Raw genomic sequence first — 222,130 nt, forward strand, 5'->3', positions numbered from 1 at the left:
CATGTCGTGCTGCCGGGGCTGATCAACACCCATCATCACTTCTACCAGACCCTGACCCGGGCGCTGCCGGCGGCGCTCGATCGCGAGCTGTTTCCGTGGTTGCAGGCCCTCTATCCGGTCTGGGCGCGGCTGACGCCGGAATCGCTGCATCTCGGCGTCACCGTGGCGATGTCGGAACTGCTGCTGTCGGGCTGCACCACCACCACCGATCATCATTACGTGTTTCCGGCAGGCCTCGAGGATGCCATCGATATCGAGGTCGCCGCCGCGCAGCGCCTTGGCATTCGCGTGCTGCTGACGCGCGGCTCAATGGACCGCTCGCAAAAGGATGGCGGCCTGCCACCCGACAGCGTGGTGCAGGACGAGGACACGATCTTGGCCGACAGCGCGCGCGTGGTGGCAAAACACCACCAGCGCGGCGAGGATGCGATGGTGCAGATCGCGCTGGCGCCTTGCTCGCCGTTTTCGGTGACGAGCTCGCTGATGCGGGCGACCGCCACGCTAGCGGATAAACTCGACGTTCGCCTGCACACCCATCTGGCCGAGACCGAGGACGAGAACAAGTTCTGCGAGCAGATGCATGGCTGCCGGCCGCTCGATTATCTCGAACAATGCGGCTGGCTCAATGCGCGGACCTGGCTGGCGCACGGCATCCACTTCAACGCCTCGGAAATGAAGCGGCTGGGCAAGGCCAACACCGCGATTACGCATTGCGCCTGCAGTAACCAGACTCTTGCCTCCGGCTGCTGCCCGGTCTGCGAGATGGAAGAGGCGGGGGTTTCGATCGGCCTCGGCGTCGACGGCTCGGCCTCGAACGACGAGTCCAACCTGATGCAGGAAGTACGCGCCGCGTTTCTCTTGCAACGGGCCCGCTACGGCGTCGGCCGCGTCAGCCACAGGGACGCGCTGCGCTGGGCCACCAGGGGCTCGGCGGCCTGCGTCGGCCGTCCCGAGCTCGGCGAGATCGCAGTCGGAAAGGCGGCCGATCTCGCACTGTTCAAGCTCGACGAACTGCGTTTCTCCGGCCACGGCGATCCCCTGGCCGCGCTGGTGCTATGCGGCGCGCACCGCGCCGATCGCGTGATGGTCGCGAGCAAGTGGGTAGTGACTGACGGTGCGATCCCCGGCCTCGACGTGCCGGACCTGATCCGCCGCCACAGCGCCGCCGCCCGCGCGATGCATGCGGGGTGAGGCGGTGCGCTCCCTCGCCCCGCGCTTGCGGGGTCGAGACGAGCGAAGCTCGCTCTTAGAGGGTTGGGGTGAGGGGCTCTCTCCCCAAGTCGGATGCGAATTGTCTTGCGAGCGCAGTCTTCCGAAAGCGTCAACGTGGAGACAATGTGCCTCGCCCCTCACCCGGATCGCAAGGGCGATCCGACCTCTCCCCGCGAAGAGCGGGGAGAGGTGAAAGGCCACCCCTCACTTCCCCGGAATCTTCTCGTCGATGCCCTTCACGTAAAAGTTCATGCCGAGCACCTGACCGTCGTCGAGATGCGTCCCGCCCTTGCATTCGACTTCCTTGCCGTCCTGGCCGACGATCGGGCACTTGAACGGCTGCAGTCTGCCTTCGATGATGGCGGCTTCGGTGTCCATTGCCAGTTTCTTCACGTCGTCGGGCATGTTGGTGTAGGGCGCCATCACGACGAGCTTGCTCTTCAGGCCGCCCCAGAAATCTTCCGACTTCCAGGTGCCGTCGAGCTCGGCCTTGACGCGCTGGATATAGTAGGGCCCCAATTGTTCATGGTCGAGGTGAGCTGCGCCTTCGGGCCGAACTTGATCATTTCGGAATCCTGGCCGAACGCCAGCTTGCCGCGCTCGGCGGCGACCTGCATCGCGGCGGGGCTATCCGTGTGCTGCATGATGATGTCGGCGCCCTGGTCGATCAACGCCTTGGCGGCGTCGGCTTCCTTGCCGGGATCGAACCAGGTGTTGGCCCAGATGATCTTGACCTTGATGTTGGGATTGATGGTCTGCGCGCCGAGCATGGTGGCGTTGATGCCGGAGATCACTTCGGGAATCGGGAACGAGGCGATATAGCCGAGCACGCCCGATTTCGACATCTTGGCGGCGATGATGCCCTGGATGTAGCGGCCCTCGTAGAACCGTCCTGAATAGGTCGCCAGGTTCTTGTCGCGCTTGTAGCCGGTGGCGTGCTCGAAATGCACGTTCGGATACTTTTTTGCGACCTTCAGCGTCGGCTCCATGTAGCCGAACGAGGTGGTGAAGATCAGCTTGTTGCCGGCGCGCGCCAGCTGCTCGATCGAGCGTTCGGAGTCCGGGCCTTCGCTGACGTTCTCCAGGAACGTGGTTTCGACCTTGTCGCCGAATTCCTTGACCATCTCGAGGCGGCCGAGGTCATGCTGATAGGTCCAACCGAGATCGCCGACCGGGCCGAGATAGATGAATCCGATCTTGAGTTTGTCGGCGGCGGAAGCACTGAGGAGGCCAGCGCCGGTGGCGAGCACCGCTGCGGTTGCTGCGATCAGAATCTTTTTCATGGATCTCTCCGTTTCACTGACGGGTGGACGCACTCTTCCCGATGCGCAGCGCCCCGTCGCGCGCGCTTCGGGCATGTTACCGGTCGGGCACGAACACGGTCCCGAGCGCCGCAGGCGCGGTCGAGCCCCCGGTTCGTGCACGCGAAATCAGGACAAGGACGATGATGGTCGCAAGATACGGCAATGCCGACATCAATTGCGACGGCACGCCGACGCCCCAGCCCTGCGCATGAAGCTGCAGGATCGTCACCGCGCCGAACAGATAGGCGCCGATTACGAGGCGCCCCGGCAGCCATGAGGCGAACACGACCAGCGCCAGCGCGATCCATCCGCGCCCGGCAGTCATGCCCGGAATGAAGAACGGTGTGTAGGCGAGCGGCAGATAGGCGCCGGCCAAACCAGCACAGGCGCCGCCGAACATCACCGCGAACATCCGGATCCTGAGCACGGGATAGCCGAGCGCATGCGCTGACGTGTGGTTGTCGCCGGCGGCGCGCAGGATCAGCCCGGTCCGCGTCTTGTACAGGAAGAACCAGACGCCAATCACGAGCGCGAGCGAGAGGTACACGAAGGCGTCCTCGCCGAACAGGATGCGCCCGACCAGCGGGATGTCGGTGAGGCCGGGAATATACAGATGCGGCGCCAGCGAAATCTTTTCGCCGACGAAGCGGGAGCCGATCAGGCCGGAAAGGCCGACGCCGAGGATGGTCAGCGCGAGGCCGGTTGCGACCTGGTTGACCGCAAGGCCCAGCGTCATCAGCGCGAAGATCAGCGACATCAGCACGCCGGCGCCGATGCCGCACAGCGCGCCGATGATGACCGAACCGGACAGCCAGGCGCCGCCGAAGCCGCAGGCCGCGCCCACGATCATCATGCCTTCGACGCCGAGGTTGAGTACGCCGGCGCGTTCGGTCACGAGTTCGCCGGTCGCAGCCAGCAGCAGCGGCGTGGAGGCCGCCAGCACCGCAAGGATGATGGCCTCAATGAGCCCCACGGGACACCTTTGGTGACGCGAAGACGAGTTTGAACCGGTAGAGAATGAGGGAGTCGCAGGCGAGCACGAAGAACAGCAGAATGCCCTGGAACACCTTGGTGACGTCCAACGGGATTTTCATTGCGATCTGCGCCTGCTCGCCGCCGATGAAGGTGAGTGCGAGGAAAAGTCCTGCAATTGATATTCCAATCGGGTTCAGCCGTCCCAGGAACGCGACGATGATCGCGGTGAAACCGTAGCCGGGCGAGATGCCGGGTTGCAGATGTCCGACGGGCCCTGCGACCTCGATGATCCCGGCCATGCCCGCCAGCGCGCCTGAAATCGCGAAGGCCAGCAGGATCAGCTGGTTGGAATTGAAGCCGCCGAAACGTGCGGCGCGGGGCGCGGCGCCGACAACGCGGATCTCAAAACCCTTGATGGTCTTGGCGAGCAGCACCGCACCCGCCGCGACCACGACAAGCGCAATGACGCCGCCAAGGTGCAGCCGTCCGCCCTCGATCAGGACAGGCACGGTCGCGACCGGATCGAACTCGGCGGTGGTCGGGAAGTTGAAGCCCTTGGGATCGCGCCACGGACCGCGCACCAGGTAATCGAGCAGCAGGTCGGCGACATAGACCAGCATCAGGCTGGTGAGGATTTCACTGGCGCCGAACCGGACCTTGCAGATCGCCGGGATCAGGCCATAGAGCGCGCCGCCGACAGCCCCGAGCAGCAGCATCGCCGGCAATACCCAGGGGCCGGCGTCGGTGCCCTGGGTCTTGACGGCGAGCCAGCTGCCGGCGACGGCGCCGATCAGGAATTGCCCTTCGGCGCCGATGTTCCAGGCATTGGCGAGATAGCACAGCGACAGGCCGATCGCGATCATCACCAGGGGAGTCGCCTTCACCGCGATCTCCTGCAGCGAATAGCCGTCGACGAGGGGAGCGATGAAGTAGACGCCGAGCGCAGATATCGGGTTCTTGCCGAGCATCGCAAACAGGATGCTCATGGTCACCAGCGTCAGGCCGATCGCGATCAGCGGCGAGATCAGCGCGATCGCGCTCGACCGCTCGGCGCGCTTTTCAAGCACCAGCTGCATGCGCCGCTTCCTTTTGCTCCAATGTGCTTCCACCCATCAACAGGCCGAGCTTCTCGCGGCTCGCATCCGCCGTCGCCATCGGCTCCGACAGATGGCCGTGGAACATCACGGCGATGCGGTCGGTGATCTCGGTGAGCTCGTCGAGATCCTGGCTCGTGACCAGCACCGCCGCGCCGGAGGCAGCGAGATCGAGCAGGGCCTGGCGGATCACGGCGGCAGCGCCGGCGTCGACGCCCCAGGTGGGCTGGCTCACAACCAGCACGGCAGGACTACGCAGGATTTCGCGGCCGACGATGAATTTCTGCAGATTGCCGCCGGAGAGGCTGGCGGCTTCCGGATCGCGCCTGGCCTTGCGCACGTCGAACGCCTCGGTGGCGCGGTCGACGGTTTTCAGCATTGCTGCGGTGTTGACGAAGCCGTGCTGGACCATGCCGGAGGCCGCATGGCCGGTCAGCAGCGCATTCTCTGACAACTTCATGCGCGGCGCGGCGGCGTGTCCGAGCCTTTCCTCGGGAACGAAGGCCGCGCCGAGCTTGCGGCGTTGCGTGATCGACAGGTGCCCGGCGGCACGCCCGTCAATCACCACCGTGCCGGGGTCCTGCGCCAGACGTTCCCCCGACAGCGCGGCAAAAAGCTCGTCCTGGCCGTTACCGGCCACGCCGGCGATGCCGAGGATTTCACCACCCCTGAGTTCGAACGAGATGTGCTGCAGCCGTACGCCGTGGAGATCGTCCGGCGCGAGGGTGAGGTCGTTGACGACCAGCCTCGGCACGTTCGTTTGCCGGTTGGCGGCAGCCTTCACTCGCCCGATCTCGCCGCCGACCATCATGCGCGCGAGCGAAGCCGCGGTCTCCGCTTTGGGATTGCAGGTCGATACCTTCTTGCCGTCGCGCAGGATGGTAGCGGTGTCGCAGAGCCGTTTCACCTCTGCGAGCTTGTGGCTGATATAGAGGATCGCGCACCCCTCCGCCTTGAGACGGTCGAGCACGATGAAGAGCTGATCGGCCTCCTGCGGCGTCAGCACCGCGGTCGGCTCGTCGAGGATCAGGAATTTCGGGTTCTGCATCAGCGCGCGCACGATCTCGATGCGCTGGCGTTCGCCGACCGACAATTGCCAGACCTCGCGTTTGGGATTGAGCGGAAGCCCGTAGACACGGGATACTTCCTCAAGGCGCGCCGACATGTCCTTGAAGGATTCCTTGCCGTCGAGCCCGAGGGCGACGTTTTCCGCAACGGTGAGATTGTCGAACAGCGAGAAATGCTGGAACACCATGCCGATGCCGCGCGCGCGGGCGTCCGATGGTCCGGACAGAACCATCTGCTCGCCTTGCCAGCGCATTTCGCCTTCGCTCGGCTGGATCAATCCATAGACGGTTTTGACCAGCGTCGATTTGCCCGCGCCGTTTTCGCCGAGCAGCGCGTGGATTTGCTGCGGCCAGATATCGATGTCGACAGCCTCGTTGGCGAGGAGCGTGCCATAGCGCTTGGTCAGGCCCACCGTCTGGAGCAGCGGTGTGGCGCCCGTGTGCTGCACGGCAGGCGTCGTATCCGGCATTCGTACTCACGCGTCCCCGGGGAATGGATGCCTCAATACTGGGCTAGTTTAAACCCGCGCGTAAGTAGCAGGCGCGATTTTCTTTGAGCAACCTTGAATGGCTACTTTTTCCACACCCCGGCATGAACCACCGCGGCCTCGTCCTCGAGCAGCGGGCCGACCACTTCGGTCGATCGCTGGCCGCTGCCGAACACTTCCCGGCACGGCAGGTCGAGGGTCGGATTTTCCGGATGGTTGCCGGTCAATTCCCGCAAGCGATGTTCGCTGAGGCCGTAAACCAGTCGGCCGATGCCGGCCCAGTAGATCGCACCAGCGCACATCGCGCAGGGCTCGGCCGATGAATAGAGCGTGGCGCCGCGCAGGATGTTGGCATCAATCGTGGTACAGGCCTGGGTCGCCAGCAAACGTTCCGCATGCGCCGTGCCGTCATGGGAGGGCATGTAGCCGTTCTCGGCCTCGAGCAGCACTTTTCGGTTCGCATCGACGAGCAGGGCACCGAAGGGATGATTGCCGTGGGTCATGGCGCGGCGGGCCACGTCGAACGACAGGCGCAGGAAATGCGCGTCGAGCTCTGGTTGGGTTAGCGCAGCGATATCCGCCATCAATGCCTGTCAGTGCCCGGCCATATGCCGCCCGATCTCGGTGAGATCGGCCTCGCTGGCGCGGGCTTCATGGACGAACTGTCCGTGGAACATCACCACCAGACGATCCGACAATTCGAGGAGTTCGTCGAGGTCCTCGCTGACCAAAAGCACCGCGGCGCCGCGGTTGCGCGCCGCCATGATCTCGGCATGGATCTGGGCGACCGCGGCGAAATCGAGCCCGAAGCAGGGATTGGCGGCGATCAGCACCTCGACCTCGCCGCCGAGTTCGCGCGCCAGCACCGCGCGCTGCACATTGCCGCCCGACAGCGCCGAGATCGGCGTGTCCGGCGAGCGGGTCTTGATCTTGTACAGCCCGATCTTGCGCTCGGCATCTTTTCGGAACGCGGAGCGATTGAGCCACCAGCCGCGCGTGGCGAACGGTGCGCGGTCGAACTCGCGGAACGCGATGTTGTCGGCGACGCTCATGCCGCCGACGCAGGCATTCTTCAGCGGCTCCTCCGGCAGCAGCGACATCCTGTGCCGGCGCATTTCCTCGCGGCTCGCTGAATAGAGATCGCCGCGAACACGAACCTCGCCGCTCTCGGCCTCGCGCTGTCCGGCCAGTACCTCGACCAGTTGCCGCTGGCCGTTGCCGGAGACGCCGGCGATGCCGACGATCTCGCCGCCGCGAACGGTGAGCGAGACGTCGTGGACCGCGACCGCGCCGGCATCGTCGATCGCACAAAGTTTGCTCAGTTCCAGCCGCGCCTCGCCCAATTGTCCGACGCGCGGCGGCTGAACCGTCAGTTCCTCGGCGCCGATCATCATCCGCGCCATGCTGTCGGGCGTGAGATCGGCGACCTTGCCGTTGCCGGCGAGCTTGCCGCGGCGCAGGATCGTCACCTCGTCGGCGAACGCCATCACCTCGCGGAATTTATGCGTGATCATCAGGATGGTCAGGCCGCCGTTCACGACCATGTCGCGCAGCATGCCGAGCACCTCGTCGGCCTCGCCCGGCGTCAGTACCGAAGTCGGCTCGTCGAGGATGAGAAAGCGCCGCTTCAGATAGAGCTGTTTTAAAATCTCGCACTTTTGGCGTTCGCCGGCGGAAATGTCGGAGACCCTGGCGTTGAGCGGCACCTTGAACGGCATCCGCGCCAGAAACGCTTCCAGCTCCTGCTTTTCCTTGGCCCAGTTGACGACAGCAGGAACGTCATCGCGCGCCAGCACGAGATTCTCGGCGACCGTCATCGCCGGCACGAGTGTAAAGTGCTGGTAGACCATGCCGAGCCCGAGCGCGTGCGCATCCTTGGGGTTGGCGATCGCCTGCTCGCGCCCGCCGACCAGAATGTCGCCCTCGGTCGCGTGATAGTAACCCATGATGCATTTGACGAGCGTGCTTTTTCCTGCGCCGTTCTCGCCGAGCAGCGCGTGGAACGAACCCGGCTGCACCTTCAGTGCGACATTGTCGAGCGCAAGGAAGTCGCCAAACTTCATGGTCACCGCGACCGCGTCGACGCCGAGCGGGCCTTCGGGAAGCGGTGTCTCGCCGATGATCATGACACGGCCTTGATGAACGCGCCCGAGGTTGCGACCGCGCCGAACACGCCGCCCTGCATCTTGATCATCTTCAGCGCGTGGTCGTGGTTGCTCTTGTCGGTGGCGGCGCAGCAATCCTCAATCAACACGCATTCGAAGCCGCGGTCGTTGGCTTCGCGCATCGTGGTGTGGACGCAGACGTCGGTGGTGATGCCGGTCAGCACGAGGTTCTCGATGCCGCGCAGCCGCAGCATCAGCTCGAGATCAGTGGCGCAGAACGATCCCTTGCCGGGCTTGTCGATGATGGGCTCGCCAGGCAGCGGCGCCAGGTCGGGAATGATCTCCCAGCCGGCCTCGCCGCGCACCAGCACGCGGCCGCACGGGCCGGGGTCGCCGATCCCGGCGCCGATCTGCCGCGAGCGCCACTGCTTGTTGGCGGGCAGGTCGGTGAGGTCAGGACGATGGCCTTCGCGGGTGTGGATGATGTGAAAGCCCTGCGCGCGCATCACCGAAAGAAGTTTCTTGATCGGCTCGATCGGCGCGCGGGTCAGCGACAAATCATAGCCCATCTTGTCGACATAGCCGCCGACGCCGCAGAAATCGGTCTGCATGTCGATGATGACGAGCGCGGTGTTTTGCGGGCGCAGATCGCCGTTGTAGGGCCAGGCATAGGGTTCGGATGTGATATAGCGCTCGGGCATGGCACGTTCTCGCTTATCGGGTGATGGACAATTCGGCCGGCGCGCCGGTCAGCGTGCGCTTCGGTGAACAGGTGATGATCATGATCGCCAGCGTCAGAATGTAGGGCGCGGCGTTGAACAGATGATAGCCCGAGGTGACGCCGACCGATTGCAGCGCCGGTCCCAGCGCCGCGGCGCCGCCGAACGCCAGCGACGCCCACAGGCACAGCATCGGGTCCCAGCGCGCGAAGATCACCAGCGCCACGGCCGTGATGCCCTGGCCGGAGGACAGGCCCTCGTTCCAGCTGCCGGGATAGAACAACGACAGGAACGAGCCGCCGATCCCGGACAGAAAGCCGCCGACCATCGTCGCGCGCAGCCGGATCGCCAGCACCGAATAGCCCATGGCGCGGGCGGCATCCGAACTTTCGCCGGCGGTGCGGATCAGCAGGCCCCAGCGCGTGGTCTTGAACGCCCAGTACAATATCGGCGCCAACGCGATGCCGATCAGGAACAGCACGTTGATCCGCAAGGCGGCGCGGACCTGCGGCACATCGCTCCACCAGCCGAAATCGATCGCCGGCAATCGTGCCGCGGTCGGTTCGATCAGCGGCTTGCCGAGATAGAAGGCGAGGCCCGTTCCGAACAGCATCAGCGCGATGCCGACCGCGATGTCATTGACGCGCGGCAGCGAGCAGATGCCGGCATGCAGCGCGCCCAGCATCGCACCGGTGATCCCGGCGGCGAGCACGCCGAGCCATGGCGAGCCACTGAGATAGGAGATGCCATAGGCACTCATCGCGCCCATCACCAGCGTGCCTTCGAGGCCGAGGTTGATGCGGCCGGAACGTTCGGTGATGCATTCGCCAAGACTCACGAACAGAAACGGCGTCGAGACGCGGATGGCGCCGCCGAATACGGCGAGGGGGACGGTCCAGAGTCCGAGCGATCCATCCGCCATCAGGATTTTCCTTTCAGGAAGCCGATCCGGCCGTACAGCGCGTCGCTCGCCAGCACGAACACGAAGATGATGCCTTGCAGCACCAATACGGATGCATCAGGCAATCCGAGCCGGCGCTGCAAGAGCCCGCCGCTGGCGCTGATGCCGCCAAGCAGGATCGCCACGGGAATGATCGCCAGTGGATTATGCCGCGCCAGGAAGGCGACGAGGATGCCGGTAAAACCATAGCCGGCCGCGAGATTGGCGTTGGTGCGGCCCTGCACGGCGGCGACTTCGACCATGCCGGCAATGCCGGCAGCGCCGCCGGCGAGAAAGCAGATGGTCAGGATCAGCTTGTTGACGCCGAGGCCTACGATTTTCGCCGCGCGGATGTTGCCGCCGGCAACGCGCGCCGAGAAGCCGAACACGGTGTGATAGATCAGGATATAGGACGCGAACGCCGCGACCAGGCCGAACGCCAGCCCCCAATGGACGTCGGTGCCGGGAATGCTGCCGATCATGTTGGCCGCGCCGATTTCGCGGGTCGAGGGCTTGTTAAGACTGGCAGGGTCGCGCATCGCGCCCTCGACCAGATGGTTGAGCACCGCAAGCCCGATATAGACCAGCAGCAGGCTCGAGATCGTCTCGTTGACGCCGCGATATTGCCGGAGCGCGCCCGCGAGCGTGATCCAGAGACCGCCGCCGATCACGCCGGCGCACACCATCGCGGTTTGCACCACGAACGGCGAGGCCCACGGCATCGCCAATGCGACTGAGGTCGCCGACAGCGCGCCAATGAGCAGCGCGCCTTCGCCGCCGATGATCACCATGCCGAGTTGCGCCGGCAGCGCCGTGCACAACGCGGTCAGGATCAGGGGCGCGGCGCGCGTCAGCGTGTTCTGCCAGGAGAACCAGGTGCCGAATGCGCCCTGGTACATGTAGAAATAGAGATCGAGCGGGTTCTTGCCGAACAGCGCCACGAATAGCCCGAAGGTCGCGAGCGCGCCGACCAGCGCCGCGCCCGGGATCAGGATATATTCGATGGTCGCGCCGTAGCGTTGGAGGAAGCCGGAATCGGCGGCCGGCGCAACGCCGACCGCCTCCGCCGGATCCGCCGAACCTGTTGTCACGAAGTGGCTCCGAGCACGCCTTCCACCAGATAGTTCATCTTCTCGAGTTCAGGATCCGTCTGGCCGCGATCGGTGCCTGATGTAATGACCGCGTTGCCCTTGTTGTCCATGATCGGGCCCTTGAAGATGGTGTAGTTGCCGGCGACGAGCTTGGCCTTGATGTCGTCGGCATGCTTGCGCGCCTCGGCCGAGACCGCCTCGCCATAGGGTGAGCACTTGACGATCTCTTCCTTGAGGCCGCCGCGATAGAAGTTCGGAATGGTCTCTCCGGCCGCGATCATCTTGACGAATTTCGGATACAGCGCTTCCCAGTTCCACTCCGCGCCGGTGAGATAGGCCTTCGGCGCCAGCGGCGACTGGTTGACGTGATAGCCGCACACCATCGCGCCGCGGCGCGCGGCGTTCTCGACCATGGTCTTGGGGCCGTCGACGTGACAGGTGAGAACGTCGACGCCCTGGTCGATCAGGCTGTTGGTGGCTTCGGCTTCCTTGACCGGCATCGACCAGTCGCCGGTGAAGATCACCTGCGTGGTCGCCTTCGGGTTGGCTAGTCTTGCGCCGAGTGTGAAGGCGTTGATGTTGCGCAGCACCTGCGGGATCGGTTTCGCCGCGACGAAGCCGAGCTTGCCGCTCTTGGTGGAGTAGCCGGCAACGATGCCGGAAATATACTGGGCCTCGTCGATATAGCCGAAATAGCTGCCGGCATTGGTCGGGTCTTTCTCGCTCCACAGGCCGCCGCAATGCTCGAAGCGCAGCTTCGGAAACTTCTTCGCCATCTTGATGACGTGCGGGTTGTAGTAGCCGAACGAGGTCGGGAACAGCAGCGACGCGCCGTCGAGGTTGATCATGGACTCGATGGTCTTCTCGACCGCGTCGGTTTCGGGGACCTTTTCTTCCTCGATCACCTTGAGGCCGGGCATCTTCTTCAGCGCCGCGGCGCCCTGCGCGTGGGCCTGGTTGTAACCGTAGTCGTCGCGCGACCCGACATAGACGAACCCGATGGTGGTGCCGGCTGCGCGCGCGGCGCCCGCGCCGAAAGCGGTGCCGAGTGTCAGCGCCGCACCGCCCTGCAACAGATGCCGTCGTGAAATCCTGCCAAATTCCATGTGCTGCTCCCTCTGGCGGTTGGACCGCCCCCTATTTCGTGGGCCGCGCCGATGCGGCGGGCCCGGGGAGGGATGTCGCAATCTTCATGCCAGAGCGTGCGCCGCGGGCATTCCTGCATAAGCTAATGAGTAGATTGAATTATCCGGGGACGTTGCCCGTCAGGTAAAATTTGTGCAGGGCCGAAATGTCTATTTTTTAGGCGGCATTTCATCATTGTATGCAAGGTCGTTAAGCAATTGTTAGATCCAGCAGAGCCGTCAGCCGGCCGAATTGGCGGCGGATTTCTTGCCTTGCCGGCTGGTCAGGCGAATTGAGGCTGCTACCAGTCAGGGGCCCGCGGCTTGCGTCGATACCGCCGGCATTGAATGTGTATCGATCGGCCGGCGCTGGAAACGACGCGGCGCTGTACAGGAAAAGCATGAGCAAGACAGAAGTGGTCAGCAGCGGACCTAAGCCGGCAGCGCTTGGCGATGAAATCGTCGGCCGGATCAACCAACTCGCGGCGATCTCCGAGACGCCGGAGCATCTGGCGCGGATATTCCTTTCGCCCGAGCACCGCGCCGCCGCCGATCTCATTCTGTCATGGATGCGCGAGGCCGGCATGGCCGCGCATCTCGACGCCATCGGCAATGTCTGCGGCCGCTACGAAGGCGACCGGCCGGGCCTGCCGTGCCTCATGCTGGGCTCGCATTACGACACCGTGCGCGATGCCGGCAAATGGGACGGCCCGCTCGGCCTGATCACGGCGATCTCCTGCGTCGCGGATCTGAACAAACGCGGGCGGCGGCTGCCGTTCGCGGTCGAAGTCGTCGGCTTTGCGGATGAGGAGGGCGTGCGCTTCGCCTCGACCCTGCTCGGCAGCCGGGCGCTCGCAGGCACCTTTGTGGAGAGCGCGCTCAATTCACGCGACCATGCCGGCATCTCGATGCGCGATGCGATGGTCACATTCGGCCTCGATCCCGAGCACATCGGCGCGGCCGCGCGGACCCGCCGCGAACTCCATGCCTATGTCGAACTGCACATCGAGCAGGGGCCGGTACTGGAAGAGAACAATCTGCCGGTCGGCGTCGTCACCGCGATCGCGGGTGCCACGCGGCTGGCAGCAAAACTGACCGGCATGGCCGGTCATGCCGGCACCGTGCCGATGGCGTTCCGGCGCGATGCGCTGGCGGGCGCCGCCGAATGCATCTGCATGGTGGAGGAGTTCTGCAAGACCGATGCGGCCGGCCTCGTCGGTACCGTCGGCTATATCGACGCGATGCCCGGCGCCACCAACGTGATCCCCGGCCTCGTTTCCTTCACGCTCGACATCCGCGCGCCATCAGATCCGCACCGCAAGATGGCCCTCGCCGACATCGTGCGCCGCATCGAAGCGACAGCCAAACGCCGCAATCTCGCGCTGCAGCTCGACGTCACCCACGAAAACCGCACCGTGCCCTGCGCGCCCTGGCTCAAAGCGCAGGTCGCAGACGCCGTCGCCGCCGAAGGTTTTGGCGTGTTCGAACTGCCGAGCGGCGCCGGGCATGACGGCATGGCAATGATCGATATATCAGACGTCGCCATGCTGTTCGTTCGCTGCCGCGGCGGCATCAGCCACAACCCGGCGGAGCATGTCGAACTCGCTGATGCCGATGCAGGGGCGAGGGTGCTGCTAAGGTTGGTGGAGAATTTCAGGCCGAGGGAAGCATAATTGACGTCGTCGTCCCGGCCTTGAGCCGGGACCATACGCCGCGGCCCTTGTTGCTGTAAAAGGAAGATAACGTCCTGCGTGCAAAAACAATTGTTGCCGGTGGTTATGGGTCCCGGCCTTCGCCGGGACGACGTGGGGCTACATGACAGTTAGATGACATTTCGCCCCCGCGCTGTTGCGGAGAGACGAATCGTGATGTTCGGAGTACCAACGCGTGATATCAGACACGCCGGACAGCTCCTCTCCCGCCCATGAACAGCCAGATCACATTTTCATCGCATCGCGGATACCGATTTCATCAAGGCATGTTGGCGAGCCTTGTCGCCAACAGCATTCAGGCCGTCAATTTTCTCGGTGATCGCTTCCTCCGAAAATATCATTTGTCGGCAGGCATCGAAGAGCTGTACCGGCATTCGATGAATGCGGCGTTTGCGGAAGAGGAAGCCTTTCTGGTTACCGGGGCGCCGCACGCCTCTGCGTATTATCCGCGCGACTTTGCCTGGTTCTATCCTGATGTCCTCGATCCCGAGACCATCATGGATTCCCAGGATGCCGTGCGCAGGGTTCGCCTGCTCGAGAAAAGCGTCCGGCTGATGCTGGAAGCCGTTCGCGCCGGCGTCGTCACCACGACGATCGTGCCTGCGGGGCGCAACCGCTACATCGGCATCAACTATTTCTCGAGGCCGTCGGATACGCTGCTCGGCATCCTTGCAGGGCTGGAGCAACTGCTCTCCGCCGAGCAACGACCGGCTTCGTATCTGGCGATGTCGCAAGGCGCGCATGCCGGCCGCCTGTTGCTCGCGGAGTATCGCGCCGACTTGAAGCGGGAGATATTCATGCTCGCCGGAGCGCTGGAACGCTTCGATGACAAGGGTCTGACAGCGCTGCTGTGCGACGTCAGCGGGCCCCGTTCTGCGGCGACCGATACCCGTGCCGAACGCCGGCGGTTCGTCACCAATGCCTGCGTCTATGCGACGTTCCTGCGCGGTATCAAGCTTGGGATCATCGAGCAAACTGAGCTGGAGCAGCTGCTTGGACGCGCGCTGTCACAGTACAAGAAGGAGCTCCTGCTGCTGTTCGGCAGGCACGGCTATATCAGTCATTCCCTCGACTCCCGGCAGCAGGCGCCGGTTTATTCCATCGCGCTCGATTTCGTGAATGTGCATCAGGGGTTTTGGGATTTGAACGACGCGGAAGAACGCGCGCTGTTCGCGGCCACTACCGACTTCATCCTTGCCGAGCCGCGATTTCGAGTCCCGAATACATCGCACTTTCTGGTGTCCGCCGATAATCCGCTGAACAAGCTCATTCACAAGATTGCGGCGCCGGCCTATCAGGGCCGTTCGTCCTGGCCGACCTTCAACGTCGAATTCGCCGATCGCATGCTGGATCACGACGAATGCTCCGGCACCGAGACCTATCGGGCCTATGCGCGCGATATCCTGCGTGACATTCGCACCGTGACCGAAACCCACGGTGGATATCAGGAACTGATTTCCGAAAAAGGCCTCAAATATCGCACCTGGGCCTATCAGAGCGCCGTCGCGCACTCCTGGTTTCCACGCTTCCTGACGGTCTGGCAGCGCGCGTTCGGGACGTCGCTGCTGGGGAGCTAACTCGTAGGATGGGTGGAGCGTAGCGATACCCATCGCCTTGCGGGTGGTGGATTTGGTGGGTTTCGCTGCGCTCTACCCACCCTACGGACCTCTTCCGTCATTGCGAGGAGCGAAGCGACGAAGCAATTCATCTTTCGTTTGCCGCTCTATGGATTGCTTCGCTCCGCTCGCAATGACGGCCGAGTGCGACAAAACAGCCCGACGGGCAAATCACTTACGATTTACGGAAATCGTGTCAAGCCCCAAAATAAAAAATATTTCTGTTTACCAGAAGTAAAATCAGGGATATGTGTTTGGCCATCCCGTCCTACTCAGAAGGGCGTCGGCCGTCGTCACGGACGTTGGGCGGGTTGCGGTGGACGCTGGTTTACGCCTCGACGACGGCGTGGATGAGCGTACGGCAAAACCGTGTGGTCCTGGCGCCCGTTGCTGGCGTCAAGCCGTCGGCTAAGCGTGAGCTGAACCGGCGGTGACGGAGTCAACCAAGAACTCGTCTCCGGGGAGATCACGGCATAAGCCGTAAAGCCATTGCGCAGGGAAGGCCGGGTGTTCTCCGCTGCCCTGTATGCTCGTGTGCACTTTGTTTTGTGCAAACCGCACGCGAGACCGCGGGTGCAGCGCGCACCCGGTCTTCCCTGCGCCCTCTCAATGAGAGGGCGGGAAGTTTCCGGCAAAGCTCGGGCGCATCGCGCCGCGAGAACGCGAATGCATGTTTTGCGATGCTTATCCACGTCGTCCCGGCCTTGAGCCGGGACCCATACGCCGCGGCCCATCGGTGAGAGCGCTGACGTTAGATACCTTTTGCAAAATAACCGCCGCGGCGTATGGGTCCCGGCGTTCGCCGGGACGACATTTAGCAGAATGCGCGCTTCACCAGAATGTAACCGCCGGATGGCGCAAGCCTCCCCCCGCACTCACCTTTTCGCCATTGCGGCATTTCACAAGGAGCGAAAACGCTTTAAGGTGCCGCGCGCTTTGTCGTTGGCGAAGGGTAATAATTCACAGATATCAAAGGGTTAGCGGAAGCTGACGCCTTTGGAGGGCGGTTTGACGCGGTATATTTCGACGCGGGGGGAAGCTCCCACCCTGGGTTTTTGCGATGTGATGCTGACCGGGCTTGCCCGCGACGGCGGTCTCTATGTGCCTGAAACCTGGCCGCAGCTTTCGCCCGAGACCATCGCCGGATTTTTCGGACGGCCCTATTGGGAAGTCGCGGTCGAGGTGATCCGGCCGTTCGCCGGCGGCGAGATCTCCGACGCCGATCTCGGCCGCATGGCCAATGAAGCCTACGCCACGTTCCGCCATCCCGCGGTGGTGCCGTTGCGGCAGACCGGCTCCAGCCAGTTCGTGCTCGAACTTTTCCATGGCCCGACGCTCGCGTTCAAGGACGTCGCGATGCAGTTGATCTCGCGGCTGATGGATCACGTGCTGGCCAAGCGCGCGCAGCGCACCACCATCGTCGTGGCGACCTCGGGCGATACCGGCGGCGCCGCGGTCGACGCCTTTGCCGGTCTCGACAATGTCGATCTGATCGTGCTGTTTCCGCATGGCCGGATTTCCGACGTGCAGCGGCGGATGATGACGACGACGGGCGCGGCCAACGTGCACGCGCTGGCGATCGAAGGCAATTTCGACGACTGCCAGGCGATCGTGAAGGAGATGTTCAATCATCACGGCTTTCGCGATGCGGTCTCGCTGTCGGGTGTCAATTCGATCAACTGGGCGCGGGTGGTTGCGCAGGTGGTTTATTATTTCACCTCGGCGGTGGCGCTCGGCGCGCCGGCGCGCACGGTCGATTTCACGGTGCCGACCGGGAATTTCGGCGATATCTTTGCCGGCTACGCCGCCAAGAAAATGGGCCTGCCGATCCGCTGGTTGCGCATCGCGTCGAACATCAACGACATCCTGCCGCGCACGCTGAAGACCGGCATCTACGAGGTGCGCGAGGTCCATGCGTCCGCGTCGCCCTCGATGGATATCCAGGTGTCCTCGAATTTCGAGCGGCTGCTGTTCGAGGCTGGTCAACGCGATGCCGCCAGCGTGCGGCGGCTTATGGGTTCGCTGAAACAGTCCGGGCGCTTCGTGCTGCCGGATGCGACGCTGGCCGCGATCCGCGAGGAGTTCGACGCCGGCCGCGCCGATGAGACCGAAACCGCGGCCACGATCCGCGCCGCCTGGCGCGAGGCCGGCGACCTCGTCGATCCCCATACCGCGGTGGCGCTGGCGGTGGCCGACCGCGACACCTCGGATTCGAAGATCCCCAATATCGTGCTGTCGACCGCGCATCCGGCCAAATTCCCCGATGCGGTCGAGGCGGCCTGCGGCGTGCGACCGCAATTGCCGGCCTGGCTCGACGGCCTGATGACCAAATCTGAACACATCACGGTGATGAAAAACGATTCAGCCGAAGTGGAGCGATTCGTGCGCTCGGTGAGCCGTGCCGCGAAGCAGGGAGTTGCCGGATGAGTGTTGACGTCACCAAGCTAGCATCCGGCCTTACCGTCATTACCGATAGCATGCCCCATCTGGAGACCGCCGCACTTGGCGTGTGGGCCGGCGTCGGCGGTCGCGACGAAAAGCCCGACGAGCACGGCATCTCGCATCTGCTCGAACACATGGCATTCAAAGGCACCACGCGGCGCTCCTCGCGCGAGATCGTGGAAGAGATCGAAGCGGTTGGCGGCGACCTCAATGCGGGGACCTCGACCGAGACCACCGCCTATTATGCACGGGTGCTGAAGGCCGACGTGCCGCTGGCGCTCGACGTGCTCTCCGACATCCTCGCCAATCCGTCCTTCGTGCCAGATGAACTCGAGCGCGAGAAGGGCGTCATCGCCCAGGAAATCGGCGCGGCGCAGGATACGCCCGATGACGTCGTGTTCGAGCATCTCAACGAGCTCTGCTATCCGGACCAGCCGATGGGGCGGTCGCTGCTCGGCACCACCAAGACGCTGAAGAAATTCGATCGCGACATGCTGCGCGGCTATCTGACCAGGCATTATCGCGGGCCCGACATGGTGGTGGCGGCGGCGGGCGCCGTCGATCACAAGCGCGTCGTCGAGGAAGTGACGCAGCGCTTTGCGAGTTTTGAAGCAACGCCGGCGCCGAAACCGCAAGCAGCGATGTTCGGCAAGGGCGGCTCGCGCGTGGTGCATCGCGACCTCGAACAGGCGCATATGACGCTGGCGCTCGAGGGCGTGCCGCAGACCGACCTGTCGCTGTTCTCGCTGCAGGTGTTCACCAACACGCTCGGCGGCGGGATGTCGTCGCGGCTGTTCCAGGAAGTGCGCGAGAAGCGCGGGCTGTGCTACTCGATCTACACCTTCCATGCGCCCTATAGCGACACCGGGTTTTTCGGCCTCTATACCGGCACCGATCCGAACGATGCGCCGGAAATGATGGAAGTGATCGTCGACGTCATCAACGACGCGGTGGAAACCCTGACCGAGGCCGAGATCGCCCGCGCCAAGGCGCAGATGAAGGCGGGGCTCTTGATGGCGCTGGAAAGCTGTTCCTCCCGTGCCGAGCAGCTGGCCCGCCATATGCTCGCTTACGGCCGGCCGCTGACGGCGGAGGAGCTGGTCGCCCGGATCGACGCGGTCAGCGTGGAATCGACCCGCAATGCCGCACGGGGCCTGCTTTCGCGCAGCCGGCCGGCGGTCGTGGCGCTCGGCAGCGGCAGGGGTCTGGACACGGCGGTGACTTTTGCGGAAGGATTGACCAAGGTGAAGGCAAAGACGCTGCTCCACTGAAGGAGAGCGTTCTGGGAGTTAGGGCATGGCCCTGTTTCGGTTGCCATCCAGCGGACCGGCCGCACTCATGCCGCGCGGCCACGGCCTGTTGCTGCGCGCCCCGCAGATGGCGGATTTCCTGCAATGGGCGCAATTGCGCGAATCGAGCCGGGCCTATCTGACGCCGTGGGAGCCGATCTGGCCGTCGGATGACCTCACCCGGGCCGGCTTCCGGCGGCGGCTGCGGCGCTATGCCGAGGATATCGCGGCCGACCGGTCCTATCCGTTCATCATTTTCCGCGAATCTGATGGCACCATGATCGGCGGCATCACGCTGGCCAATGTCCGCCGCGGCATCGTGCAGGCCGGCACCATCGGCTATTGGGTCGGCCAGCCCCATGCCCATCGCGGTTACATGACGACGGCGCTGCGGGTGCTGCTGCCGTCGCTGTTCGGCGAGCTCAATTTGCACCGTATCGAGGCCGCCTGCATTCCCACCAATACGCCCTCGATCCGGGTGCTCGAGAAATGCGGCTTTACCCGCGAGGGGCTGGCGCGGCGCTATCTGTGCATCAACGGCGTCTGGCAGGACCATCTGCTGTTCGGCATGCTGCATGAGGATTTCCGCGGTTAACCCATGATTTCAGGCCTTGCCGGGTGCTTCACGCGCCTTCAGGTGGCCTTGGGTTCGCCGCCATTGGCCTGCTATAAGGCCCGCCGGGGGAAGATAACTTCGAGATGACGTGGATACCGGGGACGTCGCATGGGTAATGATCGGTTGTTCAGGGTAGCGCTCGCGGCCACGGTCGTGGCCGGGCTCGGCTGCGGCCTCGCGCAGCCTGCGTCGGCGCAGTCGCTGACCGACCGCTTCAAGGGCCTGTTCGGCGGCAAGTCGGACGAGCCGGCCCCGGCCCCGGGCGCAGCGCCGAAAGCTGAACAGGATATCGGCGACCTCACCTGTCCGGAGGTGAGGGTCAGGGCCGGCGCGTCGACCTATGCCGTGGCCGCGCCCGGCAAGCAGCCGGTCGGCAATGATTTGCGCTTCCAGGCGACCATCGGCAAGACGGCGCGGGAATGCAGCCTCAATGGCGGCGTCATCACCGCGCGGATCGGGATTCAGGGGCGCGTCATTGCAGGTCCTGCCGGCGCGCCGCCGTCGGTGCAGGTTCCGCTTCGCGTCGCGGTGGTGCAGGGCGGGATCAGCGAAAAGACCATCGCCACCAAGGCCTATCAGACCACGGTCACCATGACCGAGACCGGGAGCGAGCCCTTTACGCTGGTGGCCGAAGATCTGGTCTATCCGGTGCCTGCGCCCGGGACCAGCGACAACTACATCTTCTACATCGGCTTCGACCCGCAGGCCCTGAAGCCGGAGCGGCCGGCGCCGCGCAAGAAGGCGGCGCCCACGCAATAAAAAACCGGCGCGAAATGATCGCGCCGGCTTCCGTCTCTTGATTTGAAACCGCTCAGTTCAGCTTGGCGCGAACCTCGGCGATACCCTTGGCCATCAGGTCATCGGCCACCGAGCCCTTCACCGACTGCGACAGGATGGTCGACGCTGCGGCGACTGCGGCATTGGCCGCGGCGGAACGGACGTCGGCGAGCGCCTGTGCTTCGGCGAGGGCGATCTTGCTCTCGGCGGTCTTGGTGCGGCGGGCGACGAAGTCTTCCATCTTGGCCTTGGCTTCGACCGCGATCCGCTCGGCTTCGGCCTTGGCGTTGGAGATGATTTCCTCGGCCTCACGCTCGGCGCTGCTGCGCTTGGTCTTGTATTCCGCGAGCAATGCGGCGGCCTCGTCCTTCAGGCGGCGGGCGTCGTCGAGTTCGGCCTTGATGCGTTCGGCGCGATGGTCGAGCGCCTTGAACACCGTGCGATGGATGCCGAGATAGGCAAACAGCGCCATCAGGATGACGAACGCAATGGCAACCCAGGTTTCTGGCAGGGCGAACATCATCTATCCCTTCAACGAAGCATCGACGGCGCTGTTCAACGCGCCGCCGTCGGGCAGCACGCCGGTCAGCCGCTGCACGATCGCGCCGGCCGCATCCGCGGCAATGCCACGGACGTTGCTCATGGCGGTCTCGCGCGTTGCCGCGATGGTTTTCTCGGCCTGGGCGAGCTTGGCGGAGAGCTGGTCTTCCAGCGTCTTGCGCTCGGCTTCCGAGGCCGCGTTCAGTTTCTCGCGGGTCTCGGCGCCGATGGCCTGGGCGCGGGAACGCGCCGAAGCCAGGTCGGCTTCATACGCCTTCAGCGCCGCGGCCGACTCGTCCTTCAGCTTCTGCGCTGCGGCCAGATCGCCTTCGATCGCGTTCTGACGTGCATCGATCACGCCGCCGACGCGCGGCAGCGCAATGCGCGACACGATCAGATAAAGCGCGACGAACGCGATGACCAGCGACACCAGCTGCGAAGCGAAGGTGCTCGACTCGAACGGAGGAAATCCTCCGCCGTGATGGCCACCATCGGCTTCGGTGTGGGCGCCGGTCTTCTGGCCCTTGGCGGGGGCGCCCTGACTTTTTTCAGCCACGGGGTACTCCTGTTGCTGTCATGCGCGCCGCCGGAGGGCGGCGCGGGAAGGTGCAGCTCAGAGCGGAACGAACAGCAGCAGCAGCGCGATCAGCAGCGAGAAAATGCCGAGCGCTTCGGTCACGGCGAAGCCGAAGATCAGGTTGCCGAACTGGCCCTGGGCTGCGGAAGGATTGCGCACCGCTGCGGCGAGGTAGTTGCCGAAGATGATGCCCACGCCGACGCCCGCGCCGCCCATGCCGATGCATGCGATGCCCGCGCCGATGAGTTTTGCTGCTGATGCTTCCATTTTCTTGAGCTCCTTAGAGGGATAGACGAAGTTGTGGGTGGGAATTCTCCGGACCGCTTAGTGTCCCGGATGAATGGCGTCGTTGAGGTAGATGCAGGTGAGGATCGCGAACACGTAGGCCTGCAGGAACGCGACCAGCAGTTCCAGCGCGGTCAATGCGACGGTGAGCGCCAGCGGCAGGATGCCGCCGATCCAGCCGACCGCGCCCAGCGAGACGCCGAGCATCGCGACGAAGCCCGCGAACACCTTCAGCGCGATGTGCCCGGCCAGCATGTTGGCGAACAGACGCACGCTGTGCGAAACAGGCCGCAGGAAGAACGACAGGATTTCGATGAACATGACCAGCGGCAGGATGTAGATCGGAACGCCGGAGGGTACGAAAATCTTGAAGAACTTGAGGCCGTTCTTGTAGATGCCGTAGAACAGCACGGTGAAGAACACCAGGAACGCCAGCGCGGCGGTCACGATGATGTGGCTCGAAATCGTGAACGTGTAGGGAATGATGCCGACGAGGTTCGAGACGCAGATGAACATGAACAGCGTGAAGATCAGCGGGAAGAACTTCATGCCTTCCGAGCCGGCAGTGCTGCGAATGGTGCTGGCGACGAACTCGTAGGAGATTTCGGCGACCGACTGGAAACGGCCGGGAACCAGCTGCCGCCCGCCACCCAGCATCAGCACCGCCGTCAGCGCCACCGCGATGAACATGTAGAGCGACGAGTTGGTGAAGGCGATCGTCTGATTGCCGATATGGCCGATCGTGAAGAGGGGCTCGATGTTGAACTGATGAATCGGGTCGATTTTCATCCGCGCGGGCCTTGGTCCGCCGGCCTAGCTTGCCGGCAATCGAATTTCAAATGTCGTGACTTCCCGTCGGCGCTCAGCGTTTGCCCGAGGCTACGCCCGCGTATCTCACCACGTTGACCACGCCGGCGACGAAGCCGAGCAGCAAAAACACGATGAAACCGAACGGCGATGTCGACAACAACCAGTCGAAACCCCAGCCAATCCCTGCCCCGACGGCAACGCCCGCAACCAACTCCGAGGAAAGACGGAAACCAAGCGCCATCGCCGAAGCTCTGGCCGCCCTGTCGCCGCTTTCAGTACCGGGTTGATCAGTCCTGATTTTTCGGCTGTCACGAATTTCGGACAACCGGTGATCGAGACTTCCGAGCCTTGCGGAAAGCGCAGCTTCATCGGACGACGATTGATCGCGATTTCCACCTGCGTTGTCGCTTTTGTCTTCGGCCATGCCCAAGACATTAAACGATGCTGCGGTTGATGGAAATTACGCCCGTCACCCTTAAAAGCCGCGCGGACCATACTTACCGCGTCTAATCAAGTCAAGATTGCGCCGTAACCAGTTAGTGCATTGATTTCACTGAATTTATTTAGAGATATTCCACGACCCTGTGGACCCGTCATCGCAGTGCAGCAGCAAAAGCGTTTTGAAGTGGAGCAGAGGCTGGTTCGCGCCCGGAAAACCGCTCGAACAAAAGGCCATGGCGCGGCAAGGGGCGATCTTGCGCCGATTCGGCTGACCTGTTGGGATGCCGCTAGCGCCTATCATCAGCCGTTCCCGGAGCCCGCATGCCGCGCCAGGTCGATTACTATTTCTCGTTTCAATCGCCGTGGGCCTATATCGGCCATGGGCCGTTTAGCGATCTCGTAAGTACCTACGATCTCAAGGTAAATCACAAGCCCGTGGTGCTGGTCGATCTGTTCTCGGAAACCGGCGGGTTGCCACTGATGAAACGCCATCCGGTACGGCAGCGCTACCGGATGGTCGAGCTGCAGCGCTGGCGCGACAAGCGCGGCCTGAAATTCCATCTTCAACCCGCGAATTGGCCGTTCAACGCACGGCTCGCCGACGGCGTCGTGATCGCGGCGATCGAGGCGGGGCTCGATCCCGAACGGTTTCTGCGGCGGGGCTTTGCCGGCGTGTGGGAGGATCAGCTCAATCTGGCCGATCCCGCGACGATTGCGCAACTGGCCGACGAATCCGGGCTGCCCGGCAAGCAATTGGTGGAGCGATCCGCCGCCGAGGCGATCAGCACAGCCTATGAGCAGAATCGCCAGGATGCGCTGGCGGCCGACGTGTTCGGCTCGCCGGTCTATGTGCTGGATGGCGAAGTGTTCTGGGGACAGGACCGGATAGAATTGCTGGGAGACGCGTTGAAGTCCGGCCGCGCGGCCTATAGCTCAAAGGTCCAGGGTGTTGCGTGAAGAGGCGTTGCGTGATGCGCCTCTGTGTGTGTCCTGGCGGTTGAGGAAACCGGTACTGTCCTTAAGGCGGAGCAAGCCCATGAGCACAGCGTCGTCCTCCAGAACGTTTCTCTGCAGGTTGTTTCTCTCCGCTACCGCCATGCTGGTGCTGGGTGTTGCCGGCGCCAACGCCGCGCCTCCGAAGGCAATGCCGGATACCGAGAATGGCCGTTATGCGCTGTCCTCGACGGCGGATGGCGTGCTGCGGCTCGATACCCGAACCGGCGCGATTTCGACCTGCAGCAATTCGGGCGCGGGCTGGGCCTGTTACGCGGTGCCCGACGAGCGTGCGGCGCTGGATACGGAGATCGGCCGGCTGCAGGCCGACAACGAAAAACTCAGGAAGGACCTTGCTTCGCGCGAACCAACCGTTGCCGGCAAGATCGAAGAGCCGATGCCGAAATCCGACTCGCTGAAGAAGAACGAGCCCAAGAACGACCCCAAGAACGACCCAAAGATCGCCGAGGGCGAACGCAAGATCGAAATTCCACTGCCGAGCGATCGCGACATGGATCGCATGATGTCGTTCCTGGAGCGGGCCTGGCGGCGGTTGATCGAGATGGCCAACCGCGTGCAGAAGGACGTCAACGGCAGGATTTGAGCCGTGCTCTTTCCATATGTCGTCCCGGCGTAGGCCGGGACCCATAACCACAGGGCGTTGTTGTTCGAGGAAGTCGTCGACCACTGCCTTTCATCAGCACGGCCGCGGCGTATGGGTCCCCCGATGCGCAATTGCGCATCTGAGCTCAAGGCCGGGACGACGGAGAGATTGGTTCTCATGACATCATCCAAATCGCTGTCCCGCACGCCATCCTCCAGCGTCACCGCGACGAGCGTCACCTCCTCGCTGCTGACTGTACAAACCCCGGGACCGGGCTTTACCGACCTCACGGCCGAGATCGCAAAATTCGTGCGCGAGGCCAGCGCGCGCGAAGGGGCGGTGACGCTGTTCATCCGTCACACCTCGGCGTCGCTCACGATCCAGGAAAATGCCGACCCGACGGTGCTGGGCGATCTCTTGACGGCGCTGAACCGGGCCGCGCCCGAAAATGCCGGATGGCGCCATGAGACCGAAGGCCCCGATGACATGCCCGCGCACATCAAGACCATGCTGACCGCGACCTCGCTGCAGGTCCCGGTGCTGCGCGGGGCGCTGGCGCTGGGAACATGGCAGGGGATCTATCTGATCGAGCATCGGGCGCGGCCGCATCGGCGCGAGATCGTGCTGCAGTTTATCGGCAGCAGCGCCTGATGCGCGCCGGGAGCTTCGGTTCTGATTGCATCAGAACCGAAGCTCTAGACTCTTGCTTTGACGCGTTTTCTACCGCAGATAAGTCTACGCAATCTGCGTAAACTTGATTGCTGTGCGAACCGGTATCCACTTCGCTCGAAAACGCTTTAAAAACAAAACCGGCCGCGGATCGCTCCGCGGCCGGTTCGTGTTGTGATCGTCCGCCGGCTTCCCGCCGGACGAAATCCGGTTACTTCGTGATGTCGACGTCCTTGGTTTCCGGCAGGAAGAAGAAGCCGACGACCGCGGTGATCGATGCGAAGATGATCGGGTACCAGAGACCTGCGTAGATATCGCCGGTCGAAGCCACGATCGCGAACGAGGTCGCGGGCAAGAGACCGCCGAACCAGCCGTTGCCGATGTGGTAGGGCAGCGACATCGAGGTGTAGCGGATCTTGGTCGGGAACAGTTCGACCAGCATCGCCGCGATCGGCCCGTACACCATGGTGACGAAGATCACCAGGATGAACAACAGCCCAATCACCGCCGCGACCCGCGGTTTGAAGATGTCGAACGGGTGCGCCATCTTCACGATCTGGGCGTCGCCGGCCTTCGGATAGCCTGCGCCCTGCACCGCCGCCAGCACCGCCGGGTTCGATGTCTTGGCATCCGTGTAAGCCACGTCCTTGCCGTTGACGACGACCTTCACGCCGGTGCCTTCATAGCGGGTCGTATACTTGACCGACTGCTGGGCGAGATAGGCGCGAGCGGTGTCGCAAGGCGCGGTGAAGACGCGGGTGCCGACCGGGTTGAACAGATCGCCGCAGGCCTTGGCATCGGCGACCACCTCGACCTTGACCGTCTCGATGGCCTTTTCCAGCGCCGGGTTGGCGTTGGTGGTGATCATCTTGAAGATCGGGAAGAAGGTCAGCGCCGCGATCAGGCAGCCTGCCAGAATGATCGGCTTGCGGCCGATCTTGTCGGACAGCGCGCCGAACACGATGAAGAAGCCGGTGCCGAACAGCAACGACCAGGCGATCAGCAGGTTGGCGGTGTAACCGTCGACCTTGAGGATCGATTGCATGAAGAACAGCGCGTAGAACTGGCCCGTGTACCAGACCACTCCCTGGCCCATCACGCCGCCGATCAGCGCGATAATGACGATCTTGGCGTTGCTCCAGTTGGCGAAGGCTTCGGTCAACGGCGCCTTTGAGCTCTTGCCCTCGTCCTTCATCTTCTGGAACACCGGCGATTCGTTCAGGCGAAGCCGGATCCAGACCGAGATGCCGAGCAGCAAGACCGACACCAGGAACGGAATACGCCAACCCCATGCGGCGAAATCAGGCTCGCCTAGCGCGGTACGGGTGAACAGGATCACCAGCAGCGAAAGGAACAGGCCGAGCGTTGCCGTGGTCTGGATGAACGAGGTGTAATAGCCGCGTTTGCCCATCGGGGCATGTTCGGCCACGTAGGTCGCCGCACCTCCGTATTCGCCGCCGAGTGCGAGGCCCTGCAACAGTCGCAAGCCGATCAGGATGATCGGCGCCGCGATGCCGATGGTCGCCGCATTGGGCAGGATGCCGACGATGAAGGTCGACAGGCCCATGATCAGGATGGTGACGAGGAAGGTGTATTTGCGGCCGACGATGTCGCCGACCCGGCCGAACACGATGGCGCCGAACGGGCGGACGATGAAGCCCGCGGCGAACGCCAGCAGCGCGAAGATGTCGCGGGTGGCCTGGTTGAACATCGGCTGATTGGTTGCGGGATCAATGACGCCGAAGAATTGCGCGCCGATCACGCTGGCAAGCGAACCGAACAGGTAGAAATCATACCATTCGAAAACCGTGCCGAGTGACGAAGCCAGAATGACGAAACGTTCGTCCTTCGTCATTCCCCCCGTTCGCGTGGATGTTGCAGCCATTGTGGACATCTCGATCGCTCCCCTGAATATCTATTGATGCAAAGTCCGCCCGTCGCCGAACTTGGCCGGATTGAGCTGTGGGCTTCGTCTTACGGTAACATCCCCGTGAAACCTGCCCCAATACGACTTTTGGCCCTTTGCACGGCTGCAACAGTGGCGTCGGGCATCCCGGCACCGTCGATCCTGACCCGGATCGGGTCGGTCAGCCCGCACTATTGCGGCGCACAAGCGGTCGGATTAACTGCTTTCAGACGTGATAGGATTGCGCTCTTGCACGTGGCCGCCTGCCGGGAGACAAAGCGATTACGGGCTTACCGCAAGCCGATTGCGAGACATCATGACGACCGTTGCCAGCACCCATCTCGTCATCGCCGATGACCACCCGCTGTTCCGCGACGCCCTGCGGCAAGCGGTCGCGAGTGTCGTCAGCTCGGCCGTGATCAGCGAGGCGGGCTCGTTCGACGACCTCACGGCGCTGCTGGAACGGGACTCCGACGTCGATCTGATCCTGCTCGATCTGACCATGCCGGGGATCTCGGGCTTCTCCGGCCTGATTTACCTGCGCGCGCAATATCCGGCGATTCCGGTCGTGATCGTCTCCGCCAGCGACGACGCCGGAACCATTCGAAGGTCGCTCGATTTCGGCGCCTCCGGTTTCATTCCCAAGCGCTTCGGGGTCGAGACGCTGCGCGACGCCATCATGAAGGTGATGGAAGGCGACGTCTGGGTTCCGCAGGACACCGACCTGTCTTCCGCCGCCGACCCGGACATGACGCGGCTGCGCGACCGGCTGGTGACGCTGACCCCGCAGCAGGTGAGGGTGCTGATGATGCTGTCGGAGGGGCTGCTCAACAAGCAGATCGCCTATGAACTCGGCGTCTCGGAAGCGACCATCAAGGCGCATGTCTCGGCGATCCTGCAGAAGCTCGGCGTCGAAAGCCGTACCCAGGCCGTGATCGCAGCCGCGAAAATCTCCGGCGGCCAGTGGCGCCAGGGTACGCCGACGGCGTAACGGCAAAGCAATCCGAATGCCGCCAGTATCAGGGAAAGCGCTGCTGTTCGACATCGACGGCACGCTGGCCGACACCGATGCGCTTCATCTGGAAGCGTTCAATCAGGTCCTGGGTCCCCGCGGTCACACCTTTGATCACGTGCGCTTCACCAAAGAGCTTCAGGGCTTCTCCAATGCCTCGATCAGCGCGCGGTTTCTGGCCGAGGAACCACCGACGCGCCAGACGGCGATCATCGGCGAGAAGGAGGCAACCTTCCGCAAGCTCGTTGCCGGGAAAGTCCAGCCATTGCCCGGCCTGCTGGCGCTGCTTGCGCGCGCGGATCGCGCTGGCATCCCCATGGTCGCGGTTACCAACGCGCCGCGGCTGAATGCCGAGATGTTGCTCTCCGGACTTGGGATCACGGATCGGTTCAAGGCGCTCGTCATCGGCGATGAACTTGCCCACGGCAAGCCGCATCCAATGCCGTATCTGGAAGGCCTGCGCGCGGTGGGTGCCGCAGCCGCTCTGTCCGTTGCGTTCGAGGATTCTCGTTCCGGCATCCAGTCGGCGTCGGCGGCAGGTATCGCGACGATTGGGATTCGAACGAGCCTTGCTCATGCTGACTTGGTCGCGGCAGGCGCCGTCACGACGGCCGCGAACTTCGACGATCCGGAATTGGCTCGGATGGTCGGGGCGACGATGGATTGGTAATGGTTGCTACGATCTCGCGCTACGGCTCGCGCCTACTCCGCCGCGACCAGCTGCTGGGCGCGCCACTGGCCGAGTAGCGCCCGCAGCGATGCCGGTTTGACCGGCTTGTTCAGCACCGCGATATTTTCCTCGCGCGCGGCCGCCCGCACGTTCGGACTGCGGTCCGCCGTGATCAGGATGGCCGGAATATTCTCGCCGAAACGGCGGCGGATCTCGCGGATCGCGGCGACGCCGTTGCCGCGGTCGAGGTGATAGTCGACCAGAAGGCCGGTGACGCTTCCGCCTGACGTCTCGATCGCGGCGATCGCGGCCTCGGGGTCGGCCACCGCGATCACCTCGGCGTCCCACGCCGTGAGCAGCGTCTTCATGCCATCGAGGATCGCCGGATCGTTTTCGATGCAGACGATCAATGCGCCGCTCATCGGCGTTTTCGAGAGCGGCGTCGCGCTGGTGACCGCGGCGGTGTAGTTGACCGCCTTGGCGACGGGCACCGTCACCGAGAAGACCGAGCCGCCGCCGGCATTGGCGCCCAGCGCGATGCCGTGGTTGAGCACCCGCGCCAGCCGCTCGACGATCGAGAGCCCGAGGCCGAGCCCGCGCGCGATCCGCGCGCCCTGTTCGAGACGGTGGAATTCCTTGAAGATCTCGCCGCGCTTCTGCACGGGAATTCCGACGCCGGTATCATAGATGCCGATCTGCAGGGTTTGCCCGCGGCGGCGACAGCCGACCAGCACCCGTCCGCGCGGGGTGTATTTGATGGCGTTGGATATGAAGTTCTGCAGCAGCCGGCGCAGCAGCGCGCGGTCGGATTCGACCGGCAGCGAGCACGGCACGAAGGTCAGCTTCAGCCCCTTGGCGCGGGCGATCGGGGCGAATTCGATTTCCAGCGACCGCATCAAATCGGCCATCTTGAAGCGGGTGATCGAGGTGGTCATCGCGCCGGCGTCGAGCCGCGAGATGTCCAGCAGTGCGCCGAGGATTTCCTCGATCGCCTCCAGCGAGTCGTCGATGTTCTCGACCAGGCGCGAATCCTCGCCGCCGCTCTGGCGCTCGACCAGGCTCGTGACATAAAGCCGCGCCGCGTTCAGCGGCTGCAGGATGTCGTGGCTGGCGGCCGCGAGAAACCGGGTCTTCGAGATGTTGGCGTCCTCGGCGGTGCTCTTGGCCAGCGCCAGTTCGGAATTCAGCCGGGTGAGTTCCTCGGTGCGGTCCCGCACCCGCTTTTCCAGCGTCGCATTGGCGCGCTCCAGCGCTTCCGCCGCCTCGAAACTCGGCGTGACGTCGGAGAAGGTGATCACGAGCCCGCCGCCCGGCATCCGGTTGGAGCGGACCTCGATCACCATGTGGCGGTCGGGCAGGCGTTCCAGATAGGGCTCGCCCTCGGTGGTGTAGGCTTTCAGCCGCAGCGCCAGCAGGGCGTCGCTGTTGCCGGAGCCGGGCGGGCTGACGGCGTCCATGAATTCGAGGATTTCCTGCAAGGGAATCCCGAGCTGGACCAGATGCGGCGGCAGCGCGAGGATTTCGCCGAACTGCGCGTTCGAGCAGATCAGCTGCAGATCGGCGTCGAATACCGCAATGCCCTGGCGCACATGGTTCAGCGCGGTTTGCAGGATCTCGCGGTTGAAATGCAGCGCGGCATGGGAATCGTCGAGCAGCTTCAGCGCCGCCTTGGCGGAGACGGTGCGCTTGCGCAGCAACAGCGACATCACGAGGCGCGAGGAGGCCGCCCCGATCGAGGACGCGATCAGGCGTTCGGCGTGCTGCAGCAACTCGAAATCGGCGGGTGCGGCCGGATCGAGATGACCGGGATGGTCGGCGGTAAACGTCTCGAACGCCTGGCGGGCGCGGTCGGGGCCGAGATATTGCGCCACCGTGCTCTGGATATCCTGCACCGTGACCGTGGTGCGCCAGCGCCGGAAGGTCGGCGTGATCGGCGTCAGTGTGCTCGGCACGAACAGGTCGGCCTGCAACCGTTCGATCGACGACGGCTGGCGCGCCATCGACATCGCGACGTAGGTCAGGATGTTGAGCCCGAGCGACCACAGCACGCCATGCATCAGCGGCGGCAGATCGGCGCCGAACAGCGCCCGTGGGCGCAGCGCCTCGATGCCGAACGGTCCGTGCTGCAGGAACTGCAAACCCGCCGTGGTGGTTTCGAGGAAGCTCGGCAGGAACAGCGTATAGGTCCACACGGCGACGCCGACCAGCATGCCGCCCATGGCGCCGTGCGCGGTGGCCCGCCGCCAGAACAGGCCGCCGAAGAAGGCCGGTGCGAGCTGGGCGAGCGCCGCGAACGACAACAGCCCGATCGCCGCCAGTTGGGTGCTGCCGAGCGCGCGATAGTAGAAATAGGCCATCACCATGATGGCGAAGATCGCAAAGCGCCGCACCTTGAGCAGGAAGTCGCCGAAATCCTGCTGGCCCACGCGCGTTCGCGGGCTCCGCTGCAGCACCAGCGGCAAGACGATGTCGTTCGAAACCATGATGGAAAGCGCCACGCATTCCACGATCACCATCGCGGTCGCGGCCGACAGGCCGCCGACAAAGACGGCGATGCTGAGCAAGGGAGCGTTTCCCTCAATCGGCAACGCCAGCACGAACATGTCGCTGTCGACGGCGCCGAACGGGAAGGTGACGAGGCCGGCGATCGCGATCGGGATCACGAAGAGATTGATGGCTACAAGGTAAAGCGGAAACAGCCAGCGTGCGCGATTGACCTCGTCGATGCTGGAATTCTCGACCACGCTGACGTGAAATTGCCGCGGCAGCAGCATGATCGCGCAGAACGACAGCAGCGTCATGGTCAGGAAATTGCCGATTGAAGGCGAGTAGTTGATCGCGCGCATCGCTTCCGGTGTCTTCATCGCGCGTTCGATCAGTTCGACCGGCGAGAACATCCAGAAGGTGACGAAGAGGCCGACGGCGAGAAACGCCACCAGCTTGACGAGGGATTCGGTGGCGATCGCCAGCATCAACCCGTGCTGGTGTTCGGTGGCGTCGGTCTGGCGGGTTCCGAACAGCACGGCGAACACGGCCATCGCCAGCGTCACCACCAGTGCGATGTCGCCTATCAGCGGGATCGAGGAGAACAGCTTGTCTTCGCTCAGGATTGTCTCCAGCGAGGAAGACATCGCCTTGAGCTGGAGCGCGATGTAGGGCACCGATCCGATAATCGCGATGACGGCCACGGTCGCGGCCACCGCCTGGCTCTTGCCGTAGCGGGCGGCGATGAAGTCGGCGATCGAGGTGATGTTCTGCGATTTGGCCAGCTGGATCACGCGGCGGAGCAGCGGCGTGCACAATCCGATCATCAGGATCGGGCCGACATAGATCGCGAGGAACTCGACGCTGGTGCGGCTGGCGAAGCCGACCGAGCCGAAGAAGGTCCAGGAGGTGCAGTAGATCGCCAGCGACAGCGGATAGATCATCATGCTGGCGCGGCCGCGTTGGCTCGGCGACAGGCGGTCGCCATAGCTGGCGACGAAGAACAGCAGTCCGATATAGGCGAATGCGGCGGCGATCACGCCCCAGTCGTGCAGCATTGCTGCCTGTCTCCCTTCCCGGCCTCTGTTCGGGCGCCTCTTGTTCCGCCGCGCCGGACCGGAAGCACCAGTATAAACGCATTGAGCCGGCAGCGCACCGCGCTACCGGCTCAATTTCCCGGAGTTCGGATTGGTAGGGTTACTCGGCCGCCAGCGATTTCTGCTTCAGCGGCAGGCCAAGGCGCTCCCAGACCTGCAGCAACGCGTCGGCCAGGTGATCGATCAGGCCGTCATCATGGTAGGGCGAGGGCGTGATCCTCAAGCGCTCGGTTCCCTTGGCGACGGTCGGATAGTTGATCGGCTGGATGTAGATGCCGTGCTCTTCGAGCAGGATGTCGGACGCCTTCTTGCAGTTCTCGGGGTCGCCGACGAACAGCGGCACGATGTGGGTCTCGCTCGACATCACGGGCAGGCCCGCGGCGTTGAGGATCGCCTTGACGCGGGCGGCGCGGTCCTGGTGGCGCTCGCGCTCCCAGGTCGAGGTTTTCAGGTGGCGGATTGCCGCTGTCGCGGCCGAGCAGATCGCCGGCGGCAGCGCTGTGGTGAAGATGAAGCCCGGCGCGTAGGAACGGACGGCATCGATGATGTCGGCCTTCCCTGCGATATAGCCGCCGAGGCAGCCGAACGCTTTGGCGAGCGTGCCTTCGAGCACGTCGATGCGGTGCATGACGCCGTCACGCTCGGCGATGCCGCCGCCGCGCGGGCCGTACATGCCGACGGCGTGCACTTCGTCCACATAGGTCATCGCGCCGTATTTTTCGGCGAGATCGCAGATTTTGGCGAGCGGCGCGATGTCGCCGTCCATCGAATAAAGGCTCTCGCAGGCGATCAGCTTGGGCCGGTCGGGGCCTGCGGCAATCAACAGCTCTTCCAGATGCGCCATGTCGCTGTGGCGGAATATCTGGCGATCGCAGCCGGCCTGGCGCACGCCTTCGATCATCGAATTGTGGTTGAGCGCGTCGGACAGAATGAGGCAGTTCGGAATCAGCTTGGCGATGGTCGCGATGCCGGTCTGGTTGGAGACATAGCCCGAGGTGAACAGCAGCGAGGCTTCCTTGCCGTGCAGATCGGCCAGTTCGGCCTCCAGCTGCACCAGCGGGTGATGGGTTCCGGCGATGTTGCGGGTGCCGCCGGCGCCGGTGCCGACACGGGTCGCGGTCTCGACCATGGCGCCGACCACTTTCGGGTGCTGGCCCATGCCGAGATAGTCGTTGGAGCACCAGATCACGACGTTGCGCTGGCCCTTCGGCGAGTGCCAGACCGCATGCGGGAAGCGGCCTGCGATCCGCTCGAGGTCGGCGAAAACCCGGTAGCGCCGCTCGTCATGCAGGCGGTTGAGGGCGGCGGAGAAGAATTTGCTGTAATCCATCACAAGACCTGAAACGGAACCGGCCGGAGCGGCGTGGGCTCTTTTTAGAGCTTTTCCAGGTTTGGTGTCTATGTGAAATCCCACATTTCAGCGGGCCTCCGGGATGCACCCGAGGCAGGGCAAATATTGATATCGATCAACGCGCTAGGCGCGATTTGCGGTCCTGGTATTTTGGCGGTGCGGCTGAAACCACGAGTAATCCAAGGGGCGGCCGAGCCGGTTCAGGAATCGAGTTCCCTGATGGCGCGATTGGCCGCGATCAAGGCGTCGTCTTCGGACTTGCTGTCTTCGGCCGTCACAAAGCCCCGGATCGCCGCGCCCCGCGTGATCGTCGGGGGCTGGACGATAGGCGTCATATTGGCCCGCCAAAGTCCGGGCTGCCGCTGAAAGGTAATGATTCGATAGTTCGACACTTTGGCCATTGTCGTCCTTCTTCGTCGGCCGTGGCTCAGCAGCCGCGACAGATATTGTTCAGTTTGGACGTGGTGCGGGCGTTCTCGGCGAGGAAGGGATCCTTGTATTCGGGTCGTGAGGCGTCGCTCTCGATCGCCCTGGGTTTTTCCTTGGATTTTTCGCTGGATATTTCCTTGGATATTTCCTTGGGCGTTGCGATTTTCGGAGGCTGCGCTGCGTCGTAGCAGGCGAGCCGTGCGCTGTTGCCTTCGACCGCGCGGCATTCCGGGCTTGCAGCGAACGCGTTCTGTGCGAAGGCGCACAGCGCCAGGACGGCGACAATTATTTTCATCTATTTTCCTTTGCGGGCGTAATCACCCGGGACAAAAAGTTACATTTCGGAAGGTCACATTAGAAAAGTCACATCGACGAATAGCGAACCGCGCTCTTCAGCGCGCCGTCGATCTCGTCAGCCAATTCGGCCTCTCCGATCTCCTGAAGCGCCGCTGCCATATTCGATGCCTGCACCGCGCTCATCGAAAGCGGCTCGCTCGCCTCATAGCTGAATTTGATGCGCCAAATTCCGCCGGGATTGCGATGCGGCTCGATCAGCAGCGCCGGAAGATCAGGCAGTCCGTTCTCAAAAAGCAGCGCCGCGCGCGTCAGCATGACGGCGTCAAATCAATGCCGCCGCTGGGAAAGGCTTCAATGTGGAAGTTCGTCTGGCACGACAGCCGGGATAGCATGGCGCGACCGTGCGCCCTTTTAGGCCCAATAGCTATGGATTAGTTGGGCGCGTCAGGTGGTCCGGAAATACAGCACGCCGTCGGTCACCTCTGAGGTCAGACGTCCCTCGACCAGCATGTAGTTGACGTGGGCGATCAGTTCGCCGGCGGCAAAGCCCATCTGGTGAGCGTCCAGCACGTGCTTGTGGAACACGACCGGCACCAGTTCCTTCGAGGTCTGCGGCACGGTCCGGCAGGCTTCGGCGATCAGGCGGCAGCGGTCCTCGTGATGATCGGCCAGCTGCTTGATCCGGGTCTTGAGGCCGTAGAATGGCACGCCATGGCCGGGCAGCACCATGACGTCATAGGGCAGCGTGGTGGTGAGGCTCGCCAGCGAGGCCAGATATTCCCCGAGCGAGTTCTGGTTGGGCTCGACCGCCCAGACGCTGACATTGGGCGAGATCTTGCTCAGCACCTGGTCGGCAGAAAGGAACAATTTGTCGGCGGCGCAATACAGCATCACCTGGTCGAGCGCGTGTCCGCCGCCGGTGATGACCTTGAAGCGCCGCGTGCCGATGGAAATCTCGTCGCCATGCGCGATGCGGCGATAGGACGGCGGCAGGATCGACACCTGCTTCAGATAGTCCTGGCCGCGGCTCAGCAGCGTGTCGGTCAGGCTCTCGTCCATGCCGTGACGGCGGAAAAACAGCCGCTGCGCGTTGCGGCGCTCCTCGGTGCCGCGGTTCTGGTGATAGACCGACTGCAGGTATTCGACCTGCGACATCTGCAAGGGACAGTCGAAGCGCTCGGTGACCCAGCCTGCCAGACCGACGTGATCGGGATGCGAATGGGTCACGATCAGGCGGGAGATTTTCACGTGCCGGAGCGGGCCCTCGAACAGCGTGGTCCAGGCTTCGATGGTTTCCTCATTGCCGAACCCGGAATCGATCATCGCCCAGCCGTCGCCGTCGGCGAGCAGGTAGATGTTCACATGATTGAGCCGGAACGGCAGCTTGAGCCGGACCCACAACACGCCCGGCAGCACCTCGACGACCTGATCCTGGCCGGGGTGATGTTCCCAGGGGTATCGCAGGGCCTCGGCGGAGGACTGAACGGGGTCGGTTTTCGAGTGCATCCCACCGACTTACCCGCACAATTGGTGCGGCGCTAGCCGAAAAAGCAGGTGCCCGGTGGGATAAAAGGCATGGGTATTATTTGCACCGTCATTCCGGGGCGATGCGTAGCATCGAACCTCAGGTGCGCAATTGCGCACCGGGGAATCTCGAGATTCCGGGTCTGGTGCTAACGCACCATCCCGGAATGACGACAGCCATCTAAGCCGCCCGGATATTCCCCAAAAACGCGTCGATTTCCGCGCGCAGCACGTCGGCTTCGCGGCGGAGCGCGCCGGAGGCGGTCAAGACCTCGCTGGCGGCGGAGCCGGCTTCGGTCGAGGCGCTGGAGACGCCGACGATGTTGCTGGAAACCTCGCTGGTGCCGCCGGCGGCATGCGAAATGTTGCGCGCGATCTCGCGCGTCGCCGCGCCCTGCTCCTCTACCGCCGCCGCGATCGCTGTCGTGACGTCGTTGATCTCGCCGATCGTGGTAGAGATGCTGCGGATCGCTGACACCGCCGATGTCGTCACCGTCTGCATGCTGACGATCTGCTGGCGGATCTCGTCGGTGGCCTTCGCGGTCTGGGTGGCGAGGCTCTTGACCTCGGAGGCGACCACGGCGAATCCGCGGCCCGCTTCACCGGCGCGCGCGGCTTCGATGGTGGCGTTCAGCGCCAGCAAATTGGTCTGCGAGGCGATGGTCTGGATCAAATCGACCACCACGCTGATGCGGGCGGCGTTGTCGGCCAGGCCCTGCATGGTGGCATCGGTGGCGCCGGCTTCCTCGACCGCCTTGCGGGCAATCTCCGCCGAGGTGACGACCTGGCGGCCGATTTCCTCGATCGACGACGACAGTTCCTCGGTGCCCGACGACACGGTCTGCACGTTGACCGAGGTTTCCTCGGCGGCGGAGGCCACCGCGCTCACCAGCGCGCTGGACTGATCGGCGGTCGCCGACATGCTCTGCGCGGTGGTCTGCATCGAGCCGGCCGCTTCCTGCAAACTGTCCAGCGCCGTGCGCACCGTGGTTTCGAACTCGACGATGCGGGCTTCCATGCGGGAGGCGCGCTCGGCCTTGGCGATGCGATCCTGGTCCTGGTCGGCGGTGAGCGCCCGGCTCTGGATCATGCTCTCGCGGAACACGTGCAGCGAATTGGCCATCGCCGCGATCTCGTCCTTCTGGCTGGACTGATAGATTTCCGATTCGAGGTCGCCGCTGGAGAGCAGCTGCATCGAACGCTGCAGATTGCCGATGCGCCGCAGAATGTTGCGGCCGACATAGAGCCAGACGAACAGCACCGATCCGATCAGGGTGGCCGCACCGAGCGCGAGCATGACCGTGGTCGCCAGTGAAATCTCCTTGCCCGCCTGCTGGGTCGAGGCGTCGGTCTCGCCGCGCACCCCGTCCACCAGTTGCTGCACGCTGATGCCGAGGCCGACATTGAGCTTGCGGGTTTCTTCCAGGATGGTCTGGCCGTAATCCGTGGCGTCCAGTTCCTTCTGGCGAACCTTGAAGACGCCGGTCTTGCCTTCGCCGAGCGCCAGCAGGGCTTTCGAGGCGTTGCTCAGCGCCGTCGTAAGAGAACCCTTGGGAAGCTGGTCGAGGTTCGATTTCACGCGCTGCTGCGCAATGCGGGTTTGCTTCTCGATGTTCTCGAGCGTGTCGCTGCTCTCGGATGAAAGCGCGGCCATCATGTTGAATGCGGTCAGATTGCCGGCGGCGATGATGTCGCTGATCTGCTCGACCGTTATCTCCGCCTTGGTGGCTTCGTCCTGATTGAAGCTGGCGGCGCCGAAGATGCTGCTGAGCTGGGTCTGGGCGTCGACCATCGCGGGCGCGGCGGCCTTGACGAACGCGGCCTGGGCCGTGCGCAGCGCTTCATACAGTTTTTCGTGCTGGGCGCCGGTTTCCAGCCGTTCGCGTGCCGCGCCGCCGAGACTCTTGATCATGTCCTCGATGTTCTTCACCGTCTCGGTGAGGGCTGCGACGGTATCCTTGTTGGCGCCGAGCTTGGTGATCTCGGCAAGCCTTTGCAGGGTGATGCGCTGGGTCTCCTGCATTTTTTTGGAGCGTTCGTTCAGCATCTCCTCGCTGCGGGAGGCGAGCAGCCCCGGGCCCTGGCTGGCAAGACTGGCGCTTTCCGCCGACAATTGCAGGCTGGCCGCGAGGCGGGGGATGTCCCGTCCGCTCAGGTCGACCATGGCGCCGCCGAGATGTCCGAGCACCAGGCCGGCGCCGGCGCTGATCACGATCGCCATGCCGGCGATGACAGCGAAGGCGGCAAACAGGCTGCCTCTGACGCCGAATTTCGGAAAGCTGAAACCCTTGAGCCTGATCTTGCCGATGCTGAATCGTAACGCCATTTGCCGCCGCCCCGTCCCGCTATCCCTGGATGATTCCCCGCGCGGCAGTATCGTGGTACCCGGTTAACAAGTCGGGAAAATGCGGACGCTTTTCGCGATTTGAGCGCTGGCCCGCCATCGAACAATGTTTGAAAATCGGCAGCCGCTTCGCTGGAAAACGCCATGGCGCAAACAACATGCCGCAAACAAAAAGGCCGGCGTTCAAGCCGGCCTTTTCGCGCCTCCCTGTAGAAGCGATCAGTAGCGCGCGCCTGCGAAGTTGAAGCGATAATTGACGCCAACCTTCAACGTATGCTCGTCGTTATGGAAGGTGCCAAAGGGGACCAGCGCGACCGGGGTCACGAAGCGGGTAGTGCCGAAATCGTAGTACATGTATTCGGCCTTGGCCGACCAGCTCGGGGCAAACATGTATTCGACGCCGGCGCCGACGGTGTAGCCATTGCTGTGATTCTTATCGAGCGTGAACGCTACCGGCACGCCGGCAAAGGTCAGGGTGTCGCGATTGTTCGAATAGGCGTAGCCGCCTTTGACGTAGAGCATGCCCGGACCCCAGGTGTAGCCGACCCGGCCGGTGATCGACGCGATCGCGCGCCGATCGTGGTTATAGACCAAGCCGTTGGGGAAAATCGCATTGAGGTTGTTGTCGCCGAGCCAGCTGTACTGCCCCTCGGCGCCGACGACCCAGTTCGGCGCGAACTGATAATCGGCGCCGGCCTGCACGCCGCCGAGCAGGCGGGCGCTGTGGTCGCTGAGCACGAGACCGTTGAAAGTGTTGCTACTCGCGAACGCGCCGCCGATATGGGCGCCGAGATAGAACCCGGTCCAGTTGTAGAGCGGCGCGGCATAGGCCGGCGCCTTGTTGTAGTAGGGCCGTGCGCCCATGTCGGCGCCGAGCGCCGGGGACGCCGCGCCGAGGGCTGCAAGAGCGACGATAGCGAGCAGGAACTTCTTCATGGTCGTGGGTCTCCGGAAAATCGTTGGGAGGCGCCACATGCCGGGCGCCGTCCATGGCGTGCAGTTAGACAGCTTTTGAATAAAATGCTGTCACTTGCCGGGCACACCGATCGATTACCCAACCCATTGGAGAACAAACGTTTTTTGTGCTTAATGAAGCCCTATTTTCTGTGCTTAACGGCGTCCTAAGGCCAGCTTAATGAAGCCTTAAAATCGGGTCTCTCGGGCGCGGCGCGGAAGCTTGCCTTAGGCAATGCGCCGCCGCACGTCGCCGCGCATCTGCTCGCGGAACGCCTGCCGCCGCGCCGGCCGGTCCTTTTCGGCGACGTCATGGCGGTCAAACACGTTGAACATGTCGAGGATGGGATAGCGGTCGCTGGCCATCGCCAGGATGCGCAGCAGTTCGGCGACCGGGCCGGTCGGGCCGGTGACTTCCCATTTCCGAATCGTGTTCGCGCCGTCTTCAGGCGGCAACCCGCAGAGCTTGGCCATGTTGGCTACGCCAAGGGGTTGGCCGATCGCCTCACCGAGGTCTTCGCGCAGTTTCTTCAGTTCCGGACCGGTCACGGGTTCTCCATTTTAAAGCGGCTTCTGTGAAGTACGTCACACACCGGGGCCGGAGTGCAAGCTATACGCAGCGCCATCAGTTCCTCGAGGAGGAGGCAGTCATGCGCAGCTTGATCGAAAGCCTTACCCCCGACAGCCGCCGGATCTACTGGCGCTGGGTCGGTGGCATCTTCGGCCTTTATGTCGTCTTGATGGTCGGCGCCGCCAGCATGTTTATCAGCCACGAATCATCGCGGACCGTGCGGCATGAACGCGCCGTGACTGTGGCAGTCAAAGGTGATCGCGCGCCATCACACGAGACTTCGATGCCCCAGCCGCAGCTGGTGCGCTATCACTAGAGCGTTTTCCAGCGAAGTGGACACCGGTTCGCGTCAAGAAAACGCGTCAAGACAGGAATCTAGAGCCCCGTTCCGATTCCATCGGAACGGAAAAGGCTCTAGGCGGCCTCAGGCGCCGATCGCGTTGCGCGTCACCACGTCGCGATAAAACGACGCACTGAGCTTCGGCGTCCGGCGCTGGGTTTCAAAATCGACGTGGATGAGCCCGAAGCGCTTTTCGTAGCCGTAGATCCATTCGAAATTGTCCATCAGCGTCCACAGGAAATAGCCGCGGACCGGCACGCCCTCGGCCACGGCGCGCTGCAACTGCCGCAAATAATTGCGCAGGTACATGATGCGGTCGAGATCGTAGATCTTGCCGTCGGCATGCACCTTGTCCTCCGACGAGGTGCCGTTCTCGGTGATGTAGATCGTCTTGAGGTTCCAGACCTTGGCCGCGAGCCGCGGCGCCCAATAGATCGTTTCGGGACCGATACGCAGCCAGTCGGCACTCATGTGCGGAAACGAGGCGGGGAAGGGCAGCACCGACCAGCCCGGCTTCTTGTCTGACGCTGCGATGTAGAATTGCGGCGCGTAGATGTTGAGGCCGACGAAATCGTTGGGCGAGCCGATGATCTTCAATTCGTCGGCGGTGAATTTCGGCGCGTCCTTGCCGGCATATTCGAGGAAGCCGTCGGTGTATTTGCCTTCCAGCATCACGCCGAGCAGGCCCGAGTTCAGTTCGCGGGTCGCGATCTCGGCGGCGCGGACGTTTTCGGGCGTGTCGAAGGCCGGCACGCAGGTCGCGATGTTCTCGGCCGGGCCGACCTTGGTGCCGGCGCGCCCGCGGGCGCGGATCGCCTGCACCGCAAGGCCGTGGCCGAGGACGACGTTATGCCGTGCCTGGTTCAATTCCGCCGCCGGCAGTTTGAGGCCGGGCGCGTCGATACCCCATTCGTAGCCGAAATTCAGGAAACGCCCGGCTTCGTTCAGCGTGAAGATGTTTTTGACGCGGTCGGTCAAACGCTCCGCGATATAGCCGGCGTAATCCGCGAACGCCTTTGAGGTGTCAGTGGACTGCCAGCCGCCGACGCGGTCCTGCAACGCCTGCGGCAAGTCCCAATGATACAGCGTGGCGTAGGGTTCGATGCCCTTGGCCAGGAGTTCGTCGAGCAGGCGGTTATAGAAATCGAGGCCCTTGGGATTGGGCTTGCCGGTGCCTTCCGGAAACACCCGCGGCCACGCGATCGAGAAGCGGTAGTGCTTGACGCCGAGATCGCGCATCAGGCCGACGTCTTCCTTGTAGCGATGATAGTGTTCGTTGGCGCGGTCCCCGGTGGTCTTGTCCTCGATCTTGCCCGGGGTGTGGGCGAAGGTGTCCCAGATCGAACGGCCGCGGCCGTCCTCGTTGACCGCGCCCTCGATCTGATAGGCCGATGTCGCGGTGCCCCAGCGAAAGTCCTTCGGGAAACGGGCAGGGGCGTGCGGGTCGGCGGCCGGCTTTTGTTTGGGCGCCGCGTCAGCCGATGTCGCCGCCAGACCAAGCGCGGAGAAGCCCGCCAGCTTGGCAAATTGCCGGCGCGAGAATTTCCCGGACATTACGTTCTCCGTCAGCTTCGGTGCTGCCGGCTTGCGCGTCCCGGCCGGTTGCAATGATCAGTATGCATCAATTTGATAAGCCGAAATCCGGTCGATTTCGAATTCCACGACATTGGGAGACAGGCCGTCGACGAATCCGACGCCCTCCATCGTTTTCGAGCCCATCGCAAGGTTGACGATCATGTACATGGGAGCGTCGAAGCCGACCGGGACCTTGATCTCCGACACCGGCTGGCGGTCGATGAAATAAATGATGCGGTCGCGCTGCCACAGCACACCATAATTGTGGAATTCGCTCCGCGTGTCGGCGACCATGAAGTCGAACCCGCAGCGCTCGACCCGTCCGGTGGCCGGAATCCGCCAATGCGTGGTCATGACGATGTTGTCGTGCTGCTGTCCGCGGCCCTCCATGATGTCGATTTCCGGCGGCCAGCCGCCGTCATCGGCGAGCATCCAGAACGCCGGCCACACGCCGACGCCGGCCGGTATCTTGGAGCGCATTTCGAAATAGCCGTACTTCTGCGTGAACTTGCTCTGCGTCGTCAGGATGCCCGAGATATATTCATTGTTGAACAGCAGGGACCGCAAGTCGGGCGGAGTCCTGCTGGCGATGATCGAGAGTATGCCGCCCCGGACGCGGAACGGATCGAGCCCGAGCGGCACCGTGCCCCGGCCGCCATACACCGAATCCACGTAGATCTGCTGTTCGCCATTATAGCTGGTCTTGCGCTTGAAATCGGAGCCTTCGCCGCCCCAGTAGCGCGACTGCGGCCAGGCGGCGCCACCGGCGTAGTGCGGTACCCACCGTGCCTCGACCAGCGGATGCACGTCGAAATCATCGTGGAAGGTCCGATGCAGCGACACCGGCACCAGCGGATCATCAGCTTCGATCTTGCGGCACTGATCGCCGAGCGCGCGGGCCGGCACCTGCAAGGTGAGCGCGGCTAGCGCCAGCGTGGGATCGCTTTGCGGAAAAGCCGGCATGGCCGTGAAAAGACAGCCGATCAATGCGAGAGCGTGCGGCCTCAACCTCTTGATCCCCAGGGTTCGCGCATACGAATCCCGGGGTTCGCGCATGCGCTGAAGTCGACGGGCGAAACACATAGCAGATCGCGGAAGCGAAAGGATGCGGCTATTTGATCGTCGCGTTCACCGTAATGACCGACGTGCCGGAGGCCGTCGGCCCCTTGCCCGTTGCCTTGATCACAAAAGTGTCGCTCCCCTTGTATTTCGCCTTCGCCCTGTATTCGTAAGTGGATGCGTCGAGCTTCTTCAACTTGCCGCGTGCCGGCTTTTGCGAAATTTCAGAGCTGGTCACCGTGCCGCGTATCTTGATCGGAAACACGCAGCTTTCCCCGGCCGCGATGTCAATGTCGCCGGTCGAGTTCTCGCCCCAATTCGCCAGTGTCGTTGATGCCGAACAGTCAGAAGCGGCCGGCGCCGAAGATGCCGGCGCCACGCTCGTGGCTGCAACGATCAGCGCCAGGGCCGCGACTTTGGAAAAGCGCATAGTCAACTTCCTCATTTTCATGCAAACCCGATCAAGGTCTCCCCAAATGAGGGCTATCATAATCCGGAATTGGACGCGCGCGTGGCGTGTGGAGCAACGATGCCGAATTGATGGGCATCGCGACGGGCGGTCAAGCAAACCGCGCAACAATCACCGAGCCTGATCCCCGGGCGTCGCTAGCCGATCGCAACTCAAAACCGTTTTCGGCCACACGCTGGTCGATCTTATCAAGGCATCGGACAAGATCGCTCGAAGCTGATCGAGATGGCATTCGGGACAGAATAGAGGGTGAGTGCGCGCAGATCTTTGAGCGCGGCGATGTCTCGAGTGAGACAGTGCCAGGAATGGTGCTGCCAGACAGGATTGAACTGACGGTGTCTTTGGCTAATCCTTGCGGAACAAAGGTGGAACGTCTGTGGTTCCTCAAGGTTCGCCTCAGCTTTACTGGCATGGCGCGTTAAGGTACTCAGCAAATGTCGTATCCATGACGGCCGTTCGAAGCCGGCGCGATGAAAGTGGAGTTAGTGTCGGCGCAGCGCAGAAGACATTCCTGCCAAAGACATTCCAGGAGAGCTGCGTGTTCTTCTGAGGGAGGAAGTCTCTCGTGATGGGCCGTTCGGCGAGCGCCGGTAATCGTCTTCTCGCCGCGTTGCCGTTGGCAGACCTCGCGTTGCTCGCCCCCCATCTCCAGAAGGTGTCGCTTGAACAGGACGCCGTGGTGATACGGGCGGGAGATCGACGCGACCATGTTTACTTTCCCCATAGCGGTGCCATCTCCTTCATGCTCGGCCTTCCGCGCGGAGAAACGATCGCAACTGCGGTAATCGGGCGCGAGGGAGCGATCGGCGCATTATCGGTGCTGGGACCCTCTTTCATGTCGTCCGTGACGGCGGTCGTGCGGGTGGGCGGCACCGCATCGCAAATCTCCGTGTCGCGGTTTCATGGAGCCTACATGAAGAGCGGCGCCATCAGACATGTGGTCGAGGCGCATACGAGGTCGATACTCATGCAGTTCCAGCACGTCTCAGCGTGCAACGGACTGCACTCGGTCGAGGCCCGCATGGCCCGGTGGCTGCTTCACCTGCACGATCGAACCGAGGACAACAACATCCTGCCATTAACGCAGGAGACGCTTTCGCAATTGCTCGGGGTGCGACGAACGACCGTGACGCAGGTGATTGCCAAACTCCGCGCCTTGGGTGCCATCAGATCCGTTCGGCGAGGCTTGGTCGAAATCGACAGGGCGCGGCTCGACGAAGCAACCTGTGAATGCTACGACATCATACGCGGTGCAACCGATCGGATCGTCCCGCATGAAGTCGTGGGGTCGCACCCGCATTTTGCGTCGGCCGACAAACTCCACGGTGTATGATCGTTTTCAACCTCACATGACGTGGTCTTTGTACCAGTGTGGTGGCCGCTGATCCCTTGGCAGCTTGGCCAAGATCGCTTTAACATCGGACAGGATAGGCTTTCGGAAGTACCAGTTGTTGGAGCCGAGACGCTTGGTAGGACAGGCCATTCGTAGAACCGGTCGTGCGACACCTGTGTGTATCAGGGCGCGGCGAGCCATCTGTCCTTGAAGGCCAATGATGGAAGCGAGCAGCTTGCCACGCTGTTCCCGAAATCCCGCACATCCTCCTGAGACGCTCCCTTGACGCGCTTCTTCGGTTCGACCGAACATCGGCACGTAAGTATACATCCTTCGATAGATATGGTTAGCCGCCGCGACATTTTATGGTGAGCGGCCGAACTGCCTTACCCAAAATTTGAAGCATGGAGACGTGCGATGCCGCGTCCCTCCAGCCCAAATCCGACCTTTGCCGTTGCATCTGTGGACGCCGTCAAGCCCGAGGGTAACACCGGCACGACCGCGTTCACGTTTACAGTCACCCGCGCGGGGCCGTCGGGAGGCACTGCTTCAGTAAACTATACCGTCACGGGCGCTCAGCCCGATGATTTCACCGGCGGCGTAAGGCCGAGCGGCACGATTACGTTTGCGCGGAACGAGACCTCGAAGACGATCACCATCCTGGTCGCGGGCGATAGCCAGATCGAGACGGACGAAGCCTTTACCGTCACGCTCTCCCGTCCCACCGGGGCCCGGATCGGCACCGCCAGCGCGACCGGCACGATCCAGAACGATGACTCGTCCGCAGTCGAGCGCATCTCGGTCGCAAGCGACGGCACGCAGGGCAACGGCTCCAGCCTCGACTCCTCAATCTCAGCCGACGGGCGGTACGTGACGTATCACAGCGATGCCCCGGACCTGGTCGATGGCGACACCAACGGGATAAATGACGTCTTCGTCTTCGATCGTGAGACAGGCACCACCGAGCGGGTCTCCGTCAGTTCCACCGGCGAGCAGGGTAACAACGCCAGCTTCAGCCCCAATATCTCGGCCGACGGGCGCTACGTGACCTATTTCAGCCTCGCCTCGAACCTGGTCGATGGCGACACCAACGGGAATTATGACGTCTTCGTCTTCGATCGTGAGACAGGCACCAACGAGCGGATCTCCGTCAGCTCCACCGGCGAGCAGGGCAACGGCACCAGCTTCAGCCCCGATATCTCGGCCGACGGGCGCTACGTGACCTATTACAGCGATGCCTCCAACCTGGTCGATGGCGACACCAACGGGACGAATGACATTTTCGTCTTCGAGCGTGAGACCGCGACCACCGAGCGGGTCTCCGTCAGCTCCACCGGCGAGCAGGGTGACGGCGGTAGCTTCAGCTCCGATATCTCGGCCGACGGGCGCTACGTGACGTATTCCAGCACTGCTGCCAACCTCGTTGATGGCGACACCAACGGGCAGGCTGACGTCTTTATTTTCGACCGTCAGACGGGCACCACCGAGTGGGTCTCCGTCAGCTCCACCGGCGAGCAGGGTAACAGCGCCAGCTTCGAACCGTCGATCTCGGCCGACGGGGGCTACGTGACCTATCAAAGCCTTGCCTCCAACCTGGTCGATGGCGACACCAATGAGACGTTTGACGTCTTCGTCTTCGACGGTCAGACGGAGACCACCGAGCGCGTCTCCGTCAGCTCCGCCGGCGAGCAGGGAAACGACGCTAGTATCGCTCCCTCGATTTCGGCCGACGGGCGCTACGTGCCCTATTTCAGCCCTGCCTCCAACCTGGTCGATGGCGACACCAATGAGACGTATGACGACTTCGTCTTCGACCGTCAGACGGACACGACCGAGCGGGTCTCCGTCAGCGCCGCCGGCGAGCAGGGAAACAGCGATAGCTCCAATGCCTCGATCTCGGCTGACGGCACGTTTGTGACCTATTCCAGCTCTGCCTCCAACCTGGTCGATGGGGATACCAACGGGACATATGACGTATTCGTGGTGCAGCTGCAGGAACTCTTGCTCGCATGAACGAGTGTCAGCTGTTCGGTGCGAGGCGAGGCGTGAAAGCTGGAGCGGGATCAAGCCGTCGCTTGCGAAGAACGGGTAGCGTGCTAAGCCTCTTGAGGCGTCTCGAACATGTCGCCCTGTGATTTGGCGGGGGAAGCGGCAGTGAGGTGATGCCCAGCACCTGCATTCTGGGACTTGCCAACTTCGCGATGTCTCCAGGAAAAGATGGTGCTGCCAGACAGGATTGAACTGTCGACCTCTCCATTACCAAGGGCATAGCCCTGCACCGTATTAAGCCTTTTTTCCATGCGTTTTGGCCTTTCTCTTGTTGTAGTCCCCTAGGTTTCCCCCAGGCAAGTTATCGATCGAAGCTTGGTGTTGACTGACGTTTGCGTGCGCGTACCGAAAAACCATGCTGTCGGTTTTCCAGCCGCCCAGCACCTTTAGCTTCGTGAAGTCGTGGTTGTTGGCGTAATGCCACGTCGCCCAGGTGTGGCGGCAATCGTGCGGGTGGAAGTCGGTTATACCGGCCCGCCTGCACGCCGCTTTGAAGGCCGTCTTGATCCGCGTCCCGGCCGATGTATCGCCGGGTTTCTTCGGACGGCTATATGGCTTGCCGTCAGGCCGCCGGAATACTTCTGCGGAACGCCCATCTAAGTTAGCCAAGGCCGCTACCGCGCGGGGGTGAAGCGGCACGCCGCGCGGCTCTCCGTTCTTTGTTTTCGGAAATTGGACGTGCGCCCTTCTCAGGTCGACGTCGCGCCAATCCAACCACAACGCCTCGCCTACGCGAGCACCGGTGTAGAGCAGGAATATCAAAAGCGGTCGCAGATGGTTGCTGCATGCGGTTATCAGCGCATCCGCCTCATCGATGGTGAGCCAGCGGATTCTTCCGTCCGGCAATTTTGGCCGTTCGATTATCGGGGCAGGGCACCACTTGCGCCCTGCAGCATGATGCAGGATGGCGGAAGCGATGGCGTAAAATTGTCGGTTGCGTGTTGACGGCGACGCATTCGGATAAAGCTTTCTGGCTCCCTGGTCGAGTGCGTCCTGATCGATCCGCGCTAATGGCAACGTGCCAAAGTGTTTGATCACTGGCGCAGTAAATCGTTTCGAGCCGCCATTTTCGAGGTAGCTCAACGCGGCAGCCGCGAATGTTTTCGTAGCTCGACTACCGTGGATTGACTCTTCGAGGATTTTTGCTTCGCGGATGGCTCGGATTTCTTCGGCGGCCGATCTGTCGCTAGTGCGAGTGCTTTCTTCAATGCGGATTCCGCGGAGGGTGCCGCGCAGGATCCAGTAGGGCGACTTTGGCCGCTTAACGAGACGGATGGGCACGGCAGAACCTCATAAAGCTGGTTGCAGTCGTCTGGGCTGAATACGATGGCACGGCCCATCTTGCGGCCAATCCCGTTCTTTCGCGCGATCTGTAGAATGACCGCCTCCGACACTGGGAAAACGGTGCCGGCTAGGTCGCGCGCCATGGCATAGCTGGGCCATGACACGTCGGGTCGCAGCGGCATCACGCGGCCTTTTCAGGCAGGGCCTGGGGACGCGGCGTCGTATGAACCTTGATCGTGCCGTCCGGCTGGATTTCGATCAGTTCGATTTCTTCACCGGCTTTGCGGATGCCGGCGACCGCGCGGACAAGATCGGGCTTGTGGAATGATGGCGGCTTTCGCGTCATGGTTCGCTCCTCACGAAAAAGCCCGCCGGGACCGGGAAGGTCCATGCGGGCTAAACAGTTCGATGCCTTGCGGCGGTTGATCTCTTGCGGGAATTCGGCAATAAAAAACGCCCGGCGGAGTTACCCCCTCGGACGTGATTATCGCTTATATGCCCAAAAAGCGCTTGACCGTTGCGGTTGTCAAGGCGCGTCCGCCCCGCCTGCGCATTTATCCACATTTCGTAGGCTTTCTTTGATCGAAAGAGCCCGCCGGGCGTGCACCGGGGCGGGCTTTGTCGCTATTCGGCCTTGGCTTCGATCTCGCGCAGCACGAGGGCTCGGTCTCTGATGATCTGCGCGACGCGGTGCATTCCGTCTATCGCTGTCTCCGCGTCAGGTTGGGCAAGCAGGACGCCGAGCAAGCTCGCAAGGTCGAAGATTTCATGGGCAATGTCGGCCGGGGAATCGTGGATGGTCATGCCGAAACATCCTTCCGTTGCTCAATGTCGGCGTAAAAGTGGTCCTTTAACACCTGAGCCATCACGCAAAGATGGTGGACCGCGAAGAGGAACGGCCGTCCCTCTCGTTCGAGATGCTCCACCAACCTTTTGCGAGCCATCCCTTCGAATATGGGGTTGTTCAGATGACCGATCTCCTCCTGAAATTCCTCAAGCAGGGTGTCGACGACCCGCGCCATGTCGCAAACATCGCAAACGTCGCTTTCGAAGTGGATTGGTTCGGTCATACGATCACCCCTTCGTCGTCGCACTGCTCTTCGACGTCCAGGTGCCCATGAGCGTAGGACTGCAGATAGCTCACGGCTCCCGACGGCAATTCATGCGAGCCCAGCGAAGGCTCGTCGTCGGCTCCGTCCTCTAGGTGTTCGGGTTCGGCTTCTAGATCATCGGCTCCCTGATCGTTGCCATAGGATCGGGCCCCGGCCTCCGTCCAGCCCAGGGACGGTTCAAGGTCCGGATCTAGGTCGCTGGCATCGAGGAACGCCAGTAGCCGGTCGATCTCGTCCGCGGCCTTCGTGCGGAGCTTGCGGAGGCGCTGGAGTGCCTTTTCCCGCTCCCGCTGCTGTCGGGCTAGGCCGGGATTAACGATCGCGCCAGCGGACCGCGCTGGCATAGCTATGCTATTCTCAGAATCAACCTGAGCCATTGAATCATCCTCAATCGTTTGGGCCAGGCCTGTCGCGGTGTGTCGAGCACCACGGCGGGCCGCTTGCTTTGCAAGCTTGGAAACGGTATTACAGGTTCATGAAAGAGGCAACACCTAAAAAGCACGGTGGCGCGCGACCTGGGTCTGGCCGCCCCGCAACCGGCAAGGATCCTGTCCTGACCGCCCGGGTACCCCAGGTGCTAATCGACGATTTGGAAAAATGGGCCCAGGCTAGCGGCGTAACCCGATCCCAGGCCCTCCGGCTCTTTATTGAGAACGGTTTGATGAGGAGGCCCCTGCGAGACATGGGGCTGAAGGCGAAGGGGAAATGACTGATGGCGCTCATTGCATGTAGCGAGTGCAAAAAATTAATCAGCGATCAGGCATCCACATGCCCCAGTTGCGGCATGCCGCAATCTATCAAATCCAAAGTAACAGCCCCTTCGGCCAAAAAACCTAAAACTATTCTCCCCGAAAGATCTCACAAGTTTTTTGGAATATTAGCTTTAGTCCTGATTGCCACAGTAGTGCTGTTTTCTGCCAAGAAAGATGAAAAGAAGGACGAGGCGTCGTTGGGCCTGCCAGCCGCCGCTGCTGCTAACAACGCCCTGTCATGCGGCGAAGAATTGGATTGCTTGGCCAAAGTCTCCAAACGGGATGCCGAAAAGTCATGCCGCGATAATGTCGAAGGGCAAGCAAAGCACAGTTTCGAATGGACCAATTGGGCAATCGACGGGATATTCACTCAGTACAGTTGGCGCGATAGGCAGGCGAAGACGATCACACTGGCCGGCGACACCGTAAAATTTCAAAACGGTTTTGGCGCGTGGACCATCATGAGATACTATTGCGATTACGATCCTGCAAAGAAGGCCCTGTTGAGCGTCCGAGTTTCTGAAGGCCGGTTACCCAAAGTCGAAAAATAGGGTTATGTCGATCGACACACTTGAACGCGGGATCGCGGTACGGCGAGCGGGTACTGTCTGCGGGGCTGAAGGCGAAGGGGAAATAGTTGGAAACCGAAGAGGAAGCACGCGTCCGGAAGAACTGGGAACGCGAAGACCAAATTCGGCGGATACCCCTTCGACGCCCTGATCCGTCGGCGTGGCCTCGAAACGTGCGACCGATCGCGATGGCTGAGGCGGATGGTTTGGGCATAGACGCGGATGGCCGCCTGCATTGGGACGGTAAGCCCGTCGAAATTATTGGACGCCGACTAGATTTAACATGGAGCCAGTTCTGGATTGCCGTCGTTGTGGCGATCTTCACTGTTGTCGGAGGCGTCGGCGCCGCGGCGCAGGGGTGGGCCGCGTATCACGATTGGGCTTGCCGGAATAAGCAGGCATCCGTGATAGCGTGTCCTGCTGAGAAACCATAAGGCTAGCACGAACCTTTTCAAAACATCGTTCTCAGCCTGCAGGCCGCCGTTTTTCAGGGAAAATGATGATGAGAGTTTTGATCATTCTAGCCGCGGCATGTTTTTCGGCGAACGCGATGGCGCAGGCTCCTTCGCCGCCGAAGGTGGGCCAAAAGCCGCTGGTTCAGGTGAAGCCAAAAGCAGCAGAAGGCTGCAAGCTCGTCGGAACGGTCAAGGGGACCAAGCTTTGGGCCGGCAACTGCGCGGCGGCGTCAGAACTTCGGGGAACCGCACCCCCGGACGAGCCCTCCGCGCCAGCGCCGGTTCCTGAAGCAACCCCTCCTGCGGCGAAACAATAATAGCCAAGCCCCCATCTAAGCCGTGAGGCGGGAGACCGAGGAGGATTGGAGCTAGATCATCTAACGAAGGGCAAAAATTGCGAGCCAGGTACTCATCAATATGCAAGTTGCTATCGCAGTATAAGGCAGGGCGATACGCATTCGATCCTCCCCCGAAGAATACGAATCAGTACCACGGTTCGCCTCACCTGAGAACACCGTCGCGCAACACCTTAGCGCTTGCTCGCCCGCTCTGGTTGCGAAAGGATGCCCTTTTGGGGGCACAAAAATGGACAGCGCACTTGAGGCCTTGGCCCGCATGACGGGCACTAACCACGCGGCCTTGATTGGACTCGCCAAAATGCTGGGTGATAGCGGCGCCATATCGCCGCGCAGAGCGCGCAACATTATTCGCGTGATTGCAGATGGCTTGGAGCACCCAGGAGTGAAGCAGTACGCGAGATTAGAGGCAGCGCGCATTACCCGAAACGCCCGAGTTTCTGCGCGAAGTCGGCCGCAGCTCGGGCGGCCACTTCGCCGATAGAAAGCGCCTCTTGCTTTTCCTCATCACGGCCGAATGACTGCGCGGCCTGTCTTGTGCCACGGCGAATCGGCGCCGGGGCCGTTGAATGCGGATCAGGGTCGGGTTTCGGTCTATTGCACATCGTTACGAGCCGATCACGTAGCCGCCACCGCCGCCAACTGATGGAGGTGTGATGGTGATGCCGCTGTTGCGGCCAAGGTCTAGCGAGTTGGTGGCGGCAAACGTAGCGCCGCCGCTACAAGTGATGTCCCGAAAGGTGGTCCAACTAAACGCCGGGGAGCCAGAGGCCACCGAAATTGTTGCCGGCGAGTTGACCGTGGAGCTTGAGAACGCCACGGGGCTGCTCGAACTGCCGGTACAGTTGATGGCTGCTATGGTCGTAGTGGCGCCAGCGAACGTTACGAGCCTTGGACCGGTGATGGTGAGCGTCCCGGCCACGGTAGTCGCCAAGTTGAACAGGAAGTCGTAGCCGTTCGCCCCGGCCGCACCGACCGTAATATTGTTATATGTTAGGCTGGCGTTGCCTGTAAAAGTTATCCGCGCCGCCGCAGTGCTGGTAAAATTTAGGGTCGATCCGTTGGCATTGAGCGTGAAGTTTGTCGCCGTAATGTTATTCCACGACCCTCCCGTGATCGTCCAAGTACCATCGCCCATGTTGAGCGTGCGCGCACCGATACCAGTGCCGCTGAACGTCTGAAGCGTGACGTTGTTGTCGTTGGTGGCAAAGTCCAGCGTCCCAGTGAACGCGCCCATCCCAATCGCCGTGACATTCACAGTCGTGTTGACTGTGACCGTGCCGCCTCCGGACGATCCGTCGAACGTTACAGTATCGCCCGAGCCGGGGACAGACTGGCCGCCGGCTCCGCCGCTCGACGCAGCCCAATGCGTGGTGTCGGAAGCATCCCAGGCGCCCGTTCCCAAAACCCAAAATCTAGATGCGATCACACACCTCCTCAGCGCGGCTTTAATGCGCCCTTGCTTGAGACTTTTCCATTAGGCGAGTCTTATACCGTCGGCTCGGTCGCGGCTGCTGCGCTGATCCGGAACGATGTCGAACGCGACGCGCTGGCCAGGTGCCGGTCGAAACGTGCCGGCGAGAAATTTAACGTGCATGAATACATCAGGCCCGTCGTCGCGCTGAATGAAGCCGAAGCCCCGATCGTCGTTCCAAACCTTGATTGTGCCCGTGTGCATGATGTCCTGCTCGTGCTCAGTGAATATCGACGCCACCGCGCAGAAGCCACGCGCGCAGACGCTTCATAGCTTCGTCGAGCTCGTCGAGAACGAGTTCGCGCTGTTCGTCGACAATCGCGATCGCTTGTTCGGTCGTCATGACATTTCGACCCGTCACGCTATCTATGAACCTCTCTTCAGAGTCCTTTATCAGCCGCAGTGACGAGGCTCTGGCCTTCGCCACGACGTCGTCGACGTTTTTAATAGCGTGCTCGATCGTCATCATTTCGCGTCCTTGCCCTTTTTGACTGCTAAAACCCAAGCGTCGCTACCAGATCCGGGCCGCTCGCCGACGCTGGCACGCTGCGCATGAAACATAGAGCCGCCATCCGTGACGAAGTTGCCGGCGCCGTAAACTTTTTGCTGATCCCACACTCCGACGTATTTCAGTGACGACGGTCGCGCCTCGAGCTCTTTGACGCGGTCGGTTAAGGTCGCGATGATTGCGTTCTGTATCTTGCCGGCTTCAGCAAACATTCCGAGAAAATCGAGCAGCTCGTTTAGGGTGACGTTGCTTTTAAGAGCTGCCTCTGAAGCCACCTTGCGCACACTGTCGGCATATTCGGATTGAGCCTTCCATCCGACAGGCATTGGCTTATTCATTGTCCGGCCCTCAGTCAGTAACCAACGCCAGTCAAAACCGCGACCGAGTTTTCACGTCTGCGCTCCCAGCGGATGTAGCGCCTTACCAAAACTCCGATCAGATTATTTTGCCAAAGTGATTGCATCTGCGTCGCCGCGGTGACGGGAGAATCCGGCGCATTCGACATTTGCACGATGGCGTTTTTCGAAGCGTCGAACTCGAGGCCGCCCTCATTCATGAATACTTCCGCCGCATCGATCAAAATTATCGTGCCGTCGCTCGGGCTGTTGCTGTCGGTCGGAGTGCTGGCGGAGATAATTACCGGGATGCCTGCGATGTTGCCGCCCTTCGCACCCACATTGCGGGTCAACTGAACGTTCATCGCGGCAAGCGCGATCGCGGTCGTCGCCTTCATCACCAAATAGGGTGCAATCATATTGGTTTCGATCAGTGCGCAGAGCGCCCGAAAATCTGCAGCGAAAGCATCGGCAGTGGTGCCGGTCGACGCCACCGTGGGCGCGCCGTATGTGATCGAGGCGGGTGACACACCCACCACTTCCGCGATCGTAGGATCTAGAAACGCGACGTCGGAGAACTCAGCCACTGCACCGGCCAGGTCCTGCCGGATCAACTCGGGAGCGTCCGGTTCCGCGGACCTTGCGAGCTCGTCCGTGAAAACGACGATGCCGCCGATCTTCGAACTCTCAAACGTCATCGTCTCAAAACTCATCGCACTGACTAGCATCGGGCTTCCGGCGCCGGACCAGCCGACCGAGGTGCCGGCAGTGGTGCGAGGCGCCCTGGTGTTGAACGGCATTTTGCGGAAACCCTGCATTTGGCCGATCACGGTCAGGGGCCGTAAATACTCGACGAAAGCCGCCGCCAGCGAGTTGATTGGTGCTAACGGTCCTGCCCACGTCCCATCAGCAGTGCTGGCTGGCGCAATCGCTGTTTTCCGGATCACATCGAGATGCAGCGAGCGGGGATATCGGTGCTCAAAGGTCTGCAGCGCTTCTTTGCGGCGCCCATCTGATATCGCTGTGCACGCAACGAATTGGGAGAATGCCAGCGCCTTTCCTGCGATGACGGCGCGGCCGGCGGTCTCGATCGGATTCTGATGCATCTTCGTTGCAGTCCTTCAAGCGTGTGTGCGAAGCAGATGACGAGTCATGACACACACGGAAACAGGATGTAGTGACGCGTCATTCGCACCAGACAGCGACAGCCTTTGACAGCGCATGGTCGACCTTGGCGGGATCGTCCGCGTCGTCTCGCGCCAACAATCCGAACGCTATCAAGGTCTCAGCGGCGGCTACCTCATCGACCAGCACGCGCGCGATCCGAAGCCCGCGGCGCTTGCGGTCGGCGTGTACCCGCTGACGATCGGCGCCCGATTGCGGCAAGGTTTTTCAGCCCAGCCTTGCGGCGCGCCGCGGCTTGCCGGTCCGGCGGCTTTGTTTCGGCTCAGCGTAGTGCTGTCGAATAAATTTCATGATTGCAGGTCCGTAAAAACCCTCGAGCTGCTCCTCGGTAAGCTCGACGGCGCGCGCAATCTGCATCAGCGGCGTTCTAAACCACAGCAGCGCCATCACCACGGCAAGATCGCAATAGATTGAATCTACGACGGTTTCGACGCCTTGGCGGCTGCGTGACAGGGCGGTCATCAGCGCGTCACGCCGCGGCGCGATATCCCACGGACGTTCGCTTTCCTGCGGCTGTTGCGCTTTGTGTTGCACCACCAAAGGGTCGGAATACCGAACCCAGCCACGGGATTTTGCTCGACGGCGGATCTCGGTGTCGCTCGTATGATTATCGCGAGCTAAGGCCCTAATTGAAAGGGTTTCTCCTTCATAACGACGCTGGATTAGAGCCCAGTCGGGAGAAGATTTTTCTAGTTTTCTAATGCTCATTGTTGCACCTCTAAATCTGTGGGAGGGAATAAAATCTCCCCGCGACGCCCCATGTGGTGGATTTTCCCCTAAACGGCGGTAACTAAATACCCCCCCCCATCGGGTCAGCGGCGCAGGTGTAACCACTGCAACCGGTTACAATGGAAAGGCTGAAACCCCTTCCCGCGTATAGTAATTTAGAGAATTGAGTGGTTACACTGGTGACAGTGGTGGCGAGCCCTGTGCTGCAATGATTTCCGTTGTAACCGGTTTAGTCTGTGTAACCGGTTCAAAGTGGTGGCTAAGGCCCATCAATTCGCCAGTGGCTTGTATCGCCAGCTTTGCTTGCCACCAGCAGTGCGGACCTGCACCCGGCACCATCCGTAGGCCTTCAGGCATCGTGCAACGCGATTCTGCTCGACCTGACCCCAGCGCGAGCGATCGATGCAAACCGCGTCCGTGAGCACCTCAGCGACGGACACGCTGGTTCGGGGCTCAAGATAGGCGACGATCACGTCCCACCACGGATCGTCTATCAGGCGGTCGCGCTGCTCGCGCTGGGCCTGCTCGACCACCTCCGGCTTGATGAACCACCACGGGGCGCCGCCCTGGTAGAGCCGATAGGCTTCTGCCCAAAGCTGATCCCGGTCACGGGCTAGGCCGGCGGTATCGATCCGTGTAGCCCTTACAGGCCAGAATCTCCGGTTGCCGGTTTCGTCCTTAAGATAGTTGTCGCCGTTCGTGCTGCCGACAAAAACGCAACTGCGCGGACATTCGATAACTCGCGTTCCGTATGGTGGACGGAAGCGGTCGACGGTTCGAGATATCCATGCCTTTATCCGCCCGGCATCAGCGCGAGAGTAAGCGTCGAGCTCGGCCAATTCGAAACCCCAAACGCCGGACAACTGCATCGCGGCGTCTTTCGAACCAAGGTCTCCGACTTCATCGCAGAAAAACGAACCGAACAGGATCTTTAGCGCCTTGGATTTTCCAATACCCTGTGGCCCTTCGATGATCGGAACATGATCATGCTTGCAACCGGGATTTAGAACACGCGCGACGGCGCCAATCATGAAGCTGCTGCCAACGTTTGCGACGTAGTTGCCAGGCGCCGCACCAAAGTAAGTTGCGAACATAGAGCGCAGCCGCGGCGTGCCGTCCCAAACGCTGTATTCGAGATACTCTCTGACCGGGTGATAGGGTCGCTCTCGCGCAACTAGTTCAACCGCCTGCGCTGTGGTTGGTGGCTTTACAGTTATCCCGGCTCGCTGGATGTGCTCGGTCGCTAGCAAATCGTCATGGGAAGACCATGGGCGGGGTTTGAATGATTGCGGGTCTAAGTCCCATGGCGGCGCCGATACCAGCATTGTCTTGCCGGCGAATTCGTCGAAAGCCAGCATCATCTGCAGTTCAGGGTCGCCGCGAAGCATGGTGCAGGCATTGGCTAAGCTGGCGTGCGGGGCACCACTGCCGTAGCGCTGCAGTTCCTTTGTCCAATCCGGTGGCGGCAGGCTGATAACGTTGCTCATCGACGCACCTGTGCGCCTAGAAATGCCGCCAGAACCGCAGCCGCGGCATCAGCGCGATCGGCGTCAGGGATGGGCGGGGACGTCCAAAACAAATCTCCGCCTTTGGAAACGTAGGAGACCCCAAAAAAATCCGAGCCCTCCGAGCGATCTCTTATCGGCATAGGCGCAACCGAAACTTGGCCGCCAAGTCCTCGGATGTCGGCAGCGAATATCGGCGGTCTTTGACGGCGGACGGTCATCGCGGCGCCCTCCCGGCAAAAGCCAGCGCCGCGATCGTCGCGGCGGTCTCGAGCTCGAAGCCGAACCTGGCAGCGAGACTTCGTGCTTGTCGGGTGCTGGTGGCTTCTGTATCATCGGTGTTGCTCAGAACTCCGATATTGCGACGATCTGCCCGTGCATGGTGGCAACCATTGCGCGGGCTTCGCATTTTTGGGATGTCGGGCGGTTCATCGGAACGCTTGCCGAACAAAGTCCCCGCGTTTTCCCCCAGGGATTGAACGGTGTTCGATTTCCGTTCATGATCCAGCGATGGGGGAATGGGGAGTGGTTGGTTCGCGAAACCCTTATTTTGTAAGGGTGGAATGGTGCTGCCAGACAGGATTGAACTGTCGACCTCTCCATTACCAATGGAGTGCTCTACCACTGAGCTACGGCAGCATGCCCGGTATCCGAGGAATCGGCCCAAAAGGCCTCTACGGGCGGCCGGTTCTTGCCACAAGGGCCCCTCCGGTGCAAGCACGCGGCGGGGCTGGAAAGGGCCTAAAACGGCCAAAAATCAACGCGAGGTCGCGCTTCCTGCCACAACCGGGCCAACTCCGGGCCGATCCGGTTCCATTTCGCAGGCCCACGGCCTGAGAAGCCGGTTCGGGCGAATCATTGGACTGCGACCGGGAGGACGCGATTGCGCGACAGGCGGACGAAACCCAATATGTTCGGACGGTAGAGAGCGCCGCCACGGCACACGCAACAGGTCCAGGATGCAGGACGATCAGGACAAACGCGCGGGAACGGCCAAGCCTGACGTGAAGGATTCGCGACAGCAGCGCTTGAAGCTGGCGCTGCGCGAAAATCTCAAGCGGCGGAAGTCGCAGGCGCGCGGGCGCAGCGATGAAGGTGCCGCACCTTCCGAAAACACCGATGTCTCCCTAGATGACGCAGGCGGAGTAAAGCCGGGCCAGTAGCGGCCAGGGAAATTCCCGACCGCTCGCCGGGTGGCCAGCCTCTCCGCAAAACGCTGGGTTCTTTATTGGGTGGCGAGATGAGTGCAGACACCACGACAGCCGGTCCGGCGGCCGGCCAAAATTCCTTCGCGTTTCCGCGCCACGAGCAGACCTTCCCGACGCTGACGTCGCAAGAGATCGAGCGCATGCGCCGGTTCGGCGAGTTGCGCAGCTATGGGCACGGCGAGGCGCTGTTCGAGACCGGCAAGCCCGGGCCCGGCATGTTCGTGGTGCTGTCGGGCCATGTCGCGATCACGCTGCGCGACGGCCTCGGCCATGTCACGCCCGTCATCGATCAGTGCGTTGGACAATTCGTGGCCGAGATCGGCCAGCTCTCCGGCCGCGTCGCGTTGGTCGACGGCCATGCCGAGGGCGATGTCGAGACGCTGCTGATTCCGCCAGACCGGTTGCGGGCGCTGCTGATGGCCGAGGCCGATCTTGGCGAGCGCATCATGCGCGCGCTGGTGCTGCGCCGGGTCAGCCTGATCCAGGGCGGCGTCGGCGGCCCGGTGCTGATCGGGCCGGCCTCGCTCGGCGGCATGGCGCGCTTACAGAATTTTTTGACGCGCAACGGCCAGCCGCATCATCTGCTCGATCCCGAGAACGACAAGGACGCCGCCGATCTCGTGGAACGTTATTCGGCCGCGCGCAGCGATCTGCCGCTGGTGGTGTGTCCTGACGGCACCGTGCTGCGCAATCCGTCGGAAACCTCGCTCGCGCTCGCGATGGGCATGATCACCAACCATGCGCATGACAAGCTCTACGATGTGGCCGTGGTCGGCAGCGGTCCGGCCGGGCTTGCCACCGCGGTCTATGCGGCGTCGGAAGGGCTGTCGGTCGCGGTGTTCGATTCGCGCGCCTTTGGCGGACAGGCCGGCGCCAGTGCGCGGATTGAGAACTATCTGGGATTCCCGACCGGCATTTCCGGCCAGGCGTTGGCCGGGCGCGCCTACAACCAAGCGCAAAAGTTCGGCGCCGAGATGCTGATCCCGGTCTCCATCCGCTCGCTGGATTGCACGAAGCCCGATGGCCTGTTCGCGCTGGCGACCGAATGCGGACAGTCGCTGAAAGCCAAATCGGTCGTGGTCGCGAGCGGCGCGCGCTACCGCCGGCCCGAGATCGAAAATCTCGACGCCTATGAAGGCCGCGGTGTCTGGTACTGGGCCTCGCCGATCGAAGCCAAGCTGTGCGTCGATCAGGACGTCGTGCTGGTCGGCGGCGGCAACTCCGCCGGACAGGCGGCGGTGTTTTTGTCCAGCCATGCGCGGAAAGTCTACATGATCATCCGCGGCGGCGGCCTCGGCGCCAGCATGTCGCACTATCTTATCGAGCGCATCGAAGCGACTGACAACATCGAACTGATCTTCAACGCCGAGGTGGTCGGCCTCGAGGGCGAGGACGCCTCGCTGCGGCGCGTGCGCTGGCGCAGCCGTCTGGCGCCGGACGAGGTGCAGAGCCTCGACATCCGCAATCTCTTTCTGTTCGTCGGCGCCGATCCCGCGACCGGCTGGCTCGAGGGCTGCGGCGTCAGGGTCGACCGCGCCGGTTTTGTTCTCACCGGCGTCCAAGACGGCGTCCAAGGAATCGTCCAAGGCGGCCAAAATAGCGAGCGTGCGGTGCCCTTTTTGGAAACCACGGTGCCCGGCGTGTTCGCGGTCGGCGACGTCCGCTCCGGCTCGGTCAAACGCGTCGGCGGCGCGATCGGCGAGGGCGCGCAGGTGGTGGCGGCATTGCACGGCTTTCTCGCCGACGGTTCGAAGCCGGCGCTCTAATCCGCGTGCGACTTTCGTCGATGCCTCGCGCGTTGCCGCGCATGACGGTTGTGCAATGGGCGCGTGTGGCAATTTCCCGCGCTGCATCGTAACGTTCGGCGGGTTTCCAACGAAGGGGGCGCATCATGATTTTAGGTATGAGTACGGCGACATTTGTTCTGGTGCATGTCGTCATCAGTTTGATCGCAATCGTCTCAGGCCTCATCGTGATGTTCGGAATGCTCGGCTCGAAGCGGCAGCCGGGGCTCACCGCGATCTTCCTGCTGACGACGATCCTGACCAGCGCCACCGGCTTTGTGATTCCGCCGCTGCTGTTCGAAAAGTTCTTGCCGTCGCATTTGTTCGGCCTGCTCTCGCTGGTGCTGCTGGCGATCGCCTGCTTCGCGCTCTACATCATGAATCTGCGCGGCGCCTGGCGCTGGATCTACGCGCTGACCGCGCTGGTGGCGCTTTATCTCAATGTGTTCGTGCTGGTGGTCCAGTCATTCCTGAAGGTGCCGGCGCTGCACGCGCTGGCGCCGAGCGTGCCGCCGGCCGAGCCGCCCTTTGCGGTCGCGCAGGGCATCGTGCTGGTGTTCTTCGTGATCGTGATCATCGGCGTGATCCGGCGCTATCGGCCGGCGATGGCTGTTTGATTTCGTCATTCCGGGGCGACGCGTAGCGTCGAACCCGGAATCTCGCTCTATTACTTCTGGATTCCGGGTCCGCGCTGACGCGTGTCCCGGAATGACGGCGTAAGAACAATAAGAGGAGTTTCCCCATGCCCATGATCACAACAAAAGACGGCGTCGAGATCTTTTACAAGGACTGGGGCTCCGGTCAGCCGATCGTGTTCAGCCACGGCTGGCCGCTGTCATCGGACGACTGGGACGCGCAGATGCTGTTCTTCCTCCACAACGGCTTTCGCGTCGTCGCCCATGACCGCCGCGGCCACGGCCGCTCTGCCCAAGTCGGCGACGGCCACGACATGGACCATTATGCCGATGACCTCGCGGCGGTGACGGCACATCTCGATCTGAAGAACGCCGTTCACGTCGGCCATTCCACCGGCGGCGGCGAGGTGGTGCACTACATTGCTCGCCACGGCGAGAGCCGGGTCGCAAAGGCCGCGATCCTCAGCGCGGTGCCGCCGCTGATGGTGAAGACGGCGGCCAATCCGGGCGGCCTGCCGAAGGATGTCTTCGACGGATTCCAGGCCGCGCTCGCCGCCGGCCGTTCGCAATTCTATCGCGACGTCGCGGCCGGTCCCTTCTATGGCTACAACCGGCCCGGCGCCAAACCATCGGAGGCCGTGATCGAGAATTGGTGGCGCCAGGGCATGATGGGCGGCGCCAAGGCGCATTACGATGGCATCGTCGCATTCTCGCAGACCGATTTCACCGAGGACCTGAAGAAGATCAATGTGCCCGTGCTTGTCATGCATGGCGACGACGACCAGATCGTGCCCTATGCCGACTCCGCGCCGTTGTCGGCAAAGCTGCTGAAGAACGGGATACTGAAAACCTACAAGGGCTTTCCGCACGGCATGCCGACCACGGAAGCGGCGACGATCAACGCGGACCTGCTCGCCTTCATCAAGTCATGAAAGTTATCCTGTTCGGCGCCACCGGCATGGTCGGGCAGGGCGTGCTCCGCGAATGCCTGCTCGACGCCGGTGTCGAGCGCGTGCTGGTGGTCGGGCGCAGCCCGACCGGGCGGCAGCACGCCAAGCTTCGTGAAGTCCTGCATAAGGACTTCACGGACTTCTCCGCAATCGAGTCCGATCTTGCCGGATACGACGCCTGCTTCTTCTGCCTCGGTGTTTCCTCGGTCGGCATGGACGCCGAGCGCTACCGGCATCTGACCTATGACGTCACGATGGCCGCGGCGAACACGCTGGTTCGGCTCAACCCTGGCATGGTGTTCACCTACGTCACCGGCCGCAGCACGGATTCAACCGAGCAGGGCCCGGTGCGCTGGGCGCGCGTCAAGGGCAAGACCGAGAACGATCTGCTCAAGCTGCCGTTCAAGGCCGCCTACATGTTCCGGCCCGCCGGCATCCAGCCGCTGCACGGCGTGCGCTCGAAGACCGGCTGGGTGAACGCGATCTATGTCGTCGCCGCACCGCTGTTGTCGTATCTCGCCCGCACCTCGCCGAAGTTCATGACAACAAGCGAACAGCTCGGCCGCGCCATGATCAAGGTCGCGCGCGATGGCTATCCGAAGCGGGTGCTGGAGAGCGAGGATATCAACGCGGTCTAGCTGTCGTCCTGCGACCCGTCTCCGCCAAGGCTTCGCCGAAGCTTTAGGGAAGGCGGCACGCAGGGACCCATACGCCGCGGCGCCAATTGTTCTTGCACGCTGATCGACGGCTTCGCTTCAACAATAGATGACCGGGGTTAGGGGTCCCTGCGTTCGCAGGGACGACGGATCGTGTTATCCCGGAATGACGGCGGATCGTCGAGCCCACCCCATCAAATAGCCGCAAATTTCAAGGCTTTTGCCATCGGGGGTCCACAACCCCCATACTTTGTGCATAACAAAAAGGGGGGTGGCATGGACCGCATTCGGATTGTCGGCGGAAGCCCGCTCAACGGCACCATCGCGATTTCGGGCGCGAAGAATGCCGCGCTGCCGCTGATGATCGCGGGGCTGCTCACCGACGAAACCCTTGTTCTCGACAATGTGCCGCGGCTTGCCGATGTCGCGCAGCTGCAGCGCATCCTCGGCAATCACGGCGTCGACATCATCTCCGCGGGCAAGCGGCCCGGCGACCGCGAATACCAGGGACAGACCCTGCATATTTCGGCGGCTGATATCATCGACACGACAGCGCCCTATGAGCTGGTGTCACGGATGCGCGCCAGTTTCTGGGTGATCGCGCCGCTGCTGGCGCGGATGCACGTGGCGAAGGTCTCGCTGCCGGGCGGCTGCGCGATCGGCACGCGGCCGGTTGACCTGCTGATCATGGCGCTGGAGAAACTCGGCGCCGAGATCACCATCGACGCTGGCTATGTGGTCGCCAAAGCGCCCGGCGGCCTGCGCGGCGCGTCGATCGATTTCCCCAAGGTGACGGTCAGCGGCACCCACGTCGCGCTAATGGCGGCGACGCTGGCCAGGGGCACGACCATCATCGACAACGCGGCCTGCGAGCCCGAGATAACAGACGTCGCCGATTGCCTGAACAAGATGGGCGCGCGGATCGCCGGCGCCGGCACGCCGCGCATCGTGGTCGAGGGCGTCGAAAAACTGCACGGCGCGCGGCATACCGTGCTGCCCGACCGCATCGAGGCCGGCACTTATGCGATGGCGGTGGCGATGACCGGCGGCGAGGTGCAACTGGCGGGCGCACGGCCGGAGCTGCTGCAATCGGCGCTCGACGTGCTGACCGAAGCGGGCGCCGTCATCACCGTCAACAAGGATGGCATAAAGGTTTCCCGCAACGGTGCGGGGATCAAGCCGGTCAACGTGTCGACCGCGCCGTTCCCGGGCTTCCCGACCGATCTGCAGGCGCAGCTGATGGCGCTGATGGCCTGCGCCGGCGGCTCCTCGCAGATCACCGAAACCATTTTCGAGAACCGCTTCATGCATGTGCAGGAGCTGGCGCGGTTCGGCGCGAAAATTTCGCTCGACGGCGAAACCGCCACCATCGACGGCACCGCGAGCTTGCGCGGCGCGCCGGTCATGGCGACCGATCTGCGCGCGTCGGTGTCGCTGGTCATCGCCGGCCTTGCCGCCGAAGGCGAGACCATGGTCAACCGGATCTATCATCTCGACCGCGGTTTTGAGCGGCTGGAGGAAAAACTGTCGGCCTGCGGCGCCTCGATCCAGCGTATCAGCGACTGACGCGCGTATCCCGCCAAAGCATGTCTCCGGGCTTGATCCGGGGATGGGAACCGGTTTTGCGGCTAGGCTACGCACAAATTAAAGGTAAAGTTGGCGCATGGGTTCGCCTGAACAGCTCAAACTGATCGCGCTCGATTCCGATGATCTCTCGGTGATCTCGGCGCATGTCCAGGATGCCCGGGTGCAGGCCTCCGACATCGTCTGGCGACAGGACGAAAAACGCCTCGTGGTCGGCATGTTCAGGCTCGACTGGGAGCAGACGCTGTCCGGCGGCACCACCCCGCGGCGGACGATCGCAGCATTGCGCTTCGACCGGGTGCTGGCCTGCAAGTCGCGCAATATCGATCTGGATGCACCGGACGCCGTGCTGGAACTGGTCGGGATCGAATTCCACCCCGGCGAGGCCCCCGGCGGCAGCGCCTTGCTGCTGTTCAGCCATGGCGGAGCGCTGCGGCTGGACGTCGAATGCCTGGAATGCGAGCTGACCGACCTCGGCGCCGACGATCTCGGCACCAGCGATATCGGCATCGCGCCGTCTGGGCAGGAGGCCTGAAAAGCCCGCTGCGTAGGGTGGGCAAAGGCGCTCTTTGCGCCGTGCCCACCACAATAGGGGCAGATTTTCAGCCTTTCCCCGAGTTAGGTGGGCACGCTTCGCTTTGCCCACCCTACGGGACCGGCCTGACCCCTTGAACCATCCTGCCATGGCGGACTCAAAGGGTTGACGGCCCTTGGCCGCCGCGCCATTGAGCATAGGCCCGCAAGCCTCCACAGAAAGCCACCATGCCCATTCGCCTGGACAGAAGCAGCGCCGATTTCGACCAGCGCTTTGGCGCCTTTCTCGGCGCCAAGCGCGAAGCATCCGCCGATGTCGAGCGGGCGACCCGCGCCATCGTCGATGACGTGGCCGCGCGCGGCGACGCCGCCCTGCTCGAGGCGACCCGTAAATTCGACCGGCTGGATATCGCAGCCAGCGGCCTGCGCGTCACCGGTGATGAGATCGGGGCTGCGACCAAAGCCTGCGACAGCGCCACGTTGGATGCGTTGAAATTCGCGCGCGACCGGATCGAGATGTTCCATCGCCGCCAACTGCCCAAGGACGAGCGCTTTACCGATGCGCTCGGCGTCGAGCTCGGCTGGCGCTGGAGCGCGATCGACGCGGTCGGCCTTTACGTGCCCGGTGGCACGGCGGCGTATCCGTCCTCGGTGCTGATGAATGCGGTGCCGGCCGCGGTTGCCGGCGTGCCGCGCGTGGTGATGGTGGTGCCGTCGCCGGACGGCAAGCTCAACCCGCTGGTGCTGGCGGCAGCTGAGCTCGGCGGCGTCTCGGAAATCTACCGCGTCGGCGGCGCGCAGGCGGTGGCCGCGCTCGCCTACGGCACCGCCACGATCGCGCCGGTTGCGAAAATCGTCGGCCCCGGCAACGCCTATGTCGCCGCCGCCAAGCGGCAGGTGTTCGGCAAAGTCGGCATCGACATGATCGCCGGCCCCTCCGAAGTGCTCGTCATCGCTGACGACACCGGCAATGCCGGCTGGATCGCGGCTGATCTTTTGGCGCAGGCCGAACACGATGCCAGCGCGCAGTCGATCCTGATCACCGACAGCGAGCGTCTCGCCGCCGAGGTCGAACAGGCGGTCGACGCGCAGCTCGTCACCCTGCCGCGCGCGGAAATCGCCCGCGCCTCGTGGAAGGATTTCGGCGCCATCATCATGGTGAAAAAGCTCGACGACGCCGTGGAGCTGGCGAACGCCATCGCCGCCGAGCATTTGGAAATCATGACCGCGGACGCCGAAGCATTGTCGGCAAAAGTCCGCAACGCCGGCGCGATCTTCTTGGGGTCCCATACGCCCGAGGCGATCGGCGACTATGTCGGCGGCTCCAACCACGTGCTGCCGACCGCGCGCTCGGCGCGGTTCTCGTCGGGCCTCGGCGTGCTAGACTTCATGAAGCGCACCTCGATTCTCAAATGCGGGCCGGACCAGTTGCGCGCGCTGGGACCCGCCGCGATGACCCTGGGCAAGGCCGAAGGCCTCGATGCCCATTCACGCTCGATCGGATTGCGTCTCAACCTGTCATGACCAAGCCGCCCGCAGACGAGGATCCGCAGAACCGCATTGTCGCGGTGACGCTGGACGAAGAATCGATCGGGCGTTCCGGGCCCGACATCGAGCACGAGCGCGCGATCGCGATCTACGACCTGATCGAACAAAATCTGTTCGCGCCTGACGGGGCGGACAGCGGCCCGTTCACGCTGCACCTTGCGATCACCGGCAACCGGCTGATGTTCGACATCCGCCGCGAGGACGGCACGCCTGTGGTGGCGCATCTGTTGTCGCTGACGCCGTTCCGGCGGATCGTGAAGGACTATTTCATGATCTGCGACAGCTACTACCAGGCGATCCGCACCGCGACCACCGACAAGATCGAGGCCATCGACATGGGCCGCCGCGGCATCCATGACGAGGGCTCGCGCACGCTGCAGGAACGGCTGAAGGGCAAGGTACGGATCGATTTCGAAACCGCGCGGCGGCTGTTCACGCTGATCTGCGTGCTGCACTGGAAGGGGCAGGACGCATGACCCCGAAAAGTGCGAAGCGGTTTTCGGATCAGGTCATGCGTCAAATAGAGCGTGTGATCCGGCATTCTGAAAGGCTCACGCTCCAAACAAGAGAAGCGTGAATGGACGCGCCGCCCCGCGCGCGCAATCCGCAGGCCGTATTGTTCTCATGCGGCCTGAACAGCGTGCGTTCGCCGATGGCCGAAAGCCTGCTGCAGCAGATGTTCCCGCAGGCGCTCTATGTGAAATCCGCCGGCGTCAGGAAGGGCGAGCTCGATCCGTTCGCGGTCGCCGTGATGGCCGAACTCGGCCAGGATATTTCCGGCCACAAGCCGCAGACGTTCGAGGAACTCGAGGATTGGGAAGGGCTCAATTTCGACCTCATCATCACGCTGTCGCCCGAAGCGCATCACAAGGCGCTGGCCCTGACGCACACGCTGGCCGCCGACGTCGAATACTGGCCGACGCCGGATCCGACCGACACCGAAGGCAGCCGCGAGCAGAAGCTGCAAGCCTATCGCGACGTCTGCGACGGCCTCTCGCTGCGCATCCGCCGGAGGTTTTCGAAGGTGGGCGCCGCGAGCGGGTAGCTTCTTCCCTCTCCCGCGCTTTGCGGGGTCGAGACGAGCGAAGCTCGCTCTTAGGGTGCCGAGCAAAGCGAGGCGGGTGGGGGCTCTCTCCGCGAGTCCCGTCGCCGAGGGAGCCCCCACCCCAACCTTCCCCCGCAAGCGCGGGAGAGGGGGCGCACTGCGCGTGCGGCGATAGGATTTTTCCACGCAGCCACAACCACTTGCCACCCGGTTGTGAAAACCACGCCCTTCCGATAGGTTCCGCGCGCATTCGCCCCCTCGATTCCTCTGCCTCCCAAAAATCAGCATGCTTGGCCGTCCCAAATTCGTTCTTGCCTCCGGTTCGCCGCGACGGCTCAGCCTGCTCAACCAGGCCGGCATCGAGCCCGACGCGTTGCGTCCCGCTGACGTCGACGAGACCCCGAAGCGGGGCGAGCTGCCGCGCGCCTGCGCCAACCGATTGGCGCGCGCCAAGGCGGATGCCGCGCTGAAATCCGTCCAGCTCGACGACGAGCTGCGCGGTTCCTTCATCCTCGCCGCCGACACCGTGGTCGCGGTCGGCCGCCGCATCCTGCCGAAGGCCAATCTGGTCGACGAAGCCTCGCAGTGCCTGCGGCTGCTGTCGGGCCGCAACCATCGCGTCTACACGGCGATCTGCCTGGTGACGCCGAAGGAAGCCTTTCGCCAGCGCCTGATCGAGACCCGCGTGCGCTTCAAGCGGCTCAACGAGGACGACATCCAGGCCTATATCGGTTCCGGCGAATGGCGCGGCAAAGCCGGCGGCTACGCGGTGCAGGGCATCGCCGGATCGTTCGTGGTCAAAATGGTCGGCTCCTACACCAACATCGTCGGCCTGCCGCTCTATGAAACGGTCACGCTGCTCGGCGGCGAAGGTTTTCCGATCCGCTTCGGCTGGTTGAATGCCAGCTGACCCGCCCAAAGGCGCGGGGAAGGATACGGGCCAGGCCGGATCGGGCGTGTCGAAACCGGCATCGAAGCCTTCATCGAAGCCTTGCCCGGAATGCGGCAGGCCCGCCGAGAACCCCAAAACCCTGCCGTTCTGTTCCCCGCGCTGCCGCGACGTCGACCTGAACCGCTGGCTCTCCGGCCGCTACGTCATCCCCGGCAAGGAGAATGAGGCAGAAGACGAGGAGTAGGGCGGGGCATGCCGGATACGAAATACCAGTTAATTTCCAATAGTTTGTGGACGATACCGACGCCGAGCCGCGCCAAGCGAAGCCAACGGCGAAGCTGGGTGGACACAGCCGTCCGGCCTGACTATAAACCGGCGCTCCCTGCTCCGCGCCGGGACATGCCCAGGTAGCTCAGTTGGTAGAGCATGCGACTGAAAATCGCAGTGTCGGTGGTTCGATCCCGCCCCTGGGCACCAAGTCGCTACTAAGCGACTGATATCCAGAGCAATCAGTGAAATCAAGCACTTGGGACTACCCGATTGGTACACACGGGTGGTACACATGCCCCTTGCAATGGCTCGTCCCTGGAAGCATCCAAAGACAGGAATGATCTGCTGCGCCTCGTTGGCAAGCGCGAAGAGAAACGGAGCTTAGGCACGCGTGATCCGGGCGCCGCTAAGCGTCTACATGCTGCGGCCCTCGCTGAGATCGAGCTGCGGTGGTCAAACCTGAGATCGCCGCCAAAGGCGCTTAGCGAGAGGGAAGCCTTTGATCTGGCAGCACCCCTTGCCGATTGGTGGATCGCTCAGCATCGAGAGAATCCAAGCGCTCAAAAGACGTGGAAGACTGAATTCGGGGACCGGGTATTTGCACCACTGGCCGTGCTTGAAGCCGGCGACCTGAGGGCACTCAACAAGCACATGCCCATGGCAGGCTCCTTCGACGTTCTGCAGATGGAACAATGGTGCCTTCAGGGCGCAGCCGAACTATCCGAAGCTCGTGGCTTGCAGCTAGACGAGACTTGTCATCGTCTACTTGCCCGATGCATTGCAAGGGTAGTCCAACGGGCGAGCCTTCAGTTGAAACGGCTCGCGGATGGCGAACCACTCGAAACTTTCTCCCCTTTTGAGGTGCCCCGTCGAGCGCCGCCCGCATCTAGCCGGAGAGTGATCGTTTTTCCTAAATTGGTCGAAGGGTGGATCGCTGAGCGGCGCCCCGCACCAAAGACAATCTACGAGTGGCAAAGGGTGATCAAGCAACTGGCCTCGTTCTTGGGGCACGAGAACGCGTCCGCGCTGACCGCTGACGACTTGCTTAGGTGGAAGTCATCCTTGGTCGAAGCCGGCTTGAGGTCCAAAACGGTTCGCGACGCTAAGCTCGCACCTGTTCGTGCGATACTGCAGTGGGGCGTTCAAAATCTGCTCCTCGCCGACAACGTTGCGGAAAAGGTCACCATCGATGTTCGCGCCAAGCAGGGTGAGAAGAAGAGGAGTTTCACGGACGAGGAAGGCAGAATAATCCTGCGGGCAGCACTTTCGGAGAGAGATCCGGTCCGCCGGTGGGTACCTTGGATTGGCGCTTATTCTGGCGCTCGCGTTTCAGAGATCTGTCAACTTCGACGTGAAGACGTTGTCGAGATAGAGGGCGTCTGGTGTTTGAAGGTGATGCCAGAGGCTGGTTCTGTGAAGACGAGCGGATCCGAGCGTATCATTCCGCTTCATCCTGCGCTCGTGGCCAGTGGCTTCCTTGAATTTGCCCTTAAGAGGCCCGCAGGGCCGATCTTTTCGGGCTTGACTCCGGATAAGTTTGGAAAGCGTGGCGGTAATGGTACGAAGGTCATCGGGCGCTTCGTACGCCAGCTAGGTATAGTCGACCCCCGCATTTCCCCCAGTCATTCATGGCGGCATCGAATCAAGACGCTTGGTCGACGCCATGGGTTAGCTCAGGATATCCTCGAAGCAATAACCGGACACGGCTCCAGGTCAGTAGCGGACGCTTACGGGGAATTCCCGGTCGAGGCGCTATATCGTGAACTAACTAAGATCCCTTCTCTTCAGGTGTGACCATTTGGCGTCTTATCGTCAGAGGATAATCGATCAGCAGCACCAGACTACGAATCTGGGGGTCAGGAGTTCGAATCTCTTCGGGCGCGCCAGCATCTTACGAAGTCCTGGTAATTCAAATTCATAGCGCAAATCATGGCTTTGGCCGCTTGCTGGTGGTAGCACCCGGGGGTCATAGGGATGCGTGCGCTGATGGGTTTGATTAAGGATAGGCACGGCACCTATTGTGCCCAGCAGAAGGTGCCTGAGCGTCTTCAGCCCGCAGTGGCGAAAGTCCTGGGCAACGGCAAAGCACGACAGGTCTACCTCAAGAAATCCTTGGGAACTAAGGACCTTAAGGCCGCAAACATTCGCGGGAAGCTTGTGTTAGCCGGCTTTGATAGGATCATGAGAGACGTTACCGCCATTGCGGAGCAGCCATCAGTCGCCCCGTCAGCTCGTTCGAGCCTCAACGACACGGAAATAGCCCGCATGGCGGAGTACGTGTTCGCAAAGGCGCTTGCTTGGGATGAACGCTTCCGTGTTGGCGGGCGAGAAGAATTGAAGCGCGTGGAAGCGTGGCTGCACACTTCACGTCATCGACGCCTTGGAGACCTTCGGGATCGATCTGGCTGCTGGCAGTCTGTCACGCCCACCGTTGGGCATTGCCGTCCTGCGCTCCTATGTGCGCGCGCTGCAGGCCATCGAGAAGCGCAACGCTGGCGAGCCTGTTGAAACGCCTGCGTTCACCGTAGAGCACTCAAGCGTTGCCGAGTTGGGTGGAACGCTCAGCGCCGCCGCTGCGGGATGGGAACGTTACCGTGTCCGTCCCGCGCGAACCGTGCATGAACATCAGCGCAGCGTGGCGTTGTTCGTCCAAATGCACGGGGACCTGCACGTGACCCAAATTAGGCGGTCGCACGTTCGAGAATTTCGCGAGACCTTGCAGTCTATGCCCCGTCACCGTGAAGGGGAGCTGCTGAAGGCCACGTTGCCTGACCTGAAAGTCTGGGGACAACTGCATCCCGAGGCCGCGAAGATTTCGCCAGCTACGATCAACAAGCAGCTCGGAGCGGTGCAGGCCATCGTCGTGTGGGGGAACGAAAATGGTTTGGTGCCCGAGGACATTATGTGGAGTGACCCGTTCAGCAAGATGCGGGTAACGGAAGACGACTCTGAGCGCGCGCCTTTCAGTTTAACGGAACTGCAGATGATTTTCAGCGCGCCGCTATTCACGGGGCATAAGCCGCCCTTGGGAGCTAAAGGCGTCGCAGGAGTGTGGCTACCGTTGTTGGCATTGTTCACAGGTGCTCGGCAGGCCGAAATAGCAGGACTGACCGTCGCTGATGTTATCAAGGCCACCGATATGGAATTGCCGTTCTTATTGATCACAGAGCAACTAAAGCGGCGCAAGCGGCTCAAGACGAAGTCCTCTCAGCGCGCAATACCTGTTCACGGGCGACTGGTAGCGCTTGGCTTCCTAGAATACGTGGAGACGCGTAGGCGCAGCGGGGAAACGGCGTGGCTATTCCCTTCAGTAGAGCCCAATCAACCCAGCGCCTTAGCAGCTTGGAGCAAGTGGTTTGGTCGCTATCTTAGGGACACCGTCGGCGTGTCGGACAGCGCAAAGGTTTTCCACTCGTTTCGTCACGGTTTCAAAGACGCGGCGCGGGCTGGTAGTGTCGCCCAAGATGCCGCAGATCACCCCAGCCTTCGCACCCGACCTCGTCACAACCATGCGTTGGGCTCTCGACGTGGCCTCTGATCGCGTCCCAGCGACGTCACGTACGCCTGCGACCAAGGCCAGATGGCTCAGCGCATCGTCAGGTCCGCGCAGGAGGGTGTTGCGGATGCGCACCAGCTTGTCGCGGCAGCGGTGGCCGAAGGCATGGTGCCCGCGCACTGACGATGTGCCTTCGCGTTGTGAGGGTTCGGCTCGGAGCATAGGTGAGCGCAGTAGCGCAGGATGATCGGCAACTCGTCAGGATGACCGGCGGCCTCGTAGGTGCCGAGGAACCTAACGGCATCTTAAGCCGTTATGACCAGGTGACGAGCCGGAGCTTAGCCACGACATTCAGGGTGCTCATCGGTGACTGCGCTCGACTTCCGACTGTTCGAAGACACGGCCTGGATGCACGAGTATCAGGCCTTCATCCTCAGCGCGGATCGTCAGACCATTAGTCGGTTGAAATTTTCCGCGCCCGATGACAGGACAGCCAGGTTACACGCCAAGCAATGTCTCGATAAGCACGACGTAGAGCTTTGGCAATTGGAGCGATGGGTAGGGACTTTTACGCCTGTTCAAAGTCCCCCGCTACAAATCGAATGCGGATTTGAACCTGGTTCGAGCTTGCTTGACAGCAACGCGGGCCTACCGGTTCGCTGCGATGTCCCGAGTTGCTTTAGTCGCACTGCGGTGGCTTCAGAAACCTAAGCCTCCCGAGCAAGCTAGAATTACATCTGACATCCATTGGACCGATAGACGGCGATGATGCGACTGAAATAAGTAGTGCGCTTGGCGCTCAGCGTCGCGATGTGTCTCGGCGTGGGCATAGTCGAGAGTTTCGTAACGAGGCCAGAGATACCGACTTGGTATGCAGGGCTCGCCAAGCCATCCTGGACACCACCGCCCTCAGTGTTCCCCATCGCGTGGACCACACTTTACATTCTCATGGCCGTGAGCTTCTGGAGGCTTTGGGAGCATGAGCGATCTGCAGCGCGTTCAAGTGCGATGGCAGGGTTTATAGCCCAGCTCGCGCTCAATACGGCTTGGTCGCCAGTGTTCTTCGGATGGCACGGCACCAAAACGGCCTTGGTCATCATAGTGGCATTGTTGCTCGCCATTGGCATGACGATCCGCCTTGCATCACGGGTTGATCGTGTCGCGACGTACCTTCTGGCCCCTGATTTAGCCTGGGTGCGTACGCGGCCACGGTCAATGCTGGTGTCGTGGCTCTGAATAGCTCTCGGCCTTCTTGCACTCACATCCGTGCCGATTGAGCCTAAGGATGTCCGCTTATCGGGTGAGACCGGAAGTGAGCGACCGAGGGGCAAACCGACGCGAATGACCCAACTCGGACATAGCCCCGCTGGATAGGATCGCAGCGCTATGGAGTAGTTCAAGAAGCTGATAACCTGGGTTCGTTACGTTCGCTGAGCGGCAACCCGAAGCGCTACTTCGGTGGAATCGGGGAGGCCATCGTCATGAGCAGGATTACACGACGGGCACTCGGCTTTGCGACTTTGGCGGGGCTGATGCTGGTCTCAGCCGCACCGAGCATCGCGGTCGCGCAGGAAAAGGTAGTGCGCATGGGTAATCAAAAGGTCGGCGCTTACGCACTCATGAAAGCACGCGGCATTCTGGAAGAGCGCCTGAAGCCACTCGGCTACGCAGTCACCTGGAAGGAGTTTCCGAGCGGGCCGCAGCTCCTCGAAGGGGTCAAGGCGGGTGTGGTCGATTTCGCCCATAGCGGCGACGCGCCGCCGATCTTTGCCCAAGCTGCCGGCGCACCGCTTCTCTATATCGGTCACGAGCCGGCGGCGCCGAAGGGCGAGGCGATCATCGTACCGAAGGACAGCCCGATCAAGACGGTCGCCGATCTAAAGGGCAAGAAGATCGCGCTTAACAAAGGCTCCAACGTACATTACCTGCTGGTGCGCGCACTCGAAAAGGCAGGGCTCAAATACACCGATGTCGAGCTAGTATATCTGCCGCCGGTCGGTGGGCGCGCCGCTTTCGAAAAGGGGGAGGTTGACGCCTGGGTGATCTGGGAGCCCTACGGCACTGCCGCCGAGATGTCATTGGGCGCGCGCACTGTCGCTGATGGCACTGGCCTTGTCTCAAACTACGAATTTTTCTTCACAAGCAAGACATTTGCTGAGGCGCATCGCCAGATAATCGAAGTGGTGCTCGGTGCCGCGCGCGATGTCTACGCCGAAGCGGCAAAGGATATTCGGGGCACCGCAAAGACGTTCAGCGCGGCCGCCGGGTTCCCCGAGCCGGTGATGGAGGTTGCGCTGTCCCGCAGGACCTTCGACATCCTGCCGATCAGCAGTTCGGTTATCGCCGAACAGCAGCGGATCGCCGACACCTTCAAGGATCTCGGACTCATTCCCGCAGCGATCAAGGTATCGGATGCGGCGCACCAGTAGCTGGGCCACGATCACTTCTGCCAGTGGCACTTTTGAGACATCCGATGGCCTCTGCCGAAGTCCGTTATTGAGGGCCAAGCCGACTTCCCGGTTGAACGCCCGGACTTCTCACTTTGACCCGAAGCCGACATTGGTCCTACCGTGCGATGGCTAAATATGGTTTGATGAGTGACTTAGGAGCGCGTGCAACAACTGGCACGGTGTTCGCGGCGAATTTGGCGCGGCATCCACACGCTGATTTTTACGGGGGATTTTAATGGCAGATCAATTGCGACAAACCGGTTCAATGTTCATTTGCTCTCCGACCAATGCTCTACAAGACGTTCAAACCCTGGAGTCAATAATCTCTGGTTACACTCGACTTGGGGGAAGGGTCCCGCCAGCCATCACAGCTGCTTTAGAATTAGCAAAGGCAGGAAAGAACGTCGAAGATTCGATGAATATAGCGGCGACGGTTTGTTCAACTTCTACGTTTCTGAACAGATTCGTTGCGCTCGGGAGGGTGGTTTTAAGAATCTGGATGAATTTGAACGGCAGAAAAGATCGGACCCGAGCGGCGGCTCGGTAATCAAAGTTGAAGACTGCACGGTGCGGGTCGAGAGGCGCTGGCAGATCACAAACCTTGATTACTCAATCAATCTGGCTAACAAGGATTCCGCCGCTAGACAATTTCTGGAAAGAACCAAGAAGCAAGCGTTCGATATAGTCGCAAAATGGATTAAGAAAAAAAAGATGGAAAAAATAGGCAAGGCTCCTTCGTACGAAAATCCAAAGCCTAGATAAGAAATCGTTATGGAATCCGCAACGTTCGTTTAGGAGTCCGAACATAGCCGCGCAAAGATGCCCCCCTTGATCGCTGAATGGCCTGCACCAATCGCCAGAGGCGACTTCCGGAATTGGCACATTTCGGACCTAATAGCCCAGGCTGACCATGTCCGTCCCTGAGAGGGCAAAGCGGACTTCCCAGTTGCGTGTCCAGACTTCCGTTTTTGACCCCGAGCGGACATTGGGAAAGTGCACTTGGCCTGCGCGTTTCGGTGTACGATGGCGTTACGACTGGACATATGAGTGGATGCTCCAAGCGGGTTGACGCAATACAATCTGTTATCGCTGTCGGGGACGAGGTGCATGCGTCCAATTGTTCTGCCTTCTGTTAACCGACGACACCTGTTCGCCTTGGGTGCCAAGCTATCGTTGGCGACTTTCGCTTCGGCGGCCATATGGCCGCGCTCGGGCACGTGCCAATCCGGACTGATGGAGGGCTACGCCGACGGCGACGGAGTGAGGTTATACATTATCCACGGGGGCGAGGGCCAACTCATGTTGTTCCTTCACGGTATCCCGGACAGCTGGATGCTGTACACGAGCCAGCTCGCAGAGTTCAGCCGAGACCACATGGTAGTGGCTCCCAATCTGCGAGGGTTTCCGCCGTCAGATCGACCGGAGGCAGTCGAGGCGTATGCCATGCCGAGATCGTTGGGCGATGTACATGCCCTGCTTCGTCATTTCGGCCGTGAGCGGTGCATCCTCGTGGGCAACGACTGGGGTGGCTACATTGCGTGGGTGTTTGCTTCCGCCTATCCAAACCGTGTTGAACGCTTGATCATTCTCAATGCACCGCACCCCGTCATATTACTCCGTGAGGTCCGCAATAGCGCGGCGCAAATCCAGGCATCCCAATACGAGCGCGACCGTAACAGTGCTATTGCGCCTTATCCGTCCTGGTACAATTACTACCGCGCCGATCCGATCAAGGTGCCTTCCTCCATCGCCGAGGCCGCGCAGATGGAAACGCCAGACCTCGCTGCGCGTTTCTTTGCCGGTGTCACGGAACCTCCCGCCACAACATCCCTCCGGGTGGATGTTCCCACATTGGTTCTTTGGGGTATGCAAGACCCTCACTGCTTGCCCGGTCAGTTGGACAACCTCCACGACTACGTGGCGAATGCGACCGTGGTTCGGATCGAGGATGCAGGCCACTACCCGATGCAATCCCATCCGATGTTGGTGAACCGTGCAATCCGGGACTTCTTGCGGCATCGCTAAAACAGCTGCGGCGACTTCCGCACGTGGCACAAACGGACCTCCGCGTGTATCCTGACAATGTCTGATTCCGGGGTAGAGCGGACCTGAAGCGTCGCGGATCGGCAGCCATCCGCCTGAGGCGTGCAACACTCACCGCCATGTTGATGACCCTGATGACAACCGTAGATGACATGAGACCGACACGTGGATCACCACGCCCATCGCGATCACCCGCAGGCTCAAGAGCCAATCCATTCCCAGGTGCTCTCAGCCGCAACGACGTTAGCAGCACCTCGAGCTGAGCCGCGCCTTAACCGTCCCTTTACCATAATTGTTCATGATGTCTTCGTAGTTCATCCGCGACGGGTCTTGACCTTCATGGCGCAACGCAATCTGAGAACATCGGTCGACACCAGAGAAAACGTCCTCAGCTTTGCTCGCCTGAATACGTCGGCTTCAGGCACGAACGCCTTAAACTTGGTGTACCAAGCTGCCGAGGTCTTCGCCAGTATCGAAAATCATGCCCGAGAGACCGAAGCCCGCGCGCAGTCCCTGTGCAAGAGCGCACTTGAGAAACTGAAGAGTGCTGAAGTCCGAATTGAAGCCGTCGAGCGGGCGCGCCGAGAAGTCATTGTTGAGGCCGAAGGCAAGCTGCAACACGCCTCACGGGTGGCCCAGACACGCATGAAGGCCATCGAAGATAAGCTGACGGCCACTGAGTTCCGCGCACAAGCAGCCGAAGCAGAAGCGCGCGAAGCCAAGCAGTCCCTGGCCCTCGTGGAGGAGGCCATTCGCAGGCGTCTCCTTTGCGCAACGCCCGAGGCTGTTGGCGCGTTCGTCTAGGAACCTATCCGGCAACGGTCAACTGTAGTTCCACTCAGGAGCCTCTTAGGCCGCTATGCGCTCCTGCAGTGCGGCAATGGTCGAAGACAGGTTGGCACGCCTCGCTATCAAGGTGCGAGCTAAGACCGAATAACTTGCGTCGCAACGATCCTTACAGCGCGTGCGTTCTTCTTCCGCCGCGATGTCGCTATCGAGCAATTCCACACGTCGACTAAGGGTGACAACGAGTGTCTCGATTTGCTCAGGTGCAATCTGCCTAGTCTCAGAACGATACTGGCGTTTCACGTCGATCCCTCGGTTGTCGCGCTTTAAGACAAGTTTCGAACCAGAGGTCCGAGGGCTGCCAACAACCAGCAAGCCCAATGCCAATCGCAGCTTTCGACGCGTTGACGGCTAGGATGGAGCCGGAGAACCTCCAGTCGCATTGTGCTGGATTGCTAGATCATTCTCAGGGGGCTCCCATGAAGCTGTTGGCACTACTGGCAGTTGGACTTTCGCTCTCGCTCGCAGCTTGTGGCAAAGACCCCGGACCTAAGGGAGACCCGGGAGCGCAAGGTCCCGCAGGTCCATTAGGGAGCCCAAGGCAGGCTCGCAGTTTCTGTGGCGCTGCGATCGATATAGCGGTAACCGCTCGTCAGTTCATGATGCACATATGGATTCGCAGCACGCATGAAGTTCAGCACCGACCGTCCCTATTCCGATCCTGAAAAGGCCGCGCGCAAGCTGCTGGATATCGCCAACGCTACCGAGCCGGTAGACGGAAAGATTTACATCGAGAAGATAAACGCGCCGATGCTGTACCAGGAGCGCGCCACCCCGACCGAATACAAGGCTGGCCTTGATCTGGCTATCGCGCGTGGGTGGCTGTTGCTGCACGAGAGCGGCACCTACGTGAAGTTCACCCCGGCAGGCGCGGATCTGTTTGCTTGAATGCTGACAGCCTCACTTGCTAGCGACGGCCTATAGTGCGAGTTGCGGCTTTCGCGCAGCTCCCTGTACTCTGAACTGGGGCGCGTTAATGCGCTCTTCGGAGTACCCCATCTGGGGTGCTGTCCACCCTCAGAATCAGCGTTTAGGAATTTCCCATAGTTCTCGGTATGGGTCAGTTCGATCGTGGCGCCGGAAGGGCTGGAAAATGGACAGCTTAAAGCCCGAGTTTCAACCAAAGCGGCTAAAGACCGGCACCTGGACTGTTGTCGTGGTGACCGGAAATGGACCCGATTCCCACGTTGGGGACTTCGATACAAAGAAGGAGGCCGCCGACTGGATCGCGGCCAATTCGGAAGGCTGGCCAGCTAGATCGAAGTGAACCCCGCTTCTGCTGCGGTTCGCTAAAATCGCATGCTGCGCTTGTCGAGCTGGGGCTGAAGGTGAAGAAATGAGCGATGTCATCTCCTACCGGGCCTTCACTGATGCCGCCACCGGTCTAACGATTTATGTAAATCCACAGGCGGTGAGATTCGTAGTGGCAGCCGGCCTCCGCACAACCATCGTGTTTTCAGAAACTCACACGGTGACAGTGACCGCCGATCTGCAGTCTGTTATCGACGGTGGGCTTTTTCAAATAGAATGAAGGCGACGGGGAAATGATGAAAAAGATCATTCAACTCAGTGCTTAATTTTCGTTGCAGCAAGTGCGCCGGCATTGGCGCAAAGCCCGAAGGAATTGAAGACGAAACCCGGTGCCTCGGTGGTTCTTATCAACCTTATCACCGCACGACCGGACTGCAGTGCGACCCCTGGTCCGAGCGCATTGCCGGTAGTCACCGCGTTGCCGGCCAATGGCGTCGTTCAAATGCAGATAATAGTGAGCAACGTGCCTGCGGGAAATAACTGCCCGGCCAGAAAGGTACCAAGCACTGCCTTGATATACACCCCGAATAAAGACTTCTCTGGCTCCGACAAGGTTGAGATCGACATTGTGGCGGGCAATCAGAAGAGGTCGTTTGGTTATCTGATTACGGTTCAAAATCCTGGCCAACAACTATGAGTAAGAACTTGACGCAAATTTGCTGGCTGGACGAGATCGGGCTAAAGGCGAAGAAATGACTACTCGATGTCGCAAATGTGACTTCCGACGTATGGAGAAATCTCTTTCTAAAAATTGGTCCTAGATCATGTTTAGAATTTTGATTTCGTTCGCGGCACTGTTGTTAGCACCGGCGGCACACCAACAAGGTGGCCCACTCTAGTGGAGCGCGATCTGATACGATCTATGGAGGATGCATAGATCTAGAGCAGTCAGCTTATGACACGTTGAGGAACATATGGTCTCCGCTACCGGCGGACACTCAAGCCTGGTGCGACAAGGTAGCCAGATCATCAGGGACCGGATCTTATAAGATCCTTAGCGAGTGCGTTGAAGACCAAGAAACTGCCAACAAGACTAATTCAACGCGAGCATTTTTTTCGCCGGTGAGGTTTCGCGCCCATAAAAGCGATGCGCCCAGCTTGCAGATAAATGGCGCTTTCATATGGCGACCGGACACCGTTGCGGCGTTTTATTCGCCGCCAACTGGGGCAAGATGAAATCGGGAGACGAACATGCTCGAACGGGGCAACTAGTAGCGCTGATTGGAAGCGCTCTGTCGTTCGGGCTCGCCATTATCGGGGCGGCATTAATAGTGCGCCTTCTTTAGTAGTCGCTTGTAGCTCACGACTCCAACTTGCGCGTTCGGTGATCATCCCCACAGCCACTAAAAGAGGTAGGTTCGCGCCGTTCCGATCCCCAAGGGATTGATAACTTGCGATACGGCACTCGCCGCGCTCTAATGGGCCATGCCCGAACTAACCCGCTGGCGTAACCAACGTCCTCACGATTAGCCAAGCGTTCGTCAAAGCGTCTTCAATTTGGTACCAATGTTACCGTTGGCCGACGTTTGATCCGCGCGATGCGGCATTTGATCCGAGCCGCGACGTTGGTTCAGCACCAACTCGATGGATAGGAATGACGCAATGAAGCGAGCAATTGCCGTTTTCGTTGGCCTATTGGCGCCGATCTCGACCTCTGCTGCGCAGACGCCGGTTGCGATCGTTGAGGAGATTCAGGGCAAGGTCACCGGCGCGGAATTCATGGACTACCTGACACCCAAGACGGTAATCAAGCTTGGGAACAACAGTTCGATCGTCATCACTTACCTGAAGTCCTGCCGGCGCGAGAAGATCGAGGGAATTGGTACAGTTATTATCGGAACCGAAGAGAGCGTAGTGCACCTCGCCTCCGTTAAGGAAGACCAGCCGGAGTGCGACGCCAACCATGCAAACAACACTACCCGGGATACGAACGGAGTCGCGGCAACAGCCTTCCGAGGCGTTGAATCGAGCGGTAACTCGAAAATGAACGATAACTCGATGACAGCGCAACTTACCTTGTACGGAGCGTCACCGCTTGTGCAAGCCACAGGGCACGGCACCCTTGTAGTCGAACGACTTGATGAGCGGGGCGAACTCCTGCGAATCGATCTCAACGGCAAACAGTTAAAGGGCAAATTCTACGATTTCGACGCCCACAAACAGGCATTGAGCCCGGGTGGTATCTACTTGGCCAAATTCAAATCGTCTCAGATCGTATTCGAAATCGACGCCCACGCCAGGCCCGGTGCAACGCCGCTTGTCGGTCGCTTGCTGGTGATGGATTAGAGGGCGCTAACGTGTACTGGCGTCGCGCGTTCGATCCGTGGCCAACAGTCTTACCCAATGTGAAGCCCGGACGAAAGCTTCCGCACCGCCAGCACATTTACGCGAAGCAACGAACAGACGGAATCCGCCGCTGATGAAACACGTGACTCCCCGACCATTTGCCGATCCGGAAGCCGCCGCCCGCAAGCTGCTCGAGATCGCCAACGCGACGGAAGCAGTACAGGACGGCCGGATCCGCATTGAGAATGTCAACGGCCCGATGCTGTTCAAGGAAGGTGCCAGCCCCGCCGAATACTCTCGGCTTCCCGGCGATCCGAACTCATACTTTCCGAGCGGAGTGAGAGTAGCTTTCTGAGCCATGCTTACCTCCCTCTGGCTCCTGGCCGGTCTGTTCACTTGTGAACCCTTCGCGTTAGATCTTTCCCTTTTTCACTCCTGAGGTATCGGCGTTCGTTATGGCGGAACAATTGTACGGTACCCGACATTACGTCGTGATCACGGGACCCTCATAGCGGGCCCTAACCAAGAGACGCTATAGCGCTCCCGCCGAACCGGAGAGTGCGCGATGATCCGCTACTACTTCGACGTCGTCATAGACGATGATGTAACGGTCGATGAAGAGGGTGAACTCCTTCTTGATATAGGGTCGGCTCGACAAGAGGCTTCCCGAACGTTAGCTGAAATTGCCCGCGACGAGCTAGAGCGGACAATCGCACACCTGGCGATAATAGTGCGAACCGCTAAGGGGCCAGTTTGCGAGGTTATCTTTCAGTGGGACCCGAAGTCTCTGCAGTGAAGCGCCCGAACAAACAAACGGCGCGGGGGGCGAGCTCCGTCTCTGCGAAAGGCCGTGTTTCATTAGGTGCACGTAGAGTCATCACCATGCAGGGTGCACACCGCAGGTTTGTATTTGAGCGACCCCCTGTGCGGCGTCGTCACCGCCGCGCTCGCAAAATCGGTTACGTCTTGCTCTGCTTCAGAATCCGAAGGCATGCGATGATCGCCTCGTAATCCGTTTTCGGCACAGCCCTCGACCACTCAGCGGATCGGCGCTGTTGCTCGGCCCACGCTGCCAGCCGCTCGGCTCGAACCGAAGCACTACCGCGGCCATGCTTAAGCGTTATTGTTGCCCGGCTGCGCACCGCGCTTCCTAATGGCCATTCGCTTTCCGATATTTTTCATAAGCTGCGGCGTTTAAGACGGCATCACTGTCATTCGGCCTGCAATATTGCCCCCCTGAGCCGGGGGATCGGCGTCCAAAATTGACCCCCTACAGGTTGGTCTGTTGCGCTGCCTGCTTTGGAATGAAGCAGGTGGTTGGGGATGCTGATCGTGGAGACGATTGCCCGGATCCGGCGCGAGCACTTCATCAAGGGCAAGACGATCAAGGAGATCGCCCGAGACCTGAGGGTGTCGCGGAACACGGTCCGGAAGGTGCTGAGGTCGGGAGAGAGACCTCATTCGAGTACGAGCGTGTGGTCCAGCCGCGACCAAAGCTGGGACGCTGGGCAGCAGAACTCGACGGACTGCTGGCGGCGAATGCGGCCAAGTCCGCTCGCGAGCAACTGACGTTGATCCGGATCTTCGAAGAGCTCCGCGGGCGCGGTGACGCTTTGTCAGTTCTCTATATTTGACCGGCGTCTTTTTCGCAGCCAAGCCGTTTGGCGTGATGCGGTATGCGGCGTCGTTCCCGTCGCCCCTGCGTTCGATCCAGCCGTTACCAAGCAGCTTCGATATATTAGTTTCGAGCTGTTCGGCTTGCACGCTGCCATGTAGTGTCACGCAAATACTGTAGAAACTGCCGTTCTCGATGCGTGATTGCAGACTGCTCTTTAGTCTCAAACTCGACGCCGATCCGGTTCTGTTTGATCCAAACAATTCTACAGGTTCGAACGATCCGATCTCGCTCGGTCATCAATTGGAAGCAATTCGGGATAAACAAGGCGTCGGGACATCCAGGGCAGCACCGTCCTCGGACATATTTGCAATTTGACACCGCGTGCTCGAGCCCGATGCCGAAATGTAGGCCATTTCGTCAACGTCGGTCCGCAGGGACTTTCTGCGCTCGTCGATCATCGAGGTAGTTCAGCAGAACGATACGCCAAGGCGTGTTCCTTTTCGCCATATGACGGTGCAGGAATAGATTTTCTTTTTTCGAACAACGATCAAAGTGAACTGATCGGGGACAAAACTCTGGGGAGCTGCGTCCAACGCAGCGCCGGTTTCCGAAAGATTGCGAATAACGCAGGGGACAGAAAAGTCGCCGAACCTCATCAAACCGCTATCGAGGACTTTGCGGCGCGGCGTGACGCGTGCTTCAGTATCCGCTGTTGCGATGGTTGCCATCAGCTCACCTGTGAAAACTAATCGTTAACGGTGGGCCCAATCCGTAAAGCGTCCGTAAAGCGGTCTGGAAACTTACAGACGCGCTTAAAGTTTGGCTAACGCGCCGGCCAGCCTAGGTTCGGGTTTTGAAGAAGACGAGCCAAATGTCAAATATACCATTCGGCAGATATGAGCTGCATCCCGCTATTCCTATTTACCGGGGCTGATTCCGTTCCGCCACAGAAGGTACTGGCCTTCCTACTGTCTATCAGAATAGAAACTTCACACCCAACGCGTGGTCCGATTCAAACAAAACACTTTGTATTTTGAAAAATGACCTAATTGGCGAAAACAGTAGAGGCCTTCCGTGCCTATGAGTGGCGCTGCCAGACATGCTGGATAGATGAGATGGCTTGCGGCATCGTCTCGATCTCCGCGACGACCTTCAGTCAACCTCGTGGCGCAATGCGCTAAGGCGACACTCTATTTGGGTTATGGATTTTTTGCATCGATCAAAAACCATGAATTTTTGTACGTTAAGAGAGCCGCTTCAATTCGCACCTAAAAGGACGGGCCGAAATCGACCAGCGGTTTGAAGGCGTGCGTTGTGGTGAATTACCGACGGTTCACGAAGGTTAGCCGGAGCGACCAGCACGGTGTGAGCTACATCACGGAACGGCGTGGTCGCGAGGACTATCAATTGGCGCGACAATCCACAAGGGGGACAACGCACATGAAGTACGACCCCGCAACGAAAACAGCCCCGAAGGTACTTAGCGCGGCTGAACTTGAGAACGTAACGGGTGGGAAGGGCGCGGGCAAAGCCGACTTCCACGACTTCAACTTCACTCATTTATACGACAAGGCGTCGCCGGTACTTATGAAGTGACCGGCCACAGCGCAGGCATCTGATCGCCCTTCCACAACTCTGCCAAACACGACCCCCACACCGGCCACGGGCGACGAAGCGGCGCCATCAGCTTCATGGCGCATCGGCGACACAAGAGCGTGCCTTAACGGACACAGGACCCCCTCCGATCATGATTGCCGTGACGTGATTGATCGACCCCATGCACGATCGATTTCAGTTAGCTGCGCATGACCTTGGGGTGCATCCAGTATCAAATCCAAATCAGGACGGCTACGCGCTTCATTCTCTAAAACGGCATGATCACGGGATGCGCAGTTGGGTCCCGCGATGTGCATTCACCGGGAGCAAGGTAAATCCCGATAAACAACCATGAATTTTTGCCCCTCGGATTTGCACACCATAAAAGGGACGGTCCAAAGGGGCCATGCAGATCGGTAAGGGGCCCACTGCTGAAATCCACACTAGGTTTAGGTTTGGCTCTGTGTCGCGTACTGACGAGTATGTATCTCATGGTTGTTTCGGACCCCGACTGAAAACACTGATATTTTTACGGACCGCCTCTTACTGCCTCTAGGACGCCTCCCTGAGGGGGACCGTTCCTCCCTCAATGCCGGACAGCAGGCCCGTCAAAAGAACGCCTCACTGACCGGGTCAGAGGGACTGGGGGCCATGTCAGTCGACGCCACAGCTCGACATGAGGAGAACGAGTAAGGTTCGATCTCCGCCGCTATCGACTGCAAACCTCACTCTCAGGCGCTAAACCGTCCTCAGGCGGCACACTTCGGCGCGCGTCAGTGATTGAGCCTCAGCCCCGTACTAACAGCGGGCCTTCGAACCCCGCCTGGATACTCAGCGCAGAGCTCCTGGGAGGCGGCCCCATAAACCGGGCATCGGGCGGATAATCCAATGGGTGGAGAATGACCCATAGCAGCCTTCAAGCTACTTGCCGGCGCCCCCTTACCGCATGCGCGCGCGCACCATAGGTGATGCGACCATCGGCATCGCCGTTAGGCGCGCACGTACCCGTGAGATAAGCGTTTCAACGTCTCCGGATTTCATAGGCAACCGTAGGCCGAAGCGCAGGAGACTTGAGATTTGTCATCCAGAAATCGTCGAAATTTGCAAAAGTCCGTTTCACCGTAATTTCTCGCGTTTGCACGTCCTCAAGGCCTGCGCCGATCCACAAGTCTCGCAACGCTTCCATCCGAGAAGCATCCATCCGGGGTGGGCGCGTTGCCCCAATGCCCATTGCCTGTATCTCGGAGTAGATTGGATCGAGCGGAAATCCGCCACCCAACATGTCCCACATGTAGGTCACGACTGCACCGCCGGGGACAACTACTCGAACCATTTCGCTGACGCCCTTCGCTGGGTCCGGAACGAACACAAGAACCAATGCCATCACAGCCGCATCGAAGCTGCTGTCGGCGAAAGGGAGGGCCATGGCATCGCCTTGGTGAAACTTTGCGAGGCGCGATGCAGGTCGTGTGCGTGCAAAAGCGAGCTGCCCTTCGGATGGATCAATGCCTTGGACCTCCACGGGGCTACATCGCTCGACCAATAGTTCAGTGAAGGCCCCGTTGCCGCAACCGATGTCGATCCACCGCAAACCCAAGGGAAGCGCCAACCAATCAAGGAATATCTCGCCAGCGAACCGGCTCCAAATTCCCATCATCTGCTCGTAGCCGGCACCGTCGTCGAAGTGAATTGTCTGTTCTGCCATTTTGATTTCCTCCCCCAAAAGACGATCCTCGGCTCGTGCCATTCTGCAAACAAAACTTGGATCAGAAAAGTCGCAGATGCGACCTAATTTCCGGTTCTGGCACAAAGCGTCAGTTTGCGCGGTGCGAGACCATGTCCGGAGTTGGGGGTAAGGCCGACCTACCGGTTGAGCATCCGGACTTCTCAGTGTGATCCGACTCAGACATTGGGTGACTGATATTGGCCGATTGTGGGTGCTGCCCCCCGGCCAATATGGGCCTTTTGAATGGGCGCGTGGGATCGTGTAGGCTTCTGAGAGCTGCTCGTCGAGACGGGATGTGCCGAGGTCTCCGTTCGAGGTCGTATAGGCAGCGGGGAATGCCGTCGGCAGGCAATCGCTCTGTCAATAGAACCGACAATCCTTTTATGCCGGTCTCTCACCGAGCACTCGCCGTGCGCACGGGCGCACGACCGTTATTGCGCTAAATGCTTAGTTTGACCGCAACGAGGCAGCGCCATGAAACCAAAATCGGGAACGTTCGTCACAGCGCTATTGGCAAGCTCATTCACCACAGCGGCCTGGGCGCAAGATCTCGGCCGCGTGCATTTTGAGACCTCGTGCACGCCGCCGGCGCAGGAGAAATTCGATCGCGGCCTAGCAATGGTGCATTCATTCTTCTATCCGGACAGCGTCAAGGCTTTTACCGAAGCCGCTGCCGCCGATCCGCAATGCGAGATCGCTTACTGGGGCATCGCAATCAGCACACGTCCTAATCCGTTGATTCTGCCCCTAACAACAGCGGTTTTGAAGAGCGGATCGGAGGCTGTGGAAAAGGGTAAGGCGATCGGCGCCAAGACCGAACGCGAGCGTGACTGGCTCGCCGCGATCGAGCGTTACTACAAGGACTTCGACAAGGTCGATCAAACGGAGCGTGGGCTCGCCTACGAAAAGGCGATGGAAACGCTGATACAGAGATACCCTGATGATCCCGGAGGCGGCCATTTTTTACGCGCTCGCTCTCAATGAGACGGCGCTACATAGCGACAAGAACTATGCGAAGCAGCTCAAGGCCGGGGCCATCCTCGAAAAGATTTTGGCGAAACTACCTGACCATCCGGGCGCGCTGCACTATCTGATCCACACCTACGATTATCCGCCGCTTGCGCAACGCGGTCTTGATGCCGCCAACAGATATGCCGAGGTCGCTCCCGCGGCGCAGCATGCGCAGCATATGCCGTCCCACACTTATTCCATGCTCGGGATGTGGACGCAATCGGTCGCATCGAACACGAAATCTCGAGCGATCGCGCAAGAGCAGCTACCAAGCTCTGGCCCGGGGCGACACATCCAGGCGAGCCACACCATCTGGACTTTGCGGAATACGCCCTGCTGCAAATGGGACAGGAGGACCTTGCAAAGCAGCTACGCGACGACAGCAACGCTATAAAGAAGCTCGGGTTTGAATACTTCGCCAGCTATACCGCGCTTGCGGCGGTGCCGGCGCGCTTCGCGTTGGAACGTCAGGCCTGGAAGGAAGCAGCTGCGCTCGAGCCGAGAGGCAGCCAATTTCCACAGGCCGAGGCTATCACCTATTTCGCTCGCGCCATGGGATCGGCCCGCAGCGGCGACCTTGCCGCTGCCGAGCGCGAGGTCGACAAACTTAAAGGAATCGCGCCGCGCTGGAAAACGCGAACCAGTCCTACTGGGCCGAGCAAGTCGAAATCCAGATGTTGGCTGCGTCGGCTTGGATCGTCTATGCCAAGGGGCAAAAGGAGGAGGCGCTCAAGCTCATGCGCGCCGCAGCAGACTTGGAAGATAACAGCGAAAAGCACATCGCCATGGAGAACCGGCTCTACCCGATGCGCGAGCTGTTGGGCGACCTGTTGCTCGAACAGCAGCAGCCGCGATCAGCGCTCACAGAATACGAGACCTCGCTGATATTGACGCCCAACCGGCTGCGCGGCTTGTACGGTGCAGCCAAGGCCGCGAAGGCCACAAATCAGTCCGAGAAGGCTACGTCTTATTTCCGAAGGCTTGCTGAACTGACAAGGACGCCGATGCCGACCGAGTGGAAATCAACGAGGCCAAGACCTTTTTGATGCGGCAGTGAGCTGCTGAGGCAGAGGATGAGTAGAACTGCTGTCGGGCGCACTTATCTGGCAGCCCGCTAACTGTCCAAAGATCATGATGCGTTCGATCCTAATCTCCGCCGTGTTGGGTGCGCTGGCCGCAGTGCCGGCATCGTATTTTTTATCTGAACCTGGCCGGCAAGATCGGGCTGCAACGTCGCCCATCGCAGGCAATGCTGGGTCCGCGACCGTCGTCCCTGCCGAAGCGTGGCCGATCTGCTCGACCATGGCGGCGATGGCGGAAACGCCGGACTGGGCGGCGCTCGATCCTGATTTCGCGGCAGGCAAGCGAGCAATCGCGGCCGGCGACTGGGAAGCGGCGATCAAGGCACTCAAGAATGCAGGGCTTCGCGACGCCCGCAATGCCGATATCCAGAACTACCTGGGCTACGCCTACCGCCGCATGCTGCAGTTCGGTCCGGCAATGCGGCACTATCGGCAGGCTCTGACCCTCAATCCTCGGCAGCGCAGCGCGCACGAACATCTCGGTGAAGCTCACTTGGCGCAAGGCGATCTTGCCAAAGCCGAAGAGCATCTCACAGCACTAGAGCGAATTTGCCTCATTCCCTGCGACGAATATGATGATTTAGGGCTGGCAATTGCAAAGTACGACAAAGTCGCGAAGCGCTAATTAGTCGACATCGCCTTCCGCGACATTTACTATTGGCACTTTTTTATTGGCACGAAACGGACGCGTTCGCTTAGCCGCAAAATGTCTGCTGTTGGGCACGAAGCGGAAGAGCCGGGTCGATCTGGCGATGTCCGTTGACGGGGGTAGACCGGAAGTCGCTGGCCGACCGTCAAACCGACGCGATTGACTCGACTCGGACATGGGCGACCATCTAACGTTGCAGTAGCGACGGCCCCTTCCTCCAGATTCCCGCTTTGAGCGGATACGATGCGACCTCTTAAGTTGGGGCGAGGACATGAAACGTAGGGAATTTCTCAGTGTACTCGGTGGTGCGGCGGCTTGGCCCACGGCGGCGCGGGCGCAGGGCGCGACGCGGCGCCTCGGCTTCCTCTGTTTATCTTTCCCAACTGACGTGTTTGGCAAGAGCCTCAGTGGCGCCTTCCTGGAGGAATTGGGGGCGCGCGGCTGGAAAGAGGGCGTCAACCTGCACATCGACTGGCGCTGGTATGGCGCCGACCTCGCACTGGCGGAACACCAAGCCGCCGAGCTCGTCGCGCTGAAACCGGATCTGCTTCTTGCCGGGGGAAATCCCGCGGTCGAAGGGGTCAGGCACCATACGAAAACGATTCCGGCCGTGTTCGCGCTCGTCAGCGACCCCGTCGGATTAGGCTACGTGGAAAGCCTGGCGCATCCTGGCGGCAACATCACCGGATTCAGCAGCTATGATCTGCCGATGTACACCAAGCAACTGCAGATGTTCACCGAGATCACGCCGCAAGCCACGACGGTAGCGGTGCTTTACAATCCCGAAACGGCCCCATACTGCGGCCCGATGGTGAGGCTCCTGGAAAACGCGGCGCCGTCCATCGGCGTCACGGTTCAAGACGCTCAATGCCATGACGACGCCGGGATAGAGGCCGTGATGGCGTCGCTTTCGCGCGGCGGAAACGGCGGGCTGCTGGCTCTTGGCGACATCTTAACGTAGCGCATCGCGAAACAATCGTCGCGCTCGCGCTCAAATACAAGATTCCGACGTTCGTCAACGCGCGTCCGATTATCGAAGGCGGCGGCCTGATGTTATACGGTCCGGACTTTCCCGATCTGTTTCGCCGCTCCGCCACCTATGTCGATAGAATCTTCAAGGGCGAGAAGCCTGCCGACCTTCCGGTGCAGACGCCAACCAAGTTCGCGCTGGTCATCAATCTCAAGACAGCGAAGGCTCTCGGCCTTACGATCCCGCCAAAACTTCTTTTCACCGCCGATGAGGTGATTGAATAGCCGGGTTCTTTTGCTGCATCGCATATGTCGCCTTGTGGCACATTTGAGACATGCCGACCGGCCGTGACTATGTCTGCTTCCGGGTGCAGACCGGAAGTCATCGGCCAGCACCGAAAAGACTGAATGACCCGAAAGGAACGATTAGTCCGCAGCCCAGCTTTAACCGAACTGTGTTAAAGTTCGACATCCATGCCGAAATTTTTCTTTACGTCGGCCTGCCATTCCGCGTCAGTCACTGCACCCAAACTCACCCATTCTTCGTCCGTTTTGCTTTTGCGCCAATTGATAAGCGACGCACCCTCAGCCCCGCTTGGGTTTCGAAGCTTTGTGCTTTTGCCATCAACTATGTCCTGAATGGTTTTGGCCACTTCAAACGGCGATGTAGGTTTGCTTAGCGACGCCATGAAGTAAGCGCCAATGCGTCGCCCTTGCATAGAATATGGGCTAGGGGCTGGTGCTGGTCTGGGAGTGGTCGTCAGCGGCGTTGCGATCACACCCGGCTCCACGATGGCCACACGCACGTTAAATGGGCTCAGCTCCTGCGCCAGGCATTCGCTAAGTCCTTCAAATGCCCAATTCGAAGCCGCGTACGGGCCTTGCGGCGGCATTCCAAACTGTCCCGCAACCGAAGTGATATCGATGATGCAGCCGCTCCGCCTTTCTCGCATGGACGGTACGACTGCTTGAATGCATCGAACGCCGCCAAAAAAATTCGTTTTCCATTACTTGTCGGGAAACGGAGATCGGCGCTTCTTCGATGTACCCCCGTGCCCCAATTCCCGCATTGTTGACCAAGACGTCGACCTGGCCGCTTTCACTCAAGATTTGCCTGAAGGCATCTTCAACGGATTTGTCGCTGTCGACATCAAGCTGCACGATATTAATCGGGAGCTCTTCCGTCGATGTGATCTCGCGAAGCTCGCCGCCCCGATCTAGATTTCGCATGCCCGCGAAAACCGTATGTCCAGCTCGCGCCAAGGTAATCGCAGTTGCTTGCCCAATACCAGTGCTCGTTCCAGTAACGACGACAATGCCCATCTACATCTCCCCTTGCCCCATATGTTTGGTTGCCGCACGGATAACCGTCCGGGCGGGCTGCGCGAGGTACCATCGCGAGAAACTCGTTCGCGTTCAATGATTTTGTCCACCACAAAGGTCGCGTTTGGGTGGCCTTGACGCAGCGTCGGCTGCTCCAGATCGCCGAAAGCGGTCCTGGTACGGCAAGAAGCCTATTGGCGACGAATTCGCTCAGGCTTTTCCGATTAGAGACCTTTCTCGACCGCCGCCAACCGCAGTCTGCCGACCTGTCTGGAAACCCAGGCACGCTCAGGCTTGGGTGGTTTCGAGACCCACGACGTTTTCCTACCGGTTTTCCTGTCGTACGTTGCCATCGCTTTCCCCCGAATATGGCTACCCAAATCACATGCGTATTATGGCACAAATGCCCCAATCCCGGGGTGACGCTCAATCAGTATCCCTCAGCCTGCTTTGGACTCGAATGACCGTCGTTGCGTACCAGGGGCCCCCCGCTCGCAGTCGGCACGTTGCGCCTGTTCAGTTCGGTAGCGATGGCGCGGGCAGACTTGCCGGATAGCTCGTCAAACAGCTTGCGCAGCCCGCGTGCTTCGTCTGTATGCCCTTGGCGTTCAGGCCCCGCCCAGCTTCACGCCCTGAGCCTTTTGGCTGCCAGAGCGTCCTTTGTACGGCGGGAGATCATTGCCCGCTCTTTCTCCGCGAGGGCGGCATATAGGTGCAGCATGAAAGGATCTGCATCAGCGCCCAGCTCTGCCACGATGAAGGGCGTCTTGTGGGTCATTAGACTGCTAAGGAGACCGAGGAAATTTCGGCGCAGATTCACTACATCCAAACGGCCACCGGCGAGGCCGTGAACGCAATCGAGGCGATTGGTGGCACCATTGCCGAGATCGACCAGATCCTCGTCGAGTCCGCATGGACTCGCTGCAGGCGGCGTGAGAGCACATGTGTAAACTCAAAATTTCGGTCCGTACAGCCGTGGGAAAGAAAAAGCCGGCGGGGTGAACCGCCGGGTTTTTTACGCTGACAGCGCAAACGTTAGGCCCGCCGGCGTGAACCGTGCAGTTGCCGCTGCCGATGCGCTTGGTGTGACGGGGGGCTTCACGGAAGACAGTGGCAAGGTGAGGACCTGTCTAGGCTTCATCTAGCTTGGGTGGCTGCCGGTACTAAGAAAGCCAATGGATTATTTATGGGCATGAGTGCTCCGGCCGTACTGTTCGTCTTCAAGCGTCTCAAGGGTTTCTTCGTCACGACAGGGGCCAAGCACGCGCGCGCCGGCGTCCTCCAGCGTGCTGGGACTCATCGGCGATAAAAATGTTGTCCTCCAGCACGAGGCCGGAGATGCCTGCGAGGGGCCGCGATACACTCATCGGTGACCGTTCGCCCACGGTAGCATGGCTCTCAATGATCGCAGCCGTTATATGGGCCCTTGCTTGTTCTTGGCGTGCGAGTTGAGCCCTCCGCGGCTAGACGCGCCAACCCCCCTGCGCCTGACGTGTTGACGCCGAGACTGTATCAGTTGGGAGCCCTTTCGATTGAGTGGGCCGCACCGCCGAGCGCCACGATGCGAGAGCCGATGTCTGACGTACACCTGGAGGCTCGGCAGACTTAGATAAGCAGGTCATCGTGATCCGCGCCATGCACGCTCAGGAGCTTCACAACGCTGCCGCCACTCAGGTTCAATACGGTGTCGAGTACGCCATCCCCATCGACGTCACGTTCGCCAACCTCTTGGACCGACGCTCCATGCTCGAGCCGGATTCGATCGACGCCGAGTTCGAAGTCAATGACAAGGTCCTTGCCGCCGCCTTTCCCGAAAACGAAAGTGTCAGCATCAGCGCCGCCACTGAGCCAATCGTTTCCCTTGCCTCCGGTAACGAGATCCTCACCGTCTCCTCCGCTCAGGCGATCGTTTCCAACGCCACCATATAGACCGTCATCCCCTCCAGCCCCTTTTAAGGTGTCGTTGCCCCGTCCAGTCCTGAAAACGTCATGTCCTGCAAACCCAGAACTAAAGTCGTCCCAACGGCTCTCCGTCTGGTTGCTAGTGGAGAGGCCCATGTCTCGCATGATGACAAGGTCTACGTTGTCGATATAGTATCGCTGGCCGAAGAAGAAACCCGCATTCCCCTGCATCAAGGCAAGATCGAGCTGGTCGGCGGACTCGTGACCGTAGTGGTGGTACGTATTCTCGTCCGCGTCGGAGCCTGAGAGAGGCACGGGCCCGCCGTAAAGCAGTTCGGCGGCCGCGCCCGCAAAGAACGGGAGCCCGCTTTCGAAGGTGACGTGGCTATCATAAACACTGGCGGTGGTCCCGGTGAGTTCACCGTTCTTTTCGCCGAACCCATTCATCCCGAGAACATGGCCGAACTCGTGCATGAACAGGCTAACGCCGTCGTTCTTGTCCAAGGGGACGGGAAGGTTTCTGGAAAATGGCGTCGGATCGAGCCAGATAAAATTGGACAGGTATTCCGCCCCAACAGTTATGAACGCATCAGGAGCATCGCCATTGAGATCGATTCCGGTAAGCAACTCATGCTGAACGCCGTCCCTGACCAGAATTTTGCCGTTGAATTGGTCGATTGTAATATTTGTCGCGCTGGCGGAGGCTGCCCCGAAGCCGGGCGTCGCATCGATGATCAACTGGACATCGACCGACCCAGAGCCGCTGATGTAGCGCGCCCAATTCGCAATGGCTGCATCGACGTTCTTGAGGAGAGCCTTTTGCTGACCGGCAGCCAGATTATCTGGATCGCTGATCTGGACTGAATAATCAAAACCGAGCGCCATGAATACCTCCTTAAAGAATGGGCCGCCGGCACCGCACCACTCGCACCGGCCGGCATTCGAGCTTGGGCCAGCCGCGCGCGTCGGTCTATATGGAAGAGAGCATAGTCCGCGTCGTCGCGCCCACTACTCGCGTTTATTCGGGCCACTTGATCTTCCGCCACCATTGGAAGCGGCCGAACCGAAAAGGCATGTCCCGCCTCTTCGAGATATCCTTCAACCATCTCACAGGCGTGCCGAAACTACGACGGGCGGAGGGATCATCGTCCCCGACGGCATGGGCCGCTACCACGGCGGGGGCTAACAACAACGTCGGATTACCCGATCGTTTTGGCTTTGCACCGGGGGCGCTTTGCATGGGGTTGATGGTCATTTCGAATTGATATCTCCCCCACCCTAACGAGATCGGGCTGCTTGCCTCGCCGAGGGTTGGCATTAGTGCCTCAGAGCTAACGGGATGCGACATTGTCACGAACGGCGCCGGTGGTGACACTATCGGATGGTCGAAACGCTTTTTGGCGCGCCTACCAGACCTCGAAAAGAGAACCAGAGTTACGTTAAAAGGCGACTCCCAAAATGATCGGGGCTTCGGCCCTTCGCACTACCGGGGTTTGAGCCCTTAGCGCACGCGCAGCGTGTACTCTTTTCACCAGCGGAGCCTGCGCCGTTTGCGGTGCCTTAGCCCGGCGAACAGCGATTTGCGGGGCACGCTGAAGCTCCAGTGAGCTGACGGCCGACCGGCTATAGGGGCCTTCCCACGTCACACAACCGGCAATCGCTTACCAGAATTGCCGCAAGACTGAGCATGGCGGTGCCTCACATCCGGAGAGACCGCTGGTTGTGCGGTTCATTCGGCTTATCGACCTGGGAAGGCAAGGGGCTGATTTGTTAAAAATCCATCCCCTTTCGGGGCGCTTTCGCGCACCCTTGAGGCTGAGTTAGGCTTCCCCTCCCGGCAAAGACAAAATAATTATGTATCGATTGGTGCACAACGATCCCCATGATCGGTGGATCTGAAATCCCGACGATGCAGCGCTTTGCCCTCTTGTGACGGTCCCGTCAGGTGCAGTATTCTTCTAACCTGCATCCCACATCAACCTCTCGACGGCGAGGCGACGGCGAACCTCTCATTAGTGAACGAGCGAGGTGAACATGAGCGAGTTTGACAAAGGCATTGTCCAAGCAATGTTTTCGAAACACGCGAAAAAGAATATTGACACCTATTTTCCGTTGATTGAGGCCGCGTACGCGGAGCAGACGAAGGATGACAAGAAGCTAACCGACGAAGATCATCAGGCATTAAAATTATACATTTATGCGACTATTAGAGCAGAGACGGGTAATTTTAGCCCGCGTAAGGAAGGAATCAGCAGGTACAATTCCTACACGCTCCCCGAAATCGAGCCCGTCTATGATCGAAAGCAACAATGGATTGGGGTGAAGTCCCACGACAGGATTGTGAATGTGAGTTTATTGAATAGACCCTATCAAAGGTATGAAGAAGGGAAACAGGCCAAGAATCTTAACAACACGGAGTACGGCGATGGAGAGAAATTTAAGGGACGCGGCTTTGTGCAGCTAACGGGACGAAAAAACTACAAAGATTACGCGAATGTAGTCCCTGGTCTTGAAGCCGATCCAGACTTGGCTGAAAAACCTGAGAATGCAGCGAAATTGGTGGTTGCTTATGTTTTGAGAAACAAGGCAGCTATACTCAAAGATCTAAGCCAAGGTAATATGACGCACGCACGCATCGTTGTGAATGGTCAACCGAAAAAGGGAAAGCAGCCTAACGGCCTACATGACTTCTCAAGTGCCTATGAAAAAGGTAAAAAGCAGGCGACAGCTTTAGAGCCCGCATCAAAGAATTCTGCAGGTAAGCTTCCTGCCAACTCTACTCCCGCCGCGGGGAAACCCGCTATTCAAAATGCAGTGCCTCGAACGCGCTGACAACCGCTCGTCAGCCGCCTTTATCCAGGCGTAATCAAGGCATCGCATTTCCATGCCTTGATGCGAAACTGCCGGGCACGGTCGAGTTCTGCCTCTGTCGGCTTTCGGCCGCACCAACGAGCAAAGGCGAATTCCTCAAGCGTTAGGTTTTTCGGGTGAGGCCTACCGCCGAGCGCGACCGTGTGGTGTACCTCCGACCACGACGGCGATGCCCGACGGTTTCGCCACACACCCCCATGCTTAAGCACTCATCCAAGAGTTAGGACCGCGACCGTAAAGGGGCGGCCGTTTGTGGGGCAGACGCGCCACAGCCTCATGAACAGGCTCGGCAACGTCAGCGCTATCGTATCCCAAGCATCGGGAGATCGAATGCCGCGCGAGCGCATCTTCTCCTTGGATCCAGCAGAAGCCTCTGGTTCCCCGCTCAGGTCTTGTCCACGTTGGTGGCATTGGTGGCGACGTGGTCGACATCCTGCATTCCTGGGGCGGCGTTTATCTGAAGACGGTTACGGGCGGTAGATTTTTGATCGGAGCCGCAGGAGCCGAACCTAGTCCTGCCCGATGGCACGAAATCAGCCGGCCCTGGCCCGCTAGTGATGGGTGCTGATCCTGCAATGTTTGGCGATGACAGGTTTTCCCTCGCATGGCGCAAGGGGAGTCAGGTAATGAAGATTGAGAGCAAGACAAACTCGCGCAACCGCAGGGCTGAAATGTGGTGGTCGCTCCAAGGACTGGCTCGATGAGCCGGGTGGTGCGTCTACTGCGAGGACAGCGCGCGATCGAAGGTTGCAGCATAACCCGATCGAGACCGTCCGGGATGAGACGGGGGATAGAAGCCGCAATCCCAGCGCCACTGCCTAGCGTGTGTCGGCAAGACCGATTGGACCGCGATAGTGCCCTCCGTGAAAGACGTGCCAAGTATCGGAGCGTTGGGGGTGCGGGCGGCGGGTGAGTGAGGGCATGGCCCATTGAAGCGTGACCCGGGCCATTAAGGCAAATGACCCCAGAGCTTGGATTCGGAACTGCCGCCGCACACTTCACGTCGGTCTGCCCGAACATCGTTGACGATTTCTGACCATGATCCGTCAACTCTGTTCAATGCTACGGGTCGAAAACTTAAAAGTTGATCCTTATGGTTCGGCCAAAACGGAGATGGCCAGGCCGGAGGGATTCTTCATATGACGGATCGAATTAAAATCATTTGCTCAAATTGCCGGAGGCCTTTCTCAGAGCGAGCTAGCCGACTTAAGAACGGCTATCAGGTTCAGTGTCCGAACTGCATGCGATTGATCACGTTCGATAGTAGCTCGGAAGATCCCAATATTCGCCGCCCTTTGAAGGCTGCTCGGGACATTCGTCATGCGGCGGAGGACGCCCTCGTCCTCGCGAGAATGGCCGCTCAAGAACCAAAGCGCGACGCTGGATACTGATGGTGGATCGGCGCGCCCGAATGCACCGCGATCCAGTTATGCCGAAGGCCGCTGCCTCGACTTAGCCCCGGCCGCCCGGTGGCGTCTCCCGGCTGGTATTGTTTCGACGGCTTGCCAGTCAAGATAGGCGTATGGGCCGGACCAAGCATAGATCTCAGTTTGGCAAACCTCACAACGGAAGCTGCCGGCGATCTGCTCATTCCGCGCCTTCTGAACAGCCTGATAACCCGCGCTGCACTTTGAGCAGACGAATATCACGGTGATTGGTGTGCTCATTCTCAAACCTGCATTGGCGCCATCTGCATTACCGTGATCGAAGATAAATTGAGACCAGCATCGATAATAGAAACGCAATGATCGCAACTAACAACACTGGCGCTCCGTTGGGAGACAGGGCGTCACGGAGCCATCGCCAAAGTTTCATTTGCTTCGCCGTCGTCAGTTGCAGCCGCGCAGGGCGCGCTTGACTGAAATCAAGATGGCCAGTTGATAGGCGAATGCTGCAGTCGTCGCTTGATCATTTCCTGGCGTAGCTTATCCGCCCGTTCGCGAACGCTTGGGCTAGCCGTGAAATGTTCTTTATGCCTTCTATCGGCGTCGGCCTGTTGGCGGATGCTTTCGTAATAGCGCGACACACTCTCATCAGAAATTCGCTCGAAACTCATAATCAACTCCCACCAATTTTCTTGCTCTTGATCGCAATAGGGGCGCGCATTGCTTCCCGTCCCAGCTCCGTCAGTCGGATCTCAATTCGCGGTTTCATTCCGCGAAGTTCAATCCAACCATGGTCCCTTATCCGATCGATCATGACAAGACCGGCCGGCACTGGGAGGTGAGACACTACCTTCCATTCAGTCAAACTAAGATACTGCATCACCGCTCGTTGGCTCATGTTGGCGGCGACGGGAGTATCGTGGGTCATTTGCTCTTGCTCTTAAGGCCTAGCTTAACAAGCCGGCGGATGGCTTCGGGCTCCGATGGTATCGGCCGCTGCAGAGCCCGCCAGCCCTCAATTTGTGTCGATAGGTCCGGACGGATCCGCACGCCGACGGTGCGGCCGGTGCCCGTTGCTGGCCGTCCCCGCTTTTTTGCTATCTTTTTATCTTGAATTGTCATGATAAAATGCTAGCATAAAATCAAGCCCGAGGGGAAGTTAGCAGCTTCCGCCCCGGCTCTAACCCGAGCCACGAGGACTGAGAATCCAATGACTCAGGCTGACAGCGTGCTTAGCACGCCACCCACAAACACGTCTTCAGATACCCCCGCCGGCGACTCTGGGAGCCCCCGGGATTCGCTATTCCTTCCGACCGACGTCACGCCGGAGCAGCTCTTCCGAGCTATCGGCAAGCTCCGCAAGGACGCCAGAGACGAGATCGACCGGCTGATCCGGTTCTTGGATGAGACAGAAGATCATATGGCGATCAACTGCGAGCCCGAGGACGAGGGCGACGACGCCGATGCGGAGCCTTCCCTTGGCTTTCTAGAGCCGGTCACGATCGGCGGCGATTGGCTGGGCCGCACCCCTTGGCAATCGAAGTCCTTCAATCAGGACCGGCCTCAAGGTTCTAACGTTGAAGATCCGGAGGGGGACGATTGCGACGACGAGCCGTCCCTCGGTTAGCTCGAGCGGCAAGAATGGGCCGACCAAGAGCACTGGGCTTCCAGCAGCACCAAAGACCTGGAGGACGAGCACGACGGTGCCGAACCCAGCGAGGATGACGAGCCATCGCTAGGCGCCTTTGAGGGGCACGATAACCAGCGGGTGGCTTGGCGGGTTACGTCAGTGAACGATTTTGAACTCGATCATTCCGAAACCGGGATCGCGGACTTTGACGGCCTGGGCGAGCAGGTCGGTTCGCAGGACTGGTGCCACGCGTGGATGGCGTGATGCGCCTGATCCGACTGTACGCAGGCCGCGCCTGCTTCAAGATCAGCTTGGCGTTTGCCATTCTCGGGAAGTGCCTTGCTGGCATTTGACCGGCTGATATGCGGGCGTGAGGGTTCACGTAGCCGTCGCGCCTGCTACGTTGCCTGCGTGGCCCTTGCTCAGGGTCCCGCAAGAAGTGTACCCCTCTATCCCTTTAGCCCCGCCCTAACCGGCGGGGTTTTTTCTTGTGTGATCCCGCCGCCGGTTGGCGCTCAATTTTGCCGGAACTGATCCCCAGGCCCTAGTGGTATTTACCGGAGGTTCCCATGGACAAAGAAACCAAACGCGAGTTTCTAATTATGCTTGTAAGCGCCACGAGCGCCATACCGCTCGCCACCGCAGTCGTTTTTGCCTTGAGTTAGTGAGGGGCGCTTGCGTTCGTTAACCTGCCAGCATTAGCGTCGATCGTCGCGGCTCCAGAACTCACACCGCGATAGCTTTGGAATAGCCCGCTGGCTCAACCCGGCGGGTTTTCCTTGCGGACTGCTGTCAGGTGGATTTAGGCTGTCGCACTTCGACAAACAGGGAGTGCGGACGTGGCGACAGGTACTGTGAAGTGGTTTAACGCGACTAAGGGATTTGGATTTATTCAACCCGACAACGGCGGCAAGGACGTGTTTGTGCACATCTCGGCAGTCGAAAAGGCCGGCCTCAGCAGCCTCGCTGAGGGCGCCAAGGTGAGCTACGAAGAGAAAGCAGACCGGGGAAAGACGTCGGCGGAAAACCTGCGGGTTGGCTGACGAGCTGGCCCCGCAATCGCAAATAGCCCGCCGAACCGACCTCGGCGGGTTTTTGCGTTTAGGAACTTGCCCGCCAGGCGTCAAAATGAGAAACGGCCCCAGCTGCTGGAAAGAAGCTGGGGCCGCCCTCTTCCGGAGGGGGCTTTGGGGGCTGGTCTCCGGAAGCCCATACTCGACGCTTGGCACGAGTAAAGTTCAAAACGCACCCACGTCAAACTGGCCGGCTGTGCCAGTCCGTGGGGTGGGAGCAGGTTGAGCCAAGCTCTCGACAGCCGACCTTTCCTCGCTCAGGCGCCTTTCGATAAACCCGCGCTCAAGCTCTGAGAGATTGGTCTTAAGCAGCCGTCGATATCGGCTGATGTTGTTGGCATGGGCGCGCAGACGGGCGAGCTTCTCGTCGGTCACGGTGCCTCCCTATGAATGAAAAAATCTATTCGAGAGAAGAAAAAAAGGGGTAGCGCTAACGTTCAAAGTTCTTATGAAAGCAAACTTCGTGCCTGGGCGTTTGATTGTCAACAAGGCCGCCGGTTCCGACTGGCGGGTTCTCTTTTCGTAAATAGAGCTTCTTCATGACAGATGACGAGCAGGACATCCGCCGATCGCTCGCCAGAGCATTCGACCGGGCGTGGGCAACCTACTACCGCTCGGGGTTGCTAACCGTCAGTCAGGATGTCGCTCGCACCGAATTGGCAAGGCGACTTGTCCAGCTCTCGAAAGAGGGTATTCGGGACGAAGGAAGCCTAACCAAAGCTGGGCTTAACCATCTGTCTCAGCTCTCGCCCGGCGGCGGGAAGAGTGAACATTAGCGGGTAAGGAGCGGTTGCCACAGGGCGCTCCGCCGCGCCGAGGCCAGAATCGCGGCCATCAATCTGATAAGCCTGTGTGCCGATGGTGCGCAGGCGGTGCCCGAAAAGATACGCCGCCGGGCTCGAAATACGGTGTCCCGGCGGCGCCCTGTGTCAAACTGGACCTGCAATCCCCAGCAGACAATTATCTGCATGCGGCGTGCCAACATTTTATGACATGGACATGCCGCCTACATCTGAAAGATGGACTGATCTGCTTTGACCTTGATAGAAGACCCGCCCGCCGCGCGGGTTATGGACTGCTTATCTGACTCAGCCCCGCCTAACCGGCGGGGCTTTTTCATTCGCGCGAATGTGCCGATGGTGCGCAGGCGGGACACCGCCCGTCAAAAACTCGAACTTGCAGCAAAGCCGGCCTGCGGCGACTTGACCGTGAGAAATTCTTTCTGCCCTTCGCCAGCTTTGCGCCCGCCGGTGACGCTATCGAGTTCCTTGTCGGAGATTTTGTCGATCGACTTAGCCTGCTCGTTCTTCATACTCACCCCTTAACAACCGCCATCACGGCTTGGTGCAGTTTTTCGGAAGTTTTCACCCGACTGACGGTCGTAGCGGGGGGAGTGCTGGCCGAGGCGGTGTTGCCACCGGTGACGGTTTCGAGTGCGGCATCGTTCAACAAACCTACCTTATTGCTCATGGTCCCGCTCCGTGCTGTGGCGCCTGGTGCGCCGTTGATCTGGAGCGAGTATGCCGGACGATGAACAGCCCTACCGTGATGTGTGTCACATGACATGCGCGCCCCGGCGCATCAGCACAGACCTCTAGAGTTCGGGACCGATCTCGCCCCTTTCAAAGTCGGACAGGAAGATGCCATCCACGCGTCGCGCCAGCAGTCTGGCAAGGTTGGTCTTTCGGAAGGACAGGGGTATTTTCAGCGGCCCGCCAGCGTGAACCGGCGGGCCCCCAGGGGACGGTTTGAAGAAATTTGAATGGTCGGTGGAGGTCTGGCTTATTGCGTTCAACATTAGCATTCGCGGTATAGACTGCGGATTTTCGATCATAGGTGCTTGAGTGAATTTTCGGAGGATATCAAATGCCTTTGCCTGTTCTAGTTGTGGCGCTCATGGCCTCTTCTGCTTCTGCAACTAACTTACAAATAAAAAAGAACCCGAACGGATATTCGACTTACAGGAAGGGGGTGTATTGCGGGCCCGGTTGGGGGTTCACATACCAAGACCTGCTAGATGGGAAGATTAAGCAGATGCCAAAAGCGATCGATGCGATTGATGAAGCCTGCCGGCTTCACGATACCTGCTATCAGGAAAACGGATACGTCACGCAGGGATGCAACCTGGTCCTATCAGCGGATTTAGCGAAAGTGGTGATTGATCCCAAGTCGACACCAGAACAGCGCGTCGACGCTGCGATCATGGCGGCAATTTTCTTTCTTGAATCTCAGTCGATAGATCTTGCAACGGAAGGGGGCCGAAAGGCCATCAAGGGCGCGCAATGGACGAGACGAAAATACGATCAGGTTCGCGACCGAATGTTAGGGTACATGGGCCAATCCATGCACACCCTCGAGCAGGCAATTTTACGGGAGATGATGAACCACTAAACCCTGTGTAAATGAGTTCACGCCCATTTGTCAGACCGCACAAGCATCATAAAATACGAGGCTGTCCCTAGGAGCTTAGAGATGGTCCGAACGGATAGCCCCGCCAGCTTTACTGCCGCATTGCGCTATTTAACGTTCTTGGGCTTTGCTGCTTCCGCTGTCCGTTCAGCCTGCCAAGCATCGTACTCTGGTGTACCGCGTCGTGGCGGCACGCCCGCCGGTAGTCCACCCATCCAAGTAGGCATGTCGGCAACATTGGCAGAAACCCGCGCGCGCATGCCCTGACCGCTCGCACATCCAGCAAGCGTCATCGAGACCAATGCAATGGGAAAAAGCGGCTTCATGAAACCAGCCAAAAACTGCCAGTGTCCTAATTCTCAGATGCGGGTGTCGTAATTAGGACAGCCTTCAGAGTGGCCTGCTTTGGGTTGGTGAGTAGCTACATCCGATACGCAAAATTGCAGAGGAAATTTTCATCGCAGACCTTCGAAACGAAATTCGCTGATTGTTGCCCGAAATGTTGCCTCGAGGCAGCCGCCGACAGCGCCACGAAAATCCTTAGATATAAATGATTGGAAAGTCTAGGTTTTTGGCTCCCCGGGCTGGATTCGAACCAGCGACCATTCGATTAACAGCCGAACGGCAATGATGTATGGTCTACCAACAAGAAGCAAATCTTCGTCACGGAATCGCCGCGTCCATAATCTCGTGGCTCAGTTTGTAGGTCGTCGCATGACAGCAACTCACAAGGTCCAGCGTCGACGCCTCCTCGTCTCATGCGCCAGATTTGGGGTGGCGACCGTCGTTGGCCCATCGATCGGCGTAGCTCTGGCTCACGCGACAGCTGAGCCATCGTTTGAAAGCGGCTACGCCGCCGGCGATGGTGCACGGCTCTTCTTTGTCCGGGCCGGCGAAGGCCCGCTCATGTTGTTCCTTCATGGCCATCCGGACAACGCTCTGCTCTACGAATCCCAGCTGAGAGAATTCGGCCGCGATCACCTGGCGGTAGCTCCCAACCTTCACGGCTACACCCCTTCAAACGCACCCGAGGCGGTCGAGGCTTACGCCATGCCGCGTCTGCTTGGTGACGTGCACGGTCTCCTGGACCATTTCGGCATGGAGCGGTGCACTCTCGTGGGCAATGATTGGGGCGGTTACGTCGCCTGGGTATTCGCCTCCGCCTATCCGACCCGGGTCGAACGCCTGATCATTCTCAACGCGCCGCATCCGGCGGTTTTCCTCCGCAAGGTTCGGACTAACCCGGCCCAGATCAAGGCCTCTCCGTACGAACGGGAGTATAACACTGCGGCCGGCCCATATCCCGTTTGGTATAATTACTATCGGGCGGATCCGATCAAGGTGCCGGCCTCGATCGAGGAGGCCGCAGCCATTTAGAACATCCTGCGGCAGCTTTACGGCCTCTCAAGAACCGAAAAGAGGCCTACTCCAAAAACCGAATGGGACCACGAACCTACGCGGTTCATGGAAAGAGGCGGCCGCTCCTTACTTCGTTCTGGTCTCCGTATAATTGCGTAAGAACTACGGTGAACGCAGCGAGGCGAATCTATGGCTTGTTGGGATTCAAATTAGGACAGGGCCAGCAGGGGCGGCTAGTTCTTGATAACCGTCAGAGCGAATTCTTCCGGCGTGTAAATGCGGCCGTCGCCGATGATGTTGACGCGGGAGTGCCGTCTTTCTGCCACCCGAGCGCGGTTTTCAGTGCTTCCTCGCGGGTAACAACCGTGATTGTTGCCGATTCATCCCCCGGCAAATCAGCCTGCACGACGTAAGCCATGGTGAGTGCCCTCGCAATTCAAGCAGCCGGCGATCGTCTTCCTCCGTCCAATTACTATTTCGACTGCGCAGTACCGCGCACTACGATCCAGTGCTCGGAGCGGCGATGGTGCGTCTGCAAAGAGAGCCGCCCGCCCGGCCTGACGATGATGCGCTTAATAGGGGCCCCACGGGCAATGCACCCGATGTGGCTCTCGGTTACCTCGGGCGCGGCCACCTTCAACTTGCGACCAGCCGCTTCAGCCCGTTGGCGTCCTTCTGGCGTGACAGTGACAGCCCACCGCAAGTGCCGGTAAAGAACAATATAGATCAGAGTCAAGAATTCGCGTTGTGTATGGTTGTACTCGCCCCGCATCGTCGTCTTATACAAACAGCATCGCAATGCGGCAGCAGCAGCATGCGCAGAGTCGGTGCTCGGCTTTCTTGCTAATATGGCGCTCGTGGTGTCGGCATGTGCGGCACTAATCTATGTCCCAGTCCTGCTCATTGTCTTCGCATTAAGTTCGCCGAGGCACGCGAGCAGGGCACGATCGTGCTGGCGCTCGCCGCCGATCACCTGGTCCGCGACACAAATTCCTTCGGCGCCGCGGCAAGCATTGCCGCCGTCGAGGGGTCCGTTGCGAACGCGGCGCAAGAAGTACCATCACCGCTCCGAGCAATGGATCGTGGTACGCGGACCGCGCAGGTCAGCGTGAACGAACTGGCCAAGACCGTGCACGAGAACGAGTCGATCGATATCCCGATCGGCGCCGTGCACCGGCTGTATCCCGGGAAGATCCGGCTCGAACTGATCGCCGTCTTGCCCGGTCGCACCCGTAATCAGCGCGACGCACCGATTGGTATCCTGAACCGCCATTTCTTCTCCAACAACGCAGCGCTGCCGGTGATCCAAATTGCATTCATTCTCAACATCGCCGACAAGCCCGTCGGCCCGGCCCGTGTCCTTCTGTTTTTGCCGGAAGCCGCATCACGTGCCCAGCACCTTTGCGGCCTCCGCACCGCCCCCAGTCAAGTCGAATTTCGAACACGACTGGAATCGCCACTCGGTGCGGCAGCCGCTGCCCTTGTTGAGGGTAACAGATCAACAGAACAAAATCGGGGATTGGAGCTTCGCGGCCAGCTCGCATAGGATGGCGCCTCAGATCCCGCGGTGGCCGGACAGCCGAAGGTAGAAAGCCACGATTTGCAGCTCAGTGACTTGAACTTAAATTTTGCAAAGTCTTGAAATCGCTAAGAATTCTACTGAGGCAACGCTGATAATTTCGTCAGCGCGGATCTCGTCGCAAGAGAGGCGCCCACTCTTGCGTCCATTGCCCGGAAAGCGTAGGAGAGTTCTGGGAAAACACTCCTCCTCGCAAATCGATATCAGGCCGGCTTGTCAGGTCCAAGCTTGGTACTGAGGGCGCATAGTTTGGCATGAGGGTGTGCAGCTAAAGCGGTTTTGGGTTTGATAAATGAAAGCGGCATCATCCGGTAAACGGCCCTCCGCCGGCACCCGCTCGCTCGGCGCAGATTCTTCTGTTAGCGTGGTGTGGGGGAGCCGCGTGCTTATCCGGCGCCTGGCTGCGCGCGAGTTGCAAGCGCGCTATCGCGGCAGCATGCTCGGGATCGCATGGGCCGTTATCGTACCGCTTGGAATGGTATTGATGTACACCTTCGTGTTTGGCTCCATTTTCAAGGTGCGCTGGTCTGGTATCTCGGGAAGCACGGAGAGTATGACTGCTTTCTTCCTCGCGGGCCTGATCGTGCATCAATTCCTCAGCGAGGTCATTGCCCGGGCTCCTTCGCTGGTGCTAGAAAACAAAAACTATGTGACGCGCGTCGTATTCCCCCTTGAGATACTTTCACTTGTGACCGTCGCTGTGGCTTTGGTGGGCGCGGCCATCGGTCTTGCCCTTCTCCTGTGTCTTCTGGCGTTGACGTCCGGCATACCGCCCGCGACTGTGCTATTGTCACCCCTGGTGCTGCTGGGAATGGTTCCAATGCTGCTTGGTCTTACCTGGATTTTTTCCGCCATCGGCGTTTTCGTGCGCGATCTCGGACAGATAATGCCGGTGGCACTCAGCGTGCTGTTCTTTCTCGCGCCGGTCCTTTATCCAAGATCATCCGTCCCTCCGCCGTTCGATGCTCTCGTTCTTTTCAACCCTACTACTATCCCTATCGAAGCGATGCGAGCGCTCGTTTTCGAACATCCGTTTCCGTGGGAACTCGCTTTGAGCTATTTCGTGATTTCGCTGGTTGTTTGCTGGACCGGGTTTTCGGTATTCTTACGCCTGCGCAGAGCATTTGCGGATGTCCTCTAATCCGATCATCAGCTTGCGTGGCGTGGGCAAGTCCTATCATCTGTATAATAAGCCGAGCGATCGGCTAAAGCAGATGGTGATGAACCGGCTGCCGGGCAATCTACGCAAGCCATTCTATCGCGAGCATTGGGCCTTGCGCGGCGTCAGCCTCGACATCAGGCATGGCGAAACCGTCGGCATTATCGGCCAGAACGGTTCAGGCAAATCCACGCTGCTGCAACTGATCTGCGGTACGCTGACGCCGACGGAAGGAGAAGTTCGGGTAGAAGGTCGCATCGCACCGCTCTTGCAGCTCGGCGCCGGCTTCAATCCCGAGTTTACGGGCCGCGAGAACGTCGCGCTCAACGCCGCCGTGCTCGGACTCAGTGACGACGAGATTGATGCGCGGTTCGACGACATCGTCGCTTTTGCAGATATTGGCGAAATGCTTGAGCGGCCAGTGAAGCTCTATTCCAGCGGCATGTATGCGCGGCTGGCCTTCGCGGTCGCGATCAATGTCGATCCGGAGATTTTGATTGTCGATGAAGCGCTTGCGGTCGGCGATGAAGGATTCCAGCGCAAGTGTTTCGCGCGCATTGAAGCAATTCGCCGCGCCGGAGCGACCATTCTGTTTGTTTCGCACGCTTCAATCACGATCCAACAGCTATGCAACAGAGCCGTCCTGTTAGACAAGGGCGAACTGTTAGAGGTGGGCAAGCCGAAGTGCGTGCTTCGAAGTTATCATCAACTGACACATGCTCCCGCGGAAGCGCACAGCGAAGAACGAGAGCGCATCAAGGCGGGCAAGCCATACATCGGGCCGCCGGCGGCGGTCGAGAAAGAGCGGACACGAAACGACATCGCCTTTGATCCGTCGCTTGTGCCGGCGAGCGCGCATTCCTATCCGAGCCGTGGTGCGTTGATCCGCAATGTCGTGATCCGCGACAGCAACCATCTGCAGGTAAACGTTCTGGAGCGAAACGAGACCTACTGGTACGAGTACGACGTGGAATTCGACCAAGAGTGTACTGGGGTTCGCTTCTCCATGCTCATTAAGACCGTGGAGGGTCTAGAGCTGGGAGCGCAATGGTCACTTCCCTATGGGGAAGTCATGGACATCGTGAGCGCCGGCACCACACTGCGCGTGAAACTCCCAATCAAGTTGCCGTTTGCGGCTGGCGTGTACTTCGGCAACGCCGGCGTGTTCGGCATACCACCCGACGGAGCTGAAGCAATTCTACTTCATCGCATGGTGGACGCAATCATGTTCCGTGTGGCGCCTGTCACCTCCGATCGGGTGTCTCACCACGTTGACATAACCGGCGGGCTGCCAGTTCAGATCTCAGTTCTAGAGGAGGCCAGGAATAGAATTGAATCCGTGCACGGATCGCTGGCATTAGCTAGTTCGGGCAACTAACGAAGCGAAATCCGATAAAAGGTCCAAGATGATCATTTGGCTGGCCTCCTACCCACGCAGCGGAAACACGGCCCTGCGCACGATACTTTACAGTGCATTCGGGATCAGAACCTATTCCCTTTACGACGACAAGGGCGACATTGGTTTTCGCCCCGCACTTCGCGAGGCCGTCGGGCATGCGAGCCATGCGCTTAGCGAGCAGAAATTCTACGCGCACGCCTCTTTGAGCGACGAAACTTATTTCGTCAAGACGCATGATGCTCCACCGGATGAGGCCAAGGCGATCTATATTGTTCGCGACGGGCGTGCGGCGAGTGTTTCCTATTATCACTATCTCAAGGATTTCTGGCCCGCACAAAGTAAAACTCTGCTGTTGAAGGACGTTATTCTTGGCAATTGCAGCTTCGGCTCTTGGAGCGAGCATTTCATGGCGTGGTCGCCTCAGCGGAGGCCCAACACTCTACTTATCAACTTCAACGACATTGCGCGTGACCCAGCGCGTTTGATAGATACCATCGGCGCATTTATTGGTCAGCGACCTCGCTCCATGGAGCTCCCGAATTTCGAAGATTTGCGGAAGGCCGACTCGACTTTCTTTCGATCAGGGAGCGACCACAAGAACATCGGAGAACTAGAGTCGGATGACCAGTGCCTTTTTTGGATCCTGCATGGCGAACTGATGAAGAGTCTCGGTTACGTTGATAACGTTCCCACCAGTTCGAACCTGCCACAGAGCATCCGTCGCATCTTTGCCGGTCTGGGGGAGCGCGACCAGTCGCCGCTAAAGGCGACTCTTTCCGTCTCAGAAGTGGACCGAGCCGCGCGGCTGGATGTCATTCACGAGCGCGACGCCGCCATCGCGACATTGCAGAGCCGAATAGCTCAGCTGGAGCAGACGCTTGCGGCCTCGGAAGGCGATAGAACGGCGCGACTGGGTGTCATTCACGAGCGCGACACCGCCATCGCAACACTGCAGGGCCAGATAGCTCAGCTGCAGCAGACGCTGGCCGCCTCGGAGGCCGATAGAGCGGCGCGACTCGATGTCATTCACGAGCGCGACGCCGCCATCGCAGCACTGCAGAGTCGAATAGCTCAGCTGGAGCAGACGCTTGCGGCCTCAGAAGTGGACCGAGCCGCGCGGCTGGATGTCATTCACGAGCGCGACGCCGCCATCGCGACATTGCAGAGCCAAATAGCTCGGCTGGAGCAGACGCTCGCGGCCTCGGAGGCCGATAGAGCGGCGCGACTGGATGTCATTCACGAGCGCGACACCACCATCGCGACGTTGCACCGCAACCTGGAAAAGCTCGATGTTGCTTTCGCGGGGTCGGAGGCAGATCGCGCGGCACGATTGGCTGCCATCCATGACAGAGACGCAACAATAAACGCGATCAAGGCTGACATTGAACAAGCACAGCGCGCGCTTGCGGAAACAACAACCACACAGGTAACTGTAATTGGATCGCGCTGGTGGAAGTTAGGCAGGCGCCTGAATATCGTACCATCAGTTGAACTGCCTCCACAGAAGCTGAGAATGTTCCGGAGCGAAACGCCCGAAGTGCTGGCCTTTCATGCAGCCTCAACGGCACGGGCTCTGGAAAAGATCGCAGCACGAGGATTGGAAATTTCCACTGTCATCGATGTTGGCGCGTCCAACGGAATGTGGTCGGCGGTTACGCGACAGTCTTTTCCGAAAGCCAGTTACCTTCTTATCGAAGCGCAAAAGGTCCATAAACCTGACCTCATTAACTATTGTCTCACCAATTCCAACACGGATTATGTTCTGGCCGCCGCCGGCGACAGCATCGGCCAGATATATTTCGATGATAGTGCACCGTTTGGCGGAGTAGCTAGCCACCAGCCAACCGAGGCTGCTCGTACGATGCTTCCCGTCACAACAATCGACCACGAAGTTTCGACGCGACGATTGAGCGGCCCGTTTCTGATCAAGCTAGACACTCATGGTTTCGAGGTTCCGATACTTCAGGGAGCTGCTGAAACGCTAAAACATGCGAACCTTGTGGTTATCGAAGTCTATAATTTCAAGATTACGGACCAGAGTCTCCTGTTTGACGAGATGTGCGCGTATATGCGGACGCTCGGCTTCGGGGTCATCGATATTTCGGAACCGTTGTGGCGACAGCGCGATAATGCTTTCTGGCAACTGGATCTTTTCTTCATTCCCCTCACTCGTCCAGAGTTCGCCGCCCGAACCTATACGTGATCTCGGAAGAGGACACAGCAGCTTGCACTAGCGCCGGAAGAATCGATGCCTGCAGAATTGCCCAAAATCTCAATTGTGACACCCTCCTTCAATCAAGGACGATTCATCGAAGCGAATATTCTTTCGATTCAAAGGCAGGACTATCCGGCCCTTGAACATATCGTCATCGATGGTGGCTCGACAGACGACACAGTGCTCATATTGCAGAGGCATAAGGAGCGCCTTGCAACAGTTGTCAGCGAAAAAGATGACGGACAGTATCACGCCATCAACAAGGGGTTCGGTTTGGCCACCGGGGACGTAATGGCGTGGCTGAACTGTGACGACATTTACCTCCCTGGCGCGTTACATGTAGTAGGGGAAATCTTTCGAAAATTCCCACAGATCGAATGGCTGACAACACGGCTGCCCATTGCCATCGCGGAGAACGGAACACCAATCAAAGTGACGCCGGTATATGGCTTCACGCGCACAGGATTTCTACGCGGCGACAATCTCCCTGGTCTTGGATGGCCAGCAACCTGCTATATTCAACAGGAATCCACTTTCTGGCGACGCAGCCTATGGAAGCGAGCAGGAGGAAATCTCGACACAAGCTACGGGATGGCGGGCGATTTCGATCTTTGGGCGAGATTCTTCGAGCATGCAGAGCTTTACTCGGTCGATGTCCCGATCGGATGCTTTCGACGCCACGATGACCAGCGAACGTCGAAATCATTTACAAAATACCTCGACGAAGCAAAGGCGATATTCTCTCGGGCAGGGGGGCATGCGCGAGCCGGAGTTGTCCAAGGTGCAAGAATCTGGCTCCGTCAATCGGCAACGGCCGAGCTGCGCCGTTGGGCTATTGGCCGCAAGCTCATATACCCGGCACCGACCGTAACGTACGATTGGGCGAATCGGGAGTGGGTTCTCGATGAATGTTGAATTTGTCCATCGCACAGCTGATACATGAAGATCGCAATTCAAAACTCGTGGCCGAACCTGACCTTTTCGGCCGAACGCGAATTTATTGCGCGCGTGCAGATGGCCGGCAAACGCCTCGGCTGGTCGGTTGTGGAGGTCGTGACTTCCGATGAAATTAGGGCAGCCGCGCCGGACATCGTCCTAGTTACCCACGAGTTTTCGCCGAAGCTGACACCCTATCCGACGGTTGGGTTGATCTGGAGCCCGACGGCTTTTTTTGGCCCCGATCCGGATCGTGTCCGGAACATTCTCAGCTACGACGGCTATCTGGTGGCGAATAGCTCACTGCGCGCGTATCTCACCGATTTGCTGCGCGTGCACGGGAAGGACGCACCAATCGGCCGGTTCGACTTTCTGCCATCGGCGCTAGCGACCACTTGCGAGCCCGACAAATCAAGCACGCGCAACGCTCGTTCCCTATTTTATGCCGGCGTTCACTGGGACGGCCACAGGCATGGCGATTTGTTTGCCGCCCTGAAGGGGCGCATTCCGATGCGGATTCACGGCGATCCGATGCGCTGGCAACATGCTGGCAAGGACTTTGCTGGACCTCTGCCGTTTGACGGAGAATCCGTGGTAGATGCCATCCGCGAATGCGGCATTGGACTAGCCCTCCATGGAAAGGCACATCGCGCGGAGAACATACCTTCGATGCGCCTCTTCGAGGCAACCGCAGCAGGTGCAGTGGTGATCAGTGATCGCCTTGAGTTCGCAATTAAGGAGTTTGGCGACGCTCTCCTGTATGTGGATGTCGATCAGAGCGCCGATGTCGCGAGCCAGCAGATCGCCGATCATGTCTCGTGGATCAATGGCAATCCTGAACTTGCACGGAGCATGGCCGATCGCGGCCATGCGATCTTCAACGAGCGTTTCGCACTTGAGAGAATCCTAGTTCAATTGCCAGCCTTCCTAGAAGAAGTACGGAAGTCCATGGGGCTCTGTTTCCAATTCGAGGACGGCGTTGACATCATCATTCGCGTGGGCTCTCGACCACTCTCGATGATTGAACGAGCGATAGAGTCCGTCGCAGCCCAGACGCATCGCCATATATGCCTGATTGTGGTAGCTTTTCGCCCAATTGACGGCCTTACTGATCTGCTCGATCGACACAAGGAACGGTTTACTGCCATCAAAATCGTTGAAGCTCCCGACAACGGTGTTCGCAGTACCCCTCTATGGATGGGTTTAAGGGCGGCCTCGGCAATTTTTGTTGGCAATCTCGACGACGATGACGTTATCCATCCGAATCATGTTGCTTCCCTCGTGCGGACGCTCCGTCACCCCAGAGCGAAGCGCGCACCGCTGGCCTATGCCGGCACCATCCAGGTTCAGGAAGACGATGGCCATTGGTACGACCAGATCAATTTCCGCGGAGATCGCGGACAGACGATTGAGGAACGGCGGCAGCTTCGGTTTCTGGAGCCGTTCGATGCCCGGAAGATGCTGCAATTCGAGAACTTCATCCAGTCTAACGCGTGGCTGGCTCGCCGCGCCGCACTGACTTCCGATATCCTGCTGGATCCCGAACTTATTGTTGCAGAGGACGTTTATCTTTATCTGACCATCATGCTGAAGGGACCGTTCGTCGCGTCCTGGCGTCCCACTGCGGAATGGAACTGGCGCTCAACCATGCGTGACAACGTAATGTTCTCTCCCGAATTATGGGGACACGTCTGGGAGCGTCTTCATCAGAAGCTGACTGAAGCCGGAGTATCCTTCGAGCCAGAGGCCATTGCAAAAAGCGCAGCCAATAATAATCGCGGCCCTGTTCATGCCTTTTTGCGGAGTAGTTGGAAGTTTCTCTACGAACGAGAACTGCTCATATCTCGCACGCGCTTTGCGCTCGGATTGCTTCGTCGCGGCAGCGCAAGGATTTTGGTCCTCCACATCCTCCGCTTCGGTCGTCGTTGACGCCGGCCGAATGCGATCGAACGAGCGATCAACCCCGTTCAGGGCAACACCCGCCCCATCACGCACGCGATCACCTGATCGGCTAGCGACCGTGGCGAGGTACCATCGGCTTTGAGATGAAGTGCCGCCGCCTGCGGGGCTTCGTAGATCTGGTCGACACCAGTGACGTTCTTGATTTCACCGGCCAGCGCCCTGCGATAAAGGCCCTTGGGGTCGCGGGCGATGCAGGTGTCGAGCGGCGTATCGACGAAGATCTCGATAAAGGCCTCCGTGCCGATCAGCTCGCGCACCATTCGCCGCTCGGCGCGGAACGGCGAAATGAACGAGCATAGCACCACCAGCCCCGCCTCGGACATCAATCTGGCGACTTCGCCCACGCGGCGAATGTTCTCCACTCGGTCGGGTTCGGTGAAGCCGAGATCCCTGTTCAGACCCAAGCGCACGTTATCGCCGTCGAGCATGGTCGTGTGAATGCCCCGCGCATGCAGGCCGGTCTCGACGAGATTGGCGAGCGTCGATTTGCCTGCGCCCGGCAGGCCGGTGAACCACAGCACCAGCGGCTTGTGCTGCATGAGTTGCGACCGCTGCGCTGTGGTCACGGCGAGCTGCTGGTGATGGAGGTTACCAGCGCGCCTCAGCGCGAAGTCGATCATGCCCGCGGCCAGTGTCTCGTTGGTGTAGCGGTCGATCAAGATGAAAGAGCCGGTGTCTCGGTTGTCGCTATAGGCGTCGAACGCCACCGCCCGGGCAAGCGAGATATTGCACACGCCGATATCGTTCAGCGAGAGCGTTTTCGTCGCCATCCTTCCCAGCGTGTTGACGTCGATGCGGTGCTTGAGCGCCGTCACTGTCCCGGCGACAGTGCCGTGATTGATTTTCACCAGATACGAGCGGCCAGGTAGCAGCCTCTCGTCCGACATCCACACCAGATGCGCAGCGAACTGATCCGCCACCTGCGCCCGTTCCTGCGGCGCGGTGAGCATGTCGCCGCGCGCGATGTCGATCTCGTCGGTCAGGATCAGGGTGACGGCATCTCCTGCGACGGCCGCCTCGCACTCGCCGCTCACGTTTAGAATCCGTTTCACGCGACTGGTCCGGCCGGTGGGTAGGACCGCAACCCCATCGCCGACCAACACGCGGCCGTCCGCCACTGTTCCCGCAAAGCCGCGAAAATCCGAATCGGGGCGGCTCACCAGTTGCACCGGCATGCGGAACGGCCGGGCCGCTCGATGGTCGTCTACCTCGATTTCCTCGAGATAGGACAGCAGCGTCGGCCCGCCATACCAGTCCATACGCGTGCTCAACGTGGATATATTGTCGCCGTCCCGCGCGGACACAGGGATCGCCTGGAGTGTTCTAAATCCGAGATCGGCGGCGAACGTCGCGAAACCTTCCGCGATGTGTTTGAAGACGCCTTCATCCAACCCTACAAGGTCCATCTTGTTGACTGCCAGCACCACGTGCTGAAGACCGAGCAGGCTGGCGATAATCGCGTGCCGCCGCGTCTGGCTCAGTAAGCCCTTTCGCGCATCCGCTAGCAACACTGCGAGATCGGAGTTCGACGCACCCGTCGCCATGTTGCGCGTGTACTGCTCATGCCCCGGCGCGTCCGCCACGACGAATGAGCGTCGCTTGGTCGAGAAATAGCGATAGGCGACATCGATGGTGATGCCCTGTTCGCGCTCGGCTTCAAGACCGTCCAGCAGCAGCGCGAAGTCCAACGTGCCGGTGGTGGTGCCGTATTTTTTTGAATCGCGTTCGAGCGCGGCCAAGTGATCCACGAAGACTAGGCTGTTCTCGTGAAGCAGCCGGCCGATCAGCGTGGACTTGCCATCGTCCACGGAGCCGCAGGTGAGAAAGCGCAAAGGCTCGCACGTCTCGGCATTCGGCGGCGTCGACTTTTCAGCGGCCGTCGTAGTGTGTACCTGCATCAGAAATAGCCCTCGCGCTTCTTCTTCTCCATCGAGCCGCTGTCGTCGTGATCGATGATGCGGCCCTGGCGTTCGGATACTTTCGAGGCTCGCATTTCAGCGATGATGTCATCGACGGTTGTGGCGGTGGATGGAATAGCACCGGTCAGCGGATAGCAGCCGAGGGTACGGAAGCGCACCTCGGTCAGGCGTGGCACCTCGCCTGGCATGAGTGGGAGCCGCTCGTCGTCAACCATGATCAGCGCGCCGTTGCGCTCCACGACAGGACGCGGCTTGGCGAAGTAGAGCGGCACGACCGGAATCCCTTCGGCGCGGATATAATGCCACACGTCGAGCTCGGTCCAGTTGGACAACGGAAACACCCGCATGGTCTCACCACTCGTCATGCGCGTATTGAACAGACGGCGGAATTCCGGTCGCTGGTTGCGCGGGTCCCAGCCATGATTAGCCGAGCGAAGCGAAAACATGCGCTCCTTGGCGCGGCTTTTCTCCTCGTCACGACGAGCGCCGCCGAATGCGGCATCGAAATGCCATCTGTCGAGCGCCTGGCGCAGCCCTTCCGTCTTCATTACATGGGTGTGTAGGGCGGAACCGGACGCGATCGGAGAAACGCCGCGGGTAACCCCGTCCTCGTTCACGTGAACCAGTAGGTCGAGGCCGGAGCGCACCGCGAGCTCGTCGCGGAACGCGATCATCTCACGAAATTTCCACATGGTATCGACGTGGAGTAACGGGAACGGCAGCCTGGCCGGCGCGAACGCCTTTTGGGCCAGATGCAGCATCACGCTCGAATCCTTGCCGATCGAATACAACAGGACCGGATTTCGGAACTCGGCGGCGGCCTCGCGGAAGAGGTAGATCGCCTCCGCCCTCGAGACGGCGTAAACGGATCTGATGGTGGCGCCAGTTCATGTCGCGGTCCGAGCTCTACTGTTCTTTTCTCTATGGAGCAAGACGGCCCCTTGACGCAAGCAGACCACGTCCGAGCCAGCCGCGCCCGCCACGGTTTAACGGAGTTGCTATCCCGCCGGCAAGCCGCTAGGGTTGCTTGACTTGCCATCGGGTTGCGTTCCCTATTGGGCCCGAGCCGACAGATAGAACCCGGCCAGTCTGAATATGCCGACTGACATCCCAGGAGCCATCGCCCGAACAGCGCAAGTCACAGTCGTGGTGCCTTCGCTCAACCAGGGCCGCTATCTTGAGGATGCGCTGCGCTCAATCGCTGCGCAGGACGTTGCGACTGAAATCGTCGTAATGGATGGCGGCTCGACGGACGGTTCAGTTGGTGTGCTCGAGCGCTGGGGCGATCGGCTCACGCATTGGCGCAGTGGTCCTGACGGCGGACAGGCTGCGGCCATCAACGAGGGTATCCAGCACGGTGCTGCGCCGTACGTCGTCTGGCTTAACAGCGATGACATGCTAGAGCGCGGCGGCCTGCGTCTTCTGATCGATACGCTCGAAGCCAATCCTGCCGCGCCGGCTGCCTACGGTAAGGTCGTCAATCTCGATCCAGACGGCGGTCGCAGCGACGTCTGGGTCCAGCAATTCAGCGAGCGCGCGCTGGCGGTCCGCTGCATCATCTCTCAGCCCGGAACACTTATCCGCCGGACAGCGTGGGAGGCGGTCGGCGGGGTCGATCCGAGCCTATTCCTGGCCATGGACTATGACCTGTGGTGGCGTCTTTACCGGCGGTTTGGACCTCTCCTGCACGTGCCTCAGGTGACGGCGATTAACCGTAGGCACCACGAGACCAAGACGCGAAACAACCGCATGGCACATTATGCGGAAGCGATCGCGGCGGTACGGCGCCATCGCGGCCGCATACCAATGAAGTGGTGGCTCGCGCAGCCTTACGCCGTGTGGTGGAAAGTGCTGATGGCGCGGCTCGGCCGCCTGACGACAGCCGACTAGTTCACGTTGACCGCGCTGCCTGGACACACCAACTCAGCTCCCAGCCAACATGTCTCCGTAGAGATCGAGATATTTCTCCACCATGATGTCGGCCGTGAACAGCGTCTCATAGCGTCGGCGGGCTCTGTGCCCCATCTGCGCCGCTTCATCGGGATGCTCGACGAGATAGGTCATCGCCTGCCTGAGAGAATCAGAGTCGGACGGCGGGACTACGAGCCCCGTTTCGCCACCGATATTAACGAATGTTGTGCCCGTACCGATCTCACTAGAGATCATCGGCTTGCCAAACATCGCGCCTTCCAACAGCGAAATTCCGAATGCCTCTGATCGAAGATGGGACGGAAAAACCACCGCGAAACAAAGGGCAAGAAGAGCAGCCTTGTCTTCCTCCGGCAGCGCGCCAAGGAACAGGACGTTCGATAGACTGAGTCTCAGAGCATGCTTACGTAACTCCTGCTCTACAGGACCCGATCCCACGATGACAACGGGCAAATTCGTGCCGCTGACGGCGTCCAAAAGAATGTGGAGACCCTTGTAATATCGCAGCATGCCGACAAAGAGGAAAAATCGGCCACCTACACGAGCCCGCCATCGATCAAGGCTTGCGTCAGAAGGCTCGGGATAGACTGAGCGGTCGATCCCGATCGGAATAACGCTGGTTTTTGATTGATATCGCTGCAAGACCTCACTAGTAGCGAAATAATTCGGTGATGTGGCAACTATGCGATTGACGCTTTGGAGAAAACGCCGCTTCAACGGCCGATAAAGCTTGAGCGCATGGCGCTGCCGAATAATATCCGAATGATACGTGACGAGGGACGGCTTAGTTACTCGCGTCGCGAAATGAACGACGTCCATAAACGGCCATGGAAAGTGATAGTGGATGACATCCGCTTGGTTGGCCAATTCAGCAAATTTTTTGAAGACAGATAGCGAGAAGCCGGTAGAAGCCACCTCAAAACTTAACGATGCCGGATGGACTGTGTAATTTGCAACGGTTAGGGGGCGAGGAGGTAGTTCGCGACTTAAGATAAGGACATCGACTATGTGACCGCGCTGAGCGGTGCCATGTGCCAATTGATGGATGAAAGACTGAGTTCCTCCCCATGAATCTGGCAGATGAGTTTTGTAGAAATGGAGAACTCTCATCGTTAATCTTTGCGCCACGATCTCAGATATCATCAACCCGTTCGGGATGATGGCCAATGCAAACAGCCCTGTCTGCCGGAAAAGAAAACACCGGTAGACCTAACCAATTTTCAAAATCTTGAACTCATCCAGATTAATTGTCCCCACGCCCCGTTACGGCTCGACCCTTACCCCTCGCAACTCACACGTCAATCTGATTTATGCGGCTCAAAAAAGACTCTATCAAAGACGAGCGAATACCCCTATACAATTGCCACGATGCTGACAGGTCTCGGCGGTTTTTGAACTTTATTGATATGCTACCCACGGGGAAGAGACACACTTGTTTTTCCAGAGCGTGGATGCGCAGGTAAAAGAGACTCAGTCTTGAGGATCAATCGTTTGACAGCGCGCCATTACGTAGCGCCGTGAACAAAAACCGGTAAAAAATGGGCTAAAATCCGCAGTCGGCCGCGCAAAGTCCCGGAAAAACTCCCAGACTGTGTTCTCGGCTTGTTCGGAGTGCCCGATGCGCGGACCGCCTGACGCAGAAATGCGATGGGCCGCCCTGCCAGGCAGTCCCAAAACGCAATATTGATCTTATAGAAGACCCGCAGAATACCGAGACGATGACGGCCGGGCAAGTTCGATCTCTCTGCCGATGGTTTGCTATCGGATATTGCGTGGCTGCGGCACTTGCGCCCCTCGTATGGGAGCTGCCGCGATGAACAAGCAAGTCACTCCCAGGCAACTTAAGCGCGCAGGCTGGAATGATGAGGCGGATCGGATCTCCATATCGCGCCCAAAAACGTCGAGCCCCTCCTTGAACGCCTCGACAAGCAGAGCAAAGAGTAGGGCGCGTGGCAAAACATTCACGCGACAAACAACCGCGCCATGTGAGCCCGTTCAACTACATGCTGGATTCTGCGGCCTGACGCTCAAGCCGGATCAGAACGAAGGCAAATTGAAGCAGTTAGGTGGTGGAGATGCAGACGAGTGGAATAGAAGGCTGAACGATCTCACCATAAACGCGCTGCCAATAGCTCACTCCAAAAACAAGGAAGCAATCACAGCGGCCGCTCCAGTCGAGGGCATGCTGATCGCGCAATTGATGGCTGCTAATGAGGCCTCGCTCGCGATGTACACCAAGAGATGGGCGGCAGCCACCGGAGTATTTCGAAGCGCGAACTGCAATTGGCCGACAAGACGGCCCAGACGGTGATGATGCTCACAGAGAGACTGGACCACCATCGGGGCCGTGGCCAGCAACACATCACCGTCAAGCATGTGACCACGAACAACGTCACGGCCGATCAAGCCATAATTTCCGATAGTGTCACCACCGGCGCCGTTCGTGACAATGTCGCATCTCCTGCTCTCCTAACCGTTAGCTCTGAGGCGCTAATGCCAACCCTCGGCGAGGTAAAGCAGCCCGATCTCGTTGGGGTGGGAGGAGGTAACAAATCGAAACGACCATCAACCCCATGCAAAGCGCCCACGACGCGCCTCGCTGCAAAGCCATATCGAAACGAACCGTTAGTGCTGTCGAGCGCCTGCCGTCCGCGGCTGTCGCGTTTGTCGGATGCATAGAGCGAGAGGTGGCGCACCGACCGCAAGCGGAATGGAAATTAGCGGCACGGCACACGCACAAAAGAGGCAATTGATGCAGTAAGATTAGTCGATTTGTTGTCAAGCTTGTCGCGGAAATCCTAAGTGGTCGGCACCGTCGTGGGGTGTTTCGTCAATGTCCGCTTTGAAGGGCGGGTTCAACTGGTCGGCGCAACACTCTAATCTTTATCAAGGATGGAGTGTGGATATGAAGCAGCGACGTCGCGTTTATTGCTCGGCAGCCCAACGGTCCGAGATCTGGGAGGAGCCGATGAGCGCGATCGGGCGCCGGTTTGACCGGGAGCCCTCTCCTGTGTTCTCGGTGATCTCGCCAACGGGCGGAATTCGTCCTCCGGATCGACGCCGTTCCAAGCAGACACTCAGTCTTTCTGAACGAGAGGAGATTTCTCGATGGCTCAGCATGCGCCGCTCGTTGCGGTCGATAGCGACCCACGTGGGATGATCTGCGTCAACCATCAGTCGCGAAGTCCATCGTAATGGGGGATCTGATTGTTATCGGGCTGCGCGGTCGGATCAGGCCGCCTGGGATCGTGCGCGGCGTCCCAAGCTTTGCAAACCGGCTTGCCGTCCGTTCCACAGTATCGACCTGGCTGCGGCGGCAATGGTCACCGGAGCAAATTGCCGGCTGGCTCAAGCGCACATATCCGAGGGAGCCTCGAAAGCAGGTGTCACACGAGACGATCTATCGGAGCCTGTTCATTCAAGCGCGGGGCCGTGGCCCGCTAAGCTCTCCGCCACGATCGGGTGCTTCTCTTCCCGACGTCAACGGCGCCGGGCGCCCGTCGAGATAACGTTAAGCCGCGAGGTCTTCGGATTAGGCCTATGCTCAGTCATACGCCTATGGCTTCACCGCCCCAGCCTATCAGGCAAGGCGGCCTTCGCCGGAGGAATACGAGGTCGCATCCCTGGATAACGTTAGGAAGAAGACGCGACAGCACGCCAAGAGCGCAAGCGACGATTGTACTGCAGAGCGCAGACATAGATCGGTGCTATGACCCGCAACTCGACGAGGCACCGGAGCGCACGAAAGATTTCCCGAGCAGCCACCCACGTTTGCCGTGAGAACGGCCACACCGCGCTTTAGACGACGCGCGAGCGCTTCTTCGCTACCGCTAATATCTTACTGATATCGCGCTCGGCTCGCCGAAACGATAGTTGACGCCAACTTTGACTGTGGACACGTGCAAGCCGGCATTAATCAGAGTACCGTCTGAAGCGGTGAGGTTTTTTGTCCCGAAGTCGAAGTAATTATACTCGGCCTTGGCGGACCAACTAGGAGTTATTGCAAATTCTACCCCGTACCCGGCGGTCCAGCCAATGGGATTGTTACTCACCGAAATGAGGTTGGTGATATTACCGGCAGGATTGTTGCATTGCTGCTGTGCAATGCCCCCGTTTTGTGGACCAAGGTTACAAGTCGCCGAAAACACTTGATGGTCCCATGCAATGCCCGCCTTGCCATAGAAAAGGGTACGGCCGAACGCATAGGCAACCCGCCCTGTGACTGATGCAATCCAATCGACCGCACCGCCACAATTCATTTGGAACAGCGGGATTGCGGGCGGGCCAACCACACTGGGTGCCACGAGCGGACGGCACTCCCGGGCGCCACTCGTGCGCGTCCAATCTACGGCGCCCTCAACGCCGAAGACCCACTGAGCAGATTGATAATTGTACCCTAGTTGTAGTCCACCTAATGGACCTGCCACCCTCGGGTCTACTGCGACACCAATGGCAGGAAAATCCAAGCGCGACTGACCGAAGCTAGCGCCTGCAGAGCCACCCACATAAACGCCAGTCCAACGATAGGGCGCTGCCAGCCCGTCGTATCGTGCGGCTTTGACCGGAAGCTTAGCCGTCGGCTGATTGGGGCCAGGATCGTATTGATAGCGAATACCACCTGTTCCACTCCAACCATCGATGTGGTTGCCATTTCGGTAGTCAACCCGCGCGAAGCCGAGCCATCCGGTATTCGTAATCCGCCCCGATACACCGAGCGAATACTGGCCGAACGTCCCAATATTCTGGCTACTAAGGGAGGCAGTCAGAGATTGGGGAATGCCGCTCCCGCCTTGGACGATGCAACCCGAGCAGCTGGCATAAGTTGCGCTGATCGAAGGACCGAACTCGCTCCAAACGCTGGCTGCTGCAAAGGGTTGGAGAAGAACCTGTCCAAGCTGTAGGTTTGTACCGACGCGAGCACCTAACCGGCCAATTGTAGACTCCAGATTCGAAATCTTGGTCGTCCCTGAAAACTGCCCACCGCCCGCGACTGGCGATAGCGAATTAAATGGGTCCACGGACACATTTGAATAGATCAAGCCTGCGCTAGGCTCGAAGAACCACTGCGTGTTCGGAATATTCCAATGATAGCTGACGGCACCGGCAAAAGCAAAGCCATGCGCGCCAAGGGATTGGTTGAAAATGAATGCTGTTGGGCTGTTTAGGTTCGTGTTGAATACGTTGTATCGAGCCAAACCTTCAAAAGACAGATTGCCCTTCGTCGCCGTCAGATAGACTCCCGCAAACGGCGCCTGAGTGGATGCATCAAAAGCTCCTCCTACTACGTTTCCTCCTACGATGTTGCCCTTTGTCTCTAGGTATCCCGCAGTTGTGCCAAGGTGAACATTCCAACCGTTTATGTTCAGTCTGGATATATCTTGCCCCAGTTGTACCCCGGCAAAACTTTCATGGAATTTGGATGAGCAGCTCCCCGTCCCAGTTGACGTCGGTTGACCAATAGTGGCCAAGCTGGCGGTGACCGAACTGGCGGTATTGATACTTAACTCGCCACCGACGCCACGAACCCAGACGCCTCCTCCTTCCGCGTTTGCAGGCGGGTTGGGCGGCGCACTCACAAATGCAGTGCTTTGGGTGAGAAAGGCTAGGTTGGCAACTGTGACCGACCCGACGATTGCTTGTGAAGCTGCGAGTCCGGAGCCAAAGTAGGGTACCGAGTTAAATGTCGTCGGAAGGAACCCGGGCGGTGCGGTCGTAACGTCTACGGATGTGCAGTTCTGCGCTCTTGCTTCGAATGAGTTGAAGCCCAAAAACAAAATTGTGATGCAAGCAGCATATCGGAATTTCTGCATGAGAAAGCCCTCAGAAACCTGGTAAACAACCTTCAACTTAGCTCAAATCTCACAGGCGAGCTCAGCGCGAGTATGCCTCGATCCACTTTTTTTGTTCGTGCGCCATATATGACACAGTCAGCGAAATGCCCCTCTAGGGCCGACGACCGTACCTGTGCCGGTCAGCGCGCCACCGGCGTTCACAGTGGTCAAGCTCGACGAAGCGATTTGCGCCTTCGACATCGAGGATGTCGCCGCTTACCGTGATCGGGCTAGTGTAAGTGTGGGTATCTGTGAGCGTCGGCGAACAAGTACCAAACCAATCCTGGTCAGCGCACTTGTGCTGGTGCCGTCTTGAATGACCCTTGTCATTATCCAACCGTCAGTGTCGGGCGCTATGTTGGTAGTTGTAAAGTTGCCGTCAGGTTAGAGGGTAGCGTCAGAATACCAGCTATGGGCTGCATGTCTGTGGCTTCGTTCCAACGAAAGCCCTGCAATGCATCCGTCGTTAATTCTTCGACAGCCGATGTGCCTGTTGCTTGAGCGGCGTAAATCCTCCTCGTGGCGAAGTGAGGTGCTCAGAAGCATGGCGCAGGCGGTCCAATCGTTTTAAGCCCACTGGAGCAACTTTCCCGAGGGCAACGGTTCCATGATACCAATAGCATAGGCATGGTCTGCTATGCTAACGCTGCCGCCGGCCCTGTTGCGTGTTTTTTTGCAGCGAAGGTCAGCCAGGCCAACCTTTTCGCTTTCTGAATTCGGTAATGATATTTGCTTGGTGATAGTGAAGTCAGATATTAGGATTGGTACTTCGGATGTGAGGCACCGCCATGTCAAGGCTCAGTCTTGCGGCAATTTTGGTAAGCGTTCTTGCCGGTTGTGTGACGTCGGAAAGCCCCTATAGCCGGTCGGCCGTCAGCTCACTGGAGCTTCAGCGTGCCCCGCAAATCGCTGTTCGCCGGGCTAAGGCACCGCAAACGGCGCAGGCTCCGCTGGTGAAAAGAGTACACGCTGCGCGTGCGCTAAGGGCTCAAACCCCGGTAGTGCGCAGGGCCGAAGCCCCGATCATTTTGGGAGTCGCCTTTTAACGTAACTCTGGTTCTCTTTTCGAGGTCTGGTAGGCGCGCCAAAAAGCGTCGCTTGTATCGCTTCCTTTGTGCGCGTGCCATGCCGGTAATTTCCATTACTCTCGCCGGTCGGCGCGCCACCTCAGGCTCCATGCACTCTACAAACGTTCCCTGCGTACCGCGGGGGCTCTACATGGTTTACCCGATCGTTTCGATTTGGCTTTGCACCGAGGCGCGTCGTGGGCGGGTGAGATTAGTCAGCTTGTTGGGCGCTTTGCCCGGAAGGCCTGATATAGGGGGCGAGCAGCGCGATCGGCACATTCCCGCCTAACGAACTGGAACGACCTGATAATATAGGCCACAACGGCTCGATCCGCGCAAAACAACGCAACCAGTTAGTGATAAACAGTCAAAGGAAATCAAACGCTATTCTGTTGAGAGCACCACCCGCTACACCTTTGTTGTCTCGAAATCGGCGGCTTTGGTAGACGCAATTGCCCTGCCGGCTACGCACATTGCGAGTTTACGGCCGCACTCCCGTGGTCGAAGGCAGGCCCAGTTTTCGCGCGAAAAGGCTACGGAGCCCGGCCCAAGATCACGCAAGTTGAGAAGCGTCGCATCCGACGCCTCCCCTACATCGCCGATCCATTTCATACCCGCTGCAGTCAGTGCGTTCCGGATCCTAGTAGAAAATCGCACACCCATCGATCGGAGTAAGGTCCGGTGGCGCCGGCTCAAGCATCATGGTTCCCGACTGCATCTTGCGCCAACCGCGCCTGCCGCATTGTTGATTCCCATTTCAGACCATACTCATGGCCGCCGGGCCTTTAGTACGATGAGCCCAATGGCCGACGGCTAAAGTCTTCCACGCTGCACTCTTGGGGCTTTGATGTTCATCCGTGCTTACTCAGGGCCTCTACGAACGAGCAAGACATCAATCGCGCCAAGGAGCAGTTGTGGGTCTTCGCTGCGGAGCGCGGCATGACGGTGGCGGCCTGGTACAACGAGAACGAAAGCGGCGCGAAGCTGACGCGTCCGGAGCTTTTTCGGCGTCTCGGCCACGCGCAGCCCGGCGATATTCTACTGGTTGAGCAGGCCGATCGCCTGTCCCGCCTAACTTCGGCGGACTGGGAGCGCTTGAAGTCGGACCTGACCGCGCGACAAGTGCGGGTTGTCGCGCTGGATTTGCCGACATCATGGTCGATGCGACCAACTGCGCTGATGAGTTCACCTGCCGGATGTTCGAAGCAATTTAACGGCATGCTACTGGACATGCTCGCTGCTGTGGCGCGCAAGGATTACGAGGACAGGCGTCGTAGGCAGGCTGACGGGCAGGCTAAGGCCAAGATCGAGGGCAGATACAAAGGCCGCTACCCGGAAGATACCAAACGCAATGCCCGGATTGCCTGCATGCTCAAGGCAAAGCAGTCTTGGGGCTCGATACAGAGCGCAACGGGTTGCAGTCGCGCCACTATTGCGAGGATTGCTAAGCGGATAACTGCGCCAGAGAGGGCATCAAGGTTTCTTTGCCCGCGAAAATGGAGCCTTATACGAGGCTGACAACGGCGAGCACAAGTTCGGGGCCGAATTCGCTCGATGCAAGAGCGATCAATGTTCCGGCACAGATGGCCAAAATAGCGGTGATTTTGAGAGTAATCATTTTGCATATCCCCTGTCATTGCGGCGAGACCATTCCCGCCAGCCAGTAATCGGGGAAATACGCGGGGATCAGGTTGGCGTATGTGATTTATAGCACACATGGCTCTGCACGGATTTGAACCGTGCACGCAGTTACACGACGTTCACGGTCGGAGAACTTCGGTCACCCGATCAGGATCTGCGTAATTTTACTCCGGCACCAAGCACGGCGGATTTGGACCCACAGTAATCCACGGTGGCGCGGGTTGAGATGCAAAGGTGTCCTGTCAACCGCATTGTAATTTTTGGTCGGCCGCATCAAAACCCACGGTTTCGACCACGGGCAGGGTAGGATAGGGCCGACGAAACCATTTCCGACCAGCCGCGCAATCGTCCGGAAACAATGGCGGCCCACACTGCCCTCAATCAACAACGGGGGCGCGGTCATGTTGGCCATTTTCAACGCGATTTACGGGCATTTCATCGAAGCCTCGCTTCCCGGCATGACCCGGCAGGGAGCGAAGTTATGATCGGACGGTCTGCCGCATGCAGTAGCGATCCCTCGACCGCTTGGCTGGGGAGTTTGATGGCAGCCATGGAAGCGGTCGGATCTTCTGCGGCTCCGTGTGATCGCTCGGTCAGCGACGCGTTGCGCGAACGATTGCACCTGCCAGCGTTACTTCAGCCTGGGCAACCCTGCATTAAAATCCGTTCCTCGCCGGATCACGGGTTCATCATTTTTTCTTTGTAACAGGCGATGGCGCTGCATCGCGTCCCGGTTCGCCCTGGTCGCCCTTGCCCTTTGGCCCGGGTGACAAGGGCCAGCGGCCCGGGTGGTCCAGGTCGTCCAGGCGGGCCCTCGAAACGACCAGCCGGCGAGCCCGGGAAAGAAGCTCCAGCCTCAGCGAGAGGTCCGGCTGGGAACAATTTGGGCGCCCCGAAATATTGTCCGAGGTCTGAGCCGAGAGCGTCGTTTTGCGGGTGAATAATGGCATGTACAAATAACTTTCTCGAAGGCTTTTAAATGCCATCGGGATGACGGCGATGGTCATCCTCCTTGCGTATCTCGTGTTCGGCCCCCAAGGTTAGTGCGTGCGGTACGGTGTCCACACGGCCTCGGCCTCATGCTCACTTGGAGGTTTGACGTGAGAGCTTTGCTTCTGGCATGCGCCCTATTTTTCAGCGCTCAAACTCTGGCGACTGCAAAACCCATTAGCAGGACCGTCATCTCCGGGAAAACAACTAAAGTCTGGGCATATCATTCATGGGATAGGCAGACCTGTGCTTCTTCGACCGGAATCGTGAGGGTTGTGACTAAGCCAAGCCATGGAAAACTTACGAATCACATAATCAATTCAATAGTGACAGTCGGTCGTTACGGGCAACCTGTCCGCTGTGCCGGCTCACCGGTGAGAGCATTTCAGGTCGACTACACGTCGGCGCCGGGCTTTCGCGGAACGGATAGCTTCACCTTAGACGTGACGTGGTCGGGTACCGGATATCACGACGTGGATTATTTTACGATCAACGTCGAATAGGTTTCGGGCGCCAAGGCGCAATCTCCCAGGGTCACCCTTTCACATCGTCTGACGCGGATTCTTGGTAGAGCGGATCCCTCAAGACGCGGACGAGACAAAGTCTGCGGATGGTTCTGTCAATCCTTACTTGCCCGGTAGGTGGAGCTGGGGATCAGCAACGTCTTCCATCGCTCGGTTTTAGCGCGGGACCGAAGCCCCGCGCCCTGTCTACGTTGTGGGATGCTGGTTATTGTGTAAGCGGTGTCCCGCGGTCACCTTCCCGAAGATGTCCTGACCTGCGAGTCTGGCGGCTCTGATAACCGTTAGGCTTAGAATGGACACAGTGGATAATGCTATCACTAAGCCGGTTCATCGGCTCGAGGTGTTCACCGGTGCGGGTCGTCGGCGCACGTGGAGCGACGAGGACAAGGCGCGGATCGTCGCTGAGATCGTAGCGAGCGGCGAGTCTGTTTCTGCCGTAGCCCGACGGCACGGACTTTCGCCGCAGCAGTTATTTGGCTGGCGCCGGGAATTGCAAGCGTCCCAGACTGCGCTCTCGCATGCTGAAGAGCTGCAGTTCGTTCCGGCAGTCCTGGATGTGGCACCGTCTTCTCCGCCCGTCCGCCGTGAACGCAAAATGCCGCGGCACCCGGTTGAGCCCAGCGCGGGAATGATCGAGGTCGAGATCGACGGTGTGACGGTTCGGGTTGGCCGCGGTGCGGACGCAAAGACCGTGACAGCGGTGCTGCGCGCGTTGAAAGCCACAGCATGATCGGCCCGACCGGCGCGGTCCGCGTGATGGTAGCGACCAAACCCGTCGACTTCCGCAAGGGTGCCGAGGGATTGGCGGCACTGGTACGCGAGACAATGGCTGCGGATCCATTCTCGGGAGCGGTCTACGTGTTCAGGGCGAAGCGCGCCGACCGGATCAAGCTGGTGTTCTGGGACGGCACTGGGCTTTGTCTGTTCGCCAAGCGGCTGGAAGACGGCATCTTCCGGTGGCCGAAGATTGAGAACGGCGTGATGAAGTTATCGGCCGCGCAATTGTCGGCCTTGCTGGAAGGGCTGGACTGGCGTCGCGTCCATGAGGCGCGGGAAACAGTGACGCCGACACAGCCGAGCTAATCCTTATCCCTGAGCGAAGTGAATTAGCCGCATCGAGGCCGTCGCAAGTTACCCGCGAATATGATCTGATTCGATCGTGCCAAGCGACGCATTGCCCGACGATCTTGAGACGCTGAAAGCGATGCTGCTCGCCGAGCAGTGCGAGAGTGAGCGGCTGCGCCAGATCATCAAGGAAATGCAGCGGCACCGTTTTGGCCGCAGGGCCGAGACGCTGCCGGAAGATCAAATGCTGCTCGGCCTCGAAGACATCGAGCAAATGGCGGCGAGCGATGCGGCGATAGCAGATCAGTCGGCTCCGACTGAGCGAGCCGCGCGGGCCGAGAAGCGACGCACCAATGCCGCTGTACCGCCAGGCCCAGATCTACGCCCGGCAAGGTATTGAGCTGGATCGATCCACGCTGGCCGACTGGGTCGGCCACGCCGCCTGGCATCTGCGTCCGCTGCAGGAGCAGCTGTTGGTGAGGCTGAAGGAGCGCCTCCGGTTGTTTGCGGACGAGACTACGGCGCCCGTGCTGGATCCCGGTCGGGGGTGCACCAAGACCGGTCAGCTTTGGGCCTATGCCGCTGACGACCGGCCATGGGGCGGCTGTGATCCACCGGGCGTCGTTTACGTCTACGCACCCGATCGCAAGTCCGAACGGCCCATTACCCATCTGGAGGGCTTTAAGGGCATTCTTCAGGTCGACGGCTATGCCGGCTACCGCAAGCTGGCCGACCGCGGCGACGTCCGCCTTGCATTCTGCTGGTCGCATGTTAGGCGCGGGTTCTATGAGCTCGCCGTCTCTGGTCCGGCACCGATTGCCAGCGAAGCGCTCGAACGGATTGCCGGGCTCTACATCGTCGAGAAAGACATCCGGGGTCGAAGTCCCGAGGAACGCCGAACGGTCCGATCCCTTAAAAGCCGTCCTCTGATCGACGCGCTCGAACCGTGGTTGCGCGCAAAGCTCGGCCTGATCAGCCAGAAAAGCAAGCTTGCTAAAGCCATCCGCTATGCCCTGTCGCGGTGGGAGGGCCTGACGCGCTTCATCGATGACGGCCGCATCGAGCTCGACAACAACACCGTCGAGCGCTCCATCCGCCCGATCGCGCTCAACCGGAAGAACGCGTTGTTCGCCGGCTCGGACGGAGGCGCCGAACATTGGGCCACCGTCGCTCCCTGATCGAGACCTGCAAGTTGAACGACATAGGCCCGCTCGCGTATCTGACCGACGTCCTCGTGCGCATCGTCAATGGTCACCTCAACCGCGATATCGATCAGTTGCTGCCGTGGGCCTACAGAAAGCAAGAACTCAAAGCCGTGGCATAGGAACAGCGCTTACCGCAGGTCGCCGTCAACGAGCTGATCAAGACCGTGCACGAGAGCGAATCGATCTACATCCCGACGGCGCGGTACACCGGCTGGAGAATCGGGGTGCAGACCGGCAGCTATTTAGACGAGGACGATACTATCCGCATCGAGGATGGTTAGTGCGCGTGGTATCGCTCGATCGTGATGCGTTCGTATTTAACTTACGAACAGATTACGAAAGCGACGTGTTTACGCGCCTCTGGATAAAACTGCACCTAGCGCTATCACCTCGAGCCAAGGAAAGGTGGTGCGTTTGCTTCTGACCACTTTCGGCCTATCGGCTTGTGCCTTCATCTCAGTGGTCTCCTAACGAACTAAGCCGGCCGGGAGCGATGATGCCTTGATCTCAATTATTCGGGCCTTAATCGGGTTAGTCGGGGCTGATTGCGCGTGTGGTTTGCCGCCGCCGGGCATCCAAGCTAAGATTTTGGCAATCCCATTTTCAACTGGATATTTTCGAGCATGACTGAGGTCACGAGCATCACACCAGGGGCTTCCAAACGCTCCTCGGCTACCTCATGGCTCAATCCAAACGTTTGGGTTTTTTATACCGATCTACTCGCCGCTCTAACTGCAGCGATGTTGCCGTGGTCCACGACCGGATTTTACATTCTACTCGGCTTTTGGTTCCTCGTGCAGGTCCCGCTGATGCCAACACGTGATATGCGCGTGTTCCTGCGTCTGCTCTCCCGGCCGATCTGTCTATGGCCGCTGGCTATAGTCTTGATAGCGGTGCTCGGGACGCTTTGGGCCGACGTTCCCTGGCAGGAAAGACTTCAAGGCATTAAGCCGGCTGCCAAGTTGCTCGCGATTCCATTCCTGATTTACCATTTTCAGGAGTCGCGGCGCGGCAGCTGGGTCTTCATCGCGTTTCTTGCCTCCTGCGCATTGCTGATGGGCCTGTCATGGATTGTGCTATTCGCGCCCGCCCTGAAATTGGCAACCACGGCAAGTGCCGGAGTGCCGGTAAAGAACTACATTGATCAGAGTCAAGAATTCGCCTTGTGCATGGTGGCACTCGCGCCCTGCATCGCCACTTTGTACAAACATCATCGCTATGCTGCTGCGGTAGCATGCGCAGTCCTAGCGCTTGGCTTCTTCGCTAACATGGCATTCGTAGTGTCGGCGCGCTCGGCACTCATATATGTGCCGGTGCTGCTGATCGTCTTCGCATTAAAGTATCTCGACCACCGCCAATCAGCGTTGTTATTCGCGGCCATTGCAATAGCCGCAATAGCCGTCTGGTTCACCTCCCCGTATCTGCGGACCCGTGTTGGAAACATCGCCACGGAATACCAATTCTACGAGCAGAATATTCCCGTAAACGAAGCGCATAAACAGGATATTCCTTTCTCGACAGGGCTACGGTTGGAATACTGGCGAAAGTCACTCAGATTTTTTGCCGACGCGCCAGTTTTCGGCAACGGGACCGGTTCGACTAAGGGGTTGTTTGAACGTGACGCGATCGGAAAGACTGGACTTGCTATCGAAGTCACGAAAAATCCACACAATCAGACGCTCGCCGCCGCGGTGCAATGGGGCATGATCGGGATTATCGCGTTGTACGCAATGTGGCTGTCCCATCTGTTTTTGTTTCGCGGCGAGGGATTCGCGAACTGGATAGGATTGCTTGTGGTGGTCCAAAATATTTTCAGCTCGCTGGTCAATTCGCACTTGTTCGATTTTCACGCAGGGTGGATGTACGTCCTCGGTGTGGGAACCGCAGGCGGCATGAGTTTAGGAGCTAAAAAACGGGCCGGAGAACTTCCGGCTAGACTCCCGCAAACAGGGCATCCAACCTCTTGCGCACCGCGCCATAGCTGAACGCCACGAAAGTTTGAGAAGATGCAGCATGAGGGTCAACGCGCATTCGTGGCTGCGATCTTATGTAATCGCTGTTTCTATTCTGGGAGGGGGGCATGTTCAGGGTTACTTTGGCGGCGTCCTGATCAGCATCGTTTCAGGTTGCGTCGCATCGGATCCAGGACCGCTTTCCAGTCAGGTGACCAAGCCTCCAAAGCCTGCATGCGGCAAACGCCGGTCAGGACCGCCAGGTCCTCCGGTCCAACCGCCAGGCCTGAAATTGTTCTGAGTCCGGCGTACTGAATTGATTTGCCTTGCTTTCCGGAGACGACGGCAGCAGAACTGACCGGCTGGCGTCGCACCATCTTCGATCTGTTCTGCTGATCCAGATTCGCAGATGTTTGCTACCGCCATCAGAAGATCGGCGTCTGAGGGCTTCGGATGATCTTTCACCTTCTGCTTCCAGCCGGTTACGACCGGGTACCCCAAGTGTTGCGCGTAAAGCACTGTGCCCCAAATAAGTATTCTGAGTCCCCGATAACCGAGATTGCATCTTTGTCTCAAGGCAAAATAGATGCACAATTGAGCAATCGATTTTGTTCTTCTTTTGGGGCAGGTCACTATGGACGGCCGTTTAAGCCAAATTACGACCAAATGGGGGGGGCGCGGCCTGCTTTGGACGGGCTCAGCATTTAGGGATTTTCTGATGAAGAGGGCGATGTTGGCCACGATCGCATTTGGTCTGGCTTCTTCGGTAACCTCTGGAGCCTTTGCGCAAGCTAATTGTACCTTCGGCCCTAACAACGCGGGGATTAGCAACTTCTTGCCGATCGCGGCCTTAAATTCTTCTATAAGTGCGGCGTTCGTCGGCGCGGTTAGCCAAATCAACACTGCCTTTATCTCACAGCAGGGCAGCGCCTTTGTCTCAGCTCCCGGCAATCCCGCCCCGGATCAGCCTGGTTCGGGCGTGTGGATTCGCGGCGTTGGTGGCGAAGTAGCGACTAAATCGGTCACGAATTCGACGACAACTATTACGACGCCCGGCGCCGGCTTCGGCAACGGCACTGTGCTCTCCAGTTGCTCGAACAACCAGCGTACCGATTTCGGGGGCGTCCAGATTGGTCAGGACATCGCCCGCTTGAACTGGAGCGGCTGGAATGTTCATCTTGGGACTACTGCGGGCTACGTGTCAGCGCGTACAGCTGGGGACGGCTTCACCACGAATTTCGAAGTTCCCTTCCTCGGCGCTTATGTGGTCGCCACGCACGGCCGCTTCTTTGCAGATGTGATGGTGCGGAGGGATTTCTTCGACGCAAGCGTGAGCAGTCCTTCCTTCAGTATTCCCAATACCCCAATTGGCGCACGCGGACTTTCGATCTCGACATCCGCCGGCTATAATTTTGCGCTTGCTAACGACTGGTTCATCGAACCTTCGGCGGGCTTCATTTGGTCGACCACAAAAGTCGACAACTTTACACAGGCGGGATCAGAGGGCGGCACGATCTCAGGCGGCGGTACCATCATTACGGCTGGTGCGGTTTCAACATCAGATATCACTAGCAAGATCGGACGTCTAAGTGCGCGGATTGGGACCACGGTTGGGTCCGGAAATGTAACTTGGCAGCCATTTGCGAGCGTCAGTGTTTTTCATGAGTTTGCCGGCGCTGTAGCGTCGGGCGCGCAGCTAGATACCCATTTTGGTCCGATTCCATCAACCACAATCCAACAGTCGGTGACCTCGCGCATTGGTACCTACGGTCAATATTCGCTTGGACTAGCGGGCTCGATCAACAATACCGGCTGGTTAGGGTTCGCTCGAGTGGATTACCGTAACGGTAGCAACATCGATGGCTGGGTCGGCAACGCAGGCCTGCGTTATCAGTTCACACCTGAAGCAATCGCCGCTGTCATGCCTACCAAGGCTCCCGCTAAAGCGCTTCCACTCGTTTCCGCCGTTAACTGGACGGGCTTCTACGTCGGTGGCTTCCTGGGGGCGGCCTACGGACGCTCCGATATCCGGTTCGTGGGCGATCCGGCGGGTGCCGGCAACAATCCCTGGGTCTTCGGCGGACTCGGAGGTGGTCAGATCGGCTATAACTATCAGCTCAATAACTGGGTCTTTGGCATCGAGGGTGACATTGGTGGTACCAACCTCCACGGCGCCCGGACCTGCGGCAATGCCATTGGTGCCGATCCCGTTACCTTTCAGCCGGCTTTCTTTAGTCCGTTTCTCCTGACTTGCGGCGATGGCCTGAATTGGATTGCCACCGCAGCGGCGCGGCTGGGCTGGGCGAGTGGTCGCACCCTCTATTTCGTGAAGGCGGGTGGAGCCTGGGCCGGTGAAACGACGTCCGTCGGATGTGTGATTGCGCCGGCAAACCAAGCCGATCCCCTGTTTAACAACTTCTGCCGCAACCAGGCGAACGTCAAAACCCTTGGCTTCAGCACGAGCGGCAACCGGGCCGGCTGGACTGTAGGTTTTGGTGCCGAATTCGATCTGGGCAAGAATTGGTCGGCGAAGGCGGAATACGATTATATCGACTTCGGCAGTCGCACGGCTCTCGCCACGGACGGCACCACAATTTTGCGGACAGCTACGACGGTCAGCGAAGTCAAGATTGGCGTGAACTACCGTTTTGCGCCAGGAATTGTCGTCGCCAAGTACTGACTTGAATGGACCGCAATTAAATTTCCAGGACATGATGCCAAAGCTGCGTCGCCGGCTGATATCAAGACGGCGAGCCTCAGTCCGCCCGACCAACAGACGACGCCCCCTCAGGCGCCGGCGCTCGCGCCCCCACGAGCGGGCTGGACCGTCGTTGTCGCTGCGAATGCAAGCTATTTCAACCTTGGAGGCCACGTCGACAAAGCCGGCATCGTCCATAGCATGGCCAGCAGCCATCTGAGGGATGCACTCAAGGGCACCCTCCGACTTCCAGACGCATGTGCTGACCCAAAACATGAGCCTTCCCAAGCTTGCTCCCTACGGAGCCCTTGTTTGGAATGGACGACAGGATGCTTGAACGGGAAACAGGCCATCAGATTCGATAGTCTCAAAAATCCCGGTTCGACGGAGATTGGATCATCTTCGAAAGCTGACCTGATTTGCAACGGTAGTAAGGGCCGGCTCGCCAGGGAACAGTCCGCAACCGAGGGCGACGAGCCGGCGCCGGTACCAGGAGCTCATTTGCTTATTGAGTACGGGAGTGTCCTCGGTTGACCAAGCAGGAACAATTCAAGCCACCACTACAAACACAAATATGAGGCGAAATAGCGCTAGCGAACCAAAGGTTAGTCATGAAGGCACTTCTCCCTAACATCGAATAAACTACCTCGCAGTTGCATTCTTCAATCATAATCCCACGCCGACCATGCTCCCCCGTGAGCGCGTCGGTCGCAGGAACTTGCTCCTGCGTTGCGCACGGACGCTGCCACGTGCCGTCAATCGCTATCCTGTTCGCGGCGAACCCGCGTTCGAGTATGCCCCGATGCGCGTTGCACGGGACGCTTTTACGCATTTCATAAGCAGGGTTTTCCGTTTGCACTCAGCGAATTCTGACAAACCTCACGGCCTGTTCCTGCTCGAGAACTTTGTCATCCATTCCCAGCAAATTTCGATACGGCGCGATCCTCGGCAGATCAATGTTCTGCGAGAGGATGTGGGTGCGGATCTCCGGTGGGAGCTGCCCAAACTTACTGTGCTTCTTGAAGGCGTCCCTTAGATGCGGGGTCGCCAAACTGTCGACGACCCCGACCCTGTCGATATGCCCGCCAAGATTGAAATAACTTGCGTTAGCAGTAGGGACAACCCGCCATTGTTCTGCTCGAGCCGGCGCCGCGGTGGCGGGAGGCGCTGTTTCGGTAGGCGTCAACTTGGCAACTTTCACTTCGCTGGAATTCGGTGCTGCCTTCGCGGGTTCTTCGACGGGACGCGCCTTTTTTGGTTCGGTGACGGGTGCCTTGGCAGTAGGAGCTGCTCCTTTAGAAATGGGCCTTTCAGGGATTTCATCCTGCAAGCGATCGGGATCGATCAGCCGTATGAGCGGAAAACTCAGGGGACGCTCATCCGATCCGCTGCCGGCGAAACCAGGAATGTCGTATGCGCTGCGTTCGACGGATGATCCGTAGCCCGCAAGGAGAGGCGGGCTCTTGGTTGGTGTGGCGTCTGATCGAAGCAGTGTGATTGCTTGGTAACCGACCACTCCTCCAACGACTGCCACGGCGGCGAGTGCGCCTATCACGGGCCAATCGATGGTTTTTCTACCTAACAACTGGACGCTCCTGCATCATGAACGTCAAAATGCACCAGTAATCATTGGATTATGTAAGGTTTTGCGTCGAAAGACCATTTCGCCTCGCGCAATTGGTCGTGCTGGTCGGGAATCCGCAATTCGCTGGTGCGCTTGGAAAGGTAGGCAAGGACCATCTCGGGTTTGCCCAGGATCTCAGCGGGTATGTCGGGCAGGTCGAGGATTTGGACGGGCGACGCACTGAGAATGCCAACAATCATGGCCTGCCCGTTGGGCGGCGAAACGACGTAGCGCACGCCCGTATAGGGGTCGGTCGGAAGCGGGATGATCAGTGAGCTTCCCGGCTTTACATAGTTGCCGTTTGAACGAGTCGTCCTGATCAGCGAAGCTGTATTGGGATAGATCTGGGTCAGGCGGCCCGCGGCATCCACGTCCATAAGCACGACATAGCCCGGCTTCTTGCTCGTAACCTTAAAGGACACGAGCGAACCAATGGTCACGGTTCTGCCGGGCAGCATCTCGACCGATAGTTCGGCCTGGTTGGAGGGACTGGCGCCGGTGAGGTCCAGCAGCGCGGTCGGTGTCGAGCCCAAAGGAACTGCGGGATCAGCCTGCGTCGTAGCTGGCGAACCGGCGTGGGGTGAGAGCGCAGCGGAAAGGGGAGGTGAGACAGTGACTGACGAAGGCGCCGTGGCCTCGTTGGACGGAAGTGGTGTTGGCCCTGCGGACGCCGGCGAGGTTTTGCCGCTGTCGCCAGCAGGCATCAACGCAGAGGGAGCCGCCGGCGGTGGTGCACTCGGCGGTGCCAGATTCTCTCCCTCAAGGATCAGCACCGCCGCAAACGCAGGCGCTATCACGAGGCAACCGATGGCCGCAATCGATGGCGGCGGTATGATTCTGCGTAACCTCATGCCCACCTCAGGGTGCCGTAAACAACCCGATGGAGCCCACGCGTGCATCGGGCGGGAGATACTTGGCCATGACCTTGATCATCTGGCCTGGCGCCTTCCGACGGTTGAGCTGCAAGAGCGCCTGCTCGAGATCGACCAAACGCTGGGTCGAACTGATGGCCACGATCTGCTCCGCACCGAAGGGCTCGCGGACCCGGAGCGGCAGGCGCAAACTGCCGGATTGCGTGGGCGCCGCGTCGGACCCGATCGGATACAGCATCTGTATCGTACCGTCGCCAGAGATGTCGAACAAGATGACCGAGCGCTCGGCAACGTCGGTCAGCTCGATCTGAACCGGCTGGTCATTGCGATGCTGGGCATCATCGGGGGCGATGCGGAGCGGCTGCGGAGATTTGGTGGCGATCCGCTTCAATTCCCTGATCGCCGCTGTCCGGTCAATCACGGTCACGAGGTCCTTGGCGTCAACCTTGTAGGCGATCACATCGCCCCACGAAATGACATCCCGCGACTTCGGATCCCAGATCAAATCGGGATTGTCGAGGGGCTGGACAATTTCAACGGTCGCCTCGCGCGAAGCGAGGTTGGGTAAATTCTTGCTATTGCCATCCAGTGACGCGAGCCGCACCGGCAGCAATCCCTTGCTCGCAGGCGTCTCGACGCTGGGTGAGGCTCGAGTTGGAGTAACGGCCTTGGTTGCAGGCGGAATCGGGTTGCTCAGCTCAACCTGTTGGGGGGATGGAGAGGCCGATGGCGTCGGCAGCGCGAGCCCGCGCGTCAACTGAAACATGACATCGCTGTTCACCGAGCGGCCAGGAGACGTCTTAGTGACAATGTTCTGCCGCTGGTCCGACAATTGATAGACCACCTGGCGGACGTGGCTGAACAGCTCCTTCAGTGTAATGCGACCGTCACCATCTGCATCGGCAGCGCCTTCCAGGGCTCTGGCGACGGCATAGCTCAAAGCCCCCCTTAACCCTTCGACCGCGGGAATCTTGACCTCCGGCGCCTTTGTGTTTCGATCGACGGCGGCTAAAAAGGTGGTGTGATCCAGATCGAGATCAGTCACCGGATCGGCTGCATTCTTCACCGGGACGAGCTTGTCGACGGACAGGGTATAGGTCGGCACCTGCCGGAAGCTCATTTCGGCAGCTCGCGGGTCGACCTCGCGCGTCATGCCTCCGCCATGGCAGGTATCCGCAACGAACAGAACCCTGGCTCCGCGCAACTCCAACTGGCGAATGAAGTGGTTGAATTCGCTTCCGAGGATGCGTTGCCGCGAACCTTCCGGCGTCGGCTGGAAGCCTGGCAGCAGGAAAACGTCCTGCATGCCATCGGGCTGCGAGCCCTTGACCGTCTCCGGCTCCTGCGCGCCGTGCCCGGCAATCGAAAGGATGATCTGATCGTTCGGGCTCGTCCGTTGCACCAGATCGCTGATGCTGCGCAGCACGTTTGCGCGAGTCGCCTGGGCATCGATCAGCGTCACCACGTCGCTCGTACCCATTGCGCGAAGCGAACCTTCAATGTCCCGTGCGTCAGCCACCGATCCTTTCAGCGGTCGCACGTGCTGATAGGCGTCTATGCCGATAACAAGCGCGCGGATCGAGCCGCCGTCGGGATTCTTCAGATAGAGCGGCAGCGAAGGTTTGGCGAACGCCTCGGTGGCCATCACGGTGATAACGCAAACCGCGGCGAATGCGATGCGGATGGCTGACATGATCGGTGCCCTTAGCGGATGAATTCCACCCGCCGGTTGAGTGCGTAAATATCGTCCTGGCTGAGGCCAGATGAATCGACCAGTTTCAACGGTTCGGTCGCGCCGACACCCTTGGTTTCGATGACAGTGGAGACCCCGGCTTCCTTCAGGTAGGCGGCGACCGCGTCTGCGCGGGCGGCCGACAATTTCATGTTAGTCTCTTCGCTGCCGCGGATATCGGTATGACCGACGAGACGGATGCGGGCGGGCTGCTGCTCCTTCAGCGCCTGGGCCAGCTCGCGAACGGCCTGCTCGCCGATCGGCGTGAAGGTGGTCTTGGCATATTCGAAGGTGATGGGGACGGGGACGGCCTGCGGCACGATCCCGCGCACGGAGCGGGAATAGATGCCGCCGAGCGTGCCGTCGCGCAGGTCCTTTGCCGTCGGCACGAAAACGGGACTGCCGTCCGCCATCTTGACGTTCGCAGCCAGCAGTCGCGCCTGGCCGGAGCGATTGATGAGGCCGTCGATCTCGAATTTTTCGGGCCGCTTCGGGGTCAGCGTCTCGTTCTTCACGATGGCAATGGCTTTGTCATAGGCCTCCGCGGCCTCGGCAAACTTCCGTTCGCCGAACCGGACCTCGCCGAGCGTGGCGGACGCCTGCCATAGCACCTCGGTGGTGTCTGCGGCGGTCAGCAGCCGCTCATATTCGCCGACAGGGCGCCCGCGGGCCATCAGAATCTGGGCTGCGGACAGGCGCAGGGCCGCCAGCCGGTACTGGGCAGCCGTCTGGTACTGACCGCAGTCCGCGCTCGACGCGATCTTGTCGATCAGAGCTTGGGCTTCGGGCTCCCGGGCTTCATCGACGGCGTGGTTGAAGGGGTCGAGGAGGGATTTGCAGTCGGCGGCAACGGCCGGGCTGGCCAGCAGGCTGGCTGCGGCGCTGGCAATTAGATACCGCCATCCAATAGCTTGTCGCATCATCATCTTGCGTCCAATTGGCGGGTTAATGAATCGGCGATCTTACGGCAAAAACATTTTTATACAACAAAGGTCTAGGGCGACAAATAATTATCGTCCCTGTGCCGCTACTTCAGTCTCTCTAGCAGATCGGCATAGATTTCATCCAGGAGAGGGGCGTTTGCGAGGCTACCGTTGCGCTGGAAATAGTTTCCGATCTGGCTATCGTGATGGATGGAAATTTGGATGGAATCCAGAACGACTACCCACCTACGAGAATAAACACTGTCGACTGACTCGCAAACGATCGCCTTCCAATATTTTTGCAGATAGTGAACTAGCGAGTCGAAGCCTTCCCACGAAGGGTCGGCCCAGAAATAATACGTCACCTTACCTTCGTCATCTATTCCCTTAGTGATGGGTATAAGTTCGTCACTCATCATCGAGTCCCAATTGTTTGTTCACCGACGTCCTCGTCTTTTGCGAGCTGTTGATAATGCTCCTGTAGATGTCGTCACCCGAAAGACCGCTTTGCTCTCGGGACTTGACCATTTGCTCCCAGGTTCGATTGGGTTCTTCGCGAGCAAGGCGATCAGCAGTAACCCGATCGCTCATCAATTCTCTGGCACGAGCCCGGTTTGCGTTCCTTTGGTCGAAGGCTTGCTTGGCCTGTTGCTCAATAGAAAGTGTTCGATCTACATTCTCGGCTATTTTCGCATCTTGGTCCAAATACCACTTTCTCGCTTCAACGTTATTCAACGTGCCGCGGGCAGGATCGTCACCATACAGTTCATAAAATTCTGCGCTTCTGCGATTAACGGCTTCTGGGCTGTATGGAGAATCCGGTCGTGTTGGAGAATCCTTCGCAGCTTCAGAGCCGCCGGAGGTGTGCTCAACTGAGCGCGTGGTCCCATCATTGTCCGGATTGGATCGTTGGCTTCTCCCGACGCCATCTTTTTCACCGCCACCGCGACGACGGCTGACGTCTACCGCGGCTTCTCGAGCAGGAGGCGGCTTCCTCACCGATCCTTTCGCTTCAAGCCCCGAGCTCGTGGCGCGCGTCGTTGCATGCGTTAGGGCCGCGATTAGCACCGTGATGCCGATCATCACGATGATGTCGGCCAGGATGTCCGCCGACGCTTCGAGATCCTTTTCGTCCTTCGCGGCCCGCGTCACCACGACAAACTGACCGATCAGATGCGCGGCGCCGATGAGCGCCTGCATGGCGAAGATGCCGGTGCCGGTGAACACGAGAGCTGCGCCTACAAGCAACATGTCGAGGATTTCGCCAACGATGAAGAACTGCGATGCGAACCAGACCATGAGCGATCCGACGAGCCACGCCACGAAGGCCGGATCCGAAAGTATCTGTTTTAGCTGCTGCCGCACGTCGTCCGACAGTTTCCGCGAGTCCGCCGTGAGCACGACAATAGCGGTGAGCTTCTCGGCGATGGACCAGTCGCCCACCAGCCGCTTGGGGCCCGACACGATGCTGCGGTCCACCATCGCGGGCGGTTTCGTTGCCGACGGCTTGACCATGCTGACCTTGACCGGAGCGGGCGCGCGCACCGGACCCTGCCATGGCATGGCGCGGCTGCGGGTCTGCAAGGCCTCCGTCGCCTGCTTGCTGCGCGCGGCCGACGTATCGTGGCGGTGCAGCGAGAGGTCCGTGACGAGGAACACGATCAGCGGCCCGCCAACCCCCATCCGCGCGATGCGTTCAATGATGGAGTGATCCTTGATGCCGGAAACGCGGGCGTCGCCCTGCCAATGTGCCCAGAAGCGGCGCAGCGCCTCACGCGACGCCGGATCCTGCAATGCGGCCATCAGGCGCTGACGGATCTCCGCCTCGCTGTCCAGGCAGTAGCGGCTGCCAAGAACTCCCGCCGCGGCACGGGGCCCGATTAGCAGGGTCGCCGTTCCGGCCTTGAGCCGGAGCATGGAAAAGGTGCTTTGCAAAACGGGTTACGTCGAAAGATGGGTTATTTACCAGCCGATATCTTCGGTGCGGAAATCATCCAACGCAAGTAAAACCGGCACACAAACTCCCCACTTGGTCGACCGGAAGCGTCTCGCGCGGCTCCTAGCGCCTGTGCCTCCGCCGCGGACTTGGTTGCTGCTTGACCGCCTTCTCGGCCTTGTCCGGCTTGTCTGAGGCATAGGCGCTTTGCGCAATCACCATGTTGTCCTCGGCAAGTCCCTTGAAGCGCACCGGCGTGTATCCGCGGGCAAGCAGGGAGGCGAGCGGATAGATGTTGCGGCACACCCGGCCGTTGCAGCCGCCGGTCGAGGATTCCATCACCTCGGCCTTGCGATCGGGCGTGAAGCGCAAAAACAGCATTACATGTGAGCCGGGCTTGTTCAGGGCGTCTCCCGGGCGCAATCCCCAAGGGTCCGCCAGCGGCTTGGCGATCGCCGGAATGGCTGCCGTCGTGTAGTGAACGGACAGCCCCCACGCCGCGCTGACGAAGGCCGAGCAGTCGACCCCGGCGACGTCATTGCGCGGCTGGTTCTTGGTGCAGACATTGCCGGCTTTGACGCCGCGTTGCAGCGCCGCCTGGAACTTGGCCAGCGACCCGTTGCAGCCCCAGCAATAGGGCACGCCGCGAACCTGCTGACCGAGTTTGCCTTGCAGGTACCAAGGTCTTCGAATCCGGCTGAAGCCGGTACAAGAGGTATCTGGATCCGGCCCGTAATTCTGCGCCGTCACCTGCCATTGGATGCCCTCGAAGGCGAATGCCGTCTCGATCGCCTGCTGGCGGTTTGAGGGGCGCACGGCCGCGATGGCATTGAAATTGGTCGAAGGCGCGTTGCCGGCGTTTTGCAGGCGCGGACGTATGTCGATCAGCTTGGCATTACGCAGCGGCCGAAAGCCGACTCCGACGACATCCACTCCGGTTCGCTGGGTGCGCAGGAAATAGACGTCGCCATCTCCTGAGATGGTGACGAAGCGGCGCGTAATCGGGGTGTTTTCCAGCGGCAGCTCATAGACCCCCTCAAGCTCGCCAGTCGGCGCATAACGGGCGACGAATGTCGCCGCGCCCGCCGCGGCATTCGGAATGTTCTCGCCCAGAATGTAGAGGCGCTCGTTGTTGTCGATCTCGAGGAATTCCACCGCGCCGAGCTTGTCCCGCACCCGCAAGCGGATCTGGGCAACCGTCTCGTCGCCGTCCATGGTCCGGACTTCGACAAGCACGCTGTTGTCGGTTTTTTCGGGCGTGATGTCGGCAATCACGGAGCCCCGGCTGCGAGAGGCGATATATTGCCGGCTCGGTTTGCGCCCTTGTTTGACAGTGACGGCGCGCGTGTTCTGGTCCAGCAGCTCGACCGGATTGCCAGGCGGCTGGGAGCCCATTTGCGCAAAGGCAGATGCGGCAATCACGTCGTCGACGGCGCGCGTGCTCACCTCCTCCAGCTTCACGATGGTGCCGCCGACCCCCCGCGTCGAAACCGGATCGGCCGTCGCCTTCAGCGTTCGGATGCCATTGTCCCAGACCAGGATTTCGTCCTTCCGCACGACGAGATCGTTGGGCTGAACGCTTGCCGGCATTTCCAGAATGCTCGGATCCTCGGCGGGGCGCTTGGGATTGAACTGCACGATGCGCTGGTTGAGCTGGTCGAGCAGGAACAGATTGCCGTTGGAGTCGGCCGTCAGAGCCTGCGGACCGTAAAGTTCGACATCCTCGCTCGCGTCGGCTATTCCCACCGCATCAGCCGAATTGCCACTCGTAAACCGCTTGACGATCAAATCGTCCGCCGAGGCGCTACAGCTTGCTAATGTGATGGCCGCGGCGGCATATGCGAAACTCAGAAAACGATTCCGCAGCGTTGGCATGGCCTGCCCAGTCAAATGATGAAACATCGGGCCTAGTCTTACATCCTGGCGGGCCGAAAGTCAGCAGGGTTGACAGGGCTGGTGGCGGCCGGCCAGGCGTTAGCTCGCCTTGATGACGGCCTTACTGGCCAATGCAGGGTCCTCTGGGCTAGGATCGGCGCGGTGGTCTTGAATATCACAACAACCAATTTGGAAGCGCATCATGGCCAAGAATCGATTTGAGCGGGTAAGCGAGGTGCAGCCGGACGCGATTACGCTGTCCCTAAGCAGATCGAGCAGCGGGGAGGTTGGCTCGGTGATCTTTCCGGCCTCGGCAAGTGGAGGCAAGTTCAGTGAGGACAAGATCAGCGACGAACTGCCGGCGGTCGATTCGTTTCGCTCCGCGATCAAGCTCGCCAACGAAATGAAAGTCCCGATGGTTGTCATGGATCCGAACGGCGTCTGGAAAGACAATTGGGGCGAGCTTTACACCCCGGTCGACGACTAACTATCCTGAGGAATATCTCAAGTGCTTAGCAACCGTGGGGGGCGGGGCGGCTTGAAGTGCCTTGGCTTCTGGTTTTCACCAAGCATTTCCGAATCAAATCAATTAGCTCAGTAGCGGGAGGCGCAAATGAAAAGAATGATAGGGCTGATAATTTGTTCGTTGTTCATATCCTCGACGCTGTTCGCGCAAGCAGTTCAGTGCGAAGGTCGTCCAGAGCATTTCGATACTCGGGCGTCGGCTAGACATGAAGGCCCCGGGTAGCGTGGCTGCGCCGATTCCCCGTGGCCCTCACTTGTTAACAGCATCGACGAATGCTTTGATGTCTGTCGCCGGTGTCACCTTTTGCCCCCAAGCGTTGGTCCAGTCCGTTACAACAGCGTCAGGGATAACGTAATTTCTTCCGCTATACTGCGTTGCGATTTTCTCTCGTTCACGGTTGAAGCCATTCGCAAAATCGCAAAAGAAAAACTTAGACTCGTGAGCATCTCGTTCCGCCTGACTAAGCTGACGTTCGCTTTTATAGCGAGATCCCTTTGGAGGATTGAAGACGCCTGCATCGCGCAGCGACGTTCCATATTGCTGCTGGACGCCTGACGAATCCATCTTCTCAGCTGAATTGGCTTCGCGAGTGCTAACTTCGTTCGCCGCTAGAAAGGCTTGCAGGAACGCAGCTGCGCCATAAGCTCCGGCTGCAATGCGCATTCCGTTAGCGGTGATAAAAGGTCCGCCCATATCGATCTTCGCGCCACCTGGCGGCTTCCTCGCGGTCAATGACGCAGCGATTGACTCTTGAAGCCTCCTTACCCTCTCGATGACCTCTTTGGGCAACGGCACCGTGGAGCTCTCCTTCAAATACCACTTTTGGCATCCTTATCGAAGCACGCAACGACAACTACCGATATGTGTGCGAACCATCTCACACTTCGGTTCGTCTATAGCCCCTTGCATTCCCTCTAACGCTGCGGAATTTAGGCCATTCCTTCTCGATCGAACAAATTTCAAGGCAATTTGTTGATGCCTACCGACGCCGAAGCAACACTCAGGTTAGCACGAGTTTCAGCTAAAGTGGCGGGCGGCCGGTCTTCGGCATGCCTTCTTATCTCGTCCGCCTCGAAGGCAGATTACCTCCCCCAGGGGGACGATTAAGACTATCAGCCCGGCCCGCGGCGTCCAGACCGTTATGTCCGCCAGCGAGAAACCTGAGCCGGTACCGGTCGACCTAAAGCCGGATCAGGCGCATCGTTTCCCGCCTCGCCAACGGCGGCAAACACCAACTCGTGATACGGGCAGGTAAGAGCCACAAGTTCACGATTCCTGAGGATGAGGTGCCGCGCTAAACGCCTTTTGACCGGCGATCCCTGAGACGGCGACGCCTGAAGATGCAAATCAATTTGGGTCCAGCGATCGCCTGCCATGCTTGCGGCTGTGCCGTGGTCGGGGAGATCAAGAAGGAGCGCCACGTCTATTACCACTGTACCGGCTACGCAGATAAACGCCAGGGCAACCCCGCTAGCTGCCGCCGGCAAGTATGTGCGCGAGGAGGCGCTCGAAGCGCAGTTCACGGACTGCTCGGGCGATTGAAGTTTGATGACGAGGTGCTGGAATTGGTGCGCGACGCGCTGCACGCCAGCCACGCCGACGAACGCCGCGACCACGAGGAGGCGATCAGGCGCTACCAGACCGAGTTCAAGCGGCTGCAGGATCGGATTAACGCAATGTATGTCGACAAGCTCGACGGGCTGGTCGAGACCGCCTTCTTCGAGAGAATGTCGAACCAGTGGCGCGAGGAACAGAACCGCTGTCAGCGCGAAACGAGCGACACCAGAATGCCGACAAATCCTACAAGGACGAGGGCATCGCACTGCTCGACCTCGCCCGCAACGCTCAACGGCTGTTCGCCGCGCAGGAGTCACGCGAAGAACGCCGTCTGTTGAACTTTCTGCTATCGAACTGCACGTGGGAGGATGGCGAGGTGGTCGGCACCCTCCGCGAACCTTTTGATATGTTGGCGGAAGCGGCAGCTAACTCAAACCGTCCCGAAAGCGGCGCGACGTTTAAAACGGAGAAAACTGAGATTTGGCTAAGCGACGTCAGTTCGAAGTTCCGTTCCTTGGCGCGTGTTATCTTATCACCAAGGGACCATTCTCGACCGATTTCACCTATCGCCACTCGTGGTACGACATGAGTGTGACGAACATAGCTGCATCCACGGCGGGCCACAATCTCCGGCTATCAAATGATGACATGTTCACCTCCCAGAATCGGGTGGTGATGAGGGCTTTAAATCACTGGCTATTCTCAAGTGTGAACTGTTTCACATTCTCACGCTAAATCGAGGCCGAGGCAGGGTTGCTGCCCAACGCAGGTCGCGCGAGACGCCACAGTGAACGGTAGGCACTCCTCTGCGTGCGGCTCCCATTTCGGAACTCACCGGTTTTTCATTATCCCGGACCACGCAAACCTCTCAATGAGGATGCGCCGACAGCAAGCGCCACAGGTCGAGAGCGAACACGCTAAGGCCGACTAAGGACAAATCGGCTGCTCCTGCTGGTCGGCGCGTCCTCATTAGGCGGAGGGCATCGGCGAATTCAGGGACTTCTTCCCATAGCCGATACTGTCGCCTAATGCCCTAGAGCAATGAGCAAACGAAATGCCGCCGGGCGACGGCTCCTTACGCATTACATCGTCAAGCTGACCATGACGACGCGCGGCTGCTAATTCACCACTGTTCCGGCTCAAAATGCGACGGTACTCTACGACCTTCGTTGCGGCGAACATTCTCTAGACCTGCGGCGGCCCAAGGTCGCATTATGACCTGCGGCTGATTGAACGACTCCGCTTCGGCCCGCCAATCGCTTTAGGGATCGCTTGTATGCCCACCTTCTTGAAGGAATCGGCGAGTGGGGAAGTGTTCGAGCTTAAAGATTTCACACTGATCGGGCGCGGCGAGGGTATGACGGTCCGCCTCCGCGATTCCAACGTCTCGCGCCAGCATGCAACCATCCGGCGCGAAGGCGTAAACTACTGGCTTGTCGATCTCGGTAGCGCCAACGGCAGCTATGTGAACGATGTCGCGCTGACCTCGGCGCGGACGCTCTGCCATGGCGACCGTATCCAGTTCGGCAACTCGGTGTTGGTTTTCCAGAAAGGTGAATTCGCCGAGGCGCAAGATCCGCCGCTGAGCGAGAAGACGGCGATTCCTCTTAACGGAACGCCAGCGCCGAAGAGCGTTAACGTCACGCTGTTCGTAGCCGACCTCAAGGACTTTACGGGGATCAGCGCGATGCTTTCCCCCAATCAACTGGCCGACTTGCTGAGCGAATGGTACGCCGACTGTCACGCTATCCTTGGGCAATACGGCGCGTCTATCGACAAATTCATCGGTGACTCCGTGTTTGCCTATTGGCACGGCACTGACGCCGATACGCGCGTCAGGGCGTTGAGCGCGGCCGTAGCGCTCCGCGCGGTGGAAATTGCGCCGACGTCCAACACCCGTGTCTTGTTAAGGGCTCAGCATAACATCCAGCTTGACTGCCGCATCGGCATGCACATTGGGACCGTGGCTATGGGCCCAATGGGCAAGGGCATCAGCACGGCGCTTGGCGATGCCGTTAACATCGCTTTCGGTATCGAAGCGTTGACCCGTGTGGTCGGCCAGCCAGCGCTGGTCAGTGCCGCCTTTCTCGAGGGATGGGATCAAGGCCGCCAGTATTTTGATTCCTGCGGCCACCACAAAATCAAGGGTCGCGGCGCGCTGATCGAGGTGTTCGCCCTGCGGCAGGCCAGCGGGACGGTCGTCGGCATCCTATAGCCTTAGGCACAGTCCTCCGCAAAGCTCTTTCACGACTACCTCAATTAGCCTCACGTCGTCAGCGCAATCCCCGAATGTCGGAGAACCCAAGACTCGGCTACACTGCGCCCATGTCATTCTTGGTGCAGGGCTGCATCGATGATCACACGCTGGCGGTTACCGCCGCAACGGCGAGGCAGCATTTGAGCTTCCGGTCGCTCCGTCGCAGCCTGCAGCAACAGATCCACTCGAGGGATACGGCAGCCCCAACTTGCTGCCCATCCTCACCAGGACGAAGGCAATGCGCCGCGCGGCTTCTGGCATCAAGATCGATTTCCCGGACGAGTCCGCCGTGTGAACATCGCGCAAAGCGGCGAACGATGGAAAACGAGCCGTCTACACTCATTCTCGGGGCACGACAGCGGTTTCAGGCTGTCGCGACGTGGGGCACCGATAGGGGATTTGGGATCGATTTGGGGACCTAAGGGGCGGCGATGGCGGGCGATCTGACTGCGCAGAAGGTCGAAACCGCGAAGCAAGGCAAATACAGCGACGGCGGCAACCTCTATTTGATTCTTTCGGAGACCGCTGCCCGCAAATCGATGCGGCGGTTTACATGGCGCGGCAAGGCCAAGGAAATGGGGCTGAGGAGCGCCACCAGTGTTCCGTTGGCCGATGCCCGAGAGCGGGCAGCCAGCGCGCGTCGCAGGATTGCCCAAGGGTCTTCCGTGTATTTCCGAGAGACAATCCTCGCAGAAGACCAAATAGGCCTTCGCTCCCATCGACGCTGTGCAGCCCCGGCAGACCGAGAATACTGCGGCGGCTGGCGCTACATCATCGAGCCCATGCGCTCCGCCTCTCCGCATGTGTGCAGCGCTAGTGAGGCTGACCATGGCTGAAAATAGCAAGATTGAATGGACCGACCACACGTTTAATCCGTGGATCGGATGCACCAAGGTCTCGCCGGCATGCGACAACTGCTATGCCGAAGCCATGATGTATCTGCGGTATGGCCGCGCCACCTGGGGACCGGGCGAGGATCGTCAGCGGACATCCGCCGCCAATTGGCAATTGCCGCGACGCTGGAACAGGCAGGCCGAAGCGCTTGGAAGCCGCCCCTTCGTCTTCTGCGTCGCCTCTCTCGCGGATGTCTTTGACAATGAGGTTGGTGCCGCGATAATCATTGATAGCGGTCTCCTTGCGGCCGCAAAATTTATCTCATAGCAGCAGGAGCGATGATGTATCAGCTTCGCGCAAGCATACTCGCCATCGGTTTGGCATTCGCTGGGGGATCTACTGCAGTTGCGAACGACTCCGCGGCTGAGCTTTCGATCGGGGGCCTACACTTCGCGCGTACGCCGAATGTCGAGATGAGGAGCGAAGACCTGAGGATATCGCTCGATCGCGTCAGCGTTCGCTACGAGTTCGTCAATACGTCGACAGCCCCGGTGACGCTCACCGTGGCTTTCCCTCTTCCCGACATCGACCTGGCGGAGGGAGAAAGCGTGTCGTTCCCATCGAACGACCCGCTTAACTTCGTCGACTTTGCGACAAAGGTTGACGGCGCTGCCATCAAGTTCAACGTCGACCAGCGCGCGTTCATCGGCGACAAGGAAGTCACGTCTCAACTGCGCGAGCTGAAGGTGCCGCTGTTGCCCTTGGGCACGCAGCAATTCCGGCCTGGCGAGCTTCCCGCAGCGACCCGGACCAGGATGGCGTCTGATGGGCTGCTGATTCCAGCGGGCAGCGACGAACGCGGGCGCGCGCTTTATTCGGCGGGCTGGATCGTCAAAACCGCCGTGTACCGGGAGCAGGTCTTTCCGCCCGGCAAGGGCGTGGTTGTCGAGCACACCTACCGACCTAGCGTCGGCGCCAGCCCCGACACGATCCTGCGTAAGACCCTGCGGCAGAATAAGGCCATGGCGAAGGAGGTCGAGCGGTACCGCAAGGATTATTGCGTAAGCGAGGAGTTTCTTCAGGAACTCGACAAGCTTGCGGGCTCGTTGCGAGATGGCGGCGCCATGGTTCAGGAGCGGCGGGTTAGCTACATCCTGAAGACGGGGGCCAATTGGGCAGGCCCTATCAAGAGCTTCCATTTGTCGATCGACAGGGGAGGCCACCTGGTTAGCTATTGTCCTGGCAAGCTGGCGGCGGGGGCGGCGAAGCAGGCGCTCGAAGTCACTGCGACCGACTTCACGCCAGAGCGTGATATCAAGGTGCTGTTCGTCGGGAAATTCTGATCGGCGCTAACTTAGAAGCCTATGCCGAGCATGGCACCGCCGCCGCCCGACGGTCGGGATTCAACGCGAGGCGCCGGCGCCGGCCGGGATTCAGCGCGGACCGTAGGCGCAGGCGCCGGATGGTCTTCGCGAACCGGGCGGTGGTTTGGACGTGATACCGCCTTGGTCCTCGATGGCCGGCTCACCACGGGCTTTTCTTCCGGTTCCACCTTCGGGGGCGTGCAGATCGGGGCTTCCGCCTTTTTCAGGTCGGACAGAACTGCATCGTCTACGTCCAGGCTGTTGCTCGGCTTGCCAAGGGAGGCGTACACTTTCTTCAGCGCATCCTTGGTTGCTTCGGTGAGATCGCCATTTTCCGCGCCGCGATAGCAGCCGAGCCGACGCAGCTCGGCTTGCGAACTGCGGATCACGCCGCGCTTGATCTCCAGATTCACCTGCGCCAGCGCCTCGACGAATTTGGGTGCAAGGTTGGTGCAGGTCAGTGAGGATTGAAGATCGAGCAGCTTGCCACGGGCTTCCTTGGTGCCCGGCGCCTTGGCAAGGGCAGCGAGTTGCTTACCCTCGGATTCACAGGCCCTCTGCGCCTGCTCACGCTCAGCGGCCAGGGCAGCGACGACGCTCTGCGCACGCACCTTGGCGTCGGCGCAAGCTGAAGAGACGATGAACAGCTTGAGCTTGGCTTCGTCGCGGCCGGCGGCATCGACTCTGGACTGCTCGGCCCTGCAGGTCTCTTCGGCCTTCTTCCGGGCCTCTTCTTCTTTTCGTCTCGCTTCCTCCCGGGCTGCGACTTCTTGCTGCGCTTTCACCCGCTCTTGTTCTAAAGCGGCAAGCTTCTCGGCAGCCAGACGGCGCTGCTCGGCCTCCTTCTTCTCGGCCAGTGCTTTTTCAGCATTCTTGCGGTCTTCGTCCAACTTCGCCAGGCGCTGCTGTTCCTCGCGTTGTTGTCGCGCAATGCGCTCAGCCTGCTCCTGCTGGTCCTTCTTGCGCTGCTCCTCGAGCGCCGTAAGCTGCGCCTGTTCGTCTCGCTTACGCTGCGCTTCTTTCGAGGCCGCCAGCGTATCGGCCTGCTTCCGCTCCTGTTTCAGGCGCTCGATCTCGGCGCGGGTCGCGGCCTCCTGCTCCTCCAGCTCTTTCTGCAAGGCCTCGCGGCGGATACGGATCTGCTCGTCTTCGCGGTCCCGCTTGGCGCGTTCCAGCACTTCGAGCCGGTATTTCGCATCCAGTGCGCTAATCGAGTTCGGATAACGGCGCAGGAATTCGCGAATCTGGGGGATGTCCGCACTCTCGCGAATTTCTTCCCAGATCCTGCGGTCTGATTGATTCAGATAGTAGTCGCTTAACAGGCTGATCGAGGTCTCCGGCCGCTGCCGCCCGCCGGTTGCGTCGTTCACATCGCGCGCGACCCGTCGGAACAGTGTTCCGATCTCCAGGCCGGGCTCCCGCATCACCTTGATGAGAGCCGAGCTGAAGGGACTGTGGTTGGAGTTGACGCCGTCAAGCGCGACGTCGTCCGGCGCCGTGGCGTAAGCGATCACCATGCCTTGCGTTTTGTCGATCCGCGCGAGGCCTCGAGTCGCGGATACACCGCGCGCCTGACCACCGCTCGCAATCCTGTTGAGCCGGTCAGCGATCGGATTGTTGCGGCAAGCGTCGAGAATCATAATCTTGACGCCGCTCGCGCGATCCAGCGTCGTTCGTACATCGTCGATCGAAAGCAGATTGTACCGAATGCTGATCTCGTCCTCCAACTGCGCATCCACAGGCATCAGAAAATTCTTGCCTTGGTATTGAATGGCATGGCCAGCGTAGAAGAACAGCGCCGTGTCGGCGGTCACCGACAGCCGAGCAAACTTCTCCAAGACGCCATCCATGTCTCGCTTGCCGACGTTGGTGACGAGTTGGACTTCGAACTCAAGACCGCGCAGGACATCAGCGATCGCGCCCGCATCGTTCTTGGGGTTGGCCAGAGTAAGGGAGGAATCTTTATAGTCGGAGTTGCCGACCACCAACGCAACGCGCCTTTCAACCGCGTAGGCATGATTAGTCGCCAGGGTTAAAACACCCAGAAGCGCCAGGACCGCTGATCTTAGCAGCCTCGACATCACGCCCCTACACGTCGCGGAATGACCGCTCCAAATCACCTTATGAATACAGATCATAGGCCAACGCGAGAAGGCTGGCAACGAGCCTTGTGCCGAAGTCACGATGGGGATGGCCTTACCCGAGCCGGCATGAACCAGTTGACCGATCACGCCAAAGCGGCAACCCTCCCGGTTGCCCTTACGAGGATCACCGATGCCACCGTCCGCCCGAATAACGGATATGCACACCTGTCCTATGGTCACGGCGCTTGTCCCTCATGTCGGAGGTCCCATAATACCGGCATGTTGCCCGACCGTGATTGTGTCCGGTATGCCAGCGGCTCGGGTAGGCGACCTCTGTACCTGCGTCGGGCCGATCGACACGATCGTCAAGGGGTCTGCGACCGTCTTCATTGGCGGCAGCCCGGCGGCCCGTATCGGAGACAACACCGCCCATGGCGGCGTGATCGTCACAGGCGCCCCGCTTGTCATTATCGGCGGTTAACCAATGGAAAGTCATTCGAACTATTTCTGAATCGTGACGTACCGCGCTGAAGCGTTGATGTTCAGGTTGGTGCGTTGCGCCTCACTGAGGACTTGGAGGAAGAACTGGTCCGCAGGCGTCGGCCGTGGCTGCCGCAGCGAATCGAGCACGCGCGGTGTAGCAACCGCCATGATCAGCTGAGGCACGTTCGATCCAAGTCCACTTTCGGAACGCTTCATCTCAATGGAGAAGGAGAGCGCATCCGTGCCCGGCCTCAGGTAATATGACAAGTTCTGGACCTGCCCGTCCTCTGAGACCAGTAGCAACTCGACAACCCTGTTGGCGAAATTCTCCACATTGCCGGTGAGAGTTTCGTTGGGCCGGATCTTCACCGATCCCAACGAGATCCTAGGTGCGCGCGCGACATCCCCGCGTACCTTGTTGAGGAAGGTGATTGCAGGACATTGCGGCGGCGTGACCAGACGAATTCCGATCGATGCTTCGAACCCTTGGCTTTTCTTGAACGATCTGTCCAGGGCCTCGAAGGCCGTCGTGGAGGCTCCAAATCCTTCGACGACAGCAGCGCTCGAGCCAACCGCGACCGGCATGATGAAGAAGCAATCCCCGCCATCATACTGTTGGAGGAAGCGACGGGCGAGATCACTTTGGGCTGGACTGTCCGGCGGTTTGACGCCGATATCCTTTGACGTCTCTTTGGACGTAAGCCCGCCGTCGGGAGGCCGCGATGCTGTCTGCCCTTGCTTCAGCGCCGGGATGGGGGGCGGTGCAACCGCTATCGTGGCGTTCCAGATGAAATAGTAATAGGCGGCTGAGCAGGATCCGACCACCAGAAGCCCCACCGCAGCGAGCGCGGCGTAACGGACCCAGCCGCGTTTCGGCTTCGGCGTTAGCTGAGATGGCGCTGCAGGCTTGCTGGGGTGCTCCAATTGCCCCGGCCAGATGATCTTGGGGGCTGTGCCAATATCCCAGTTTTCGATCTGAGCCATGGTCGGCCGGTCTTTCGGATCCGGCTGAAGCATCTGTTCGAACAACGGACGGATACGCGCGTCGATGGCTCCGAGATCGGGGAGGCGTCGGCGTTTTTCGACAAGCTGGAACTGGGTTCCTCCCATGTCGAGCTTTTGGCCAGTCAGCGCAAAGAACAGCACGAGGCCGAGGCTGTAGACGTCTGACTGTGCGGTGACGTCGCCGCTGTACAGACCGATCTGTTCGGGTGAAACGTAGTTGTGCTTGCCGGCAAAGCCGGACCCGATGATGGTGGCATCCGCAAGCTGAGTCGAGCGCGCGATCCCGAAATCAATAATCTTGGCGCGTGCGACGTCGCTTCTTGGGATGATTATGTTGTCGGGCGAAACATCGCGGTGAATGATGCCCCGCTCGTGTGCGGCCTTCAGGCCGGAAGCTACGCGCTTGGTAAGGCAAAGCAGTGCTTCGAGGGTAAGGGGTTCTTCGTTCACAACGTCGGCCAGCGACCGACCGTCGACATATTCCATAGCGAGATAGGGACGTTGGAGGACCGGCTCGACTGTGAAAACGAAATAGCGAACGATAGCGTCATGCATCAAATAGTGAAGAGCTGAAGCCTCTCGCCTGAACAGTGCGAGCGCAGCCTCGTTCGATGCCATGTCAGGCAGCAGCATCTTGATGGCGACGGCTGTTCCGGTCTGGATTTCGTGACCTTTGTAGACCTCGCCCATACCGCCGGCGCCGATCATGTGATCGATTTCATAGATTCCGTTGAGCCGCGTGCCGACACCGACGCCATGGTTCGATTGGAATGGATCGTTGGGTTTCACCTCGTCACTCCCAAACGTCCGTCGTCGGCAAGCCTTCCGCAGGACTTACCATCGCGCGATCGTCGGACGTCATCTTGCGCAGTGGCCGGATGACAATGACCGTGACATTGTCGTATCCGCCCCTCTCCAAGGCAAGGTGGACCAGGGCCTCGCAAGAGATTTGTGCGTTATCAGCGGAAACCTGCCGGAGTATCTCCTCATCCGAAACGTGCTTGGTCAGGCCGTCACTGCAAAGAACAAAGACGTCGGACTCCTCAAAGGCGCCCGTGACGATCTCAAGCTCCGGCTTCTCATGAACGCCGATGGCCCGGGTGATGACGTTTTGTGGCCAATTCCGTGCTTCCTCCGACGTAATAGCGCCGCTCGCAACCATTTCCTCGACCTCGGTATGATCACGGGACACCTGCCTCACGACGCCGTGGCGCACCAGGTACAGCCGGCTGTCCCCTGCCCATAGGCAGGCATAGTGATCCTCCGAGATCAGCAGAATGGCGACCGTCGATCCCATGAGGCCTCCACTGCGCTGGCGACTCACGTCGATGATTTTGCGATTGGCCTCTAAAACCCGGGTCTCGGTTTCCTCAAGGAGTTGCAGCGCCGTCGTCGCATCCGAAATTCCGTCGAGAGCCTGGATGACCAGTTGGCTGGCCAGGTCTCCGGCATCATGGCCTCCCATGCCGTCGGCAACAGCCCAGAGGCCGACATCCGCTCGCGCCAGCAACGCATCTTCGTTGCGTGGCCTCACATTCCCAGGATGGGTCATGGCGCCGGCATCGAAGATATAGGACGATCGATCCATCTGCGCTCTTACCTTCAGGCACAATCGGCAAGCTTAGGTAGGCTTTCCGGTCAGAATAGTCGAGTAACGGAACGGATCCAGCAAACCCCGAGATGCGAGCGCCATGGGCGGGAAATCACCGCCGCCTTCGGTCCACCAGAAGCTCGCCGCGGCTGAGGTTGCATGATTGTTCGCGCGCAAGGCTGTTATTGCGGTCTGAAAGGATCTGCCAATGGAGAAGATGCCAGTGATCGTGTCGCCAAGTTGCAAAAACTCGCCAGAGGCGTTCACCGTTGGCTCGACGCGTGGTACCGGCAGGGCGTCGAGCGCTGCGGTGATCTCTTCGAACGATCTTTCCCTGTCCAGCGTTGAAAGCAAGAACGCTTCGGCTGTAGCAAACCAAGATTCCTGGGCGTCGAGGTCCGGCGGTGGGAGGGAGAGGGCGGATTCCGCAACGGCTAACAATGTGAGGGGATAATACCGGCCGACCCCATCGACCGACGGCATGAAAACTCCCGTTACTGTCGAGCCCGACAGATCTGCTCCAAGCCAGAACCGCCACAGCGGTGCAGTCAGATAGGCGCTTTGCCAATCCTGGCCAAGCTGATGTTGGCTTGCCGACATGCAGGCCTGCATCCAAGGCTCCCAGACTTCGAGGAACTTACGTGGCGTCGCTAGCGCAATAAAATCGCGCTTGGCGGAGAGTTTGCCAAATAGACAGCACCGCATCCTACAATCCGCTCGGGCATCGAAACTCACGCACGGCGCTGAGATTCAATGGATTTTTGATAGAGCCGGTGGTGATCTGATACTTGAGCTCGCGGCCGGCCACGATAAAGGTCGCGGTCGCCGTCTCGGCACGTGCCGACATCGAGCCGGCTTCGAGCAAGCGGAATAACGACCATGGACCGGTGCGCTCGAGAATCGAGGGCTGGCCCGACGAATCATTCGTGACGGAAATGGCGGTCCTCATCGAAGGACCGGGCCATTGCACATTGGTTGGCGGATTGTTCACGGGCTGAGCGGGAGCGGGCTGGGAGGATAGGAAGCCACCACCCGGGGGTTGGGGATTCGGGCTCATAATCGTTGTTCCGCCGATTTCGATTTTGGCGCTTGCACCCGGTCCGGTGATCACGGGAGGCTGCACAGCCAATGCGACGGCAGGTTGGTTGCCGCCGGTTTGAAAGAAGGCGTCACGAATATAGGCTGCGCGCTGGAATTGCTTGAGCGATTCGGCCGACAGTGTGCTGCCCACTGGACTCTCCTTCCGCCAGGCCCATTCTGGTTTTGATGTGTCGGCATAAGGCGCCAGCGACTGCGTGAAGAACTTGTCGAGTACGCCGTTCGGACTGAACAGTTTAGAGAAGTCGCCCAGGGGCACTTCTTGGTTGCTGCCGCGGACGAACGGGTAACGGTTCAGGACGATTTGCTGGCATGCCGGGGTGACCTGGTCGCGCAGCATTACCTGCAACTGTCCTGCCGTGGCCGAGGCCATATCAGTTTCGAATTCGGCCGCCGCCCCTCGCAGCATATCGGAGAACGGCGGTGGTACACGCGATGCGTTATTTTTTAGCGCGGCAACCTGGTTCTGAAGGGCTGCCGTCGCCTGCGCGGTCAGTAATGGATTCTCGGTGATCAGCGTCAGGCTCTGCGCGATATCATTAAGGTTGGCAATGATGGAATCGATCGGCCGGCGCGTGCTGTCGCCTTCTAGGACCAGGTGGTACGGCTTGAACTGCGATTCAATTTTGGCGCCGGGCGGCCCGTCCTGGGTGTTGAACAGAAGCGCGATCGTGGCGGCTTTGGCACCTGCCTTGTTGTCCTGTGTGGACGCAGTCCCCGCATTTGCAGGCTTGGCTCGCTCGCGAGTGAGCATGGTTTCGTCGCGCATTGATTCCAGGATGAGGCGAAGCGGGGATGTCGGTGCGGACACAGCTCTAAGCGCTTGATATTTCGGCTTGTCGGCGAGCAACTTCTTCATCCTGAGCTTGGACAACGCATTGCGCCAAGCGGCGATGAAGTCATTGCCATAGAGATCGAGTAGGTTGCTGGCGAGGTTCTCGTATTGTTGGTTGAGCGCGGCCTGCTCGCCGGCCTCGCCCAGGACCCACCGTTCCTTTTTCATGCGATCTGACAGATCGGCGAGCTTGACGATAAACTTGTCCTGAAACCCGTCATAGGTGAAAAACGCCGGCACACTAATGCTCTCGAGCGCTTGACCCTTGTCGCCTTCGAAAACGTTCGCGACGTCGAGCCCGCCCTTGCGCGCGACGTTCCAATCGTTGCTCTCCGCGCCGCGCCCCTCTGATTTTAGTAGCTGGTAAGCACGCTGCGCGACGCTGAGGCGGGCCAATGTTTTCTGGGCTTCGAGAACGAGTCGACCGTCGAGCTCGACGAGCGGTGGATCCTCCCTTTCCAGATCGAACATCGCGATCAGATGTTCTTCTAGAAGCTTCCGCCCTTCTGCATTGGTTGGTCCGGGATAGAGGTTCTCGGCCCAATCGCGCTGCATCCAAGATTTTATCAGCTCCTTGTCCTCCGGATGCTGGCCACCCAACATCATGTAGACCTTCAAGGCCTCGTAGACAAAGCCGCCGTCGGCGATGCGCCCGTTCAGCTGTTCCTCAAGACGATAGAGCAGCCGTGGCCTGAATAGTCGTTCAAGCGCGGTGTGATAGGCAATCTCGGAAGAGGATTGCAGCCTGTCCCGCTGACTGAGACCGAATTCTGCAGATCGCGGCGTCGGGACCTTTCGCGTGCCGTATCCGACAGGCGTGTTCCGCAATTGATGCAGCAGGGGAAGCACCTTGTGCAACTCGCGATCGTCGATCACGGTCTGCTTCAAGAGGGGAGCGGCCGCGGAACTGTATTCTTCATCAGCCTGCTCGTTTTGTGCGATTAGGGCACGGTTCTGCTTGTAGCTAGTCAGCCAGGCCAGACCTAGTCCGACTGAGATGAGGCCGATCAAGCTGAAGGCTGTCGTTTTCAGGATCAGCGCCCGTCGGATGGCAGCCCAATCGGTAGAGACCCAGTCTGCCTCACCTATAATGACCTTGGAGATCAGATCCGTGAGAAAGAAGCTCTTGCCCGTTCCTGAATGGCTGGTGGAGGCGATCTGTTCCGCGCCGAATGTCCGAGCAAGCGATCCTACCAGTTGATCGATGGGGGTGCCCTGCTGCGTACCCGAGGTGAAGTAGAACCCGCGGAGCGTGGCGTTGACGTGGTAGCGCGTGGGCTCGAATATCTGCGTGAGAAAATTCGAAACGGTGGTCTTGAGGCGGGCCATCTGGGCAGGGAAGCCGAATAGCGATACCCGGTTGTTCGGCGCCGGCTCTTCCTGAAGGCGATCGATAGTCTCCTCGCTCAACCATTCGAGCAATTGGTCGAATTGGGTGGCGACCTCGCTGACCATGTTCTGCTTCTTGTTAGCGGTCTGAAACGTCGCGCCCCACACCTGACGGCGCCCCGTCTCATTTAGATAACTGAAGTACTCGGTGAACCCTGCAACGAGGTCGGTCTTGGTAAACAGCGCATAGACTGGAAAGTCTACCTTCAAACGCTGATGCAGATCGAGCAATCGTGCACGAATGGCGGTCGCATGCGCGCTGATTTCGGCGGCCGATAGAGTCAAGAGGTCCTCGACGCTGATAGCCACGATCACGCCGTTGATTGGTTGGCGCGGACGATTCTTCTTCAAAAGATCCAAAAACGAGAGCCAGCTCTGCTTGTCGGACCTGGCATCGGAATCCTGCGTGGTGTAGCGTCCGGCGGTATCGATCAGAACCGCCTCTTCGGTGAACCACCAGTCGCAGTAGCGGGTGCCGCCGATGCCAGCAACTGCTGCCGGAGTTTGGCCGTGCGCGAGAGGGAATTTCAGACCGGAGTTCACGAGAGCCGTTGTCTTGCCCGAACCGGGCGGTCCTATGATCACATACCAAGGCAGATCGTAAAGATAGCCGGATTTGCCGCTATTGGCGGTTTTCAGGGTTGCGAGCGCATCCTTCATCCGCTCCTTGAGAAGTGGCTCATCGTCGATTGGCCCCTCCTCGCCGGCGATCCCGTCGGCGATCTTCTGCGCCCCCTTTTGCCGCTTGTAGAAGGTGAAGCCGCCAAGACCTGCAGCCGCCGTCATAAGCAGCAGAATTACGATGTCCCGAATGATGTAATTTTCGAGAGGACGCCAGTCACCGATCGCGATCAACGGTCCTGCAAAATACACAACGGCCGAGAGCGATCCGAGACCGATTCCATAAAGAACAATGCGAATAATCTCCTTCCCCAGCATCTTTTGGCCTTCTTGAACCCTTTTCTATTCGCTTCGAGCAATCGAAATTTCGACTCGCCGGTTGTTTGCGCGGCCCTCGGAAGTGGAGTTCGTGTCGATAGAGGCATCCGCCGCCTTGCCTTCGACCTCGACACGCGCCGGATCGGACAGGCCCTGCTTCAAGACTGCGGCGACCGCCTTGGCCCGCTCAAGCGATAGAACGTAGTTTGACGCAAAGCGCGTGGTGCTGATCGGAGTGTTATCGGTATGGCCCACAACGCGAATCTTGCCGGGCTCTTTCTCGAGCGTAGCCGCAATTCTGGCGGCGACCGGCTTGAAAGCGTCGAGCACCGTAGCCTTGCCCGAGTCGAACAAGATCAAATTGCAGACGCGAATCACGATGTAAGCGGCAGTCTGATCAGCCGTCATCTTGCACGGTGTGTTCTCCTTGGAGAGCGCGTTACGGATCCGTTGAAGTTGCGTAAGCCGCTCTGGGGTCGTAGGCGGAGGCGGCGGAGGGGGCGGTGGTGGCTGCGCGACGATCTTGCGCTTGAGTTCGATCTTGTCGGACGGATGCAGCGAGAACGCGAGTTGTGCTGCCGCTTCCGAGCCAGACGTCAGCCGGGTCCGCAGTGTGATGAAGCCCGCCAAGAGCAGCGCGGCGGCGACCGATGCGACGAGCCAGACCGGAATCGAAATACGCACTCGCCTGCCTGACAGAGCCTGGCCGCGCCAATGCGGTGACAGATCACGCATCACGCGGGGGCGAACCTGACGCAGCAGTTCGTACAAGTTGCGCTGAATCAATTGCAGGCCCGCCGGTCCCGCCGCCGAGGTGCGGTGCATGCCCTGGAACCCAAGGGCAAGGCAGGCGTGCTGAAGTTCGAGAACGGGATAGTTGGTTAGCGGATCGGTTTTGAGACGATCCAGTATCTCGAAGAATCTGACGCCGCCGACGCGCTCGCCGAAGAAGCGGCTCAGCATGCTGTACTGCGCCCACACGTGACGATCCTCCGTCGGAATATGCTGAACGATATCGTCGGCTGTCGCGCAGAGAATATATTTGGCTGTATTGGCCTGTTGTCCGGAAATGCCAGCAGAGCGGATGTCCCTTTCGAAGAACTGGATGGCATCGGCGACCTGCTCCATCAGGCTGGCAAAGGATGCGCGCAGAAGTGCTACGCGGAGCCGACCCAGGACTTGGAGCAAAGGTCCGGCAGCTCGCATGATAGGGTTTGCGTTCGGCGCCACAAGATCATCGACGCGCAGTACCGGGGCTGATGGCAGCTCCGGACGCTGTAATTGTTGGTTTTGCGATGAGATCCAGTCCTCAGTCGCCGGCGTCGTAGGAGCGGCAGCGGAAGAAGGATTGGGAGCCACCACTGGCCCAGCCGGCTGCGGGACGGGTTGGTATTGAGATGCCGACGGAGGCTGCGAGGACGGGCTGTCTGTAAGCGGCAAAGGAGAGAACGGGCTGCGTGCATTTTGACCGGCCGAAGGATCAGCGGAGGGATAGGTTGGCGGATTGGCAGGAAGTCGTCCCCCAGGATTGGGACGTATGATGGTCCGCTCGCTCCGGCCGAATGGGTTTACTGGTTTGTCCCTTTCGCTCATCGCCGATCTTCTAAGATTGCCCAGAGGTAAAGTTCCAGCTCAGGCCAGTCTCCCGAAAAATGCATGCCAATTGATGCAGCGTTGCTGAAATCAGGCCAGAGCGCCGACTTCCTGTCCAAATAAAAATAGACGTGATCGGTGATTGCTCGAATGTGGGGGGGGGGTGTTGGCAGATGCACAAGCGGGATGCCGGGCAAGTTCGCGTGCACGATTTCGTTCATTTTGGTGCTCGGCCCTACCTTGAACAGGTGAGGGAAGTCGTTCTGAATTTCGACCAGCGGACGGCGGGCTGCCACCTCCAGGACGAATGTCGCGTTTCGGAATAGCGAGCGGTCACGGATCGGGGACACGAACGCGTTCTGAGCGCGCTCGATGACTTCGAGACGAATCGCCCTGCGCCCCAGCCGCGCACCCAAGAACTCCTGGATGTCACGAACCAGCGGCGCGAAGACAATCTCCAGATTGTCGTGATCATAGGGTGGATAGTCGCGTGCCCTGCGCTCCGTCGTAGCAAAGGTGGCCAGCTCTCCCGCCAGGCGCAGTAGCTCATCGTACAGGCGTTCCGGATGGACGTAGCCGGAACGCTGTAAATGGATCAAGGCCGGGATCTGCCGATTTAGCAGTTGGAGGACGAAATAGTCCACGCTCTGCAACCCGCCTCCCGAGGATGGGTCGACGGCATATCGCGCCAACTCCTCCAGTTTGGCTTCGATCCATCCGATGATCCGGTTGAGCCACCCATCAATGACCGGATGGGCCGAACACACGAGCATCGGCGGGACGAACCGGTCATCAAACAGAACGTTCTTGTCGCGCACTTCAAGAATGCGAGCGATAGCAAGTCCCATATAGCCGGGTTTGGCCGTCTTGCGCAGCTCGAAGGAGAGGCGCGGCAGTGCTATTTCGACTTCTTCTTCAATCCTCAAAGACGATGTGGAGTCGATGAACGTTTCGGCAGATCGTATGTATCGACTTGCACTTTCGGCGGCGAGCTCGTCGACCTCGCGGGTGTTCGGCGCTGCAACTGGCATCATCAACCAGGCGATTTGCCCGGCGGCCCCGTCGGGGACGTCGATCGCGTCTGGAATCGGGCTGTCACCCGGAATGTCAAAGGGCGTTCCGTCCGACATCATGCCGCTGGCAGATCGTACTGCGAATTTGCTTTGCTGTGCCAGGTCCTGATCTATCTCGAGCTGGTTGAAACCCCACGGGTACGGCGTGACGTGACGCACGCGTTTCTCTATCAGATGCTCCAGATAACGATCGTTCTGCTGGAGGTGATGCGGGCGTAGAAACAACCCCTCCGACCAGAAGACCTTGCTGTACCACGACATCTTAAAATCTTCCGTTCGGCATCTTTCCGAGCCTGACTCGGGTACGAGATCATAGCCACTACCGATTATCTTTGTCGTAATAATCTGCAAAGTGGAGCATAAACGCCTCGACAGCGGCCCCGGGTTCCCGCCCCAGGCTCGCTTTCCATCGCGTAACGAAGGCATCCCATTGGCGGCTCTTCCGCGATCTCAGTTTGTCTAGCGTCCCCTCCTGCTCGGCGACGCCCTTTGTGATTTCAGCTGGGTCGAAATCGGCGACCAACATGGATACGGCATGTTGCATTGCGGCATAAGTTTTGAGCTGATGGAACTTCAAATCGGTGAAGCCCTGCTCGAACGCCTTGCGAGCCTCCATGTAGCTGTGGGTCTTGGGACCGAAGAGGATGCGCATCGCGTCCTCGGCTGTGGGCGAAAACTTGAGTGGGTTATTCTCGGTCGCTTGGATCGTGGTATGCGTGGTGCTGCGGGTTAGTCGTTTCGCTTCGTTGCGGGCCTGCAGGAGCGACATCAAGTTGCTGACCGATATCCGCATCAGCCCCCCGAGCTGCTCCGCTAACTGGCCCGTATCCTTGCCGTCGAAAAAGTCTTCGGGAAGCGCCGCTGCCCGAGCAACCCTGTGCATGAAGTCTTGGCCATCCGCCTGCGGGTCCGAACCGCGCGGCGTCGGTACTTGATCAGCTTCGGCGCTCGGCAGCGGCTCTATAGATAGCCGTCTCCTCGGCGAAACCTCGACAGTCTGCGTCTGGGGGCCAGCCTTAGCCTGAGCCCCCACGAACGGGTTGCTCTCCGGCTCTATCCGCTCCTCGTCCTTCCAGATTGGCCGGCGGGGGGTTGCGAGCGACGAGGGTCTTTCGACCGGGGCATTCGAGCGCGAGGTTGGTCCGCTCGCCCAGTCCATATCGGGATTGGGATCGACCGGAGGTGCCGGCGACCTCGATCGTGCAGGCCTGACCTCGGCCTCCGGTACGCTTGCCGCCCAGTCCAGAAAGTCCGGACTCAGAGGGCGAGCCGCTTCGTGTGGCGCTCGAATCTGATATCTGTCGACCGGTGGCGGCGCATCCCGGTCCATATTCCATAGTTCCGGATAAGCTGCATGCTGCTGGTTGCTTTTTGCTTGCGCGGACACTTGGCCTTTTTGGAGCGGCGATCGTCCGTCCTCGCCAATTGCGACCGCAACGATATAGTGGCCGATGACGAGACGATCACCATCCTTCAGCTGATGGGGGCTCCGGACACGTTGGTCCGACCCGTATAGGAAGGTCCCGTTGGTCGAGACGTCGTGCAACCAGTAGCTGTTATCGCGCCAGTGAATTTCGCAATGCTTGCCGGAAATGAACCGGGTCGGATCAGGCAGCGTCCAATCGAGATGCTGATCCCTGCCGATATCGATCGAGCGACCTCCGGACAGGCTGAAAGAGACCGGTCCGCCGTCCGGTAAGCTCGGAACGTTCTCAATACTAAGGCGAAGGGCCATCAATATTCCTGCTACAGAGGCGAGCCCTGCCCACCGCTGGCAAGTTGAATACCATCATGCAGGCACGCCGTCATTACCCGTTGTTTTTCCTCAGGAACGATCCTTGACAGCGCAATGAACATAGCCACGCGAACGGCCTTTGGGGTCTGCTCCGGGTCGGCTGGCGCATAACCCATTTCTTCGGGGACGACGCTGCCCCCAGACCAGCCCGCCGCCAGCGCGACCCAGGTCGCCGGCGATTTGACATCCCCCACTGTGCCGGCGGACAGCGCCTTGCGTCGGCGGGGTTCCTCCGGATCGGTAATCCATGCCTCGGCGAAGCCCAGCAACCTTTCCTCGTCCGCCCGCGGCGCCGGCATCATTCGACGTACGGACCGGCTTGCCCAGGCTACGGCCGCCCGGCGTGACAAGAGATAGGCGCAGAAGGAAATGGCGGCCTGCCATTCTTGATCGCCGACGAGACACTTGAGGAATTCCAGCGAATTCAGATCCTCCTTGGCTGCCCCGACGTCGGAGGCGGCTGAGGGAAAACTGTCGAAGAGATCGCGAACGGTCGCGAAGCGTACATGGCTCATGGTAAGTTCAGTTGATGTTGACCGGCGTTCCCTGGACAGTCATCGGACCGATTGACTTGACGTTGATGGTAGGAGCTTCAATCGTAATTCCGGATTGCTCGAGCAGTATCTTACTCGCACCGACCTTGAGTTCGATGCTGATATTGGCAGTCACCGTGATGGTCTGCTGCACATCGATTGTCTGATCCTTCGAAATCTTGACGTGCTGGCTGCCATTCTTGATGTCGAGTTGGTCGTCACCGTTCTTTAGCGTGGTATCGCGGGAGGTGCCGCTACCGAAGGTCTCACCGATGGTCCGGGTCTCGGCATGGCGGATAACGAGATCGTAGTCCTTCTCGGCGTGGAGCCCGATCTTCTCCGATCCCTTTTTGTCCTCGAATTGCCACTCATTGTAGCCGCCGCTTCCCTTGGTCGAGTCGGACTTGATGCCTGAAATCGTCTTGTTACTTGGGATCTCGTAGGGCAGCTTGTATTCGTCGTTATAGACGGTGCCGATCACGAGCGGGCGGTCGGGGTCGCCTTCCAGAAATTCGACCACGGCCTCTTGTCCAACGCGCGGAATGAACTGTCCGCCCCAGCGCTTGCCAGACCAGACCTGGGCCACCCTGAGCTTGCAGGAACGTTTCTTCTTGCGGTCCCAGTGGAAGCGGACGTAGATCTCGCTGAGAGATTCTGCATCGATTTCTTCGTTCGAGTTATCGTCCTTGGTAACGACCTTTGCGGTCTGGATGCCGTGAATCAGCGGCTTTGGGGTGATGATTGGCGCGCGGAACGGTCTGTCGCTGGGCAAGAACTCGTATGCGCCATAATAGATTTGTTCATTTCCGGCGCCGTAGCTCCCTGTGCGATAAGCTTCGGCCAGGAACGAGTGGCTCGAACGGACGATGAGGTACTCGATATTCTGCGACGATTGGCCATGGTCCTTCAGTGTCGTCAGTGTGCCAGCGAACAGGTTCATCGCATCGCCGTTGCCGTGACGGCGGTGGTCCAGGGCCTGTTCCGCTTGCATCTGAATCTTCGCATAGCGCTCGCCGTCGGACTTCTCTTTGTACTTACCGGGGTAGTCGTAGAACTCCATGTTGGAACGTTGATAGCTCTCCGAGGCTTGGGCATCGCTCAGCATCTTGGCGCTGGGCTTCTCGTAGTTATAGTCGTTGAGCTCGAACTTGCCAGTCCTGAACCGTCGCTCGGTGGTCCACTCGTAGATATGCTGCTCCTTGCTGCGGTCCGGCGTGGTCAAGGGAATGAAGGGAATCTGGGCAAGTCCAGGGGCAGGGGCGTGGGAGGACTTCGAGTCCGCAAGCACGAGCTTATGCTTGCCGCCCTCGTGCTTGAAGAAGTAGTAGATGCCATGCTGCTCCATCAGCCGGCTGACGAAGCTGAGATCCGTTTCTCGATACTGGACGCAATACTCGAGCTTAGGGCAGGAACCTTCTTCCGTCAGCTTCGATTCATAGTCCGTGAATCCGCGGTCGTCGAAGACCTCCTTGATGATGTCAGGTGCCTTCTTGTCCTGCCAAATACGGCAATCGGTCGTTCGAGATAGCAGCCACAGCCAGGGACGGAGGACGACGCGGTAGGTGAAATAGTGGTCCTTGACGCCCAACCATTGGGTCTCGACCATAATGCCGTTGAACTCCCGCTCCTTGCCATACATTTTGAGTTTGAGGCTGCACTGCTGACCGATAGCCTTGTCGAAATCAAGGTCCGGATCCTCGCTCAAGCACTCAAAACGATACTCGAAAAGTTCGCTCAGTCCCTCGGTGCCATCGAACCGAACCAGCACCAAGACGTCCTTGCCAAGAGGCGTCGTGAATGCTCCGATTCGAGAGTCCTGTTTGAGAGCGCCGCCCATTTAAGACTTAGGCTCCATGACTTGTACGTGTGCCTGCCGGAGAACACGCGAATCCCAAAAGCAAACGTTAAGCATATCAATATGACTTTGGCGTCTGTTTTACCCGAACCCCGTAGGCCAGTAAATGCGCGTTTCGCGGCGACTTCAAGCCGAGAAGCGGAGGAGCCGCCCTTAACGACTTTTTGGTGTCGCGCTTGCTGGAGGGCGGATTGGGTGCCATGATCGAACGCCTATAGTTAATTTTATCCCACTGGCGGACGGTGCTCAGTTGCGGATTGCGATCGATGGTTGATCTCGATCTTTTGGTGAAGCCCATTTCGGGCAACAGTCCCTGTGGGCCTGATCTCGACCTTGAGGGCGATATTGCCTATCTTAATTTCTTTGCTTCTACTGAGCCGCTACTGCCTAGGTCCTATTTCGAGGTTCCCGACGCCGAGGGTAACAGGAAGCGCTTCGATCCCAACTCGATCAAGTTCGATGAGGAGCTTGCTAAGGCCAAGCCGCTTCTAAACCGCACACGCGATCTTCGGTTGACGGTCTTTCTGGCGAAGATTGCCATTCTGTCGCGGGATCTCGAGAGCTTCGCGCGCTGCCTGGAAGCCGTGGCAGTACTGCTCGAACAGCATTGGGACGATGTTCATCCGCGCATGGAGGACGGGGATCTCTCGCACCGCCAATTCGCGATCGAGGCGCTGGACGCGCTTACCACCGTTGTCATCCCTCTCCAATTTCATCCACTCTTGAACAGTCGCCGCTACGGTTGGATCAGTTACCGAGCCTGGCTGATCGTCAAAGGTGATGCACCGCCACGCGACGATGACATCGTCCTTGACCGAGGTGGCCTCGCGCAGGTTATCGCAGGAGCCGACCTTGAACAGATCAAGTCGATGTCGGGGCGCTTTTCCTCGTTGGCCGCGACCTTAGGAAGTATCAAGCGGATATGGAACGAGAAAAGCCAGTCGCCGGAAGCGCCTAGCCTGGGACAGCTCTTTGGCCTGGTGACCGGAATCAACACCTTCCTGGCCGATGTGATCCAGCAGCGCGATCCGACAGCCGTGGCGAAGCCCGAATTCGCGCAGGACGCTGAGGTGGGCGAGGTGGCCTCATCTGCATCCGCCGCAGATGGGGCTCGACGCGTGAATTCGATATCGGATGCTGCGGCTGCGCTTGGAGCTGTCGCGACCTATTTCCGGCAGTCCGAGCCGTCCAGTCCTGTCCTTCTTTTAGTGCTTCAGGCCCAGCAGATGCTGGGGAAATCCTTCGTCGAGGCTCTACGAATGCTGCTGCCCTCACATGCCGAGACGGCGGTCATCAATATCGGAAAGGACAGGTTTTTTGACCTATCTATCGAGCGGATGGCCGGTCTGCTCGAAGAGGGAGCTCTGGCGCCGACGCAGGCCCTGCCTGCGCAGCCGGTTGCACTGACGGTGACACAGCGCGGCCAGGCGCTTGCCCTTCTTGAGCAAGTAGGGGCCTTTTACCGTGTCGTCGAGCCGTCCAGCCCAGTACCCTATCTGACGGACCGGGCTCGCGAACTCGCCCAACGGGACTTTCTCAGCCTGCTTCGCGAGGTGTTGCCCGAAGGGACGCTGAGGGCGCTTGATAATCAAGGCTAGCGATCCAGAGCCTGCCCACGTTGACGAGAGGTCCGTTGCGAGCTAGCCTTTCGAAATAGTACACACGCATTGCGCTTTAACTGTGTTACATCGGCAATTAGCTGGTTTCAGGGGAAAGCTATGGCGACTGACAGTGGCCAGAAATTTATTCGTCGCAATCGCGCGCCGCGCGTCCACATCACCTACGAAGATCCTTATGACGCCGAGCGGCTAATCGAGCTTCCTTTCGTCATGGGAGTGCTCGCTGATCTCTCCGGCAATAATTCGTCCGTCGAGAAGCCGAAGATCGAGGAACGCAAGTTCCTTGAGTTCGACATGGATAATTTCGAAGGCCGGATGGCAGCCATTCAGCCGGGGATTACGATGCGAGTGGCCAACAAGCTCGGCGACAATCCCGATGAGAAGATGTCAGTCAGCTTAAACTTCGACAAGATGGCGGACTTCTCGCCCGTTGCGGTTGCTCGCCAGGTTCCGGCTACCCGGAAGCTTTTGGAGGCTCGCGAGCAATTGGCCAACCTCTTGAAATACATGGACGGCAAGGCGGCCGCGGAAGACCAGCTTAGGAAACTTCTCTCGGATCCGCAGCTGATGGCCGCTCTAAAGGAGCGGGCGACCGCGGTTGGAGAGCCCAGCTCCGAGCCCGACAAGCAGTAAAGGAAGTCGTGCACATGGCGACGGAAGCGAGCAGAAGCGAGGCGGCTACACAGGTCCAAGTCAAAGAGGCGGACGAATTTGCTTCCCTGCTGAAGCAAAGCTTCAAGCCGAGGACCGAGCGTGCGGCTACAGAGGTCGAGAATGCAGTCTCCACGCTCGTTACTGAGGCCCTGAAGGATACGACTGTCATCAAGTCGGACGTGCTCGACACGATCGAGGAGATGATTGCCCGTCTGGACCAGAAGCTCACTGCTCAGGTCAACGAACTTATTCACGCGCCAGAATTCCAAAAGGTCGAGAGTGCATGGCGCGGCCTTCACTATCTAGTCTTTAATTCGGAAACCGACGCGAATTTAAAGATTCGGGTCATGAACGTCTCGAAGACCGAGCTCTACAAAAACTTGCGTCTCTATCCCGACGCGCGATGGGATCAAAGTCCACTATTTAAGCAGATTTACGAGTTCGAATTTGGTCAGCTCGGCGGAGAGCCGTTCGGCTGCCTGATCGGCGATTATCACTTCAGTCATGCGCCTACGGACGTCCAGCTCCTTCGCGATCTCAGCAAGATCGCAGGTGCCGCACATGCCCCCTTCTTTGCGGGAGCCGATCCGAACCTGATGGGGATGGACTCCTGGACCGAGCTGTCCAACCCGCGCGACATAGGCAAAGTGTTCGACACACCGGATTATGCTGCGTGGAAGGGTCTCCGGGACCAGGACGATTCTCGCTATGTGGGCCTGTGTTTGCCGCGCGTGCTTGCACGTCTGCCCTATGGCGTAAAATCGGAGCCGGTCGAAGAGTTCGCCTTCGAAGAGGAGACTGACGGGCACACAGGCGACAAATACGCTTGGATGAACGCCAGCTATGCAATGGGCGTCAACATAAATCGCGCGTTCAAGGAATATGGCTGGTGCACGCGAATTCGCGGCGTGCAGTCCGGCGGCGAGGTCGTTAACCTTCCGACCCATACCTTCCCGACCGACGACGGTGGCAAGGACCTGAAGTGCCCGACCGAGATCGCGATCAGCGACCGGCGCGAGCATGAACTTGCCAAGTCCGGCCTGATTCCGCTGATCCACCGAAAGAACACTGATAAGGCGGCTTTTATCGGCGCCCAGTCGCTTTACAAACCGAAGAAGTATTTTGGTGAGAAAGGCGTGGACGCCACGGCATCCGACAATCTCTCCTCGCGACTGCCCTACATGTTCGCCGTATCGCGGTTTGCGCACTACCTGAAGTGCATGGTGCGCGACAAGATCGGCTCGATGAAGGAAAAGGACGAGCTGACGATCTGGCTCCAGACGTGGATCAACGAGTACGTCGATCCTAACCCGGCGATGTCGTCAGAAGCCATGAAGGCGAGAAAGCCTCTGGCGGCCGCAAAAGTGGAAGTGATTCCCAACGAGGAGAATCCCGGTTACTATAACGCGCGGTTTTTCTTGCGACCCCACTTCCAACTCGAAGCGATGGACGTCGGGCTCAGTCTCGTGTCGCGTTTGCCAGGCCCTGCGTCCTAATCACCTTTCTTAATTTGTTGACTGACAGACAGTTTGCCTGAAAGGAAAGTCATATGGCCGTTGACATGTTTCTGAAGCTTGACCCTATCAAGGGCGAATCGGCAGATCAAAAGCATAAAAACGAGATAGACGTCTTGAGCTGGTCTTGGGGTCTCAACCAGACCGGTAGTCAGCATCACAGCGCGGGCGGCGGTGCCGGCAAAGTGACGGTGCATGATCTCCATTTCACCCATTGGGCCGACAAATCCACGGCGTATCTGATCAAGGCGTGTGCGAAGGGCGAGCACATCGCCAAGGGCGTCCTCACCGTACGCAAGGCAGGCGGGCAGTCGGCCGTCGAGTACATCAAGATCACGATGGAAGACGTCATCGTCAGCAGCGTGACCCCGGGCGGAACGCACGGAGATGAGCGTTTGACGGAGAATATCAGCCTGAATTTCCGGAAATTCAAGTACGAATATACCGCTCAGACCGACAAGGGCGGCGCGGGTGAGACCGCTCAGTTCGGCTGGGATGTTGCCGGCAACTCCGAGACGTGAGCCGACGGTTCGGCTTGGTTGATGCCTGCCGCGCGGGACCTCGTGTTCGGAAATTACCCGCTCGAGAGCTGGCTCTGGAGCCGCATCGGAGGGCAATTGAAATGACGAGTTCGGCCAAGAAGGATCGTCTTAGCCCTCCGCTTATGCTGGCGTTTCGCGCCGCCTATGCCGAACGAGATGCAAAGACTAAGGTTGATCTGAGGAACGAGCACGGAGAGCGTGTAATTTCCGGCCGCCGCGCGTCCGGGAGAGCCCCGATCTCCGAATCGGTGCTGCGCAAGGAAGTTGCGCGTGACCTCGAAGCGCTAATGAACACGGTGGCGCTTGAATCGACCGAAGACCTGACGAATTTCGAGCATGTCCAGAAGTCAATCCTGAATTATGGCTTTCCGGACATTGCGCATCGCTCGATTGACGAGATCTCGGTCGACGATCTCGCCGAAGAAATTCGAACGGTCTTGTTGCGCTATGAACCTCGCCTTCACCGCGACTCGGTTCGGGCTATGCGGGACACGACGGTGCGTGCGGAAGAGCTGAAACTTCGGTTTCTGGTTCACGCGGACCTGCGCTGCGATCCAATGAATATCCCGGTCGAGTTCGTCGCTGACGTCGACCTCGACAGCGGCGGTATCCAGATCAATCGGCTTTAGCGACGATGGATCGCGAATTTCTGGATTTGTACAATCGCGAGCTGGCCCTCTTGTACGAGCAGGCCAGCGATTTCGCCGAAGAGTATCCAGGAATAGCTGAGCGGCTTGGCGGCTTGGTGCGCGAGCGCACCGATCCGATGATTGCCGGATTGCTGGAGGGCACTGCGTTCCTCGCCGCCCGGGTCCAGCTCAAGCTGCAGCACGAATTTCCCGAATTTACATCCAATTTGCTGGAGCAGTTGGTCCCGAATTTCCTTGCGCCGACGCCATCGGCAATGCTGGTGCGTGCGTTGGCACCGTTTGCGGATCCCGCATTGCGGGAGAGCAAACGTTACACTCGCGGCACCTATTTTGACGCAACCTATCGCGAACGCGACCGCAGTCTCGCGTGCCGATTCAGGCTGTGCTCGGATATCGTTCTGTGGCCATTCGACGTCCGGAGCGCCGAATACTATCTGACGGCCGGGCCTATGCAGGCCCTCGGCATCTCGGTCGAACGTAACGCGATCGCTGGATTGCGGCTTTCGCTGACGCACCGTATGGCCGCGCGGATCGAGGACGAGATCTCCGACGAGGAGGCCCGGAAAAAGCCGGAATACTGGTTTTCCGGCTGCCGCACGGCCGAGTTGCCAATTTATCTGTGTGGGGCCGAGGACGATGCAATCGCACTATACGAGCAGATCATCGGTAATTGCGTCGGCGTCTACTTTCGTTTTCTCGACGACTACGGCGATCCCGTTGTGCACCGGATGCCCGTCGACTGTCTGAAGCAAGTCGGTTTCGACGAAGAGGAATCGTTGTTCCCCATCGACAACCGTGTTTTTCGCGGCTCCGAACTGCTCCGTGAATATTTTATGTTTCCGCGCAAGTTCTTAGGCTTCAAGCTGACGCGACTGCGCGATGTATTCCCCCGGTTGCATGCGAAATCGATCGACATCGTGATTGCCTTCAGCGAGCAGAATTCACGGCTCTCGGCAGCGGTCGAGCCGAAGATGTTCTCGCTGTACACGGCGCCAGCCATCAACCTGTTCGAAAAGACAACGGACCGGATCGCGATCAGGTCGAATACCCATGAATACCACGTGGTTCCGGATCGCAGTCGCCATCTGGAATATGAGGCCCATCGGGTCATCGACGTTTATGCGCATCTTCCCGGGGTGAGGGAGAAGATTCCAGTGCGGCCGCTGTACTCGGCCGCGGTCGATCGTAGGACGAGTTCCGTTGAGGGCATGTACTACACCGTTCGCCGCCTGCCGCGGCGCCGGACTGTGGAGGAGAAGGCCTATGGCACCGTGTCCGACTATACCGGCACGGACTTGTTCATTTCCCTGCTTGAGCCAGGAGAACTGAGCGGCCGCACTGCGGCCGCCGAGCTCAGCATGAAGGTGCTTTGCTCGAACCGACATCTCCCAGAGCAACTGCCCGTCGGCGCGGGTGGTGCCGACTTCCATCTCTTGGACGACGTATCGCTTGGCCTCGTTTGCGTCTCGGGACCCACGCGTCCCCGCGAACCAATCGTGGCGCAGATGAGGTCGCGCAGCGAAATCGCCAGTGTGGGACTTGTTAGCTGGCGTCTCATCAACATGCTGAGTCTCAATTACCTAGGCGTGGTGGAGCGGGGCGCCGGCAAAGGCGCCGCCGCGCTTCGCGAGATGCTGACGCTGTTCGCGGATTTCGTTGAGGACGCGACCGAGCGGAAAATTCGTGGAGTGCGTAGCGTCGACAGCCGGCCGGTGGTACGCCGCATTCGTGAGCGCGCAGGAAGCGGCGCAGCGCGCGGGCAAGAGATTTCTGTGCTTTTCGATGAAAAGGCATTCGAGGGCAGCGGCATCTTCCTGCTCGGCGCGGTCCTCGAGCGCTTCTTTGCCGAATATTCGGGCTTCAACTATTTCACGCAGACTGTCGTCTCTTCGACCGAACGAGGCGAGATCATGCGGTGGCCGCCTCGCATGGGCATGCGGAGGGCACTGTGACACTGTTCGACGAACTCGCAGCCGAGCCGTGGCGGTTCGATTTCTACCACGTGCTGCGCCAGCTCGAGAGGGCAAATCCACAGCTCCCCCGAATCGGGCAGAGCGCGGCCCGCCGCGAAGAATACGTGGATCTCGGTCAGAATCCCTATCTGGAATTCCCGGCCTCCAATCTTGAGAAAGCGACGGTTCGGGATGGCCGGCTTAAGCTGATGGTGAAATTTCTCGGCTTTCTCGGGCCGCAGGGTGCGCTGCCGCTCGCGACCACCGACGAGAGCCTCGGCTGGCTCATCATGCGGGACGATGCCTTCCCGCGATTTCTTGATCTGTTCAACAACCGGTTTCTACAACTGTTCTTTCGCGCCTGGGCTGATGCACGCCCCATCGCGCAACATGATCGCCCAAGCGAGGATCGGTTCTTCGCCTATATCGGCTCGGCTATTGGACTAGGGACGGATCCACTCCGCAATCTTGATTCGGTACCGGACATTGCCAGGCTCGAATTTGCCGGCCTGATCGCGCCGAAGGCCAAGTCCGCCTCGCGCCTTGCGCGCTTTCTGCGGGGATTGTTCGGTACCAAGATCGAGATCGAGGAGTTCGTGGGATCCTGGTTAAGCTTCGATCCCAGCGACCGCACGGCTCTCGGCCAAAAACATGCTGCCCTGGGCAAGGATCTTCTGATCGGATCGAGCGTATTCAGCGTGGAGGACAAGATCAGAATACGCCTCTTTGTGAAAGACTTCGCCCAGTACGAGCGTTTTCTTCCTGCCGAGGGCAGCGACTTGGCAAGGCCGCTCGCCGACGCCGTTTTCTTTTATATCGGCGACGAGCTCGATTGGGATGTCGAGCTGGCCATCCCGTCGGGAGAGGTGAAACCCGTCAAGCTCGGCATGACCGGGCGGCTGGGCTGGACCAGCTGGATCTCCCCGAACTGGACTTCTACCGACGAATACCGGTGCGACGCGCGGTTTCGCTTCACAGAGCGGCTGAGGAGGACTGCCAGTGCGTAAGGCCGGCCATCCGAGCCTCTGGACAAGCAGGCTCTCCGGCGCGAAGCTACTGACGTTCTTTGAGGTTTTCTAGAGATGTGATTTCAGGAGGGGTACTTGACCGACATCAGCTTAGAAGCGGTTACGGGCAAGCTGAACCGTACCGGATATGATGCTTTCATCAAGGCCCTGCGTCACGCCAAGAGCGCCGGCAACCGCAACGTCGAACTGGCGCACTGGCTGTTTCACATTCTCCAACAGGACGGCAACGATCTCAGCCTGTCTGCCGATCACTACAAGATCGATCGCGCACGGCTGATGTCGGACCTTGCGGGCGTCATCAACGGGTTCCGCAAGAACGAAACCGACATGCCGGGCGTTTCGAACTCGGTCGTGGACGTCCTGGATCGCGGCTGGCACTACGCCACGCTCTTCTTTGGCGAGACGCAGATTAGGACCGGGCACATTCTCGTGGCCGGGCTGAAGTCGAATGATATTCGCCGCGCTCTCAACAATCTCTCGAAGGAATTCGCCAAGATCAATGTCGATGCCTTGGCTGCGGAGCACCGCGCGGTCTGGTCCGGCTCCGAGGAGGAGAATCTCCAGCCAATGGATGGTTCGGGCCTGCGCGCAGCGGGCACGCCGGGTGCCGAGGCTGCCAGCGGACCGAAGGGCACCACGCCGCTTGACCGCTATTCGCAGGATCTCACCGCCAAGGCCAAAACCGGCGAGATGGACCCGATCCTCGGCCGTGACAACGAGATCCGCCAGCTCATCGACGTCTTGATGCGACGCCGCCAGAACAACCCGATCCTGACCGGCGAGGCCGGCGTCGGCAAGACGGCGGTCGTGGAGGGCTTTGCCCAGAGGATTGCCGCAGGCGAGGTGCCTCCGCCGCTCAAGAACGTCCGCCTCTGCGCGCTCGATATCGGGCTCATGCAGGCCGGCGCCTCCATGAAGGGCGAGTTCGAGCAACGCCTGCGCTCGGTCATCGACGAGGTGCAGGGCTCGCCGACGCCGATCATCCTGTTCATCGACGAGGCGCACACCCTGATCGGCGCCGGTGGATCGGCCGGCACGGGCGATGCCGCCAATCTCCTCAAGCCTCCGCTGGCGCGCGGCACATTGCGGACCATCGCCGCGACCACCTGGTCGGAATACCGGCAATATATCGAGAAGGACCCGGCGCTGACCCGCCGCTTCCAGCCGGTCCAGGTCGACGAACCGGACGTCGAAACCTGCTGCGTGATGTTGCGCGGCATCCTTGGCCCGATGGCGAAGCACCACAAGGTCCGCATCTCGGATGCCGCGATCGTCGCCGCCGTCAACCTTTCGCATCGCTACATTCCCGCCCGCCAGTTGCCGGACAAGGCCGTGAGCCTGCTCGACACCGCGGCGGCGCGCGTTGCGATCAGCCAGAGCGCGACGCCCGCGATGATCGAGGACACCCGCGCCAGCATTGCTGCGCGCGAGGCGGAACGCTCAGGGCTCGCCAGCGACACTGATCTCGGCGTCGACGAGAAGGAGCAGATTGCCGAGATCGAGACGGACATCGCGGCGCTGAGGGACAAGCTCGCAAATCTCGAGTCCGAATGGGTCCGGGAGAAGTCACTGGTTGACGAAATCCGCAGCATTCGCGAGATCCTGGCCGAGCCGAAGGACGAACCCGATCTGGACGGCAAGCGGTCCGAGCTGCGGACGAAATTCGACGCGCTGGAAGCCATTCATCCCGAGCAGCGGATGATCTATGCACATGTCGACGAGCAGTCGGTGGCCTCCGTGGTGTCCGACTGGACCGGTATCCCGGTCGGCCGCATGGTCCGCGACGAGATCGAGACGGTGCTCAAACTGCCGGAAATCTTGGGCCGCCGCGTCGTCGGACAGTCGCATGGCCTTGAGATGATCTCCAAGCGCATCGAGACCAACCGTGCCAAGCTCGACAATCCGAACAAGCCGATCGGCGTGTTCATGCTCGCCGGCCCCTCCGGCGTTGGCAAGACCGAGACCGCGCTCGCGCTGGCCGAGACGCTCTACGGCGGCGAGCAGAACATGATTGTCATCAACATGTCCGAATTCCAGGAGGCGCACACCGTCTCCTCTCTGAAGGGCGCGCCGCCCGGCTATGTCGGTTATGGCGAGGGCGGCAGGCTCACCGAGGCCGTGCGCCGCAAGCCCTACAGCGTCGTCTTGCTCGACGAAGTCGAGAAGGCCCATCCCGATGTACACGAGATCTTCTTCCAGGTGTTCGACAAGGGCATCATGGAAGACGGCAACGGGCGTCGCATCGATTTCAAGAACACCCTGATCATCCTGACCACCAATGTCGGGACCGAGATGATCATGGGCCTGTCGCGCGATCCGAAATACCGCAACGCGCCGGAAGAGCTCGCGCAGATGCTGCGTCCAGAGCTGCTCAAGGTGTTTCCACCGGCGCTGCTCGGCCGCATGGTCGCGATCCCCTATTATCCGCTGTCAGACAGCATGCTGGGCGGCATCGTCCGCCTCCAGCTCGACCGCATCGGCCGCCGCATCCGCGACAACCACGACGCCGCGTTCTCTTACGATGATGCTGTTGTCGAACACATAGTTTCGCTGTGCAACGACCCGGATTCCGGCGGCCGCATGATCGACAACATCGTCACCAACACGCTGCTGCCCGCGCTGTCGCGCGAATTCCTCAACCGGTCGCTGGCCAAGGAGGAAATCAAACAGGCAAGGGTGGGGACTGCAAACGGGATTTTCGTTTATGCGTGGGAGTAGTCTGATCGAAACCGAATTCCAAAATCTTGCGGAGCTACGTTCCGATTCGCGCGAATCGGATCAATCACTCGAGGGACGGTTCATGACAATGCTCGAATAGGTCTGCCCAGATTCAGCTCTGCAGAAGTAGTACGCGTTTCTTAAGCGTGGCTGGGATTGCAGAGCCTTGTCCGGTCCAGCCTAGCGGCGAATGGAGGCTATCTTGTCTAAGAGCGATCCGGGAAAACTTAAGAACGCCGTAGATGACGCACTCAAGTTCATAGATCTACTTAAACGAAATAACCATGAGGTTCCGCCTCAAATAGAGATAATCCTCAAGGCAATGAGAGAAGGTGCCGAGATTGGAATGTCCGCGGAAGAGGCGTCTCAGCACTTTGCACAATTTTTAAAGGATATGGACCGAGAGTGTAAGCTGAGTGAACAAACGACTGGTGAAGACCCCTATGTGTGTCTCGCAAGAAGGGACAGAACGGAGGGCTCGCTTGGTTATGCTGGAAGAGTCAATGCGGTCTTAAATCCGCACAACCCGGTATCAGTCATTGCGATACACTGGAGGAAGAAGACGCGTTCGGGATGGGCATGCGTGTGGGATGAAGTTAGAAACGGTAGTCCATCCGGCTTATACCGCAAATGCTTCATCAAGGAAGGGAGCCTTGGACATCTACCCAAGAGCAGTCCTTAGGCTCTTAGAGGAGTCATTAGATCGAGGGACTGCCGGAGCACTCTCATTTCAAAATTCTGCCATGAACGCAGTAGCGCTTAAGTTGGCCCGCGTTCTCACCTCTCTATCTGGCTCTAACTCAATCATTTTCGCGAGGTCGGAACAGCCGTTGATGGTGTATTCGTCGGAGCCGGGCTTTTTGCAGGCGCGTGGCGATCTTGCCGCTCGCATTTTCTCCAGCAAAGCCTCGGCCGCTACGGCGTCATTAATAAATTGCCTTCGGCGTTCAAGTCGAGCTTGAGGTACGTTTCTCCATGTCTCTCGGTTTCCCCGAGCGCTTGCATCATAATGGTTCAGCTTTCGAGGCAACGGGCCGCGGTCAGAACCCCTGCTTATTCAGGAACTGAATCAGGTCGTTGGTTGCTTCGCGTCGAAGCTTCTCGGTGCCTCCCCCGACATGGGCGCGCCGATGGTCATGCAGTGCCGGCGCTACCAGTCAAACACGTCTGCCGTTTTCAGAACGTTGGGCCTTGAGCGACGGCCATCGTGATCGCGCCGTTCTCTTCCTGAAAGCCCTTGGAGGCAGAGTAGTTCTCGGCTTTCGCCAGGAGACGCTGCGGCGACGTCATCTCGACGAGCGCGGCAGACTTCTGCTATCCTGTTCGACGTCGGATACGGGTGTCTCATGGCCGCATGGTGCGTCAGGCGCGGCCGGACCGGCGGGCCCCGCGATCCCGCGCGATCCGCTGGGCGCCGCCGCGGCCTACACCGCGGCCATGCCATCTCCACACGGTCGAAGGGGCGCCCGATATTTATCTGGTCGAGCAGCTATAGGCTCGCTCCGCGAACTGGAGCGCGAGGCCGGGGCGACGCCTAATGCCCTTACTTCACGTTTTGGAAGTATGGCGGCCGGGCCAAGCCGGTGGGCGTGGACCAGGGCTTGCTAATTCCCGGAAAACTACCGAGGATAAGGAGCTTTTGCGAATTGAACCGGCTGGTTTCCGTTAATCCTTTATATCCTTTCCGTTTTCGTTATTTGGTTTTGCTGATATTTTACAGGCCTCTGCATTTCATGGACAGGAACGGATGCCGCCCGCTTTTTTGCCCGGCCAATCGATACCGATGACGGGATTTTTTACGAAGGCGGGATTCCTGCGCCAGCAGCCGGCGCCGGAGCTCGAACGTCGCCTCGGCTACGCGCAGGGCCGCCTGGTAAACGGCTGGTGGCTGCTATTCCTGGAGCAAATGCCAACACCTAACGATTTTGAGTTCATGGGATACTCCTACATGTCCGGCGGAATGGCGCAAGGGCACGTGCGCCCTGGCCCGACGGCCGAGCAGCACTTGAAGGCTGGCAAGTTCGACGTCTTCGGGATGAAGCGGCGTACGATCTTGCAGACGTTTCGGCTGTCCGGACCCGATCGGCTTGCCAAGGTCGTGCCGGTCGCAGACCAAAGTGGGGCGATGCCCTATCCGTCCGGTACAGGGGTTCCGCAATGGAAGCTGATCCAGCCCTTGAAATTCAGGGTGGTGGGGGAGATCGGCCCCGGGCGGATCTACTCGGGCGACTATTCCTAGCCGTTCCAGAGCTTATCGGTCGTGACCGGCCTCGCCGGGTCTTGGGTTGACGGGAGTTATTTCGATGACCATCTCGGCGTCACCCACGCTCTACGATGATGTCTTCTATCCCGGCCGGGCTTACGAACACACCCATCCCAATCGCCTCGCGACCTTGGCCAGCCTGTACGGCATGAGTCCGCCTCCGGCGGAACATTGCCGTGTTCTCGAACTTGGCTGCGGCGTCGGCGGAAATCTCCTGCCCCTCGCGTTTCAGTATCCAGAGAGCGAGTTCGTAGGGATCGACCTGAGCGGAGTGACCATCGAGCGGGGCCAGCGCAATCTCGCCGGCCTCGGGCTTACCAACATCAAGCTGCTCCATTGCGATATCTTGGAAGTCGATCCGTCGTTCGGGCAGTTTGATTACATCGTCGCCCATGGCGTCTATTCCTGGGTGCCGGCATCGGTCCGCCACAAGATGATGGCCATCTTCAAGGCGCATTTATCTCATCAGGGAGTAGCCTATGTCAGCTACAATGCGCACCCCTTCTCCCACGTCCGCAATCTCGCACGTGACATGATGCTGTTTCATACCCGCCATCTCAGCGAAATGCAGCAGAAAGTGGCGCAGGCGCGTGCGATAATGAAGTTTCTGAGTGAGGGCTCCAAGGCTGATACCGTCCATGGTGCGATCATGCGCGAGCAATACACACGCGTCGCCAAGATGATGGACGAAGTGCTGTTTCACGACGATCTCAACGAGAGTGCGGAAGCGTTCCTTCTACATCAGGTCGTGGAAGCCGCCGAGCAACATGGCCTGCAATATCTCAGCGACGCCGAATTTTCTCGGAGAAACCTGGCGGGATACTCGGAGGAGGTTCGCGCCGCACTACAGAGATTCCCGGATGACGAATTCGCGGCGCGCGACCAATATCAAGATTTCATCGACGGCTTCGGGTTCCGTCGAACGCTACTTTGTCACGACGATGTGCGCCTCCGGCGGACACTCGACATGAACTTCGCAAGCCGCTTCTATCTCTTGGCGTCGACCGATCCGGTTACGACCGAATTCTGCCTGACGGACCACTCCGATATGGAGTTCAAGACGCAGGAAGGAAGCTCGCTCCGTGTTTCGCATCCGTTGCTGAAATCAGCCTATCTGTGCCTTGGTCGAGCGTGGCCGTCCACGTTGACACTCGACCAATTGGTCGAGGAGGCAGGCCGCCAACTGGAGATCGCACATGCGGGGCTTCCTTCGACGCAGGATGTGCAGCTGCTTGTCGAAGCCATGTTTGTGCTTGCTTGTAGCGGAGAGGTGAATTTCTTCCTGTCCCGTCCGAATGTGGCGAGGATTGTCAGCGATCGGCCTCTCGCCAGCCCCGTTGCTCGCCGGCAATCCGAAAGCGAGACCATGGTGACGAACATGCTGCATCAGACGGTGCGGCTTGAAGATCAGAGAGGATGCGAGATCCTTCAGCTACTTGATGGATCGCGAGGATTCGATGAACTCGTCGACTTGATTTGCCGAGATTGTGCGCGGCTTGAGCATAATGACGACCCTCAGCAGACACTACAGCCCGATCGGGAAGCCGTATCGAGACGACTCCATCAGTTTTTGCAAACGGCCGCCAAGCTGGGATTGTTGATCCGTTAGCCGTACGGGATAGTTAGCGCTACGATCTGCGGACGGGCTCTGCGCGGGTGGTGTTGTAGCCAACCGGGTCAAGAAAGGTGGTATCGTAGCAAGTTGTGTTCTCGTCAGCCCATGTATGTGCCCGTTTGCTGACGTCAACGCGTTGAGCGGATCACGAGCGTCATCGCCCGCGGGATTTGCAAATCCCCCTCGGCTTTACTCGCCAGCCGGAAGCCGCCCAACATAGCCAGACAACAGCCACATGCCTGTCACCTGATCTCGAAGGGCAAAAACGAACGGCTTATCGAAGCTGATCAGGTTCGGTTCGGCCGAAGCTGCAGCGATAGACCGTCCGTAAACGGCAGTCGCGGCTGCAGCCTGTGATCCTTGCTCGTCAATTTTGAAATATATTTTCTGCAGCACCCCATCGAGATGAATGGGTCTCTTTGAAAGAGGCAAGAATGTTCCGCTGTCTGCGAAGGCGGCCCCCAGCCCCGTCGAATTAAGAGACGACATCAAGCTCGAACTTTTCCGCAAGACCATGCGCGGGAGTATGACCTCCATGCGAGCTGGCCGATAATCGGTCTGGTTCAGCCAGTTTTCAATGTCTGTGAACTCCGAAAAAGCCGCAGGTGTATCACGCGTTGTTACGAGCGTGAGCGAAAACCGAGAAGACTTGTATGGGAGGCTGATTGCGGCAATTCGACCCTCGAGACGGGCTGCCGCTGTTATCGTACCTCGCATCATCGGCGCCTTTTCTACCGTGCCGTCCGCATTATGAAAAAGCGCCAACTGAGTGCGAGCCTTATCGAAGCTTGTAGCCCAATCGTCTTTGAAATAGAGAGCATTCAGTACGACCATTCCACTGTTGCCGATACCATTATCCACAATTTCTCCGATGAAACCTCGCGTCTTCTCCGATACCCATTGGTTGATGAATTGAACTGTAGACGCATCGCTGAGTGATTTAATCCAAATCTCGGGCCCGCTTGAGCGCATCCGGGAAATGGTGTTTGGGTCGGGCTCGATTTTCGAATCAAGCGCCGCGGCGTTGGCAATCGAACAAGACCCGTCTGCACCCGCTATGCCTGAAATTGACTGTAGGAATTCCTCGAGGTCAAGGTCGGCGCGTCGACTGCTATCATAGCCGAGAGTAGCCTGGGCCGTCTCGCGAAAACGCTGGCTCGCACCCAAACTGACCAAGGCAATGGCTGCGGCAGCACCGGCCGGCGAGACGACGATTACGTCACCATTTGAACTCTGCAAATGCCGCATAAGCGAGATGGAAAATTTGCTCTGTGCGAGTGAGGTGCGCTCAGCGAAGTTCGACCTAGCGCTTGTGGTGCTCACCGCAAACGCTAAAATTACTGCACATACCAGCGCTAGATGACGCGATATCAAATTTGGCTTCTGATACATAATAGACTCATCGGACGGGGAATACGCTGCACACGCGGGGTTTTAACAAATCTTCATTGCAACCGCGGTCAGTTCATGGCTCACACAGCCCAGCGCTCGTTCTAGGGTCGGAAGTCTTGAAATCTGCTGCCGATGGCGAAGCAAAAGATCCCCTTTCTGGATCGGCCTCTTCTTCGACAGCCGGTAGTCCGTATTCCGGCGGCCCCAGCCCCCACGAGGCTTAGATCAGACTGGAGTTCTGTCCAGATTGGCACTTCACGAGATAGCTGATCGATTGAGGCATTTGTCGGAGCTGGCGACTTCAAGAAAAAAATCTAAGGGATGGATATGCGGATTGCAAGGGCGACCTTCGGTTGGTGAGCAAGGGGATACGCAGTCGACACTAGGCCAGCCATCCAGGAGTAGCTGAGAAACGGAGGTCAAAATATACAGCAGATTGTATAAAATACGAGTTCGCACCTTTATTCCGATAGCGCGATTAAGAAAGGGCCATGCGCTTCGATTCAGATGACGCGTAGTGGGCTTCCGAGGTTCTAGGCGCAAGTGACACGAGAAGCGGCGCTGTGATAGGGCTATGCGGACGAGGGCATAGTGTGGCGGACGGTATGGAAAACTGGTCAACCAAGCCAATTGCGGGGCGCTCACGAGATTACGACGGCAATTAATTTGGAAGGGCTGGCCTTAGTGTCAGCCGCTGCATCTCGGATGTGATGACACGTCGGAGGACGAGCTTGCGGAGGAAGTGCTTCGGCTTCGAAATTTCCCGCACGGATGTCTCGATCTTAGCCAGATGTGAGCTTTCAGGCGTTAAAGCGCGAGCTTAGTTTCGGGAGGAATAGCACCAAGGCGCATTACTCCGATTTCTTGTTTGTCGTTTGACTTACGTCGGTGATCGTCTTTGTCGGATCGGAGTCATGGATGGGACCGTCTTCTGGCCGCCACGCTCGCGGATAACCACGATCCATGATCTTGATCGGCAATTCTTCGCCTTCCAAATATTCGACGCTAGCAGACTTGGCTGGCTTCAAGTTAGGAGGCACAGGTGCTCCCTTTTTTGCCAGGGCTTCCCGTTCGACGGGCTTCGGATCGAACGTACCGGCCTTCTTCCGGCGAGCGATCTCAAGATCTATGCTTTGCATGTCTTGCTCGCATTCGTCAATTTTAGCTAATCGCTGGTCTTGATGGATCAAAGCATCCTCACTCGCGTTTCGGCGGAAGTTCTTTCGCTCACGTTGAATTTCCGCAATTTGATGCTGAGCGAATGCTCGTTGATGCACGAGCATTTGGTCGGAGAGCCTCCTTATGCGTGAATTATCCAATGTCGTGCTCCATAACGTTTTCGAAATCAAATCAGCTGAAGTAAGTCGTGTAGTACTTATAAGCTCGCATCTGCTGAAGGCGCGCCTGGTGCTCGTCAATTGATGCCTACTACAATTATTGAAACCAATGATAGAAACATTGCCACCGTCCTTAAGTCTTGGCAATTGTTAAGTAGATGTGGCACGTTTCTGATGCCGCCGACCATGGAACGACGAGGTCAAGGCACGGATCGCTGACGCAGTTTGCCGCGTGCAACCGCTGGAAAGGTATCAGAGGCTACGATACCGCCGTCTCATTCCATGCCCCCTCCGTGTTCAACTCGTCTGGATGTTTGTCCGCTCATCCCTACGTATAAGTTACGGGCCCTTTGAAATTAGTGAATGGAGCGGCTCTCGCCGGCCCATTGGTGTTGTCGCAGGTTGCAGGACTCCACCAACAATCGCGTCATTCACTCTGGCTTTCGCCGTGCCCTCGCAGAGCGGCGTCGAGGCAGTTGATCAAGGTTTCTCCGGCGAAGGGCTTGGCAAGGACACAGAATGCTCCCGCCTTCATAGCTCGCGCGCGAGCGCCGTCGATGCGAAGAGCCGTAATGAAAATGAAGGGCAGGCGGCGTCCCTCGGCCAGCAAGTGGGCCTGCAGATCGAGGCCGCTCATGGCCGGCATCTGAACATCGGTTATCACGCACGAGGTGTCGTTCAGGTGAGGCGACCCCAGGAATTCCTCAGCCGACGCGAAAGCATGAACGAGGTATCCAAGCGACCTCACGAGATTGTAGGTCGCGGCGCGAATTGATTCGTCATCGTCCACGATTCAAATGACGGGTGGGTTGGGCAAAGCACTCCTTCCTGACTGCAAGCAGATGCGTACTGCCACAAGCCGCTCTATGGCAGAGTGCGACGCAAATCAGGAGTGGAGAATCATACTTAGGTGTGCGAGCGCAGGCCGATTACCTATCGTCCACCGGGCGCTGCGGCGTCCGCCGCGCCGAAGTTTGAGCATCTGGGCCATCTTCATCGGTTCGGCCACCGATTTCGTGGGCGCAAGAACGAGCTCAGTCTAGCCATGGAATGGCGAGAACTCGGCTACGGACGGCCGCACGGCAACCCACCACACTACCGTGGAGGCGGCCCAGCCGCAATCGGGAGGGCAGCCTGGATAGGTGTCGCCAATCGGGTCCAGGACGCCTTTGACGGCAGGGACAGCGTCAGTCCGAAGGGGGCGCCAAACGGCGGATCCTGACTGGCGGCGGCACGGGCGCGCTCGCGGCTGCGAATCGGCGCGGTCCTGCATCCAGCCGTGCTCGTCGCGCCGCGGGGGTGGCGCTGGCTTTCTGGAGGACAGAGATCGCCCAGCGGCGTGCGTTCGAGATCCATAGTCGTCGGCAAGGCGTGCGCCTGCGGCCTCGAGGAACGAGCTGGGATAATGACCTCGAAGATTTCGGGCGCACCGAAATACGCGTGGGAGTTCGAGAAAGGCGGTCGGGAACTGAAGGTGCGTGTCGAAGGCCAGATGACTTACAACGCTTACATGCCTGAAGCTTGGGCAAATTTGGCGTTCTCAACTAAGCCACCGGGGCCGAAACAGACCAGCGCGAACATTTGGCATGAACGACGAGAACCACTCCAGAGCGATGGCGGAAGTGGCTGCCAATGCGGCCTACGTTGTGGGCTATAGGCGTTGCGTCATCAAATCCGAGGGCGGCTTTTCAAACGACCCCACGGGGGGCCAATCCGCATTTCTCAAAGGTAGACGACGAAGGCGAGGTGGCGCTCGCCGACTATCTACGGCGTCGAGCTCCGACCGGCGACCACCTGACGCTGGTGTTGGGGCAGGGCGGCTGTCGCGTGCGCCGGATCGGCACGAACGAGGAGGTGTTAACCTGGGAAGTTGGCGAAAGACTGGTCTTGCTGTCGCAACGCGAAGCTGCGGAGCTCGCTCAACCCCGGCACGACCGGCAGGTTCGCGCGTGCGCGCCGCGGGGCAGCACGCGATCTGCTTACTGAAAGTGGGTTTGATCGGCTTGGGCGGCACGGGGCCGGTGCTGGTCCAACAATTGGCCCGGCTCGGCGTCCGCGACTACGTCCTGATCGATCCCGACGCGGTCGAAACCACGAATCTGAACCGACTCGCAGGCGTTGGCGCGGCCGACGTTGGCGCCGCCAAGATCGATGTCGCCGAGAGGGAAATCCGCGCGTGCTCGCCCACGGCCCCGGGGCGCGGCCTGAGAGCCGACGTTGTCGATCAGAACACCGCCGCCGAGCTGACCGGCGTCGACTTCATCTTTCTCTGTATGCGAGCTGGGCCGTCGCCTGCCAGCTCGCCTTGCAGCACCTCGTGACTACAATCGACATGGGTGTGAGCGTCACGGTGCGCGACGGCGTCACCCATATCACCGGTCGCGTGCAGATGCTGGCTTCGGGGCTGCCGTGTCTGACATGCACGGGATCGGCCATATCGGCCCTGAAGCCGGTCTTGGCGGCCCCATCGCCTTCGTCGAGGACGGCGGCCGATCTCAACAGCAACGAACTCAACTGCACGGCGCTCGCGCAGAGCGCCTCGCGAGCCGTGGCGGGAGATGTATTCGATTTCAGTGAGTAAGGCAGAGTAGGTAAGGCAGAGTAGGTGTAAGTAGGATATTGTAGAATATTGATGTTAGCATGCCGTTCGACCAGTTCTTATCGGAATATTCCTTGATGAATCTACTACCGTTTTGATCGAGCTGACGAGAAGGTTCGGCGCTCTTGAACCGCTTTAGGAAGCGTCTTCGTGTGTTGCAAAAATAAACCTAGTCGGGTTTGCGCTTTCGTCATTGAAGACAGCAGCGGTCAGCGCCCGGCCATAAACCGCTCCCGTATCAATATTCAACCGATTTATATCCTGGTCGGGAACGCCGCTTTGAGTCGGCGTATGACCGTGGACAACGAGTCGTCCGTAATCTTTGTCGCTTAAGAGAAACGGCTTTCGGATCCACATAAGGTCGCGCGAACGCTGTTGATCCAACGGCCTCTCAGGATCGACGCCCGCGTGAACAAAGAACCGCAGTCCGTCATCGTGGGAGAGAGGCAGCGTACGGATCCATTCTATATGTGGAGCTGGAAGTTCTGACGCGCAAGAAGCTTGGTAGCTACGTAGTGTCGCGTCTCCACCATTTGAGAGCCAGTGCACCTCGGCGTCATTACCGTCGAGGGCGGCAAGTAACAGATCCTCGTGGTTGCCACGAAGGAAGACAAACTCGTCGGGTGACCATCTTTGTAGTTGGAGCAGGAAGTCGATGACCCCGCGACTATCGTGGCCTCGATCGATGTAATCACCGAGCAGGATGAATTTCGATTTTTGCGCTCCCGCGTCGCGCTCGCATAGTTCGACAAGGCGTTCAAGCTGGTCTCGGCAGCCATGCACGTCCCCAATTGCGTAGATGTTGGTCACGCGAGCTCCTCACCATGACCATGGTTAGAATTGCGATTTAGTGAGGTAGGAAATTGCCAGCAAGTATCCATAAATCGACACAACAATTACACAATCGGCCGATGTCAAGGGCCGAAGATCGAGCAGCTAGGTTCAAGCCTAGGCATCATGCAGCGCCTTTATCAGGGCGGAACCGAACGAAAAACGGATGACGGAACTGGCCGGTCGGCGTGAATTGCATGCAGCTCACTTCGATGACCTGTCCCACCAATTTGTTGGCCTTGGCTTCCCCCCATAGCAGCTGGCGCTCGGCTTCTGTGAAGCCGGCACCCACAGCACCCTTGTCGGTTGTGACGTAGCCCAGCCGGCCAAGATGTTTACCTCGACCCTCGGCGAAACCAGTGATTGCCACGTCGTGCGTTTCTTCTGGTTTCACCTTGATCCAGCGGTCGCCCTGACGAAGCACCAATCCTTCTAGCCCAGCTTATTGGCGCGCTGGAGCTGAGCGAGAATGTCGTCGGCACTGGGATTGGTGAGATAGCCACAACTTAGGCGCGGATCGAGTGGTTCGAGGCCGTACAAGTGTTTGCTTTCAATGGAAGGGGTGTCGCCCCTAAGGAACTTAGTCCGAGTCGCTCTGATCGTGCCGCCGTGAGTGCCGAATCTCGCAGTCATGGGGGGCGCCCCGCTGCCACGCTGGAATGTTGTAAAGCGGCTTGTGGGCACGGCTAAGCCAGCCCAGCTCGTTATGCCAGAGGGCGCGGACGCCATCAATTTTTAAGGTGAGTAACCAATTGCCGGTTAGTCCTTTGCCATTCCAGCCTTGCGGTTTATTGATTTCAACCATTTTCATTCCGATTGATCCATGCCTGCACGTCATCAGCTGCATTTTCTGAGCCAATCAAGGCTGAGCAAGAGAGTGCATACTGAGACTACCGACGGGGTGGCCTTCACTGATCAGGCGACGATGCGACGTTCGACGCGCGCCTCGTCGGCATAGCGTGACAAAGGCATGGATGAGATGAAATGCCTGTCGCGCTCGATCGGCAGCCCTAGCGGCCCTCTGACTGCCTTCAGCTCGGCCAACGAGGCGTAGCCCAGTTCAGGAGATCCAAGGCCCAGGTCACATAAGCCGAAGAGGCGGTCGGGGTCGTCGGGATCGATTTCGCTAATGAGCCAGGTGGCATTGGTGTCAGGTGTGAAAAGCTTGACGACCGGATGGTGGTCAAGGTCGCCGGCGAGGGCATTCGCTAAGAGCTGGTCGAGGTCTGCGTCGGTGAGTAAGTCCGGAATTTTCATTTGGCCATCTCCCGCAATCCGATGCCTGAGATGGATTCCGTGCTGCGTTGGAAATGTTGCGTCCGAGGAGCGGCACAAGTGGGCAAGGGAAGAGTGAGAGTGAAAGTGAGAGTAGGTGGCGTCTGCGTTGCAGACGAAAAGGGGGAAATGTAATAGGTGGCTCGCCAGCTGATCCGCAGCTGTTTCGGGCTCATTCTTGAGTTAGGAGGTGAGCGTTTGGCCGCATGCCGGTCAGCCGGGAAAAGTGGGATTTTCCAGTGCCCGGTCTCCAAACTGAAACCGGGCACGAATGAAAACGGCCTACCTGGTCACGGATGCGTCAGATATCGCCGTTGCCGCGGCTTCCATTCTTCGCCTTGCTAGTGCGAGTTGTGGGAGATGAAGCGCGTGGCTTTTCTGTTGGATTACCGTTGGGCGGATCGGGTTGCGTGTACTCCGCCATAGCTAGATGAAAGACGCGTTCGAAATCACAGTAGCGCGCCCATAGCTGCTTGGCGAGGTCGACCGCGCCGGCTTGGCGGATGGCATCGATGACGGTTTCGAGAGTAATGGCTTGGAAACGAACCCGGTCGTCGGCCAAGTCGTCCTCCGGGATGAGCTCATTCGCGTAGCAGCGGAAGGCGGCGTGGACGCGGCGATTAAGACGGGGCCCGATCGCAACGAACATAGCGCGGGGTGTAACACCTTCACGGACAGCCAAGGTTGCGACCATATGTTCGCGCCAGAGCTGCTCCAACGCGAGGGAGCGGAGCGAAGCAGCGTCGGGGTCGACGAAAAGACCAACTTGGCGTGAGCTTTCGTCGTAGCGTTCTCGCCACCTTGCAGCCGGTCCTTCCATTGCTTCAGAGTACTTGACCTCGATGAAGACGGTACCCTGCTCGCCTTCGGGCGTGATGACTTCGATTGCGAGATCGAACGCTGTCCCATCATTGAGGAAACGTTCTTCTCGACGCCCTGGCGACGTTTCGAAGCGGATTGCCACAACATCGTTGACGAAGTTGGGCAGAAGTTGCCGGAAGACGGCTGAGGCGACCTTGAGGTCCATGGCTAACGGCGCGAATACGTTGAACGCAAGAGGCATTGAGCTTAGCGCGTTACCGAAAAGTCGTTCCTCGTCGTAGCAAGCACCTTCTTCGCGCATGATCAGTTCATGTCGGACGAACGTATGAATGGCCGGTGAGAGGAAATTTCGGCCGGCATGGGCCGCTTCGCGGGACAGCAATGACTCTAGCGGGAGTAGGATTTGCCCCTCAGCATCGGACCGAACATGAAGCCCCGTAGCGATATTATTGTCCTTCAACCAGAGGCGCTGTAGAAGGCGAGCGGCCGCACGAAACCGAGTGTCGATAATACAGTCGACCCCATGGGCCTTGAGAAGCGACTGCGGAACAAGCGGGATGCGCGGCAGAGCCGGCGCAGCATAAGAAGCGGACATATGAGTCTCCAAGCACATCAGCGTGCGAGGGAGATTCGTGCAGGCATGGATGAAGTTTACCCATCGGAGCGGTAATCGTTCGGCGTGATCGAACTTACTGGAATTCGTTGGATCGCATGGGCCAAAACGAATGCTCAGGGAGAGCGGAGGCAGAGCGGAGTAAGGAAGAGGAAGAGGAAGAGGAAGAGGAAGAGGAAGAGGAAGAGGAAGAGGAAGAGGAAGGCAGAGTAGTCTGTCTGCAGTGGCAGACAGTAAGGGTAAATATAATAGTGCCGTCGGCAGCTAGGAAGCATCGGTGGCGAGCTGATTCTCGAGCTAGGGGGTGAGCGTTTTTTTTCCGAAGCCCTGCGGCCTTGCGACGGCCAGTGTCGTACAGCGGTTCGGCCGTTTTGCCTGGCTCTGCCCGCCTTGCGTCATGTTACGCTGATGACCATCCTCCGTAGGTCTCGCCAGAAGAATTTTCGCGGTGACTACAGAGGAAGGTTTGACTTGATGTTAGGTTTGTCAAACGGGCGTTCACTAGCAGACGGTAGGTGGTGGCGCCGGAGCCGACGCGGAGGGAGTTCGCGGAAAATAATTCCCAGTCAAGACAGTAGCAACTCTCTTGAGGTCTCATACTCCTAGCGTTTCGAAAGAATGGCTTCCTCAACGCCACGGTGTGCCGAGTTAAGCGCTCTTGTAGACCTGACACCTCGCAGCCCGAAGGCTCCATTGTAGATATTGCTGACCTTGCCCCACGGGCTTAATCCAGTTTGAAGTTCCCTCTGGCCCACGACGAGGACCAGAGCATGAAGTGCAGTCGTTTTACGGAAGAGCAGATCATCGAGATCTTGAAGGAGCACGAGGCCGGGGTTTCGGTGGCCGATCTTTGCCGCAAGCACGGCGTCAGCGACGCCAGCATTTACAAGTGGAAAGCCAAGTTCGGCGGGATGGACGTCTCCGAGGCCGAGCGGCTGAGGACGCTGGAGGACGAGAACACGAAGTTGAAGCGGCTCCTGGCCGGTGCCATGCTGGACAACACGGCGCTGAAGGACCTCTTGAGAAAGAAGTGGTGACGCCCGCGGGGAAACGGAAAGCTGTCGTCCATCTGCGAGAGGCATTCTCGGGATGAGCGAGATATCGGACGAGACCCGGGCCGATGATTCCAACCTTCGCCAGCTCATGAGGGCGATAGCCCAGGAACGTCACCGCTTCGGCTACCGACGGCTGCATGTTTTGCTCAAGAGGACGATCGGGACTCGGGCGCCGATGCTGGTTCCGATGATCCGAACGACCGGTGGTCGCTCGACTTTGTGTCAGACCAACTCACCGACGGCCGCCCCTTCCGCATCCTAACCGTGGCCGATGATTGTACCCGCGAGCGTCTGGCCGCTGATAGCCGACACATCGCTCTCTGGCATCCGCGTGGTGCGGGAACTGGACCGGCTGATGATCGAGCGCAGCAAGCCCAGAATGGTGGTCAGCGACAATTGCACCGAGCTCACCAGCAATGCCATTCTCCCTGCGTCGACCAGAGCTGTATTGCATGGCACTACATGCGCCAGGCAAACCCATGCAGAACGGCCTCATCGAGAGCTTCAACGGTCGACTGCGGGATGAGTTGTTGAAGGAGACACTGTTCACGTCACTGGCCAAGCCCGCGTCGTGCTTGCATGCTGGAGGGCCGATTACAACGACGCGCGACCACACTCGCAGCTCGGATGGAGAACCCCGTCCGAGTTCGCCATGACCTGTCACCCGCGCCGTGATCTGGCGCTGCGCGATGCCGAGCTCCGCGCAAGGTCCCGTCGCTATCACCGCCCAACCAGGTAAATCCACCAGTCGGGGAGAACTCGCTGCGCAGCGCGTTTGGTGGCGTCAACACGCTGTTCCTGCTCAATTCGGTCACCGGTGACGAATTCACCCAGGCGATCATCACCCTGAACATTGCTCGGGAGTCGGGTTAGAGCGGGTGGTCTACCTATCGGTGCTCAACGCCGACCGCGCCGTGAACGTCCCGCACTTCGCGGTGAAGTCCGGCGCTGAGCGCTTGCCCGAGCAGATGGGCTTCAGCGCCACGATCCTGGGCCCGTCCTACTTCATCGACAACCAGGTCATGATCAAGGGCGTCATCCTCCACCACGGCGTCTATCCGATGCCGATCGGCGGCAAGGGCGTCGCCACGGTCGACGCTCGCGACATCGCCGAGGTCGCGGCGATCAGGCTGGGGGCAAGCTGCCGATTGAGACCATCAATCTGGTCGGCCCTGATACCCTAACGGGTTCGGAGGTGGCCGCGATCTGGTAGGAGGCTCTCGGCCGCAGCGGATGCACCTTCCTGAAGCCCAGATACCGCGACAGGCTCTTGTCGAACATGGAACGGGCAGAGCTTATTGCCCTCGACATCGACCATGCCAGACTTTGCAGTCAGATCAACGGTCGCAATCCTAGTAGCTTTCGAGGGTTCTGCCTCCTGATCGATCGTGCCGAAGCTAGCTAGCCAGCTGACCGTGAGCATCTGGCCGAGGCTGCCAGACAAGACGCCGTCAGAAGGTACCACTCAGTCCCCGGTTCCACGGGCAGAACGCTCCAATTGGCCTCGTTGACGGCCCCAGACGGTTCCCGTCTACGGTCAATTGCCGGCCGGCAGACAGGACGGCTTCCTCGGCAGCACGTTTTGGCTTTCTGACACCGGTCGGCCTGCCAACCAGCCGACGACCGCACCATAGTCGGCGAACGTAGGCATAGCGCGCGAAGACTAGCATATGCGGCCGGATCACTCTCTCCGCGGGAGGGGCTAACCAGTCCGCAAATGTCAAAGTCGCCCCCGGGACCGCCGGGTCTGCTCAGGCTAGATTTGCTGCCATTAACCGTGAGACTCCGATGGCAGACGTATTCGACACAACCGATCCCGTACAAGAGAATAACGCTCAGCATCATCGCACGCCTGCGCATGCAGCCGCCTCAAATGCGGCCGGCCCTGTGCGTGCGCAACGATCCTTCCACATGAAGGACTGGCGGCACGATCACGCGGTGCAGTTCGCGCATCAATTCGTCGAACGAGAGGGTGTAGTTGTGCTTGCGGACCGCTCGTTCGAAATACGCGGTGAATTGGCGAGGGCCGAGACCGCCGACGAGGTCTCAGAAGTTCTGCGCCTCCCGCGTTTGGATTTCAATGCCCTGCTCGATCGCTTGCGTCTCGGCGCAGCCGCCAGTGGTTATCGCGTTAAGGATGGGCTTCTCAAGGCCGCGCTTAATCAGGTCGTTGAGGTCCGCGCTGCTGCCCGCCGGTGCGAGATTATGGAGAAACTCTACGTAGAATTAAGCGACGAGCGGAAAGTCGCCGCTGATCTGGAATGGCTCAAATGGGGGAGCGTTTTCGACATGGATCCGGTCTTGTCGATCGCGATCACCAAGCATTTTGTTTGGCAACTGAAGCGGAAGGCGATCGGACTTCCAGTATACAGGCATCTTGCGCCGGTCATTTACAGCGCCCTCCAAGGGACTGGAAAGTCGACCGCTGTCCACAAGCTCGTCGAACCCCTGGAGGAAATCGGCGATTGCGTGATCCTCGTCGACCAACTGAGCGATTCACGTAGTACAGCGTTCGAGGATCTGTTCGCGTTTCTCGACGACCTCGGCTTTGCAAATGCAAAGCAGGCTGCCACTCTCAAAGCAATGACAACGGCCGACAAAATTCGCCAACGCAAGATGCAAACCTCGCAGATGCAAAATGTTTTACAGAGGTGCACACTGATCGCCACTTCGAACCGACCGATCAGCGAACTGATGCCTGATCCGACGGGCCACCGTCGGTTCCCAATGATGCCTTTCAGGAATGGCCAGGTTGACGCGGGTGGCGAGCCGCATGTGTGGCCGACCATTTCAGGACTTGATTCTCTCTTGCTATGGCGGTCGGTCCTGGCTTTCGCGCGCAGCCCCATCGAAGAAGTGGTCCCGCAACTGCTTGCGCATCAAGGCGCAATGGACCGCGATTCGAGCGTGTACCGCTGGCTCAAGAAAATTGACATTTCGTCGCCCGTTGTAAAAAGGCTGCGCACAAATCAAGGCATCGCAGTCCGCGATTTCTTCAATCTGTACGCCGAGCAAGCGGGCATTCAGAACGATGACCGCTCAGTTTCGGCTGCTTTTTTTCACGAAATGCAGCAAGCGATGAAGGAGGGCTGGTGCCCGGTCAGCTACAAGACTGCAAAAAATGGTCGGTTCTACGTCCCTAAGCCGTCGCCGGTCTCGGGAGGAATTATGAAGGATGCGCCACCGCTGTCACCGCTGTCACCGCTGTCACCGCTGTCACCCCTGTCACCCCTGTCACCCCTGTCATCCCTGTCATCACTATCACCGCCACGTCGCCCTGATGACGGGACAGAAAAATGATCGGAGGGGACAGAACCTCACGCAGCTTCAACATCGAATATCGACCGGACACATTTGAACGGGTCCGTGGACAGGTGACCATAGTCACCTTCATGAGAGGCCTCATCCGGCGCGGCCAGCTCTGCCGCAACCTCGCAATTTTCGGACCGTATGGGACCGGCAAAACTTCGTTAGTCCGGCTATATGCCAAAGCTCTTAACTGTGCCGCCCCGGTGAACGGATCGCCCTGCCACGATTGCAGAAGCTGCAATTCAGAGACGTCAGAAGGCTACGGACTGTTCGAATGCGATGTGGGCCGTGTAGATGCTGCAAAATGGGTTAGCGAGAAGCTCACATACACAATTCCCCGCAAAAACCGCGTGCTTTTCTTGGATGAGGTTCATCTGATCAGCGAGCGCGCGACCGCCGCGCTTTTGAAAATTCTGGAAGAGCCGCCGCCCAATGTCAGCTTTTGCATAGCGACAACGAATCCTTCTGAACTGAACAGCGCCTTCGTATCCCGCTTTAACAAATTCCGGGTTCATGCGCTTGACCCTAAAGATAGCGTTTTGCTTCTTGAGGAGGTAGCCGCGCGGGCTGGCCTCGCGGCCGAACGTAGCGCCCTCTACCTGATCGCCGGCAAAGAACTCGGGCATCCTCGAAGCCTGCTGTCCAAGTTAGAGGAAATCGGTGCCGAACACGACCACATCACCTTAGCCGTCGTGAAAGCCTTCCATGATCTGGAGGATTTGGATCAGGTCCGCGACTATTTTCTAGCTCTTTCGACCGGTAATGCTGCCGAGCAGGGCCGGGTGCTCTCGCGCTGGACGGCATCCTTACGACAGCAGGTTGACTGGATCCGTTTATTCCTGACGGCGACATATTTCAGTGAGATCCGCCACTCGGCACTTCTGACCGATACACTCATTAACACGATAGAGGAGCGCTCGCGGATCGTTCATCAGTTTCGCTCGCGGCTCAGTCTGGACGCCAGTCAGCTAGACGCTTTCTGGCAGCGGTTGATGAACCATTGGCAAGTATTTGAAGAGGAGCAAATCTCGCTCCGGTTGCGACGGGCTCGCTTCGAGTATTTGGCCAATGTCAACCCGCGCGCAAATGAATACTCGGGCGGCACGCCTAGTGCTCCGCCAGATGCCGCCTCGGCCCTCGAAGCGCCACCGACCAGGAGCGGCGTCGAAGTTTCTGAGTTTATCACGCTTGAAGACGTCCGGCGTGTCCTCAACGCCGTGAGCTTCTTTGCTCAACACCACGGCCAACTGATGAATATAGCTATCGATATTGATCCATTCGAGATTTCGAACAGTGACGATCCGGCTGCAGTGGCGGCGATTGATAATTTCTGTCTCGAACTCGAACGGCGATGTTCGAGCGATCTCAGCGGCATATGCGTGCTAGAACGCGAGGCTGAAGGCATCGTTGGCAGGATGGTTGGGCATGTCTCATCTGAGATACTAAATTCGGTGGTCCATTGGTGCGACGAATGGAATGCCCGCAATGGCACCGGCCGTGCGAACTGCCGGACGGCTGAGTCCGACGGATGGCGCTTTCATCATCGAGAAGCGTTCCGGCTTTGCGCTGGCTACGAAGATCCCGACAATACTGCTGACAGCCGCGAGGTCTTACGGGCTCTCCAGATCCCAGAAAAGGACTTCAGACAACCACGCGCGCTCGCAGAGCCGGTACGCTATTTCGGTCGACTGCGGGAGGCGGCCGTTCGCTCAGCTTGCGCGTACGATATGGAGCCCTTTTCAGCGTTCGATGAGAGCCGTCCCGAAATGCATCGCGCACGCTGGGAGCTGAAAGAATTCAAACGTCGAATTGCCGAGATCGCTCGGCGTCGCCAAAAGGTCGAGGAAATTGAAGACAGTCTAGAAGGTGATACCCGTCGCGAAGCGCTAGCGGCTTTACAGCAAAATTGGATTGGCCCTGCCGGTCAAAGCTTACGAAAGCGTCCATGGCAATGACCCTCGTCGCCGCCGTCGGTATCTCGCTGAATGACATCGATTTTCTCGCGAGCCCGAGTTTTGCGACCCCGCGATTCATTTACCGGTATCGTTCCGGAATTTTGAAGGCGAAGGTCCAAGCCGTGCTCGAAGCCCTCGCTGGTGAGAACGGCCGCATGCCTGTCAGCGCGTCGCCCGATCAATTTCGTATCTCTCAAGCGGGCGAAGGATTCTTTAAAACCTTCGTCATCTCATATTGGATCAATACTAAACCTGCCGCGGACCAGTGTCTGCTCGAGACCTTAACCATCTCAGGAGGCAATCCTTTTGTGGTGTTTGTACCGGTGACGGCTGCAATAAACGCCGAACTGGAGGTAAAAGCTGCTTCATCCTCCTGCGTCGTAATTGAAGAGCAGCCAATTTCTGCAGGCACGATGTTGCCCTATCTGAATTATTTGCATCGAGTGTCCGACCTGGGTGCACCAGCCGATTTGTTGCGGTCCGACGTATTCATAGACCATCTACTCGCACGGCTCGATGGACAGCTCTGGGATCTTCCGCAATTGATCCATGAATTTGACCGCGCCGTCGTCTTGCACACGGATTCTCAAGGCCGCTTCATTCGCGAGAGGTTTGACGAGGACGATGAACTAAGTGCCGGAGGGCAGATCGGTCGATCACTACGATCACTGCTTGAAAAGCCGCAAGAATCGGCGCTTTTCGCTTTATTGCGTGGACTGGAGCGTAGGTATCGGAAAGATGCACCACCCAAAGAGTTGATTGCTTCGCTGAGCAGAATCACCGTGAACGTGCTCACCGAACGGGTCGGCGCTGACAGTGCATGGCGGCCAGAACCGGCACTTTGGTCATCACTGATAATACTGGCCTCGCCACGTCTGGCCGCGATGCCAAATCTCACGAGTGGTGATCCCTATGCGGCAGACCTTTTCTTAGTGGATGTCTCACAGCTCGGAATGCTATTTGTTGACCGTTGCGACCAGTCGGTTTCAGCGGATCCGATGCACGGTCTTTGGCCCCAATTTTCGAAGATCTGGGATTCGCATCGGCGCCCGTCGTGGCTTAAGGATCTGTTCGCCGCGCTGATTGTTTATCTTGGTGAGAGACCGATTGGCGAATTTCCTTGGATTGAACGTCTAGCTCATAGCTTAGTCGAGCCGCTCCGTTCGCAACAAAAACGCAGGAATGCGCCGCAGTCGCTTCAAGATATCGTCGGCAATTGCACTGTCATCAAACGAATTGCTAAGAGATACCTCATCGATGGCATATGCAAGCCGCTTATTTTGAGTGGACCTCTGGGCGTCGGCAAGTTCGCTGTAGCGAGAGCGATTGCGCGAAGCTTCATCTGCGAGGAGCCGTTAGCGAATGGAATGCCTTGTGAGGCCTGCGGCACCTGCGGGGACAACTTTGGTGGTTTCGGCGTTATCGAAATTGATGCGCGAGAGCATGACGCTTCCGTCCTTTCTATAGTTAGGGATGCGTTGGACAAGCCAACATTTGCAGATCACCGGGTCGTTATCGTCGAAAATGCCGATGCTGCAACGTCGCTGGATGCGTTTCTCAAAATTATGGAAGCTGAGCGGGTCAGCGTGACGTTTATATTGTGTACCACCAATCTACAGAAGCTGGGCGGCACGATCCGTTCGCGATCTGTTGAATTCGTGTTGCGCGAATTGCAACCTTCCGAGACGCGCCGTCTTGCCATTCAGTTTCTTGCGGACGGTGGTCAACACCCCGCCTGCGATCAGACCCTGGACATCCTCGTAACGCTTTCCGCCAATCTACCAGGCCGCCTGGTAGCACTGTGCGAGAAGTTGGGTAATGGAAGTGCAACGGTGCCGAGCGCTTACGACGCGCTCGATATACGATGGGGTGATTGGGCCTGTGAGTATTGGATGTGGATGATGAAGGCCGGCTCTCGTCCTCAGATTGAACCGCTTGTGCCCGTGTCGGTGGCAGTTGAACGCTTACGGCACGTGTTACTGTACCTCGGGGTGGTGCCCGGGGAGCTCCCTATCCCTCATCCGGCGATAGAAATAGTGAGCCTCACAAGTAAGGCCTCGCTTTGCATGGTTTGGCAAACGCGATGTCAGCGCCTATCCCGTTCGCTATGGTTCGACCTGGCGAACTTTTGGCTCGATGATACGCCGACTGAGGATTTTGGCTTTAGAGAGCTCGTTAGCAAGACGAGGCGTTATTTCTAGATACTAGACGAGGCGTTATTTCTAGATACTAGACGAGGCACCTGACGCTACGGCTTGTGCAACGTTCCGTTGATCAAGGCTTTGTCTTTGGTTGGCAGCTTACGCCAAGTCTCGCCGATTTTATTTTCCAGGCGTACCCGAGGTTTTACCTCGAAGTCTTTGATCAACTCGAATTCTTCGATAACCGCTTTCGCAAATCTGATTCCTGGGCCATCGAATCTCACTTTGCGTTTGCCGTCCTTCGTGGAACGGCGGAATTCCCTTCGGAATGTTCTTACATAGATTTGCGCGAGCGCCGTCAATAGGCTGCGGAAGCCGTACCTTTGACGGGCTCTGGTCAGATAGGGGTAGATGAGGCTTCGTACATATTTATCGCGCACGCCGTTGCCGCGGTCGACCCAGAACTCTTGATCAAGATCAGAGAGTTTGCGAAAGTCGCTTTTTGTTTTAAAAAAATGATCGACGATTTCGGTAAGCATTTTTGCTAACCGCAGGAGGGTCGCAATGTCGGAAGGCAAAAAAGCAGGCCTTCGACGCCGCTCTCGACTGTAATGGCTGCCGGACGCATATAAGACACCGGGTACAGTGCCCCTATTGGTATTCTCGAGTGCCAACGAGACCGCGGACAGCCCTCGCTTAAGAGACGCTAGCTGTCTTGCTACCGAAGAATCGCTTACGGTGCTCGAGTTTCGCCTAAACACCTCATGTGTCTCAAGCAGAATCTGCAACATAGTTTCCAATCGGTCTGCCGCATCGGCCGGGACATGATCGAGGTCGGTCGCGCGAATGATCCGATCGAGCGATTGAGCAGAAATCGTTGTGTGCGGGAGGGGCTTTGGCCTCAATTTGCCGTCGGTGCGGCCTTTTTTCACTTTAGACATAGAACCTGCGTGGCGTTTAACTGTTTCGGATGGCGCCGTTCGATTTCGGGCGCCGTTCTGCGCGGGAATAAAGCGTGGCGGCCGTTGTTCTCATGTAAATCGAAGGCTAGAATCGGGCATGGCCGTGCTTACAAACCGTTTGCAATGGAAGCGCTAGCAGCTCGCGTTCGGGAACTGACTACTTAGCCCGATAATGCCGAAACCTTTAAACCGTCACCAAAATTCAACTCTTGCGGTGGCAATCTTGGAAGCCGGTAGGGCAAGGTTCGGCGCTCATTGACGATCGGAGGCTGCATATAAGTATCAATTCGCGGATGGGTGCTTCTTAGATCTTTATATAAGGCCAAGATGAGCTGAGAGCTTAACATGAGGATGCGAGAGAATTTCGGTTCGAAACTGGCTCGATGTAGACGGTCGACATTGGTACAAGTCGGTGGTACACAGCATGTCGCGGGAGTCCCTTAAGTAATTGATTTAATTTAGGTTGTTGGCAGAGGCCGACAACCCGCCCCTGGGCACCATTAACCTCAGTAACGCCGCATCCCGAAGAAGTCGCCGAGCAACGGCTCGCCGCGGCGTAGCCGTCAGGCGAAGCGCAGGATCGCAGCTATCTCCGTGATGTTACGGGGGGTTTTGACATAAACATTGAACCTGCGCGAACACGAAAACTTAAGGCTGCCGACGCTACGTTCGGGGATTGCAAGATCTCGGCGGTGTCCGGCCGCGGCGATGCGGATCCCCGGGCGGTTCAGGCGAAGATAGTCGATGTCATATTTGAAGGCGTTGCTATGCTCTGAGAGCGCAACCGTGGGTTTCCGGCTCGCGCGGGATTGCGTGCTGTGATTCACGCCCGCAGATTGGTCCGCAAAGCTGCAAAGGGAATCCTGCGAAATGCCCCGCTGCAAATCGCGCTGTTCTTTTTGCCGCTGGTGTGGATCGGCTACTTCGCGATCACGTCTTCGGAACGGGCGGAGGCGCTGCAACAGGCGCGGGCGCACGGAAACAGTGTCGCTCAACTATTTGAGGAAAATACCGAGCGGATATTTGAACGGGTAGATCAGTCACTGCTGGTCGTGCGTGCGCTTTACGCCCAGGATCCGGCCGCCTTCAGCCTGAAATTCTGGGCCGGTAAAGCGCAGATGGCGAGCGGCGACGTGGTGCAGTTCTCGCTGATCGGAGCAAACGGCTATTTGTTCGATACCACGACCGGCTACTCCGGCCCGCCGCTCTATCTCGGGGACCGGGAGCACTTCGCCAAGGTGATGGAGCTGGCCGAAGATCGGCTCTATGTCGCAAAGCCGGTGTTCGGGCGGGCGTCGAACAAATGGACCATCCAGATCGCCAGAAAGCTGTTCGACCACGGCAAAGGTCCGGCGGGCGTCGTCGTAGGCTCGATCAGCGTGGATCTGGTCGGCAGGTTCTACGACACGGCAAAGCTCGGTATCGGAGGAACCCTTGTCCTCAGGAATGCCGACTACATCGTGCTCGCCGCGCGGGGAATAGACCAGGGCACGGTGCTGGGACAGCGCAATCCCGGCCACGTCGAAGGCGCGTTACGCGACAGCGCCTATAGCCAATATTGGAACTGGAGCGGGAGCGAAGGCCGCGCGAACCGGAGCAACAGGTTGGTCACCGCGCGCAGATCGCGCGTTTTTCCGCTGATCTTTACCGCCGGCATTTCGGAGCAGGAGATCTATTCGCGCTCTCAAGCCAGGCAGAAAATCTATCTCGGTGGCGCGCTTCTGCTCACTTTCATCATCCTGATGGCGACCGCGCTGCACTGGCGAAGACAGAAAGCGCTCGACGGGGCGCAGCGCGAACTGCGCGACTCCCTGAGCAAATTCGAGGACGCGCTGCGAAACCTTCCGCAGGGGTTGAGCATGTTTGATGGCGACGATCGCCTGATCGCGTTCAACCGACAATGGCTCGATGCCTATGAGCTTTCGCCTGACAACATCAGGGTCGGCATGAATTTCCGCGAGGTGTTTGCAAACCAGGAGGCCGTGCGTGATCTCGACGCCTATCTGGTTGACCTCAAGGACCGGCTCGCCAAATCGGAGCACACTTCGAACACGGTGCAGTTTCCGGATGGGCGCGTCATCCATATTTCCTATGGACGGCGCGAGAGCGGTGGCTGGGTTGCGACGCATGAGGACATCACCGAACGCAAGGCTTCCGAGGACCGGATCGAGAGGCTGGCGCACTATGACAGCCTGACCGGCCTTGCGAATCGTAACCTGTTCAGGGGTTCCCTTGACGAAGCGCTGGACAAGTATCTTCTGCACCATACGCCGTTCGCCGTGCTCCTGCTGGATCTCGACAAGTTCAAGTCCGTCAACGACGCGCTCGGCCACCACTGCGGCGATGCGCTTCTCAGGCAGGTCGCCGGTCGAATCAAGGCGCAGGCCCGAACCGTCGATACGGCGGCCCGGATCGGCGGCGACGAGTTTGCGCTGATCGTGGCGCCGGGGCCGTCCGCGCTGCAGGACGACGCCGCAACGCTCGCCGCGCGCCTGGTCCAGGCCATTGCCGAACCCTATGAAATAGACGGCCACCCGGTCGTGATCGGATGCAGCATCGGTGGCGCCGTGGTGCCCGAGCATGGCACGCGCACCGATGAAATTCTTCGCAATGCCGATCTTGCGCTCTACAAGTCGAAGAATGCCGGTCGAAACTGTTTCCATCTCTACTCGCCGGAGCTCAAGGCCGAAGCCGACCAGCGCGACATCCTCGAAATCGAGCTTCGCGAGGCGATCTGGCGCGAAGAGATCGAGGTGTTCTATCAGCCGATATTCGAGCTCTCGACGGGCCGCGCGAAATCGGTCGAGGCCCTGGCGCGCTGGCGCCACAAGACCAGAGGCCTGATCCCTCCCGCTGAATTCATTCCGGTTGCGGAACGGGGGGGACTGATCGGCGAGCTCGGCGATCTGGTGCTCGCCAAGGCGTGTCGCCATGCTGTGATGCTGCCGCATGATATCAAGGTTGCCGTCAACCTCTCGGCTCTGCAATTTGCGGGCGGCACTCTCGTCGATTCCGTCATGGCCGCGCTGGCGGACAGCGGACTTGCCGAGACGCGGCTGGAGCTCGAGATCACCGAGAGCGTCTTTCTGGCCGACAGCCAGGAAAATCTCAAGACGCTCGAACGCCTGAAGCGGCTTGGCGTTTCCATCGCGCTCGACGATTTCGGCGTCGGCTATTCGTCACTGTCCTATCTGACCGCTTTTCCATTCAACAAGGTCAAGATCGACAAGTCCTTCATCGACAGAATCGGTCGCGCCGAGACCGTTGCCGTCCTCGGATCGATCGTTCAGCTTGCGAAGACGTTGAACCTTTCGATCGTCGCCGAAGGCGTCGAGACCTACGACCAGGTCGAAAAGATCCGCGCGCTCGGAATTGCCCTGGGCCAGGGATTTTTATTCAGCAAGCCCGTGCCGTTCGGTGAACTGTTGCTGCAAGTTCTTCCCGAGAGCGAGCGGCAGGCCGTGGCGTGACAGCACGCGTAGGACGGATTTAAGCCGAAGGCGTAATCCGCCGCCTTCGATTCAATGCTAATCCCGCCTGCGCTACGCCGAACACCGCAGCGAGCGTAGCCCGGATGAGCGAAGCGACATCCGGGTTTTGGTTGGCTCTGTTTGGGCATTATTGAATGCACTGTCACCGTAATCGCCGCGGGCACCTATCTCGGCTGGCGGCTGACGCCGGGCGTACGCTTCGATGTGGGTCTGGCCCGCTCGGGGATCGGTTATGGCGGGCAGGCCGGCACCGCCACCGACACCTTTTCGGGTCAACGTTGGCTTCTCACGTCAGGGCTGACCGGCAGTTACAAGGCTGCCGGCTTCGCAATCGAGCCGTCCGCCAAGGTCTACGCGCTGTGGGAGCACCAGGACGCCTACACCGACAATTTCGGCATCGCCCATCCCGAGCAGAAATTCTCGACCGGACGCGCCAGCCTTGGCGCCAAGGTCGCTTATCCCTGGCTGTGGTCGCCGTCGCTAAGTGTCTCGCCCTATGTCGGCCTGTTCGGCGACTATTGTTTCAACAGCACCAGCGTCGCTGCGCTCGGTGCGCCGAGCCTGCTACCGTCAAAATATGTGCATGGCCTGTCGGCGCGGGTCACGTCCGGCCTTGCGCGCGACGTCAGGAATGGCGCGAAGCTCTCGGTTGGCGGCGAGCTCGGCGGGAACGGCAATGACTTCCGGGTCTGGACCTTCCGCGGCCGCGCCGCTTTCCCGTTCTGACGAGGTTCGCAGGGTGCGGCCTTTCCGGGTCGATGGAACCCCAGCCGGTTTCCCGGCCACGCTACTCGATCTGCAGCGTCTCGTTACGTGACACCGGTTGGTGCGGCGGCGGACGCTGCTGTACATTCGCGCCAGCCCCACCCACAACCACCGGATTCCCGATGCCATCGCTTCCACCAGCCGAGATCGGCGCACCATTCTCCGAGATCGATACCCCCGCTCTGATCATCGATCTGGATGCGTTCGAACGCAATCTCGATGCGATGGCATCCGCCGTAGGCCAGCTCGGCGTCAGGTTGCGTCCGCATGCGAAGACGCACAAGTCGCCGGTGATTGCCACCAAGCAGATCGCGCGTGGCGCGGTCGGCATGTGCTGCCAGAAAGTGGCCGAGGCCGAGATCCTGGTGGCGGGCGGGGTTAATGATGTGCTCGTCAGCAACGAGGTGGTGGGCGGGCGGAAGCTCGAACGGCTCGCCGCCCTCGCGCGTCACGCGCGGATCAGCGTCTGCGCCGATGATCCCGTCATGATCGAGCAATTGGCGCAAGCGGCGGAACGGGCCGGTTCGCAAATCGAAGTGCTGGTTGAAGTCGACGTGGGGGCCCGGCGTTGCGGCGTCAGGCCGGGCCCCGCGGCAACCGGGCTGGCGCGACAGATAGCGGGTTCGCGCTTTCTGTCTTTCGGCGGCCTGCAAGCCTATCACGGTTCAGCCCAGCATCTGCGCACGCCAGAGGAGCGGCGCGCGGCCATCGCCAATGCAGCGAATGCGACCACCGAAACCCTGCGCGTCCTCAACGAAGCGGGCTTTCGCTGCCGCACCATCGGTGGCGCGGGAACGGGGACGTTCGAACTCGAAGGCGCCAGCGGCATCTGGAACGAGTTGCAGGCGGGCTCCTATGTCTTTATGGACGCCGACTACGCCAAAAATGTTGTCGACGGGGCGCGCAACCGCCGCCCGTTCGAGCATGCGCTCTTTGTTCTGGCGACCGTGATGAGCACCGCTTCCGGCGAACGTGCTGTGGTCGATGCGGGCCACAAGGCCCTGTCGAACGACAGCGGGTTTCCTTCTGTCCGGGGCCGGCCCGACCTGCGCTACCATCGGCCCTCCGACGAACATGGCGTTCTCGAATTCGACAGCGTTTCGTCGCGCCCGGCGGTTGGCGACAGGCTGACGCTGATCCCCGGCCATTGCGATCCGACGGTCAATCTCTACGACTGGTATGTCGGCGTGCGCGGCTTCGATACGCCGGACGCCCGGGTAGAAGCGCTTTGGCCTGTTGCGGCGCGCGGCGCGACCACCTGAAGCGAAATTTTAAGCCCGTAGGGCGGATTGGAGGCGAAGCCGTAATCCGCCGTTGTGAGCTAATTACGTGACGGTGAGCTAAACATTCTCGAGTGCGCGGCGCGCAGCACAGCCAACCAAGCTAACCCGCCACCAGCAACCTTAACACCGCATCATACCGAACACTCTGATCCCCAACGAGGGCCATCGCATCGACCTTGGCGCCGGCGTCGTTGTAGGTGCCGAAAAATCCGATGTATTGGACCCGGGCCGCCATCGGTCGTCCGGTCGGGGTATGTTCCTGGCTGGTCATCTTGCCTTTCCAGCTTCCACCCGAGCACTCGTAGCTGCCGGTGTAATAAACATACGCGTCGCCGCCATGGATCTGGCCGTCGCGGAAGATCAGGATGCCGCCAACGTCGTCGGCCACGCCATCGCGGGATTTGGCAGAGAGCGAATAGAGCCCGTTCTTGATCATGATTATTTCCACGCTCGATCACCGGCAAACATTGCCGGCGCATACAAGCTGCTTTCCTGCGCGACTTGTCGCTCTGGCGAGTGCAATTTAAGCTTATAGCCGGTGGACACCGAAATGGCGACGTAGTCGCCCGCGAAGCCTGATATGGCCGAAACCGCGATCACGCGAGGTTTTCCTATGCTGCCCATTCCCGCCGACATCTTTACCGAGCCTGACAACGTATCGCCTGATAGCCTCGCCAATCTCGGACCGCTCCGTCATCTGGCGGGTATCTGGCAGGCGGACAAGGGCGTGGACGTCAACCCCAAAGCCGACGGCCCGGAGCGTCGGGTGTTTCGCGAGCATGTCCGGATGGACCCGATCGATCCGCAGGCCAACGGACCGCAGCTGTTTTATGGTCTGCGCTATCACATCCACATCAATACGCCGGAGGAAGACATCACCTTCCACGATCAGGTCGGCTATTGGCTTTGGGAGCCTGCAACCGGCCTGATCCTGCAAAGCGTGACCATCCCGCGAGGCCAGGTCTTGCTCGCAGCGGGCCATGCGAAGCCGGATGACAGGCGAATCTCGGTCACGGCGAAGCGCGGCGATACGCGGTACGGAATCTGCTCGACGGAATTTTTGGACGAAGCTTTCCGCACCGAAAGCTACCGATGCGACATCACCTTCAACGACGACGGAAGCTGGACCTATCTGCTTGAAACCGAGCTTCTGGTGAAGGGGCGAGACCAGCCCTTCAATCATCACGATACCAACACCTTGAAGCTTGTTGCGGCGGCGACACCGAATCCGCTGGCTGTCATCCTGAAGGATCGGGCGGAGAACTAGTAGGATGGGTAGAGCGAAGCGAAACCCATCATCTCTCAAGCATCGACGGGCTTCGCGGCGTTTATCATCGGGCCGGCCGAAGGCCATTGGCTCTACCCATCTTACGATCTACTTGTCGTGCGGTCCGCCTGCTACCGGCTCCGCCAGATGCAGGAATTCGTCGAAGGCGACGGCGCCTTCCGCAAGGGTGTGGCACGCGCGACTGTCAATAAAGATTTGCGCGTCATGGTCGAAGATCTCGACGATGAAAAGGGGCTGCCTTGCGGCGCAAGCCGCTGAGGCTGCGTGCATGCGAATTTCATAGTCGCCGATCGACGCCAGGGAAATCGCCTCACCCTCGGGGCGGGACACCAGGCTGACATAGGCTCGGGAAATTCGCAGCGTTGTAAAATTGTATTCCAACGCACGTCCCACAACGAAACCTCGCGCTTTGTTGGTCGGCCGCAGGATTACCAGCCCCGCCATTACGGGAGGCTGGCGGTGAAATTAATGTTTCGAAAGATGGGCCGCGGGGAATGACGGCCGGGACTGCGACAAAACAACCCGACGGCCGCGCCCGGCGTAGCCTTGGGCGAAGCTGGGGCAACTCACTTCCGATTTGCGGAAATCGCGTCAAGCTCAAAATTTCTGTAAATCAAAAATATTCTTGTTGCCGTCCGACCCAAATCAGTGCGCATCTATCGCCATCCCGTCCCACTCAGAGGGCGTCGGCCGTCGTCACGACGAGGGGCGGGTTGCGGTGGACGCTGAGGTTGCGATTGACGGTCGCGGCTGAAGCGTACGGCGAAAGCGTGTGGTCCTGACGCCCTTAACGGCGTCAAGTCCTGCGGGAGCTAACGCTTCCGAGGGACGACGGTGGCAATAGAGGCCGTCTCACCGGGGAGAGCGCGTTATAAGCCGTAAAGCCATTGCGCAGGGAAGGCCGGGTGTTCTCCGCTGCCCTGTATGCTCGTGTGCAGCCTACTTAGCACAATTCGCACACGAGATCGCGGGTGCAGCGCGCATCCGGCATTCCCTGCGCCCTCTGGATTCGAGGGCGGAAGAGATTTCTTGCAAACCTCGGGCGCAATGCGCCGCGGGAATGCGAAACTATGTCCACGTCGTCCCGGCGAAGGCCGGGACCCATAACCACAGGAAGAAGTTTTGCGAATGGTCTCTCCTACTGAGCTTCATCGAGAGATCACGCGGTATGGGTCCCGGCCCCCGTGCGCAATTGCGCACTAGGCCGGGACGACGAATTATAGGCGACGTCGTCCGCAATGGCTGCGTCGTCCAGGCTGTTTGAGATTCGAATCTAGCTAAACAGCGCCGGCCAGGACAAGCGCAGGTTGACCAACCACAGCTCACGGTAGTGAACCGTTTCCACGCTGGCGACGTCAGACTTTGTGCCTGCTTTTGCGGATCGGCCGCTGTGTTATGGCGTTCGCTGTGGGATCGGCCGCCGCGGGGCAGGTTGAAACTCGGCGGAGAAAGACTGGATGACCGCGGACCTGCATCGGCAGCGCCTACTGAATTTCCTGGACGTCTACTATGCCGGCGACATCGAGGGGTCGCTGGCGCGCTGCACCGACGATGTCGCGTTCGTCGCCAACGCCCCGGTCGATCTGCTTCCCCACATGGGTCATCGCCGGGGCACCGCCGCGATGCGCGAGATGTGGACCACCGTCCGCGCCCGCTATTCCGAAATGCGCTGCGAGGTGCCGATCCTGGTCGCCGAGGGCGACAGGGTGGCGGCGAACATCCGGGTGTTTTTCCGCAAGCGCAGCAATCAGCGGATGGTGCAGTTCGACATCGCGGCGTTTTATACCTTCCGCGACGGCCGCATCGCCCAGATCCGCGAGATCATCGACACCTTCGACATGGTCGAGCAGGTGCTGGAGCGCGATCTCAGCGCGATCCTGAGGGGAGAGAGGCTGGTAGAAATCTAGACGACGTCATTCCGGGGCGATGCAAAGCATCGAACTATGGTGCGCAGTTGCGCACCTGAGAATCTCGAGATTCCCCGGTGCGCAATTGCGCACCTGAGGTCTGGTCCTGCGGACCATCCCGGAATGACAGCCCGCCTTATTTTCCCGTCACCGTTGAACCTCGCCGCCCCGGCGGCGACACACCACAAGGCTTTTTCCGGGACAGAAGAACATATGAAGATCGCGTTGCTGGCTCTGCTTGGTTTGGCGTTGGGGGCTCTGGGAGGTGCGGCGCTTGGAATCGGGACCGGGCTGGCCTGGGTCGAGATCTTTAAAACCACGAGTTTTGAAGGCTATAACGGCATGCTGGTGTTCTTCACCTTCATGCCGCTGGGCGCCGCGATCGGCGGTATCGGGGGCGCTTTGCTGTTCGGCGTGATCGCGATCAAGGACGCCGAAATCGCCATCGAGCGCGAGCCGGTGCGCCGCCGGGAGGGGTAAAAACGGCGCCAGCGGCGGTAAAAACGCGGAAAATCCTGCATTTGTGCAATGCAGAAACGTCGGTTGTATTTTAACAAAAAACGCCTATCGTTAGTGTACGAATGAATTTAGCGGCGAGAATTTAGCAACTGCACGGCGTCGACGCGGACGCCCCCTGGGCCGTTGCCGTTTGAATCAGTTTCAAGGACGAAATCAAATGACAGAGCATAGTCTCTGGCGTTTTTCGCGCGCGTTGCATCGTGCGATCAATGAACGCCAGCCCGCCGATCTCGAAGCCCTGCTCGACGAGGACGTCGATTGGGCGATCTATGGCCCGATCGACATGTTTCCGTTCTTCGGTTCGCGCCGGGGCAAGGAAGCCGTGATCGAGGTGATCCGGCAGATTGCAGAGAACATCCGCGTCCATCGCTTCGACCGCGAGTCGATCATGCTGGGGGTCGATTCCGCCGCCTCGATGATGCGCTATTCGCTGACCGCGCTGGATTCCAACAAGCCGATCAGCCTGCGGGTTGCGCATTTCGCGCAGTTCAAGGCCGGCAAGCTGACCAATCTCCGCGTGCTGGTCGACACCTTCGACCTGGTCGAGCAGGCGGTGGGGTATCCCATCCATCTGCCGCGAATGGCGGTCTAGTTAGCCCGCACCAATCCGTTTCGTCATGGCCGGGCCAAAGCGCGAAGCGCGTCTTCGCGCTGGAGATCGCGGCGACCCACGTCCTCCTCACCAGCCCCTGGAAGACGTGGTTGCGACAAAGGCGTAACGACGCGCTTCGTGCTTGATCGAGCTTGCGAAGCTGCACTCGGCGCTGTGGCCCGGACATGACGGAGTGCGAGGGCGCGCGAATGCGCCCTCGCCATAATTTCGTACCACCGCCAACGCATTCTGCACCTGATTTGGAATGCGGGCGGGTTATGACTTCCACGACACGATTTGGCTGGATAAGGCTGCCGTTGCTGGTGGCCGGCTTCAGTCTGGGCGCGGTGCTGGCCGTGGCGGCGCAAACGCCGCCCGCCGATGAAGATACCGAAGAGCCGGCGGAGGAAGCAGCCCCCGACGTCGCAGCGGCGCCTGGCGTCGCGGTAGCGCCTGATGTCAATGACCCTGATATCATGAAGGATATCGACGTCTCCAAGCTCGACTGGAGCCAGCTCGATCTCGATGCCGCGCCGCTGACCGGGCCTGCCGCAAAAACCCGCGCCGCGTCGAAAGCCGCGACCAGTACGGACACCGCCTGGTCGGCGAACGAAAAGGCGAACGGCAGCTCCGCCGTGTCGGTGAAACAATCGCTGACCCCGTTCTGGGACGCGCGGATCGGCGCCGACATGACGGTTGCCCGGCAAGGCACGCTGACGGCCCAGGAATTACTGTCGGAAAAACTCGCCAATGGCGGCAGCCTGCCGCAATCGTCCGGCACCGCCTGGGCCGCGATCACAGCGCCGGGTGTCGGCTCGATCTGGGACAAGACGTCAGTCGAAGCCCGCGTCGATCCCGGGGCGGACCAGAGCAGGCTCGGCACCTCCCTGAGCAAATCGCTGCCGCTCAACGAGCAATATTCGCTCACGCTGCAGAATGGCTACAATCTGATCCAGCAGGGCATCGTTCCGGTGCCCGGCATCATCAGCCATCCGACCCGCAGCTATGAGACCGACCAGTCGGCGCGACTGAGCATCGCCGATACCGGCACCAGCTTCGTGGCCGGCCAGACGCTGTCGACCTCGGATGACAAATGGCTGCGCAAGGTCGGCGCCGAACAAAAACTGTTCGACGGCGTCACCATCTCGGGTTCGGTCGGCGAGACCCCGTCGGGCGTGGTTAACAAGAGTTTTGGCGCAGGCTTCAAGCGCAGCTGGTAAGCCCCTGCGCCTCTTCGCCAATCCTTTTCAGAATGATGCAGCATTGCCGCATATTGGCCCAGATGCAGACAAATTCCACACTACTGATAGGAACGCTCACTTCGTCGTGCGGGGGACGTCCGCGCTCGCTTATCGCGAAACAGAGGAATGGCCGATGAACGCTACCAATCGAACCGAACAAGTTGAATCAACTGAGGATGCCGTCGACAGCAACCTCGCCGCGGTCTCGGAAGTCGAGGCCGGGATCCGCGACTTCGTCCGCAACGACATCGCCTATCTGCGCCGTCCGCCGGCCGGTGCCGCGGAAACCGTGCCGCTCGATGCCAGCGCGGAAGCCACCGTCAACAACGTCAACTCGCTGATCCAGCGCGTCGCCGGCACCTCGCTTGCTGAAATCGAGAAGCTGATTTCGGAACTCGAAAGCCTGCGCGATCTCTTGCATGCCGAAGGCCAGCGCGTTCAGCGCGAAATCTCCGGCTATGCGCAGCTCAGCCAGGCGGCGATGAAGTCGACGCGCATGATCGCCGACAACGTCACGCAGTGGAAGCGCGCCGCCGACGGGCTGCGCAACAGCTGATCCGGGATCTTGTACTGATTCCAGACCGTTGCAAAAATCCTACACCCGCCGTCTTCTTCAACAGAAGGCGGCGGTTTCGTTTGATATGTGGCTGTTTTGAACTTTATAAGCAGCGCGTCGGGATCAAGGGACGGGTGCCGCCACCAACGGTAGGCAAACTTCCAGGGATACGAGATGCAAAACGGTCAGCCAAACAACACTCATCCACTGCCGCATTCGGCACATGGCATGGGCACGCTCATGGTCCGGTTCGTCGGACTGCTGACGGTTGCGGTGGTGCTCATGACGCTGATCTGGAACAGCTGACACGGCGACGGGCAGGCACAGCTTTAAGGTCGCGCGGTTCAGTGCTGGTACGATCCAGCGCCATGGTTAGCAAAGCCTGACCTTATTGGACGGACGACGTGCTCTCGAGCGTGTAGCCGCCGTCGGCATAGCCCTTCACTACCATTGCAGTCGTCAGCATCACGCAAAGCGTGATGGTCGCGAAAATAAAGCCGACAAGTTTCAAGTGGCTGCGATCTGCCATGGTCATCCCCTCGGTACTTCCCCTCAGTCTCATATGGCAGGCAGAAAGTTCAAAATGTGTTAGCAAATAAATTGCTTCGCAGAATGGTAAACGCGCCCGGACCAAGAAACGGTTCGCTAAGCATACCGGCTCGGGTCAGGAACCGGGATTCCGCCGCGGCACGAAGGCGGTGGCCAAAAACGAGTACACCTGTTCGCCGCGCTGGTTGGCGCCGGTATTGCGGGCCTGCAGGATGCCCCATTCGGGACGCTTGTCCGACGTGCGCTTGGTTTCGACGACACTCGAAAAACTGATGGTGTCACCGGCCAATACCGGCCTGATCCAGCGCAGTTCGCGAAAGCCGGGCGACGGTCCCCAGACCGCAACTTCCTCGCCGCGCGCGAGAGCCTCCCGCGTCAGGCGCTGGCCGTCGGCGACCAGTAGCTTCATGCAGACAGAGCCGACATGCCATCCCGACGCCGCCAACCCGCCGAACAGCGATTGGCGTCCCGCTTCCTCGTCGAGGTGAAACGCCTGCGGATCGAACTGCGCGGCGAATTGCTTGATCAGCTCGGCGGTGAAGGTGAACGATCCGAGTTCACGCCGCGAACCGATTTCAATGTCCTCAAAGAAACGCATCGAAGATCCTATTCCGCCGCGACATCGGCGCGACGGCGCACGATGATCGGCGACACCATCTCGCACAGCGTCACGCCGGCGGCGTTCTTGACCACGCCCTTGAACGTCACGATGCCGGTCTCGGGACGGCTGCGCGAAACTCGCGCCTCCGCGACCTCGATATCGAGCGTCAGATCATCGTCCGGCCGCAGAGGTGACAGCCAGCGCATCTCGTTGACGCCCGGCGAGCCCATCGACGCGGTGCGGCCGATGAAGCCGTCGAACATCATCCGCATCATGAGCGAGCAAAGATGCCAGCCCGACCCGGAGAGGCCCTTCAGCATCGACTTGGCTGCGGCCGCGTCGTCCAGATGCATCGGCTGCGGGTCGTACTCCGCAGCGTAAGTCAGGATCTCCTCGCGCGTGACGTGGCGCGGTCCGAACGTACCGAAATGGCCGGGTTTGAAATCTTCGAAGGTGAGCGTTGTCATGATGGGATTTTACAGTGCGGAAGCCCGATTGTGGCCGTTATTTGCAGCAATCTCAACCCGCCCACCCGCATGGCTCGTGCCCGACGGGCGAACACCGTTGCAACCGGTGCGCGTCTTCGGCTTGCTCGGGACCGCATTCGGAGCTAGGCCCTGTGCTCTCAGGAGCGAGGCTGGACGCGAATCACTTTTCGACTTGCCGGGAGAACCACCGATGTTCGATTTTCAGGACCTGTTTCAGTGGGACCGCTTTATCACGCCCACGATCATCAAGACCTTTTACTGGCTGGTGATCGGCCTGATCGTGCTGTTCGGCATATCCGGCATTTTCTCCGGCCTCGCTGCGATGGCGATCAGCCCGTTCGGCGGATTCATCGTGCTGCTGTCCTCGATCGCCAGCGTCGTGGTCGGCGTGGTGTTCTCACGCATCGCCGCAGAATTCATCCTGATCGTGTTCCGCATCAACGAGCACCTCGGCGCGATCCGCGACCAGGGCCAGACGCATTAAGCGCGATGACTAACAGTCATCCCGCTTTATTTCTTGTTTGAGCATGATCCGTTCGGAAAACCGGTACCCACTTTTCCGGTTCATGCTTAGGTATTGAACCTGAAATGCATGACGTCGCCGTCAGCGACGACGTATTCCTTGCCTTCCAGCCGCAGCTTGCCGGCATCGCGCGCGCCGGCTTCGCCACCCAGCGCGACATAGTCGGCATAGGCGATGGTTTCTGCGCGGATAAAGCCCTTTTCGAAATCGGTATGGATTACGCCGGCCGCCGCAGGCCCTTTGGTGCCGCGGTTGATGGTCCAGGCGCGGGCTTCCTTCGGCCCGACGGTGAAGTAGGTAATGAGGTCGAGCAGCTGGTAGCCGGCGCGGATCAGGCGGTCGAGGCCGGCCTCTTCGAGGCCGAGCGTATCGAGGAACTCGACGCGCTCCTCGCGTGACAGCGTCGCGATCTCGGATTCGATCTTGGCCGAAATCGCCACCGCGACCGCACCCTCTTTCTTGGCGTGCTCGAACACCTGTTTGGAAAAGCTGTTGCCGTCCTTGGCCGAGCCTTCCTCGACGTTGCAAACGTACAGCACCGGTTTCGACGTCAACAGGCCAAGCATGCCAAAGGCACGCTCTTCTTCCGCCTTGCGTTCGAGGAACCGCGCGGGCTTGCCGTCGCGCAGCAGCACCAGCGCGCGGTTGACGAGGTCGAGCTGTTCCTTGGCGTCCTTGTCGTTGCCCTTGGCCTTCTTGGTAAGATTGTCGACGCGCTTCTCGAGGCTGTCGAGATCGGCCAGCATCAGCTCGGTCTCGATGGTCTCGATATCAGCCAGCGGCGCGATCTTGCCTTCGACATGGGTGATGTCGGAATCCTCAAAGCAGCGCACCACATGCGCCACCGCGTCGACCTCGCGGATGGTGGCGAGAAACTGGTTGCCGAGGCCTTCGCCCTTGGAGGCACCGCGCACCAGGCCCGCGATGTCAACGAAGGTCAGTCGCGTCGGGATGATCTGGGCCGACTTGGCAATCGCGGACAGTTTGTCGAGCCTGGGATCAGGCACCGCCACCTCGCCGACATTCGGCTCAATGGTGCAGAACGGATAATTCGCCGCCTGCGCCGCGGCAGTCTCGGTCAGCGCGTTGAACAGCGTCGACTTGCCGACATTGGGCAGGCCTACGATACCGCATTTGAATCCCATGACGTGTCCTGAAGTCTGTTGCTGGCGATCGGCGGCGCGTTACGCAGCGCCGTCATCGCCCTTGTCGAAAAATCCCTTGGACTGCAGCGCCAGATGCACCTTGTTCTGAAACGACGAGTCGTGGTTCGTGGCAAGTAGTCCGGCATTGTCGGCGACCGCCTCGCACAGCGCCTCGACCCAGGGCCGATCGCTCTTGGCGAAATCCGACAGCACGTGGCTGTGCACCAGTTCCTTGACGCCGGGATGACCGATCCCGAGCCGCACCCGGCGATAGTCGTTGCCGATATGCGAGGAGATCGAGCGCAACCCGTTATGGCCGGCAATGCCGCCACCGACCTTGACGCGTACTTTCGCCGCCGGCAGTTCGAGTTCGTCCTGAAACACGATGATCTCGCCGACCCCGAGCTTGAAGAAGTTCGCGGCTTCCTGCACCGCGCGCCCGGACTCGTTCATATAGGTCGTGGGCTTGAGCAGGACTACGCGCTCGCGCTCCAGCGTGCCTTCCGACGTCTCGCCCTGAAAACGGCGGCGCCATGGTGCGAAACCATGACGCCGCGCAATTTCATCGACGACCGCGAAACCGATATTATGCCGGTTGTTCGCGTACTTCGCGCCGGGATTACCGAGGCCGACAAACAGGCGCATGACGCGGCATCCCGCGTTCGCTTACTTCTTCTTGTCGCCGCCAGGCGCCTTGGCGCCAGCCGCGGGCGCCTTCGCACCAGCCGCCGGAGCAGCAGCACCCGCTGCGGGCGCAGCAGCCGCACCCGCCGCCGGAGCAGCACCGGGAGCCGCAGCACCGCCAGCAGCAGCCGCCGCAGCCGCCTTGAGTTCTTCGGCGTAGCCGGACGGCGGCACGATGGTCACGAGCGTCGCATCTTCACGCGACAGCGACTTCACGCCAGCGGGCAGCTTGATGTCGGACAGATGCAGCGAGTGGCTGATTTCCAGCGTGCTGGCATCGGCCTCGATGTACTGCGGAATATTGTCGACCGAACACTCGAGTTCGATGGTGTGGGTGACGATGTTGACCGTGCCGCCGCGCTTGACGCCGGGCGAGACTTCGCCGTTGACCACATGCAGGGGAACGCTGACGCGGATGGTGGCGCCTTCACCGAGCCGCATGAAGTCGACATGCAGCGGGAAGTCACGCACCGGATCGAGATGGAAGTCGCGCGGGATCACGCGGTGCTTCTTGCCCTCGAGATCGATGTCGTAAATCGTGGTCAGGAACCGGCCGGCCAGAATGCGCTGGCGCAGTTCGGCATCGTCGACCGAGATGGTCACGGGGGGCTGGTTGTTGCCATAGATCACTCCGGGAACTCTCCCGGCGCGACGCTCTGCCCGGGCGGCCCCCTTGCCGCTCTGCGGACGCGCGGTCGCCTTCAATTCCTTGACGGTCGCCATCGTGTTAAGTCCTTGTTTTCTAAAAAGTTAAAGGCCGCAACGCGGCCCGGTAGCGTCCGACAGCAAGCCTCCAGGGGTGCGGGGGCTGCGGACGTGGCGGGCTTTTAGCCCCAAAGCGCCAAAATGACAAGGAAATCAGGGGATTTTTCTGCGGGCTCTGGACGCAGGGGCAGGCAGCATTGTGTGCCCTCTCCCTGCCCGCTGCCCCGTACGGACGAACGAACGGAGAGACCGTACCTGGCCGAGTCCTAGAAGTCCGTCTTCGGGTTGTCCGGACCGGGCGCGGGCGGCGAAATGCCGATCTTGGCTTCCAGCGCCGCGATCCGGGTCTTCAGCGCCTCGTTTTCCTCGCGCGCCAGCCGGGCCATGTCCTTGACCGCGTCGAACTCCTCGCGCTTGACGAGGTCGAGGTCGCGCAGGATGCGTTCGGCCTGGTTGCGAACGACCGCATCGACCTCGCGCTTGACGCCCTGGGCGGCGCCGGCAGCGTCGTTCATCAAACGGCCGATCTCGTCGAAAAACCGATTGTTGGTCTGGGTCATCGCTAAACGCTCCGGTCGCTGCAACTGGATCTGCTTCCACCAAGACAATGGCGATCCAGACGTCCGGGTTCAAGAGTGCCGTTCAACGCCAAGGTGATGTCCGTTTGCCTTGTCATGCCCTCCTTTCCTTGCAATCGTACCGAACGCCGACCCCCCAAAAACCAGAATCAGAAAACAGAAACGCACATGATCGACCAGCAGATCGACATCCAGACCAAGGACGGCAAGACCACCACTTTCATCACCCATCCCGAGCGCGGCGGACCGTTTCCCGTCATCCTGTTCTACATGGATGCGCCGGCGATCCGCGAGGAACTGCGCGACATGGCGCGGCGGCTCGCGACGTCAGGCTATTACGTGATGCTGCCCAACATGTACTACCGCTCCGGCGTGATGGAGCTGGGGCCGATTCCGCCGGATCCTGAGGCGCCCGAGCGCAAGCGGATGTTCGAGTTCATGGCCTCGATCAACATCCCGATGGTGATGGAGGACACCAAGGCCCTGCTGGCCTATGCGGCGACCCAAAAGGCCGCGAACACCGCCATCGTCGGTACCGTCGGCTACTGCATGAGCGGCCGCTACGCGGTCAACGCGGCGACGCATTTTCCGGACCAGGTGAAAGCCGCAGCCTCGATCTACGGCACGCATCTGGCGACCGACCAGCCGGACAGCCCGCATATTGCCGCCGGCAAGACCAAGGCTGAATTGTACTTCGCCTGCGCCGAAACCGACATCTACGCGCCGGCCGAGATCATCGAGAAATTGAAGCAGGGCATGAAGGGATCGAACAACGAGGTCGAGGTTTTCCCCGGCACCCATCACGGCTTCGCCTTCCCGAAGCGGCCGGTCTATCACCGCGACGCCGCCGAGCGGCATTGGGAGCGGCTGCTGGCGCTGTATCGCCGCAACCTCGCCACCTGATCGCAAGATTCCGATACAAGGCTCCCCCGCCGATCTTCGGCGTGGCCTATGCCGTCTACACCAAAGCCCTGTGAGCCAGATGCAATTCCTCACTATCGCCTTTCCGGTATTCGATCCGATCGCGCTCTCGATCGGACCGATCGCAATCCGCTGGTATGCGCTGGCCTATATCGGCGGCATCGTGCTGGGATGGATTTATGCGCGTTCGCTGGTCAAGAGCGAGAAATTATGGGGCGGGCCGGCGCCGATCACGCTGGTGCAGCTCGACGATTTCATCCTGTGGGTCACCATCGGCATCATCGTCGGCGGCCGCACCGGCTACGTGCTGTTCTACAATCCAGCCTATTTTGCGCAGCACCCGGCCGAGATTTTCGAATTGTGGAACGGCGGCATGTCGTTTCACGGCGGTTTCCTCGGCTGCGTCGCCGCGGTGATGCTGTTCTGCCGCAAACACGGCATCTCGATCCTGTCGCTCGGCGACATCACCACCGGCGTCGGGCCGATCGGATTGTTCCTCGGGCGGCTCGCCAACTTCATCAACAGCGAATTGTGGGGCCGGCCGGCCGATTCCAGCGTGCCATGGAGGATGGTGTTCCCCAATGGCGGGCCGCTGCCGCGCCACCCCAGCCAGCTCTATGAGGCGGCGCTCGAGGGCATCCTGCTGTTTACGATATTGGCGGTCATGATTCGGATGGGCGCCCTGAAGCGGCCGGGCCTGATCCTCGGCAGCTTCATCGCGATCTACGCAATTGCCCGAATAATAAGCGAGTTCTTCCGTGAGCCGGACCCGCAGCTCGGATTTTTGTGGGGCGGGCTAACTATGGGTATGCTGTTGTCGGTGCCGATGATCATTGCCGGAGCCATCCTGATAGTGATGGCATGGCGCAAGGCGCCGGAGCATTCGCAGAAGTCCATTTAAGGCAAGGCAGGCCGTGACCGAATATTCGCCGCTGCAGTCCGAGATCAGGAAGCTGATCCAATCGTCAGGCCCGATGCCGGTCTGGCGATACATGGAATTGTGCCTGATGCATCCCGAACACGGCTATTACGTCTCGCGCGATCCGCTCGGCCGGGAGGGCGATTTCACCACCGCGCCCGAAGTAAGCCAGATGTTCGGCGAACTGCTCGGATTGTGGGCCGCCTCGGTCTGGAAGGCGATCGGCTCGCCGCCGACGCTGCGGCTGGTCGAGCTCGGGCCCGGCCGCGGCACCATGATGGCGGACGCGCTGCGCGCGCTGCGGGTGCTGCCGCCGCTCTATCAGTCGCTCAGCACACACCTCGTCGAGATCAATCCGGTGCTGCGCGAGAAGCAAAGCGCGACGCTGTCGGGCGTGCGCAATCTCAGCTGGCACGACAGCATCGACGACGTGCCCGAGGGCCCTGCGGTCATTTTCGCCAACGAGTATTTCGACGTGCTGCCGATTCACCAGGTGGTGAAGCGTGAGACCGGCTGGCATGAGCGCGTGATCAAGCTCGACGACGGCGGCAAGCTGGTATTCGCGGCCGCCGACGAACCGACCCCCCGCTTCGAGGTGCTGCTGCCGCCGCTGGTGCGTGCCGCCCCGATCGGCGCCGTGTTCGAATGGCGGCCCGACGCCGAGATCATGAAGATCGCCAGGCGCGTGCGCGAACAGGACGGCGCTGCGCTGATCATCGATTACGGCCATCTGCGCAGCGACGCCGGCGACACCTTCCAGGCCATCGCCCGCCACAGCTTCACCGATCCCCTGAAGAATCCAGGACAGGCCGACGTGACCGCTCATGTCGATTTCCAGGCATTGGTGCGCGCCGCCGAAGATATGGGCGCGCGCACCCACGGTCCGGTGACGCAGGGCGAGTTCCTCAAGCGGCTCGGCATCGAGACCCGCGCATTGACGCTGATGGGCAAGACCACGCCGGAAGTTTCCGCCGATATTTCCAATGCGCTGAAGCGGCTGACCGATAGTGGCCGCGGCGGCATGGGCTCGATGTTCAAGGTGCTGGCGATCACGGAGCCGCATCTCACCTCGGTCGCGGGCCTGTCCGACGAACAGGAATCTGCCGACGAAGAGGCGTCATGACCTACGGATCGTCGCTGCTTTCGGCCATTCCGGGCCTGCGCCATGCTTTCTTCACCCGCGAGGGCGGCGTATCCGGCGGGATTTACGAGGGCCTCAATGGCGGCCTCGGTTCGAACGATGATGGCGCCCACGTCGCGGAAAATCGCCGCCGGATGGCCGAGCAGATGGGTGTCGCACCGGATCGTTTTCTCAGCGTGCACCAGATCCATTCGCCCGATGCCGTGGTGGCGACCGGCCCCTGGACCGGGGACAAGCCGCGCGCCGATGCCCTGGTCACCCGCACCGAAGGCCTTGCGATCGGCGTCACCGCAGCCGATTGCGGGCCGATCTTGTTCGTCGATCCCACGGCCCGCGTGATCGGCGCGGCCCATGCCGGCTGGAAGGGGGCGCTGACCGGAATCATCGAATCCACCGTGGATGCGATGGAAAGACTCGGCGCCGACCGCACCGGCACGGTCGCTGCGATCGGCCCCCTGATCCGCCAGCATTCCTACGAAGTCGGCGGCGAATTCGTCGAACGTTTTCTGGATGCCGACGCCGGCAATGCCGCCTACTTCATTGCTTCGGAGCGCGCCGGCCATTCGATGTTCGACCTTGCCGGCTACATCCGCATGCGGCTGGAAAACGCCGGCGTGCTGATGATCGACGACATCGGCGTCGACACCTATTCCGACGAACGCTTCTACAGCTACCGCCGCTCGGTGCATCGGAAAGAGCCGGATTACGGAAGGCATGTTCACGCCATCGCGCTGACCGACTGAGTTCCGCCAGCGCAATTCCGTAATCATCTCCGAGAGCTGGAATCCAGCCTTGACTCTCCACTGGGTGGAGGCTGCACAACCCGCGGCATGACACATCGAACCTACAGCATCGGCGAAGCGTCGCGCCTCAGCGGAGTGTCCGTTCGGCGACTGCGCTTCTATTCGGACCAGGGACTGCTCCCGCCGGCAGGGCGAACGGAGAGCGGCTATCGCGTCTTCACCGATAGCGAGCTCGTCCGCCTCGACCTTATCAGCTGCCTGCGGGACGCCGGCCTCGGCCTCGATGCCATTCGCGAGGTGTTGTCGAAGGAGCTTTCGCTGACCGAAGCACTGACGCTTCGCCTGCGGGCGCTCGAGGCCGAAATCGCAGCGCAACGCCGGATCGCGGCGGCGCTGCGTGCGGCGCTTCGTTCGCCCGAACTGACCGAAGCCGATTTGAGGAGATTCTGGACCATGACCAAATTGTCGCGCGATGAACGGCTTAGCGTCGTCGAAGCTTATTACGAACGGGTCTCTGACGGCGTGAACATCGATCCCAAATGGATGCGCCAGATGATCGAAGACAGCGTCCCCGAACTGCCCGAAGACCCGACGCCCGAGCAGTGTGACGCCTGGATCGAGCTTTCGGGCATGCTGCGCGATCCCGAATTTGCGGCCAACATGCGAAACAATGCCAAGGACATCTGGGACGACGCGACCTTCGATCCCATCGCCTGGAAGACCGAAGGCGACGCCATCCTAGTCAAGGCCAAGGACGCCATCGCGCGCGGCCTTGAACCGACTTCGGAAGCCGGCCAGGCACTTGCAAGGGAATGGGTGGAAATCTCGGCCCGACTCACGCAGCGCAAGCCCGATCCGGATTTCCGAACTTGGTTGCGTGCCAAATATGATTACCATGACGCGCGCGCGGGCCGCTATTGGGAGTTGGTTGCCATCCTGCGGGGCCAATCGCCGAGTAGCAGCCCGAACCGGGAATGGGAATGGATGTCGACCGCCATGAAGCACCATCTCGCCGATGCGGCCCCATCGTGAAAATGCCGTGATTGGCCAGGCGATAAAGCGAGAGTCCGGTCCAATGTTCGACCAGGTGTGGCTGTCCTGCCAGAGCGCCGGGCTTTCTGAGTAGGCCGCCATCCCCTGCCCTAGACCTTAATGCATTTTAACGATATCGCAGGGCAATGAGGGACGTCATCCGAGCCTCCTGCCTGCGATCCCCGCGTGCGATTATCGCCGCGGCGCTGCTCGCCGTTTCGTGTGCGCTTGGCGGCTGCGCCGGTGGCGGCGCGGCGAGCGGATCGTTCGCGATGGCGACCAGTGGCGGCGGCTCGACCGTGGCCTTTGAATCGATCGACGGCCCGCCGCCGCACGTCTTCGACCGCATGGTCGGCGTCATCGACAGCGAATCGAAGCTGCGGAACCTGCAGATCGTCTCGCGCGAAGGCGGCGCTTCCTACCGCGTGCGCAGCTATCTCTCGGCGCAGGTGGTGCGCGGCAAGACCATGATCGCCTGGGTCTGGGACGTCTACGACAACAACCAGCAGCGCGCGCTGCGGCTGTCCGGCGAGGAACCGGCGGGCAAGGCCGGACGCGACGCCTGGGCCGCCGCCGACGATCTCGTGCTGCGGAAAATCGCGCAGGCCGGCCTTAGCGGCCTCAGCGGCATGATCAACGGCGCGCCGGAAGCACCGCAGCCGGCGCCAGCCCCCTCGCCCGGCCGCCGCGGCTCCGCGGTCGCGAGTGTGGAGCAGACAGCACCCGCCGAGGGTGTATTTGGTGTCGCCGCGCTCGGCTTCAGCAGCCATTAAGCCTACCCCGTAAAGTCCCGTATCGGCTCATTTTTAACCGGGAAAACAGCTGCGACGGGTTGCCAGCCGCGCCACCTGCCTGATATCTCCTCGCGCATCGAAACCCGCCGGTTTACAGGTATCCCAGATGCTGAACGTCGTATCCAGCAAGGCGCGGGGAGAGGCCTCGATGTCCGCCAAGAACGGCTCCATCAAGCTGGTCGCCGGCAATTCGAACCCTGCTTTGGCGAAGGCCATCGCCGAAGGGCTGGATCTGCCGCTGACCAAGGCCAGCGTCCGCCGCTTTGCCGATAACGAAATCTTCGTCGAGGTGCTCGAGAACGTGCGCGGCTCGGACGCGTTCATCATCCAGTCGACGTCGTTTCCGGCCAACGACCATCTGATGGAATTGCTGATCATCACCGATGCGCTGCGCCGCTCGTCCGCGCGCCGCATCACGGCGGTGATCCCCTATTTCGGCTACGCCCGGCAGGACCGCAAGGTCGGCTCGCGCGCACCGATTTCGGCCAAGCTGGTGGCCAATCTGATCACGCATGCCGGCATCGATCGCGTCATGACGCTCGACCTGCATGCCGGCCAGATCCAGGGCTTCTTCGACATCCCGACCGACAATCTCTACGCCTCGCCGCTGATGGTGCGCGACATCAAGGAGCGCTTCAACCTCGCCAACGTGATGGTGGTGTCGCCCGACGTCGGCGGCGTGGTGCGCGCCCGCGGCCTCTCCAAGCGCATCAACGCGCCGCTCGCCATCATCGACAAGCGCCGCGAACGCGCCGGCGAATCCGAAGTCATGAACGTGATCGGCGACGTCGCCGGTTATACCTGCATCCTGATCGACGACATCGTCGATTCCGGCGGCACGCTGGTGAACGCGGCCGACGCCCTGATCGCCAACGGCGCCAAGGAAGTCTACGCCTACATCTCCCATGGCGTACTGTCGGGCGGCGCCGCCGCCCGCATCGCCGGCTCCAGGCTGAAAGAGCTTGTCATCACCGACTCGATCCTGCCGACGGAGGCGGTCAACAAGGCCGCCAACATCCGCACGCTCTCGATCGCGCCGCTGATCGCCGAAGCCATCGGCCGTACCGCGGCGGAAGAATCGGTTTCGAGCTTGTTCGATTGAGAGGCGCAACGTCGCCTCTTCATGTCGTCCCTGCGAACGCAGGGACCCATACCGCGTGATCTCTCAATAAAGCCTCGGTAGCAGAGACCATTCGCAAAACTTCTCCCTGTGGTTATGGGTCCCCCGATGCGCAATTGCGCATCTGAGCTCAAGGCCGGGACGACGGGCGTTCTTTGTTGCTGCACTGAGCACTGAACACACCTTCGCGATCTCGCGACGCGTTGCGTGAAACGAGAGGGCGCAGGGAAGACCGGGTGCGCGCTGCACCCGCGGTCTCGCGTGCGGTTTGCACAAAACAAGGTGCACACGAGCATACAGGGCAGCGGAGAACACCCGGCCTTCCCTGCGCAATGGCTTTACGGCTTATGCCGCGCTCTCCCCCGAGACGAGTTCTTGGTTGACTCCGTCGCTGCCGTTTCCGCTTGCGCTTCTCCGACAGCTTGACGCCTGCAACGGGCGCCAGGACCACACGGTTTTGCCGTACGCCCGTCCGCGCCGTCGTCTCAGCGCAAAC

General features: G+C 59.8%; 200 protein-coding genes, 3 tRNA genes and 11 pseudogenes (1 of these 214 running past the window's edge). 115 read left to right on the plus strand and 99 right to left on the minus strand.

Translation table 11 applies throughout. From position 1 onward, the window contains the following. A protein-coding gene (locus JQ611_RS07665) for an 8-oxoguanine deaminase (protein ID WP_212465069.1) crosses the window boundary here: on the plus strand, positions 1-1,191 show its 3' portion. It extends 159 nt beyond the left edge of the window; the window shows 1,191 of its 1,350 coding nt (coding positions 160-1,350); the start codon falls outside the window, past its left edge; the stop codon is at positions 1,189-1,191. A 225-nt stretch (positions 1,192-1,416) separates the two neighbouring features. Here JQ611_RS07665 and JQ611_RS07670 read toward each other — a convergent pair. The 10 genes and pseudogenes from JQ611_RS07670 to JQ611_RS07715 form a co-directional block, all read right to left on the minus strand. Continuing rightward, positions 1,417-2,495 (minus strand): annotated as a pseudogene (locus JQ611_RS07670) (BMP family ABC transporter substrate-binding protein). 76 nt (positions 2,496-2,571) lie between these two features. Further along, positions 2,572-3,489 (minus strand): ABC transporter permease, encoded by a 918-nt coding sequence (locus JQ611_RS07675; RefSeq protein ID WP_212268076.1) that lies wholly within the window; start codon positions 3,487-3,489, stop codon positions 2,572-2,574. After that, positions 3,476-4,567 carry an ABC transporter permease gene (locus JQ611_RS07680; protein WP_212465070.1) on the minus strand — a complete coding sequence of 364 codons (1,092 nt, stop codon included), beginning with the start codon at positions 4,565-4,567 and terminating at the stop codon, positions 3,476-3,478. Before JQ611_RS07680 ends, JQ611_RS07675 begins: the two co-directional genes overlap by 14 nt. Beyond that, on the minus strand, positions 4,551-6,122 hold the full coding sequence (locus tag JQ611_RS07685) for an ABC transporter ATP-binding protein (RefSeq protein ID WP_212465071.1): 1,572 nt from the start codon (positions 6,120-6,122) through the stop codon (positions 4,551-4,553). The genes JQ611_RS07680 and JQ611_RS07685 overlap by 17 nt, the downstream gene beginning before the upstream one ends. A 101-nt stretch (positions 6,123-6,223) precedes the next feature. Next, positions 6,224-6,724 (minus strand): nucleoside deaminase, encoded by a 501-nt coding sequence (locus tag JQ611_RS07690; protein ID WP_212385976.1) that lies wholly within the window; start codon positions 6,722-6,724, stop codon positions 6,224-6,226. 9 nt (positions 6,725-6,733) lie between these two features. Beyond that, the gene (locus JQ611_RS07695) at positions 6,734-8,266 is read right to left on the minus strand and encodes an ABC transporter ATP-binding protein (RefSeq protein WP_212465072.1); all 1,533 of its coding nucleotides are present in this window, start codon (positions 8,264-8,266) and stop codon (positions 6,734-6,736) included. Further along, complete coding sequence (locus tag JQ611_RS07700; RefSeq protein ID WP_212465073.1) at positions 8,263-8,946, minus strand: cysteine hydrolase family protein; 684 nt, start codon at positions 8,944-8,946, stop codon at positions 8,263-8,265. Before JQ611_RS07700 ends, JQ611_RS07695 begins: the two co-directional genes overlap by 4 nt. Positions 8,947-8,959: 13 nt before the next feature. Continuing rightward, positions 8,960-9,886: an ABC transporter permease gene (locus JQ611_RS07705; RefSeq protein ID WP_212385979.1), complete on the minus strand. Its 927-nt coding sequence runs from the start codon at positions 9,884-9,886 to the stop codon at positions 8,960-8,962. After that, positions 9,886-10,995, minus strand: coding sequence for an ABC transporter permease (locus JQ611_RS07710; protein ID WP_212465074.1), 1,110 nt, complete (start codon positions 10,993-10,995; stop codon positions 9,886-9,888). Before JQ611_RS07710 ends, JQ611_RS07705 begins: the two co-directional genes overlap by 1 nt. Further along, positions 10,992-12,101: a BMP family ABC transporter substrate-binding protein gene (locus JQ611_RS07715; protein ID WP_212465075.1), complete on the minus strand. Its 1,110-nt coding sequence runs from the start codon at positions 12,099-12,101 to the stop codon at positions 10,992-10,994. Before JQ611_RS07715 ends, JQ611_RS07710 begins: the two co-directional genes overlap by 4 nt. 419 nt (positions 12,102-12,520) lie before the next feature. Here JQ611_RS07715 and JQ611_RS07720 point away from each other — a divergent pair, with 419 nt between their 5' ends. The 6 genes from JQ611_RS07720 (at position 12,521) to JQ611_RS07745 (ending at position 20,553) form a co-directional block, all read left to right on the plus strand. Next, positions 12,521-13,792 carry an allantoate amidohydrolase gene (locus JQ611_RS07720; protein WP_212465076.1) on the plus strand — a complete coding sequence of 424 codons (1,272 nt, stop codon included), beginning with the start codon at positions 12,521-12,523 and terminating at the stop codon, positions 13,790-13,792. Between the two features lie 251 nt (positions 13,793-14,043). After that, positions 14,044-15,408, plus strand: a complete 1,365-nt coding sequence (locus tag JQ611_RS07725) for a hypothetical protein (RefSeq protein ID WP_212465077.1) — start codon at positions 14,044-14,046, stop codon at positions 15,406-15,408. Between the two features lie 1,047 nt (positions 15,409-16,455). Beyond that, positions 16,456-17,874, plus strand: a complete 1,419-nt coding sequence (gene thrC, locus JQ611_RS07730; protein WP_212265256.1) for a threonine synthase — start codon at positions 16,456-16,458, stop codon at positions 17,872-17,874. Beyond that, positions 17,871-19,160, plus strand: a complete 1,290-nt coding sequence (locus JQ611_RS07735) for a pitrilysin family protein (protein WP_212265255.1) — start codon at positions 17,871-17,873, stop codon at positions 19,158-19,160. The genes thrC and JQ611_RS07735 overlap by 4 nt, the downstream gene beginning before the upstream one ends. Before the next feature lie 25 nt (positions 19,161-19,185). Then, positions 19,186-19,773 carry a GNAT family N-acetyltransferase gene (locus tag JQ611_RS07740; protein ID WP_212386404.1) on the plus strand — a complete coding sequence of 196 codons (588 nt, stop codon included), beginning with the start codon at positions 19,186-19,188 and terminating at the stop codon, positions 19,771-19,773. Between the two features lie 129 nt (positions 19,774-19,902). Next, a complete protein-coding gene (locus tag JQ611_RS07745; RefSeq protein ID WP_212265254.1) occupies positions 19,903-20,553 on the plus strand; it encodes a hypothetical protein in 651 nt (216 codons plus the stop codon). A 52-nt stretch (positions 20,554-20,605) separates the two neighbouring features. Here the strand turns inward: JQ611_RS07745 and JQ611_RS07750 are convergent, their stop codons facing one another. From JQ611_RS07750 to JQ611_RS07770, 5 genes are all read right to left on the minus strand, one after another. After that, positions 20,606-21,091 carry an ATP F0F1 synthase subunit B gene (locus JQ611_RS07750; RefSeq protein WP_212265253.1) on the minus strand — a complete coding sequence of 162 codons (486 nt, stop codon included), beginning with the start codon at positions 21,089-21,091 and terminating at the stop codon, positions 20,606-20,608. A 3-nt stretch (positions 21,092-21,094) separates the two neighbouring features. Further along, complete coding sequence (locus JQ611_RS07755) at positions 21,095-21,667, minus strand: F0F1 ATP synthase subunit B' (protein WP_192735363.1); 573 nt, start codon at positions 21,665-21,667, stop codon at positions 21,095-21,097. Positions 21,668-21,724: 57 nt separating this feature from the next. Beyond that, entirely contained in the window at positions 21,725-21,955 is a 231-nt protein-coding gene (locus JQ611_RS07760) for a F0F1 ATP synthase subunit C (protein ID WP_192735362.1), read from the minus strand. 57 nt (positions 21,956-22,012) lie between these two features. After that, entirely contained in the window at positions 22,013-22,762 is a 750-nt protein-coding gene (locus tag JQ611_RS07765; RefSeq protein WP_192735361.1) for a F0F1 ATP synthase subunit A, read from the minus strand. A gap of 73 nt (positions 22,763-22,835) precedes the next feature. After that, on the minus strand, positions 22,836-23,207 hold the full coding sequence (locus JQ611_RS07770; protein ID WP_192735360.1) for an AtpZ/AtpI family protein: 372 nt from the start codon (positions 23,205-23,207) through the stop codon (positions 22,836-22,838). A gap of 338 nt (positions 23,208-23,545) precedes the next feature. Between JQ611_RS07770 and JQ611_RS07775 the strand changes: the two genes are divergently transcribed. The 3 genes from JQ611_RS07775 to JQ611_RS07785 all read left to right on the plus strand — a co-directional run bounded on the left by JQ611_RS07775 (position 23,546) and on the right by JQ611_RS07785 (position 25,472). Then, positions 23,546-24,181, plus strand: coding sequence for a 2-hydroxychromene-2-carboxylate isomerase (locus tag JQ611_RS07775; RefSeq protein WP_212386406.1), 636 nt, complete (start codon positions 23,546-23,548; stop codon positions 24,179-24,181). A 79-nt stretch (positions 24,182-24,260) separates the two neighbouring features. After that, complete coding sequence (locus tag JQ611_RS07780; protein WP_212465078.1) at positions 24,261-24,821, plus strand: hypothetical protein; 561 nt, start codon at positions 24,261-24,263, stop codon at positions 24,819-24,821. Between the two features lie 177 nt (positions 24,822-24,998). After that, positions 24,999-25,472 carry a secondary thiamine-phosphate synthase enzyme YjbQ gene (locus JQ611_RS07785; protein ID WP_212465079.1) on the plus strand — a complete coding sequence of 158 codons (474 nt, stop codon included), beginning with the start codon at positions 24,999-25,001 and terminating at the stop codon, positions 25,470-25,472. Between the two features lie 229 nt (positions 25,473-25,701). On the opposite strand, the gene JQ611_RS07790 is transcribed toward JQ611_RS07785, so the two are convergent. After that, on the minus strand, positions 25,702-27,345 hold the full coding sequence (locus JQ611_RS07790; RefSeq protein ID WP_212465080.1) for an MFS transporter: 1,644 nt from the start codon (positions 27,343-27,345) through the stop codon (positions 25,702-25,704). 367 nt (positions 27,346-27,712) lie between these two features. On the opposite strand from JQ611_RS07790, the gene JQ611_RS07795 reads away from it, so the two are divergent. Both JQ611_RS07795 and JQ611_RS07800 read left to right on the plus strand, forming a co-directional pair. Next, on the plus strand, positions 27,713-28,387 hold the full coding sequence (locus tag JQ611_RS07795) for a response regulator transcription factor (RefSeq protein ID WP_212038440.1): 675 nt from the start codon (positions 27,713-27,715) through the stop codon (positions 28,385-28,387). A 16-nt stretch (positions 28,388-28,403) separates the two neighbouring features. Next, positions 28,404-29,078 carry an HAD family phosphatase gene (locus tag JQ611_RS07800; RefSeq protein WP_212465081.1) on the plus strand — a complete coding sequence of 225 codons (675 nt, stop codon included), beginning with the start codon at positions 28,404-28,406 and terminating at the stop codon, positions 29,076-29,078. Between the two features lie 32 nt (positions 29,079-29,110). Here the strand turns inward: JQ611_RS07800 and JQ611_RS07805 are convergent, their stop codons facing one another. From JQ611_RS07805 to JQ611_RS07845, 9 genes are all read right to left on the minus strand, one after another. Next, the gene (locus JQ611_RS07805; RefSeq protein ID WP_212465082.1) at positions 29,111-32,620 is read right to left on the minus strand and encodes a PAS domain-containing hybrid sensor histidine kinase/response regulator; all 3,510 of its coding nucleotides are present in this window, start codon (positions 32,618-32,620) and stop codon (positions 29,111-29,113) included. A 139-nt stretch (positions 32,621-32,759) separates the two neighbouring features. Then, positions 32,760-33,989 carry a 5-aminolevulinate synthase gene (gene hemA / locus JQ611_RS07810; RefSeq protein ID WP_212265247.1) on the minus strand — a complete coding sequence of 410 codons (1,230 nt, stop codon included), beginning with the start codon at positions 33,987-33,989 and terminating at the stop codon, positions 32,760-32,762. Between the two features lie 221 nt (positions 33,990-34,210). Then, on the minus strand, positions 34,211-34,411 hold the full coding sequence (locus tag JQ611_RS07815) for a hypothetical protein (RefSeq protein ID WP_212465083.1): 201 nt from the start codon (positions 34,409-34,411) through the stop codon (positions 34,211-34,213). Between the two features lie 26 nt (positions 34,412-34,437). Continuing rightward, entirely contained in the window at positions 34,438-34,734 is a 297-nt protein-coding gene (locus JQ611_RS07820) for a hypothetical protein (RefSeq protein ID WP_212265246.1), read from the minus strand. Positions 34,735-34,802: 68 nt separating this feature from the next. After that, positions 34,803-35,051 carry a hypothetical protein gene (locus tag JQ611_RS07825; protein ID WP_212265245.1) on the minus strand — a complete coding sequence of 83 codons (249 nt, stop codon included), beginning with the start codon at positions 35,049-35,051 and terminating at the stop codon, positions 34,803-34,805. A 129-nt stretch (positions 35,052-35,180) separates the two neighbouring features. Further along, positions 35,181-36,242 (minus strand): MBL fold metallo-hydrolase, encoded by a 1,062-nt coding sequence (locus JQ611_RS07830; protein ID WP_212386411.1) that lies wholly within the window; start codon positions 36,240-36,242, stop codon positions 35,181-35,183. Positions 36,243-36,441: 199 nt separating this feature from the next. Continuing rightward, positions 36,442-38,586, minus strand: coding sequence for a methyl-accepting chemotaxis protein (locus JQ611_RS07835; RefSeq protein WP_212465084.1), 2,145 nt, complete (start codon positions 38,584-38,586; stop codon positions 36,442-36,444). A 237-nt stretch (positions 38,587-38,823) separates the two neighbouring features. Then, the gene (locus JQ611_RS07840; RefSeq protein WP_212465085.1) at positions 38,824-39,540 is read right to left on the minus strand and encodes an outer membrane protein; all 717 of its coding nucleotides are present in this window, start codon (positions 39,538-39,540) and stop codon (positions 38,824-38,826) included. A gap of 246 nt (positions 39,541-39,786) precedes the next feature. Continuing rightward, the gene (locus JQ611_RS07845) at positions 39,787-40,107 is read right to left on the minus strand and encodes a hypothetical protein (protein ID WP_212465086.1); all 321 of its coding nucleotides are present in this window, start codon (positions 40,105-40,107) and stop codon (positions 39,787-39,789) included. 101 nt (positions 40,108-40,208) lie between these two features. On the opposite strand from JQ611_RS07845, the gene JQ611_RS07850 reads away from it, so the two are divergent. Beyond that, entirely contained in the window at positions 40,209-40,445 is a 237-nt protein-coding gene (locus tag JQ611_RS07850) for a hypothetical protein (protein ID WP_212265240.1), read from the plus strand. A gap of 108 nt (positions 40,446-40,553) precedes the next feature. Here the strand turns inward: JQ611_RS07850 and JQ611_RS07855 are convergent, their stop codons facing one another. The 3 genes from JQ611_RS07855 to JQ611_RS07865 form a co-directional block, all read right to left on the minus strand. Beyond that, positions 40,554-42,023 carry a GH1 family beta-glucosidase gene (locus JQ611_RS07855; RefSeq protein ID WP_212465087.1) on the minus strand — a complete coding sequence of 490 codons (1,470 nt, stop codon included), beginning with the start codon at positions 42,021-42,023 and terminating at the stop codon, positions 40,554-40,556. A 57-nt stretch (positions 42,024-42,080) separates the two neighbouring features. Then, positions 42,081-43,052 carry a family 16 glycosylhydrolase gene (locus tag JQ611_RS07860; RefSeq protein WP_249133015.1) on the minus strand — a complete coding sequence of 324 codons (972 nt, stop codon included), beginning with the start codon at positions 43,050-43,052 and terminating at the stop codon, positions 42,081-42,083. Positions 43,053-43,155: 103 nt separating this feature from the next. Further along, positions 43,156-43,533 carry a hypothetical protein gene (locus JQ611_RS07865; protein WP_212386444.1) on the minus strand — a complete coding sequence of 126 codons (378 nt, stop codon included), beginning with the start codon at positions 43,531-43,533 and terminating at the stop codon, positions 43,156-43,158. A 110-nt stretch (positions 43,534-43,643) separates the two neighbouring features. Between JQ611_RS07865 and JQ611_RS07870 the strand changes: the two genes are divergently transcribed. The 3 genes from JQ611_RS07870 (at position 43,644) to JQ611_RS07880 (ending at position 46,918) form a co-directional block, all read left to right on the plus strand. Continuing rightward, positions 43,644-43,994, plus strand: a complete 351-nt coding sequence (locus JQ611_RS07870) for a hypothetical protein (protein ID WP_212465088.1) — start codon at positions 43,644-43,646, stop codon at positions 43,992-43,994. 146 nt (positions 43,995-44,140) lie between these two features. Continuing rightward, complete coding sequence (locus JQ611_RS07875) at positions 44,141-44,905, plus strand: Crp/Fnr family transcriptional regulator (protein ID WP_212465225.1); 765 nt, start codon at positions 44,141-44,143, stop codon at positions 44,903-44,905. Between the two features lie 417 nt (positions 44,906-45,322). After that, positions 45,323-46,918 (plus strand): Calx-beta domain-containing protein, encoded by a 1,596-nt coding sequence (locus tag JQ611_RS07880; RefSeq protein ID WP_212465089.1) that lies wholly within the window; start codon positions 45,323-45,325, stop codon positions 46,916-46,918. Between the two features lie 270 nt (positions 46,919-47,188). Here JQ611_RS07880 and JQ611_RS07885 read toward each other — a convergent pair whose 3' ends face one another. The 5 genes from JQ611_RS07885 to JQ611_RS07905 form a co-directional block, all read right to left on the minus strand. After that, complete coding sequence (locus JQ611_RS07885; protein WP_212465090.1) at positions 47,189-48,235, minus strand: site-specific integrase; 1,047 nt, start codon at positions 48,233-48,235, stop codon at positions 47,189-47,191. Positions 48,236-48,419: 184 nt separating this feature from the next. Next, the gene (locus tag JQ611_RS07890) at positions 48,420-48,584 is read right to left on the minus strand and encodes a hypothetical protein (RefSeq protein ID WP_212465091.1); all 165 of its coding nucleotides are present in this window, start codon (positions 48,582-48,584) and stop codon (positions 48,420-48,422) included. Between the two features lie 278 nt (positions 48,585-48,862). After that, positions 48,863-49,042 (minus strand): hypothetical protein, encoded by a 180-nt coding sequence (locus JQ611_RS07895; RefSeq protein ID WP_212465092.1) that lies wholly within the window; start codon positions 49,040-49,042, stop codon positions 48,863-48,865. Further along, the gene (locus tag JQ611_RS07900; RefSeq protein WP_212465093.1) at positions 49,039-49,308 is read right to left on the minus strand and encodes a hypothetical protein; all 270 of its coding nucleotides are present in this window, start codon (positions 49,306-49,308) and stop codon (positions 49,039-49,041) included. Before JQ611_RS07900 ends, JQ611_RS07895 begins: the two co-directional genes overlap by 4 nt. Then, entirely contained in the window at positions 49,305-49,727 is a 423-nt protein-coding gene (locus tag JQ611_RS07905; protein WP_212465094.1) for a hypothetical protein, read from the minus strand. The genes JQ611_RS07900 and JQ611_RS07905 overlap by 4 nt, the downstream gene beginning before the upstream one ends. A gap of 335 nt (positions 49,728-50,062) precedes the next feature. Between JQ611_RS07905 and JQ611_RS07910 the strand changes: the two genes are divergently transcribed. Further along, a complete protein-coding gene (locus JQ611_RS07910) occupies positions 50,063-50,653 on the plus strand; it encodes a zinc ribbon domain-containing protein (protein WP_212465095.1) in 591 nt (196 codons plus the stop codon). 1,436 nt (positions 50,654-52,089) lie between these two features. Here JQ611_RS07910 and JQ611_RS07915 read toward each other — a convergent pair. The 9 genes from JQ611_RS07915 to JQ611_RS07955 form a co-directional block, all read right to left on the minus strand. Continuing rightward, entirely contained in the window at positions 52,090-52,911 is an 822-nt protein-coding gene (locus tag JQ611_RS07915; RefSeq protein ID WP_212465096.1) for a hypothetical protein, read from the minus strand. Between the two features lie 48 nt (positions 52,912-52,959). Further along, entirely contained in the window at positions 52,960-53,160 is a 201-nt protein-coding gene (locus JQ611_RS07920; protein ID WP_212465097.1) for a cold-shock protein, read from the minus strand. 16 nt (positions 53,161-53,176) lie between these two features. After that, positions 53,177-53,425: a hypothetical protein gene (locus JQ611_RS07925; protein ID WP_212465098.1), complete on the minus strand. Its 249-nt coding sequence runs from the start codon at positions 53,423-53,425 to the stop codon at positions 53,177-53,179. Continuing rightward, complete coding sequence (locus JQ611_RS07930) at positions 53,422-53,802, minus strand: hypothetical protein (RefSeq protein ID WP_212465099.1); 381 nt, start codon at positions 53,800-53,802, stop codon at positions 53,422-53,424. Before JQ611_RS07930 ends, JQ611_RS07925 begins: the two co-directional genes overlap by 4 nt. 14 nt (positions 53,803-53,816) lie before the next feature. Further along, positions 53,817-54,905, minus strand: a complete 1,089-nt coding sequence (locus JQ611_RS07935; RefSeq protein ID WP_212465100.1) for a phage major capsid protein — start codon at positions 54,903-54,905, stop codon at positions 53,817-53,819. A 79-nt stretch (positions 54,906-54,984) separates the two neighbouring features. Beyond that, complete coding sequence (locus JQ611_RS07940; RefSeq protein ID WP_212465101.1) at positions 54,985-55,185, minus strand: hypothetical protein; 201 nt, start codon at positions 55,183-55,185, stop codon at positions 54,985-54,987. Between the two features lie 6 nt (positions 55,186-55,191). Continuing rightward, entirely contained in the window at positions 55,192-55,692 is a 501-nt protein-coding gene (locus tag JQ611_RS07945; protein WP_212465102.1) for a hypothetical protein, read from the minus strand. A gap of 290 nt (positions 55,693-55,982) precedes the next feature. Next, a complete protein-coding gene (locus tag JQ611_RS07950; RefSeq protein WP_212465103.1) occupies positions 55,983-57,200 on the minus strand; it encodes a virulence-associated E family protein in 1,218 nt (405 codons plus the stop codon). A 582-nt stretch (positions 57,201-57,782) separates the two neighbouring features. Further along, positions 57,783-57,857, minus strand: a tRNA-Thr gene (locus tag JQ611_RS07955). A gap of 320 nt (positions 57,858-58,177) precedes the next feature. Between JQ611_RS07955 and JQ611_RS07960 the strand changes: the two genes are divergently transcribed. The 29 genes and pseudogenes from JQ611_RS07960 to JQ611_RS41600 form a co-directional block, all read left to right on the plus strand. After that, positions 58,178-58,381, plus strand: coding sequence for a hypothetical protein (locus JQ611_RS07960; protein ID WP_212265236.1), 204 nt, complete (start codon positions 58,178-58,180; stop codon positions 58,379-58,381). Between the two features lie 77 nt (positions 58,382-58,458). After that, positions 58,459-60,192 (plus strand): FAD-dependent oxidoreductase, encoded by a 1,734-nt coding sequence (locus JQ611_RS07965; RefSeq protein ID WP_212465104.1) that lies wholly within the window; start codon positions 58,459-58,461, stop codon positions 60,190-60,192. A 125-nt stretch (positions 60,193-60,317) separates the two neighbouring features. Next, on the plus strand, positions 60,318-60,827 hold the full coding sequence (locus tag JQ611_RS07970) for a hypothetical protein (RefSeq protein WP_212465105.1): 510 nt from the start codon (positions 60,318-60,320) through the stop codon (positions 60,825-60,827). Between the two features lie 125 nt (positions 60,828-60,952). Next, positions 60,953-61,777: an alpha/beta fold hydrolase gene (locus JQ611_RS07975; protein ID WP_212465106.1), complete on the plus strand. Its 825-nt coding sequence runs from the start codon at positions 60,953-60,955 to the stop codon at positions 61,775-61,777. Next, positions 61,774-62,433, plus strand: a complete 660-nt coding sequence (locus JQ611_RS07980; RefSeq protein WP_212465107.1) for an NAD-dependent epimerase/dehydratase family protein — start codon at positions 61,774-61,776, stop codon at positions 62,431-62,433. The genes JQ611_RS07975 and JQ611_RS07980 overlap by 4 nt, the downstream gene beginning before the upstream one ends. Positions 62,434-62,727: 294 nt before the next feature. Continuing rightward, a complete protein-coding gene (gene murA, locus JQ611_RS07985) occupies positions 62,728-64,017 on the plus strand; it encodes a UDP-N-acetylglucosamine 1-carboxyvinyltransferase (protein WP_212465108.1) in 1,290 nt (429 codons plus the stop codon). A gap of 97 nt (positions 64,018-64,114) precedes the next feature. Further along, a complete protein-coding gene (locus JQ611_RS07990; protein ID WP_212265231.1) occupies positions 64,115-64,570 on the plus strand; it encodes a DUF2948 family protein in 456 nt (151 codons plus the stop codon). Positions 64,571-64,797: 227 nt separating this feature from the next. Then, complete coding sequence (gene hisD, locus JQ611_RS07995) at positions 64,798-66,093, plus strand: histidinol dehydrogenase (RefSeq protein ID WP_212465109.1); 1,296 nt, start codon at positions 64,798-64,800, stop codon at positions 66,091-66,093. Next, positions 66,090-66,593 carry a UPF0262 family protein gene (locus tag JQ611_RS08000; RefSeq protein WP_212465110.1) on the plus strand — a complete coding sequence of 168 codons (504 nt, stop codon included), beginning with the start codon at positions 66,090-66,092 and terminating at the stop codon, positions 66,591-66,593. The genes hisD and JQ611_RS08000 overlap by 4 nt, the downstream gene beginning before the upstream one ends. Positions 66,594-66,694: 101 nt before the next feature. After that, the gene (locus JQ611_RS08005; RefSeq protein ID WP_212386423.1) at positions 66,695-67,162 is read left to right on the plus strand and encodes a low molecular weight phosphatase family protein; all 468 of its coding nucleotides are present in this window, start codon (positions 66,695-66,697) and stop codon (positions 67,160-67,162) included. A 286-nt stretch (positions 67,163-67,448) separates the two neighbouring features. Then, positions 67,449-68,072 (plus strand): Maf-like protein, encoded by a 624-nt coding sequence (locus tag JQ611_RS08010; protein WP_192735329.1) that lies wholly within the window; start codon positions 67,449-67,451, stop codon positions 68,070-68,072. Then, positions 68,062-68,298 carry a DNA gyrase inhibitor YacG gene (gene yacG / locus JQ611_RS08015; RefSeq protein WP_212465111.1) on the plus strand — a complete coding sequence of 79 codons (237 nt, stop codon included), beginning with the start codon at positions 68,062-68,064 and terminating at the stop codon, positions 68,296-68,298. Before JQ611_RS08010 ends, yacG begins: the two co-directional genes overlap by 11 nt. Before the next feature lie 157 nt (positions 68,299-68,455). Beyond that, positions 68,456-68,531: transfer RNA gene (locus JQ611_RS08020), tRNA-Phe, on the plus strand. A 63-nt stretch (positions 68,532-68,594) separates the two neighbouring features. Continuing rightward, positions 68,595-68,729, plus strand: a pseudogene (locus JQ611_RS42675) (hypothetical protein); the annotation flags it as partial. Between the two features lie 573 nt (positions 68,730-69,302). Next, entirely contained in the window at positions 69,303-70,118 is an 816-nt protein-coding gene (locus tag JQ611_RS41595) for a site-specific integrase (RefSeq protein WP_249133016.1), read from the plus strand. 7 nt (positions 70,119-70,125) lie between these two features. After that, positions 70,126-70,210 (plus strand) — tRNA-OTHER (locus JQ611_RS08030). Between the two features lie 100 nt (positions 70,211-70,310). After that, on the plus strand, positions 70,311-70,832 hold the full coding sequence (locus JQ611_RS42955) for a DUF6538 domain-containing protein (protein ID WP_409411259.1): 522 nt from the start codon (positions 70,311-70,313) through the stop codon (positions 70,830-70,832). Continuing rightward, positions 70,756-71,862 (plus strand): site-specific integrase, encoded by a 1,107-nt coding sequence (locus JQ611_RS08035; RefSeq protein WP_212465112.1) that lies wholly within the window; start codon positions 70,756-70,758, stop codon positions 71,860-71,862. The genes JQ611_RS42955 and JQ611_RS08035 overlap by 77 nt, the downstream gene beginning before the upstream one ends. Positions 71,863-72,630: 768 nt before the next feature. Next, a pseudogene (locus JQ611_RS08040) lies at positions 72,631-73,097 on the plus strand (TspO/MBR family protein). Positions 73,098-73,301: 204 nt separating this feature from the next. Then, positions 73,302-74,249 (plus strand): sulfonate ABC transporter substrate-binding protein, encoded by a 948-nt coding sequence (locus tag JQ611_RS08045; RefSeq protein WP_212465113.1) that lies wholly within the window; start codon positions 73,302-73,304, stop codon positions 74,247-74,249. Positions 74,250-74,432: 183 nt separating this feature from the next. Continuing rightward, the gene (locus JQ611_RS08050; RefSeq protein ID WP_212465114.1) at positions 74,433-75,032 is read left to right on the plus strand and encodes a hypothetical protein; all 600 of its coding nucleotides are present in this window, start codon (positions 74,433-74,435) and stop codon (positions 75,030-75,032) included. A gap of 537 nt (positions 75,033-75,569) precedes the next feature. Continuing rightward, on the plus strand, positions 75,570-76,295 hold the full coding sequence (locus tag JQ611_RS08055) for an alpha/beta fold hydrolase (protein WP_212465115.1): 726 nt from the start codon (positions 75,570-75,572) through the stop codon (positions 76,293-76,295). A gap of 357 nt (positions 76,296-76,652) precedes the next feature. Continuing rightward, positions 76,653-77,117 carry a hypothetical protein gene (locus tag JQ611_RS08060; protein WP_249133018.1) on the plus strand — a complete coding sequence of 155 codons (465 nt, stop codon included), beginning with the start codon at positions 76,653-76,655 and terminating at the stop codon, positions 77,115-77,117. 669 nt (positions 77,118-77,786) lie between these two features. Continuing rightward, on the plus strand, positions 77,787-78,047 hold the full coding sequence (locus JQ611_RS08065) for a hypothetical protein (RefSeq protein WP_212465116.1): 261 nt from the start codon (positions 77,787-77,789) through the stop codon (positions 78,045-78,047). Positions 78,048-78,495: 448 nt separating this feature from the next. Then, positions 78,496-78,690: a hypothetical protein gene (locus JQ611_RS08070; RefSeq protein ID WP_212465117.1), complete on the plus strand. Its 195-nt coding sequence runs from the start codon at positions 78,496-78,498 to the stop codon at positions 78,688-78,690. Between the two features lie 1,382 nt (positions 78,691-80,072). Then, entirely contained in the window at positions 80,073-80,756 is a 684-nt protein-coding gene (locus tag JQ611_RS08075; protein ID WP_212465118.1) for a hypothetical protein, read from the plus strand. A gap of 133 nt (positions 80,757-80,889) precedes the next feature. Next, positions 80,890-81,111: a hypothetical protein gene (locus JQ611_RS08080; RefSeq protein WP_212465119.1), complete on the plus strand. Its 222-nt coding sequence runs from the start codon at positions 80,890-80,892 to the stop codon at positions 81,109-81,111. 210 nt (positions 81,112-81,321) lie between these two features. Next, positions 81,322-81,552, plus strand: a complete 231-nt coding sequence (locus tag JQ611_RS42960; protein WP_409411257.1) for a DUF6894 family protein — start codon at positions 81,322-81,324, stop codon at positions 81,550-81,552. A 527-nt stretch (positions 81,553-82,079) separates the two neighbouring features. Further along, positions 82,080-82,363, plus strand: a pseudogene (locus JQ611_RS41600) (IS21 family transposase); the annotation flags it as partial. A gap of 307 nt (positions 82,364-82,670) precedes the next feature. Here JQ611_RS41600 and JQ611_RS41605 read toward each other — a convergent pair. Together JQ611_RS41605 and JQ611_RS08090 are read right to left on the minus strand one after the other, a co-directional pair. Further along, positions 82,671-82,832, minus strand: a complete 162-nt coding sequence (locus tag JQ611_RS41605) for a PilZ domain-containing protein (protein WP_312011890.1) — start codon at positions 82,830-82,832, stop codon at positions 82,671-82,673. 9 nt (positions 82,833-82,841) lie between these two features. Then, complete coding sequence (locus JQ611_RS08090; RefSeq protein WP_212465120.1) at positions 82,842-83,102, minus strand: PilZ domain-containing protein; 261 nt, start codon at positions 83,100-83,102, stop codon at positions 82,842-82,844. A 712-nt stretch (positions 83,103-83,814) separates the two neighbouring features. Between JQ611_RS08090 and JQ611_RS08095 the strand changes: the two genes are divergently transcribed. After that, the gene (locus tag JQ611_RS08095; RefSeq protein ID WP_212465121.1) at positions 83,815-83,970 is read left to right on the plus strand and encodes a type VI secretion system tube protein Hcp; all 156 of its coding nucleotides are present in this window, start codon (positions 83,815-83,817) and stop codon (positions 83,968-83,970) included. A 1,021-nt stretch (positions 83,971-84,991) separates the two neighbouring features. Here the strand turns inward: JQ611_RS08095 and JQ611_RS08100 are convergent. After that, entirely contained in the window at positions 84,992-85,675 is a 684-nt protein-coding gene (locus tag JQ611_RS08100; RefSeq protein WP_212465122.1) for a class I SAM-dependent methyltransferase, read from the minus strand. A 495-nt stretch (positions 85,676-86,170) separates the two neighbouring features. Here JQ611_RS08100 and JQ611_RS08105 point away from each other — a divergent pair, with 495 nt between their 5' ends. The 6 genes from JQ611_RS08105 to JQ611_RS42400 all read left to right on the plus strand — a co-directional run bounded on the left by JQ611_RS08105 (position 86,171) and on the right by JQ611_RS42400 (position 89,692). Continuing rightward, complete coding sequence (locus tag JQ611_RS08105) at positions 86,171-86,680, plus strand: hypothetical protein (RefSeq protein WP_212465123.1); 510 nt, start codon at positions 86,171-86,173, stop codon at positions 86,678-86,680. Then, complete coding sequence (locus JQ611_RS08110) at positions 86,637-87,101, plus strand: hypothetical protein (protein WP_212465124.1); 465 nt, start codon at positions 86,637-86,639, stop codon at positions 87,099-87,101. The genes JQ611_RS08105 and JQ611_RS08110 overlap by 44 nt, the downstream gene beginning before the upstream one ends. A 280-nt stretch (positions 87,102-87,381) precedes the next feature. Continuing rightward, the gene (locus tag JQ611_RS08115; RefSeq protein ID WP_212465125.1) at positions 87,382-87,753 is read left to right on the plus strand and encodes a M48 family metallopeptidase; all 372 of its coding nucleotides are present in this window, start codon (positions 87,382-87,384) and stop codon (positions 87,751-87,753) included. Between the two features lie 88 nt (positions 87,754-87,841). Further along, entirely contained in the window at positions 87,842-88,414 is a 573-nt protein-coding gene (locus JQ611_RS08120; protein ID WP_212465126.1) for a tetratricopeptide repeat protein, read from the plus strand. A gap of 295 nt (positions 88,415-88,709) precedes the next feature. After that, on the plus strand, positions 88,710-89,399 hold the full coding sequence (locus JQ611_RS08125; RefSeq protein ID WP_283816741.1) for an ABC transporter substrate-binding protein: 690 nt from the start codon (positions 88,710-88,712) through the stop codon (positions 89,397-89,399). A 41-nt stretch (positions 89,400-89,440) separates the two neighbouring features. Then, positions 89,441-89,692, plus strand: coding sequence for an ABC transporter substrate binding protein (locus JQ611_RS42400; RefSeq protein ID WP_312011913.1), 252 nt, complete (start codon positions 89,441-89,443; stop codon positions 89,690-89,692). 173 nt (positions 89,693-89,865) lie between these two features. Here JQ611_RS42400 and JQ611_RS42405 read toward each other — a convergent pair whose 3' ends face one another. The 4 genes from JQ611_RS42405 to JQ611_RS08145 form a co-directional block, all read right to left on the minus strand. Next, a complete protein-coding gene (locus JQ611_RS42405; RefSeq protein ID WP_212465127.1) occupies positions 89,866-90,360 on the minus strand; it encodes an SDR family NAD(P)-dependent oxidoreductase in 495 nt (164 codons plus the stop codon). Beyond that, a complete protein-coding gene (locus tag JQ611_RS42410; RefSeq protein ID WP_212465128.1) occupies positions 90,257-90,730 on the minus strand; it encodes an SDR family NAD(P)-dependent oxidoreductase in 474 nt (157 codons plus the stop codon). The genes JQ611_RS42405 and JQ611_RS42410 overlap by 104 nt, the downstream gene beginning before the upstream one ends. Before the next feature lie 625 nt (positions 90,731-91,355). Continuing rightward, entirely contained in the window at positions 91,356-91,508 is a 153-nt protein-coding gene (locus JQ611_RS42965; RefSeq protein ID WP_212465129.1) for a recombinase family protein, read from the minus strand. Positions 91,509-92,335: 827 nt separating this feature from the next. Next, positions 92,336-93,517 (minus strand): calcium-binding protein, encoded by a 1,182-nt coding sequence (locus JQ611_RS08145; protein WP_212465130.1) that lies wholly within the window; start codon positions 93,515-93,517, stop codon positions 92,336-92,338. A 1,149-nt stretch (positions 93,518-94,666) separates the two neighbouring features. Between JQ611_RS08145 and JQ611_RS08150 the strand changes: the two genes are divergently transcribed. Beyond that, positions 94,667-95,464, plus strand: coding sequence for a hypothetical protein (locus tag JQ611_RS08150; protein ID WP_212465131.1), 798 nt, complete (start codon positions 94,667-94,669; stop codon positions 95,462-95,464). A 1,903-nt stretch (positions 95,465-97,367) separates the two neighbouring features. Here the strand turns inward: JQ611_RS08150 and JQ611_RS08155 are convergent. Beyond that, positions 97,368-97,559 carry a hypothetical protein gene (locus JQ611_RS08155; RefSeq protein WP_212465132.1) on the minus strand — a complete coding sequence of 64 codons (192 nt, stop codon included), beginning with the start codon at positions 97,557-97,559 and terminating at the stop codon, positions 97,368-97,370. Positions 97,560-98,098: 539 nt separating this feature from the next. Between JQ611_RS08155 and JQ611_RS08160 the strand changes: the two genes are divergently transcribed. Together JQ611_RS08160 and JQ611_RS08165 are read left to right on the plus strand one after the other, a co-directional pair. Beyond that, positions 98,099-98,515, plus strand: a complete 417-nt coding sequence (locus JQ611_RS08160; RefSeq protein ID WP_212465133.1) for a hypothetical protein — start codon at positions 98,099-98,101, stop codon at positions 98,513-98,515. A gap of 842 nt (positions 98,516-99,357) precedes the next feature. Further along, positions 99,358-99,561 (plus strand): cold-shock protein, encoded by a 204-nt coding sequence (locus JQ611_RS08165; RefSeq protein WP_212465134.1) that lies wholly within the window; start codon positions 99,358-99,360, stop codon positions 99,559-99,561. A gap of 195 nt (positions 99,562-99,756) precedes the next feature. On the opposite strand, the gene JQ611_RS08170 is transcribed toward JQ611_RS08165, so the two are convergent. The 3 genes from JQ611_RS08170 to JQ611_RS08180 all read right to left on the minus strand — a co-directional run bounded on the left by JQ611_RS08170 (position 99,757) and on the right by JQ611_RS08180 (position 101,061). Continuing rightward, on the minus strand, positions 99,757-99,966 hold the full coding sequence (locus JQ611_RS08170) for a hypothetical protein (protein WP_212465135.1): 210 nt from the start codon (positions 99,964-99,966) through the stop codon (positions 99,757-99,759). A gap of 787 nt (positions 99,967-100,753) precedes the next feature. Next, positions 100,754-100,903 (minus strand): bacteriocin, encoded by a 150-nt coding sequence (locus JQ611_RS08175; RefSeq protein WP_212465136.1) that lies wholly within the window; start codon positions 100,901-100,903, stop codon positions 100,754-100,756. Positions 100,904-100,905: 2 nt separating this feature from the next. Beyond that, positions 100,906-101,061: a hypothetical protein gene (locus JQ611_RS08180; protein ID WP_212465137.1), complete on the minus strand. Its 156-nt coding sequence runs from the start codon at positions 101,059-101,061 to the stop codon at positions 100,906-100,908. Positions 101,062-101,457: 396 nt separating this feature from the next. Here JQ611_RS08180 and JQ611_RS08185 point away from each other — a divergent pair, with 396 nt between their 5' ends. Then, positions 101,458-101,982 carry a hypothetical protein gene (locus JQ611_RS08185; RefSeq protein WP_212465138.1) on the plus strand — a complete coding sequence of 175 codons (525 nt, stop codon included), beginning with the start codon at positions 101,458-101,460 and terminating at the stop codon, positions 101,980-101,982. A 792-nt stretch (positions 101,983-102,774) separates the two neighbouring features. Then, positions 102,775-103,377 carry an alpha/beta fold hydrolase gene (locus JQ611_RS08190; protein WP_212465139.1) on the plus strand — a complete coding sequence of 201 codons (603 nt, stop codon included), beginning with the start codon at positions 102,775-102,777 and terminating at the stop codon, positions 103,375-103,377. Between the two features lie 232 nt (positions 103,378-103,609). On the opposite strand, the gene JQ611_RS08195 is transcribed toward JQ611_RS08190, so the two are convergent. Then, positions 103,610-103,777: a hypothetical protein gene (locus JQ611_RS08195; protein ID WP_212465140.1), complete on the minus strand. Its 168-nt coding sequence runs from the start codon at positions 103,775-103,777 to the stop codon at positions 103,610-103,612. A gap of 63 nt (positions 103,778-103,840) precedes the next feature. Next, positions 103,841-104,079: pseudogene (gene cpsB / locus JQ611_RS42415) on the minus strand (mannose-1-phosphate guanylyltransferase/mannose-6-phosphate isomerase); the annotation flags it as partial. A gap of 317 nt (positions 104,080-104,396) precedes the next feature. On the opposite strand from cpsB (JQ611_RS42415), the pseudogene cpsB (JQ611_RS08205) reads away from it, so the two are divergent. The 6 genes and pseudogenes from cpsB (JQ611_RS08205) to JQ611_RS08230 all read left to right on the plus strand — a co-directional run. After that, positions 104,397-104,605: pseudogene (cpsB, locus tag JQ611_RS08205) on the plus strand (mannose-1-phosphate guanylyltransferase/mannose-6-phosphate isomerase); the annotation flags it as partial. Between the two features lie 625 nt (positions 104,606-105,230). After that, positions 105,231-106,079 (plus strand): ABC transporter permease, encoded by an 849-nt coding sequence (locus JQ611_RS08210; RefSeq protein WP_212465141.1) that lies wholly within the window; start codon positions 105,231-105,233, stop codon positions 106,077-106,079. Next, positions 106,069-107,475 (plus strand): ABC transporter ATP-binding protein, encoded by a 1,407-nt coding sequence (locus JQ611_RS08215; protein WP_212465142.1) that lies wholly within the window; start codon positions 106,069-106,071, stop codon positions 107,473-107,475. The genes JQ611_RS08210 and JQ611_RS08215 overlap by 11 nt, the downstream gene beginning before the upstream one ends. Positions 107,476-107,503: 28 nt before the next feature. Continuing rightward, positions 107,504-109,699 (plus strand): FkbM family methyltransferase, encoded by a 2,196-nt coding sequence (locus JQ611_RS08220; protein ID WP_212465143.1) that lies wholly within the window; start codon positions 107,504-107,506, stop codon positions 109,697-109,699. 45 nt (positions 109,700-109,744) lie between these two features. Beyond that, positions 109,745-110,626 carry a glycosyltransferase family 2 protein gene (locus JQ611_RS08225; protein ID WP_212465144.1) on the plus strand — a complete coding sequence of 294 codons (882 nt, stop codon included), beginning with the start codon at positions 109,745-109,747 and terminating at the stop codon, positions 110,624-110,626. Positions 110,627-110,650: 24 nt separating this feature from the next. After that, on the plus strand, positions 110,651-112,576 hold the full coding sequence (locus JQ611_RS08230; protein WP_212465145.1) for a glycosyltransferase: 1,926 nt from the start codon (positions 110,651-110,653) through the stop codon (positions 112,574-112,576). 38 nt (positions 112,577-112,614) lie between these two features. On the opposite strand, the gene cysN is transcribed toward JQ611_RS08230, so the two are convergent. Both cysN and cysD read right to left on the minus strand, forming a co-directional pair. Further along, positions 112,615-114,507 carry a sulfate adenylyltransferase subunit CysN gene (gene cysN, locus JQ611_RS08235; protein WP_212465146.1) on the minus strand — a complete coding sequence of 631 codons (1,893 nt, stop codon included), beginning with the start codon at positions 114,505-114,507 and terminating at the stop codon, positions 112,615-112,617. Further along, complete coding sequence (cysD, locus tag JQ611_RS08240; RefSeq protein WP_212465229.1) at positions 114,507-115,403, minus strand: sulfate adenylyltransferase subunit CysD; 897 nt, start codon at positions 115,401-115,403, stop codon at positions 114,507-114,509. The genes cysN and cysD overlap by 1 nt, the downstream gene beginning before the upstream one ends. A 220-nt stretch (positions 115,404-115,623) precedes the next feature. Between cysD and JQ611_RS08245 the strand changes: the two genes are divergently transcribed. Next, the gene (locus tag JQ611_RS08245) at positions 115,624-116,418 is read left to right on the plus strand and encodes a glycosyltransferase family 2 protein (protein WP_212465147.1); all 795 of its coding nucleotides are present in this window, start codon (positions 115,624-115,626) and stop codon (positions 116,416-116,418) included. Between the two features lie 33 nt (positions 116,419-116,451). On the opposite strand, the gene JQ611_RS08250 is transcribed toward JQ611_RS08245, so the two are convergent. The 4 genes from JQ611_RS08250 to JQ611_RS42970 all read right to left on the minus strand — a co-directional run bounded on the left by JQ611_RS08250 (position 116,452) and on the right by JQ611_RS42970 (position 124,018). Beyond that, positions 116,452-117,624, minus strand: coding sequence for a glycosyltransferase family 4 protein (locus JQ611_RS08250; RefSeq protein ID WP_312011894.1), 1,173 nt, complete (start codon positions 117,622-117,624; stop codon positions 116,452-116,454). A gap of 966 nt (positions 117,625-118,590) precedes the next feature. Then, on the minus strand, positions 118,591-118,863 hold the full coding sequence (locus JQ611_RS08255) for a hypothetical protein (protein ID WP_212465148.1): 273 nt from the start codon (positions 118,861-118,863) through the stop codon (positions 118,591-118,593). A gap of 1,424 nt (positions 118,864-120,287) precedes the next feature. Next, the gene (locus JQ611_RS08260; RefSeq protein WP_212465149.1) at positions 120,288-122,303 is read right to left on the minus strand and encodes an autotransporter domain-containing protein; all 2,016 of its coding nucleotides are present in this window, start codon (positions 122,301-122,303) and stop codon (positions 120,288-120,290) included. 1,460 nt (positions 122,304-123,763) lie between these two features. Next, the gene (locus JQ611_RS42970; RefSeq protein WP_409411260.1) at positions 123,764-124,018 is read right to left on the minus strand and encodes a DNA-directed RNA polymerase subunit alpha C-terminal domain-containing protein; all 255 of its coding nucleotides are present in this window, start codon (positions 124,016-124,018) and stop codon (positions 123,764-123,766) included. A gap of 249 nt (positions 124,019-124,267) precedes the next feature. Between JQ611_RS42970 and JQ611_RS08270 the strand changes: the two genes are divergently transcribed. Further along, positions 124,268-124,873 (plus strand): recombinase family protein, encoded by a 606-nt coding sequence (locus tag JQ611_RS08270; protein ID WP_249133019.1) that lies wholly within the window; start codon positions 124,268-124,270, stop codon positions 124,871-124,873. An 812-nt stretch (positions 124,874-125,685) separates the two neighbouring features. Here the strand turns inward: JQ611_RS08270 and JQ611_RS08275 are convergent. Further along, a complete protein-coding gene (locus tag JQ611_RS08275; RefSeq protein ID WP_212465151.1) occupies positions 125,686-126,003 on the minus strand; it encodes a hypothetical protein in 318 nt (105 codons plus the stop codon). A gap of 799 nt (positions 126,004-126,802) precedes the next feature. Here JQ611_RS08275 and tnpA point away from each other — a divergent pair. The 6 genes and pseudogenes from tnpA to JQ611_RS08300 all read left to right on the plus strand — a co-directional run bounded on the left by tnpA (position 126,803) and on the right by JQ611_RS08300 (position 133,412). Beyond that, a complete protein-coding gene (tnpA, locus tag JQ611_RS08280) occupies positions 126,803-127,240 on the plus strand; it encodes an IS66-like element accessory protein TnpA (RefSeq protein WP_212465152.1) in 438 nt (145 codons plus the stop codon). Further along, positions 127,237-127,593, plus strand: a complete 357-nt coding sequence (gene tnpB, locus JQ611_RS08285; protein ID WP_212465153.1) for an IS66 family insertion sequence element accessory protein TnpB — start codon at positions 127,237-127,239, stop codon at positions 127,591-127,593. Before tnpA ends, tnpB begins: the two co-directional genes overlap by 4 nt. Before the next feature lie 121 nt (positions 127,594-127,714). Next, a pseudogene (tnpC, locus tag JQ611_RS08290) lies at positions 127,715-128,899 on the plus strand (IS66 family transposase). 15 nt (positions 128,900-128,914) lie between these two features. Further along, positions 128,915-129,061, plus strand: a pseudogene (cpsB, locus tag JQ611_RS41625) (mannose-1-phosphate guanylyltransferase/mannose-6-phosphate isomerase); the annotation flags it as partial. 342 nt (positions 129,062-129,403) lie between these two features. Continuing rightward, entirely contained in the window at positions 129,404-130,765 is a 1,362-nt protein-coding gene (locus JQ611_RS08295) for an O-antigen ligase (RefSeq protein ID WP_212465154.1), read from the plus strand. A gap of 601 nt (positions 130,766-131,366) precedes the next feature. Continuing rightward, the gene (locus JQ611_RS08300; RefSeq protein WP_212465155.1) at positions 131,367-133,412 is read left to right on the plus strand and encodes an autotransporter domain-containing protein; all 2,046 of its coding nucleotides are present in this window, start codon (positions 131,367-131,369) and stop codon (positions 133,410-133,412) included. 877 nt (positions 133,413-134,289) lie between these two features. On the opposite strand, the gene JQ611_RS08305 is transcribed toward JQ611_RS08300, so the two are convergent. The 7 genes from JQ611_RS08305 to JQ611_RS08335 all read right to left on the minus strand — a co-directional run bounded on the left by JQ611_RS08305 (position 134,290) and on the right by JQ611_RS08335 (position 142,392). Continuing rightward, a complete protein-coding gene (locus tag JQ611_RS08305) occupies positions 134,290-135,015 on the minus strand; it encodes a hypothetical protein (protein ID WP_212465156.1) in 726 nt (241 codons plus the stop codon). A gap of 41 nt (positions 135,016-135,056) precedes the next feature. Next, entirely contained in the window at positions 135,057-135,587 is a 531-nt protein-coding gene (locus tag JQ611_RS08310; protein WP_212465157.1) for a DUF4384 domain-containing protein, read from the minus strand. 325 nt (positions 135,588-135,912) lie between these two features. Continuing rightward, positions 135,913-137,571 carry a caspase family protein gene (locus JQ611_RS08315; RefSeq protein WP_249133020.1) on the minus strand — a complete coding sequence of 553 codons (1,659 nt, stop codon included), beginning with the start codon at positions 137,569-137,571 and terminating at the stop codon, positions 135,913-135,915. Between the two features lie 59 nt (positions 137,572-137,630). After that, the gene (locus JQ611_RS08320; RefSeq protein WP_212465159.1) at positions 137,631-138,578 is read right to left on the minus strand and encodes an OmpA family protein; all 948 of its coding nucleotides are present in this window, start codon (positions 138,576-138,578) and stop codon (positions 137,631-137,633) included. Positions 138,579-138,685: 107 nt separating this feature from the next. After that, positions 138,686-138,997: a hypothetical protein gene (locus tag JQ611_RS08325; RefSeq protein WP_212465160.1), complete on the minus strand. Its 312-nt coding sequence runs from the start codon at positions 138,995-138,997 to the stop codon at positions 138,686-138,688. Continuing rightward, positions 138,990-140,498 carry a hypothetical protein gene (locus tag JQ611_RS08330; RefSeq protein ID WP_212465161.1) on the minus strand — a complete coding sequence of 503 codons (1,509 nt, stop codon included), beginning with the start codon at positions 140,496-140,498 and terminating at the stop codon, positions 138,990-138,992. Before JQ611_RS08330 ends, JQ611_RS08325 begins: the two co-directional genes overlap by 8 nt. Positions 140,499-140,640: 142 nt before the next feature. Then, positions 140,641-142,392, minus strand: a complete 1,752-nt coding sequence (locus tag JQ611_RS08335) for a hypothetical protein (protein ID WP_409411258.1) — start codon at positions 142,390-142,392, stop codon at positions 140,641-140,643. Between the two features lie 202 nt (positions 142,393-142,594). Here JQ611_RS08335 and JQ611_RS08340 point away from each other — a divergent pair, with 202 nt between their 5' ends. Continuing rightward, positions 142,595-142,879, plus strand: a complete 285-nt coding sequence (locus tag JQ611_RS08340; RefSeq protein WP_212465163.1) for a hypothetical protein — start codon at positions 142,595-142,597, stop codon at positions 142,877-142,879. A 288-nt stretch (positions 142,880-143,167) separates the two neighbouring features. Here JQ611_RS08340 and JQ611_RS08345 read toward each other — a convergent pair whose 3' ends face one another. Next, on the minus strand, positions 143,168-143,713 hold the full coding sequence (locus JQ611_RS08345; protein WP_212465164.1) for a hypothetical protein: 546 nt from the start codon (positions 143,711-143,713) through the stop codon (positions 143,168-143,170). 743 nt (positions 143,714-144,456) lie between these two features. Here JQ611_RS08345 and JQ611_RS08350 point away from each other — a divergent pair. From JQ611_RS08350 to JQ611_RS08370, 5 genes and pseudogenes are all read left to right on the plus strand, one after another. Beyond that, the gene (locus tag JQ611_RS08350) at positions 144,457-144,813 is read left to right on the plus strand and encodes a hypothetical protein (RefSeq protein WP_212465165.1); all 357 of its coding nucleotides are present in this window, start codon (positions 144,457-144,459) and stop codon (positions 144,811-144,813) included. Positions 144,814-145,751: 938 nt separating this feature from the next. Further along, positions 145,752-146,690 carry an adenylate/guanylate cyclase domain-containing protein gene (locus tag JQ611_RS08355; protein ID WP_212465166.1) on the plus strand — a complete coding sequence of 313 codons (939 nt, stop codon included), beginning with the start codon at positions 145,752-145,754 and terminating at the stop codon, positions 146,688-146,690. A gap of 473 nt (positions 146,691-147,163) precedes the next feature. Then, positions 147,164-147,568: an integrase arm-type DNA-binding domain-containing protein gene (locus tag JQ611_RS08360; RefSeq protein WP_212465167.1), complete on the plus strand. Its 405-nt coding sequence runs from the start codon at positions 147,164-147,166 to the stop codon at positions 147,566-147,568. Next, positions 147,561-147,842, plus strand: a pseudogene (locus tag JQ611_RS08365) (DUF5131 family protein); the annotation flags it as partial. The gene JQ611_RS08360 and the pseudogene JQ611_RS08365, both read left to right, overlap by 8 nt. A gap of 65 nt (positions 147,843-147,907) precedes the next feature. Further along, positions 147,908-148,909, plus strand: coding sequence for a DUF4424 domain-containing protein (locus tag JQ611_RS08370; RefSeq protein ID WP_212465169.1), 1,002 nt, complete (start codon positions 147,908-147,910; stop codon positions 148,907-148,909). An 11-nt stretch (positions 148,910-148,920) separates the two neighbouring features. Here the strand turns inward: JQ611_RS08370 and JQ611_RS08375 are convergent, their stop codons facing one another. Continuing rightward, positions 148,921-151,254, minus strand: coding sequence for a caspase family protein (locus JQ611_RS08375; protein ID WP_312011896.1), 2,334 nt, complete (start codon positions 151,252-151,254; stop codon positions 148,921-148,923). Between JQ611_RS08375 and JQ611_RS41630 the strand changes: the two genes are divergently transcribed. Next, positions 151,247-151,495 carry a PAAR domain-containing protein gene (locus tag JQ611_RS41630; protein WP_283816743.1) on the plus strand — a complete coding sequence of 83 codons (249 nt, stop codon included), beginning with the start codon at positions 151,247-151,249 and terminating at the stop codon, positions 151,493-151,495. The genes JQ611_RS08375 and JQ611_RS41630 overlap by 8 nt on opposite strands. 20 nt (positions 151,496-151,515) lie before the next feature. On the opposite strand, the gene JQ611_RS08385 is transcribed toward JQ611_RS41630, so the two are convergent. The 9 genes from JQ611_RS08385 to JQ611_RS08425 form a co-directional block, all read right to left on the minus strand. Then, on the minus strand, positions 151,516-153,291 hold the full coding sequence (locus JQ611_RS08385) for a serine/threonine-protein kinase (protein WP_212465172.1): 1,776 nt from the start codon (positions 153,289-153,291) through the stop codon (positions 151,516-151,518). Between the two features lie 4 nt (positions 153,292-153,295). Next, a complete protein-coding gene (locus JQ611_RS08390; RefSeq protein ID WP_212465173.1) occupies positions 153,296-154,090 on the minus strand; it encodes a PP2C family serine/threonine-protein phosphatase in 795 nt (264 codons plus the stop codon). Positions 154,091-154,123: 33 nt separating this feature from the next. Then, positions 154,124-154,798 (minus strand): type VI secretion system-associated protein TagF, encoded by a 675-nt coding sequence (tagF, locus tag JQ611_RS08395; RefSeq protein WP_212465174.1) that lies wholly within the window; start codon positions 154,796-154,798, stop codon positions 154,124-154,126. A 1-nt stretch (position 154,799) separates the two neighbouring features. Next, the gene (gene tssM / locus JQ611_RS08400) at positions 154,800-158,354 is read right to left on the minus strand and encodes a type VI secretion system membrane subunit TssM (protein WP_212465175.1); all 3,555 of its coding nucleotides are present in this window, start codon (positions 158,352-158,354) and stop codon (positions 154,800-154,802) included. A 24-nt stretch (positions 158,355-158,378) separates the two neighbouring features. Continuing rightward, entirely contained in the window at positions 158,379-159,584 is a 1,206-nt protein-coding gene (gene tssL / locus JQ611_RS08405; RefSeq protein WP_312011914.1) for a type VI secretion system protein TssL, long form, read from the minus strand. A gap of 359 nt (positions 159,585-159,943) precedes the next feature. Beyond that, positions 159,944-161,281, minus strand: a complete 1,338-nt coding sequence (gene tssK / locus JQ611_RS08410) for a type VI secretion system baseplate subunit TssK (RefSeq protein ID WP_212465177.1) — start codon at positions 161,279-161,281, stop codon at positions 159,944-159,946. Between the two features lie 58 nt (positions 161,282-161,339). Then, on the minus strand, positions 161,340-162,755 hold the full coding sequence (tagH, locus tag JQ611_RS08415) for a type VI secretion system-associated FHA domain protein TagH (protein WP_212465178.1): 1,416 nt from the start codon (positions 162,753-162,755) through the stop codon (positions 161,340-161,342). 11 nt (positions 162,756-162,766) lie between these two features. After that, positions 162,767-163,330, minus strand: a complete 564-nt coding sequence (locus JQ611_RS08420; protein WP_212465179.1) for a DUF6931 family protein — start codon at positions 163,328-163,330, stop codon at positions 162,767-162,769. Between the two features lie 7 nt (positions 163,331-163,337). Next, the gene (locus JQ611_RS08425) at positions 163,338-165,185 is read right to left on the minus strand and encodes a type VI secretion system Vgr family protein (RefSeq protein WP_212465180.1); all 1,848 of its coding nucleotides are present in this window, start codon (positions 165,183-165,185) and stop codon (positions 163,338-163,340) included. A gap of 284 nt (positions 165,186-165,469) precedes the next feature. Between JQ611_RS08425 and JQ611_RS08430 the strand changes: the two genes are divergently transcribed. From JQ611_RS08430 to JQ611_RS08480, 11 genes are all read left to right on the plus strand, one after another. After that, a complete protein-coding gene (locus JQ611_RS08430; RefSeq protein ID WP_212465181.1) occupies positions 165,470-166,801 on the plus strand; it encodes an ImpA family type VI secretion system protein in 1,332 nt (443 codons plus the stop codon). A gap of 120 nt (positions 166,802-166,921) precedes the next feature. Continuing rightward, entirely contained in the window at positions 166,922-167,455 is a 534-nt protein-coding gene (gene tssB / locus JQ611_RS08435; RefSeq protein ID WP_212465182.1) for a type VI secretion system contractile sheath small subunit, read from the plus strand. Between the two features lie 14 nt (positions 167,456-167,469). Further along, positions 167,470-168,972 carry a type VI secretion system contractile sheath large subunit gene (gene tssC / locus JQ611_RS08440; RefSeq protein WP_212465183.1) on the plus strand — a complete coding sequence of 501 codons (1,503 nt, stop codon included), beginning with the start codon at positions 167,470-167,472 and terminating at the stop codon, positions 168,970-168,972. Positions 168,973-169,025: 53 nt separating this feature from the next. Next, on the plus strand, positions 169,026-169,511 hold the full coding sequence (locus JQ611_RS08445; protein ID WP_212465184.1) for a type VI secretion system tube protein Hcp: 486 nt from the start codon (positions 169,026-169,028) through the stop codon (positions 169,509-169,511). Between the two features lie 143 nt (positions 169,512-169,654). Beyond that, positions 169,655-170,161, plus strand: a complete 507-nt coding sequence (gene tssE, locus JQ611_RS08450; protein WP_249133022.1) for a type VI secretion system baseplate subunit TssE — start codon at positions 169,655-169,657, stop codon at positions 170,159-170,161. Positions 170,162-170,166: 5 nt separating this feature from the next. Next, positions 170,167-172,134, plus strand: coding sequence for a type VI secretion system baseplate subunit TssF (tssF, locus tag JQ611_RS08455; RefSeq protein ID WP_212465185.1), 1,968 nt, complete (start codon positions 170,167-170,169; stop codon positions 172,132-172,134). Further along, positions 172,098-173,141, plus strand: a complete 1,044-nt coding sequence (gene tssG / locus JQ611_RS08460; RefSeq protein WP_212465186.1) for a type VI secretion system baseplate subunit TssG — start codon at positions 172,098-172,100, stop codon at positions 173,139-173,141. The genes tssF and tssG overlap by 37 nt, the downstream gene beginning before the upstream one ends. 96 nt (positions 173,142-173,237) lie before the next feature. Further along, a complete protein-coding gene (gene tssH, locus JQ611_RS08465; protein WP_212465187.1) occupies positions 173,238-175,880 on the plus strand; it encodes a type VI secretion system ATPase TssH in 2,643 nt (880 codons plus the stop codon). A gap of 202 nt (positions 175,881-176,082) precedes the next feature. Continuing rightward, positions 176,083-176,562: a hypothetical protein gene (locus JQ611_RS08470; RefSeq protein ID WP_212465188.1), complete on the plus strand. Its 480-nt coding sequence runs from the start codon at positions 176,083-176,085 to the stop codon at positions 176,560-176,562. 1,065 nt (positions 176,563-177,627) lie between these two features. Further along, complete coding sequence (locus tag JQ611_RS08475; protein ID WP_212465189.1) at positions 177,628-178,119, plus strand: hypothetical protein; 492 nt, start codon at positions 177,628-177,630, stop codon at positions 178,117-178,119. 64 nt (positions 178,120-178,183) lie between these two features. After that, positions 178,184-179,752, plus strand: coding sequence for a methyltransferase regulatory domain-containing protein (locus tag JQ611_RS08480; protein ID WP_212465190.1), 1,569 nt, complete (start codon positions 178,184-178,186; stop codon positions 179,750-179,752). Positions 179,753-179,947: 195 nt separating this feature from the next. Here the strand turns inward: JQ611_RS08480 and JQ611_RS08485 are convergent, their stop codons facing one another. From JQ611_RS08485 to JQ611_RS08495, 3 genes are all read right to left on the minus strand, one after another. After that, positions 179,948-181,150: a serpin family protein gene (locus JQ611_RS08485; RefSeq protein WP_212465191.1), complete on the minus strand. Its 1,203-nt coding sequence runs from the start codon at positions 181,148-181,150 to the stop codon at positions 179,948-179,950. A gap of 851 nt (positions 181,151-182,001) precedes the next feature. Further along, positions 182,002-182,469, minus strand: coding sequence for a hypothetical protein (locus tag JQ611_RS08490; protein WP_212465192.1), 468 nt, complete (start codon positions 182,467-182,469; stop codon positions 182,002-182,004). A 445-nt stretch (positions 182,470-182,914) separates the two neighbouring features. After that, complete coding sequence (locus JQ611_RS08495) at positions 182,915-183,280, minus strand: response regulator transcription factor (RefSeq protein WP_409411261.1); 366 nt, start codon at positions 183,278-183,280, stop codon at positions 182,915-182,917. Positions 183,281-184,436: 1,156 nt separating this feature from the next. Between JQ611_RS08495 and JQ611_RS42680 the strand changes: the two genes are divergently transcribed. Both JQ611_RS42680 and JQ611_RS08505 read left to right on the plus strand, forming a co-directional pair. After that, positions 184,437-184,808, plus strand: a complete 372-nt coding sequence (locus tag JQ611_RS42680; protein ID WP_212465193.1) for a ThiF family adenylyltransferase — start codon at positions 184,437-184,439, stop codon at positions 184,806-184,808. Next, positions 184,805-185,068: a hypothetical protein gene (locus JQ611_RS08505; protein WP_212465194.1), complete on the plus strand. Its 264-nt coding sequence runs from the start codon at positions 184,805-184,807 to the stop codon at positions 185,066-185,068. The genes JQ611_RS42680 and JQ611_RS08505 overlap by 4 nt, the downstream gene beginning before the upstream one ends. 153 nt (positions 185,069-185,221) lie before the next feature. Here JQ611_RS08505 and JQ611_RS08510 read toward each other — a convergent pair whose 3' ends face one another. From JQ611_RS08510 to JQ611_RS08530, 5 genes are all read right to left on the minus strand, one after another. Then, positions 185,222-185,896, minus strand: coding sequence for a metallophosphoesterase family protein (locus tag JQ611_RS08510; protein WP_212465195.1), 675 nt, complete (start codon positions 185,894-185,896; stop codon positions 185,222-185,224). Between the two features lie 145 nt (positions 185,897-186,041). Continuing rightward, complete coding sequence (locus tag JQ611_RS08515; RefSeq protein ID WP_212465196.1) at positions 186,042-186,341, minus strand: ATP-dependent DNA ligase; 300 nt, start codon at positions 186,339-186,341, stop codon at positions 186,042-186,044. A 156-nt stretch (positions 186,342-186,497) separates the two neighbouring features. Then, entirely contained in the window at positions 186,498-186,728 is a 231-nt protein-coding gene (locus JQ611_RS08520) for a hypothetical protein (RefSeq protein ID WP_212465197.1), read from the minus strand. A gap of 104 nt (positions 186,729-186,832) precedes the next feature. Next, a complete protein-coding gene (locus JQ611_RS08525; protein WP_212465198.1) occupies positions 186,833-187,174 on the minus strand; it encodes a DUF2958 domain-containing protein in 342 nt (113 codons plus the stop codon). A gap of 319 nt (positions 187,175-187,493) precedes the next feature. Next, on the minus strand, positions 187,494-188,609 hold the full coding sequence (locus JQ611_RS08530; RefSeq protein ID WP_212465199.1) for a PGN_0703 family putative restriction endonuclease: 1,116 nt from the start codon (positions 188,607-188,609) through the stop codon (positions 187,494-187,496). Between the two features lie 788 nt (positions 188,610-189,397). Here JQ611_RS08530 and JQ611_RS08535 point away from each other — a divergent pair. From JQ611_RS08535 to JQ611_RS08555, 5 genes and pseudogenes are all read left to right on the plus strand, one after another. Next, a pseudogene (locus JQ611_RS08535) lies at positions 189,398-190,421 on the plus strand (integrase core domain-containing protein). A gap of 17 nt (positions 190,422-190,438) precedes the next feature. Beyond that, a pseudogene (locus JQ611_RS08540) lies at positions 190,439-190,892 on the plus strand (SDR family oxidoreductase); the annotation flags it as partial. Positions 190,893-191,470: 578 nt separating this feature from the next. Next, positions 191,471-192,982, plus strand: a complete 1,512-nt coding sequence (locus JQ611_RS08545; protein WP_212465200.1) for a primase-helicase family protein — start codon at positions 191,471-191,473, stop codon at positions 192,980-192,982. Next, complete coding sequence (locus JQ611_RS08550; RefSeq protein ID WP_212465201.1) at positions 192,979-194,946, plus strand: AAA family ATPase; 1,968 nt, start codon at positions 192,979-192,981, stop codon at positions 194,944-194,946. The genes JQ611_RS08545 and JQ611_RS08550 overlap by 4 nt, the downstream gene beginning before the upstream one ends. After that, complete coding sequence (locus JQ611_RS08555; RefSeq protein ID WP_212465202.1) at positions 194,937-197,147, plus strand: hypothetical protein; 2,211 nt, start codon at positions 194,937-194,939, stop codon at positions 197,145-197,147. Before JQ611_RS08550 ends, JQ611_RS08555 begins: the two co-directional genes overlap by 10 nt. Before the next feature lie 47 nt (positions 197,148-197,194). Here the strand turns inward: JQ611_RS08555 and JQ611_RS08560 are convergent, their stop codons facing one another. Next, positions 197,195-198,028, minus strand: coding sequence for a hypothetical protein (locus JQ611_RS08560; protein ID WP_212465203.1), 834 nt, complete (start codon positions 198,026-198,028; stop codon positions 197,195-197,197). 839 nt (positions 198,029-198,867) lie between these two features. Here JQ611_RS08560 and JQ611_RS41645 point away from each other — a divergent pair. The 3 genes from JQ611_RS41645 (at position 198,868) to JQ611_RS08575 (ending at position 203,567) form a co-directional block, all read left to right on the plus strand. After that, positions 198,868-201,519, plus strand: coding sequence for an EAL domain-containing protein (locus JQ611_RS41645; RefSeq protein WP_212465204.1), 2,652 nt, complete (start codon positions 198,868-198,870; stop codon positions 201,517-201,519). Between the two features lie 141 nt (positions 201,520-201,660). Continuing rightward, positions 201,661-202,266, plus strand: coding sequence for an autotransporter domain-containing protein (locus tag JQ611_RS08570; protein WP_212465205.1), 606 nt, complete (start codon positions 201,661-201,663; stop codon positions 202,264-202,266). 161 nt (positions 202,267-202,427) lie between these two features. Then, positions 202,428-203,567 (plus strand): DSD1 family PLP-dependent enzyme, encoded by a 1,140-nt coding sequence (locus JQ611_RS08575; protein WP_212465206.1) that lies wholly within the window; start codon positions 202,428-202,430, stop codon positions 203,565-203,567. 121 nt (positions 203,568-203,688) lie between these two features. Here JQ611_RS08575 and JQ611_RS08580 read toward each other — a convergent pair whose 3' ends face one another. Together JQ611_RS08580 and JQ611_RS08585 are read right to left on the minus strand one after the other, a co-directional pair. Then, positions 203,689-204,024: a GrlR family regulatory protein gene (locus tag JQ611_RS08580; RefSeq protein ID WP_212465207.1), complete on the minus strand. Its 336-nt coding sequence runs from the start codon at positions 204,022-204,024 to the stop codon at positions 203,689-203,691. A 2-nt stretch (positions 204,025-204,026) separates the two neighbouring features. Next, complete coding sequence (locus tag JQ611_RS08585) at positions 204,027-204,188, minus strand: hypothetical protein (RefSeq protein ID WP_212465208.1); 162 nt, start codon at positions 204,186-204,188, stop codon at positions 204,027-204,029. A 13-nt stretch (positions 204,189-204,201) separates the two neighbouring features. On the opposite strand from JQ611_RS08585, the gene JQ611_RS08590 reads away from it, so the two are divergent. Continuing rightward, a complete protein-coding gene (locus JQ611_RS08590) occupies positions 204,202-204,855 on the plus strand; it encodes an FABP family protein (protein WP_212465209.1) in 654 nt (217 codons plus the stop codon). 108 nt (positions 204,856-204,963) lie between these two features. Here JQ611_RS08590 and JQ611_RS08595 read toward each other — a convergent pair whose 3' ends face one another. Beyond that, on the minus strand, positions 204,964-205,269 hold the full coding sequence (locus JQ611_RS08595; RefSeq protein ID WP_212465210.1) for a hypothetical protein: 306 nt from the start codon (positions 205,267-205,269) through the stop codon (positions 204,964-204,966). A 1,064-nt stretch (positions 205,270-206,333) separates the two neighbouring features. On the opposite strand from JQ611_RS08595, the gene JQ611_RS08600 reads away from it, so the two are divergent. The 6 genes from JQ611_RS08600 (at position 206,334) to JQ611_RS42420 (ending at position 209,997) form a co-directional block, all read left to right on the plus strand. Then, positions 206,334-206,783, plus strand: coding sequence for a nuclear transport factor 2 family protein (locus JQ611_RS08600; protein ID WP_212465211.1), 450 nt, complete (start codon positions 206,334-206,336; stop codon positions 206,781-206,783). A gap of 213 nt (positions 206,784-206,996) precedes the next feature. Further along, positions 206,997-207,263, plus strand: coding sequence for a hypothetical protein (locus JQ611_RS08605; RefSeq protein WP_212465232.1), 267 nt, complete (start codon positions 206,997-206,999; stop codon positions 207,261-207,263). A 196-nt stretch (positions 207,264-207,459) separates the two neighbouring features. Next, a complete protein-coding gene (locus JQ611_RS08610) occupies positions 207,460-207,894 on the plus strand; it encodes a nuclear transport factor 2 family protein (RefSeq protein ID WP_212465212.1) in 435 nt (144 codons plus the stop codon). Between the two features lie 278 nt (positions 207,895-208,172). After that, a complete protein-coding gene (locus tag JQ611_RS08615; protein WP_212465213.1) occupies positions 208,173-209,114 on the plus strand; it encodes a hypothetical protein in 942 nt (313 codons plus the stop codon). Between the two features lie 154 nt (positions 209,115-209,268). After that, entirely contained in the window at positions 209,269-209,691 is a 423-nt protein-coding gene (locus tag JQ611_RS08620; protein WP_212465214.1) for a hypothetical protein, read from the plus strand. A 174-nt stretch (positions 209,692-209,865) separates the two neighbouring features. Beyond that, the gene (locus JQ611_RS42420; RefSeq protein WP_283813723.1) at positions 209,866-209,997 is read left to right on the plus strand and encodes a hypothetical protein; all 132 of its coding nucleotides are present in this window, start codon (positions 209,866-209,868) and stop codon (positions 209,995-209,997) included. Between the two features lie 82 nt (positions 209,998-210,079). Here JQ611_RS42420 and JQ611_RS08625 read toward each other — a convergent pair whose 3' ends face one another. The 3 genes from JQ611_RS08625 to JQ611_RS08635 form a co-directional block, all read right to left on the minus strand. Further along, entirely contained in the window at positions 210,080-210,220 is a 141-nt protein-coding gene (locus tag JQ611_RS08625) for a hypothetical protein (RefSeq protein ID WP_212465215.1), read from the minus strand. Between the two features lie 135 nt (positions 210,221-210,355). Beyond that, a complete protein-coding gene (locus JQ611_RS08630; protein ID WP_212465216.1) occupies positions 210,356-210,838 on the minus strand; it encodes a MaoC family dehydratase in 483 nt (160 codons plus the stop codon). An 8-nt stretch (positions 210,839-210,846) separates the two neighbouring features. Beyond that, positions 210,847-211,308, minus strand: a complete 462-nt coding sequence (locus JQ611_RS08635; RefSeq protein ID WP_212465217.1) for a MaoC family dehydratase — start codon at positions 211,306-211,308, stop codon at positions 210,847-210,849. A gap of 211 nt (positions 211,309-211,519) precedes the next feature. Between JQ611_RS08635 and JQ611_RS08640 the strand changes: the two genes are divergently transcribed. After that, complete coding sequence (locus tag JQ611_RS08640; RefSeq protein ID WP_192737670.1) at positions 211,520-211,813, plus strand: DUF4282 domain-containing protein; 294 nt, start codon at positions 211,520-211,522, stop codon at positions 211,811-211,813. A gap of 86 nt (positions 211,814-211,899) precedes the next feature. On the opposite strand, the gene ychF is transcribed toward JQ611_RS08640, so the two are convergent. The 4 genes from ychF to JQ611_RS08660 form a co-directional block, all read right to left on the minus strand. Continuing rightward, on the minus strand, positions 211,900-212,997 hold the full coding sequence (gene ychF / locus JQ611_RS08645; RefSeq protein ID WP_212034260.1) for a redox-regulated ATPase YchF: 1,098 nt from the start codon (positions 212,995-212,997) through the stop codon (positions 211,900-211,902). A 39-nt stretch (positions 212,998-213,036) separates the two neighbouring features. Continuing rightward, positions 213,037-213,642 (minus strand): aminoacyl-tRNA hydrolase, encoded by a 606-nt coding sequence (gene pth, locus JQ611_RS08650; RefSeq protein ID WP_212270069.1) that lies wholly within the window; start codon positions 213,640-213,642, stop codon positions 213,037-213,039. 21 nt (positions 213,643-213,663) lie between these two features. Then, a complete protein-coding gene (locus tag JQ611_RS08655) occupies positions 213,664-214,404 on the minus strand; it encodes a 50S ribosomal protein L25/general stress protein Ctc (protein WP_192737673.1) in 741 nt (246 codons plus the stop codon). A gap of 248 nt (positions 214,405-214,652) precedes the next feature. Further along, positions 214,653-214,946, minus strand: coding sequence for an accessory factor UbiK family protein (locus tag JQ611_RS08660; protein ID WP_212270068.1), 294 nt, complete (start codon positions 214,944-214,946; stop codon positions 214,653-214,655). 186 nt (positions 214,947-215,132) lie between these two features. On the opposite strand from JQ611_RS08660, the gene JQ611_RS08665 reads away from it, so the two are divergent. The 7 genes from JQ611_RS08665 (at position 215,133) to JQ611_RS08695 (ending at position 221,616) form a co-directional block, all read left to right on the plus strand. Beyond that, on the plus strand, positions 215,133-215,867 hold the full coding sequence (locus tag JQ611_RS08665; RefSeq protein WP_212270067.1) for a dienelactone hydrolase family protein: 735 nt from the start codon (positions 215,133-215,135) through the stop codon (positions 215,865-215,867). 79 nt (positions 215,868-215,946) lie between these two features. Further along, a complete protein-coding gene (gene lgt, locus JQ611_RS08670; protein WP_212465218.1) occupies positions 215,947-216,786 on the plus strand; it encodes a prolipoprotein diacylglyceryl transferase in 840 nt (279 codons plus the stop codon). A gap of 13 nt (positions 216,787-216,799) precedes the next feature. Beyond that, complete coding sequence (locus tag JQ611_RS08675; protein ID WP_212270065.1) at positions 216,800-217,927, plus strand: class I SAM-dependent methyltransferase; 1,128 nt, start codon at positions 216,800-216,802, stop codon at positions 217,925-217,927. Continuing rightward, a complete protein-coding gene (pgeF, locus tag JQ611_RS08680) occupies positions 217,924-218,688 on the plus strand; it encodes a peptidoglycan editing factor PgeF (RefSeq protein WP_212465219.1) in 765 nt (254 codons plus the stop codon). The genes JQ611_RS08675 and pgeF overlap by 4 nt, the downstream gene beginning before the upstream one ends. An 87-nt stretch (positions 218,689-218,775) precedes the next feature. Beyond that, a complete protein-coding gene (locus JQ611_RS08685; RefSeq protein ID WP_212270063.1) occupies positions 218,776-219,720 on the plus strand; it encodes a MerR family transcriptional regulator in 945 nt (314 codons plus the stop codon). Positions 219,721-219,866: 146 nt separating this feature from the next. Beyond that, complete coding sequence (locus tag JQ611_RS08690; protein WP_212465220.1) at positions 219,867-220,493, plus strand: hypothetical protein; 627 nt, start codon at positions 219,867-219,869, stop codon at positions 220,491-220,493. 169 nt (positions 220,494-220,662) lie between these two features. After that, on the plus strand, positions 220,663-221,616 hold the full coding sequence (locus tag JQ611_RS08695) for a ribose-phosphate pyrophosphokinase (RefSeq protein WP_212270090.1): 954 nt from the start codon (positions 220,663-220,665) through the stop codon (positions 221,614-221,616). Positions 221,617-222,130 lie beyond the last annotated feature (514 nt).

This window comes from Bradyrhizobium sp. AUGA SZCCT0182, from assembly GCF_018130185.1.
Taxonomy (GTDB): Bacteria; Pseudomonadota; Alphaproteobacteria; order Rhizobiales; family Xanthobacteraceae; genus Bradyrhizobium.

Coding starts and splice junctions, on each gene's coding strand:
- tnpA (WP_212465152.1), top strand. CDS start 126,803: ATGGACACAGTGGATAATGCTATCACTAAGCCGGTTCATCGGCTCGAG.
- tssF (WP_212465185.1), top strand. CDS start 170,167: ATGGATCGCGAATTTCTGGATTTGTACAATCGCGAGCTGGCCCTCTTG.
- JQ611_RS08425 (WP_212465180.1), bottom strand. CDS start 165,185: ATGGGCGGCGCTCTCAAACAGGACTCTCGAATCGGAGCATTCACGACG.
- JQ611_RS08295 (WP_212465154.1), top strand. CDS start 129,404: ATGACTGAGGTCACGAGCATCACACCAGGGGCTTCCAAACGCTCCTCG.
- JQ611_RS08360 (WP_212465167.1), top strand. CDS start 147,164: ATGGCGGGCGATCTGACTGCGCAGAAGGTCGAAACCGCGAAGCAAGGC.
- JQ611_RS07890 (WP_212465091.1), bottom strand. CDS start 48,584: ATGACGCGAAAGCCGCCATCATTCCACAAGCCCGATCTTGTCCGCGCG.
- JQ611_RS08070 (WP_212465117.1), top strand. CDS start 78,496: ATGAGCGATGTCATCTCCTACCGGGCCTTCACTGATGCCGCCACCGGT.
- JQ611_RS08475 (WP_212465189.1), top strand. CDS start 177,628: ATGCCGCCCGCTTTTTTGCCCGGCCAATCGATACCGATGACGGGATTT.
- JQ611_RS07975 (WP_212465106.1), top strand. CDS start 60,953: ATGCCCATGATCACAACAAAAGACGGCGTCGAGATCTTTTACAAGGAC.
- JQ611_RS07785 (WP_212465079.1), top strand. CDS start 24,999: ATGACATCATCCAAATCGCTGTCCCGCACGCCATCCTCCAGCGTCACC.
- JQ611_RS08660 (WP_212270068.1), bottom strand. CDS start 214,946: ATGACCCAGACCAACAATCGGTTTTTCGACGAGATCGGCCGTTTGATG.
- JQ611_RS08080 (WP_212465119.1), top strand. CDS start 80,890: ATGAAACACGTGACTCCCCGACCATTTGCCGATCCGGAAGCCGCCGCC.
- tagH (WP_212465178.1), bottom strand. CDS start 162,755: ATGGCCCTTCGCCTTAGTATTGAGAACGTTCCGAGCTTACCGGACGGC.
- JQ611_RS08625 (WP_212465215.1), bottom strand. CDS start 210,220: ATGGCAGATCGCAGCCACTTGAAACTTGTCGGCTTTATTTTCGCGACC.
- JQ611_RS08695 (WP_212270090.1), top strand. CDS start 220,663: ATGTCCGCCAAGAACGGCTCCATCAAGCTGGTCGCCGGCAATTCGAAC.
- JQ611_RS08075 (WP_212465118.1), top strand. CDS start 80,073: ATGAAGCGAGCAATTGCCGTTTTCGTTGGCCTATTGGCGCCGATCTCG.
- JQ611_RS07895 (WP_212465092.1), bottom strand. CDS start 49,042: ATGACCATCCACGATTCCCCGGCCGACATTGCCCATGAAATCTTCGAC.
- JQ611_RS08185 (WP_212465138.1), top strand. CDS start 101,458: ATGCCTTTGCCTGTTCTAGTTGTGGCGCTCATGGCCTCTTCTGCTTCT.
- JQ611_RS07925 (WP_212465098.1), bottom strand. CDS start 53,425: ATGATGACGATCGAGCACGCTATTAAAAACGTCGACGACGTCGTGGCG.
- JQ611_RS07870 (WP_212465088.1), top strand. CDS start 43,644: ATGGGCATCGCGACGGGCGGTCAAGCAAACCGCGCAACAATCACCGAG.
- JQ611_RS07910 (WP_212465095.1), top strand. CDS start 50,063: ATGGCGCTCATTGCATGTAGCGAGTGCAAAAAATTAATCAGCGATCAG.
- JQ611_RS08335 (WP_409411258.1), bottom strand. CDS start 142,392: ATGCCAACGCTGCGGAATCGTTTTCTGAGTTTCGCATATGCCGCCGCG.
- tssB (WP_212465182.1), top strand. CDS start 166,922: ATGGCGACTGACAGTGGCCAGAAATTTATTCGTCGCAATCGCGCGCCG.
- JQ611_RS08390 (WP_212465173.1), bottom strand. CDS start 154,090: ATGGATCGATCGTCCTATATCTTCGATGCCGGCGCCATGACCCATCCT.
- JQ611_RS08325 (WP_212465160.1), bottom strand. CDS start 138,997: ATGAGTGACGAACTTATACCCATCACTAAGGGAATAGATGACGAAGGT.
- JQ611_RS41630 (WP_283816743.1), top strand. CDS start 151,247: ATGGTCACGGCGCTTGTCCCTCATGTCGGAGGTCCCATAATACCGGCA.
- JQ611_RS07790 (WP_212465080.1), bottom strand. CDS start 27,345: ATGACGAAGGACGAACGTTTCGTCATTCTGGCTTCGTCACTCGGCACG.
- JQ611_RS08145 (WP_212465130.1), bottom strand. CDS start 93,517: ATGGCGCTCGGTTTTGATTATTCAGTCCAGATCAGCGATCCAGATAAT.
- hemA (WP_212265247.1), bottom strand. CDS start 33,989: ATGGATTACAGCAAATTCTTCTCCGCCGCCCTCAACCGCCTGCATGAC.
- JQ611_RS08545 (WP_212465200.1), top strand. CDS start 191,471: ATGGCAGACGTATTCGACACAACCGATCCCGTACAAGAGAATAACGCT.
- JQ611_RS07835 (WP_212465084.1), bottom strand. CDS start 38,586: ATGGCGTTACGATTCAGCATCGGCAAGATCAGGCTCAAGGGTTTCAGC.
- JQ611_RS08060 (WP_249133018.1), top strand. CDS start 76,653: ATGGCGCAACGCAATCTGAGAACATCGGTCGACACCAGAGAAAACGTC.
- JQ611_RS07840 (WP_212465085.1), bottom strand. CDS start 39,540: ATGAAGAAGTTCCTGCTCGCTATCGTCGCTCTTGCAGCCCTCGGCGCG.
- JQ611_RS07705 (WP_212385979.1), bottom strand. CDS start 9,886: ATGGCGGATGGATCGCTCGGACTCTGGACCGTCCCCCTCGCCGTATTC.
- lgt (WP_212465218.1), top strand. CDS start 215,947: ATGCAATTCCTCACTATCGCCTTTCCGGTATTCGATCCGATCGCGCTC.
- JQ611_RS07920 (WP_212465097.1), bottom strand. CDS start 53,160: ATGCACACGGGCACAATCAAGGTTTGGAACGACGATCGGGGCTTCGGC.
- tssE (WP_249133022.1), top strand. CDS start 169,655: ATGCTGGCGTTTCGCGCCGCCTATGCCGAACGAGATGCAAAGACTAAG.
- JQ611_RS08600 (WP_212465211.1), top strand. CDS start 206,334: ATGACCGCGGACCTGCATCGGCAGCGCCTACTGAATTTCCTGGACGTC.
- JQ611_RS42955 (WP_409411259.1), top strand. CDS start 70,311: ATGGGTTTGATTAAGGATAGGCACGGCACCTATTGTGCCCAGCAGAAG.
- JQ611_RS08230 (WP_212465145.1), top strand. CDS start 110,651: ATGAAGATCGCAATTCAAAACTCGTGGCCGAACCTGACCTTTTCGGCC.
- JQ611_RS07865 (WP_212386444.1), bottom strand. CDS start 43,533: ATGCGCTTTTCCAAAGTCGCGGCCCTGGCGCTGATCGTTGCAGCCACG.
- JQ611_RS08210 (WP_212465141.1), top strand. CDS start 105,231: ATGAAAGCGGCATCATCCGGTAAACGGCCCTCCGCCGGCACCCGCTCG.
- JQ611_RS07765 (WP_192735361.1), bottom strand. CDS start 22,762: ATGAAAATCGACCCGATTCATCAGTTCAACATCGAGCCCCTCTTCACG.
- JQ611_RS08175 (WP_212465136.1), bottom strand. CDS start 100,903: ATGAAGAACGAGCAGGCTAAGTCGATCGACAAAATCTCCGACAAGGAA.
- JQ611_RS08430 (WP_212465181.1), top strand. CDS start 165,470: ATGGTTGATCTCGATCTTTTGGTGAAGCCCATTTCGGGCAACAGTCCC.
- JQ611_RS07905 (WP_212465094.1), bottom strand. CDS start 49,727: ATGGCTCAGGTTGATTCTGAGAATAGCATAGCTATGCCAGCGCGGTCC.
- JQ611_RS07935 (WP_212465100.1), bottom strand. CDS start 54,905: ATGCATCAGAATCCGATCGAGACCGCCGGCCGCGCCGTCATCGCAGGA.
- JQ611_RS08630 (WP_212465216.1), bottom strand. CDS start 210,838: ATGCGTTTCTTTGAGGACATTGAAATCGGTTCGCGGCGTGAACTCGGA.
- JQ611_RS08155 (WP_212465132.1), bottom strand. CDS start 97,559: ATGAGTTTCGAGCGAATTTCTGATGAGAGTGTGTCGCGCTATTACGAA.
- JQ611_RS07945 (WP_212465102.1), bottom strand. CDS start 55,692: ATGAGCATTAGAAAACTAGAAAAATCTTCTCCCGACTGGGCTCTAATC.
- JQ611_RS42405 (WP_212465127.1), bottom strand. CDS start 90,360: ATGCGAGAAAGGCGGAGCGGCTGCATCATCGATATCACTTCGGTTGCG.
- JQ611_RS07805 (WP_212465082.1), bottom strand. CDS start 32,620: ATGCTGCACGACTGGGGCGTGATCGCCGCCGCATTCGCCTATATCGGA.
- JQ611_RS08220 (WP_212465143.1), top strand. CDS start 107,504: ATGATCATTTGGCTGGCCTCCTACCCACGCAGCGGAAACACGGCCCTG.
- JQ611_RS07990 (WP_212265231.1), top strand. CDS start 64,115: ATGGGTTCGCCTGAACAGCTCAAACTGATCGCGCTCGATTCCGATGAT.
- murA (WP_212465108.1), top strand. CDS start 62,728: ATGGACCGCATTCGGATTGTCGGCGGAAGCCCGCTCAACGGCACCATC.
- JQ611_RS08520 (WP_212465197.1), bottom strand. CDS start 186,728: ATGAAAATGGTTGAAATCAATAAACCGCAAGGCTGGAATGGCAAAGGA.
- JQ611_RS08525 (WP_212465198.1), bottom strand. CDS start 187,174: ATGAAAATTCCGGACTTACTCACCGACGCAGACCTCGACCAGCTCTTA.
- JQ611_RS08090 (WP_212465120.1), bottom strand. CDS start 83,102: ATGGCAACCATCGCAACAGCGGATACTGAAGCACGCGTCACGCCGCGC.
- JQ611_RS07880 (WP_212465089.1), top strand. CDS start 45,323: ATGCCGCGTCCCTCCAGCCCAAATCCGACCTTTGCCGTTGCATCTGTG.
- JQ611_RS08010 (WP_192735329.1), top strand. CDS start 67,449: ATGCTTGGCCGTCCCAAATTCGTTCTTGCCTCCGGTTCGCCGCGACGG.
- JQ611_RS07735 (WP_212265255.1), top strand. CDS start 17,871: ATGAGTGTTGACGTCACCAAGCTAGCATCCGGCCTTACCGTCATTACC.
- JQ611_RS07685 (WP_212465071.1), bottom strand. CDS start 6,122: ATGCCGGATACGACGCCTGCCGTGCAGCACACGGGCGCCACACCGCTG.
- JQ611_RS42970 (WP_409411260.1), bottom strand. CDS start 124,018: ATGGGTGTGCGATTTTCTACTAGGATCCGGAACGCACTGACTGCAGCG.
- JQ611_RS08120 (WP_212465126.1), top strand. CDS start 87,842: ATGCGTTCGATCCTAATCTCCGCCGTGTTGGGTGCGCTGGCCGCAGTG.
- JQ611_RS08195 (WP_212465140.1), bottom strand. CDS start 103,777: ATGGCTTACGTCGTGCAGGCTGATTTGCCGGGGGATGAATCGGCAACA.
- JQ611_RS07800 (WP_212465081.1), top strand. CDS start 28,404: ATGCCGCCAGTATCAGGGAAAGCGCTGCTGTTCGACATCGACGGCACG.
- JQ611_RS07745 (WP_212265254.1), top strand. CDS start 19,903: ATGGGTAATGATCGGTTGTTCAGGGTAGCGCTCGCGGCCACGGTCGTG.
- JQ611_RS42965 (WP_212465129.1), bottom strand. CDS start 91,508: ATGACCCACAAGACGCCCTTCATCGTGGCAGAGCTGGGCGCTGATGCA.
- JQ611_RS08225 (WP_212465144.1), top strand. CDS start 109,745: ATGCCTGCAGAATTGCCCAAAATCTCAATTGTGACACCCTCCTTCAAT.
- JQ611_RS07795 (WP_212038440.1), top strand. CDS start 27,713: ATGACGACCGTTGCCAGCACCCATCTCGTCATCGCCGATGACCACCCG.
- yacG (WP_212465111.1), top strand. CDS start 68,062: ATGCCAGCTGACCCGCCCAAAGGCGCGGGGAAGGATACGGGCCAGGCC.
- pth (WP_212270069.1), bottom strand. CDS start 213,642: ATGCGCCTGTTTGTCGGCCTCGGTAATCCCGGCGCGAAGTACGCGAAC.
- JQ611_RS07970 (WP_212465105.1), top strand. CDS start 60,318: ATGATTTTAGGTATGAGTACGGCGACATTTGTTCTGGTGCATGTCGTC.
- tagF (WP_212465174.1), bottom strand. CDS start 154,798: ATGCGGTGCTGTCTATTTGGCAAACTCTCCGCCAAGCGCGATTTTATT.
- JQ611_RS08065 (WP_212465116.1), top strand. CDS start 77,787: ATGAAGTTCAGCACCGACCGTCCCTATTCCGATCCTGAAAAGGCCGCG.
- JQ611_RS08110 (WP_212465124.1), top strand. CDS start 86,637: ATGATCCCGGAGGCGGCCATTTTTTACGCGCTCGCTCTCAATGAGACG.
- JQ611_RS08180 (WP_212465137.1), bottom strand. CDS start 101,061: ATGAGCAATAAGGTAGGTTTGTTGAACGATGCCGCACTCGAAACCGTC.
- JQ611_RS08160 (WP_212465133.1), top strand. CDS start 98,099: ATGACTCAGGCTGACAGCGTGCTTAGCACGCCACCCACAAACACGTCT.
- JQ611_RS07770 (WP_192735360.1), bottom strand. CDS start 23,207: ATGGCCGAAGACAAAAGCGACAACGCAGGTGGAAATCGCGATCAATCG.
- JQ611_RS07720 (WP_212465076.1), top strand. CDS start 12,521: ATGAGCAAGACAGAAGTGGTCAGCAGCGGACCTAAGCCGGCAGCGCTT.
- tnpB (WP_212465153.1), top strand. CDS start 127,237: ATGATCGGCCCGACCGGCGCGGTCCGCGTGATGGTAGCGACCAAACCC.
- JQ611_RS07690 (WP_212385976.1), bottom strand. CDS start 6,724: ATGGCGGATATCGCTGCGCTAACCCAACCAGAGCTCGACGCGCATTTC.
- JQ611_RS08580 (WP_212465207.1), bottom strand. CDS start 204,024: ATGATCAAGAACGGGCTCTATTCGCTCTCTGCCAAATCCCGCGATGGC.
- JQ611_RS07900 (WP_212465093.1), bottom strand. CDS start 49,308: ATGACCGAACCAATCCACTTCGAAAGCGACGTTTGCGATGTTTGCGAC.
- JQ611_RS08555 (WP_212465202.1), top strand. CDS start 194,937: ATGGCAATGACCCTCGTCGCCGCCGTCGGTATCTCGCTGAATGACATC.
- JQ611_RS08005 (WP_212386423.1), top strand. CDS start 66,695: ATGGACGCGCCGCCCCGCGCGCGCAATCCGCAGGCCGTATTGTTCTCA.
- JQ611_RS08665 (WP_212270067.1), top strand. CDS start 215,133: ATGATCGACCAGCAGATCGACATCCAGACCAAGGACGGCAAGACCACC.
- JQ611_RS08685 (WP_212270063.1), top strand. CDS start 218,776: ATGACACATCGAACCTACAGCATCGGCGAAGCGTCGCGCCTCAGCGGA.
- JQ611_RS08105 (WP_212465123.1), top strand. CDS start 86,171: ATGAAACCAAAATCGGGAACGTTCGTCACAGCGCTATTGGCAAGCTCA.
- JQ611_RS08095 (WP_212465121.1), top strand. CDS start 83,815: ATGAAGTACGACCCCGCAACGAAAACAGCCCCGAAGGTACTTAGCGCG.
- JQ611_RS07855 (WP_212465087.1), bottom strand. CDS start 42,023: ATGTCCGGGAAATTCTCGCGCCGGCAATTTGCCAAGCTGGCGGGCTTC.
- JQ611_RS07965 (WP_212465104.1), top strand. CDS start 58,459: ATGAGTGCAGACACCACGACAGCCGGTCCGGCGGCCGGCCAAAATTCC.
- JQ611_RS08045 (WP_212465113.1), top strand. CDS start 73,302: ATGAGCAGGATTACACGACGGGCACTCGGCTTTGCGACTTTGGCGGGG.
- JQ611_RS08530 (WP_212465199.1), bottom strand. CDS start 188,609: ATGTCCGCTTCTTATGCTGCGCCGGCTCTGCCGCGCATCCCGCTTGTT.
- hisD (WP_212465109.1), top strand. CDS start 64,798: ATGCCCATTCGCCTGGACAGAAGCAGCGCCGATTTCGACCAGCGCTTT.
- JQ611_RS07960 (WP_212265236.1), top strand. CDS start 58,178: ATGCAGGACGATCAGGACAAACGCGCGGGAACGGCCAAGCCTGACGTG.
- JQ611_RS08620 (WP_212465214.1), top strand. CDS start 209,269: ATGAACGCTACCAATCGAACCGAACAAGTTGAATCAACTGAGGATGCC.
- JQ611_RS08445 (WP_212465184.1), top strand. CDS start 169,026: ATGGCCGTTGACATGTTTCTGAAGCTTGACCCTATCAAGGGCGAATCG.
- JQ611_RS07930 (WP_212465099.1), bottom strand. CDS start 53,802: ATGAATAAGCCAATGCCTGTCGGATGGAAGGCTCAATCCGAATATGCC.
- JQ611_RS08655 (WP_192737673.1), bottom strand. CDS start 214,404: ATGGCGACCGTCAAGGAATTGAAGGCGACCGCGCGTCCGCAGAGCGGC.
- tssM (WP_212465175.1), bottom strand. CDS start 158,354: ATGCTGGGGAAGGAGATTATTCGCATTGTTCTTTATGGAATCGGTCTC.
- JQ611_RS08560 (WP_212465203.1), bottom strand. CDS start 198,028: ATGTCTAAAGTGAAAAAAGGCCGCACCGACGGCAAATTGAGGCCAAAG.
- JQ611_RS07700 (WP_212465073.1), bottom strand. CDS start 8,946: ATGCCCGAGCGCTATATCACATCCGAACCCTATGCCTGGCCCTACAAC.
- pgeF (WP_212465219.1), top strand. CDS start 217,924: ATGACCTACGGATCGTCGCTGCTTTCGGCCATTCCGGGCCTGCGCCAT.
- cysN (WP_212465146.1), bottom strand. CDS start 114,507: ATGCAGGTACACACTACGACGGCCGCTGAAAAGTCGACGCCGCCGAAT.
- JQ611_RS08420 (WP_212465179.1), bottom strand. CDS start 163,330: ATGAGCCATGTACGCTTCGCGACCGTTCGCGATCTCTTCGACAGTTTT.
- JQ611_RS08610 (WP_212465212.1), top strand. CDS start 207,460: ATGACAGAGCATAGTCTCTGGCGTTTTTCGCGCGCGTTGCATCGTGCG.
- JQ611_RS08480 (WP_212465190.1), top strand. CDS start 178,184: ATGACCATCTCGGCGTCACCCACGCTCTACGATGATGTCTTCTATCCC.
- JQ611_RS07680 (WP_212465070.1), bottom strand. CDS start 4,567: ATGCAGCTGGTGCTTGAAAAGCGCGCCGAGCGGTCGAGCGCGATCGCG.
- JQ611_RS07980 (WP_212465107.1), top strand. CDS start 61,774: ATGAAAGTTATCCTGTTCGGCGCCACCGGCATGGTCGGGCAGGGCGTG.
- JQ611_RS42960 (WP_409411257.1), top strand. CDS start 81,322: ATGATCCGCTACTACTTCGACGTCGTCATAGACGATGATGTAACGGTC.
- JQ611_RS07780 (WP_212465078.1), top strand. CDS start 24,261: ATGAGCACAGCGTCGTCCTCCAGAACGTTTCTCTGCAGGTTGTTTCTC.
- JQ611_RS08275 (WP_212465151.1), bottom strand. CDS start 126,003: ATGACCATCGCCGTCATCCCGATGGCATTTAAAAGCCTTCGAGAAAGT.
- JQ611_RS08125 (WP_283816741.1), top strand. CDS start 88,710: ATGAAACGTAGGGAATTTCTCAGTGTACTCGGTGGTGCGGCGGCTTGG.
- JQ611_RS07715 (WP_212465075.1), bottom strand. CDS start 12,101: ATGGAATTTGGCAGGATTTCACGACGGCATCTGTTGCAGGGCGGTGCG.
- JQ611_RS08590 (WP_212465209.1), top strand. CDS start 204,202: ATGCTGCCCATTCCCGCCGACATCTTTACCGAGCCTGACAACGTATCG.
- JQ611_RS07820 (WP_212265246.1), bottom strand. CDS start 34,734: ATGAAAATAATTGTCGCCGTCCTGGCGCTGTGCGCCTTCGCACAGAAC.
- JQ611_RS08055 (WP_212465115.1), top strand. CDS start 75,570: ATGTTGTTCCTTCACGGTATCCCGGACAGCTGGATGCTGTACACGAGC.
- JQ611_RS07850 (WP_212265240.1), top strand. CDS start 40,209: ATGCGCAGCTTGATCGAAAGCCTTACCCCCGACAGCCGCCGGATCTAC.
- JQ611_RS08690 (WP_212465220.1), top strand. CDS start 219,867: ATGAGGGACGTCATCCGAGCCTCCTGCCTGCGATCCCCGCGTGCGATT.
- JQ611_RS42410 (WP_212465128.1), bottom strand. CDS start 90,730: ATGGGCATTGTCGTCGTTACTGGAACGAGCACTGGTATTGGGCAAGCA.
- JQ611_RS08485 (WP_212465191.1), bottom strand. CDS start 181,150: ATGTATCAGAAGCCAAATTTGATATCGCGTCATCTAGCGCTGGTATGT.
- JQ611_RS07875 (WP_212465225.1), top strand. CDS start 44,141: ATGGGCCGTTCGGCGAGCGCCGGTAATCGTCTTCTCGCCGCGTTGCCG.
- JQ611_RS07750 (WP_212265253.1), bottom strand. CDS start 21,091: ATGTTCGCCCTGCCAGAAACCTGGGTTGCCATTGCGTTCGTCATCCTG.
- JQ611_RS07775 (WP_212386406.1), top strand. CDS start 23,546: ATGCCGCGCCAGGTCGATTACTATTTCTCGTTTCAATCGCCGTGGGCC.
- JQ611_RS08355 (WP_212465166.1), top strand. CDS start 145,752: ATGCCCACCTTCTTGAAGGAATCGGCGAGTGGGGAAGTGTTCGAGCTT.
- JQ611_RS07740 (WP_212386404.1), top strand. CDS start 19,186: ATGGCCCTGTTTCGGTTGCCATCCAGCGGACCGGCCGCACTCATGCCG.
- JQ611_RS08340 (WP_212465163.1), top strand. CDS start 142,595: ATGGCCAAGAATCGATTTGAGCGGGTAAGCGAGGTGCAGCCGGACGCG.
- JQ611_RS08615 (WP_212465213.1), top strand. CDS start 208,173: ATGACTTCCACGACACGATTTGGCTGGATAAGGCTGCCGTTGCTGGTG.
- JQ611_RS08605 (WP_212465232.1), top strand. CDS start 206,997: ATGAAGATCGCGTTGCTGGCTCTGCTTGGTTTGGCGTTGGGGGCTCTG.
- JQ611_RS08370 (WP_212465169.1), top strand. CDS start 147,908: ATGTATCAGCTTCGCGCAAGCATACTCGCCATCGGTTTGGCATTCGCT.
- JQ611_RS07815 (WP_212465083.1), bottom strand. CDS start 34,411: ATGGCCAAAGTGTCGAACTATCGAATCATTACCTTTCAGCGGCAGCCC.
- tssK (WP_212465177.1), bottom strand. CDS start 161,281: ATGTCGTGGTACAGCAAGGTCTTCTGGTCGGAGGGGTTGTTTCTACGC.
- JQ611_RS07830 (WP_212386411.1), bottom strand. CDS start 36,242: ATGCACTCGAAAACCGACCCCGTTCAGTCCTCCGCCGAGGCCCTGCGA.
- JQ611_RS08550 (WP_212465201.1), top strand. CDS start 192,979: ATGATCGGAGGGGACAGAACCTCACGCAGCTTCAACATCGAATATCGA.
- JQ611_RS07825 (WP_212265245.1), bottom strand. CDS start 35,051: ATGCTGACGCGCGCGGCGCTGCTTTTTGAGAACGGACTGCCTGATCTT.
- JQ611_RS08315 (WP_249133020.1), bottom strand. CDS start 137,571: ATGGCCACCGAGGCGTTCGCCAAACCTTCGCTGCCGCTCTATCTGAAG.
- ychF (WP_212034260.1), bottom strand. CDS start 212,997: ATGGGATTCAAATGCGGTATCGTAGGCCTGCCCAATGTCGGCAAGTCG.
- JQ611_RS08000 (WP_212465110.1), top strand. CDS start 66,090: ATGACCAAGCCGCCCGCAGACGAGGATCCGCAGAACCGCATTGTCGCG.
- JQ611_RS08100 (WP_212465122.1), bottom strand. CDS start 85,675: ATGGCAGAACAGACAATTCACTTCGACGACGGTGCCGGCTACGAGCAG.
- JQ611_RS08150 (WP_212465131.1), top strand. CDS start 94,667: ATGAGCGAGTTTGACAAAGGCATTGTCCAAGCAATGTTTTCGAAACAC.
- JQ611_RS07950 (WP_212465103.1), bottom strand. CDS start 57,200: ATGAGCAACGTTATCAGCCTGCCGCCACCGGATTGGACAAAGGAACTG.
- JQ611_RS08640 (WP_192737670.1), top strand. CDS start 211,520: ATGTTCGATTTTCAGGACCTGTTTCAGTGGGACCGCTTTATCACGCCC.
- JQ611_RS07760 (WP_192735362.1), bottom strand. CDS start 21,955: ATGGAAGCATCAGCAGCAAAACTCATCGGCGCGGGCATCGCATGCATC.
- JQ611_RS08245 (WP_212465147.1), top strand. CDS start 115,624: ATGCCGACTGACATCCCAGGAGCCATCGCCCGAACAGCGCAAGTCACA.
- JQ611_RS08320 (WP_212465159.1), bottom strand. CDS start 138,578: ATGCGACAAGCTATTGGATGGCGGTATCTAATTGCCAGCGCCGCAGCC.
- JQ611_RS08300 (WP_212465155.1), top strand. CDS start 131,367: ATGGACGGCCGTTTAAGCCAAATTACGACCAAATGGGGGGGGCGCGGC.
- JQ611_RS08330 (WP_212465161.1), bottom strand. CDS start 140,498: ATGCTCCGGCTCAAGGCCGGAACGGCGACCCTGCTAATCGGGCCCCGT.
- JQ611_RS08575 (WP_212465206.1), top strand. CDS start 202,428: ATGCCATCGCTTCCACCAGCCGAGATCGGCGCACCATTCTCCGAGATC.
- JQ611_RS41605 (WP_312011890.1), bottom strand. CDS start 82,832: ATGATCGACGAGCGCAGAAAGTCCCTGCGGACCGACGTTGACGAAATG.
- JQ611_RS08635 (WP_212465217.1), bottom strand. CDS start 211,308: ATGACAACGCTCACCTTCGAAGATTTCAAACCCGGCCATTTCGGTACG.
- JQ611_RS08115 (WP_212465125.1), top strand. CDS start 87,382: ATGTTGGCTGCGTCGGCTTGGATCGTCTATGCCAAGGGGCAAAAGGAG.
- tssC (WP_212465183.1), top strand. CDS start 167,470: ATGGCGACGGAAGCGAGCAGAAGCGAGGCGGCTACACAGGTCCAAGTC.
- JQ611_RS08215 (WP_212465142.1), top strand. CDS start 106,069: ATGTCCTCTAATCCGATCATCAGCTTGCGTGGCGTGGGCAAGTCCTAT.
- JQ611_RS07695 (WP_212465072.1), bottom strand. CDS start 8,266: ATGATCATCGGCGAGACACCGCTTCCCGAAGGCCCGCTCGGCGTCGAC.
- JQ611_RS07725 (WP_212465077.1), top strand. CDS start 14,044: ATGAACAGCCAGATCACATTTTCATCGCATCGCGGATACCGATTTCAT.
- JQ611_RS42420 (WP_283813723.1), top strand. CDS start 209,866: ATGCAAAACGGTCAGCCAAACAACACTCATCCACTGCCGCATTCGGCA.